Source organism: Pseudomonas sp. 01L34, from assembly GCF_056400265.1.
On sequence record NZ_JBFTSX010000006.1, the window covers coordinates 1 to 227,902 of the forward strand.

The window sequence follows — 227,902 nt, forward strand, 5'->3', positions numbered from 1 at the left end:
ACCAGGTTCTCGAAGTTGCCACCGGTTGCGTCCTTGATGGTCGCTTCAACGGTTCCGGCGTCTTTATAGACGTCGTCCTTCGGTGCATCGACGGTTACGGAGCCGGTGGTTTTACCCGCTTCGATGGTGATGACGGCACCGTTGCTCAGCGTCACGGTCACTGGCGTGCCGGCGGCGTTGGTCAGGGTCGCGGTATAAACGATGGAACCGCCTTCGGCGACCGAGTCGGTTGCCGACAGGCTGAGGTTGGTGGTGTCCGGTGTGTCGGTCACCGAGGTATCCGCCGACTTGCCGTCGACTTCCAGTTTCTCGTAGTTGCCGCCCTTGGCGTCGTCGATCTTGACGCTCAAGGAACCGCCACCGGCCAACGCATCGTTGGGTGCAACGAAATTGACAGAACCGCTGCTGGCACCGACCGGAATGGTGATGGTCTGGCCATTGGACAGGGTCACAACCACTGGCGAGCCAGTCACCGGAGCAGTGACGGACGCGGTGTACACCACGGTGCCACCCTCGGCGACGTTCGTGGTCGCAGTCAGCGAAACGGTGCTGGTGTCGATGGTGTCGTTGACGGTAGTGACTGCCGGGGCAGTGTTAGGCACCAGATTCTCGAAATTGCCGCCCGTCGCATCCTTGATCGTCACTTCGACTTGGCCGGCATCTTTATAAACGTCATCGGCAGGGGCGGCGACGCTCACGCTGCCAGTGGTCGCGCCTGCAGCGATGGTGATCACGGCCCCGTTGCTCAAGGTCACGGTGACTGGCGTGCCCGCCGGATTGGTCAGGGTCGCGGTGTACAGAATCTGACCACCTTCGGCCACTTCGGTGGACGCCGATAGGCTCAGGCCGGTGTCGTCTTTCGAATCGGTGATGGTGGTGAGTGCCGGCTCGGTGCTCGGGGTCAGTTGTTCGAAATTACCGCCGGTGGTGCCGGTGATCGTGGTGCTGACGGTGCTGCCGTTGTTGTAGACGTCGTTGGCCGGGGTTTCGACGTTCACGGAACCGGTGGTTTTTCCGGCTTCGATGGTGATGGTCGAACCGTTGGACAGGGTCACGGTGACCGGCGTCTGCGCCGGGTTGGTCAGGGTGGCGGTGTAAGTGATCTGGCCGCCTTCGACAACGGTGCCGGTGGCGCTGAGGCTCAGGCCGGTGTTGTCGATCGAGTCGGTAATGGTGGTGATGGCCGGCGTGGTGCTCGGTACGAGGTTCTCGAAGTTGCCACCGGTAGCGCCGGTGATCGTGGTGCTGACGGTGCTGCCGTTGTTGTAGACGTCATTGGCCGGGGTTTCGACGTTCACGGAACCGGTGGTTTTTCCGGCTTCGATGGTGATGGTCGAGCCGTTGGACAGGGTAACGGTGACCGGCGTCTGCGCCGGGTTGGTCAGGGTGGCGGTGTAGGTGATCTGGCCGCCTTCCGTGACGCTGCCGGTGGCAGTCAGGGTCAGGCCGGTACTGTCGATCGAGTCGGTAATGGTGGTGACGGCCGGCGTGGTGCTCGGTACGAGGTTCTCGAAGTTGCCACCGGTCGCACCGGTGATCGTGGTGCTGACGGTGCTGCCGTTGTTGTAGACGTCATTGGCCGGGGTTTCGACGTTCACGGAACCGGTGGTTTTTCCGGCTTCGATGGTGATGGTCGAACCGTTGGACAGGGTCACGGTGACCGGCGTCTGCGCCGGGTTGGTCAGGGTGGCGGTGTAGGTGATCTGGCCACCTTCAGTGACGCTTGAACCCGCTGTCAGCGTAACGGTAGTGGTGTCGACGGTGTCGGTGACCTGGGTCACGGCCGGAGCAGTCGGCGGGGTGACCACGATACCGCTGCCACCCGTGGTGCCAGTGACGGTCACGTCGATTTGGGTCGGATCGTTATAAACAGTGTCGTTCGGCGCCAGAGGAACGTTGACGGTACCGGTAGTCTGGCCGGCTGTGATCACGATCACCGCGCCGTTGGACAGGGTGATGGTCAGGTCGGTCAGCGGTGCCTGGGTCAGGGTCGCGGTGTAAACCAGTACACCACCGGCCTCGGTGATGGTCGGCGTGGCGCTCAGGCTCAGGGTCGATTCGCGCAGAGCATTGGAGCTGGTATTGGCGGTCTGGCCGCCAGTGGTGTTTTGTGTTGCCAAAGCCGCAGTGGCGAGGCCTGCGGTAGGGAAGCCAATGGTCGGGTCGACCCGGGCAGCGGTTGCCTCCAGGGCCACGAAGCTGTGGCCGCCACCGGCAGAGCCGCCCGCGCTCGCGGCAGTAGGGCCGGCCGCGGTGGCTTCAAGAGCGGTGGTCGGGTCGACACCGGCAGCGATGGCTTGCTGCAATTCGTCAACCGATGGCGCGGCTTGTGCAGTGGCTTGTGCAAGGTCGGTGCTGGAGTCCGGATTGCTGCCACTCCACTGAGTGTCGCGGCCCAGGTCCAGGGTCCGCCCGTCAGCCAGTTCAAGGGTAATGGCGCCGGCGGCACCCGTGTCCACCTGGTCGCCCACAAACAACCGGTCGCCTTCAACGAGTACGCGGCGGATGCCCTCTGGGGACACCGCGAAAACCTGACCAACAATGCTTTTGACGATGGCAACAACACTGCTCATTGAAGACTCTCCGGGTGTCACGTTCAGTTGACTTCCATGAACCGCTCGGGCGTGTTCGCCGATCGGGCTGGACGTTCTTACAAAATTCGATACATAGCTTTGACGCGCAATCGTCAATAATTTGGCTATATTTTTTCGAAATTAACTTTATGCCAAACTATTGACCTTATGGGAGTCATCCTAAACAATCGTCAAGGTAATGTCACATTGATATTTAAGCGGCGACCTGTCCTACAGCGTGTGATCCAGTTCCGATTTTGAACTTTCCGACATACGGTCATTCCGGTTGCCACCATGCGATGCAGCGCCATGTTCTGCAGTGATTCAAGACAAGAAGTCCCGGGAAATTCCAACTATGCGTTTGCACCTGTTCAAGGTTCTACCCTTCGCCTTTGCCGCCAGCGTTGTTCAGGCGCAAACCCTTCCGCAGGCCATGCAACAGGCACTGGATGTCCATCCGGAAATCCAGGCAGGGGTCAATAGTCGGCTGGCCGCGGATTATCAATTAAAGGCTGCAAAAGGTGGATACCTGCCACGGGTCGATCTGCTGGGCGGTTATGGTCGCGAAGGCACCGACAGTGTCTCCACCCGTGCCGCTGGCGGCAGCAACCACTGGGAAACGCTGAACCGGAGCGAGTCAAGTTTACGTCTGTCACAGATGGTTTTTGACGGTTTTGCGACGTCCAGCGAAGTGGGGCGTCAACAAGCCACCGTTAATTCCCGTGCTTATTCCTTGATGGGCACCTCGGAACGCACCGCATTGACCGTCGCTCAGGTTTATCTCGATGTGCTGACCCGCCGCGAATTCGTGCGCCTGGCCGAAGACAACCTGAAAAACCACGAACGGATTTTTGACCAGATCAAATTGCGTACCCAGCGCGGCGTGGGCAGCGGCGCCGACCTCGATCAGGCCGAAGCACGCATGGCCCAGGCCCGCAACAATCTGATCACCGAGCAGACCAACCTGGCAGACGCCCAGACCAACTTCCTCAGTGCCGTCGGCCAAATGCCCGATCAACTGGAGCGGCCTGCCGATTTTATGGCGCTGTTGCCAGCCAACCTGAATGAAGCCCGGGCGCAGATGCTGGAAAACAGCCCGATCCTGCGTTCCGCCGAATCGGATATCGCTGCTGCCGAGAAACAGTACGAAGCCGCCAAGTCGAGCTTCTACCCGCGCTTCGATGCCGAACTGGGGCGCACCGCCGACAACGACCTCGATGGTCAGAACGGTCACAACAACGAATGGCAGGCCATGCTGCGCATGCGCTTCAATTTGTTTGCCGGTGGCAGCAACAAGGCCGATCTGGAATCCAAGTCCTACCTGTCGAACCAGGCGCTGGATATCCGCAACAACGCCCTGCGTGTGTTGAATGAAGAACTGGGCCTGGCCTGGAATGCCTTGAACAACGCCAACGCCCAGGTGCCGATCGCCCAGCAATATGTCGATCGTAGCGCCAGCGTGCGCGGCGCGTATCAGAAGCAATTCAGCCTCGGCGAACGGACGCTGCTTGACTTGCTCGACAGTGAAAACGAGCTGTTCACCGCTTCCCGTCGGCTGGTCGAGATCAAAAACATTCAGTTATTTACTCAGTACCGAATCAAGGCGACCATGGGTGAATTGCTCAAAAGTCAGGGCGTGGTCGCACCGTTGGCATCCGTTGTGCAGAATGACGTGAAGCCCAAGGTCCAGCTGCCTGGGATGAATTGAGCCCTGCCCCATTTCAACCGTTAGCCAAGAGTGTCGAGCGTGGAATCAGAAGTCAGTCGAGTTCAACTCATTCATGATCCACGCGCGCTGCATGACGATCCGTTATTGGACGGCCTGCTAGCCCTCTGCACTTTGCACCAGAAGCCGGCCAGCGCGGCGATGCTGACCACCGGCTTGCCGTTGCCCAAACAGCGCCTGAGCGTCGAACTGCTGCCTCGTGCGGCCGCTCGCGCCGGGCTGCAGGGGCGGGTGCTGCAACGCAAGCTGGAGCAGATTCCGGCGATCGCCATGCCGGCGCTGTTGCTGCTCAAGGACGGACGCAGTGCGGTGCTGCTCGGCTGGCACGGTGAAGACCAGGCCCGCTTGCTGCTCAGTGAAAGCGATGGTGGCGAAGTCTGCGTCAGTCGTGAACTGCTCGCCGACGACTACAGCGGCAAAGTGTTCTTCGCCCAACCCCAGCACAAATTCGACGTTAACCACGGCACGCTGATCCCGCGCGCGCGTTCGTGGTTTCGCGACACCCTCAAGCGTTCGCGCTGGCTGTACGTCGACGCCATCGCTGCCAGTCTGCTGATCAATATCATCGCCATGGCCGCGCCGCTGTTCGTGATGAATGTCTACGACCGCGTGGTGCCGAACCAGGCCGAATCGACCCTTTGGGTGCTGGCCATCGGCATCACCGGCGCTTATGTGTTCGACCTGATTCTCAAGAGCCTGCGCAGTCTGTGCCTGGACCTGGCCGGCAAGAAAACCGACCTGATCATTTCAGCGACGCTGTTTGAGCGCATCGTCGGCATGGCCATGAAGTACCGCCCGGCGCGGGTCGGCAGCTTTGCCCAGAACATCCATGAATTTCAGAGCCTGCGCGACTTCCTCGCGTCGCTGACCCTCACCAGCCTGATCGACCTGCCGTTTACGCTGTTGATCTTCCTGGTCATCGCGATCCTCGGCGGGCATCTGGTGTGGATTCCTGTGCTGGCGTTCCCGATTGCGCTGCTGATCGGTTATGCCTTGCAGAAGCCGCTGGTGGCGACCATGGAGCGAACCATGGCCCTGGGCGCCGAGCGCCAGTCGAGCCTGATCGAAACCCTCGCCGGCCTCGATGCGGTAAAGGTCAACAATGCCGAAAGCGAACGCCAGTATCAGTGGGAGCAGACCATCGGCACCCTCAGCCGCCTTGAGCTGCGGGTGAAAATGCTGTCCGGTCTGGCGATGAACATCACCTTGCTGATTCAGCAATTGGCCGGGGTGATCATGATCGTCTTCGGCGTGTACCAGATCATTGCCGGCAACCTGAGCATGGGCGGTTTGATCGCCTGTTACATGCTCAGCGGTCGCGCCCTCAGCCCGCTGGCCTCGCTGTCCGGTCTGCTGACCCGCTACCAGCAAGCCCGCGTGACCATGACCTCGGTCGATCAGATGATGGAGTTGCCTCAGGAGCGCAATTTCGACGAGCGCCCGCTGAGCCGCAAGGTCCTGCAAGGCGCCATTGAATGCCGTCAGTTGACCTTCACCTATCCGAATCAACAGAACCCCGCGCTGAAGGGCATCAACCTGATCATCAAGCCGGGCGAGAAGATCGGCATCATCGGTCGCAGCGGCTCGGGCAAAAGCTCCCTGGCCAAACTGCTGGTGGGCCTCTATCAGCCGGACGACGGCGCGTTGCTGGTGGATGGTGTGGATATCCGCCAGATCGACGTCAGCGAACTGCGCCACAACATTGGCTACGTGCCCCAGGACATCCAATTGCTCGCCGGTACGTTGCGCGACAACCTGGTGTCGGGCGCGCGCTATGTCGAAGACGAATTGGTGCTGCAAGCCGCGGAGCTGGCCGGCGTCCACGAGTTCGCCCGCCTGCACCCGCAAGGTTATGAACTGCAAGTCGGTGAGCGTGGGCAGAACCTGTCCGGCGGTCAGCGCCAGAACGTGGCCCTGGCCCGAGCGTTGCTGCTCAACCCGCCGATCCTGTTGCTGGACGAACCCACCAGCGCCATGGACAACACTGGCGAAGAGCGCCTGAAACAACGCCTCGCTGCCGTGGTGGAAAACAAGACCGTGGTGCTGGTGACGCACCGGGCCTCGCTGTTGTCGCTGGTGGATCGCCTGCTGGTGATCGACCGCGGGCAGATTCTCGCCGATGGCCCGAAAGCCGCCGTGATGGAAGCGTTGAAAAAGGGGCAGATCAGTGTTGCTTAAGTCCGGGGTCAAAGAATCCATCCGCCGCTACTTCAAAGGCTCCGCGTCGCTGCAAGGCCAGCCCCTTCCCGAGGTCAACAAAGCGCTGATCGAGGACGCCCCACGCGTGGTGCGGTTGACGATCTGGGCGATCATCGGCTTCTTCGTGTTCCTGATGCTCTGGGCCAACTTCGCGGTGATCGATGAAGTCACCAAGGGTGACGGCAAGGCGATTCCGTCGTCGAAGATCCAGAAAATCCAGAACCTTGAGGGTGGCATCGTTTCTGAACTGTTCGTCAAGGAAGGGCAGATCGTCGAGGCTGGCGCGCCGCTGATACGTCTGGACGACACACGGTTTGCCTCCAATGTTGGCGAAACCGAGGCCGATCGGCTGTCGATGCTGTTGCGCGTGGAGCGCTTGAGCGCCGAGGTCGATGACCGTCCGTTGAATTTCCCCGCCGATGTGCTCAAAGCCGTGCCTGGCCAGGCTGCCAGCGAAGAATCGTTGTACGTCAGCCGTCGTCAGCAACTGCACGATGAGATCGGTGGCTTGCAGGAGCAGTTGATCCAGAAGCAACAGGAGCTGCGTGAGTTCACCTCCAAACAGGCCCAGTACCGCAGCGGTCTGGCCTTGCAGCGTCAGGAAATCGCCATGTCCGAGCCGTTGGTGGCTCAGGGCGCGGTATCCCCGGTTGAGGTATTGCGACTCAAGCGTGCCGAGGTCGAAACCCGCGGCCAATTGGACGCCACCACCCTGGCGATCCCGCGCGCCGAATCGGCGATCAAGGAAGTTCAGCGCAAGATCGACGAGACTCGCGGCAAATTCCGCAGTGAAGCCTTGACTCAACTCAACGAAGCGCGCACCGATCTGAACAAGGCCCAGGCGACCGGCAAGGCGCTGGAAGACCGGGTCAGCCGGACGCTGGTGACATCGCCGGTGCGCGGCATCGTCAACAAGTTGCTGGTGAACACCATCGGTGGCGTGATCCAGCCGGGCAGCGACCTGGTGGAAATCGTGCCGCTGGACGACACCTTGCTGGTGGAAGCCAAGATTCGCCCGCAAGACATCGCCTTCCTGCATCCGGGGCAAGACGCCACGGTGAAGTTCACGGCTTACGACTACACCATTTATGGCGGGCTGAAAGCCAAGCTGGAGCAGATCGGTGCCGACACCATCACCGATGAAGACAAGAAGACCACGTACTACATCATCAAACTGCGCACCGAGCGCAGCCACCTCGGGACGGATGAAAAGCCGTTGCTGATCATTCCTGGAATGGTGGCGTCGGTGGATATCATTACTGGCAAGAAGACCATACTCAGTTATTTGCTCAAGCCGATTATCCGGGCTCGCGCCGAGGCGTTGCACGAGCGGTAGTTTTCGGGTGAGGCTGATTGATCGTTCCCACGCTCTGCGTGGGAATGCCGCCATGGACGCAGAGCGTCCACTGTGACGCAGAGCGTCACGGGATGTATTCCCACGCAGGAGCGTGGGAACAATCGGTGGTAGATAAAACCATATCGTTATTCGCTAACGGTATTTAAATTTAAATTCTTATACCTATAAAGTCACTTCCCTGCGTACCTGCCGACCAATCGGCGCGCCGCACGACACGAACCAACACGGGACCTCCGTGAGTTTCTGATCGACGCGCGCCCTTGAGCGCGCCGTGCGTGGGAGTGATTTTTATGCCAGCTGTCTCTTTTTCCCCAAAGCCTGAGCCAACAAGCGCCGCCACCCTCGCGTCGCAAGCCTTCGAAATCCGCCCGTTCAGCGGCGCCGTCGGTGCCGAAATCATCGGCCTGGATCTGTCCCGCCCAATCAATGACCAGGACTTCTCCCGAATCCACCGTGCGCACCTGGATCATCATGTGGTGGTGTTCCGCGACCAGCGTATAACCCCCGAACAGCAGATCGCCTTCAGCCGCCGTTTCGGTGTGTTGCAGATCCACGTGCTCAAGCAATTCCTGCTGGCCGGGCATCCGGAAATCCTCATCGTTTCCAACATCATCGAAAACGGCCAATCCATCGGCCTCGGTGATGCCGGCAAGTTCTGGCACTCCGATCTGTCTTATAAAGAACTGCCGAGCCTGGGCTCGATGCTGCATGCCCAGGAGCTGCCCTCCGAAGGCGGCGACACGCTGTTCGCCGACATGCACAAAGCCTGGGACAGCTTGCCCGAGGCGCTGCGTAAAGCCGTTGAAGGTCGTTCGGCCGCGCACTCCTACACGGCGCGTTACAGCGAGAGCAAATTCGAGGGCAACTGGCGTCCGACCCTGACGCCGGAGCAACTGGCTCAGGTCGCTGAAGTTGTTCATCCGATCGTCCGCACCCACCCGGAAAACGGTCGCAAGGCGTTGTTCGTCAGCGAGGGCTTCACCACCCGCATCGTCGGTTTGCCGGAAGACGAGAGCAAACAATTGCTCGACGAGCTCTACGCCCACAGCGTGTTGCCGCAAAACATTTACCGCCATCAATGGCAGGCCCACGACCTGGTGTTCTGGGACAACCGCTCGCTGATTCACCTCGCCGCCGGATGCCCCAGCCATCTGCGCCGCAAGTTGTATCGCACCACCATCCAGGGCGACGCGCCTTTCTGATTTCGGAGAACCCTCATGTCCAAACGTCTTCCATTTGCACCGTTGGCCGCCGCTATCGGCCTGGGTTTCAGCCTGCTCGCCGGCAGCCTGGTGGCGCCGACCGTGGCCCACGCCGAGGGTGAGATTCGTATCGCCGAACAATTCGGCATCGTTTATCTGCTGCTCAACGTGGTGCGCGATCAGAACCTGATCGAGAAATACGGCAAGCAGGAAGGCATCGACATCAAGGTCGACTGGACCCAGCTCTCCGGCGGCTCGGCGGTCAACGATGCGTTGCTCTCCGGCTCCATCGACATTGCCGGTGCCGGCGTCGGGCCGCTGCTGACCATCTGGGACCGCACTCACGGCAAACAGAACGTCAAGGCCGTGGCTTCCCTGGGCAACTTTCCTTACTACCTGGTGAGTAATAATCCAAAGGTCAAAACCATCGCTGACTTCACCGAAAAGGACCGCATTGCGGTGCCGGCGGTCGGGGTGTCGGTGCAGTCGCGCTTCCTGCAATACGCAGCAGCCAAGCAATGGGGCGACAAGGAATTCAATCGCCTCGACAAGTACACCATTGCCGTTCCGCACCCGGATGCCACTGCGGCACTGATCGCTGGCGGCACCGAGTTGACCGGGCACTTCTCCAACCCGCCATTCCAGGATCAGGCGCTGGAAAACCCTAGCGTGCACGTGGTGCTGAACACCTATGACCTGCTCGGCCCGAACTCGCCGACCGTGTTGTTCGCCACCGAGAAGTTCCGCAACGAAAACCCGAAAACCTATAAAGCCTTCATCGCGGCGCTGACCGAAGCGGCCGAGTTTGCGCAGAGCGATAAAGGCGCGGCGGCCGACACATACATCCGTGTCACCAAGGCAAAAATCGACCGTGCGGCGTTGCTGAAAATCATCGACAACCCGCAGTTCGAATTTACCGTCACGCCGAAAAACACTTACCCACTGGCCGAGTTCCTCTACCGCGTCGGCGCGATCAAAAACAAACCGGATTCGTGGAAGGATTACTTCTTCCAGGATGCCAAACCGCTGCAAGGGAGCTGATCGACATGAACGCCCCCTTGCAAGGCCACACGGCCAGCAATCCGATCGCGGCCGCGCAAGCGCTGCTGTCGGTCGACCAGGTCAGCCTGGAATACCGCACGCCTGCGCGCGTGGTTCGAGCGACCCATCAGGTCAGTTTCGAGATCGATCCGGCGGACCGCTTTGTGTTGCTCGGTCCGTCCGGCTGCGGCAAATCGACGTTGCTCAAGGCGGTCGCCGGGTTCATCCCGCCCTGTGAGGGCGAGATTCGCCTGCAAGGCCAGCGGGTCGATGCGCCGGGGCCGGACCGGATCGTGGTGTTCCAGGAGTTCGATCAGCTGCCGCCGTGGAAAACCGTCAAACAGAACGTGATGTTTCCGCTGCTCGCTTCCAAAACCCTCAAGCGTAAAGAGGCTGAAGAGCGGGCGCTGCATTATCTGGACAAGGTCGGTCTGGCGGGGTTTGCCGATGCCTATCCGCATACCTTGTCCGGCGGCATGAAGGCTCGGGTGGCGATTGCCCGGGCGTTGGCGATGCAACCGAAAATCCTGTTGATGGATGAACCCTTCGCCGCCCTCGACGCGCTGACCCGGCGCAAGATGCAGGAAGAGTTGCTGCTGCTCTGGGAAGAGGTGCGTTTCACGCTGCTGTTCGTCACTCACTCCATCGAAGAGGCGTTGGTGGTGGGTAATCGGATTCTGCTGCTGTCGCCTCATCCGGGGCGGGTACGAGCCGAAGTCCACAGCCATCAATACGATTTGCACAGCCTCGGCGGCGTGGCGTTCCAGGAATCGGCACGGCGGATTCATCGGCTGTTGTTCGATGAAGGCCAGTCACCGGAAACCGCGCGTGAGCTGGATTTCGCCGATATTCGCATCGCTTATTGAGCCATTGAGAGGAGTGCCCGATGAGCCCGCTATCATCCGCGCGTAAAGAGTACGAAATCGTTTTGCAGCCGCTGACGAGCGTCCCGCTGGAGCGTGAGTTAGCCCTCGGTCAGCGTCTCTGGCAACAGGGCTGGTTGCGTAAAAGCCTGATCCTGATTGTGCTCGCGCTGCTCTGGGAAGCCGTTGCCCGTTACCAGAATAACGACCTGCTGCTGCCAGGTTTTCTGCAAACCGCCAGCGCGCTGTACGACGGCCTGCTCAGCGGTGAGTTGTTGGGCAAGGTGTGGATTTCGCTGGTGGTGTTGTTGAAGGGCTACCTGATCGGGATTGTGCTGGCGTTTGCCCTGACCACGCTGGCAGTGTCGACGCAATTGGGTCGCGATCTGCTGAGCACGCTGACCTCGATGTTCAACCCGTTGCCGGCGATTGCGCTGTTGCCGCTGGCGCTGCTGTGGTTCGGGCTGGGGCAGAACAGTCTGATTTTTGTACTGGTGCATTCGGTGCTCTGGGCGTTGGCCTTGAACACCTATGCCGGGTTCCTTGGCGTTTCGGAAACCCTGCGCATGGCGGGGCGCAATTACGGCCTCAAGGGCATGCGTTTCGTGTTGTTCATCCTGATCCCGGCCGCGTTGCCGTCGATCCTCGCCGGTTTGAAAATCGGCTGGGCGTTCGCCTGGCGCACGCTGATCGCCGCTGAACTGGTATTTGGCGCCACCAGCGGCAAGGGTGGGTTGGGGTGGTACATCTTCCAGAACCGTAATGAGCTGTACACCGACAAGGTGTTTGCCGGGTTGGCGGTGGTAATCCTGATCGGTTTGCTGGTGGAGAATCTGGTGTTTGATACGTTGGAGCGGGTGACGGTGAAGCGTTGGGGGATGCAGCGGTGATCTTTTGATCTGCTAGCATTGCGTCTGAATCAATCCAGACCAGCCATGAGTGCTCAGCATGCAACTCCCGGACATGAACCTGTTGGTCGCCCTCGACGCCTTGCTCGACGAGGGCAGTGTGGTGGGCGCTGCGCGACGGATGAACCTCAGCCCGGCGGCGATGAGCCGGACGCTGACGCGGATTCGCGAGGCCATCGGCGATCCGATTCTGGTACGCGCCGGCCGTGGCCTGGTGCCGACGCCCAAGGCGCTGGAGCTGCGCGAGCAAGTGCGGGACCTGGTGGAACAGGCCGCTTTGCTGTTCCGTTCTGCCGATGACGTGGACCTGGGCAGCTTGCGCCGGCGGTTCAGCATTCGCGCCAATGATTTCTTTGTGGGCGTCTATGGCGGCAAGCTGTTCGACACGATGGAGCGCCAGGCTCCGCATTGCGAACTGCGCTTTGTCCCCGAGGGCGACGGGGACGATGAAGCCTTGCGCGAAGGACGCATCGATCTGAGCGTCAGCAACAATCGACCGCTGATGCCGGAAGTGAAGGTGCAAAACCTGTTCTCCACCCACTTTGTCGGACTGGTGCGCGAAGACCATCCGCTGTTCGATGACGAGATCACCGCCGAGCGTTACGCCGGCTTTTCCCATATCAGCATGTCCCGTCGCGGGATCGCCCGTGGGCCGATCGACGCAGCGCTCAATGCCTTGGGGCTGGAACGGCGGGTGGCGGTGATTGCGCCGAGTTTCCATGCGGCGATGTTCGCCTTGCCGGATTCCGACCTGATCCTGCCGGTGCCCAAAGAAGCATTGCTGAGTGTGCGGCGCCTGGGCTTGAAGCTGCGCTCGTTCACCCTGCCGATTCCGCTACCTACCCTCATGCTGACCCAGGCCTGGCACCCGCGCTTCGACAAAGACCCGGCCCACCGCTGGATGCGTGAAACGCTCAAGGCTTGTTGCGACGAGACCTGGCTGGCGGCACAGCCGGTTTGAAGATCAAGGGATCGCATCCTTTAATCATTGCGTTTAGTGCACTTATAAGCTGCCAATAAGTCAATTTTCGTAAGGCATCGCACTTCCTAAAATGCTTCGGTATTCCCCTTCCGGAGCGTGCAGTACATGACTTCCCTCCCGGTCGCGGCGCCTCTCGCTGCGACTACTCCAGCGACCGCCGTCGCACCGCCGGTCTTCGGCCCGCGAATCATCATCGGCCTGGTGGGTGTGTTGCTGGCGGTGTTGGTGTCAGGCCTGAACGAGATGGTGACCAAGGTCGCCCTGGCCGACATTCGCGGTGCGTTGGCCATCGGCTACGACGAAGGCACCTGGCTGGTCGCCAGCTACACCGCGACCTCGGTGGCCGCCATGGCGTTTGCTCCTTGGTGTTCGGTGACGTTCTCGTTGCGGCGTTTCACCTTGTGCGCCATCAGCGTCTTCACTCTGTTGGGCGTGCTGTGCCCGTTTGTCCCGAATTATGAAAGCCTGCTGGTCATGCGCACCCTGCAAGGCCTGGCCGGTGGTGCGTTGCCGCCGATGCTGATGACCGTTGCGCTGCGGTTCCTGCCGGCCAATGTGAAGCTCTATGGTTTGGCCGGTTATGCCCTGACGGCAACCTTCGGCCCTGGTCTCGGCACGCCGCTGGCCGGGTTGTGGACCGAGTACGTCGGCTGGCAATGGACCTTCTGGCAAATCGTCGTGCCGTGCCTGATTGCCATGGCGGCGGTGGCTTACGGTCTACCCCAGGATCCACTGCGCCTGGAGCGCTGCAAGTCATTCAACTGGCGTGGCTTGCTACTGGGGTTTCCGGCGATTTGCATGTTGGTGATCGGCATCCTGCAAGGTAATCGGCTGGACTGGTTCGAGTCGAGTCTGATCTGCGCACTGCTCGGCGGCGGGCTGCTACTGCTGGTGCTGTTCCTGATCAACGAGTGGTCGCAACCGATTCCGTTCTTCAAATTGCAGATGCTCGGCATCCGCAACCTGTCGTTCGCGTTGATGACCCTGGCCGGCGTGCTGGTGGTGTTGCTCGCGGTGGTCATCATTCCCTCCAGTTACCTGGCTCAGGTCCAGGGCTATCGCCCGCTGCAGACGGCGCCAATCATGCTGTTGGCGGCGTTGCCACAGTTGATCGCGCTGCCGTTGGTGGCGGCGCTGTGCAACCTGCGTTGGGTCGATTGCCGCTGGGTGCTGGGGATCGGCCTGAGCATGTTGGCGCTGTCTTGCATCGGCGGCTCGCAGCTGACGTCGGCGTGGATTCGTGACGATTTCTATGTCCTGCAATGGCTGCAGATTTTCGGTCAACCCATGGCCGTGCTGCCGCTATTGATGCTCTCCACCGGCAGCATTACTCCGATGGAAGGACCGTTCGCTTCGGCCTGGTTCAACACGGTCAAAGGCCTGGCGGCAGTGATCGCCACCGGTGTGATCGATGCGCTGACCACCGCAAGGCTGCATTTCCACTCGAGCACGCTGGTGGACAACCTTGGTAACTCGCCTCTGGTTGATAGCGCCAGCGCGAACCTCGCTCACCGTCTGCATCAGCAGGCTGTGGTGCTGACTTCTTCCGATCTTTATCTGTGCATGGCCGGCGTCGCGGTGGCGCTGATCCTGCTGATTTTCTGGCTGCCGACGCGGATTTATCCACCGCGCGCGCCAACTTGAACGCTTCACTGGAACAGAAGGTTTTTATGACGACTCAATCAAAGCAAAAAGTCGCTGTCGGCGTTGCCGCAGCGATGGTGGTCGGCGTGTTGATTTACCTGGTGGCGCCGGGCTTGTTCGGCAAGCGTACACAGCAAAGCACTAATGATGCCTTCGTCTCGGCGGACTTCACCCTGGTGGCGCCGCGTGTGGCGGGATTCATCAAGGAAGTGCTGGTGGAGGACAACCAACAGGTCAAGGCCGGGCAACTGCTGGCGTTGATCGACGACCGCGACCTGCGCGCTGCCGCTGAGGCTGCCGACGCGCAAACCCTGGTGGCCAGGGCGCAGCTGCAAAACGCCCGGGCGACCCTGGAACGCCAGACGTCGGTGATCGCTCAGGCCCAGGCTACGGTGGTTTCGGCGAAGGCGGAGATGGCTTTCGCCGAGCATGAACTGAACCGCTACAACCACCTCGCCGGGGTGGGTGCCGGCACCGTGCAGAATGCCCAGCAGGCGCGCACGCGCATCGATCAGGCCACCGCTCGGTTGGCCAATGCCACAGCGGTGCTGGCGGCGGAACGCAAACAAGTGGAGATCCTGACCGCCCAGCGCGATGCGGCAGAAGGTGGGCTGAAACGCGCACAAGCGGCGCTGGAAATGGCCAGTTATGAACTGTCCTATACGCGCATCGTTGCCCCCCAGGACGGCATGGTCGGCGAGCGCGCGGTGCGGGTCGGCGCCTATGTCACGCCGGGCAGCAAGATTCTGGCCGTGGTGCCGCTGGAACGGGCGTATGTGGTCGCCAATTTTCAGGAAACCCAATTGACCGACGTACAGCCGGGGCAGGACGTGCAGGTGCATGTCGACAGTCTTGGTGGCGAAGCCCTGCAGGGACGCGTCGAGAGCATCGCACCGGCCACCGGCGTGACCTTCGCGTCAGTCAAACCGGACAACGCCACCGGCAATTTCACCAAGGTTGTGCAACGGATTCCGGTGAAAATCATCCTCGATCCAGGCCAGCCATTGGCCGAGCGGTTGCGGGTGGGGATGTCGGTGGAGGCGAGTATTGATACTGCCAGCGCTACGGCCGATGAGCATGAGGTCGCACAACGATGAACTTCGCTAATCACACATCCCCGTGGCGAGGGAGCTTGCCCCCGTTCGAGTGCGCAGCGCTCGCAAATTTCGGGTCCGCTGCGCGGCCCAACGGGGGCAAGCCCCCTCGCCACAGAGCTAGTATTCGCTCTGTCGCTATTGTGTTGAACCTGCTTTCGTTGAGTGCCTGCACCGTCGGACCGGACTTCCAGCGCCCTCAGCCGCAGCAAGTCGCCCTATGGTCGAAACCGGCCAAAGCCGCCGCCAGTCAGGTCGTTCCCAACGAGATGGACGAACGCTGGTGGGAAGTGTTCCACGATCCGAAACTCTCGGCCCTGACCCAACGCGCCCTGACCGACAACCTCGATTTGAAACTCGCCAGCAGCCGCTTGCAACAAAGCCGCGCCGCGCGCCAGGTAATCACCGCCGAGCGCTATCCCAACACTGCCGCCACTAGTAGCTACGGGCGCAAACGCAACAGTGGTGAAGGCCTGAACGATCCGTCGGGCAATAACGGCGACTCGGCGTACAACCTGTGGGATGCAGGCTTTTCCGCCTCCTGGGAACTGGATTTCTGGGGGCGTGTGCGCCGCGAAACCGAAGCCGCCGATGCCACCCTGGAGGTGGCGGAAAACGATCGCCGTGGCGTGCTGCTGTCGGTGCTCGCCGAAACGGCTCAGGACTATATTCAACTGCGCGGTGTGCAAAGCACCCGGACCGTCACCGAGCAGAATCTCGACGTCGCCCGGCATAGTTTGAAACTCTCGCAACTGCGCCTGGCCGACGGTGTAGCGACGGATCTGGACGTCGCCGAAGCCGCCGCGCAAGTCGCGGCCATCGAATCACGTTTACCGGCGCTGGAGCAGCGTCAGTCGCAACTGATCAACGCGCTGAGCCTGTTGATGGGCGAACCGCCGCAAGCGTTGTCCGCCGAGTTATCCACAGACGCCCCGGTACCGCAAACCCCGCGACAGGTCGCCATCGGCTTGCCGTCGCAATTGGCCGAGCGCCGCCCGGATATCCGCCAGGCCGAAGCCCGACTGCATGCCGCGACCGCCAGCATCGGCATGGCCAAGGGTGACTTCTATCCGCGAATCACCCTGTCGGGCAACATCGGTTCGCAAGCCCTGCAACTGAGCGATTTCGGCTCCTGGGGCTCGCGCTCGTTCGGCATCGGTCCGCAATTGAGCCTGCCGCTGTTCGACGGCGGTCGGCTGCGGGGCGTATTGCATCTGCGCGAAGCCCAACAACAGGAAGCCGCGCTGGCCTACCAGCAAACCGTGCTGCGGGCCTGGCATGAAATCGACAATCAACTCACCGCCTACAACGCCAGCCAATTGCGCCGCGACAGCCTCGCCGAAGCCGTGCGCCAGAACCAGATCGCCCTGCGTACCGCGCAACAGCAGTACGTCGAAGGTGTGGTGGATTTCGTCAACGTCCTGACCGTGCAAGGCGAATTACTGGCGACCCAGCAGCAGTGGGTCGAAAGCTCGACCGGGGTGTCGTTGGCGATGGTGGGGTTGTACAAGGCGTTGGGTGGGGGATGGGAGTCGGTGTATCCGGTGGCAGGGGCCGTTACCAATAATCCGGCTTGATCGCGGGTGCCTTATGAGTAGCCACACGAACTGGAAACTGGTGCGACTGCAGCTCTTCTGAGGTTACGACACGTCGCATCCAGTGTGAGTGCTCCTTTAAAGAGCCTGGTGATGGACGGTTTAACTCGGCTCGATGAGGAAGAATGACTCCAACTCTTATGTCTGGGAAATCTTCTCGAATTGCTCTCAGGGCTGGAGTCATATCGGTGTCGCTGGATACCAGGACTAGCTGTTCGATTTGCTCATGGAAATGGAGCTTGGCCTGCCTTGCCGCAGTGCGATACATGCTGATTGCGATGTGGACATCCGTTTCTTTTTCTTCAGGCTTCCAGATGTCGATCTTGTCTTGGCGAGAGGCGGCGGTCTTTCTGTCAATGAAGCGAGGTGCTTTAGCTGGCTCAAGTTTATGGCGACCATAGTGAACGGCAACATTAGTCGCTTTTAAAGCACGCACATAGGTGTCTTGAGCTTCTTTGGACACTCTGCCGCGAGTGGCAAGTTCTGGTTTGACAGATGAGGTGAAGTAATCAACCGAGATGAGTGAATTTTGTGGGTTCTCGATGTGGGCGACATGGCCCAGCAAGCCTTTCAGATTGAGCCATTTGTATGGGGTACCCGCGAGCAATCCATAGAACACGTTGTAGCCATCAACAAAGAAAGCGGTACGCACAAACTCAATCCTCAGAAACGAAAAAACCGGCCTAGGCCGGTTTCTTCACCACCAACTGCCAGTGAACTTAATCTCTGCGTACGGGGTTCAGTAAGACGATCCTAAGTCGAGTTAGCGATGACGTCAACCGTTGACTGACCAAGGCATCACTCGGAGGGACATCCCCAGCGCCGGCAAGCCAGTTTTGTGCATTTGTCTGGTTGATGGTCAAGCCATTCCTGGACCCATCTATTAATGATTGTTACGGCGGAAAGGGTAGATGTGCTGTTGCGTTTGTAGGGGATGAAGTGTCTATTGCCGATTTCGTTTTTGATCGAATGGTCGTTCCTGATTTCTTGTGGGATTTATTACCGATACTCATCGAGCTCGGAAATCAACGACCGCTCTGAAAATTTTGTCCTTTTTGAAACATTACATTTCCAACCAATGATGGCTATCTGCTTGACGCGCCCCCCCGCTGTCGTAGACTCCGCTCATCCGTCAGGGAGTTACGGTTATGCGGCGTTTTCGTGTTTGGGTTGCGGGATTAACCTTTGTAACGTGCGTAGTACAGGCGCAAACGCCTGCGCCAGACGATCCGTTGTTGGAAAGCAACGCGGTCGGCGGTAACGCGTCAGCCAGCAGTGAGGCCCGTGGTGTGTTGCGAGCCCGGGATCAGGCGGTGCTCGCCAGTGAGTTGTCCGGGCGGATTGTCGAGTTGCCGTTCAGTGAGGGCGAGTCGTTCAAAAAGGGCGACACCCTGGCGCGGTTTGACTGCTCGGCTTATCAGGCTCAGCTCAACGCGGCACAGGCCGCCAATCGTGGCGCCGGTGAGGAGCTGGCCCATAATCGGCAACTGGCGGCGTTGAATTCGGTGGGGCGCTTTGAAGTGGCGCGGGCCGAGGCCAAGGTCAGCGAAACCCAGGCGCAATCTCAGGTTTATCAGGTTCAGGTCAAGCGCTGCAGCGTGGTCGCGCCGTTCGATGGCCAGGTCGTCGAGCGCAAGGTCAAGCGCTACGAAAGCGTTGCCGCCGGTGCGCCGTTGCTGGATGTGGTCGATAACCGCACCCTGGAAATTCACCTGTTGGTGCCGTCACGCTGGATGGGCAAGCTCAAGCCCGGCCAGACGTTCAGTTTTGTCCCCGATGAAACCGGTCAGCCGCTGGATGCCACGGTCAAGCGCCTCGGCGCGCGGATCGACGAAGGCAGCCAGACCTTGCTGCTGGTGGCGACACTGCCCAACGCCAGCGGCCTGTTGGCCGGCATGAGCGGAACGGCGCGTTTCGCGGAGCTCAAGTGAACGCCCCGGTAACGGGCGGCGCCGAGCAGGTGTTCGCCAGGTTTCTCGACCTCGAACGCCAGACCCGCGCCGCGCGCAATCCTTCGCAACTGGCTTACAGCCTGGTCAATGACGGCCAGGCGCTGTTCGGTTTTCGCCATGCCGCGTTGTTGATCGCCGGCAAGGTGCAGGCGGTGACCGGTGTCAGTGCGGTGGAGCCGAATGCACCGTTCGTGGCGTTTGTCGAGCAAGCGGTCGCGCAGCTGTTCAAGCTCGAGGTGCTGAAACAGGCACGGGTGATCGCGCCCGATCTGCTCAGTGAATCGATTCAGGCCGATTGGCAAAGTCTGTCGGCCGCTCAGGTGTTCTGGTTGCCACTGATTGATCATCAGGGCGAGATCTTCGGCGGGCTGTGGCTGGCGCGGGATGTGCCGTGGAACCCTGCCGAGCAGGTGCTGTTGTCGCAACTGGGCGACACCTACAGCCATGCCTGGCTGGCGCTGCAACCGCGCAAACCCTGGCGACTGCGCTGGACGCGCAAGCGTCAGGTGGCACTGGTCGCCGTGTTGTTGCTCGGGTTACTGATTCCGGTGCGCCAATCGGTGTTGGCGCCGGCTGAGGTCGTCCCGTTGGGCGGTCGGGTGGTCGCGGCGCCGCTGGACGGGGTGATCGCCGAGTTCCTGGTCAAACCCAACCAGACGGTGAAGACCGGCGACCTGCTGCTGCGCTTCGAAAGCACCACGCTCAAGGCTCAGGCTGATGTGGCCGAGCGCGCTCTGGGCGTTGCCGAAGCGGAACTCAAGGCCAATTCCCAACGTTCCTTCGCCGATGCCGAATCCAGTTCGAAAATCGATCTGCTGGCCGCACGTGTCGAGCAGAAACGCGCCGAACGGGATTACGCCCGTGAACTGCTCAAACGCAGCGAAGTGCGTGCCGAGCGGGATGGCATCGCGGTGTTCGCCGATGCCGAACGCTGGACCGGTAAACCGGTGCAGACCGGCGAGCGCTTGATGGAACTCGCCGACCCGAATCAGGCCGAGTTGCGCATCGAATTGGCCGTGGGCGATGCGATCGCTCTGGAGCCGGGGGCGCAGGTCGCGCTGTTTCTCGACAGCGATCCACTGCAGCGGCACCAGGCCAGGCTCGAACGTTCGGCCTATGAAGCGCAGCCAACAGCTGGCGGGCAACTGGCTTATCGACTGGATGCGACATTCGACGGCGCACCGCCGCGCATTGGCTTGCGTGGCACGGCGAAAGTCTTCGGTGACCGTGCGCCGCTGGCGCTGTACCTGTTGCGTCGACCGCTGGCCGGGTTGCGTCAGAGCGTAGGCCTTTAGATGAGCCTGCCGAGCCTGCGGGCAGACCTGCAATTGTCGACGGCGGCGCCGGCCCTCGACGGGTCACCGTGCTGGACCCTGGCCGACCCGGTGCGTGGACGTTATTTCAAACTCGGCGCGGCGGCGATGCGCTTGCTGCGTCATTGGTCCCTGGGTGATCCCGAGCAGGTGCTGCGTGCCGCCAACCGCGAGCCAGGGCTGCCGCTGGACGGCGCGGCGCTTGAGCAATTGCTGGAATTTTTGCGCGGCCACGACCTGATCAGCGCCCTCGACCCATCGCAGCGCGCCAGTTACAGCCTGAAGGCCGCGGCTCAGCGCCAGAGCCTGTGGAAAATCCTGCTGCATCAATACCTGTTTTTCCGGATTCCGCTGTGGCGTCCGGACGCCTTTCTCAATCGCGTCTGGCCGTGGCTGGAGCGTTTCGGCCCGCGCGCATTGCGCTACGGATTGCCCGCGACGCTGGGGCTCGGGGTGTTTCTGGTGTCGCGGGACTGGCAGCGATTCATCGCCACCTTTCCGCACCTGTTCAGCCTCGGTGGCGCGCTGGCGTTCGCGGTGGCGCTGTTTTTCGCCAAGCTGTGCCACGAGTTCGGCCACGCCTTCATGGCCAAGCGCGCCGGTTGTCGGGTGCAGAGCATGGGCGTGGCGTTCATGGTGCTGCTGCCGATGTTCTACACGGACGTCAGCGACGCCTGGCGGGTCAACGATAGACGTGCGCGTTTGCTGATCGGCGCCGGCGGGGTGCTGGCGGAACTGGTGCTGGCCTGTATCGCGCTGCTCGCCTGGTCACTGCTGCCCGATGGCCCCGGGCGCACGGCGGCGTTCATGCTCGCCAGTGCGACCTGGATTACTACGCTGGTGATCAACCTCAACCCGTTCATGCGTTTCGACGGCTACTTCTTGCTCAGCGACTTCTGGGAAGTGGACAACCTTCAGGGACGTGCCTTTGCCTTGTGTCGCTGGCGATTGCGCGAGTTCCTGTTCGGCTACGCTGCCCCGGCGCCGGAGCCGTGGGCGCCGAGGATGCAGCGGCGGTTGTTGATCTGGGGATACGGCTCGTGGCTATGGCGCGCGGCGTTGTTTTTCGGGATTGCGCTGGCGGTTTATCACCTGTTCTTCAAGGTATTGGGGATCTTCCTGATGCTGGTGGAGCTGGTGTGGTTCATCTTCCTGCCGATCCTGAGCGAGTGGCGGCAATGGTGGAGTCGTCGCGAACAGGCGCATACGCCTCGGGTACTGCTCAGCAGCCTGACATTGCTCGGGCTGTTGTTGCTGCTGGTGCTGCCGTGGCGCAGCGCGGTGGAGCTGCCGACGATGCTGGAGGCGGGACACACCAGCGCCTTGCACGCGCCGGTGGCGGCGCGGGTAAAAACGGTGAATGTGCATGACGGCCAGGTTGTCGCCCAGGGCGAGGTGCTGATCGAGCTGGAATCACCGGACCTGGACTCACGCCAGGCCATCGTCCGCCGCGAGATCCAGATTCAGCAGTTGCAGATGCGTCGTCAGGCCAGCCGTAGCGAAACCGCGGCCGACGCCGGAATCGTCGAGCAGCGCCTGGCGGAAGCGGTGGCTGAATACCGCGGCCTGGTCGCCCAGCGTGAGCGACTGCTATTGCGTGCGCCCCACGCCGGCAAGGTGCGCGACCTGTTGCCGCAGTTAACGGTCGGTCGCTGGCTTTCGACTAAAGATCCTTTGGCGCGGGTGGTCGAAGACGGCGCGCGGTTGCGCGGTTATCTGGCTGAAGCCGAGCTCTGGCGTGTTGCTTCGGGTGCTCGCGGGCGGTTCATCGCCGATGACCCGATGCACCCAGCGATTGCCGTGCAATTAAGCGAAATCGATACCAACGGCGCGGCCTATGTCGATCAAGAGGCGCTGACTTCCGATCATCACGGGCCGATTGCCGTACGCCGGGATGAGCATCAGCGCGCCGAGCCGGTGCAGGCGCAGTATGGCGCTCGGTTGAGCGTCCTCGAAGAGACGCCGACGCCGGTGCAACCTTTGCGCGGCATTGTGGTGTTGCAGGGCAGCGGCGAATCGTTGTTGGGCGTTGCCTGGCGGCGCATGGCAGCCCTGGGGGTCAGGGAAAGCGGTTTCTAGGGAGAACAGCGATGACGAACAGCGATTCAGTGGCAGCGGACGGCCTGGTGGTCAGGCCTTCGCGCACCAGCGATGGACCTTTTCTGCATAGCCTTTACCAGGCGGCGCGGCCGGATCTGCAATGGATCGACGGCGAGCAGGAAGTGGTTCAACAGGTGGTTGCCCAGCAATTCACCGTGCAGGAACAAGGACTGGGGGAAAACTTTCCCAACGCCATGCATTACGTGATCGAGAAACTCGACACAGCCATCGGCGCGTTGACCACCGACTTCGGTCCCAATGAAATTCGCGTGCTGTACCTGGCGTTCATCCCCCAGGCTCGAGGCCGGGGTTACGGGCGGACGGTGCTGCAAGGCGTGCAAAAAGCCGCGCAACAAATCCGCTGCCCGGTGGCGACGGTGGTCTGGGCCAACAATCCCCATGCGCGCCAGCATTACCTGGCGCTGGGGTTTCAGGTTGAAGAGCGCAACCCGGCGGCGGAGCGGTTGGTGTGGTACCCGCAGGGTTAAGAGCAATACAAAAAAGTGTGGTGAGGGGCTCACCACATAAGCCCGCTCCCACAAAGTCTCAGTTGAAGGCGATGTAGAAATAACCCACGTCGGGATCCCGCCCCATGGTCGGTACTCGCGAGACGAAAATATTTTCCACCTGGCCCAGTTCCGGCAACTCCAGCGCACACAAGCCATCGACAAAGTCGGTGGGTTGCAGGCTGTTGAGCTCGACGCTGAACGGCATGCGCTCGCTTTTGGGCATCTGTGAATGGGGCGTTTCTTTAAGGGTGTCGATATGGATCGGCAATTCACTGCCATCGGGCAGCCGCAGCGTCCCGGTCTTGCCCAGCAGTGCCTGAAAGTGTTGGCTTTGAACCTGTTGCAGCATGGCATCCCTCCATCAAGCAAAAGTGGCCGGGGGATGTGCATCCCCCGGCCAGACCCTCAGTTACGTGAAGGGAACAATCCGTTCAGGGCGATGCTGAAGTTGAGCACCAGGAACGGGTTCATCACCGTCATGGGCAAACCATTGCCGGCGGACGAGATTTCCCCCGTCACCGTGCTGGTGACACCCTTGAGCGGTACCGCCGCAGCACCTTGCTGATCGGAGTAGATGCTCGCCGAGCCTGGCCCGCCGCCCGAGGCACCGATGTACGAGTTGGTCGCGGTCGGGTTGGTGACCGGGTTGCTCGCCGGGCTGGCCAGTTGCAGGGTGGTGGTGGCCGTGAGCCCGGACAGGGCGTGGGTGTGGTTGGGCAGGTTATTGATGGTCGCGGTGACGTTTTCGGTCCCGGAGACCTCGCCGATGACACGCGGGGTCAGGCCCAGGCCGTTGCCCTGGGCAATCGGCATGCGCCCCTGCAGGTTGGGCAGCATGAAATTGGTAGTGCCATTGCCTCCATAGTAGGTTCCCAGCAGTGAGAACAGCGCCTGGTATTGCGAGATCCCCAGCGTCTGGCCATAGCACAGGGCCCAGCCGTTGGGGGCGAAGTTAAAGGCGAAAGGTTGGATAGTGCCCATGAATACTTCCATAGTTCCTCATCCCTCAGGTTAGTGTCTGATATGTCACATCGCAGGCCCGGTTATCCGGGCGGATCGCAGTGATCAGCCGACTCCGTTCATCTCCGTGGCTGGGTCACGCCACGCCAAAGCGTAGACGCTGATCGGAATGATTGCCGGACGTCGTCCGTCGTAAAGCCAGCATCGACGACGGGCCTGAGCCTGTCCTACAGTGCTTGAGAAAATTGCGTATTCACTGGTCGAAGTTCATTAGGTCGAGGCACATCAGGTTGAAACAAGGGGAGGCAATGGAGGCGCGCAGAGAAACACCGCTGGGTGACACTCAGGATCCGCACGCGACACCGGGCTCATGGGCGGCTGCCCGTCGCTTATTGCGGTGGGCGCGGGAGCACTGGCTGCTGCCGATCCTGGCATTGGCTGCGCTGGTGCGTTTTTACGACCTGACGGCGGCGGCGATCTGGGGTGACGAAGGGTCCAGCCTGTTGTTGAGCCAGTACTCTCTGGCCGGGATCTGGGAACATGCAGCCCATGATGTGCATCCGCCGCTGTATTTCATGCTGCTGCACGGCTGGATCGGGCTGTTCGGCGACGGCATTTTTTCGATTCGTTGCCTGAGCGCGCTGCCGGGGATTGCTACGGTCGGGCTCGGTGTCTGGCTGGTGGACCTGCTCGCGACCCGCCGCGCCGCGTTGCTGGCCGGGGTTCTGCTGGCGCTGTTGCCCACGGCGGTGCGGTATAGCCAGGAAGTGCGGATGTATTCGCTGTTGGGGATGTGGCTGATCGGCGCCACGATCGCCCTGGTGTACTGGATAAAACGGCCACAACGCACGCGCTATCTGGTGATCTACACCCTGCTGATGACAGCGGCGTTCTACACCCATTACTTCACCGCGCTGTGCGTGCTGTGTCACTGGTTGTATCTGGGCCTGATCCGTGTGCAGCCAGGGTATCGACTGCGGCACATTCAGCGCTCGGGCTGGTGGCTGGCCAATGTGGCCATCGTGCTGTTGTACTTGCCGTGGGTGCCCAGCCTGATCGATCTGATCCAGCACTTGGATCTGCTCAAGGCCAATGGTGATGTGGGATGGGAGCCCCCCGTCATGCTCGACTCATTGCCGTCGATGATCTGGTCGCTCCTGATCCAGGACGATGGCGAGAACCTGCCCACGCTGATTTTTATCGCGCTGCCACTGGCATTGGTGGCCCTGGCGGGCGTGGCGCTGGCCCGCGACCGCAGTGTGTTCCGTGGCAGTGCGCTGGCGGTGATCTACACCGCAGTCCCGTTATTGCTGGTGTTTGCGGTGTCGTTCATCTCGCCGGTGTTCATCGAGCGTTACCTGACCGCTTACGCCTTGGGTCTGCCGATGGTTGTCGCGCTGGCCGTCGATCGCTTGTACGCAGACTTCAAGGTCTTGGCACTGGCCGTGCTGCTGCTGTTTGTCGGTGTCGAGCTGGTGGGGGTGAAGAACAATGCCACGGTGGATACTGAGGATCAGATCAGCGTCATGGCCAAACACGTGAACCAGCACTTCATGCCCGGCGACCGAATCGTCACCAGTGACATGCTCTGGTACCTGAGTTACGTCTATTACAACCAGACCAACGCCAAACCGATGCTGTACACGCCACCATTGGCTGATGGCCGGTCGAGCCGGCCGAACGCCTACGGTTTCGGTACGCTGGTGACCAATGACATCTACCTGGATAGCCTCGATGCCTTGCCCAAAGGCACTGGTCGGGTATGGCTGGTCGGTACCCTCGAGGGGGCGGACGAGTTCGCTCCATTGCCCGCGGGCTGGCAACGCGTCGACGAAGCCCGGGGGGGAGGCGCCGTGGCACGCTTGTACGTGCTGAAGTAATCCGTGGTTTCAGGGCTTAAACGATTCAACTTTTAAACGGTTATATAAATTGCGTTTTCCAGTCGATTTAGCTCCAATTTGATATCAAAACACCACTAGCTGTAAGGCCATTCATGGTCTACGCTCCGTCGTACAAAGGACTGAATGACGGGTGAATGGATTGCAGCAGTTCCACTTTATCTCCGGCTTGCCGCGCTCGGGCTCGACCCTGCTTTCTGCCATTCTTTTGCAGAATCCGCGTTTCCATGCCGGCATGACCAGCCCCGTGGGCGCACTCTTTTCCGGCGTTCTGGAGCAATGCAGCGCCGGCAGCGAATTCGGCGCGGTGATCGACACCGACCTGCGTCGCCGCCTGTTGCGTGGTCTGTTCGATTCTTACTACGCCGACAAGGCCGACAAACCGGTGGTGTTCGACACCAACCGCTTGTGGAGTTCGCGCCTGCCGGCGATCAGCGATCTGTTCCCTCAAGCCAAGATCATTGCCTGTGTGCGCAATGTCGCCTGGGTCATGGACAGCATCGAGCGCCTGTACCGCGCCAATCCCTTCGAAAACACCAAGCTGTTCGGCGATGCGGTTGAGCGCAACACGGTCTACAGCCGCTGCGAAACCCTGGCCCAACGCAATCGGTTGGTGGGGTTTTCCTGGGCCGCCCTCAAGGAAGCCTATTACGGCGAACACGCCGACTCACTGCTGATCATCGATTACGACCTGCTGAGCCAGGCGCCAGAGCGGGTGATGCGGCTGGTTTACGACTTCATCGGTGAACCCTGGTTCGAACATGATTTCGATCATTTGGCCTACGACGCGCCGGAATTCGACCAAGCCCTTGGCCTCTCGGGGCTGCACAAGGTGAAGGCCAAGGTTCAATTGCAGTCCAGGCGCACGATCCTGCCGCCGGATTTGTTCAAGCAATACGCCGAGTTGTCCTTTTGGCTCGATGGCTCAGCCAGCGCCGCCAATGTCATTCGTATGAAAGCCGACGCCGCGATCAGTTGATCGCGGCGTTTTCATTGGTCTGTCAAAAAGTTCGAGTCCGGGTGAGCAGCATGTGGTGGAGCAAAGGCAAGTCGCGGGTTACCGAAGGCGCACGAGCGCTGGCCACGCCAATGATCATGTCCCTGGAGCCGCGCATGCTGTTCGACGGCGCGGTGGCCGCCACAGTGGCCGATACTGCCCAGGCTGACACCCATACCACGGCCGACGCGGTCAAGGCACCGACTGCCGACAAGTCGGTCGCCAGCAAGGACACCCACGGCCAGGCCGATGCCACGCCAACCCCGACACCTGTCGCGGTGCCAGGGCAAAGCGTGGTGTTCGTCGATTCGCGGGTCAAGGACGCCAACAGCCTGCTTAAAGGCGTCGCGCCGGGCACTCAGGTGGTCCAGCTGGACGCGGGCAAGGACGGCTTGCAGCAGATTGCCGACTACCTCGATACCCATCAGGGCATCAGTTCGGTGCAGATCATCGCCCACGGCAACGCAGGCGATCTGTGGCTGGGTAATAGTTATCTGTCGGCCGATAACGTCGCGGCGCGCAGCGCCGTGCTGGCGGAAATCGGCAAGGACATGAACGTCGGCGGCGACATCTTGATCTACGGCTGCTACACCGCCGAAGGCGAGCGCGGCTTGAGTTTCGTCGACTCGCTGGCGCAACTGACCGGCCGTGATATCGCCGCTTCCAGCAACCGCACCGGGGTCGGTGGCGACTGGAATCTGGAAATTGCCACCGGCAACATCGAAAGCGCCAACGTACTCTCGACCAAGGCCATGAGCGAGTATCAGTGGGGCCTGGCCACCTGGACCGCCACCAACAACGCCAACACGGGCGTCGGCTCGCTGCGTGCCGCCCTCGCCTCGGCGCAGAACGGCGATATCGTCACCTTCAGCACCGGCATGACGGTGCAGTTGACCTCCGAATTGCTGATCAACAAGAACGTCTACGTTGATGGCGACTTGAACAACGACGGTGTGGCAGATGTGACTCTTGATGGTCAGTACAAGACCCGAGTGGTTGAAGTGGCGTCTGGCAGTACCGTGACGCTCGATGGCCTGGTGATCACCCGTGGCCTGGTGGCGGGCAACGGTGGCAACGGTGGCTACGGCGCCACGGGCGCAATGGCCGGGGGGATTTTCAACGCCGGGAACCTGACCCTGAAAAACGTTACCGTGACCTCCAACGCCGCTTCCGGTGGTGGTGGCGGCGGCGGTGTCACGGGCGCTTTTTACGGCGGTGGCGGCGGCGGTGGTGGCGGTTTGGGCGGCCAGGGCGGCGGGCACGGCGGATCGGCAGGGCCGGGCACCGGCACATTGGGCGGCCAGGCGGGCAGCGGCGGTGTCGGTGGTTATGGCGGCGGCTATGACGCCACCCACATGGGCGGTCGCGGTGGTTCCACCACTGGCGGTGCTGGCGGGGTGGGCGTTTCCTATTACAGCAACGGCGGTAACGGTGCGACGGCCACCAATGGCACGATTTCCATTGGCGGTGGCGGCGGCGGGGCCGGTTGGGACAAGGTAGGTGGTGCTGGCGGCAACGCGGTAGGCGGGATCTACAACGCCAGCAGCGGCACCATAACCGTCATCGGCACGTCGACCATCAGCAACAACATCGGCGCCGGTGGCGGCGGTGGCGGTGGTGGTGGCCAAGGCAGCAATGCCAGTAATGGCGGCATTGGCGGCCGGGGCGTCGGTGCGATCTGGAACAAAGGCACGCTACTGATCACGGCTGCCAACTTCGCGGCCCTGGCCGGTAATGCCGCAGCCAGTGGTGCAGGCGGTACCGCGCAGGGCGGAGGTTCAACCGGCACCTCGCCGACCTCTTTCTCGACTATCTACAACGACGGTGGCGTACTCAACACCGCGTATTCGCCACCGCCGACCGCGACCATTGTGGTCGCCGACACCACACTGAGCATCGGCGAAACGTCCTTGGTGACGATCACCTTTTCCGAGGCCGTGACCGGTTTCACCAACGCGGACCTGACTATCCCCAACGGCACCCTGAGCGCCGTCAGCAGCAGCGATGGCGGCATCACCTGGACGGCAACGTTCACCCCGTCCGCCAGTATTTCCGATACGACCAACGTCATCACCCTGGACAACACCGGCGTGATAAACGGCCTGGGCACCGCCGGCGTCGGCACCACCAACTCCAATAACTACACGGTCGACACCGTACGCCCGACCGCGACCATCGTGGTGGCGGACAATGCGCTGAAAGTCGGCGAAACCTCGCTGGTGACCATCACCTTCAATGAAGCGGTCACCGGTCTCACCAACGCGGACCTGACGATTGCCAACGGTACGCTCACGGCGGTGAGCAGCAGCGATGGCGGCATCACCTGGACGGGAACCTTCACCCCAACCGCCAGCATCACCGATACGACCAACCTGATCACTCTGGACAACACCGGAGTCAGCGACCTGGCGGGCAATGCCGGGAGCGGCACCACCGATTCGAACAACTACGCCATCGATACCGTGCGCCCGACCGCGACCCTGGTGGTGGCCGATACCAGCCTGAGCATTGGTGAAACCTCGCTGGTGACCATTACCTTCAGTGAAGCAGTCAGCGGTTTCACCAACGCCGACCTGACGATTGCCAACGGTACGCTTACGGCAGTGAGCAGCAGCGATGGCGGCATCACCTGGACCGCGACCTTCACGCCTTCGGCCAGCGTCAATGACACGACCAACCTGATCACCCTGAACAACACAGGGGTCAGCGATTTGGCGGGCAACACCGGGAGCGGCACCACCGATTCGAACAACTATGCCATTGATACGCTCCGTCCGACCGCGACCATCGTGGTGGCGGACAATGCGCTGAAAATCGGCGAAACCTCACTGGTGACGATCACCTTCAGCGAAGCAGTGACCGGGTTCACCAACGCCGACCTGACCATCGCCAACGGTACGCTCACGGCGGTGAGCAGCAGCGACGGCGGCATCACCTGGACGGCGACCTTTACCCCGACCGCCAGTATCAGCGACACGACCAACCTGATCACCCTGGACAACACCGGGGTCATCGATGCTGTCGGCAACGCCGGTAGCGGAACCACCGATTCCAACAACTATGCGATCGACACCGTGCGCCCGACGGCCACTATCGTGGTCGCAGACACGGCGCTGAAAATCGGCGAAACCTCGCTGGTGACCATTACGTTCAGCGAAGCGGTGAGCGGTTTCACCAATGCGGACCTGACCATCGCCAACGGTACGCTCACGGCAGTGAGCAGCAGCGACGGCGGCATCACCTGGACCGCAACCTTCACCCCGAGCGCCAGCATCAACGACACCACCAACCTGATCACCCTGGACAACACCGGGATCAGCGACCTGGCGGGCAACGCCGGCAGCGGCACCACTGACTCGAATAACTACGCCATCGACACCGTGCGCCCGACCGCCACGATTGTGCTGGCCGATACGACGCTGACCGCGGGCGAAACCTCGCTGGTGACCATTACCTTCAGCGAAGCGGTGAGCGGTTTCACCAACGCCGACCTGACCATCGCCAATGGCACGCTGAGCGCGGTGAGCAGCAGCGATGGCGGCATCACCTGGACGGCGACCTTCACGCCTTCGGCGGGCATCAACGACACCACCAACCTGATCACCCTGAACAACACCGGGGTCAGTGATCTGGCGGGCAACACCGGCAGCGGCACCACCAACTCGAACAACTACGTGATCGACACCGCTCCGCCGACCGCGACCATCGTGGTAGCCGACAACGCACTGAAAATCGGCGAAACCTCACTGGTGACCATCACTTTCGATCAGGCCGTGAGCGGTTTCACCAACGCGGACCTGACCATCGCCAACGGCACACTCACGGCGGTGAGCAGCAGCGACGGCGGCATCACCTGGACGGCGACGTTCACCCCGACTGCCAGCATCACCGACTCGACCAACCTGATCACCCTGGACAACACCGGCGTGCAGGCGGCCGCCAGCGGTAACGTAGGCATTGGCACGACCGATTCCAACAACTATGCCATCGACACCGTGCGCCCGACGGCCACCATCGTGGTCGCGGACTCGGCACTGAAAATCGGCGAAACCTCGCTGGTGACCATCAACTTCAGCGAAGCGGTGAGCGGTTTCACCAACGCTGACCTGACCATCGCCAACGGTACGCTCACTGCGGTGAGCAGCAGCGACGGCGGCATCACCTGGACGGCGACCTTCACCCCGAGCGCCAGCATCAACGACACCACCAACCTGATCACCCTAGACAACACCGGGATCAGCGATTTGGCGGGCAACGCCGGCAGCGGCACCACCGATTCCAATAACTACGCCATCGACACGGTACGCCCGACCGCCACGATTGTGCTGGCCGATACAACGCTGACCGCGGGCGAAACCTCGCTGGTGACCATTACCTTCAGCGAAGCGGTGAGCGGTTTCACCAACGCCGACCTGACCATCGCCAACGGTACGCTCACGGCGGTGAGCAGCAGTGACGGCGGCATCACCTGGACCGCGACCTTCACCCCGACCGTCGGTGTGAATGACTCGAGCAACGTCATCACCCTGAACAACACCGGGGTCAGTGATCTGGCGGGCAACACCGGCAGCGGCACCACCAACTCCGGCAACTACACCATCGATACGGTGCTGCCGACGGCGACCATCGTGGTAGCCGACAACGCACTGAAAATCGGTGAAACCTCACTGGTGACGATCACCTTCAGCGAAGCGGTGAGCGGTTTCACCAACGCTGATCTGACCATCGCCAACGGTACGCTCACGGCGGTGAGCAGCAGCGACGGCGGCATCACCTGGACGGCCACGTTCACACCGACCAGCGCCATCACCGACGCGACCAACCTGATCACCCTGGACAACACCGGCGTGCAGGCGGCCGCCTCCGGTAACGTAGGCAGCGGCACCACCGATTCCAACAACTACGCCATCGATACCGTGCGCCCGACGGCCACCATCGTGGTCGCGGACTCGGCGCTGGCGGTGGGTCAGACTTCGGTAGTGACCATCACCTTCTCCGAGGCGGTGACCGGCTTCAGCCTCGCCGACCTGACGGTGAGCAACGGTACCCTGAGCAGTCTGAGCACCAGCGATAACATCACCTACACCGCCACCCTGACACCGGCAGCGAGCATCACCGATGCGACCAACCTGATTACCCTGGACAACACCGGGGTGACCGATGGGGCCGGCAATACTGGAAGCGGCACTACCGACTCCAACAATTACGCCGTCGACAGCCAACGCCCGACGGCCACCATCGTCCTGGCGGACGCCGCCCTGAGTGCCGGAGAAACATCGTTGGTGACGATCACCTTCTCCGAGGTGGTGACCGGTTTCACCAATGCCGACCTGACCATCGCCAACGGTACGCTCACGGCAGTGAGCAGCAGCGATGGCGGCATCACCTGGACCGCGACCTTCACCCCAACCGCCGGCGTGAATGACACGAGCAACGTCATCACCCTGAACAATACCGGTGTGACCGATGTGGCCGGCAACACCGGCAGTGGCACCACCAACTCAGGCAACTACACCATCGATACGGTGCTGCCAACGGCCACCATCGTGGTGGCCGACAACGCGCTGAAAATCGGTGAAACGTCGCTGGTGACCATTACCTTCAGTGAAGCGGTGACCGGTTTCACCAATGCCGACCTGACCATCGCCAACGGTACGCTCACGGCAGTGAGCAGCAGCGATGGCGGCATCACCTGGACGGCCACGTTCACCCCGACCGCCAGCATCACCGACGCGACCAACCTGATCACCCTGGACAACACCGGCGTGCAGGCGGCCGCCTCCGGTAACGTGGGCAGCGGCACCACCGATTCCAACAACTACGCGATCGACACCGTGCGCCCGACGGCTACCATCGTGGTCGCGGACACGGCGCTGCAAATCGGCGAAACCTCGCTGGTGACCATCACCTTCAGCGAAGCGGTGAGCGGTTTCACCAACGCCGACCTGACCATCGCCAACGGTACGCTGAGCGCGGTGAGCAGCAGCGATGGCGGCATCACCTGGACGGCGACCTTCACGCCTTCGGCGGGCATCAACGACACCACTAACCTGATCACCCTGGACAACACCGGGATCAGCGACCTGGCGGGCAACGCCGGCAGCGGCACCACTGATTCCAACAACTACGCCATCGACAGCCAGCGTCCGACGGCCACCATCGTGTTGAATGATTCGACCTTGAAACCGGGGGAAACGGCCCTGGTGACCATCACCTTCAGCGAAGCGGTGACGGGTTTCGACAACAGTGACTTGAGCGTCGCCAACGGTACCTTGAGCGCGGTCAGCAGCAGCGACGGCGGCATCACCTGGACCGCGACCTTCACCCCGACTGCCGGGGTTACCGACGCCAGCAACATCATTACCCTGAACAACAGCGGCGTGTCGGACGTGGCCGGCAACACTGGAGCGGGCACCACCAACTCGGCCAACTATGTGGTGGAAACCCAGGTGCCGACCGCCACCATCGTCGTTGCCGACAGTGCCCTCAAGGCCGGTGAAACCTCGCTGGTGACCATTACCTTCAGCGAAGCGGTGAGCGGTTTCACCAATGCTGACCTGACGGTCGCCAACGGCACCCTCAGCAGTGTTTCTTCCAGCGATGGCGGCGTGACCTGGACGGCGACTTTCACGCCTGCCGCCAGTGTCACGGACACCACTAACCTGATCCGCCTGGACAACAGCGGTGTGACCAACGTGTCGGGCAACAGCGGCGTCGGCGTGACCGACTCCAACAACTACGCCATCGACACCGTGCGTCCAACCGCGACCATTGTGGTCGCGGACAATAAACTGGGTATCGGCGAGACCACCACGGTGACCTTTACCTTCAGCGAAGCGGTGTCCGGTTTCGACCTGTCCGACCTCAGCGTGGCCAATGGCGTGTTGTCCAACCTGGCCAGCAGCGACGGCGGAGTGACCTGGACCGCCACACTCACGCCGACCGCCAGCGTCAACGATGCGACCAACCTGATCCTGCTCGACACCGGCAATGTGCTCGACGCCGCGGGCAATGCCGGCGCCAGCATCGCCATCTCCAACAACTACGCACTTGATGCGACCCGTCCGACCGTCAGCATCGTGGTTGCCAATCCGGTGTTGGGAATTGGCCAGACGACACTGGTGACCTTCACGTTCAGCGAAGCGGTCAGCAACTTCGACTTGTCGGACCTGAGCGTGACCAACGGTGAACTGACCAATCTGGCCAGCAGTGACGGCGGCAAGACCTGGACCGGGACCTTCACGCCCACCGCGAACATTACCGACCCGAGCAACTTCATTGCGCTGGACACCAGCAATGTGACGGACCTGGCGGGCAACCTGGGCGCCAGCGTCGCGGTATCCAATAACTACACAATCGACACCGTACCGACGCCACCCCCCTTGGTGTTGACACCGGTGGTCGTGGCCGATCCGCCGAACGTGCCATTGCAACCGATCATCTTCACCCCACCCACTGGCGATCTCGGCTCGCCACTGACCTTTGCCCCGTTGTTTGAACAACGGGTGATGGGCAATGGCATTCGGCCTCTGGGCGACATTTTCATAAACCACGGGGCGCTGACGCCGAGTTTTATTGCCCAGGTATTCACCAGCAGCGACAACGGCGGCGATGGCTCAGGCCACGGCTTCCTCGGCTTTGGCGGGGGCGATGGCGGGGTCTTCGGCAGCAGCACGCTGTCGAGCTTGTTCAATCAGAACACCAGTAGCGAGGGGGATTCGCTGAACACCTTTGGTAATCAGTCAATCAAAGCGGGGGATGCTTCCCAAGGGCTGCGCGGCGTGTTTGGCGCACCGACTCTAGGCCAGCAATTGCAACAACTCAAAGACACCGAGCAACGGCAGGTCGACAGCCTGGCCGCGGCTTTGCGCCAGGTCGGCATCAGTGAAATGCAGGCCTGAAAAAATCATTAAAGCAGTGCGGCACCGGGGGCAATACAAGGATGAAAAGAAGTCATAAGTTGTTCGGCGCCAGCCTGCTGGCGCTGGCGATCAGCGGATGTGCAGTCACCAGTCAACCGATCGAACGCAGCGTCAGCCAACAGCGCGCCAAAAGCGATCTGCAAAACATGTACAAGGGTCAGGAGCCCCTCAGCGGCCCGCTGACCCTGCACCAGGCCATGGCCCGCGCGGTGAAATACAACCTCGAAGGCCGGCTCAAGATCATGGAAGAAGCCCTGGCCAAGCGCCAACTCGACCTCGCCAGTTTCGACATGCTGCCGCGCATGGCGCTGGATGCCGGTTACGTGGGGCGCAACAACGTCAACGCCTCCAGCAGCCAGAGCGTGCGCACCGGCACCCAGTCTCTGGAACCGTCGACCTCCCAGGACCGCGACCGTGACGTGGCGGACCTGACCATGGTCTGGAACGTGCTCGACTTCGGCGTCAGCTACATCAGCGCCAAGCAGCAGGGCGATCAGCGGCTGATCGTGCAGGAACGTCGGCGCAAGGTGATCAACACCATCGTCCAGGACGTGCGCTCGGCCTATTGGCGAGCCGTGGCCGCCGAACGTTTGCTCAAGCAAATCGACAGCCTGATGGCCCGGGTCGATACCGCCCGTGAGAATAGCCAGAGCATGAGCCAACAGCGTATCGGCGATCCGATCCAGTCGTTGGCTTATCAGCGCTCGCTGATCGAAGCCACCCGGCAACTGGAAGAGCAACGCCGCGCGCTGTCGCTGGCAAAAACCGAGTTGGCGACCCTGATCAACCTGCCACTGAATACCGAGCTGACGCTGGCGACCCAGGACGATTACGACATTCCGGAACTCAAGGTCGACCTCGCCAGCCTGGAGCAGGAAGCCCTGACCAGTCGGCCGGAGTTGCGCGAGCAGGATTACCAGACCCGCATCAGCGCGGCCGAAACCCGCAAAGCCATGCTGCGCCTGTTACCAGGGCTGGAGTTCTCCGCTGGCGGGCATTACGACAGCAACTCGTTTTTGGTGGAACAGAGCTGGGCGGATTACGGGGTGAAAGTCACCTGGAACCTGTTCAATGTGATTTCCGCACCCGCCGCGATCGATGTCGCCAAGGCCGGCGAAGAAGTCGCCGCGGCACGTCGTCAGGCGATGTCCATCGCAGTGTTGGCCCAGCTCTACGTGGCCAACGCCAACTACCGCGAAGCACTGCGGCAGTTCCAGACCAATCAGCAATTGTCGAACATCGACGGGCAAATCATCGGCCAGCTGCGCAACCGCTATCAGGCGGCCGGGCTGGGCGAACTGGATCTGATCCAGGGCGAACTGAACACGTTGCAGGCCGATCTGCGTCGCGACCTGTCCTACGCTGACCTGCGCAACGCTTACGGGCAAATCTTCGCCAGCGCCGGTCTCGATCCGCTGCCGGACGAAGTGCAATCTACCGAAGTCCAGTCCATCGCCACCGCACTGGCTAATCGCGAAGCGGCGTGGGCGGCGGGCGATATCACGGTACCGGTGGCCCATGCCCCGGTCCGCTAACCTGCTGGCGCCGACGGCGAGCATCAGCCGCGCCCAACGGGAGGCCCGCAACGGCCATCGCGGCACGGCGATTCTGCTGACCGGTTTACCGGCCGCGGGCAAGTCGACATTGGCCCAGGCACTGCACGCCGAGCTGTTCGAACATGGCGTGCAGAGTGTGGTGCTCGATGGCGATGGACTGCGGGTCGGGCTCAATCGCGATCTGGGGTTCACCGACAGTGATCGCCTGGAAAACATCCGCCGCGCCAGCGAAGTGGCGGCGCTGTTGGTCGAGAATGGGCAGATTGTCATCCTCGCGATGATTGCGCCCTTGGTGGAGTTGCGCGAACTGTTTGCCCGACGGCTGGGCGAGGATTACCGCGAAGTCTGGTGCAGCGCCTCTTTGACGGTGTGTGAACAGCGTGATCCCAAAGGTCATTACGCCCGGGCTCGACGGGGTGAGTTGGCGGGCTTCACCGGTGTTTCCGCGCCTTACGAACCACCGCCGTGTGCGTCGCTGGTGCTCGATACGGGCGCGCAATCGGTCGAGGCCTGTCTTGACCGTTTGCTGACCTGGCTCGGCGAATGCGCGGTGCTGCCAAAACGATGAGCCGGCCGGCATTCTCCCGATTGCCGGTGACGGTGGATTTGCCGTTGCTGTTGCAGGCGCTGGCGGCGATCGGTGAGGACGACTGGCACGGTCACTTCAACAGCGCTTACTACACCGGCGACTGGAGCGGCGTGGCGCTGATTTCCGCGGCCGATGCCTTGACCGAGCTGGCACCCGGAAGCGGTGAACCTCGATTGCGCGAACCCTGGCGACGGGATGGTCGATGGCAGCAAGGGCTGCGGGATCTGCCGCTGGAGATTGTCTGCGCGCGCCTGTTGCGACTTGGCCCGGGCGGGCGTATCCATGAGCATCGTGACTATGACCTGGGCGAGCCGGATGCGGACTTGCGTCTGCACATCCCGCTGCTCAGCCCCCCTCAAGTGGACTTCATGCTGGACGGCCAGCGCATGCCGATGGCCGCTGGCGAGTGCTGGTACCTCGACCTGGCGCGACCTCATCGCGTGGACAATCGCGATACCCAGACACGGATTCATCTGGTGCTCGATTGCCGGCCCGGTGCCTGGCTGGAGCAGGCGATTATCGATGGGGTGGCAACCACGCCGTCGCCGCTAATCGGTGATCAAGCTTTAGAGCAATTCAAGGCACTGCTGGCCGGCGAACCGCAGCTGTGCAAGACCTTGCAGGGATTGCGGGACAACGAAGCCTTTGTCGCCCGCACTCTGGAGCTGGCCGCCGAGCGCGGCCTTGCGTTTACCCGTGAAGAACTGCGTGCGGCGATGCGCGATGGTCGCCGCCAGTGGACTGAACAATGGAGCGCCTGAACCTCGAAGGCTGGTTGCCGATTCGCGTGTGGCAAGAGGCCGGGCAATGGCAAGTCGACTGGTGCTGGTTCGGTGACACGCGGCTGCATCAGCCGTTTTTTCGTGACGCCGTGGAGGATGCGCTGCAACTGCCGTTCAATCAGGCATTCCGTCGAAAAACGGCATTGTCGACCCTTGCGGACTGGCAGGCTTGCAGTCCCGGCCTGACACCGAGCGCCTTTATCTTTCACGCCTCCCGTTGTGGCTCGACCCTGGTCAGCCAGATGCTGGCGCGACTCGACAACCACATTGTCATCAGCGAACCCCCGCCACTGGACGCGTTGCTACGCAGCGATTTGCCTGCTGTCGAGCGCCGTGTGGCGATCAAAGGGTTACTGTCGGCCTACGGGCAATGTCGACGTGGCGTGGAGCAACGGTTGGTGATCAAACTCGACGCCTGGAACATCGGTGAGCTGCCGTTGCTGTGCGAGTGCTTCCCTGAAACACCGTGGCTGTTTCTTTATCGTGATCCGCTGGAAATTGCTGTCTCGCATCTGCGTCGCCCGGGCGTGCACATGGTGCCGGGGATGATTGGCGCCAGTGTGCTGGATGACGAATTTCCATTCAGCGGCCGTGAGGATTACATCGCTCGGCGGTTGGGGCAGTTGCTGGCGTCGGGGTTGGCGCAATGCCAGGCATTTGGTGGCTGGGCGGTGAATTACAGCGAACTGCCGCAGGCGATGGCGGGGCGGTTGGCGGCGTTCTTTGCGTTGGACATCGAGCAGCGCCGGCAAGTGTTTGCAGCGGTGGGGCAACATGCCAAGCAGCCGTCGCAGGTGTTTGTCGGCGACGGCGATGACAAGCGTCGCGAAGCCTCGGCGTTGCTTCGTGAACGGGTGGAGCGCTGGGCGCGGGAGCCGTATGAGGCGTTGGAACAATTGCGCAAAATATAATCTTTTTGTGGCGAGGGAGCTTGCTCCCGCTGGGGCTGCGTAGCAGTCGCAGATGTTGGGGCCGCTTCGCGACCCAGCGGGAGCAAGCTCCCTCGCCACTGGTTATCGGTGTATCAGGATTTTGACGACAAATCCGCCATCCCCTTGAGCAATTCGATCGGCAGCGGGAAGACGATGGTCGAACTCTTGTCACCGGCAATCGAACTCAGCGTCTGCATGTAGCGCAACTGCATGGCCCCCGGCTGACGCCCGAGCATTTCGGCAGCCTGCATGAGTTTTTCCGAGGCCTGCAATTCGCCTTCGGCGTGGATCACCTTGGCCCGGCGTTCCCGTTCGGCTTCGGCCTGTTTGGCGATGGCGCGAATCATCGATTCGTTGAGGTCCACGTGCTTGATCTCGACCGTGGCCACCTTGATGCCCCAGGCATCGGTCTGGGCATCGAGCACTTGCTGGACGTCGACGTTCAGCCGTTCCCGTTCGGCCAGCAATTCATCGAGTTCATGTTTACCGAGCACCGCCCGCAACGTGGTCTGGGCCAGTTGGCTGGTGGCCATGAGAAAGTCCTCGACCTGAATGATCGCCCGTTGCGGATCGAGCACGCGGAAATACAGCACTGCATTGACCTTGACCGAGACGTTGTCGCGGGTGATCACGTCTTGTGGCGGTATGTCGAGCACCACGGTCCGCAGGTCGACACGAACCATTTGTTGAACCGCCGGAATCAGCAGGATCAGACCCGGGCCCTTGACCTGCCAGAAGCGTCCGAGCTGGAACACCACGCCGCGTTCGTATTCGCGCAGAATGCGGAAAGTCGACCCCGCCAGTGCAATCAGCAATAACAGCAGCGCGGCAAAACCCAATTGCAGACCCATGACTATTCTCCACCCGGTGCCGCGTCAGTCGCGGCCACTTGCAGCAGTAGACCCTTGCGTGCCACCACCCGGACCTGTTGTCCCGGTTTCAGTGGTGTGGCACTCATGACTTGCCATTGTTCGCCTTGCAGGTGCACCCAGCCGACATAAGCGTTGCCAGCCTGCAACGACGTTATCGGCGTCACGCTGCCCAGCAATTCGGCGTCGCCACTGAAGTTGCGGCGCGGTCGGGTTTTCAAGGCGCGGATCAGCAGGAAAATCAGCAGCAGTGCGCTGATCAGCCCCAGGCCGATGATCAAGGGAACAGGCACTTCGGCATCGGTCAGAATCAGTGCGCCGATCACGAACATCACAATGCCGCCAAAACCGACCACGCCGAAATTGGGCAATGCCGCCTCGGCGATCATAAACGCGATGCCAAAGGTGATCAGCCAGATCCCGATCGGGTCGGGAACCAGCACTACAACGGTGTCCGCTGCGAAAACCGGTCCGCTCAGGGCCAACAGCAGCGCAATTACACAGCAACGAATGTTCACTTGACCCTCCGGGAGAGTCATCCGTCCGCGAGCCGTTCGTGGCTCTGTGTACAAGTCTAGTTGAGCCTGTGGCTGTATGAATTTTGACCAGTTGTTGACCGCATCCGACGGGCGGATTTCCCGCCGGATTCCACCCGCGGGCCTAGACTTTTAATGGAGAGAAAAAATTCTAACCATCGTCCGCCATTCGTTGTTGCGGACACCGAGGTGCATCATGCGTATGGCAAAAACCGTGCAGACCAGCCTGGACAAGGCGCACTGCGAATATGACATCGTTTCCCATCCGCACTCGGCCAGCAGCCTTGAAACGGCGCGGCTTGCAGGCATTCCTGCCGAACGGGTGGCCAAATCGGTGATCCTCGACGATCGCCACGGGCATTACTTGATGGCCGTACTGCCCGCCAGCCGTCACCTGGACCTGAGCAAAGTCCGTGGCAGCAGCGAATGGCAAGTCACCCGGGAAAGCAACCTGCCGCACCTGTTCGACGATTGCGAACGTGGCGCCGTGCCTGCATTGGGCGAATCCTATGGAATGGACATGGTCATTGACCCGATGCTGACCCGGCAGAAAGACATCTACCTCGAAGCCGGCAACCACAACAACCTGGTACACATGAGCGTACCGGAATATCTGAAAATGGTGCCGCATGCCGAGGTCTGCGAGTTGAGTCTGTCGGCGTAACCGCCGTCATCGCGGGCAAGCCCACCTCCACAGGAATTGCAAAAAACCTGTGGGAGCGGGCGTGCCCGCGAATGGCCGCGTCGCGGTCACCCTCATTCAGCCATCACGAAGGAGCCCCACATGGAATCCCCCACCCACAGCCTCCCGGCCCTGTTCAAACAACTCGGCCTGCCTGACGACCCCGAAAGCATTGATAAATTCATCGCTACCCACTCGCCGCTCAAACCCGAATTGCACCTGGCGGACGCGTTCTTCTGGAGCGAGAGCCAGGCAGAGTTACTGCGTGAGGAAATTCTGGATGACGCGGATTGGGCGGAGGTGGTGGATCAGCTGGACGTAATGCTGAGGAAGGGGCGGGGGGTGTAAAAAAATCTGGAGAGAAATGGCGAAATGTAAAAAAAACTGGTGAGTGGTAAAAAAAACTGGGCAGAAACTGAGTTTGTTAGCTTTTTCCGCGTCTGGCCGTTGCTCGCCAATTTGTTTCAAAACTTGACCAGCTTTCCCCGCCAATGCCATATTGATAGTTAGCAAACTAACATTGTGTGCATTCCCTCGTGCCAAAGAACCTCGCCGCTCTCCAGATGAACATCAGCAGCTCCATGGTGGTGGCCGCCAGGCATTGGCGGAAGATCTGCCAGACCACGCTGGTCAACTATGGAATCTCCGAAGCCTGCGCTGTCCCGCTGTTGATGATCGGGCGCTTGGGCGAGGGTGTGCGGCAGGTGACGGTCGCGCAGGCGGCGGGGATGGAGAGTCCGTCGCTGGTGCGGTTGCTGGATCAACTGTGCCATGCCGGTTACGTCTGCCGTACCGAAGACATTCATGACCGCCGCGCCAAATGCCTGAGCCTGACCGCGACCGGTCGCGAGTTGGTGCAGGCGGTCGAAGCCGAGTTGGTGCGATTGCGCCAGGAGGTGCTCGAAGGCATCGACCAGAGTGATCTGGAAGCGGCACTGCGGGTACTCAAAGCCTTCGAAGCGGCCAATCATCTACCGGTGGTTCACCCTTGAGCGTTTTTTTCACCGGCGTGCCCCCGGCGCGGGACTGGTTCTACGGTGTGCGCACGTTTGCGGCCTCGATGATTGCGCTGTACATCGCCATGCTCATGCAAATGCCACGTCCGTATTGGGCGATGGCCACGGTGTACATCGTTTCCAGCCCGTTCCTCGGCCCTACCAGCTCCAAGGCGTTGTATCGCGCGGCGGGTACCTTGCTCGGTGCCGCGGCGGCGGTGTTGTTTGTGCCGATGTTCGTTCAGAGCCCTTATGTGCTGGTGGTGGTCATCGCGCTGTGGACCGGGATTTTGCTGTTCCTGTCCTTGCACCTGCGTACCGCCAACAACTACGCCTTGATGCTCGCCGGTTACACCTTGCCGCTGATCGCCTTGCCGGTGGTGGCTAACCCTTTGGCGGTGTGGGACGTGGCCGAAGCGCGCACCGAAGAAATCTTTCTCGGCATCGCCTGCGCGGCGGTCGTCGGCGCCATGTTCTGGCCACGGCGGCTGGCGCCGGTGTTCAACGACTCGGTGAACAAATGGTTTGCCGATGCCTCGACCTACAGCCTGCGTTTCCTTAGCCGCAATGTGCAGCCGGAGGAAGTCAGCGCCTTGCGTTCATCGATGGTGGCGAACTTCAACAGTCTGGAATTGATGATCGGTCAGCTGCCGCACGAGGGCGCGAGAGCGCAAACGGTGCGCAACACCAAGGAGCTGCGCGGTCGGATGATTCATCTGTTGCCGGTGATCGACGCCCTCGACGATGCGCTTTATGCCCTCGAGCGGCGCACGCCGGAGCTTGTGGATAAGTTTGCGCCACTGCTGATCGCAACCAGCGAATGGCTTGACCACAAAGACGCTGATCTCGACCGCTGGCAGGCCCTGAAAAACCGGCTCGAAGCGCTGCAGCCAAGTGCCGAGGCGCTGGACGATCGCAAGCAGTTGCTGTTTTCCAACGCGCTGTATCGCCTCGGCGAGTGGATCGACCTGTGGCAAGACTGTCGCAGCCTGCAATACGCCATTCAGTGCGAGAGTCAGGACAACTGGCGCGCGGTGTATCGGCACTGGCGCCTGGGGCGACTGTCACCGTTTCTCGACCGTGGTTTGATGCTCTATTCGGCGGCTTCTACGGTCACCGCGATCATCGTTGCCTCGGTGTTGTGGATTCTGCTCGGCTGGACCGACGGCGGCAGCGCGGTGATCCTGGCGGCGGTGGCGTGCAGTTTCTTTGCGTCGATGGACGACCCGGCGCCGCAGATCTACCGGTTCTTTTTCTGGACCGCGATGTCGGTGCTGTTCGCCGGCCTTTATCTGTTTCTGATCCTGCCGAACCTGCATGACTTCCCGATGCTGGTGCTGGCGTTCGCCATCCCGTTCATTTGCGTCGGCACCCTGACAGTGCAGCCGCGTTTTTATCTGGGGATGTTGCTGACCATCGTCAACACCTCGTCCTTCATCAGCATTCAGGGCGCCTACGACGCGGATTTTCTCAGTTTCACCAACTCCAACCTGGCCGGGCCCATGGGGTTACTGTTCGCGTTCATCTGGACCCTGATCGCCCGGCCATTCGGTGCGGAACTGGCGGCCAAGCGCCTGACCCGTTTCAGCTGGCGCGACATCGTCGGCCTGACCGAGCCGGCCACGCTGGCCGAACACCGGCACATGGGCGTGCAGATGCTCGATCGCCTGATGCAGCATTTGCCGCGACTGGCCATGACCGGCCAGGACACCGGCATCGCCCTGCGCGAAGTGCGCGTGGCCCTGAATCTGCTGGACCTGCTCGCCTATTCGCCGCGAGTGCCGGGTGCGCCGCAAGCGCTGCTGCGCCAGGTGGTGGCTGAAGTCGGCGAGTACTTCAAGGCCTGCCTCAAGGCTGGCGAACGTCTGCCGGCGCCGAGTCCGTTGCTGATGACCCTCGATCGCACCCGCCGCGCCCTCGGCGGCCAAGGTGATGACGAAACCCGTCTGCATTTGCTGCACGCCTTGAGCGGCCTGCGTCTGGCGCTGTTGCCGGGCGTCGAGTTTGTCGGCACGGGCGAACTCGAGGAACCGCTTCCCCATGGCATCGATGGAGCGCCTTTATGATCGGTGATCTGGATATCAGCGGGGTGTTCCTGCCCACGCTGCTGGTGTTGATGGGCATTACCTACGTGTTGTTCCTGTTGGTGCACGGGGTGCTGACGCGCCTGCACTTTTACCGTCTGGTCTGGCACCGGGCATTGTTCAACGTGGCTCTCTACGCTGTGCTGCTCGGCGCCGTGGATTCACTCAGTCGATACCTGATGACATGAAAAAACCTTTATTGACCCTCGGCCGTGTGGTCCTGACGTTGTTGATCGTGACCTTCGCGATTGTCGTGGTCTGGCGCATGGTCATGTATTACATGTTCGCGCCCTGGACCCGGGACGGGCACATCCGTGCCGACATCGTGCAGATTGCCCCGGATGTATCGGGGCTGATCCAGCAAGTGGAGGTGCGCGACAACCAGTGGGTGAAACGCGGCCAGGTGCTGTTCAGCATCGATCAGGACCGCTTCAAACTGGCCCTGCGCCAAGCAAAAGCGGCGGTCGCCGATCGTCAGGAAACCTTGGCCCAGGCCCAGCGCGAGGCCAAGCGTAACCGTGGCTTGGGCAATCTGGTCCCGGCCGAGCAACTGGAAGAAAGCCAGTCCCGGGTGGCCCGCGCCGAAGTGGCGTTGATGGAAGCGCAAGTAACGGTGGACAGTGCCCAGCTCAACCTCGACCGCTCGGTGATCCGCAGCCCGGTGGATGGCTACGTCAACGACCGGGCGCCACGCTCCCAGGAGTTCGTCAGCGCCGGGCGGCCAGTGTTGTCGGTGGTGGACAGTAACTCCTTCCATATCGACGGCTATTTCGAAGAAACCAAACTGGACGGCATTCATGTCGGCCAGAGCGTCGACATTCGAGTGATCGGCGACCGTGCGCGCCTGCGCGGGCATGTCGAAAGCATCGTCGCCGGCATCGAAGACCGTGACCGCAGTAGCGGCAGCAACCTGTTGCCCAACGTCAACCCGGCGTTCAGTTGGGTGCGGCTGGCCCAGCGGATTCCGGTGCGAATCGCTTTCGATGAGGTGCCGGAAGATTTCCGCATGATTGCCGGGCGTACGGCCACCGTGTCGATCATCGACGATCAAATCGGGGGGCCGGCGAAATGAGCAGGGCCTCGGGTTTGGCGGTTGCCGGATTGGGCTTGTTGCTGTCGGCCTGTCAGGTAGTGGGGCCGGATTATCACTTGCCGGACGAGGCCGCCGTGCACCGTGAAGACTTTCAGGGCGACCTGGCGGTGAACGGCAAACATGTCGTCTCGGCACCGGTGCCCGCTGATTGGTGGCGGTTGTATCAGGATCCGCGTCTGGACCAATTGGTGCAGCAGGCCATGGCCTCCAACACCGATTTGCGGGTGGCGGCGGCGAATCTTTCGCGGGCTCGCGCTCAGGTCGACGAAGCGCAGGCGGCGGGCGGTTGGAGCGGCGGCGTGAAGGTCGGCGCCCAGCGTTTGCAGGAGTCCGGCGAAGCGTTCTTGATACCGGAAAAAGTGCCCGTGGCCAACGTCGGCGATATCGGCATCACGACCTCGTATCAGTTCGACTTGTTCGGCACCTTGCAGCGCGGCATCGAAGCGGCCAAGGCCAATGCCGATGCGACCCAGGCGGCAGCGGACATCGCGCGCATCACCCTGGTGGCCGATGTGGTGCGGGCTTACACCCAGGTTTGTGCGGCCAACGAAGAGCGGGAGATCGCGCAGCATTCCCTCGACCTGCAAGCCCAGAGCACCTCCCTGACCCAGCGCTTGCGCGATGCCGGACGCGGCGATGAAACCCAGGTCACCCGTTCGCAAACCCAATTCAAATCCTTGCGCGCCGAATTGCCGCGTTATGAAGCCGCACGTCAGGCCGGGTTGTTCCGCTTGTCGATGCTGCTGGCCAAACCGGTCGAGCAACTGCCGGCGGGCACCAGCGACTGCGCCGAGCTGCCGAAAGTTACCCAATTATTGCCGGTGGGTGACGGCGCCGCGCTGCTCAAACGCCGGCCAGACGTGCGCCAGGCCGAGCGCAAGTTGGCGGCGGCCACCGCCGGCATCGGCATTGCCACCGGCGAGTTGTACCCGGACATCAGCATCGGCGCGACCGTGGGCACGGTCGGCACCCTGGAAAACCTTGGCAAACCGTCGACCAATCGCTGGGGCTTCGGTCCGTTGCTGACCTGGACCGTACCGTCCAACGGCTCCCGCGCGCGAATCCGTGAGGCCGAGTTCGCAACTCAAGGCGCGCTGGCGCATTTCGATGGCGTGGTGCTCAACGCCATCCGCGAGACTCAGACCGGCCTGGCGCAATATTCCGCGCAACTTCAGCGTCGCGATGCGTTGGCGGACGCCGAACAGTCGGCGCAATTGGCGGCAGACCAGACCCACCGCTTCTTCCAGGCCGGTCGCGCGTCGTTCCTGGCGGACTTGCAAGCCACCCGCACCTACACCGATGCACGGGCGCAACTGGCCTCGGCCAACACCCAGGTCGCCATGAGCCAGATCGATTTGTTCCTCGCCTTGGGCGGCGGCTGGGAAAGCGGACGAACGCAAGGCTCACAACCCGGCAAACCCTGAGGCCGTTGCTATGCTTTGATTTGATGGGGTCGCGCGGCGAACCCGTCGATCAAGGCTTGCGTTGGTCATGGGGATCTAATAATGAAAAACCCTTACGCTCCCGGCTTCTGGTGCGCCATTGCGGCATTGGTTTTGCTGTCGGCCACCTATTTCTATGGCGTCATGCTGGCCCACCAGATCGACAAGGCGCTGATCTTCCTCGACAGCGCGGCGGCACTGATCGCCGTGATGGCCATCGTGGTGGTCGCCTGGGCTTCGCTCCAGAACCAGCGCATCAAGAAACGACAACTCGAACAAGGCAAAACCCTGGTACTGATCTGGGACACCAAGGTGGCTTTGCGTCGGGTAGAAACGGTGTTCGACCGATATTTCTGGGGCAGTTACTGGCAACCGGGGCGCACGTTTCAGGAAGTCATGGGCGAACTGACCGGCACGCCACTGGAAAAAAGCCTAGAAACCTTGAAGAAGCAATGCCAGGCGCTGGACAAGCAAGTGGCCGACGAGGGCTGGCACTGGCTCAACAATGCCCGAGAACTGTCCGATGTCGCCAACGCCATGGCCCGCGAACGCTATCAACTGGATTTCTGTGACCCACGCGCGGAGGTGACTGGCGGGGCGGTGATCAATCGGGATTTTGAAGTGCTGGTGTATACGTGGACCGCGCGGCTAAAAAGTTTTGATCATCAGCTTGATGAGATCGAGGTTCAGTATTCGTAAGGTTGTATTGGCAGGGCTGCTCGCGAAGGCGATTGAACGATCGCCGAAACTCTCCCCTGCCAGTTGTCCACAGGCCGCCGCATCCCATGGACACTCTTTCACCTTTAATCATTGGGCCGTCCCACGGCGCAAATGCTAATCTCCTCGCCACTTTCAGCGCAGTCGTGACCGCGACCCGTTATGGGTTCAGGGAAGACGACCAGACTTTCAACAATGGACATTGATCGGGTACTTCATGAATAAATCAGCAGGCGTGCTTCTAGGAATTGTCGTGGCCATCGGTGCAATCAGCGCGGGCGGCGCCTGGTACACCGGCAGCAAACTCGATGGGGTGCTGAACAGCTCGATCGCCGATGCCAACAAAGAACTGCATGCCGCGCTGGCAGGTTCCAACGGCACGGCGTCGCTGGAGCTGGTGTCGCTGGAGCGTCATGTGTTCAGCAGCACCGCGCACTACCGCCTCAAGGGCGAGGGCGAGATGTTTGGTGAAGCGCCGGTGGAGATGCTGTTCGTCGACCGCATCGAACACGGCCCGCTGCCGTTCTCGCGCCTGGTATCGTTCAAGTGGTTGCCAGTCCTGGCCACCAGTCACTACGAGCTGGAAAAAACCCCGCTGACCGAAAAGTGGTTCGCCGCCGCCAAGGACAAATCCCCGGTCAAGGGTGTGGTCAACATCGGCTACGACAACTCCACCAAGGGCTCGCTCGAATTCCTGCCGCTGGAAGCGGCACTGGATGACAAGTCCAACCTGACGTTCTCCGGGTTGAAACTCGACGTGGCCGCCAGCGCCCAGGCGCAAAAGGTCAAGGCCGACGGTTACATGGACAGCCTGAAGCTGACCACTGTGGCTGAAGACCAGACGCCGGTGCAGGTCGAGCTCAACGGCTTGACCCTGGCCAGCAACCTGAACAAAAGCACCTACGGCTATTACGTCGGTGACAACACCCTCGAGCTGACAAACAGCAAAACCACCTTTGGCCCCAAGCAATCGGTACTCGGTTTCAAGAACTTTGAAATGAAGAACCAGACTGGGGAATCAGGCACCAACGCTTCGGGGCGTGCCGATTACAAGGTCGGTGAAGTGTCCTTGAACGGCAAGGTTATCGGCTCTGCGCAGATGGCCATGAGCCTGAAAAACCTCGACATCCCGTCGACGATGTCGCTGATGCAGATCTACCAGACCAAACTGCAACCGTACGAGCGGGCCGCCGCCGAAGCCACTGCCGCCGGTCTGCCGGCGCCGCCGCTGAACCTGACCCCGGCCGAAGAGGCACAGGTCAAGACCGGTCTGGAGAAACTGCTGGCCGCAGGTCCCCAGGTGGCCCTGGAAAACCTGTCGTTCAACACCAGCAACGGCGAAAGCCGCGCCAACCTGGTGCTGGACCTGACCAAACCGCAATCCATGGACCTGCCGCCGGACCAATTGGTCAAGCAGTTGATCGCGTTGCTGGAATTCAACGTACTGGTGTCCAAGCCAATGCTCATTGATTTGCTCACCGTGCAGTCGCAAATCGACGGTCAGACCGATGCCAAGCTCATCGCCGATCAGGCGAGCGCAACCGCCGACATGTTCAGCAGCATGGCGGTCGGTACGCAACTGGCAAAACTGGACGGTAACAACGTCGTCACCAAGTTGCATTACGCCAACAATCAGGTGGACTTCAACGGCCAGAAAATGACCCTCGAAGAGTTTGTCGGTTTTGTGATGAGTAAGCTCGGCGGCACTGGCGACGTCACCATCCAGTAAAACCGCAGGCTTCAGCGCAACGCCCGGCCTCTGCAACACGCAGACGCCGGGCGTTTTGCTGTCTGGAGTTCCTGTGGCGAGGGGGCTTGCCCCCGTTGGGCCGCGAAGCAGCCCCAAAAACTCTGATGCACCAAAGATTTTGTGAGTGCTACGCATTGAAACGGTGCGGTGCGGCGTTCCGACAAGCCCCCTCGCTACAGGTTTCGCACTCTCACGAATCTGAAGAAATATTGTGTCTTGAATTATTGACTACGCTTGCATGCAAGACTGCTTCGATAAAGCTTGGCCGGGTCTTTCGATCCGGCTTTCCGTCACAAGTGGGCAAGGGGCATTGCGACCCGGCTGGCCATGTAAGGATGCTGACGAATGCCGCGTATTGCTGGTCCCTTTATTCACCGTGGGCTGCGCCCCTTGTTTCGCGTTGCGCTGTGCGGCCAATTGTTGTGGCCGGTGCTGGCGCTCGCCGATACCCCTTACGATCAAATGGTTCGCGATGCGCGGGCCGGCAACTACACGCCTGCGCTGACGGTGTTGCGCCAGGTGCCGGTAAGCCAGGCCTCCACTGGCCAGATCAGCGATCACTTGCAGATCGCCAGTTGGGCCGGTCTGGATGCCGAAGTGGTACAGGTCTATGAAACCCAGGGACGTGATCGAGCGTTGCCGGTCCAGGCCCTGACTGCCACCGCGCGGGCCTATCGCAACCTCAAGCGTTGGGACTCGGCGACCCAGGTGTACAACAAGGCCCTGGCTCTTGAACCGCAAAATACCGACCTGCAGCTGGGCCTGGCGATGACCCAGGCCGACGCCGGTAAACCTGACGAGGCGGTTGCCCGCGCCAGGGCGCTGGTGGCGGCGAAACCGGATGATCCTGGCCGCCGTCTGGCTTTGGCCTACGCCTTGACCCGCGCCGGTGCCACTTACGATGCGTTGTTTGAATACGACCAGGCCTTCACCCGCGCCGGCAGCAAACCCGAAGTCGCTCGGGAATACGTGATTGCCCTGCAACGCGCTCGTTTGCCGGAGCCGGCCTTGCGCCTGGCGCGTCAGCGGCCGGGGTTGATTGATCCGGTCACGCAACGCCGTCTCGAAGGCGACCTGGCCGCCGAACGCGTGCGCCTGGCCGAACTCGCCACCCGCAGCGAAAAAGAACGTTATGTGATCGCCGATCGGGCCCTGGCCGATTACGACCAGTTACTGGCGACCTGGACGCCGGACCCTGCGGCCCACGATGACGTCATCCGCTGGCGAATCGACCGCATGGGCGCCCTCAAGGCCCGTGCACGCACCGCCGATGTGATCACCGAATACCAGAAACTGCTCGCCGAAGGCGTGAAGATTCCGACCTATGCCCTGCGTTGGGTGGCGTCGTCCTATCTGGATCAGCGTCAGCCGGAAATCGCCACCGATTTGTATCGCCAGGTGCTGGTAGCGCCGGATGCCGATGTCGGCGATCGCCTGGAAGACAGCACCGCGCTCTATTACGCCCTGCTCGAAAGCGACAAGGCCGATGATGCGCGCAAGGTCGCCGAGGACCTGGCCAAGACCCAAAAGCCACGGGTCGAGCTCAAGGGCTTGCCGGTGGGCAACCCCAACGATGAATGGATGGACGCGCAGCAACTCGCCGCCCAGGCCGGCACCTACGGCGCCGACCTGCCATCGGGCGAGCAGCGTTTACAGGCGTTGGTGGATCAGGCGCCGGGCAACATCGGCCTGCGCCTGGCCCAGGCCGATCTGTACCTGGCCCGGGACTGGCCACGACGCGCCGAGAATCAGCTCAAGGAAACCGAGAGCATGGCCCCGCGGGATATCGGGCTGGAAGTCGCTCAGGGCCACACTGCCATGGACCTGCAGGAATGGCGGCAGATGGATGCGCTGACCGACGATGTGGTCGCGCGTTTTCCGGACAACCGTCAGGTGCAGCGTTTGCAGCGTCAGCGTGCGGTCCATGATATGGCCGAGCTGCGAGTGCAGGCCTACGGCGGCAAGAGTTATGGCGGCGGCAACGGCGATGTCGGGGCGGTCAACGGCAGCCGCGATTTCGGCATCGAAACCACGCTGTACAGCCCGCCCATCGATGAAGACTGGCGCCTGTTCGCCGGTGCCGGCTACGCCACTGGCGATTTCCAGGAAGGCACTGGTCACCATCGCTTCCAGCGTGTCGGGCTCGAACGCCGGACCCGTGACATGTCCTTGGAAGCGGAAGTTTCCAACCATTCCTACGGCTTTGGCGATAAACAGGGCGCGCGCCTGGCGATTGCCCGAGACATCGACGATCACTGGCAGTACGGCGGCAGCCTCGAATACCTGTCGGCACAAACGCCGTTGCGAGCGTTGAACAGCGACATCACGGCCAACGGCGGCAGCGGCTTTATCCGCTGGCGCGCCAATGAAAGCCGTGAGTGGAGACTGGCGGTCAGCCCCTCGCACTTCAGCGACGGCAACAACCGTATCGAAGCTGTGCTCACTGGTCGCGAGGGCGTTTATCGCGCGCCGGGGCTGCAAGTCGACCTCGGCCTGGAAGTCGGCAGCAGCCATAACTCCAAGTCCGACGACGTGCCGTACTTCAACCCCAAATCCGACTTAAGCGTGCTGCCGACGGTGAACGTCAATCACGTGCTCTACCACCGCTACGAAACTTCCTGGAGCCAGCAGTTCCAGGCCGGTGCGGGCACTTACAGTCAGCGCGATCACGGCACCGGCGGTATCGCCCTGCTGGGTTACGGCCAGCGCTACAGCTGGAACGACGTATTCGAGGTGGGCGGCCTGCTGAGCGTGATCAACCGGCCATTTGACGGTGACCGGGAAACCGATCTGCGCCTGCTCGTCGACCTTACTTACCGCTTCTAGAAGAGTTTGAAGATGCCTTTTATTTCGCGTTTCATCCTCCTGCTGGGAGTGCTGTTGATCAGCGCCTGTGCCCAGCAAGCTCCGACCTTCGTACCGCCGTCCGAACGTACAGTGTCGGCCAATGAAAAGCCGTGGCCGAAAAACCATGTATTGGGGATCGCTTACCACGATGTCGAAGACCGCGACCCCGATCAGGCGGTGGTGGCCGTGCGCACCGAGCGCATGATCGAGCAACTGGCATGGTTGCGGGAGAACAACTACCAACCGGTCACCGTTGACCAGATCATCGCCGCTCGCAATGGCGGCCCTGAATTGCCGCCACGGGCGATCCTGCTGAGTTTCGACGACGGTTATTCGAGTTTCTACACCCGCGTGTTGCCGGTGCTGCGTGCCTATAACTGGCACGCCTTGCTGGCGCCGGTCGGGGTGTGGATCGACACGCCGCCGAACCAGCCAGTCGACTTCGCCGGCACACCGCGCAAGCGTTCGGATTTCCTGACCTGGGAGCAGATCCGCGAGATTTCCCGGTCCGGCCTGGTGGAAATCGCCGCCCACACCGACGCCAGCCACAAAGGCGTGTTGGCCAACCCGCAAGGCAACCTGCAGCCGGCGGCCGCGACCCGGCGCTATGACGCCGCCACCGGTCGCTATGAAACCGAAGCCCAATTCCAGGCCCGGATGCGCGCCGACGTAGCGGCCATCTCGGAGAAGATCCGCAAGGTCACTGGCTACAAACCGCGAGTCTGGGTCTGGCCGTACGGCGTGGCGGATGGCACCTCGCTGCAAGTGATCAACGACCAGGGTTATAAGATGGCCCTGACACTGGACGACGGCCTCGATGCCCTCGACAACCTGATGAGCAGCCCACGCTTTCTGGTGGCCTCGGACCCGGATGGCGAACACTTCGCCAACAGCGTCGTCGCGGTGCAGGCCGAATCGCCGATGCGCGTGGTGCATGTGGACCTGGACAACGTCTACGACCCGGACCCGGCCCAACAGGAAATCAACCTCGGCAAACTGATCCAGCGCATGGCCGACATGGGCGCCAACACGGTGTTCCTGCAAGCCTTCGCCGACCCTGCGGGCGATGGCCTGGTGCATTCGCTGTACTTCCCCAACCGCCACCTGCCGATGCGTGCCGATATCTTTGACCGTGTGGCCTGGCAGCTGCGCACCCGGGCTCACGTCAAAGTTTTCGCGTGGATGCCGGTGCTGAGTTTTGCCCTGGATTCGAAGTTGCCGCGAGTCACTCGCTGGGACCCGAAAACCGGCACCACGTCGATTGATCCGGACCAGTACAAGCGCTTGTCACCGTTCGATCCGAACGTGCGGCGCATCATCGGTGAAATCTACGAAGACGTGGCACGCCTGACCTCGGTCGACGGCATCCTCTATCACGATGACGCGGTGCTGTCGGACTTCGAAGACGCCGGCCCCGAAGCCCTGAAAATCTATGCCGCCAACGGTCTGCCCGGTTCGATTGCCGCCCTGCGCGAGGATCCGGCCACCCTGCAACGCTGGACGCGGTTCAAGAGCCGCTACCTGATCGATTTCACCCATGAGCTGACCGCCAAGGTTCGCGCCATTCGCGGCCCGCAAGTGAAAACGGCGCGCAATATTTTCGCCGAGCCGATGCTCAACCCCGAGAGCGAAGCCTGGTTTGCGCAGAATCTCGACGACTTCCTGGGCGCCTACGACTGGACGGCACCGATGGCCATGCCACTGATGGAAAAACAGAGCCATCAGCAATCCGGCCCCTGGCTTGAAGCACTGGTGGCGACGGTCAAATCGCGCCCCGGCGCCCTCGACCGCACGGTGTTCGAATTGCAGGCCCGCGACTGGACGAAAAATAAACACGCCGACATCGACGGCGGGCAGCTGGCTGACTGGATGGGCCGCCTCAAGCGTCAGGGCGCCACCAGTTTCGGCTACTACCCAGACAACTTCCTCGAGAACCAGCCGGACCTGAAAGCCGTGCGGCCGGCGCTCTCCAACAAGTGGAATCCATAACATGCTGGACAGACTTCTGGCCCTATTGGTTCTGGCGATCGTCCTGGGGGTTCCCCTCGGGCTGATCTTTCTGGTCACCGGGCAATTCCTGATGGACTTCGTGTTCTTCTACCCACTGTTCATGTCGGGGCTGTGGATCGCCGGCGGCCTGTATTTCTGGCTGCACTGGGAGCGGCACTGGCCGTGGCAGGACGACACCTTGCCGCCACCATTGGCCGGCGAACCACTGATCTCGATCCTGATCCCTTGCTACAACGAAGGCGACAACGCCGCCGATACCATCCACGCGGCGCTGGCCCAGCATTACCCGAACATCGAAGTGATCGCGATCAACGACGGCTCCAAGGACAACACCGCCGCGGTGCTCGACGCACTGGCGGCGCAGGATCCGCGTTTGCGGGTGCTGCACCTGGCGGAGAACCAGGGCAAGGCCGTTGCCCTGCGCATGGGCGCCATCGCGGCGCGCAGCGAGTACCTGGTGTGCATCGACGGTGATGCGCTGCTGGCGCCGAACACCGCGGCCTATCTGGTGGCGCCGATGCTCGACAACGCGCGACTGGGCGCCGTGACCGGCAACCCGCGAATCCGCACCCGTTCGACCCTGATTGGTCGGGTACAGGTCGGCGAGTTCTCCTCGATCATCGGCCTGATCAAGCGTACCCAGCGGGTGTTCGGGCGGATCTTTACCGTCTCTGGGGTGATCGTCGCCTTCCGTCGTACGGCCCTGAACCGGGTCGGCTACTGGAGCCCGGACATGATCACCGAAGACATCGACATCAGTTGGAAGCTGCAACTGGATCACTGGAGCATTTTCTACGAGCCCCGCGCGTTGTGCTGGATCCTCATGCCGGAAACCCTCGGCGGCCTGTGGAAACAGCGCCTGCGCTGGGCCCAGGGCGGCGCTGAGGTGTTGTTCAAGAATATCCGGGGCATTTGGCAATACCGCCATCGTTACCTGTGGCCGCTGCTGTTCGAATACTGCCTGTCCACCGGTTGGGCCTTCACCTTCCTGTTGTCGGTGATTTTCTGGGGTGTCGGCAACTTCGTCGAAATGCCGCCCGCCATTGCCGTCCATCACCTGATGCCGCCGGCCTTTACCGGGCTGCTATTGGCGGTGGTTTGCCTGGTGCAATTCGCGGTCAGCATCATGATCGATCGCCGTTACGAAAAAGGGCTCGGCAGGACCATGTTCTGGGTGGTCTGGTACCCGCTGGTGTTCTGGTTCATCAGCCTGCTCACCACCTTGGTCAGCTTCCCCAAAGTGCTGTTTGGCCAACATCAGAAGCGTGCGCGCTGGGTCAGTCCGGACCGGGGCATCAAGCCGCTGGATGACGATGAAGAGGAGGTCATCAAATGAAAATCATCAGAACCCGGCAGCGACCCTTTTTGGTCGTTCTCGATGTTTTCTTCACCGTGCTGGCCTGGATCGGGCTGCTGTATTTGCTGGCGCGGGGTCTGTGGCCGTTGATCGATACCCATGACGGGCCGCGCATCGATGGGTCGTTTTTCGACGCCCTCGGCACATTGCAGATCTACCTGTGGGTGGCGCTGTTCAACGCGGTGATCCTGATTGGCTGGGCGCGTTATCAACAGCGCAAAAGCAAGAGCTTCGCCCAGCGCCGTTTGCCGGCGCCGGTGGTGGACGATCAGGGGCTGAGCAAAAGCTTCAAGCTCACCGGCGACCGGCTGGAGAAACTGCGCGCACCGGGCTCGATGACCATTCACAACGATCAGGAAGGCGATGTCAGTCACGTCGTTACGCACTTCACCCCGGTCGACCCGTCTCAACTGCCGCCGCCCTTGGCGCCATTGGAACATCCACTGGTGATCCGCCTGCCGGCCGAAGATGATGACAACCGCGAGCCGATAAGCCACATCTGAGCCTAACGCGTTGCGGACGTGCGTCAGGCAAAATCCCGAACCAGGCGCCACGCCTCGTCCATCGACAGCGGTTGTTTCATCCGTTCGGCGAGCATCGCCATGGCTCGTTCCTGATCGCAGGCAACGGCCGCCGCTACCACGCCGTTTTTGGCGAACAGGCCAATAAACGGTGGATGCTCAGGGTCGCCCTTGAACTCAACCTCGTCCCAGGCCTCGGCGTGTCCGAGGTAGTCGTAGTTTTTGCCGAAGTGCCAGGTCCAGAAATACGGCACGTCGAGGTAGCGTTCGTCGCCGCCGAGCATATTCGCCGCTGCAATCCGCGCCTGTTGCTGGGCCAGGCGCCAGTGTTCGATCCGTTGGGGCTGGCCATTGAGCGGGAAGGTCGCGATATCGCCGACGGCCCAGAGCCCGTCGGTCACGCGCATGCCGCCGTCGACCTTCAATGACTGATCTTTTTCCTTCGGCAGATCGGTAAACGGGGTGGTCGCCGGGGTGACGCCAATGCCGACCAGCACCAGATCCGCCGGCAAGCGCTGGCCGTTGTCCAGCAGCACCGCTTCGACTTTGCCTGTGCCTTCGATCTTCGCCGCTTCGCCATCGGTATGAAACACCACACCATTGGCCTCGTGCAGGGCACGAATCGCCTTGCCGACGGCCTCGCCGAATTGCGCCTCGAAAGGGATGGCATGGCGGGTCAGGACGGTGACATCCAAGCCGTACTGACGCAGGGATGAAGCGGATTCCAGACCAATGAAGCTGCCGCCGACAATCACTGCCCTTTGACCCGGTTTTGCGGTGGTCAGAATCTGCTGCGCCTGCGCCTTCGAGCGCAACACGAACACCTGCGGCAGATCGGCGCCTGGCAGCGACAGGGATTTTGGTATGCCACCGGTGGCAATCACTGCGGCGTCATAGCTCAACGATTGGCCATCGGCCAGGCGCAGGGTCCGGTTCGGTGCATCCAGGCCCATCACATCGCTGTTTATCCGTTCGATGCGCTGTTCCCGATAAAAGTCTTCATCGCGCAGCGGCGGAACTTCGTCCGGTGGCATTTCCCCGGCAATCACGAATTTGCTCAATGCCGTACGGTCGTATCCGGCTTCGGGCTCACGGTCGATCAGTAGCACCCGACCGCTGAAGCCTTTCTCCCGCAGCGCCGCCGCGCAGGCCGTCCCCGCTGCACCGGCGCCGATGATCGCAAAGGTCCGCTTATCATCCTCCGGCGGTGTGCTGGGGCCGGGCATCGGCTGGTCGTCGACCCAGACCTCATCGTCGCGCAACTCCAGCGGATAGCGCCGCAGACTGTCCAGGGAAGGTGGCTCGCACAGCGCGCCGTCTTCGAGCCGATAAGCCGCCTTGTGCCACGGGCAGATCAGTCGGCCCTCACACAGCGCACCTTTGGCCAAGGGAGCCCCGGCGTGGGGGCATCTGCCCTGATAGGCGCGCAATTGATCGCCGACCCGCAGCAAGACGATTTTCATCTTGTCGATCCGGACTTCAAGGCCACGGTCGAGGGGCACATCGGCGAAACGGGCGACGCGGTGCAGTGCCATGATCGATCTCCAGGCAGGTATTTCACTTACGAGTTTGGCGCTTATTCCCAGGTTCAGCCAATTCCCACTGCCACCGCACGAACGGTCCGGCTATAGTTTGCGTGCCGACGACGGCCCCACCCCGCACAAGGTGCTCCGGTATGACCCGATTGACCTCTTTGAACCCTTGGCTGGCGGCCGTTGCAGTCGCCCTTTGCGTGCAGTTACCGGCGCAGGCCCAGGAGCGTTTCACCCTCAGCATCCCCGGCGTTTCGGACAATCGGCTGTTCACGTCGGCGGAGGCCAGCGATGCCAGCGGTTGCGGTGGCAAGAATCAGTCTCCGGCCCTGAGCTGGAGCGCCGGCCCCCAGGGCACCCTCAGCTACGCCATCGTCATGCACGACCCGGACGGTCAGAAAGGCCTGGGCGTCGATCACTGGATTCGTTACGGCATCAAGGCCACGACGCGGCAGATCCCGGCCGGTGTCGGCACTAAATCCACCCTCGAAGGCGTGGGTGGCACCAACATCAAAGGCACCACCACCTACATCGGCCCGTGCCCGCCCATCGGTGACAGCACCCATCACTACATCATCCAGATCTACGCCCTGGACCTGGCGCCAGAAGCCTTGCCTGCCGGCCTGACCCGCGCGCAGTTGCTGGAACAGATCAAAGGCCATGTGCTGAAAAACAGCAGCGTGGTGCGGCGTTATCACCGCTGAAGATTTTTCACGTCGGCTTAACCCGAACCCGGCGGGCTGTCCGTCTCAGAGGATGAATGAGTCAATTTCCTCCTGAGGTCAGCCCCCATGTCCCTTCCTCTGCATGTCCTCCGCCCGGCCGCCCAGGGTTTCGCCGCCGGGTTGCTGCTGGCCGTTGCCGGTTGCGGCGGTTCATCCACACCAGCCTCTGAGACGGGCAACCCGGCAGCGGTTGCGCCTCCGGCTCAAAATGCGCCGAAAACTGAAGCATTAGTGCGCGAATCGGCCATGGCGGACACCGCGATGGCCAAGCGCAGCGCACGACCGGGCCCGCTGGTCGCTTTCGCGCCGGTGCCCGCCGGTGAAACTTATCCACAGGGCTACCGGGATGAACAGCGCGAGCAATATCAGGCGCTGGCCGATAACCCGATTCACAGCGTGGCCGAAGCGCCGGTCTCGACCTTCAGCGCCGATGTCGATACCGGCGCGTACGCCAATGTCCGGCGCTTGCTCAATCAGGGGCGTTTGCCGCCGGAAGGGGCGGTGCGGCTGGAAGAGATGGTCAATTACTTCCCCTACGATTACGCCTTGCCCACCGACGGCTCGCCGTTCGGTGTGACCACCGAGCTGGCGCCGTCACCGTGGAACCCGCATACCCGGTTACTGCGCATCGGCATCAAGGCGTCTGATCACGCGGTGGCGGAACTGGCCCCGGCGAACCTGGTGTTTCTGGTGGATGTGTCTGGTTCCATGGACCGTCGCGAAGGCTTGCCTCTGGTCAAAAGCACCCTGAAATTGCTGGTCGATCAATTGCGCGAGCAGGACCGGGTTTCACTGGTGGTCTATGCCGGAGAATCCCGTGTGGTGCTGGAGCCGACTTCCGGACGGGAAAAAGCGAAAATTCGTACCGCCGTCGATCAATTGGCGGCGGGCGGCTCGACCGCCGGCGCATCGGGTATCGAACTGGCTTACCAAATGGCGCAACAGGCGTTTATCCCCAAAGGCATTAACCGCATCCTGCTGGCCACTGACGGTGACTTCAACGTCGGTATCAGCGACTTCGACAGCCTCAAGCAAATGGCTGTGGATAAACGCAAGACTGGCGTGTCCCTGACCACCCTGGGTTTTGGTGTGGATAACTACAATGAACACCTGATGGAACAACTGGCCGACGCCGGCGACGGTAACTACGCCTACATCGACAACCTGCGCGAAGCGCGCAAAGTGCTGGTGGATCAACTCGGCTCAACCCTGGCGGTGGTGGCGAAAAACGTGAAGCTGCAGGTGGAGTTCAACCCGGCTCAGGTCAGCGAATATCGGCTGTTGGGTTATGAGAACCGCGCCTTGAAGCGTGAGGATTTCAGCAACGACAAAGTCGACGCCGGAGAAATCGGCGCAGGGCACACGGTGACGGCGCTGTATGAAATTGTGCCCAAGGGCGAGAAGGGCTGGCTGGAACCGCTGCGCTACGGCAATTCCGGGGCAGAAGTTTCCGCAAAAACCGGGGAATTGGCGATGCTGCGGGTGCGTTATCAGTTGCCGGAAGGTGGGAACAGTCGCTTGATCGAGCGGCCAATCCTGAAGGGGGAGGCCGGCAAACTCTCGGCCGCCAGCGATGACCTGCGCTTTGCCGCCGCCGTCGCTGCCTTTTCCCAGCAGCTCAAGGATGGGCGCTACACCGGTGATTTCAGCCTGAAAGACACCGAAGCCCTGGCCCGTGGCGCACGGGGTGATGACCCGTTTGGCCTGCGTGGTGAGTTCGTGCAATTGGTGGAATTGGCGCAGAGCCTGCGAACCTCCACCGCCTCGAATCAACCGCCCAACGACAACCGGATAGAGTGAAGGCTGACATGTCCGATCCTGCAATCAGCTCAACCGCCAGCAGCGATGAATCGCTGCTGGCGCGCTACCGCTCTGGCGACGGGCCGGCGTTCGAAGTTTTGTACGCCCGCCACCGCCAGGGCCTGTATCGATTCCTTCTCGGCCTCAGCGGCAAACCCGAACTGGCCGAAGAGGTGTACCAGGAAACCTGGCTGAGCCTGATCCGCAGCGCCAGTCAGCCACAAGGCCGGGCGAACTTTCGTACCTGGCTCTACCAGATTGCCCGCAACCGACTGATCGATCACTGGCGCAAACATGGCATTCACAACCCCTTGCACGACAGCTACGACGAACAGGCCCACGCCCTGATCGACGACGCAGCCGACCCTGAACAACTGCTGAGCCTGAGCCGCGACGGTCAACGCCTCGAAACCGCCCTGCAAACCCTGCCCGCCGACCAGCGCGAAGTGTTCCTGCTGCGCGCCCACGGCGACCTCGACCTGCCGCAGATCGCCACCCTCACCGAAACACCGCTGGAAACCGTTAAAAGCCGCTTGCGCTACGCCCAGCAAAAACTGCGTCGGCTGCTGGCCGAGGAGGTACTGACATGACTGACGCCAAACAAACACCGCCATCGTCCGACGATGAAGTGCTCAAGCATTTCCGCGACCACAGCAGCGGCGAACCACCGGCGCACCTCGACGCCTTCATCCTCGCCACCGCGCACCGAGAAGCCCCTGCGCCAAAGCCAAACCTGTGGCAACGCTGGCTCCGCGCCTGCCAACAGCCCCGTTGGCAAGTGGCATTCGCCAGCCTCGTCGGCGTGGCCCTGATGCTGGCACTGGTGCAACGCACGCCGCAACAACTGCCGAGTTACGACTTCGCGCCTGCGCCGAAAGCGTCCGCACCGGCCGCCAAACAGGAAGCCGCTGCCCGCTCCCAGGCCGCACCGGCCGAGGCTTTGTCCGCTCCCGCACCGGCTGCGCCGATGGCGGATTTTTCCGCACCTATGCAACGCGAGTCGATCAACAGCGAAATGGCCGACGAAGCCAAACTCAGCAAACGCGCCGCCGCGCCGGCCAAGTCACTGGAGGATCAATTACGTGAAGTGATGCGCCTGCAAGAGGCCGGACAAACCCAAGCCGCCGAAGCGCTGATGACGACATTGCACAAGCGCTTTCCCAAGGAAAACCTGGCGGCCAAACTCAAAGAAATGCAGAAAAAATGAGCTGAACAGCGGTCGCCGATTTGGCATCGACACCCGAAAGCGCGCACTATCAGCCCATAGCCGATGCGTTGGAGGATGCCGTGGCCCAAAAAATCGACCGCATCGCCCAAATGCTCAACTGCCCGGTGAAGGGTGAGGAACTGCGGCGAGCAGTGACTGAGAGTCGTAAGGAGTTTCTTCTGGCGAAGCAGGCAGAAGATGATCTTGAGGAAGACGTCCTTGATGATGAGTTGATCGAGGACGAAGAAGACGATGATGAATACGACGAGTTTGACTGGACGACAGAATGAGAAAACCGCTTTGGCGGTTTTTTGCCATTAAAGAAATGTTGATGGCCCCTGTCGGTTGATGCGCTTCGGTGCTGAGACTGCTCAGGGGTTTTTTATTGCCTGGGATTTTTCCGCCTTACCAATCATGTTGGGTTCCGGGTACGTTTTGAGCTCAACGGTGTGGTCGGCACCTTTCATCGACCACACCCGGACAAAAAAGCAAAGTCCTACCAGGTTCGTGGTGCGCGGGCTTTCCTTGAACAAGCAGGAGTCACCCCATGAACGTAATGAATTACAAAGGCTATGCCGCCCGAATTGAATACAGCGAGGAAGACGGCCTGTTTGTCGGCCATATCGCTGGTATTAGAGATGTCGTTGGGTTTCATGGCGAGTCGGTACAGGAACTTCGAAACGCATTTGAAGAGGCCGTCACTGATTATCTGGAAACTTGCGCCAAGCTCTGACGAAGATCGAGCGCATGCCTGACCACTGCTATTGCACGGTTATGCAGTTGCATGAGTGGTAGGACGCCAGAAGTCAGCATCTACACGCAATTTTGGAGGCCCCGAATAATCGGGGCGCATTTAAAGGGTGAGTTGCCGCTATTCTGCGGCTTGTTGCGTCGCCGTCTGCGGTGGTTGCGTCAGCACTTTCACCACATCATCAATCACTGCCTTACTCATCGCAGTCAGATAATGCGCGGCCCACGCGTGGCGATCGGTGTCTTTTGCGTAGGCTGCATCCTCAGCAAACGACTTGGCCAGGAACAACAGGTCGGACGCCTGCGCCAATGCTTTGCTAATAGGCACCCCAGCGCTGACACGAAACAGTGGATCGTCTGCACAGTAGAGGCAGGGCGTGAAACCGATGGTTTTTGCTTCTGAATGTTCAGTCATTTGCCACCTCCATTGACGGAGGTGCGGTGGGGGCGCGATTCGAAGTCGGGGTGAGAGATAAGCCTAATTTCGTACGGATTTACATTGCGCATGGTCTAGCTCCTTGACGAGGAACTGCCACTTTTTCGTTACCAAGCGAATGGGTGGCAGCTGTGCGCAGGTTGGTAAACCGGGAGTCAAGGAATCCGGCACGCCCGAAGACGTCCCACGCACAGCCGCCATAACTCAAAATTGCGGGCGTAAACAAACGCCTGCAATTCTCAATGGGGGCGCTGTTGCGCTTAACTCTCGGGTTACCAAGCCCGGTCGCTGAATTGGCAGCGACGGCGGAAGGGTATCGTGCAGGCTGATCTCCTGCAACCGTCGAAAGTCGTAAGGATTTTCTGCTGAATCGGTCGGAAGAAGATGACGTCGATGATCCCAAGGCTAATCGCAAAGTTCGCTAAGTACCCGGCTGGGTATTATCGTCATTTGACGGTCATTTGATTGAACAGGGCGCAGGCAGCAGACAGCAACTGGCCAAGGTGCGGTTTCAGCCGCCTTTGTTCGTGCCGCTCATTTGTCGGTCATTTGACTAGCGAATCTCGATTTAACGACAGCAAAGGAAACCCGTTTCGATGGTTTTTTGTGGGGCAGATGGCCCCGGTCAGTTGCACGTTGACCGTTGTTCGGAAAATCGAGCACTATAAGGTACTATTTTTTGTACCTTTGGAGCCGTCATGGAGCAATTACTTGCGAGTCGGTCGGTCAGTATTACCGAACTGAAACGCAGCCCAAGTACTGTGATTGAGCAAGCAGGCTCAGAGCCAGTTGCCGTTCTCAACCACAATCGTCCTGCTGCCTACCTTTTGCCGCACGCCGCTTATCAGCAGCTCCTGGATAGATTACGAGCCGCAGAAATATGTGTAGCTATTGCGACCAGCCGCAATGACCCACGTCCGGCCATTGCTGCCGATACCGTGTTTGCCGAGCTTGATGCGCTCATTGATGAGGTCGAAGCAGAGCAGAAGCGCCCATGAGACAACTGTTTTTCTCCGCACTGGCACGAGAGGATCTGCAGCAAATCGCCCGCTACATTGCCCGTGACAATCCGGGTCGAGCTCGGACTTTTGTTGGTGAGCTACGAGTGTGCTGTGCTCGGCTGCTGGATCAGCCTAATCAAGGTATTCCCCGAGATGACTATGCCAGAGGGCTGCGAATGATTTCCCACGGCCGATATTTGATCTTTTATAGTCTTTTCGAGGGCGATGTTCAGATTGAGCGTGTCCTGCATGCCGCAAGGGACGTTGGACGTCTATTCGAATCAGGCAGCGCTGATCACTAGACCCAAACCATTGAAAATGGCTTACCCACAAAAAAGCCCCAGACCCTAAGACCTGAGGCTTTCTCGTTTCTACATATGGTGCACCAGGCGGGATTCGAACCCACGACCCCTGCCTTCGGAGGGCAGTACTCTATCCAGCTGAGCTACTGGTGCAATGCGGGCGCCATGATACTCATATGCGCTGCGGGCGTCCATGCCGCTGAATCGCCTGCGTTTTTCCAAAGCGTAACCTACGATTGCTACGCTGATCTGAAAAAATAGGCAAATGCGGCGTTTTCGTTCTTTTTTTCGAACAGCCTATTGTCCTTTACCCCCTTTGATCCTAGGATTCGTTTGAGATTTCAAACGCTCTTGTCTGGGTGCTGAACCGCACGAGTTCGTTCCGTGCGCTATTTATGTGCTTCAGCCCGGTGAATGATTTCCCTGACGGCAGCCTATAAGGCGCCTTTCTATAATCATAATTCGCTCCGCGCGTGCCGCGGTGCTGTTAAGGAAAGCCGACATGCAGCTTAAAGACACCCAGTTGTTCCGCCAGCAAGCCTTTATCGATGGCGCTTGGGTCGATGCGGACAACGGTCAGACGATCAAGGTCAACAACCCGGCAACGGGCGAAATTCTGGGCACTGTGCCGAAAATGGGCGCTGCCGAAACCCGCCGTGCGATTGAAGCTGCTGATAAAGCGCTGCCGGCCTGGCGCTCACTGACCGCCAAGGAGCGCGCGAACAAGCTGCGTCGCTGGTTCGAGCTGATCATCGAGAACCAGGACGATCTGGCTCGCCTGATGACTCTGGAACAAGGCAAGCCATTGGCCGAAGCCAAGGGCGAGATCGTTTACGCCGCTTCCTTTATCGAATGGTTCGCTGAAGAAGCCAAGCGCGTCTACGGTGACGTGATTCCGGGTCACCAGCCAGACAAGCGCCTGATCGTGATCAAGCAGCCAATCGGCGTGACCGCTGCGATCACTCCGTGGAACTTCCCGGCCGCGATGATCACCCGTAAAGCCGGCCCGGCCCTGGCCGCCGGTTGCACCATGGTGCTCAAGCCTGCATCGCAAACCCCGTTTTCCGCGTTCGCCCTGGCTGAACTGGCCCAGCGTGCCGGTATTCCGAACGGCGTGTTCAGTGTAGTGACCGGCAGCGCCGGCGACATCGGCAGCGAGCTGACCGGCAACCCGATCGTGCGCAAACTGTCGTTCACCGGTTCGACCGAAATCGGTCGTCAGCTGATGACCGAGTGCGCCAAGGACATCAAGAAAGTCTCGCTGGAACTGGGCGGCAACGCGCCGTTCATCGTGTTCGACGACGCGGACCTGGATAAGGCCGTCGAAGGCGCGATCATTTCCAAGTACCGCAACAACGGCCAGACCTGCGTCTGCGCCAACCGCCTGTACATTCAGGATTCGGTCTACGACGCGTTCGCCGAAAAACTGAAAGTGGCTGTGGCCAAACTCAAGATCGGCAACGGTCTGGAAGACGGCACCACCACTGGCCCGCTGATCGACGAAAAAGCCGTGGCCAAGGTGCAAGAGCACATTGCTGACGCCGTCGGCAAAGGCGCTACCGTGCTGGCGGGTGGCAAGAGCATGCAAGGCAACTTCTTCGAGCCGACCATCCTGACCAACGTGCCGAACAACGCGGCCGTGGCCAAGGAAGAAACCTTCGGTCCATTGGCGCCACTGTTCCGCTTCAAAGACGAAGCCGACGTGATCGCGATGTCCAACGACACCGAGTTCGGTCTGGCCTCGTACTTCTATGCGCGTGACCTGGGCCGTGTGTTCCGTGTGGCTGAAGCCCTGGAATACGGCATGGTCGGCGTCAACACCGGGTTGATCTCCAACGAAGTCGCGCCGTTCGGCGGCATCAAGGCGTCGGGCCTGGGCCGTGAAGGCTCCAAGTACGGCATCGAAGATTACCTGGAAATCAAATACCTCTGCCTGGGCATCTAGGCCCGAAGGGATAAGCCCGGCAAGGCATTGCTTCAAACGCAAAGGGCACGAGAGCGCTGTCCCTTTGCGCGCTTCAAACGGAATTTTCTCTGTGGCCGGGAACGCTGTGGCAGTCGATCATCGCATGCTGCCGTAGTTGCTTCCCCGCCGCTTAATCCTTGAACCACGCCGACCGATGAGCGGCGAATGAGGAATGTATGAGCAAGACTAACGCTGAGTTGATGGCCCGCCGCACCGCTGCTGTACCCCGTGGTGTTGGCCAGATTCACCCGATCTTCGCCGACCACGCGAAGAACGCCACCGTGACCGACGTTGAAGGTCGTGAGTTCATCGACTTCGCCGGCGGTATCGCCGTGCTGAACACCGGTCACTTGCACCCGAAAGTCATCGCCGCCGTGACTGCGCAGCTGAACAAGCTGACCCACACCTGCTTCCAGGTGCTGGCCTACGAGCCGTACGTGGAAGTGTGCGAAAAAATCAACGCCAAGGTGCCGGGTGATTTCGCCAAGAAAACCCTGCTGGTGACCACCGGCTCCGAAGCTGTGGAAAACTCCATCAAGATCGCCCGCGCCGCCACTGGCCGTGCCGGTGTGATCGCGTTCACCGGCGCTTACCACGGTCGCACCATGATGACCCTGGGCCTGACCGGTAAAGTCGTGCCTTACTCGGCCGGCATGGGCCTGATGCCAGGCGGCATCTTCCGCGCGCTGTACCCGAACGAACTGCACGGTGTGAGCATCGACGATTCGATCGCCAGCATCGAGCGCATCTTCAAGAACGATGCCGAGCCGCGTGATATCGCCGCGATCATCATCGAGCCGGTGCAGGGCGAAGGCGGTTTCTACGTCGCGCCTAAAGAGTTCATGAAGCGTCTGCGCGCCCTGTGCGACCAGCACGGCATTCTGTTGATCGCTGACGAAGTGCAAACGGGCGCTGGCCGTACCGGCACCTTCTTCGCCATGGAACAGATGGGCGTCGCCGCCGACCTGACCACCTTCGCCAAATCCATCGCTGGCGGCTTCCCGCTGGCCGGTGTGTGCGGCAAGGCCGAATACATGGACGCCATCGCTCCAGGCGGCCTGGGCGGCACTTACGCCGGTAGCCCGATCGCTTGTGCCGCAGCCCTGGCCGTGATGGAAGTGTTCGAAGAAGAGCACCTGCTGGACCGTTGCAAAGCGGTTGGCGAGCGTCTGGTGACTGGTCTGAAAGCCATTCAGGCCAAATACCCGGTGATCGGCGACGTGCGTGCCTTGGGTGCGATGATCGCTGTCGAGCTGTTCGAAAACGGCGACAGCCACAAGCCGAACCCGGCTGCTGTAGCCGCCGTTGTGGCCAAGGCTCGCGACAAGGGCCTGATCCTGCTGTCGTGCGGCACCTACGGCAACGTTCTGCGCGTGCTGGTACCGCTGACCGCGCCGGACGAGCAACTGGACAAAGGCCTGGCGATCATCGAAGAGTGCTTCGCCGAGCTCTGATCCGTTTGTGAACTGATCGACAAAAAACCCGCTTCGGCGGGTTTTTTTATGCCCCTTGAAACACATCAGGGGCAATTGGGCTGTATCGAATGGCCAGCATTGACTAAGGTGCAAGCATTGCCGTTGGAGTGTGCAGATGACTGCTGTGGTGTTACCCGCTGTACCGCGAGTGTTGATTGCCGAGGCGGACCCCTGGTCCCGCGACCTGCTCAAGCAGGTGTTGTTGAATGTGCGCTGCGACGCGCGGCTGGACCTGTGTGCCGATGGCCAGGAAACCCTGCAGCTGTTGGCAGAGAACCCTTATGACCTGGTGATCGTCGACTGGGAGTTGCCCGGCGTCGATGGCCTGAATGTGTTGCGCAGTGTTCGTCAGCGCAAACGTAATCCGCCGTTGCCGTTCATTCTGATGAGCAGCCGCAACGACAGCGCCAGCGTGCGTGAAGCCTTGCCCCTGGCGCCCACGGCGTACCTGACCAAACCCCTGAACATGGAAAACCTGACCCAGCGCCTGCAGGATTTACTGCTGAGCGCGGGTGAAGAGGTGTCCTGCGAAGTGCCGTCTCTGGCGCCGGGCATGACCTTGTCGGTGTATCTGGAGCGGCGGCGCGAACTGGCCGACGGCGCGCCGCTGATGACCGATGTGCAGGTGGCGATCAAACGTAGCCTCAATCCCGATGGCCTCGATCTGGTGCGGCTTGAAGACGAGATCCGCACGGATCCGCAAGTCACCGCCGTGCTGATCGCCGCCGCCAACAGCGCGGCCCAGCATCATGGCGCCGCCGTGCAAACCCTGTCCCAGGCGTTGCATCGCTTGGGGACCGGGCAAAGCATGAACCTGATTCTGGGCCTTGCCCTCAAACGCAGTGCCCGGCTCAGTGATCCGCAACTGGCGGACTATGCCGAGCGCTATTGGGAATTGTCCCTGCACACCGCGGAATACGCGCGAACGCTGGCGCGCTTGCTGGATCTGGATCAGGAGCGCTGTTATTGCGCGGGCATGCTGCACCGCCTCGGCGACCTGGCGTTGCTGCGCTGTTTGCAGGAGTGGAAGCAGGCCGGTGGTGAGCTGGATGAATGGGAGGAAGTCGGCGATGCCCTGGCCGAGTTCGGCGCGGCCTACGGTTCGGCGCTGCGTACCCGCTGGCGCCTGCCGCTGGAGCTGCGTGAGCTGATTGCGGCGGTTTATCAGCTCGGTGGCGGGGTTTACTCCCGCGAAGCGCTGGTGATGAACATGGCCGCGCAACTGGCGCGCCTGACCGAGCATGAGGGGATCGAGGCATTGGCCAAGAGCCGCACGGCGCGGTTGCTCAAGATCGGATTGCCGGAGCTGATGCGCTTGCGCAAAAAATAGGCTTTGTAGATCGTTCCCACGCAGAGCGTGGGAACGATCTACATGGGCTCAGCCAGAGATTATCCGGTTCTTGCCCTGGCGCTTGGCCTGGTACATCGCCGCATCGGCGCGGGCGAACAGGCTGTCGAGGTTTTCATCCTCGGGCGTGAGGCTGGTCAGGCCCTGGCTGACGGTGATGCCGAACGTCTGGTCGTCATGGCTGAAACTCAACCGTTGAATCTCCCGTTGCAGGCGCTCGGCCACTTGCATGGCCATGTCCGGTGCGCATCCGGGGAACACCGCGGCGAATTCCTCACCGCCGATCCGCCCGAACAGATCACCACGCCGCAGGGCCGCGCGACCGCTCTCAGCGATGCGTTGCAGCACCTTGTCGCCTTCCGGATGGCCGTAGGTGTCGTTGATCACTTTAAAGTCATCGATGTCCAGCAGCAGGAAGGCCAGCGGCTTGCCTTGCTGGCGTGCCTGCTCGAATTCGTGATTGGCACATTCGAAGAAGTGTCGGCGGTTGCTGCTTTGGGTCAGCACGTCGGTGGTGGCCAGGCGGTGGAGCTCGGTTTCCATCTGCTTCTTTTCGGTGATGTCTTCGGCAATGCCGACGATGATCACTGGCTGGCCCGGTTCGGCCTGGCGGTTGATGAAGCACTTGTCGCTGAGCCAGCGCACCTGGCCGTCGGCGGCGATGATGCGGTACTCGCGGTCTTCAACGGCGCCGTTGACCAGCACTTGCGCCAGGCTGCGCTCGGCGTAGTCCAGATCGTCGGGATAAACACTGTCGCGCCAGTGGTTGTAGTCGGACAGCAACAGGCCGGCGGGGCGGCCGAAGATCCGGTCATAGGCCGGGCTGACGTAGAGCACCTGACGGGTTTCCCAGTTGAATGCCCAAAGCACGGCGTTGACGCTGACCAGCAGCGAGCTGAACAGCTGTTCGCGTTCGCTCAGGCGCGCCACTTCGCCCTGCGCATGCATCAGCGCCATCAGCGTTTGCGCGGCCTCGGGCCACTGCGGAAGGGATGTGTCTTGTAGGTTTTTATTGACCATCGGCACAAGTCTCAAAGGGCGTGCCGCTATTTCGACAGCGGCCAACACAAAGCCCGCCGGGGTGGCGAAGTGTCTTTGAGATAGGAGATTTGGGGCGAAGTTCCCGCTTTTCGTGGCGAGGGAGCTTGCTCCCGCCGGGCGGTATTGGCGACGCGTTTTTTCAGTTAAAACGCGTCGTCAGGTATTGCGGCTGCTGCGCAGCCGAGCGGGAGCAAGCTCCCTCGCCACAGGTGCGCCCCTGATTCAGGGTCAGGCAGTGGCGGGGCGCAGGGAGTAGGTTTTCAACTGGTCGGCGAAATCACGCAGGGATTGAATCCCGCTGGCCTCGGCCTCGTGTACCCAATCCTTGATGGCGGCCAGCATGTCGTGACCATTTGAGCTGGTCTTGACCCAGATCTGCTGCAGGGCCAGGCGTTTCTCGTAAATTACCTTCAGCGCCTGGCTGTGCTCGAGCATGGTCTGGATGCGCAGGTGGTGCTTGTCGTCCAGCAGGCTGGTTTCCCGCGAGAGCAGGCGTTTGGCCCGGTGGAACTGGTGGCGGACCGAGTGATCGACCTTTTCCAGCTCTTGCTTGACCAGAGGCGCGATCACCAGCTTGCGGTACTGGGCCATGATCTGGAAGCGGTTGTTGAGGATCGCCATGGCGGTGTCCATGTCCAGGTTGCCTTTGCCTTCGACACGATGGGCGATCGGCGCAACCCGCTGGACCTTGGCCAGGCGCAGGAAGCTGAAGACCTGGATCCAGGCCCAGCCGAGGTCGAATTCCCACTTCTTCACCGACAGTTTGGCCGAGTTAGGGTAGGTGTGATGGTTGTTATGCAGTTCTTCGCCGCCGATCAGGATGCCCCAGGGCACCAGATTGGTCGCCGCATCGCGGCATTCGAAGTTGCGGTAGCCGATGGCATGGCCCAGGCCATTGACCACGCCGGCGGCCCAGACCGGGATCCACATCATCTGGATGGCCCAGATGGTGATGCCGATGGTGCCGAACAGCAGCAGGTCGATGACGCCCATGATCGCCACGCCCAGCAGTGGGAAACGACTGTAGAGGTTGCGTTCGATCCAGTCTTCGGGGCAGTTCTTGCCGTAGATGCGCAGGGTCTCGGGGTTTTCCGCTTCGGCGCGGTACAGCTCGGCACCTTTGCGCAGAACGGTGGACAAGCCCTTGATGACCGGGCTGTGCGGGTCATCGACGGTTTCGCATTTGGCGTGATGCTTGCGGTGGATAGCGGTCCACTCGCGGGTGTTCTGCGCCGTGGTCAACCACAGCCAGAAGCGGAAGAAATGTTTCAGGCCGGCATTGAGCTCAAGCGAGCGATGGGCTGAATAGCGATGCAGATAGACCGTGACGCCGACGATCGTGACGTGGGTCATCAGCAGGGTGACTGCCACCAGTGACCAGGGCGATAAGCCAAGAAAACCTTCGTACCACATAGCCTATAGGACCCTCGATAAAGAAAAAAACAGCCGTCGCATTATCACTTAGCCCACAGATAAAACCAGTCGCCCTTTCAGATAAGAGTGGCCGGATGTTTCTTTAATCTATAATTCCAGTCTTTTTTGTAGGGACATGGACGCTCGAATGTCAGCCACATATCGCGATGCCTTGCGTGCAGCGCTACTTTATCTGGTGCTTTCCGTAGTCTGGCTTCAGTTCAGTGGTTATTTATTGAACAGTTTCTTCGATAACTCCACCGACCTGCTGCGCTGGCAACTGATCAACGGTTATGCCTGGGTGGCCTTCAGTGCCGGGCTGATTTTCATCGCGCGGGCACGTTTGTTTCGCTGCCTGGGCGTCGGCGCCAAATTGCGTGAACGTAATGCCGACCGGGAGCGTTTGCGACAGGCGGCCGCGGTGTTCGATTGCACCCGCGAAGGGGTGCTGGTCACCAATAACAAAGGGCTGATCGTCCATGTGAACCGGGCGTTCATGGAAATCACCGGCTACCAGTGTGAGGAAGTGCTGGGTCAACGACCGAGCATGTTCAAGTCGGGCCATCACCCGCCGGGTTTCTACCAGTCGATGTTCGCGACACTCGACAGCCTCGGTGAGTGGAGCGGGGAAATCTGGAATCGTCGCAAAAGCGGCGAGATTTACCCGCAATGGCAGACGATCCGCCTCGTTCATGATGATCAGGGGCGGCTCAGCCAGTACGTTGCGGTGTTTTCCGACATCAGTGCGATCAAGAACTCCGAGCATGAGCTGACGCGCCTGGCCCACCACGATCCGCTGACCGATCTGCCCAATCGCCTGCTGTTTACCGACCGTGCCGGGCAGGCTGTGGCCTCGGCGCAGGCCCATAAGCGCGGTTGTGCGTTGCTGATGATCGACCTCGATCACTTCAAATTGATCAACGACAGCCTCGGTCACAGTGTTGGTGATCAATTGCTCAAGGGCGTGGCTGAGCGTCTGAACACCTTGTTCGGCCCGGGCATCACCCTGGCGCGGCTCAGTGGCGACGAATTTGCCCTGTTGGCTGAAAATTGCCCGCAACCGGGGCATGCCGCGGCGCTGGCCCAGCGGGTCATCGATGGTCTCAAGGAGCGGTTTCAGATTGACCGGCATTCGTTGTTCATCAACGCCAGTGTCGGCATCAGCCTGTTCCCCAGCGATGCGTTGAGCGCCGAGCAACTGTTGCGCAATGCCGACTCGGCACTGTTCAAGGCCAAGAGCGCCGGTCGCGACAGCTATGCCCTCTACACCGAAGAGCTGACCGCGCATGCCCAGCAACGTGTCGAGATTGCGTTCGAATTGCGCCGAGCACTGGAGCAGCAAGAGTTGCGGGTTTATTACCAACCCGTGCACGACCTCAAAACCAGCCGTCTGATCGGCGTCGAAGCCCTGGTGCGCTGGGAGCATCCACAGCGCGGGCTGGTGTCACCGGCTGAGTTCATCCCCATTGCCGAACGCACCGGGTTGATTGCCGAGATCGATGCCTGGGTCATGCGCCAGGCCTGTCAGCAAATGTGCCAGTGGCACGCCGCAGGCGTGGTGTTGTCGTTTGTTGCGGTGAACGTTTCTTCGCGCCTGTTCGCTCGCCGTGAGTTGTACCAGCAGGTGGCTCAGGTGCTGCACGACACCGGCCTGGATCCGGCATATCTGGAGCTGGAAGTCACCGAAAGCGCGGTGATGGAGGATCCGGAAGTGGCGCTGGAGCAGATGCATCGCTTGCGTGAGTTAGGCGTGCGGCTGGCCATCGATGACTTCGGCACGGGTTATTCGTCGTTGCTGCGACTCAAGCGTTTACCGGTGCAAAAACTCAAGATCGATCAGGGATTCGTCGCAGGCTTGCCGGGTGATGAGGACGACGCGGCAATCGCTCGGGTGATCGTTGCGTTGGCGCAAAGCATGGGAATGCAGGTGCATGCCGAGGGGATCGAGCAGGTCGAGCAGGCGGCTTTCCTGCTCGAGCACGATTGCGATCTGGGGCAGGGGTACTGGTTTGGGCGGCCAGTGCCGGCGGCTTCCTTGGATTGGGTTCGGGCGCCGCTGATTGGATGAGTGCCTGAGCTGCTTCTTGTGGCGAGGGGGCTTGCCCCCGTTGGGGCGCGTAGCGGCCCCAAATCTTTGCGTCTGCTACGCAGCCGAACGGGGCGGTGCGGCGTTCCGACAAGCCCCCTCGCCACAGGGTTTTGTGTGGCCCTGAAAATAGTCGATCCCCCGCAATCCCTTGTTCCATCAAATAATGCATTCTGGTTATATAAACATTCTTAAATAGTCTTTTTAAGAATATCTGCGCCTATCTACTATTGCTCTCACGCCGTACGCAGTGCCCGCCACTGCCAGGCATATCTCATTAAAGGAGCAGCACCATGAGCGCATCCCTACGCAGTGTTGACGGGCAGGACGAAGCCACCATTTTGCGCGAGATCCAGAGCGCGTTGCGCGATCTGCGCTTTGGCGCGGTGGAAATCACCGTGCACAACGCCCAGGTGGTACAGATCGAACGCAAAGAGAAATTCCGTTTGCAGCATCCGGGCAACAAGTCGAGCTGAAGCAAAGATCAAAAGATCGCAGCCTTCGGCGGCTCCTACGGGAGCGTCGAAGGCTTCGATCCTTGAGTCAGGCAACCCGTTCCAGACCATAAGAAAAAGCCACCACACCAAGAATTCCAGGAGCTTTCACCATGTCGTCGATTCGCCATTTTGCGTTGGCCGCCCTGGCCAGTGCCCTTTTTGCTGGTTCCGCGGTTGCCAAGGATTACGAACTGCTCAACGTGTCGTATGACCCGACCCGCGAGCTGTATCAGGACTACAACGCCGAGTTCATCAACTTCTGGAAGAAAGACCACGCTGGCGACAACGTGAAGATCCAGCAGTCCCACGGTGGCTCAGGCAAGCAGGGCCGGGCGGTGATCGACGGTCTGCGGGCCGATGTGGTGACCCTGGCCCTGGCCGGCGACATCGACGAAATCGCCAAGCTCGGCAAGAGCCTGCCGGCTGACTGGCAGAAGCGTCTGCCGGAAGCGAGCACGCCTTACACCTCGACCATCGTGTTCCTGGTGCGCAAGGGCAACCCGAAAGGCATCAAGGACTGGGGTGACCTGACCAAGAACGGTGTGGAAGTCATCACCCCGAACCCGAAAACCTCCGGCGGTGCACGCTGGAACTTCCTCGCGGCCTGGGCCTATGGCCTGAAAGCCAATGGCGGTAACGAAGCCAAGGCCAAAGAGTACGTACAGACCCTGTTCAAGCACGTGCCTGTGCTGGATACCGGTGCTCGCGGTTCGACCATCACTTTCGTCAACAACGGTCAGGGCGACGTGTTGCTGGCTTGGGAAAACGAAGCTTTCCTGGCCTTGAAAGAAGACGGCGGCGCCGACAAGTTCGACATCGTCGTGCCTTCGCTGTCGATCCTTGCCGAGCCACCGGTGGCCGTGGTCGACAAGAACGCCGAGAAAAAGGGCAACACCGAAATCGCCGAAGCGTACCTCAAGCACCTGTACAGCCCGGCCGGCCAGGAAATTGCGGCGAAAAACTTCTATCGTCCACGTGACAAGGACGTAGCTGCCAAGTACGCCAAACAGTTCCCGACCCTGGAACTGGTGACCATCGACAAGGACTTCGGCGGCTGGAAAACCGCCCAGCCGAAATTCTTCAATGACGGTGGCGTGTTCGACCAGATTTACCAGGCGCAGTAGCCTGAAATAGATCTGCCAACGGGCCCCGATCTTGCCGTCGGGGCTTAGTGCGTTTTCAACCAAGGACTTTTATGTCGCGTCGTATCTCCCCCGTCATACCCGGCTTCGGGCTGACGCTGGGCTACACCTTGGTGTACCTCAGCCTGATTGTGCTCATTCCACTGGCGGCGATGTTCGTGCATGCCGCTCAACTGACCTGGGACCAGTTCTGGGCAATCATCTCGGCACCTCGGGTGCTGGCCGCGTTGAAGCTGAGCTTCGGCACCGCGTTGTACGCCGCGATCATCAACGGCGTGATCGGCACGCTGCTGGCCTGGGTGCTGGTGCGCTACACCTTCCCGGGGCGCAAAGTCATCGATGCGATGATCGATCTGCCCTTCGCATTGCCCACTGCCGTGGCCGGTATCGCGTTGACCGCGCTGTACACCCCCACCGGCCTGGTGGGTCAGTTCGCGGCGGACCTGGGTTTCAAGATCGCGTATACCCCCCTCGGCATCACCCTGGCGCTGACTTTTGTAACACTTCCATTCGTAGTACGTACGGTACAGCCTGTACTGGCCGATATCCCCCGTGAAGTGGAGGAGGCGGCGGCGTGCCTGGGGGCAAATCCGTTGCAGGTTTTCCGCCATATTCTGATGCCGGCGCTGCTCCCGGCCTGGCTGACCGGTTTCGCCTTGGCCTTTGCCCGTGGGGTCGGCGAGTACGGTTCGGTGATTTTCATCGCTGGCAACATGCCAATGAAAACCGAAATTCTGCCGCTGCTGATCATGGTCAAACTCGACCAGTACGATTACACCGGCGCCACCTCCATTGGTGTACTGATGCTGGTGGTTTCCTTTGTCCTGTTGCTGCTGATCAACTTGTTGCAGCGGCGCATCGAAACCCCATAAGGAGGCGCGAAAAATGTCCCAATCGTCTATTGCAGCGGCCTCCTCGAACGCCGCCCGCCGTGGCAGTGCTGCTTCGCGGCGAATCCTCATTGGCCTCGGCTGGCTGATCTTTGCGCTGTTTCTGTTGTTGCCGCTGTTCATCGTGGTGTCCCAGGGCCTGAAGCTGGGCCTGGGGGCGTTCTTCACCGCGATCTTTGAGCCGGACGCGTTGTCGGCCCTGAAACTCACGGTGATTGCGGTGTTGATTTCGGTGCCGCTGAACCTGGTGTTCGGGGTCAGCGCCGCATGGTGCGTGAGCAAATATTCGTTCCGCGGCAAGAGCATGCTGGTGACCCTGATCGACTTGCCGTTCTCGGTGTCGCCGGTGATCGCAGGTCTGGTCTACGTGCTGATGTTCGGCGCCCAGGGCTTGTTCGGCCCATGGTTGCAGGATCACGACATCCAGATCGTCTTCGCCTTGCCGGGCATCGTGCTGGCGACGATTTTCGTCACCGTGCCGTTCGTGGCCCGTGAGCTGATCCCGCTGATGCAGGAACAAGGTACCCAGGAGGAAGAGGCCGCGCGTTTGCTTGGCGCCAATGGCTGGCAGATGTTCTGGCACGTCACCGTGCCGAACATCAAATGGGGCCTGATCTATGGCGTGGTGCTGTGTACCGCGCGGGCCATGGGTGAGTTCGGGGCGGTGTCGGTGGTGTCCGGGCACATTCGCGGGGTGACCAACACCTTGCCGCTGCACGTCGAGATTCTCTACAACGAATACAACCACGTGGCCGCGTTCGCCGTGGCGAGCCTGTTGCTGATCCTGGCGCTCTTCATCCTGCTGCTCAAGCAGTGGAGCGAAAACCGTATTAACCGCCTGCGCGCCAGCGCCGCGGAGGAATAAGTCATGTCGATCGAAGTGCGTAACGTCAGCAAGAACTTCCACGCGTTCAAGGCGCTGGACAACATCAGCCTGGACATTCAAAGCGGCGAACTTGTGGCGCTGCTGGGGCCGTCCGGCTGCGGCAAGACCACATTGCTGCGAATCATCGCCGGCCTGGAAACCCCGGATCAGGGCAACATCGTGTTCCACGGCGAAGACGTTTCCGGCCACGACGTGCGTGATCGCAACGTCGGTTTCGTGTTCCAGCACTACGCCTTGTTCCGTCACATGACGGTGTTCGACAACGTTGCGTTCGGCCTGCGTATGAAGCCGAAAAACCAGCGTCCGAACGAAAGCCAGATTGCGGTGAAAGTCCACGAACTGCTGAACATGGTGCAACTGGACTGGTTGGCCGATCGCTACCCGGAACAACTCTCCGGCGGCCAGCGTCAGCGCATCGCGTTGGCCCGCGCCCTGGCGGTGGAGCCGAAAGTGCTGCTGCTCGACGAGCCTTTTGGTGCACTCGATGCCAAGGTCCGTAAAGAATTGCGTCGCTGGCTCGCGCGGCTGCACGAGGACATCAACCTGACCTCGGTATTCGTGACCCACGACCAGGAAGAAGCGATGGAAGTTGCCGACCGGATCGTGGTGATGAACAAGGGGGTGATCGAGCAGATCGGTTCACCGGGCGACGTCTACGAAAATCCGGCCAGCGATTTCGTCTATCACTTCCTCGGCGATTCGAACCGTCTGCATTTGGGCGAAGACCGGCACGTACTGTTCCGTCCACACGAAGTGTCGCTGTCGCGGCATGAACTGGAAGACCACCACGCCGCTGAAGTGCGGGATATTCGTCCGTTGGGCGCCACCACGCGGGTGACGCTGAAGGTCGAAGGCCAGAGCGAGTTGATTGAAGCTGAAGTGGTGAAGGATCACGACAGCCTGGTTGGATTGACGAAGGGTGAGACGTTGTTCTTCAAACCCAAGGTCTGGCAGAAAGTCGCCAACATTTAAGGGCCAAAGCATCGCGAGCAGGCTCGTTCCAGCAGTGGATTGGTGTTGACCACAAACTCTGTCGGCAACCCAAAGTCCTTGCTCGCGATGGCGTCTCCAAGAACACTCCACCCAATCTGTAATAACACCAACTGACCTTGCTTCGATCGGTTCTACCCCCGTGATTTTTTTGCCTCAAACCCTACCTAGACTCTGACTTGCCAGGAGGCAGTGAGAGTCCATGACGGACCGGTGTTATCTCCTGGCGCCCTGATGCCAAGGAGATAAAGCATGAGAATGGAAGTCAGTCGGCATGGCCCGTTTGGCTGTGCCTTGTTGAGCGCTTTGTTGGGCTCGTCCGCCATTGCCGCCCCCTCACTGTCGCCGCAGATACCCTTTGATGTCACGGTTACCCAACCGGTTTCTCTGCCCAGCCTGCAGGCCGATTTCGATGACTTGTCGTGGCAGACCTTCATCGCCCTGAGCTGGCCGGCGCTGGACAATGGCGATCCAAATACCGGCACCCCCATCGGCAAGCAGGATGGGGCCACGGTGTGGGAAAGCTGGAAAGAGAGCTACCAGATATTCCGGGCCAAGGGCCAGACACCGCTGCCCTGGAATGCCCCGGCAACCCTCCCCGAAGCGTGCAAGTCGCTCAAGCCTGGTCGTCTCCTGCAGCAAATGGGCAAGGTGCCCGATGTGCTGAATGAGTTTATCCAGCCCTTCGAGAGTGGCCCGCTGGTGGATCAGAACGGCGTCTATACGCGCAACGAAATCGTGGTCAACCAATCGATGTTCGACGGGATCGTCAACAACGGGCTGTACAGCATCGAAGGCCAGCAGAAGTTTTTCGCCGCGAGCCCGAGCAACGCCGTGGCTTTCAGCTGTGGCTCGGCTGAGACGAAGCAGGTCGGTGCGGTGATGGTGAAGGCGTCGTGGAAAGTGCTTGGCCCCAATGATCGCCGACAGGATTTCCACACCGTCGATGCACTGGTCTATACACCGGGCAACAACGATCCGAGTCATGGGCCGATTGTCGAGGAGTCGTGTGTATCCGAGCCGGTCGGGCTGGTGGGGTTGCACATCGTTCATAAGACCGCCAATGCCGCGCAGTGGGTCTGGTCAACCTTTGAACATGTGAAAAACGTACCGGAGAAATCCACGCCTCCTGAGCAGCGGGTGGGCCCGTACCTGTTCTACAACGTCAACAGCAAGAGCGACGTTAACCAGCCTCCGCCACGGCCGTGGAACCCGGCAGTCAAGGCGACGCCCTCGCAGATCGAGCGTGACGCGCCGCTGACCGACGCCACCAAAAAGCTGAACACCACGTACCAGGCCCTGCTGCGAACGGTCAATCCGCAGAGCGTGTGGGCGAACTATCAATTGATCAGCACCCAGTGGCCGTCAGCCCCTCCACAGCCCAATTGCCAGATATCGGCGACCAACCCACTGGGCAGTCCCGCGCCCTTGTTCCTGGCCAACGCCACGCTGGAAACCTATATCCAGGGCACCGTGCCCCAGGCGTCTTCCAGCTGCATGGCGTGTCACGGCAATGCGGCCACCCATGTCACCGAATCCCCGCGCACCAGCTTCGCGGATTTCACCTACCTGCTTGAACGCGCACAGTCCACGGGTGGACAAGGAGTCAGCCATGAGCAGTGATCTGCAAAACTTCATTGGCCTTTCATCGGCCCTCACCGGCATTCCCGCCGATCGACTGGCGCCGGCCATCGACCAGGTGGGGTTGCCGCCGATCTTTCTCGAGTTCATCACGCCGCGCATCACGCCTGATGTGCTCAACGCCTTGCTGACTCAGTACGCCACGATGGCGGCGGACCTTGAGCCTCCGGACCGGATCGCCCAGGCGGTGCTGATGGATGGGGCGCAACCGGCGACCACGCAAACCGCCCGAGCAGCGCGTTCAATCATGAAACTGTGGTTGTTGGGGGTCTGGTATCAGCCCTATGCCACCGGGAGCTACAAATCGACCGACTCGATGGTGGTGTCCGATCAGGCCTACATCAACAGCTGGGCCTGGAAAATTGCCCAGGCCCATCCCATGGGATACAGCGAGATGTTTTTCGGCTATTGGAACACCACGCCGCCGAGCCTTGAGGATTACACCGGGGTACCCGCCAGCGGACAGCAAGGAGCCTTGTCATGAGTACCGAACAAGCGGACGTAGTGATCGTTGGCGCGGGGCTGGCCGGCAGCATCATCGCTTATCAACTGGGCATGGCTGGGGTGGATGTGCTGGTGCTCGAATCAGGCCCGGAAATCCCGGCCAACCGTGCTCAATACCTGGAGCGCTTCTATACGTCCACGCTGAAAACCCCCGAGGCCCCTTACCCACCGGTGACGAGCCTGGACACGCCCCGTGATCCGGCCAACGAGAACGCCCCACGTGCGACCATCGCCGATTTGATCCTGGGCTGGGACAAGCCGGCGATCAGCTATCTGGTACAGAAAGGCCCGATGCCCTTCACCAGCACCTATGAACGGGTCGGCGGCGGCACCACCTGGCATTGGGTCGGGACATGTCTGCGCATGGTGCCGAACGATTTTCGCCTGAAATCAAAATACGGCGTCGGGGTGGACTGGCCTATCGGCTACGACGATCTGCAAAGTGCCTACTGCCGGGCCGAGGCGGAAATCGGCGTGGCGGCCAATGTCGCCGACCAGGCCTATCTGGGCATGACCTTTCCCGAAGGCTATTCATTCCCGATGCATAGCATTCCGTTGTCGCTGGTCGATGGCAGTTTTGTCACGGCCGTGACGGGGCAGATGTTCGACGGCTTGCCGCTGGTGGTCAGTCCGACGCCCGCCGGGCGCAATTCCCAACCTTACGCGGGGCGCCGGGTGTGTGCCGGCAACACCAACTGCACACCGATCTGTCCGATCCAGGCCAAGTACGATGCGACAGTGACAATGAACAAGGCCCTGGCCACCGGCAAGGTCAAGGTGTTGTACCGAACCGTGGCGAGCAAAGTGACCGTCGGGGCGGACAGCAATATCAACGGTATCGAATTCATTCAGTATCAGCTTGGCGACGGCCCGGTCACTGGAACCGGCGTCGCTATCGGGCAGCGTTATGTGATCGCCGCCCATGCCATCGAGACACCCAAGCTATTACTGAACTCCACGAGTCCGGCCTGGCCCAAAGGTGTGGCCAACAGCAGTGGGCAGGTGGGACGCAGCCTGGCCGATCACCCGATCTACCTGGCATGGGGGCTGATGCCTGAAGGCAAGGCGGTTTTTCCGTACCGGGGTCCTCTGTCCACGGCGGGCATCGAGAGTTTGCGTGACGGTGACTTTCGCAGCTCTCGAGCGGCGTGGCGCATCGAAATCGGTAACGAGGGCTGGAACTGGCCGGCCACCGATCCTTACACCACCGTGGCTGACTTCATCGACGGGGCGAATCACAGTCAAACCAACCCGCTACCGCCGGCCTTGAAACCACAGCAAGTGCTCTATGGGACAGCATTGGTTCAAAAGCTCAACGACTTGTTCATCCGTCAGTTCCGGATCGCGTTTCTGGTGGAGCAGGTCGAGGACGATCCCGATCACCCCACGTGTTACATCGTGCCGTCGACCGAGTACAAGGACCGGCTCGGCATTCCCCGGCCGGAAATTCACTATGACCTGTCCAAATACACCAAGGAGGGCTTCAAGCAGGCGAAGAAGTTGGCGACTCACATCATCACCGAACTGCTCGGCGCGGTGGAGCTGACGAAGCCTCTCACGCCCGGGACGTTCACCTACGACAATGAGCCTTACAGTTTCCAGGGCGCCGGACACCTGATGGGGACCTATCGCATGGGCGATGATCCAACCAAATCGGTCGTCGACAAATACCAGCGCAGTTGGGACCACAAGAACCTGTTCCTGGTGGGCGATGGTGTCTTCCCCAGCACCGGCACTTCGAACCCGAGCCTGACGATTGCTGCGTTGTCGTTCCAGGCCGGGGATACGCTGGCCAACGACCTGAAGGCTGCGACGGTGGAGGTTCTGGCCAATCTGCCCTGGCAGGGCACCGGTGTACAGATCAACGGTCTGGTTCCACGTCTGGCTCGTTGTGTCCTTGGCTTATGGTGCGCCAGCCCGGAGGGTAATTGGGTGGATGGAAAGGGCAATCCGAACTACATCGCCAAGTTCGGCTATACGCTGATGGGGGCCGCCGAAGGTGCTTTGATCGGCCGTGTTGGTGACTTTGGCATTCCCTTCCTGATCGGCGATCTGGCGCAGATTCCGGCCGGCCAGCAAGGCGAGCTGCAGTTGTGTATCAATGATGACCTGCTAGGCCTCTACGGTGCGGGTTTGAAGGACAACCTCGGTGCACTGACGGTTCGGGTCGAGTTCGGCACGCTGTGAAACCTGGAGCGGTAACGGTATCAATCCGTTACCGCTCTTTTTCTCAGGCGGCGGAGCGTTGATTGCGCAAGGCCACTGGCCCGGCGCGTTCTTCGATGGCTCGTTTCAGCTCGGTCCGAAGCCCCAGTAGAAAGCCTGCTTCCACCACCACGAACAATGGCCCGACAATCAGTCCGGTCAGATCGTCGACAAACGCCGGTTTGCGCCCCTCGTAATGATGACCGACAAACTGTATCGCCCAGCCCACCACAAACATCCCGATGCCGGCGCCAAGCCAGACGAATGTGCTCTGCTGCGCAAGCATATGCCCCAGCCAGACCGACAGACCCAGCAATACCGTCATCAGCACCCCCAGCCGCAGTTCCAGGCGCAGGTAAAACCACGCCGACATCAGTGACACCAGCACTGCCGGTGACAGCCAGCCCCCGACCCATTGCGGACGCGACAGCAACACCGCGACCGCCACGACGATCAGGGGAATGCCCACGAAGTGGCTGGCGATATTGCGCGGATCACGGTGGTAGGCGGCGTATTGACTGAGATGGTCAACGAGGCTTTTCATTGTTATTCCTCCTGTAGGGTGATTGATGATGCCCCGGGTTCATCTCTCGCTCTGTCAGCCAGGCGACAATCTCCAGGAGTTTTCATGGACATGCAGGTTTGGCGTTCGCGCCTGATGACGGGGCAATGGTTCAGTCACTTGCCTGTTTCCTTACAGGATAGTCTGCTGGCAATCGCCAGGATCCGGCGGCTGTCACCGGGGCAGCGGCTGTTCAAACGCGGTGATCCCCCGTGCGGGTTGTATGCGGTGCTTGAAGGTTCGGTGCGCATTGGCGCGGTGAGCGAGCAGGGCAAGGAAGCGCTGCTAAGCCTGGTGGAACCGCCGCACTGGTTCGGCGAAATCTGCCTGTTCGATGGCCAGCCGCGAACCCATGATGCCTACGCCCTGGGCCAGTGCATTCTGTTGCACATCCCGCAAACAGCGCTGCTGGCATTGCTCGACGAACACCCGGTGTACTGGCGGCAACTGGCATTGCTGATGAGCCATAAACTGCGCCTGACCTTCATCAACCTCGAACAGCTGAGCCTGATGCCGGCCCCGGCGCGTCTGGCCCATCGCTTGCTGATGATCGCCGAGGGCTATGGTGAAATCGACCTGCCGCGCCGCGTTCTGCAATTGCCGCAAGAGCAATTGGCGTCGATGCTGTCGCTGTCGCGCCAGACCACCAACCAGATCCTCAAGGACTTGCAGGGGCAGGGGATTCTGAATCTCAGGTATGGCGAGATCGAGATTCTGGATGCGCAGCGGTTGCGGGCGTTGGCGGTGGTTTGATGTGCACTTGCAGGCGCTGTCGATTTTATTGATGGGCTTTGTCCACGAACGCGCCTAGCCTGTGAAGACGACAATCGAGGTGTGCCATGCGTGTGCTGTTAGTGGAAGACGAACCCGAGACCGCCAGCCTCCTGGCCAAAGGCCTGAGCGAAGCGAGTTATGCGGTGGATGTAGCGCTCAATGGCATGGACGGCCGACGCTTTATCGAATCTGGCGAATATGAATTGATCATCCTCGACGTGATGCTGCCGGGGCTCAACGGCTGGCAGTTGCTGCAGCAGATCCGCAAGCTCGGCGATACGCCGGTGCTATTGCTCACCACCACGGACGGCATCGAGGACCGGCTGCGCGGGTTGGAGCTGCATGAGGATGATTACCTGCTCAAGCCGTTTACCGTCAGCGAGCTGGTGAAGCGGGTGCGCAAGCTGTTGCGGCGAGATCGAGGGCGGTAGCAGTAGCGGTTTCAGTGGTGCTTGAGAAATTGCGATGGGGGCCGGAAATCTCAACACGCCTTGCGAATCTATTACCGCAATCCATCCCGAAACTGCCCCGGCGTCATTCCCGTCCAGCGCTTGAACGCGCGGCTGAAGCTGCTGGTGTCGGCGAATCCCAATAGATAACTGACCTCGCTCAACGAGCATTGCGGGTCGCGCAGGTGCAGCAGCGCCAGGTTTTCCCGACTTTCGTTGAGCAGCGCATCGAACCGACAACCTTCGTCCGCCAGGTGTCGTTGCAGGCTGCGCAAGCTCAAGTGCAGTGCTTCGGCGATGCGATCGGCCGACGGTTCGCCCTCAGGCAGTTGCTCTTCAATGGCGTCGCGAACCTTGCGCTCCCAGGTCAGGGGCTTGAGTTGCGCCAGGGTGCGTTTGAGCACGGTCTCGTTGTGTTCGGCCAGTTCCGGGTTGGCGTCGTCCAGGTGGCTGTCGAAATCCACCAGGGCGAATTCCAGTCGGTCTTCCTCGGCGGCGAAATACACCGGCGAACGGAACACTTTGTGCCATTGATGCGGGTCGGCAGGTTCCGGACGGCGCAGATAAACCGCCAGCGGCGCGTAGTCGCGGCCCAGCCGGTTACGGCAGGTGCGCACGTAAATCGCCGCGAATGCGTCGATGGCTTCGAAGGCTGGCGCGGGGTTGCCTTGGGGGATTTTCAGGCGGAAGCGATAGCGATCCTCGGCGCGGGTCAACTCCAGGTCCAGCGCATCGCTGACCACCTGGTGATAACGCACGATGCGCTCGAACACTTCCCGCAAGCTGCCGCTGGCCACCAACGCATACCCGAGCGCATGGAACGTGGTCGGGCTGACAAACCGCGACACCCGCAAGCCAATCGCCGGGTCGCCACTGACCTGCACCGCGATTTCCCACAGGCGTGTGGTGCCGGACAACGGGTAACGGGCGTTCGGGTCGTCCATCAACTGCGGATCGAGCCCCGCCTGTCGGCACAGGGCGGTGCTGTCGAGGCCCAGCGCATCGAGCTGCTTGCGCAGGGCGCGGGTCCAGCTGGCGAGGGAGGTCGGTTCAGTCATGTCGATTGGCGCGTCCGGTCAACAGGTTGGCGTTCACGGCTACCGCTGTGTGAAGCATCACAGGGCAGGATGCGAACATCAATAACCAGAGGATGGAAGCATGGACGGTACTTCTGCAAGTCCCCAGCGACTGAATGCAGCACAACGATCAGCGCATATTCGCCAGGTGGTATTGGCCAAGGGCGTCGAGTTGCGTCGGCGCTACCCGATTCTCAACCATCAGGACGCCTTGGGTGCGGGCATCCTGGCCTTCGCCCTGGCCGGGATGATCGGTTCGGCAGTGCTCTATATCAACGGATACATGGCCTGGTGGGCATGCCTGTTGGTCAACGCGTTCTTCGCCTCGTTGACCCATGAACTTGAGCATGACCTGATCCACAGCATGTATTTTCGCAAACAGCGGGTGCCGCATAACCTGATGATGGGCCTGGTGTGGCTGGCGCGGCCGAGCACCATCAATCCGTGGATCCGCCGCCATTTGCACCTCAACCACCACAAGGTGTCCGGCACTGAAGCCGACATGGAAGAGCGGGCGATCACCAACGGTGAGCGCTGGGGTTTTGCGCGGCTGTTGATGGTTGGCGACAACGTGATGTCGGCGTTTATCCGCATGCTGCGGGCCAAGACCTGGGCGCACAAGTTCAGCATCCTCAAGCGCTCCCTGAAAGTTTACGCACCGCTGGCGCTGATGCATTGGGGGGCGTGGTATGTGTTCCTCGGTTTTCACGCCGCCAACGGCATCGCGCATCTATCGGGGGCGCCCATCGTATGGTCGGCGACGACATTGGCGGTGATGCAAGTGATCGACATCGCTGTCGTGGTGATCATCGGTCCGAACGTGTTGCGCACGTTCTGCCTGCACTTTGTCAGCTCGAACATGCACTACTACGGTGACGTCGAGCCGGGGAATGTGATTCAGCAGACTCAGGTCTTGAACCCTTGGTGGCTGTGGCCGCTGCAGGCGTTCTGCTTCAACTTCGGCAGCAGCCACGGGATCCATCATTTTGTGGTGAAGGAGCCGTTTTACATCCGCCAGATGACGGTGCCGGTGGCGCATGAGGTGATGCGTGAGATGGGGGTTCGGTTCAATGATTTCGGGACGTTTGCACGGGCGAACCGATTTGCGCACAAGGCGACCACAGAACCCCGTCAAGTGCATGCCGCCCAGGTTTGAGCAAGGCACCCGGAAACTCAAAGGCGAAATACGCTCGTCATCAATTTGACCCAAAGGGACGCTACGTTGTGATGCAAGTAGCGAGGGGGCGGCGATTGCCGAAGATGATTCGTATATGCGATTTAGGCCTAACAAAGTAATTAAATATTCCTTTATTGGATAACCGATTTCGCCAATCATCGGCTTCAGGATTGTTGATCAGCGCAAACAGATTTTGAGTTTCCGGGGCCGTCTCCTTGGCAGGGTGCGGCCCCTTTTTTATTTCGGACAAACGCATATTCTATATTGGTCTTAATAAATAGCTTCTTATTCCTTAGCGAATATAACTCTCCTCCCTATACTCGATCAGGAACAGACACACGGCAGGAGAGCTCCCCCATGCGCAACGAATCAATTCGCTACCTGATTGTGCCGGGCTGGCAAGGATCGCCAGAAGATCATTGGCAAACCCACTGGCAGAACAGTCTGCCAAACAGCGCGCGGGTGGAGCAGGCCGACTGGCTGACGCCTCGTCGTGAAGACTGGGTCGCAGCGTTGGCCGAGGCGATTGCCGCCGACAGCACGCCTGTGATCCTGATCGCCCATAGCCTGGGTTGCATCACCGTTGCCCATTGGGCAGCCACCGCGCCGCTGCAATTCTTGCGTCAAGTGCGCGGCGCCTTGCTGGTCGCGCCGGCGGACGTCGAGCGCCCGGCCTGCGCGCCGGCCCTACGCAACTTTGCGCCGATCCCGACCCATTTATTGCCGTTCCCGAGCCAGGTCGTCAGCTCTGACAACGACGCCGCCGTGAGCGCGCCACGCGCGCTTGAACTGGCGCGTCAGTGGGGCGCCGAGGCGGGGATTTTATCGGGGGCCGGGCACATCAACGTGAAGTCCGGTCACCGGCGCTGGGAGCAGGGTTTTGCCTACCTTTATCGGTTGCAGAACCGCATGGAACAGCACGCCCTGCGTCGCGCTTGAATCCTTTCCTTTTTTTCTTTTTTTGAATCGGCCCCCGCCTCCCGGCGGTTTTGGGCGGGAGTCTGCCATGAGTTTGCATGAAATCTTCGGTCAGCCATTGCTGACCTTTCCCGATGCGGAGAAAAGCCCGCTGAGCATCCGCGCCAAGGCGCTGGTGTTTGTCGATCCGCGTTCCCGGCAATTGCGCCAAGAGCTGGAACAACTGGCGCCACGTTCGATCTCGGTGTTGATTCGCGGTGAAACCGGCAGCGGTAAAGAACTGCTGGCGCGGCACATCCATCGCGCCAGTGATCGTGGCGGGTTGTTCGTGTCCGTCAATTGCGGCGCGATCAGCCCGACTTACGCCGATGCTGAACTGTTCGGCTATGCCGCCGGCAGTTACAGCGGTTCGGCCAGCAGTCGTGCCGGCTGGTTCGGCTCGGCCAACGGCGGCACCTTGTACCTGGACGAGATCGGCGACCTGCCGCTGCCGATCCAGATCAAGTTGCTCGCAGCCCTGGAAAACCACGAAGTCACCCGCGTCGGTGCGCACCAGCCGAGCCCGGTGGACGTGCGTCTGGTGGCGGCCACCAGCATCGATCTGGCTCAGGCAGTGGCGGCCGGAAAATTCCATGAGCGGCTTTATCACTACCTCAGCGAGGGCCAGCTCGAACTGCCGGCCTTGCGTGAGCGGGTGGGCGATATTTTATCGCTGGCCGAATACTTCCTCGGCATCTACAGCCAGCGCCTCGACCTGCCGGTGCCACTGATCAGCGAAGCGGCGCAGCATCTGCTGGAGCAACACAGTTGGCCGGGCAACACCCGAGAGCTGGAGAACGTCATTCACTTTGCGCTGCTGGTGAGTACTGGCGATGAGATTTTGCCGGAGCATTTGAATCTGCCCGAGGCGCCTGCATCGTTGCTACAGATCGAGCAGCAACTGAAAAAAATCCTCGGCAGCGGCTCCGCCGCCGAAAAAGAGGCCTTGAAAGACCTGCTCAAAGCGACGGGGCTTCTGTAGGAGCGAAGCTTGCTCGCGACAGCGGTGTGCCAGGCAATATTGATGTCGGCTGACACTCCCTCTTCGCGGGCAAGCCTCGCTCCTACAGGGTCGTTCGTGGATTGGGCTGTATGAACAAAATGGAATATGAAAGTGAATAAAAGATATTGTTCGGGAATAAAAAATCCCGGTATCGTCCGCGTCACGCCAGCGATAGCACTTCACTGGCACCTAAACATTTAGCCGTCGTCGATGACGACCGTGATTTTCGATAAGGACACTGCATGAAAAAGGTTCTGTTGTTCACCGCATTGGCGGCTGCCCTGACCGCGGGTCTGGCCCAGGCTGGCGAGAAACTGGTGGTTGCGGCGACGCCGATTCCACATGCCGAGATTCTTGAACTGATCAAGCCTACCCTCGCCAAAGAAGGCGTGGACCTGGAAATCAAAGTCTTCACCGACTACGTTCAGCCGAACGTGCAGGTCGATCAGAAGCGTCTGGACGCCAACTACTTCCAGACCCTGCCGTACCTGAAAAGCTTCAACGAAGGCAAAGGCACGAACCTGGTGACTGTGATCGGCGTGCACGTCGAACCGTTCGGCGGCTACTCGAAGAAAGTCAAAACCCTGGCTGAGCTGAAGGACGGCGCAACCATCGCCATCCCGAACGAAGGCAGCAACAGCGGCCGTGCCCTGATCCTGCTGCAGAAGGCTGGCCTGATCGAGTTGAAAGACCCGAAAAACGCTTTGGCCACCCCGAAAGACATCGCCAAGAACCCGCACAATTTCAAGTTCAAGGAACTGGAATCGGCCATGCTGCCGCGTGTTCTGGACCAGGTCGATCTGGACATGATCAACACCAACTACGCGCTGGACGCGGGCCTGAACCCGGCTAAAGACGCGCTGGTGATCGAAGGTGCCGATTCGCCTTACGTGAACTTCCTGGTGGCACGTCCGGACAACAAGGACAGCGTTGCCATCCAGAAACTGGCCAAGGCCCTGACCAGCCCGGAAGTGAAGGCGTTCATCGACAAGAAATACAGCGGCGCGGTACTGCCGGCGTTCTGATTCACCGCCGTCTCGAACCCTTCAAGGTTTCAAACGCCGACGGCTACTACAGCGTCGGCGTTTTTTATTGGGGTGTGTTTCACCTGTGGTGAGGGGGCTTGTCGGAACGCCGCTTCGCCCCGTTCGGCTGCGCAGCAGTCGCCGATCAGTCCATGAGGTGTGTCAGAGGGAATCGGAATGCAGGTTTTAGGGCCGCTTCGCAGCCCAACGGGGGCAAGCCCCCTCGCCACAGCAAGTCCCCAGCCACAGGGAACCTGCTCTCGGTCTAGGCCTCTCTGGCCTTCAACGCCCTGCGCAGCGCCACCAGCAATTTCACGATGTCCTGCGGATCCAGCCGCGGCGGCACTTTTACGTCAGCCATGTTCTCTTCCTTGTGATGGTTCGGCCGGGGGAGTCTGGCCAAAAGCTGCACGTCCTTGGAGGGGCATTTTGAAAAAAAGATCCCTCCTACAGCGCAAAGGAAAATAACCGTCCCCCGCTGCCGTCGCAAATCCGCAGAATAGTTTTTTGCGTGATATCAATATGCTTTAACGGTATTTAAATTCCTCTTTTTATACCTATAAAGTTGGCGCCTGCCGGGTGGTTATCCACTGCCCATGGACTGCGCCATCGTCGCTTACCGAGCGGCGTACAGGATGTTCAATGACCTTCGATTACGCATTTATCCTCAGCACCCTGCCGGCGTTTCTCAAAGCCGTTGGCGTGACGCTGCAGGTCGGCTTCATCGCCATCGGCACTTCATTGCTGGTGGCGCTGGTCAACGCGACGATTCTGGTGTTTCGCACGCCTTACCTGCAGCGCCTGGTCGGGCTGTATGTGGAGTTGGCGCGTAACACGCCATTGCTGATCCAGTTGTTCTTCGTCTACTTCGCCTTGCCGGCCCTGGGCATCAAAGTCTCGGGCTTCGCCGCAGCGATCATCACCATGACCTTTCTCGGCGGAGCCTACCTCACCGAAGTCCTGCGTGCCGGCGTGGATGCGGTGCCCCAGGCGCAACTTGAGTCCGGTCGTTCAATTGGCTTGTCCCACGGGCAATTGCTGCGCTATGTGATCTTGCCGCAGGCCGGCATCCTCAGCCTGCCGTCGCTGTTCGCCAATTTCATATTCCTGCTCAAGGAAACCACGGTGGTCTCGGCGGTGGCGGTGCCGGAGATTCTCTACACCACCAAGAGCTACATCGCGCTCTATTACAAAACCTACGAAATGCTCGCCGTGCTGACGTTGATCTGCGTGCTGTTGTTTTTGCCGTTGTCGCTGCTGCTCAGCCGTCTGGAAAGGAGGCTCCAGCATGGCCAGTTCGGGTCTTGAGTTGCTCATGGTGTCGTTGCCGCAATTGGGCAAGGGCGCTGCACAAACCTTGTCGATTTCTTTCCTGAGCATCGTCTTCAGCACCGTCGGCGGGGTGCTCTACGGCGTGTTGCGCACACTGAATTCGACATGGCTCAACGCAATGCTGCGGGTTTATCTGGAACTGTTCCGGGCGATCCCTGTGCTGGTCTGGTTATATTTGTTGTTCTTCGGCCTGCCGATTTTTTTCGGCCTGAGCATTCCGAGCTTCTGGTGCGCGGTGCTGGTGCTGTCGCTGTGGGGCGCCAGCGAAGTCGGGGAAGTGGTGCGCGGCGCCTTGCATTCGTTACCGCGCGGCCAGCGAGAAGCGGGATTGTCGATTGGCTTGAACGGCCCGCAACTCTACGGCTACGTACTGCTGCCCCAGGCGCTGAAACGCATGACGCCGCCGACCATCAACGTCTACACGCGGATCATCAAGACCAGCTCCCTGGCGGTGCTGATCGGCGTGGTGGACGTGATCAAGGTCGGCCAGCAGATCATCGAGCGCACCTACGAATCGGTACTGATCTACGGCGCGCTGTTTCTGTTTTTCTTTTTCATTTGCTACCCGCTGTCAGCCGCTTCCCGCGTGCTGGAGCGGCGCTGGACGCAAGCATGAGCGCATTGATCGAGTTCAAGGGTTTCAACAAGTTTTTCGGCGAGCAGCAGGTGCTCAACGGCATTGACCTGAAGGTGAGAACGGGCGAGGTGATCGTCATCCTCGGCCCCAGCGGCTGTGGCAAAAGCACCTTGCTGCGCTGCCTCAACGGCCTGGAAGTCGCTCACAGCGGCAGCTTGAATTTTGCCGGGCGTGAATTGCTGGACAAGGGCACCGACTGGCGCGAAGTGCGTCAGCAGATCGGCATGGTATTCCAGAGTTATCACCTGTTCCCGCACATGAGTGTGCTCGATAACGTGCTGCTTGGCCCGGTGAAAGTGCAGAAGCGCGACCGCCGCGAAGCCCGTGCCCAGGCCGAAGCCTTGCTGGAGCGCGTAGGCCTGTTGGACAAGCGCGACGCGTTTCCGCGTCAGCTCTCCGGTGGTCAGCAGCAACGCATTGCCATCGTCCGTTCGCTGTGCATGAACCCCCAAGTCATGCTCTTTGATGAAGTCACCGCCGCCCTCGACCCGGAGATGGTCAAGGAGGTACTCGAAGTGATTCAGGGCCTGGCCCGCGAGGGCATGACCTTATTGATTGTCACCCACGAAATGGCCTTCGCCCGCGCCGTGGCCGACCGCATCGTGTTCATGGACGCCGGGTGCATCCTTGAGCAACACCCCCCCGAGATTTTCTTTACGAACCCGCAAACCGCACGAGCGCAGCAGTTCCTGGAGAAGTTCTCCTTCGTCGCCGCACTACCCAAAACGACTCAAATAAAGGAATTGGAACTGCCATGAAAACTGCCAAGTCTTCTCTGCTGCTACTCCCGCTGTTCGGCCTGGCGCTGCTGGCCGGTTGCAACAAAACCGAAGAGCCGGCCAAGCCGAAAGTCGCCAGCGTCAGCAGCGCACCGGCCGGTTACCTGGAAAAGATCAAAGCCCGGGACAAGCTGATTGTCGGCGTGTTCACCGACAAACCGCCGTTCGGTTTTGTCGATGAAGCCGGGCGCTACGTGGGGTTCGATACCGACATTGGCCGCCAATTCGCCAAGGATCTGTTGGGCGATGAAAACAAAGTCGAGTTCGTGGCGGTGGAGCCGGCGAGCCGGATTCCATTCCTGCAAAGCGACAAGGTCGACCTGATCCTGGCCAACATGACCGTTACCCCGGAGCGCAAGGAAGCGGTGGACTTCACCAACCCGAACCTCAAGGTGGCGGTGCAGGCGCTGGTGCCGCAGGCCAGTTCAGTGAAGAACCTTGATGACCTGGCAACCCGCACGACTATCGTGACCACGGGCACCACAGCCGATGTCTGGCTGACCAAAAATCACCCGGACTGGAAACTGCTGAAGTTCGAGAAAAACTCCGAGTCCCTGCAAGCCCTGGCCAATGGTCGCGGCGACGCTTATGCGCAGGACAATCTGGTGCTGTTCAGCTGGGCCAAACAAAACCCGGGCTACCGTGTACTGGAGCAGAAGTTGGGCGCCGAAGCACCGATCGCCCCGGCGGTAAAGAAGGGCAACATCGAACTGCGTGATTGGGTGAATGCGGAGTTGGCGAAGCTGGGTGAGGATAAATTTTTGCTCAAGCTATACGATCAGTATGTGCGCAAAGAGCTGAGCGACGACACCAGGCCTGAGAGCGTGATTGTCGAGGGTGGGAAGTGGCAGGGGTGATTGGCTTCAGATGATCGTTCCCACCTGTGGCGAGGGAGCAAGCTCCCTCGCCACAGGTGGAAACGATCAGTGTGTCTCAGTCAGGCCAATACCACACCGGCTCATCCAGCATCCGCTGCCCGACCATCCCGGTCTGGCCGAAATCTTTCTCCAGCACAATGCAATTGCATTCCGGGTCTTGCTGCAATGCCGAGATCAAGCGCCGCGCATGGGACACCACCCACACCTGGCACTGTTCGGACGCTCGAATAATCAACCGCGCCAACGCCGGCAACAAGTCCGGATGCAGACTGGTTTCCGGCTCATTCAGTACCATCAGCGTCGGCGGCCGGGGTGTCAGCAATGCCGCGACCAGCAACAGATAGCGCAACGTCCCGTCCGACAATTCGGCGGCGGACAGTGGCCGCAACAACCCTTCCTGATAAAACTCGATTGCAAATCGGCCACCTTGCAGCAATGCGATGTTCAGCGTCGCGCCGGGGAACGCATCGCTGATCGCCGCCTGCAAGGCTTCGGGATCGCCGATTTCGCGGATGGTCTGTAATGCCGCCGCGAGGTCGCGACCGTCGTGGTGCAACACCGGCGTGCGAGTGCCCAGTTGTGGTTGTCGCGCCGGAGCTTCGGCATCGCTGCGAAAGTGATCGTAGAAGCGCCAACGGCGGATGAATTCACGCAGCTGCAAGACTTCCGGCGAGGTACGCAAGCTACCAACCTGATCGAACAGGCTGTCGAAATTCGGCGTGCGCTGGGCCAGCACCTCCCAGTCGCTGCCGACCCGTGTGCGAATCATCGGGCCGTCGCGATCCACCAGCAGGCTGGCCGGGCGATAGAACGGCCCGGACCAGATGCATTCCCTTTTGATTTCCGGGTCCAGAGAAAACGCGGAAAGACTCGGTTCCGCAAGGCCCAGCGCGATCGAGTAGCTGAAGTCTTCGCCGGCAAACCCCAGGCGCAGGCGCTTGACGCCGTGTCGCATGGTTGCCTGGACCGGGATTTCACCAGTGCGCATGCGCTGGGTGATGGTTTCCGGCCCGGCCCAGAAGGTCGAATCCAGCCCACCCTCGCGTGCCAAGCCATTGACCACTCCACCCTGAGCAGTTTCCGCCAGCAGGCGCAAGGCGCGGTAGAGATTGGATTTACCGCTGCCGTTGGGGCCGGTGATCAGGTTCAGCCGTTCGAGCGGAATCACCAATTTATTGATCGAGCGGTAGTTGGCCACCGCGAGGGTTTTGAGCATGGGGAGCTTCCTGCTGCAGGGTCAGCCATTCTGCCTTATTGTCAGCAATACGGTGATCCCTGTGGCGAGGGGGCTTGCCCCCGTTGGGTTGCGAAGCAGCCCTTAAACCAGTCACCGCGTTTCTTTCAGGATCACTGCGTTAGCCGGCTTACGACTGCTGCGCAGTCGAACGGGGGCAAGCCCCCTCGCCACAGTCAAGCCCCTCAGCCACAGGGAATGCAGCAAACCCGTGCACCTGTTGAACCCTGTTCTAAGCTCACAGTCGTATCGTCACTGGCACGTACGTACAACGCAAAGGAGTCTGCATGGCGGGTCCCGGATTGAAATTAATGGTTGGCCTGAGCCTCTTCGCCTTGCTGACCGCCTGTGGCGAAAAAAAGCCCGTCGAGAAGGACCGTCCGCGAGTCTTCGTGCAAGAGGTCAAGCCAACCGATTACGCCGCTGCGGTGACACTCACCGGTGATGTTCAGGCCCGAGTCCAGACCGAGTTGTCGTTCCGCGTGGGTGGCAAGATCATCCAGCGCATGGTCGACGTCGGTGATCGGGTTTCAGCCAAACAAGTGCTGGCCAGGCTCGACCCCAAAGACCTGCAAACCAATGTCGATTCGGCCCAGGCCCAGGTGGTTGCCGAACAGGCGCGGGTCAAACAGACAGCGGCAGCCTTCGTTCGTCAGCAAAAACTCCTGCCCAAGGGCTACACCAGCCAGAGCGAATACGACTCTGCCCAAGCGGCCTTGCTCAGCAGCCAGAGCGCATTGACTGCTGCTCAAGCGCAATTAGCCAACGCCCGTGATCAACTGAGCTACACGGCGTTGATTGCCGACGCACCCGGCGTGATTACCGCGCGGCAGGCCGAAGTCGGCCAGGTGGTGCAGGCCACGGTGCCGATTTTCAGCCTGGCCCGGGATGGCGAGCGTGACGCGGTGTTCAATGTTTACGAATCGCTACTGACCGAACCGCCGTCAGACCGATCGATTGTGGTCAGCCTGCTCGACAATCCGAAGGTCAAGACCACGGGCACCGTTAGGGAGGTCACGCCAGCGGTGTCCGCGCAGACCGGTACGGTGCAAGTCAAAGTCAGCCTCGACGGTCTCCCTGAAGGCATGCAGCTCGGCTCGGTGGTGAGCGCCACGGCCAAGCCAGTGGGTAAAACCGCAGTGGAACTGCCCTGGGCGGCCCTGACCAAAAACCTCAGCGACCCGGCCGTGTGGCTGGTGGACGCCGAGGGCAAGGCGCAGTTGCACACGGTCACCGTTGGCCGTTACCTGACCGGCAAAGTCATTGTCAGCGCCGGCCTCACCGGTGGCGAAAAAGTCGTCACCGCGGGCGGCCAGTTGCTGCACCCGGGCGTACGGGTGGAGGTCGTCGAAAATACCGATCAGACCCCAACCACAGGAGCCCAACCATGAAGCACCTGTTGCTGTTGTCCGCCGCTGTACTGCTGGTCGCCTGTTCCAAGGAAGAAGCGCCGCCAGAACCGGTGCGGCCGGTGTTGTCTGTGGAAGTGAAAGCGCTCCATCAAGAGGATCTCGGCCGGTTCGCCGGCAGCATTCAGGCCCGTTACGAAAGCAATGTCGGTTTCCGGGTGCCGGGGCGTATCGCCAGCCGCAATGTCGATGTCGGCGCCGAAGTCCAGAAAGGCGCCTTGCTCGCCACCCTCGACCCCACCGATCAGCAGAACCAGTTGCGCTCGGCCCAGGGTGACCTGGCGCGTGTTCAGGCGCAGCTCATCAATGCCCAGGCCAACGCCCGGCGTCAGCAGGAGTTGTTCAATCGCGGGGTCGGTGCCCAGGCACAACTGGACATCGCCCAGACCGAACTGAAAACCACCCAGGCGTCCCTCGATCAAGCCAGGGCCGCCGTCAACCAGGCGCAGGACCAACTCAACTACGTCGAGCTGCGCACCGATCACAAAGCCATTGTCACCGCGTGGAATGCCGAAGCCGGGCAAGTGGTGACCGCCGGCCAGCAAGTGGTGACCCTGGCGCAGCCGGACATCAAGGAAGCGGTGATCGACTTGCCCGACACCCTGGTCGATGATTTGCCGGCCGACGTGGTGTTCCAGGTCGCCTCGCAGCTGGACCCGAGCATCACCAGCACCGCCATCGTGCGTGAAATCGAACCCCAGGCCCAAAGCGCGACCCGTACCCGTCGCGCCCGCCTGAGCCTGACCGATACGCCGCCGGGTTTTCATCTCGGCACGGCGATCAGCGTGACCCTCAGCTCTGAAATCAAACCACGCCTCGAACTGCCGGCGAGCGCATTGCAGGAGGTCGATGGGAAAACACGGATCTGGGTCGTCGATCCACAGACGCAAACCGTTGCCCCAAGGGAGGTCAGCCTAGTCAGCCGGACCGACGACACGGTAGTCGTGGCCAACGGAGTGAAGTCCGGCGAGCGGGTGGTCAGTGCCGGTGTGAATAGCCTCAAACCGGGGCAGAAAGTGAGAATTGACGAGGGCAGCCCGCAATGAAAGGGAGTTTCAACTTATCCGAGTGGGCCCTCAAGCATCAGTCGTTTGTCTGGTATTTGATGTTCGTCGCGCTGTTGATGGGCGTGTTCTCCTACCTGAACCTGGGCCGCGAAGAAGACCCGTCGTTCACCATCAAAACCATGGTGATCCAGACCCGTTGGCCCGGCGCGACCCAGGAAGAAACCCTCAAGCAGGTCACTGACCGGATCGAGAAAAAACTCGAAGAACTCGACTCGCTCGATTACGTGAAAAGCTACACCCGCCCCGGTGAATCGACGGTCTTCGTTAATCTGCTCGACACCACCAGCGCCAAGGACATTCCGCAAATCTGGTATCAGGTGCGCAAGAAGATCAACGACATCCGCGGCGACTTCCCGCAAGGCCTGCAAGGGCCGGGCTTCAACGATGAGTTCGGTGACGTGTTCGGTTCGGTGTATGCCTTTACCTCTGACGGCCTGTCGATGCGCCAGCTACGCGATTACGTGGAACAGGTGCGTGCCGAAATCCGTGAAGTGCCAGGGTTGGGCAAGGTCGAAATGATCGGCGAGCAGGATGAAGTGCTGTACCTGAACTTCTCCACCCGCAAACTCGCCGCCCTCGGCATCGATCAGCGCCAGGTGGTGCAGAGCCTGCAATCACAGAATGCCGTGACCCCGGCGGGAGTGATCGAGGCCGGCCCGGAGCGGATTTCGGTGCGGACCTCGGGGCAGTTTGCCTCTGAGAAAGACCTGGCCAACGTCAACCTGAAGCTCAACGACCGCTTCTACCGCCTGGCCGACATCGCCGACATCAGCCGTGGCTATGTCGATCCTGCCACCCCGGAGTTTCGTTTCAACGGCCAGCCGGCCATCGGCCTGGCAATCGCCATGAAGAAGGGCGGCAACATTCAGGCATTTGGCAAGGCGCTGCATCTGCGCATGAACGAGCTGACGGCCGACCTGCCGGTGGGCGTTGGTGTGCACAACGTTTCCGATCAGGCCGAAGTGGTGGAAGAAGCGGTCGGCGGTTTCACCAGTGCATTGTTCGAGGCCGTGGTGATCGTGCTGATCGTCAGCTTCGTCAGCCTTGGCGTGCGCGCCGGGCTGGTGGTGGCGTGTTCGATTCCGTTGGTGCTGGCGATGGTCTTCCTCTTCATGGAATACAGTGGCATCACCATGCAGCGGATTTCCCTCGGAGCGCTGATCATCGCCCTCGGCCTGCTGGTGGACGACGCGATGATCACGGTGGAGATGATGGTCACGCGCCTGGAAATGGGCGAAACCAAAGAACAGGCGGCGACCTTCGCCTACACCTCGACGGCGTTCCCGATGCTCACCGGCACGCTGGTTACCGTCGCCGGTTTCGTGCCGATCGGCTTGAACGCGAGCTCCGCCGGTGAGTACACCTTCACGCTGTTCGCGGTGATCGCGGTGGCCATGCTGGTGTCATGGATCGTCGCCGTGCTGTTCGCCCCGGTACTCGGTGTGCATATTCTGAGCAGCAATGTGAAACCTCACGACGCAGAGCCAGGGCGCATCGGTCGGGCGTTCAATGGCGGCCTGCTGTGGGCCATGCGCAATCGCTGGTGGGCCATCGGTATCACCGTGGCGCTGTTCGTGCTCTCGGTGTTTTCCATGCAGTTCGTGCAGAACCAGTTCTTCCCGTCCTCGGACCGCCCGGAAATCCTCGTCGACCTGAACCTGCCGCAAAACGCCTCGATCGCCGAAACCCGCAAAGCCGTGGACAAGCTCGAAGCGACGCTCAAGGGCGACCCGGACATCGTGCGCTGGAGCACCTACATCGGCGAGGGTGCGATCCGTTTCTACCTGCCTCTCGACCAGCAATTGCAGAACCCGTACTACGCGCAACTAGTGATCGTCAGCAAAGGCCTGGAGTCACGCACGGCGCTGACTGCTCGTTTGCAAAAGCGCTTGCGTGAAGAGTTCGTCGGCATCGGCAGTTACGTCCAGGCCCTGGAAATGGGCCCGCCGGTGGGGCGTCCGATTCAATACAGGGTCAGCGGTAAAGACATCGATCAAGTGCGCAAACACGCGATCGCCCTGGCCACTGAATTGGATAAAAACCCGCACATCGGCGAGATCATTTACGACTGGAACGAGCCGGGCAAAGTGCTGCGCATTGACATCGCGCAAGACAAGGCGCGGCAACTGGGGCTGTCGTCGGAAGACGTGGCGAACCTGATGAACAGCATCGTCGTCGGCTCGCCGGTGACGCAGGTCGATGACGACATCTACCTGATCGACGTGGTCGGCCGCGCTGAAGATGCCGAGCGCGGCAGCCCGGAAACCTTGCAGAACTTGCAGATCGTCACCCCCGGCGGCACTTCGATACCGCTGCTGGCGTTTGCCACGGTGCGCTACGAACTGGAGCAACCGCTGGTATGGCGTCGTGACCGCAAACCGACCATCACCATCAAGGCTGCGGTGCGCGACGAGATTCAGCCGACCGACCTGGTGAAGCAGTTGCAACCGGACATCGACAAGTTCGCCGCCGGTTTGCCGGTGGGCTACAAAGTCGCCACTGGCGGCACGGTGGAGGAAAGCGGCAAGGCCCAGGGACCGATTGCCAAGGTCGTGCCGTTGATGCTGTTTTTGATGGCGACCTTCCTGATGATCCAGTTGCACAGCGTGCAGAAACTGTTCCTGGTGGCCAGCGTCGCGCCGCTCGGCTTGATCGGCGTGGTGCTGGCGCTGATCCCGACGGGCACGCCCATGGGCTTCGTGGCGATCCTCGGGATTCTGGCGCTGATCGGCATCATCATCCGCAACTCGGTGATTCTGGTGACCCAAATCGATTCTTTCGAGAAGAGCGGTTATACGCCGTGGGACGCGGTGGTGCAGGCCACGGAACATCGGCGTCGGCCGATTTTGTTGACGGCAGCGGCGGCGAGCATGGGGATGATCCCGATTGCCCGGGAAGTGTTCTGGGGGCCGATGGCCTACGCGATGATTGGCGGGATCATCATCGCGACGTTGCTGACGCTGCTGTTTTTACCGGCGCTGTATGTGGCCTGGTACAAGGTACGCGAGCCCAAGAAACAAGCGCCGTAACGATCAGTCGGCTCGACGCCAAACGCTGGCCAACCAAGGCTGCTGCTCCCGTGGCAGCCCCGCCGGCCGGTAGTAATGCTCAAGCTCCACAAACCCCGCCTCGGTCAGCATTTGTTGCCACGCCGCCAGGTCGTAATACGCCCCATAACGCGGTCCGTTCCAGCCTTCCTGATTCTCGCCACGGGGATTGGAACTGAACAACACACCGCCCGGCTTCAATGCCGCGCGCAGTTGCTTCAACACCCTGGGCAACTCCTGGCTCGGGACATGAAACAGCACCGCGTTGGCAAAAATCCCGTCAAACCGCTCGGCTGGCAGATCGAGCTTCAGGAAGTCCTGCTGCCAGACCTCGCAACCGCTGTCGTCCCGGGCCATCTGCGCAAGCTTTTCCGAACCGTCGAGCCCGATGGCGATGTGGCCCAGGCGGGTGAAGGTTTTCAGGTCGCGGCCGGGGCCACAGCCTAAGTCGAGAATGCTGAAGGGCGCCTTACCCTGGATGTGCCGTAGCAGGGCATCGATGTTCTGGCTGACATCGTGATCGCGAGTGCCTTCACGGAAGTCCTCGGCCACCGCGTTGTAATGGCCCAGGGTGGTAGAGGTGATCTGCTCCAGGTCGGCGGGAGTCTGTTTCATGGTCGGCTGCACAGAAAAAGAAAGAAGCACTGACTATAAGCGCTTTCGCACTTTTGATCTTGATTCAGCGCTTGTTCAACCCCCGCGCCAACCGATCCCCACCCAACTGAATCACCGCCACCAACACCACCAGCAACACAATCACCGTCAACATGATCTGGCTGTCAAAGCGCTGATACCCATATCGATAAGCAATGTCGCCCAATCCACCAGCGCCAATCGCCCCGGCCATGGCCGACGAGTTGATCATGGTCACCAGCGTAATGGTGAAGCCGCCGACAATCCCCGGCAGCGCCTCGGGCAGCAGCACATGCCAGACGATATGCCAGCGTCGGCAACCCATCGCCTGCGCCGCTTCGATCAACCCGTGGTCGACTTCCCGCAGGCTGACTTCGGCGATGCGTGCGAAGAACGGCGTAGCGGCAATGGTCAGTGGCACCACGGCGGCCCATACGCCATAGGTGGTGCCGACGATCAACCGGGTAAACGGTATCAGCGCCACCATCAAAATCAGAAACGGAATCGAGCGGAACAGGTTCACGAACGCGCCCAGTGCACGGTTCAGCGCCGGTGCTTCGTAGATCCCGCCTTTGGTGCTGGTGACCAGGATCACCGCCAGCGGAATGCCCACCAACAGCGCGATCAGTGACGACACGCCGACCATCAGGAAGGTGTCGATGAAGCCTTGCAGCAATCGATCAAACCACATAACCCAGCACCTCCACCTGTTGCGCCCAATGACTGGCGCGCTGACGCAATTCCTCGGCACCGAGGGACGAACCGGTCACCGCCAGCAGTAATTGCCCCAGCGCATGGCCCTGAATCCGTTCCACGCCCCCTTGCAGCAAACGCACGCGGCCACCGAGGGCGCTGAAAAGCGCCGCCAGGTCTGGCTCGTCGCGGGTATTGCCGGTGAATTGCAAGCGCAGGACCACGGCAGCGCCCGAAGACTGCGGCTGTGCCCGCAAGCGGCTTTGCAGTTCATCCGGCAGGCCGTGTTGCAGCGGCGCGAGCAAGGTCTTGCTCACTTCATGCTGCGGGTTGCCGAAGACCTCCCAGACCGGCCCTTGCTCGACGATTCGCCCGTGCTCCAACACCACGACCCGATCGCAGATATCGCGGATCACCGCCATCTCGTGGGTGATCAGCACGATCGTCAGGCCCAGGCGCTGATTGATCTCGCGCAACAGGCCGAGGATCGATTGGGTGGTCTCCGGATCGAGGGCCGAAGTGGCCTCGTCGCACAGCAGAATTTCCGGGTCATGCACCAACGCACGGGCGATGCCGACACGTTGTTTCTGCCCGCCGGAAAGCTGCGCCGGATAAGCTTTGTGTTTACCTTGCAGGCCGACCAGTTCGAGCAATTCACGGACCTTCTGCTCGCGTTTTTCCCTGGGTACACCCGCGACTTTCAGCGGCAACTCGACGTTCTGCCAAACCGTCTTGGCCGACATCAGATTGAAGTGCTGGAAGATCATGCCGATCCGTCGGCGCAGCGCCACCAGTCGGTCTTCATCGAACTCGCCGATGTCCACCTGATCGATCAGCACTCGCCCGCTGCTCGGTTGTTCGAGGCGGTTGATGGTACGGATCAGAGACGACTTGCCGGCACCGCTGCGCCCGATGATGCCGAACACTTCGCCGCGTTGGATTGCCAGGTCGATACCGTGCAGGGCCGCCACCGGACCTTGCTGGCCATTGTAGGTTTTACCTAGGCCGATGAAGCGCACGTGGGCGCGGTTCAGCTCGGGGTGGAGCTCGGTGCGTTCAGCACTGTGTGGCTCTGGAGTCTCCAGTCGCCGTTGGATGGCGGCCGTCATGCTCAGCTTTCCCAGCCGGCTTGATAGAGCTTGCCGTGGGCTTTATCCAGCGCTGCGCGAACCGCTGGCGAGTGCTGATAGATGTCGACGAATTTGATCAGCCGTGGGTCGGTTTTGCTTTTCGGCTGGATCACGAACTGGATTACGTATTCCTTGTGATCGAGACCGTCGAACAGCAGCGCGGAGCTGGCATCGAAGGTTTTCGACAGGCGAATGTAGGCCGGATAACCCTGGACCAGATCGGCGTCGTCATAGGCGCGTACCAGTTGCACGGCTTCAACCTGAAGGATTTTGATTTTCTTCGGGTTGGCGATGATGTCTTCTTCGGTGGCCTTGTAGCCGACGCCCGGTTTGAGGGTGATCAAGCCGGCCTTGGCTAGCAGTTGCAGGCCGCGACCGCTGTTGATCGGGTCGTTGGCGATGGCCACGCTGGCACCTTCTGGCAACTCGGCGAAGCTTTTGTATTTCTTCGAATAGAGGCCGACGTTGTTGATGATGCCCGGGGCGAACGGCACCAGATCAAAGCCGGCCGCGGCCTTGGCGTTTTCCAGGAACGGGATGTGCTGGAAATAGTTCACGTCGATGTCGCCCGAGGCGAGGCTGACGTTGGGAGCGATCCAGTCGCTGAACTCCACGAGTTCGACTTTCAGGCCTTGTTTGCTGGCTTCCTCTACGGCGGCTTCCAGCGGAATGGCGAAGGCGGCGGTGGTGCCGACCTTCAACGGCGCGTCGGCGGCGAAGGTGATGGAGCTGAAGAGGCCGAGGGCCAGGGCCAGTGCTTTGACTGGGTGGGATAAGAGTTTTTTGGTCATGAGTAGTTTCCAGTCAATTGTTTAATCGGTGCACAAATTTGTGGCGAGGGGGCTTGCCCCCGTTGGGCCGCGAAGCGGCCCCAAAACCATGCAATGAGGTGTGTCAGGTAAAACCGGTCCGCAGGTTTGCGACTGCTGCGCAGCCGAACGGGGGCAAGCCCCCTCGCCACAGGATTAGCGGCGGAACGCAGAGCCTGTGTGTTGCTCAGGCAAATGCGCGTCACGCTGGAACAGTTTTTCCCGCAGGCTGCCGTCGTCGTAAGCGGTCTTGTATGACCCTCGGCGCTGCAACTCCGGAATCACCAGCTCAATGAAATCCACATAGCTTTCCGGGGTGACGATCCGTGTCAGGTTGAAGCCGTCGAGGCCGGTTTCGGCGATCCATGATTCCAGCTCATCGGCCACTTGCTCAGGTGAGCCGACCACGGTGATGTAGCGGCCACCGAGGGCGTGTTGTTCCAGCAGTTTGCGGCGGGTCCAGTCGTTGTTTTGCAGGTTCTTGGTGGCGGACTGGATGGCGTTGCTCTTCACGTACTGGATCGGTTCGTCGAGTTCGTATTCGGAAAAATCGATCCCGGTGGACGCCGAAAAGTGCGCCACGCCGGCCTCGGCGCTGGCGTAGCTCAAGTACTCGGCATGCTTGGCCCAGGCCAGCGCTTCGGTGGCGCCGACGATCACGTTCAAGCCCATGAACACCTTGATGTCCTCAGGCTTGCGCCCGGCCTCGACGGCGCTGGCGCGCACCTTGTCCACCTGAATCCGGGTCGCCGGTTTGTTCTGGCCGCTGATGAACACGCACTCGGCATGCCGACCGGCGAACAGCAGGCCGCGATCGGAGCTGCCGGCCTGGAATAGCACCGGCGTGCGTTGCGGCGACGGCTCGCAGAGGTGATAACCCTCGACCTGATAGAACTCGCCCTTGTGCTCGACCTTGTGCACTTTGTCTGGCTGGGCGTAGATCCGTTGCTCGCGGTCGTTGAGCACCGCGCCGTTTTCCCAGCTGCCTTCCCAGAGTTTGTAGAGCACTTGCAGGTATTCGTCGGCCTGGTCGTAACGTCGGTCGTGTTCCACCTGCTCGCTGAGGCCCATGGCCTTGGCGGCGCTGTCCAGATAGCCGGTGACGATGTTCCAGCCGACCCGGCCGCGACTCAGATGATCGAGGGTCGACAGGCGTCGGGCGAACAGATACGGCGGCTCGTAGGTCAGGTTGGCGGTCAGGCCGAAGCCGAGGTTCTTGGTGACCGCTGCCATGGCCGAGACCAGGAGCAGCGGATCGTTGACCGGCAATTGGATCGACTCTTTGAGCGGCACGTCGATCGAGTTCTGGTAGACGTCGTACACGCCGACGATGTCGGCGATGAACAGACCGTCGAACAGTCCGCGCTCCAGCAGTTGCGCCAGTTCGGTCCAGTATTCGATCGTCTTGTACTGGGTGGACGTGTCCCGTGGATGGGTCCACAGACCATGGTTGATGTGCCCGATGCAGTTCATGTTGAACGCGTTGAGCAGGATCTTCTTTTTGCTCATCAAATGGTCCCCCGCAACGGCGGGTTTTCATCGTTGAGGTAGTAATTGCCCACCGCGTGATACTTCCAGCGCACCGGGTCGTGCAGGGTGTGCACCCGGGCGTTGCGCCAGTGGCGATCGAGGCCGTGCTCAATCAGGGTCGCCTGGCTACCAGCCAGTTCGAACAACGTGCTGCCGGCGGCGAGGGAGATCTCGGTGCTGATGGCCCGGGCTTCGGCAACCGCAATCGACGCGGCGGCGACGGTCTCGGCATTGGTGTCGGCCTGGGCCCGGTCGAGGAATTCGCCGGAGCGTTCCAGCAAGGCTTCGGTGGCGTGCAGACGAATGCTCAAGTGGCCGAAACTCTTGATGGTCAGCGGGTCTTCGGTGGCTGTTTCATGCGTGGCGTCGATCCACGGCCGGGTTTTGGTGCGCACGAAATGCAATGCATCTTCATAGGCTGCGCGGGCAATGCCGGTGTCGATCGCGGCGTGGAGAATTTGCGCCAATGGGCCGACAGTGGTCGGGCGTTCGAACGCGCTTTGAAATGGAATCACGTCCTCGGCGGCAACGTAGACATCCTCGAACACCACCGAACCGCTGCCGGTGGTGCGCTGGCCGAAGCCGCTCCAGTCATCGATGACCGTCAGGCCTTTGCTGTTGTGCGGGACGAAGGCCAGCTGTTGCACGCCGTTTTCATCCACTACTGAGGTGGGGATGCGCTGGGCGTAAATGGCGCCGGTGGCGTAGAACTTGCGGCCGTTGATGCGATAGCCGTCACCGTCGTGGGTCAGGCGGGTGACGCGGTCATGGGCGGTTTTGGTGCCCAGTTCCGCCAGTGCATTGCCGAAACGCTGGCCGGCCAGCACTTCGGCGTACAGGCGTTTTTTCTGCTCATGGCTGCCGTTCACACGGAGCACTTCGAGGGCGTAGAAATGGTTCTGCGGGATCTGCCCCAGGGAGCCGTCAGCCTGGGCGATCAACGCGATCACTTTGGCCAGGGTGACGTTGGAAACCCCGGCGCCGCCGTATTCCTTTGGCACGCTGATGCCCCAAAGGCCCGAACGGGAAAACACTTCCAGTTCCGGGTGCGGCAAACGACGTTCGCGGTCGCGCAGGGCGCTGTCGCGTTTGAAGTCGTCGGCCAGGTCACCGGCGACGATCAGGGCTTGCTCATCGCTGGTAATGATCGCGACGTTTCGAGAAAGAGACATGTGTTTCTCCAGCGATCTGGTCGTTAAATCCAGGAGTGGCGAGCCGGCAACGTGCCGTTCAAGTGATAAGCGCCAACCGCGTGATACTTCCAGCGCACCGGGTCGTGCAGCGTGTGCACCCGGGCATTGCGCCAGTGGCGGTCGAGGTTGAACTCGGCGAGGGTGGCGCGGCTGCCGGCCAGCTCGAAGAGTTTTTCGCTGGCCAGCAGCGAGATCTCGGTGGTCAGCACTTTGGCCTCGGCCACGGCAATCGAGGCGCGTGCCGCGGACTCGGCGGTGAGCGGCGCGGCGTTGACCTGATCGAGCACTTGCCCGGCCTTGCGCAGCAGCGCTTCGGCGGCGTGCAGTTCAATTTTCAGCTTGCCGATATCGGCGATCACATAGAGGTCGTCGCTGGCCCGTTCGACCTTGGCGTCGATCCAGGGCCGGGCACGGGTTTTCACGAATTCGATGGCGTCATCGATAGCGCCCCGGGCGATGCCGGCGTCGATGGCTGCTTGAATCAGCTGCGATACGGCGCCCTGAGTGTTCGGGCTGTCGTTGATCCTCCAGTTATCCACCACCAACTCGGCGTCGACCCGCACGTTGTTGAGCAAAATGGTGCCGCTGGCGGTGGTGCGCTGGCCGAACCCCGACCAGTCATCGACGATGCGCAGGCCCGGGGTGCCACGACGAACGAAGGCCAGCACTTGCTTGCCGTCGTCGTTCAGCGCCTTGACGGCCACCCAATGGGCGAACAAGGCGCCGGTGGAGTAGAACTTCTGCCCGTTGATGACGAAGCTATCGCCGTCTGCGGTGATTCGCGCCTTGAGCTCCAGGGTATTTTTGGTACCGCGCTCCGGCCCCGCGTTACCGATCCGCCAGCCTTCGAGCACGCTTTTGAACAGCTGTTTTTTCTGCGACTCGGTGGCACTGCCCAGTATCAGGTTGAGAATCCCGAACTGGTTCTGCGGGATCTGCCCCAGGGCCGGGTCGGCTGCGGAAATGATTGCGAAGACTTCGGCAACGGTGACGAATGAAACCTGTGGGCCGCCGTACTCACGCGGGATGGCAATGCTGCCCAGGCCGCTGCGGGTGAACTGTTCGATTTCCGACCAGGGCAACTTGCGCTGCTGGTCACGTTTGGCGGCGTGCAGGCGGGCGACTTGCGCCAGCTCTTGGGCAGCCTTGATGGCTTGTGCGTCGTTGCGCAAGACCTGCGCGGGCAACAACAATGGGGCGATGTCCAGATCACTCTGGATGATTGCATCTGCCAGACTGGACATCAGTGCCGCTCCTTGGCTGCACGCAATGCCCTGGCGATTTGCACTGGGGTGATTGTGTTCCGGACCATACCTACCTCACATCTCATGAAAACGCCGCAGGTGTTGCGGCGAACGAAAAACACGAATGTCCGGTGGTCCGGTGTATATACCCTAAACGCGTATAAATAATTAATGAACTAACTTTTAGGAATATGCATAGAAGGGTGGCATCGCCAGGACGGTCGAGCCCTGTGGCGAGGGAGCTTGCTCCCGCTCGGCTGCGAAGCAGTCGCAAAATCGGCCATCACGATTCAATTACACAAACACGTGAGCCAGTTTTGGGGGCGCTTCGCACCCCAGCGGGAGCAAGCTCCCTCGCCACAAAAAGCCCTCATATCGTGCACTACAGGCGCTTCACTTCTTTCGAGGCTCAGCAGCTTTGAGCGTTTCTTTGGGCGGCACTTTCAGGTAAGGATTGGCACAGCCGATCTTCAGCGTGCGGGCCGGTGCCCAGCGCGAGTTGTTACCCACCCGGTCGAGGATGCAGTAGGTCACTTCCAGTCGAAGGTCTTCGCCGGCTTCGAGAATGATTGCCGGTGGCACCCAGACGTGAATCGGCTGACCCACATCGTCGGCCTTGAGTTTGGGCAGGTCCATGCGCACATCGCCCCAGCGCAGGGTGATTTCGTCGTCGGCGGCCATGTTCAGGTACGGTTCGATGGTCAATGGCACACCGCGCTTGACCTGGTTCGGATTGACCCCCTGACGGCGAATGGTCTCGGGGATGAACACCGGCGCCAGGCTCTGGTTTTCCTCATCGCAAAGGGGCGAGGGCAGGCCGCCGGGGCAATCGAGTTTGATCTGGACACGCGCCGCTGGTGATACCGCTGGCCCTTGCCCGATCTGCATGACCTTGTAATGGACGCGAGCAGAACCGTTGGCAATGAAGCTTTCCGGCACCCGCAGGCTCACCGCTTTGTTGCCATGATCCGCTCCCAATACGCTGGAGGCCACGTAGCAGTTGTTCCAGAACAGCTCGATCAGGTCGCCTTCGTCCATGCCGGGATAAGGCGGTACGTCGATCATAAGATGAGCGGCCGAGGTGATGCTGATGCCGGCCTTGTGAGTTTGCGCCAGGGTCGGGGCTGCAAGTTCGGGTTTGTTCGAAGTGCTTGTCATGGGGTTCTCTCCTTGAAGCCTTACCGCGAAGTCCGTTTCTGAAAGATCGAAAGGCGTGAATTACCAGGCAACAAAACGATTCACTTTTTGTGTATTTGAAGAGTGATCGAGTTTGATGGAAGTCGCTTGTTGGAGACTAGATAAGAGTGGGTTCGAATAGGTGTCAATAGTGTTTATTGGTTAAAGGTTGGTTCTTGGGTTATTCAGAAATCTCCTACGTAGTGCAGTTAATAAACCCTAATGCTCTGTCGAATTTAGTCCAATTTTTGATGGGCTGCATGCCTTGGAGGTGGCAACCCATGGACTGTGGGTGGCGAGGGTTTTTATGGATTCTAAGCGAGATGAATCTGTTGCAGGACATATATATGTACCGCATGGAAGGGTGGAAAGTTATCTATTATTGGAGTTGATCAAGGCGGTCGTTGAAAGCGAATAGAAGATTTTATCAGTCGAGGAAAGTGCCACTTCCATCCATGGAAGTTGACAGTTTTTAGTAGAAATTTAACTAGGCGTTGTTAAGGAACTTGCTGAGAAACTGCTTCGTCCGTTCTTCTTTCGGGTTGGCAAAGAGTGCCTTGGCTTCGCCCTGTTCGACAATCACACCCTTGTCGAAAAACACCACACGGTTGGCCACGTCCCGAGCAAAACCCATCTCGTGGGTGACGATCACCATGGTGCGTTTCTCCTCGGCCAGGCCGCGGATGGTCGCCAACACTTCGCCCACCAATTCCGGGTCCAGCGCCGAGGTCGGTTCATCGAACAGGATCACTTCCGGTTCCATCGCCAGCGCCCGGGCAATCGCCACACGCTGTTGCTGACCGCCGGAGAGGCGTCGCGGGTAAGCGTCTTCCTTGCCCGCCAGGCCGACCTTGGCCAACAGCTTTTTACCCAAGGCAACGGCGTCGGCTCGTGGAATCTTTTTCACCACGATCGGACCTTCGATAACGTTTTCCAAGGCTGTGCGATGGGGGAACAGATTGAAGTTCTGGAACACAAAACCCACGTGCTGGCGAAGGCGTCGTACCAGGCTCTGCTGCTGGTTCAGGGGGCGGCTGCCATCGATCTCGATGTCACCGACCTTGATCCGGCCGCTGGTGGGTTCTTCCAGAAAATTCAGGCAACGCAGGAACGTGGTCTTGCCCGAGCCGCTGGGGCCGATGATTGCCACCACCTCGCCTTCCTTCACCTGCAGATCGATGCCGTTGAGCACCACCTGACCCTTGAACTGCTTTGTCAGTTTTTCCACGACAATCATTGGGTCAGGACTCCTGGTCGTGCCGATTGACCCGCTCTTCCAACTTGTTCTGCAGGTGCGAAAGCACCGTGGCCAGAACCCAGTAGATCAGCGCGGCGGCAAGATACATGGTGAAAATTTCGAAGGTACGGGCGGTGATCAGCTGCGCCTGGCGGAACAGCTCCGGCACCTGAATGGTGGCCGCCAGCGCGGTGTCCTTGACCAGCGAGATGAAGCTGTTGCCCAACGGTGGCAGGGCCGTGCGCATCGCTTGCGGCAGAATGGCCCGGCGCAGGGTTTGCGCGCGGGTCATGCCGATACTGGCCGCAGCTTCCCATTGGCCGCGCTCGATGGAGCTGATCGCGGCACGCAGGATTTCGCAGGCGTAGGCCGCCATGTTCAGCGAGAAGCCGATCAGGGCTGCCGGCAGCGGATCAAGTTCGATGCCCAATTGCGGCAAGCCGTAATAGATCACGAACAGTTGCACCAGCAACGGCGTGCCGCGAAAGAACGACACGTAGATGCGGGAAATCCAGCTCACCAGTTTGAAGCGCGACAGGCGCATCAACGCCAGGCCGAAGCCCATCAGCAGGCCGAAGAACATTCCGCCCAGGCTCAGGATGACCGTGTAATACGCGCCCTTGAGCAGGAAGGGCGCGGAGTCCAGCGCGAGTTGGAAAGCTTCTCCCATTATTGAGTGACGTCAGCGCTGAAGTATTTTTCCGAAAGCTTTTTCAGCGTACCGTCGGCACGCAGCTTGTCGATGGCTTTGTTCACCGCGGCCAGCAGTTCAGGCTCGCCTTTGCGCAGGGCAATACCGGCTTCCTGGCGGGAGAACGCTTCGCCGGCAGCGGCAGTGTCCTTGGCCTTCCTGGCGTATTCCAGCGCGGCCAGGCGGTCGATCAGAATGGCGTCGATGCGGCCGACGCGCAGATCCTGGAACTTGCTCGGGTCATCTTCGTAGGTGCGGACGTCAGCCTTAGGCACATTCTCTTTCACCCACTGCTCGTAGTTGGTGCCCAGGCCTACGCCGACTTTCTTGCCGGCCAGATCGGCGGCGGTCTTGATGGTGTCTTTGTTTTTGGTCAGGGTCAGCGCCTGAATCCCGGAAACGGTGTACGGCTCGGAGAAGTCGTACTTCTTCTTGCGCTCTTCGGTGATGGTCACCTGGTTGATCACCGCGTCCAGACGCTTGGATTCCAGGGCCGCGAGGATGCCTTCCCATTTGGTCGGCTGCAGTTTGACCTTCACGCCCAGCTCTTTGGCCAAGGCTTCGGAAAACTCGACTTCGAAGCCGCTCAGTTTGCCGGCCTCGTCGACGAAGCTGAACGGTGGATAAGTGCCTTCCAGGCCGACGTTGATCACGCCCGCGTCCTTGATCTTTTGCAGTTGCTCTCCGGCAACCGCTTGCCCGAGCAGGCCGGCGCTCAGCGCCAGGCCCAACGAGCCCACCAGCAGATTTCTACGTAGTGCGGAAAAATTCATGACAAGCCCCTATGTTTTCTTATGGAAGACGCTTAAGGAAAGTTGGCAAATTCGGGATTTGAACGACTGCGATATCCTGCCCTAAAGCAGCTTATGCGTCTCGCTGCAAATTCGCCTGCGGCGCGACTATATGATGGGATTTTTAGATTGGAAAATAATAAATATTAAGTTTGTTATTCTTTAAATGAATATTTGAGGGGTGCATTCCTGTGGCGAGGGGGCTTGCCCCCGTTCGGCTGCGAAGCAGTCGTAATGTCTGCTGACTCGATATGACTGCCGGACACAAGGGGCCGCTGCGCGACCCAACGGGGGCAAGCCCCCTCGCCACAGGACTATCGGCTATAAAAAGTCTTTGTAGGCAAACAACGCCGGCGCTCCACCGGTGTGCAGGAAGATGATCGGGCCCGCATCGAAGCGCTGGCGCCCGATGCCGTCGAGCAAACCAGCCATGGCCTTGCCGGTATACACCGGGTCCAGCAACAACCCTTCCTGGCTCGCCAACAGCTTCACCGCCGCCAGCGTCCCGGCATTCGGCTCGCCATAACGCGGGCCGAAATATTCGTCCCACAGTTGGACTTTGAAACTCGCCGGCAGGCCCACGCCCAACAGCTCGGCAGTGCGTTCGGCGAGGCCCTGGACTTTCGGTCGTTGAGCTTCATCGCTACGGGAAACGGTCACGCCGATGACTGGCAAATCCGGCAGTACTTCGCTCAATGCCAGCGCCAGGCCGCTATGGGTGCCGGCACTGCCGGAAGCCAGGACTAGGGCGGCGAATTGCAGCCCGGTGTCCTTGATCTGCTCGGCCAGTTCCAGACCCGCACGGACATAACCCAAAGCGCCCACCGCATTGGAGCCACCAATCGGCACCAGATAGGGTTTCTTGCCGTTGCTGCGCAGACGTGCGGCCAGCGCTTGCAATTGCTCGTCAGCGTTGTCGAGGTTTTCCACCAGTTCGACCTTGGCATCGAACAGGTCCAGCAACAGCCGATTGCCATTGCCGAGGTAGTTGCTATCGTCAGTGCCGAGCGGGTTCTCCAGCAGCGCCACGCAGCCCAGGCCAAGCTTGGCCGCAATGGCGGCGGTTTGGCGCACGTGGTTGGACTGGATCGCGCCAGCGGTGATCAGCGTATCGGCGCCTTGGGCCAGGGCGTCGGCGGCGAGGTATTCGAGTTTGCGCAGCTTGTTGCCGCCCAGTGCCAATGGCGTCAGGTCATCGCGTTTGACGTACACATCGCGGCCCAGCCAGGTCGACAGGCGTTCGAGTTTTTCCAACGGGGTAGGGTGACCGAGCAGGTCGAGGCGGTTAAAACGGGCAAGCTGTTGTTTGATCATGGGTCCGTACTGGCGGAGGAAGATGTCAGGACTATAGGCACGGGTATTTAGCGGGGCAACTGCCAATCGCTTATAGCCAAAAGTATTGTTCCCAGCACTATTGGTTCTTAATTCGGCTGCAAGTCGTTGCCGTAAAGTAATCGCCGTCAGCGCGGCCAGACAGTCCGGCCGCCCGTGAGGAGTTTTTACCGTGAGCGAGCGTTCCAGCCATTGGCAATTGCAGACCATCGTCAGCCAACTGCGTACGGCGCGCGACCAATGGCGCGCACAAAACGGCCGCGCCAGCACCGAGCAGGGCGGTCGCGAGTTGCCGTCCCGAGCGGCCATGGCGGACATTCTCGAAGCCTTGTGCGGTGCGTTGTTTCCGATGCGTCTGGGGCCGGTGGATTTGCGCGAGGAGAGTGAGGACTTCTACGTCGGCCACACGCTCGACGTGGCGTTGAATGCATTGCTGGCTCAGGCGCGGCTCGAATTGCGTTACGTCGCTCGCCACAGTGCCGGGGTCGATTCTGAAGTCGAAGCCAAGGCCATCCGGATCATTCAGGACTTCGCCCTCGCTCTGCCGGAATTGCGCAGCCTGTTGGACACCGACGTGCTGGCGGCCTATCACGGCGATCCGGCGGCTCGCAGTGTCGATGAAGTGTTGCTGTGCTACCCGGGAATCCTGGCGGTGATTCACCATCGCCTGGCCCACCATTTGTACCGCGCCGGGTTGCCGTTGCTGGCGCGGATCAGCGCGGAAATCGCCCACTCGGCCACCGGTATCGACATCCATCCTGGCGCGCAGATCGGTCGCAGTTTCTTCATCGACCACGGTACGGGTGTGGTGATCGGCGAAACCGCGATCATTGGTGAGCGGGTGCGGATTTATCAGGCCGTGACGTTGGGCGCCAAGCGCTTCCCGGCGGACGAAGACGGCCAGTTGCAGAAGGGCCATCCGCGGCATCCGATCGTCGAGGACGACGTGGTGATCTATGCCGGCGCGACGATTCTGGGACGGATCACCATCGGCAAGGGCTCGACAATTGGTGGCAACGTCTGGCTGACCCGCAGCGTGCCAGCGGGGTGCAACCTGACCCAGGCGAATCTGCAGCATGATGATGGGACGCAGAAGTAAGTCCCTCACCTGAGCATTCCCACGCTCCGCGTGGGAATGCCTCACTGGACGCTCCGCGTCCGCTCTTGATGTGACGCAGAGCGTCACGGGCTGCATTCCCACGCAGAGCGTGGGAACGATCGCGATCCACATAGAGGCGGTCGCGATTTTTGGGGCCACTGCGTGGCCCAACGGGGGCAAGCCCCCTCGCCACAATCCTTCCTTCAACCAGGGTGAGACGAGCTACCGCCGAGCCCTGCGATTAGTCCTTAGCACCCTATTCATGTTTAACTTGAACGTTCATTCAAGTTAAACCGGTGGTTCGCCGCCCGCTCACAACAGGAGGCTTGCCTTTGCTGAGTCCGATTTTTACAGCCACGTTTTTCCCCCTCGAGGTGCACCTTTCGTGAGTGCATCGTCCATCCCCGCAAGCGGCCAGGTCCGCATGAATCCGCCGGTGTTTTATTTCGCGGCGACCTTCATTTTGTTGTTCGCCGTCGTGGTCATGGCGATCCCCGAACAGGCCGGTGCCTGGCTGTTGCAAGCGCAAAACTGGGCGGCCAATACGGTCGGCTGGTACTACATGCTCGCGATGACGCTGTATCTGGTCTTCGTGGTGGTCACCGCCTTGTCCGGCTACGGCAAGATCAAGCTCGGTGCCGACCACGACGAGCCCGAATTCAGTTACTTGTCCTGGGCCGGCATGCTGTTCGCCGCCGGGATCAGCATCACGCTGTTTTTCTTTTGCGTGTCCGAACCACTTACGCATTTGGTGCAACCACCGCAAGGCGAGGCCGGTACGGCGGAGGCGGCGCGTCAGGCGATGCAGATTCTGTTTCTGCACTGGGGCCTGCACGGCTGGGGCGTGTTCGCCTTCGTCGGCATGGCGCTGGCCTATTTCGCCTATCGGCATAACCTGCCGCTGGCCCTGCGTTCGGCGCTGTACCCGCTGATCGGCAAGCGCATCAACGGGCCCATCGGTTACGCGGTGGACGGCTTCGGCATCATCGCCACGGTGTTCGGCCTCGGTGCCGACATGGGCTTTGGCGTATTGCACCTCAACTCCGGCCTGGACTACCTGTTCGGCATCGCCCACACCCAGTGGATTCAGGTCGGCCTGATCACGCTGATGATGGGCGCGGCGATCATCGTCGCGGTGTCCGGCGTCGACAAAGGCGTGCGGGTGATGTCCGACATCAACATGCTGCTGGCCTGTGCGCTGCTGCTGTTCGTGTTGTTCGCCGGCCCCACCCAGCACTTGCTCAATACCCTTATCCAGAACCTCGGCGATTACCTCGGCGCCTTGCCGATGAAGAGTTTCGACCTCTACGCCTATGACAAACCCAGCGACTGGCTGGGCGGCTGGACGGTGTTCTACTGGGCCTGGTGGATTGCATGGTCGCCGTTCGTGGGCCTGTTCATCGCGCGGATTTCCCGTGGCCGGACCATCCGCGAATTCGTCTTCGGCGTGCTGTTGATCCCGCTCGGTTTCACCCTGGCGTGGATGTCGATCTTCGGCAACAGCGCCATCGATCAAGTTCTCAATCACGGCATGAGCGCGCTCGGCATGTCGGCCATCGACAACCCGTCGATGACGCTTTACCTGTTGCTGGAGACCTACCCGTGGAGCAAAACCGTGATCGCGGTCACGGTGTTCATCAGCTTTGTGTTCTTCGTCACCTCCGCCGACTCCGGCACCGTGGTGTTGTCGACCTTGTCCGCCAAGGGTGGCAATCCCGATGAGGACGGGCCGAAATGGCTGCGAGTGTTCTGGGGCGCGATGACGGCACTGGTGACCAGCGCACTGCTGTTCTCCGGCAGCATCGATGCCTTGAAGTCGGCGGTGGTGCTGACCTCGTTACCGTTCTCGATGATTTTGCTGCTGATGATGTGGGGCCTGCACAAGGCGTTTTATCTGGAGTCGCAGAAGCAGATCGCGCAATTGCATTCCCTCGCGCCGGTGGCCGGTTCGCGACGCGGTGGATGGCGTCAGCGCTTGAGTCAGGCGGTGCATTTTCCGTCTCGGGATGAGGTCTATCGCTTCCTTGATACAACGGTGCGCCCGGCCATTGAGGAAGTGACCGCCGTGTTTGTCGAGAAGGGGTTGCATGTGGTCACTCAGCCCGATCCGGCCAACGACAACGTTAGCCTGGAAATCGGTCACGGCGAACTGCATCCGTTCATCTATCAGGTGCAAATGCGCGGCTACTTCACACCGTCCTTCGCCCGTGGCGGCATGGGTTCCAAGCAACTCAACAACCGTCGCTACCACCGTGCCGAAGTGCATTTGCGCGAGGGCAGTCAGGACTACGATCTGGTGGGTTACACCAAGGATCAGGTGATCAACGACATCCTCGACCAGTACGAACGGCACATGCAGTTTTTGCATTTGGTGCGTTGATCGACCGGTGGCGCTCAGGTCTCGCTGCTCAACACCATGAACAGCACCAGTGCCGCCACCGGTACGCCGAACACCGCGCTGCCCACCACCAGTTCCGCGCTCAACGGTTGGCCAGCGTTGACCATTCCGACTGCGCCGTTGATCAAGGTCAACGCCAGCCACAGCACGACAAAGCTGTAGGCCAGGGTCTGACGAGAGAAACCGATTTTCTCGCCGATGAACAGCATCAGTGCCAGCAGGATCAGGCCGAAGAAGATGATGATCGTGGTGTGCATGATGCGTTCCGTCCTTCAGATGTGTGCTGCCTTACGGCCCAATACATCGAGCATAGTTAAACCAACCCGCCGTTAACGCGCAGGATTTGCCCGTTGACCCAGGCCGAATCCGGGCCGACCAGGAAGGACACGACGCGGGAGATGTCTTCTGGCTGAGCCAGGCGTTCCAGCGGTGGCATCTTGGCGAAGGTCTGGATCTGTTCTTCGCTCTTGCCGTGCAGGAACAGGTCGGTGGCGACCGGGCCCGGGGCCACGGCGTTGACGGTGATGTTGCGACCGCGCATTTCCTTGGCGAACACTTGGGTCAGGGATTCCACTGCCGCTTTGCTGGCGATGTACACCGCATAGCCCGGCAGGTTCATGCCGACGGTGCTGCTGGAGAAGTTGATGATCCGGCCACCACTGTTCAGGCGCGTTGCCGCTTCACGCAGAGTGTTGAAAGTGCCGCGAGCGTGGATGTTGAAGTTCTGGTCGAACAGTTCGTCGCTGTGTTGCGCCAGCGGCAGCACTTTGAGGATGCCGGCGTTATTGACCAGCACGTCGACCTTGCCCAGTTGGGTTTCGGCTTCGTCGAACAGCCGGCGTACATCGTCGGCGTTGGCCACATCAGCCTTGATCGCTATGGCCCGGTGACCGGCCTGACGCAGTTTTACCACCAGTGCCGACGCCTCGGTGGCGCTGTTAGCGTAGTTGATGGCGACGGCGAAACCCTGGGCGGCCAGTTGCTGGGCGATCACGGCACCAATGCCGCGGGAGGCGCCGGTCACGATGGCAACTTTCGAAGTTTGAGTAGTCATGGCGTTGATTCCTTGGAGTGGCTGGTGTGTGGAGCCAGATTCACATGTTTACTCAGGGCGATAAATGCACGAGAGTTGCCTTTACTGTTCAATAATCGCCAACAATCGATCGTCAGGAGCGCCGTATGGATCAAGTCAAGGCGATGAAGGTTTTCGTGCGGATCTACGAGCGCAGCAGCTTCACGCTCGCGGCCGATGACCTGAACCTGCCGCGTGCCACCCTGACCCATACGCTGAATCAGTTCGAAGCCTGGCTCGGCACCCGTTTACTGGAGCGCAGCACGCGCAAGGTCCGTCCTACGCTGGATGGCGAGGCGTACTACTTGCGTTGCGTGCAGTTGTTGGCAGAACTGGAAGAAGCCGAACTGGCATTTCGCGGCGTTGCGCCGAAAGGCCGATTACGGGTGGATCTGCATGGCACGTTGGCCAAACACTTTGTAATCCCGGCGTTGCCGCAATTCATGGCGCGCTACCCGGACATCGAACTGTCCATCAGCGAAGCCGACCGCTTCGTCGACCTGATCGCCGAAGGCGTTGATTGCGTGTTGCGCGCCGGCACCTTGGGCGATTCGGCGCTGATCGGTAAACGTGTCGCCAACCTGCGCCAGATCACCTGCGCCAGCCCGGCTTACCTGCGTAAATACGGCGAACCGAAAAGCCTCGAAGACCTGAAAAACCACCGCGCGGTGAACTACGTTTCGCGCACCACGGCCAAGCTGTTTCCATTCGAGTTCATGGTGGATGGCGAGCTGAAAGAAGTGGCCATCGATGGCGCGTTGTCGGTGTTCGGCGCGGAGATTTATGCGGCCTCGGCAATTGCCGGATTGGGGCTGATTCAGTGCCCGCATTACCGAATGGAAACGCAGATTGGCCAAGGGTTGGTGCAGGAAATCCTCACCGACACACCGCCGCCATCGATGCCGGTTTCGGTGTTGTATCCGCATAACCGACACATGTCGCCACGGGTTCGAGTGTTTGTGGATTGGTTGGGGGAGGTGTTTGCGGGTGCCCGGTAACCGATGGTCTGCGAGCAATCTGGCCTGCTTGTGTTCGGCTAATATTTATCAGAGTGTGTATCGTGTGTATTGAAGGTGTGATCATCGCGTAATGTGCTCAGCAGATGCTGCCCACAAGGACGAAGGTGATGCGAAGTCGGGAAATGATCAGGATGATCGAGGAGGATGGTTGGTATCTGGTGGCCGTGAAAGGTAGCCATCATCAGTACAAGCACCCGTGTAAGTCAGGCAGGGTGACGATAAAACACCCTGATTCGGATCTTCCAAAAGGCACGATCAACAGCATATTGAAACAGGCGGGTCTGAAATGAGGCCCGACATCGGAAACGAAAGCCTCGAAGGGGCCACATCACAGGAAGGACTCATCGAAATGAAATTCCCGGTCGTTCTGCACAAGGATGCCGACTCAGAATACGGAGTGATTATCCCGGACGTGCCGGGATGCTTCTCCGCAGGCGCTACAGTGGCGCAGGCATTTGAAAACGTGAAAGAAGCGTTGGCTTTGCACTATGAAGGTCTGGTCGCCGATGGTGATCCACTTCCGCAGGTGCGTGAAATTGACGCTCATCTTGATAACCCTGATTACGCTGGCGGTGTGTGGGGTGTGGTCGAATTCGATATCACACCCTATTTCGGCAAGTCGGTGCGCTTCAATGCCACGCTTCCTGAGCAGTTGCTTGAGCGTATCGATCAGACGGTCAGACGAGATCAGCGATATAGCTCAAGGTCTGGCTTTTTGGCGGCTGCCGCGCTACGTGAGTTGTCGGCGTAAGTGTTGGGCGTGGATATCGACTCTATGGGGGAACTCAGTTTTTCATAATCTATGAAACGTTTCAGCAATTAGTCGAATCCGGGGTTTCCTGGCGTTTGTCTGGGCGTATGCTGGGCAGCTTGCAAAGCAGTCGATACCCCATTCAAGACCCACAAGAGAGGATTCGATGACCTACACCGCTGCCGAGAACCGCTACGACTCTATCCCTTACCGCCGCGTAGGCCGCAGCGGGCTGGTGCTGCCGGCACTGTCGCTGGGCCTGTGGCACAACTTCGGCGACAGCACGCCGATCGACACCCAGCGCTCGCTGCTGCGCACGGCGTTCGATCTGGGCATCAACCACTTCGACCTGGCCAACAACTATGGCCCGCCGTACGGCAGCGCCGAGATCAATTTCGGTCGTTTGCTGCGCGAAGACTTCAAGCAGTACCGCGATGAGCTAATCATCTCCAGCAAGGCCGGTTGGGACATGTGGCCCGGCCCTTATGGCCAGGGCGGCGGGTCGCGCAAGTATGTGCTGGCCAGTCTCGATCAGAGCCTGCAACGCCTGGGCCTCGATTACGTGGACATCTTCTATTCCCACCGTTTTGACCCGGACACCCCGCTGGAAGAAACTGCCAGCGCACTGGCCACGGCCGTGCAACAGGGCAAGGCATTGTACATTGGCATCTCGTCTTACTCCGGGGTGAAAACCCGGGAAATGGCCGCGTTGCTCAAGGAGTGGAAAGTTCCGCTGCTGATCCACCAGCCGGCCTACAACCTGCTCAATCGCTGGGTGGAAAAGGACCTGCTGGATGTCACCGACGAACTCGGTACCGGCGTGATCGCCTTCACGCCGTTGGCGCAGGGCCTGTTGACCGACAAATACCTCAATGGCATTCCGAAGGATGCGCGGGTCAATCGCCCGGGCGGTGATTCATTGCAGTCCTCTCACCTGTCCGAAGCCAACATCGCCCAAGTGCGGGCGCTCAATGAAATCGCCAAGCGTCGTGGTCAGAGCCTGGCGCAACTGGCGTTGGCCTGGACCCTGCGCGATCCACGGGTGACCTCGGCGCTGATCGGCGCGAGCCGGCCGGAGCAGATCATCGAGAACGTCGGTGCGCTGAAGAACCTGAGTTTTAGCGTGGAAGAACTGGCGGAGATTGATCGATTTGCCCAGGAGGGCGGGATCAATTTGTGGGAGAAGCCTTCGATGGCTGAGTAACTGAGTACTACTCGTTCCCACGCAGCGTGGGAACGATCAGGAACTGGCGGATCAGCGAAAAAACGGCACATCCCCCAACACCGTCGCTCGCTGCATCACCCGCCGTGCCGGGCGGTAATCATCCACCGCGTAATGCTGGGTCACGCGGTTGTCCCAGAACGCGATGTCGTCTTTCTGCCAGCGCCAGCGAATGGTGAAGTCCGGCCGTGTGGCGTGGGCGAACAAAAACTTCAGGAGCGCTTCGCTCTCGGTTTCCGACAGTTCGTTGATCTTCGATGTGAAGCCCTCATTGACGAATAACGACCGGCGCCCGCTCACCGGGTGCGTACGAATCACCGGGTGTGACAGCGGCGGGTTCTTGCGCCGGGCTTCTTCCCACTGGGCCAAGGCTTCCGGCGTGTTGCCATAGCGCTCCAGTGGAAACGAACGGGTGAAATCGTGAGTGGCGGTCAGCCCTTCGAGCAAGGTTTTCATCGGCGCGGACAACGCTTCATACGCCGCAATGCCGCTGGCCCACAGGGTGTCGCCACCAAACTCCGGCAGCAACTTGGCGCTGAGCACCGCACCCATCGCCGGAGTCGGCAGGAACGTCACATCGGTGTGCCAGATCGCGTTGTCCCGCACGTCGGTGATGGCGGTGTCGAGGATCAGCACTTCCGGTTGTTCCGGCACGTTCGGGTAGATCGGATGAATATGCAGGTCGCCGAAATAAGCGGCGAATCGCGCCTGTTGCTGTGGCTCGATCGGCTGGTTACGGAAGAACAGCACCTGATACTTGAGCAGCGCCTGTTCGATGGCGTCGCGTTGTTCCACGTTCAGCGGCTGGCTGATGTCGACGCCGCTGATTTGCGCGCCGAGGGCGCAGCTGAGGGGGACGATGGTCAAGTTACTCATGGCGGTTCTCTTCAATCCAGGGTGTCGACACATGAATATTCAGTGAGCCTGGCCATGCCACGGCACCAGTTTGCGTTGCAGGGCGCGCAGGCCCATCTCCATGGCGAAGGCGATCAGCGCGATCACCAGAATCCCCAACACCACCACATCAGTGACCAGGAACTGCGCCGCCGACTGCACCATGAAGCCCAAACCGCTGGTGGCAGCGATCAACTCGGCAGCCACCAGCGTCGACCAACCCACCCCCAAGCCAATGCGCACACCGGTCAAAATGTCCGGCAAGGCACTGGGCAGAATCACATGGCGAATCAACTGCGCCCGAGTCGCACCCAACGACTGTGCAGCGCGCAATTTCGCCGGGTCGACGGTGCGCACGCCGGTGGCGGTGGCGATGGCAATCGGGGCGAAGATCGCCAGGTAGATCAGCAACACTTTCGATAGCTCACCGATGCCGCACCAGATCACGATCAGCGGCAAATAGGCCAGGGGCGGAATCGGGCGGTAAAACTCGATCAGCGGATCGAGAATGCCGCGAGCAATGCGGTTGTGGCCGATGGCAATGCCGATCGGCACCGCGGTCAGCACTGCGAAGCCCAGGCCCAAACCGATGCGGCTGAGGCTCGCGCCCAAGTGCTGCCACAAGGTCGAATCCATGTAACCGCTGGTCACCAGCAACCAGCCTTTTTGCAGCACGGCGGAGGGGGGCGGCAGGAACAGTGGTTCGATCAAACCGGTGGCGGTGACGGCCCACCAGATCGCCAACAGCGCGATCAGTGTCAGCACGCTGATCCAGCGGGTGCTGATACGGCGGCGTAGCGCGATCACCGCCGAGCCCTTCACCTTTGAACCGGGTTTTACCGTTGCGGCGGGAATTCCATAGCTGCTCATGCGTGCTCCTGCCGCTGGACGGCACTGCGTTGGGAGAACACTTTGGCGAGCACGTGTTCGCGGGTTTCGATAAAACGCGGGTCGGACTTGATCGAGCGCGCCGATTCACCTGCGGCGTAACGTTGGCCAAAATCCAGGCTCAGGCGCTCGACGATTTGCCCGGGATTCGGCGCCAGCAGAATCAGGTCGGTGGCGAGGAACACCGCTTCTTCAATATCGTGGGTAATCAGGAACACCGGTTTGGCGGTGCGTTGCCAGACTTGCAGCAGCAGCTCCTGCATCTGTTCGCGGGTGAAGGCATCCAGGGCGCCGAAGGGTTCGTCCATCAGCAACACCCGAGGGTCGGCGGCGAGGGCGCGGGCCAGGCCGACACGTTGTTTCTGCCCGCCCGAGAGTTGCCAGATGCGGCGGTTTTCGAAACCGGAAAGGTCTACCAGCGCGAGCATTTCCCGGGCGCGCTGTTCACGTTTTTCCCGCGCGGCGCCGGCCAGTTCCAGGCCGAAGCCGACGTTGGCCAGCACGTCCTGCCAAGGCAGCAGGGCGTCGTCCTGAAACACCACGCCGCGCTCGGCGCTCGGGCCTTTGACCGGCACGCCGTCAAGGGTGATGCGCCCGGCGCTGGGCTCGACGAAACCGGCAATCAGGTTCAACAGCGAAGTCTTGCCACTGCCGGAAGGGCCGAGGGCGACCAGCAACTGCCGGGGCCCAAGGCTCAGGGAAATATCCGCCAGCACAGGTTCCGCTGCACCGGGGTACTGTGCGCTGATGCGCTCCAGCTGTAGCAAAGCCATCGCGGTTAACTCCCGATCAGTTGGTGATGTACTTGGCGCTGACGTACGGCGCGTAGTCCGGCAGCACGGCCTCGACCTTGCCCTGTTCCTTGAGGAACGCCGCGGTGTCGGTAATGGCCTTGGTGGTCGGCGCGCCGAGGGTGATCACCTGATCAGCCGCCAGCGGATACACGTTGCCTTGCAGCAGCAGCGGAATATCGCTGGCCTTGGCACCGGAGAGTTTCACCAGTTTGTCGACGTTGCTTTGGTTGGCCAGCCAGGCTTGCGGATCCTTGCGGTAGTCGGCGTAGGCATCGAGGGTCACTTTGGCGAATGCGGTGACGATCTCCGGATGCTTCTCGGCGAAGTCCTTGCGCACGATCCAGGCATCGAAGGTCGGCGCGCCGAACTTGGCCAGTTCGCCGGAAGTGATCAGCACTTTGCCGTTTTCCTTGGCCACACCGAGCGCCGGGTCCCACACGTAGGTGGCGTCGATGTCACCGCGTTTCCATGCCGCGATGATCGCTGGCGGCGCGAGGTTGAGCACGGTGACTTTCGACGGGTCGATGTTCCAGTGTTTCAGCGCTGCAAGCAGGCTGTAGTGGCCGGTGGAGACGAACGGTACGGCGACTTTCTTGCCGATCAGGTCTTGCGGGGTCTTGATCCCGGACCCGTCGCGCGCGACCAAGGCTTCGGCGGCGCCGATCTGGGTGGCGATGAGGAAGGTTTCCACCGGGACTTTGCGGGTGATTGCCGCCGTCAGGGGGCTGGAGCCGAGATAGCCGATCTGCACATCACCGGAAGCGATGGCGGCGATGATGTCGGCGCCGCTATCGAATTTGCGCCAGTCGATACTGGCTTTGGTGGCTTTTTCGTAGGCGCCGTCGGCTTGGGCGACTTTGGCCGGGTCAACGGTGGTCTGGTAGGCGACGGTCACGTCTGCCGCCTGAGCCAGGAAACTCGCCGCAGCCAGCGACGCGGCCACCAGGAGGCGAAGGGGGGAAATCAGTTTCATGGGGAAGCTCCTTTTCAGACGACCGGGAGTCGGCGTGAAAAAGAGACTAAATGATATAAGAAACTTAAAATAAATAACTTTTTAGAATTAGCATATGAGCGGAAAATTCTAAGGGAGACTGTTGTGGCGAGGGGGCTTGTCGGAACGCCGCCACTGCCCCGTTCGGCTGCGCAGCAGTCGTGATGCAGGCGACTCGATTTATCCGAAATATTGCGCGTGTCGTTTTTGGGACTGCTGTGCAGTCCAACGGGGGCAAGCCCCCTCGCCACAGGGGGACCTGCTCTGGCAGTTTAGTTGCTGATCGCCAGAATGCTCGCCTGATACGACCCGACAAACACATCGAAATCGCCGACTTCGTTCTGTTCAAGTTCAGCCTGTTGAGCCAACGACGAACGCGCCAACTCTTCAAACCTGGCCTGTTCTTCGCCTGAAAGCGGCTCGCTGCGGAAAAACTCCGCATGCGCCTGGCTTTGGCGCAAGGAGAACTGGGCGAAGCTTTCCTTGTGCTCGGCCATCGCTGCCAGCACCTGGGCCGATGGCGTCAGGGACGAGTCCTGGACCTTGGCCATTTGGGCGTCCAGCGCCTTGCTGTGGGCATCGCCGCCATGGCTCTGATCCAGCAGCGCCGCCAGTGGTGCAATCTTCTCCAGCAATTCGCCCGCCCATTCCTTCATGTCCACCGCTTGCCCGTCGCGTTGCAGCTGCAGGCCCGGACGACGACCTTCCTTGACCACGCTGAGGAAGTTCGACGTTGCGTTACCGCAGCTGGTACTGGTCAGCAGCGGGCTGTCGTTCAGCGCGCAGTACAGCAGGAATGCGTCGAGGAACCGTGATTCGGTGAGGTCGATGCCCATCGGCAGGAACGGGTTGATGTCCAGGCAGCGGACTTCGACGTACTGGATGCCACGGGCCACCAGCGCCTGAATCGGCCGTTCGCCGGTGTAGGTCACGCGCTTGGGGCGGATGTTGGAGTAGTACTCGTTTTCGATCTGCAGGATGTTGGTGTTGAGCTGAACCCATTCACCGTCCTTGTGCGTACCCACCTCGACGTACGCTGGATACGGCGTAGCCACCGCTTTGCGCAGGCTGTCGGTGTAGCTGGTCAGGTCGTTGTAGCACGGCGTCAGGCCGGCCTGGGCGTTGCTCTGGTAACCCAGATCGCTCATGCGCAGGCTGGTGGCGTACGGCAGGTACAAGGTGTCCGGATCCAGTTGTTCCAGTTGATGCGAGCGACCGCGCAGGAAACCGGCGTCCAGCGCCGGCGAGGCGCCGAACAGGTACATCAGCAGCCAGCTGTAGCGACGGAAGTTGCGGATCAGCGCGATGTAGGCTGACGACTGATAATCGCGGTCGGTGCCGACAAAGCCTTCGGCCTCTTTGAGCAGCGGCCAGAGCTTTTCCGGCAGGGAAAAGTTGTAGTGGATCCCGGCGATGCACTGCATGGTTTTGCCGTAACGCAGGGCCAGGCCCTTGCGATAGACGTACTTGAGCTGACCGATGTTGGAGGTGCCGTAATAGGCGATCGGGATGTCTTCCTCGGCCGGCAACGGGCACGGCATCGATGGACTCCACAGGTACTCGTCGCCGAGTTTGCTGTAGGCAAACCGGTGAATCTTGTCCAGGCTCGCCAGCGTATCCGCCGGGTCTGGCAGGGCCGGCGTGATGAACTCCAGCAGCGACTCGGAGTAGTCAGTGGTGATTTGTTCGTTGGTCAGCGCGGAACCCAATGCTTCGGGGTGCGGCGTTTGCGCCAGGCGCCCTTCGCCTGTCACGCGCAGGCATTCACGTTCGATGCCGTGAAGGCACTGTTCGAGCAGAGAGAGGTTAGCGCGCTCGCCGAGCAGAGCCAGGCGGCGGTTGAGAAGTTCGCTCAAGTTGGATTCCTTCACGCGTCAGTCGCCCCAATATGGGGGTGGGCAAGACGGTCTACAAGGGTGAAGTTGAAACTGGCGTTTTCGCCTGGTTCTTGAGCCATACAGGCCCGTATTGAAAGGCCAACTTCAATCCTTGAATCTGGCAGACACGAGCGAAGGAAACTCCGACGCTGTAGTCACAGCGCCGAAATTAACTCAAATTGATGATTGGGGGCTACAGGACAGCGAACGTGCCTTGTGCTTTTGCGACCAGTTTGTCGCCTTGCATCACATCGGCCTCGACGACAAGCGTGCGACGGCCCGGGTGGATCACCCTGGCCGTGCACATCACTTCACCGTCGGCGACAGCGCGGATGTAGTTGATCTTGCACTCGATGGTCGCGCTTTGCTGGTCAAAACCGTGGGTGCTGGAGCAGGCCAGCCCCATGGCAATGTCCACCAGACTGAACAAAGCCCCGCCGTGCAGCTTGCCGCCGCGATTGCGCAACTGTGGCTCCAGCGCCAGGGCGACTTGCGCCACCCCGGTGTCCAGGCTGTGCAAGCGACACCCCAGCAGCTTGAAAAACGCGCTTTCGGTCAAGCCGGCCGGGATCTCCATCAACGTTTCTTCAACTGCTTGGCGTTGGCGAACAGCGACGCCATGGCGTTGTTGGTCGGGGCCGCTGCCGGGGTTTCCTTGCGCGGCGCGGTGTTCTGGGACTGGCGCGGAGCCGACCCCGGACGTGCACCACGGGCACCGTCGATCTTCTCGCCCGGGGTGTCGCTCATGCGCATCGACAGGCCGACGCGTTTGCGCGGGATATCGACTTCCATGACCTTCACCTTGACCACATCACCGGCCTTCACCGCTTCGCGTGGATCCTTGATGAACTTCTCCGACAGCGCGGAAATGTGCACCAGACCGTCCTGATGCACGCCGATGTCGACGAAGGCACCGAAGTTGGTCACGTTGGTGACCACGCCTTCGAGGATCATGCCCAGTTGCAGGTCCTTGAGGTCTTCGACGCCGTCCTGGAACTCGGCGGTCTTGAACTCGGGACGCGGGTCGCGGCCAGGTTTTTCCAGCTCTTGCAGAATGTCGGTGACCGTCGGCAGGCCGAACGTTTCGTCGGTGTACTTCTTCGGGTCCAGGCGCTTGAGGAACGCGGCGTCGCCGATCAGCGAGCGAATGTCGCGGTCGGTTTCAGCGGCAATGCGCTGCACCAGCGGATAGGCTTCCGGGTGAACCGCCGACGAATCCAGCGGGTTGTCGCCATTCATTACGCGCAGGAAGCCGGCGGCCTGTTCGAAGGTTTTTTCACCCAGTCGGGCGACTTTCTTCAATGCCGCACGGGTTTTGAACGCGCCGTGTTCGTCACGGTGGGCAACAATGTTCTGCGCCAGGGTCGCGTTGAGGCCGGAGATGCGCGCCAGCAGCGCCACGGAGGCGGTATTCACGTCCACGCCCACGGCGTTCACGCAGTCTTCGACCACTGCGTCCAGGCCGCGCGCCAGTTTCAGCTGCGACACGTCGTGCTGGTATTGGCCAACGCCGATGGATTTCGGATCGATTTTCACCAGCTCGGCCAGCGGGTCCTGCAAGCGACGAGCGATGGACACCGCGCCACGGATCGACACGTCCAGGTCCGGGAATTCCTTGGAAGCCAGTTCCGAAGCCGAGTACACCGATGCACCGGCCTCGGAGACCATGACTTTGGTCATCTTCATGGCTGGGTATTTTTTGATCAGTTCAGCCGCCAGCTTGTCGGTTTCGCGGCTGGCGGTGCCGTTGCCGATGGCGATCAGGTCCACCGAATGCTTGGCGCACAGGGCGGCGAGCACGGCGAGGGTCTGGTCCCACTTGTTGTGCGGCACGTGCGGGTAAACCGTGGCGTGGTCCAGCAGCTTGCCGGTGGCGTCGACCACGGCGACCTTGCAGCCGGTGCGCAGGCCCGGATCGAGGCCCAGGGTGGCACGCGGGCCGGCCGGCGCGGCCAGCAGCAGGTCGTGCAGGTTGTGGGCGAACACGTTGATCGCTTCGGTTTCCGCGCCGTCGCGCAGCTCGCCCAGCAGATCGGTTTCCAGGTGGGTGTAGAGCTTGACCTTCCAGGTCCAGCGCACCACTTCGCCCAGCCATTTGTCGGCGGCGCGGTTCTGGTTCTGGATGCCGAATTGCTGGCCGATCATGCCTTCGCACGGGTGCATGGTGCCCGGCAGTTCGTCACCGACTTTCAGCGCGGAGCTGAGAATGCCTTCGTTGCGGCCACGGAAAATCGCCAGTGCGCGGTGGGACGGCATGCTTTTCAGCGGTTCGTCGTGTTCGAAGTAGTCGCGGAACTTGGCGCCTTCCTCTTCCTTGCCGGCGATCACGCGGGCACTGAGGGTGGCTTCCTGCTTGAGGTAATTGCGCAGCTTGTCCAGCAGACCGGCGTCTTCGGCGAAGCGCTCCATGAGGATGTACTTGGCGCCTTCGAGGGCGGCCTTCACATCGGCCACGCCTTTTTCGGCGTCGATGAAGCGCGCCGCTTCGGTTTCCGGGTTCAGGGTTGGATCGTTGAACAGGCCGTCGGCCAGTTCGCCGAGGCCGGCTTCCAGGGCGATCTGGCCCTTGGTGCGGCGCTTCTGCTTGTACGGCAGGTACAAGTCTTCGAGGCGGGTCTTGGTGTCGGCGAGCTTGATGTCGCGCTCAAGTGCAGGGGTCAGCTTGCCTTGCTCCTCGATGCTGGCGAGGATGCTGATACGCCGTTCGTCGAGTTCTCGCAGGTAGCGCAGACGCTCTTCCAGATGACGCAGTTGCGTGTCATCGAGGCTGCCGGTCACTTCTTTCCGGTAGCGGGCGATGAAGGGCACCGTGGAGCCTTCATCGAGTAGCGCGACGGCCGCTTCGACCTGTTGTGGGCGGACGCCGAGTTCCTCGGCGATGCGGCTGTTGATGCTGTCCATAAAACCACCTGACAAATTGTGAAAGCAGGCTCGCAGGCGCGGAAATAGGGCCTTCGCGAGTCTGGTTGAGCGGCCTGGCGAGCGCCGCTACCTGGATCAACAGGCATTGCCGTTGACCCGTGAAATCGAACAATTACTGCCAGCGCCATGAAAATAAAAAGTGGTTACCGGCAATAACGATCAGACGTTGCCTGACACAAAAGGCCGCGCATTATAACCAGCGTTCTGTCATTCGGGGGCATTGCAGGCTGTAGGCGAAAAGACTGGTTTTCTGGCGGTGAAGGAAAAATCTGCTAACAATGCACACGGTGCGTATAACGGCAGCTACGCCATAATGCGCGCCGAGATCAAAGGAGCATCCAATGAGCAGCACTGCACAAACTGCTGAAGGCGAAAAAATTCTTATCGTTGACGACGATCCAGGGCTGAGCAGCCTGCTGGAACGCTTTTTCGTCAGCAAGGGCTACCGTGCCCGCGCCGTCCCGAACACTGAACAAATGGACCGCCTGCTGGCGCGTGAAGTGTTCAACCTGGTCGTCCTCGACCTGATGCTGCCCGGCGAAGACGGCCTGACCGCCTGCCGCCGCCTGCGCACGGCGAACAATCAGATTCCAATCATCATGCTCACCGCCAAGGGCGACGAGCTGAGCCGCATCAAGGGCCTGGAACTGGGCGCCGACGATTACCTGGCCAAGCCGTTCAACCCGGACGAGCTGATGGCCCGGGTCAAAGCGGTGCTGCGGCGCCAGGCAGCACCGGTGCCGGGTGCGCCGGGCAGCGAAGACGAAAGCGTGACCTTCGGTGACTACGAGCTGTCCCTGGCCACCCGCGAACTCAAGCGTGGCGACAAAGTGCACATGCTCACCACTGGTGAGTTCGCGGTGCTCAAGGCGCTGGTCATGAACGCCCGTCAACCGCTGACCCGCGACAAGCTGATGAACCTGGCCCGTGGCCGCGAGTGGGATGCCCTGGAGCGTTCCATCGACGTGCAGATATCCCGTCTGCGCCGGATGATCGAGCCCGATCCGTCCAAACCGCGCTACATCCAGACCGTCTGGGGCGTGGGCTACGTGTTCGTTCCGGATGGCGCCGCCACGAAGTGATCGGTGATTTGTAGGAGCGGGTCCTGCGGGCAACGGGTCGGATGACCTTTCCCGCAGACTCGCGATCCGCAATATGCGAGCATCGCTCGCTCCTGCAAGTGTGTAGCGGTTACCCATGAAAACCCCTGTTTGGTTCCCCCAGAGCTTCTTCTCCCGCACCCTGTGGCTGGTGCTGATCGTCGTCCTGTTCTCCAAGGCGCTGACCCTGGTTTATCTGTTGATGAACGAAGACGTGCTGGTGGATCGCCAATACAGCCACGGCGTCGCCCTGACGCTGCGCGCCTATTGGGCCGCCGATGAAGAGAACCGCGCGAAGATTGCCGATGCCGCGACCCTGATCCGGGTGGTAGGGGCCGGTGTGCCCGAAGGCGAGCAGCACTGGCCGTACAGCGAGATCTACCAGCGACAGATGCAGGCCGAACTGGGTGCCGACACCGAAGTACGATTACGCATGCACTCGCCACCGGCGCTGTGGGTCCGGGCGCCCAGCCTGGGCGATGGCTGGCTGAAAGTGCCGCTGTATCCGCATCCGTTGCGCGGCCAGAAAATCTGGAACGTGCTCGGCTGGTTCCTCGCCATCGGCTTGTTGTCGACTGCTTCGGCGTGGATTTTCGTCAGCCAGCTCAATCAACCGTTGAAACGTCTGGTCTATGCCGCGCGGCAACTCGGTCAGGGCCGCAGCGTGCGTCTGCCGATCAGCGACACGCCGAGTGAAATGACCGAGGTCTATCGCGCCTTCAATCAGATGGCCGAAGACGTCGAACAGGCGGGGCGTGAGCGCGAGCTGATGCTGGCCGGGGTGTCTCACGACCTGCGCACGCCGCTGACCCGTTTGCGGCTGTCCCTGGAACTGATGGGCGATCACAGCGACCTGACGGACGACATGATCCGCGACATCGAAGACATGGACGCGATTCTTGACCAGTTCCTGGCCTTCATTCGCGACGGTCGTGACGAGTTGGTGGAAGAAGTGGACCTGAGCGATCTGGTTCGCGAAGTCGCCGCACCGTACAACCAGAACGAAGAAAAAGTGCACTTGCGCCTGGAGCCGATCCAGCCGTTCCCGTTGCGTCGGGTGTCGATGAAGCGGCTGCTGAACAACCTGATCGGCAATGCGCTGCATCACGCTGGCAGTGGAGTGGAAGTGGCGGCTTATGTGTCCGGGGATACCAGCGCGCCGTATGTGGTGCTGAGTGTCATGGACCGTGGCGCGGGGATTGATCCGTCGGAGCTGGAAGCGATTTTCAACCCGTTCACCCGTGGCGATCGGGCCCGGGGCGGAAAGGGGACGGGGTTGGGGCTGGCGATCGTGAAACGGATCGCCTCGATGCATGGCGGGAATGTCGAGCTGCGCAACCGCTCCGGTGGTGGGCTGGAAGCGCGGGTTCGGTTGCCACTTGGGTTGATGTTGCCGCGGGATGCGGTTTAAGCGTCGTACACAACCTCTGTGGCGAGGGAGCTTGCTCCCGCTCGGTTGCGCAGCGACCGTGAAATCAGGCAACCGTATTTCAATGAAAAACCACGGTTGCCGGTTTCGGGAGTCCTTCGGCCTGGACCACCAGCCCGGTTCAGCGGGAGCAAGCTCCCTCGCCGCAGGGCCTGAGTAAGCTTCACCCTTTACCTTTGGTCCGCGTCATATTTGGCCCGCCATTCTTCTCCAGATGCTCAATGATGATCCCCGCCACGTTCTTCCCGGTGGTGGTTTCAATCCCTTCCAGACCCGGCGACGAGTTCACTTCCATCACCAACGGGCCGTGATTGGAACGCAGGATATCCACACCCGCCACTGCCAAACCCATGACTTTCGCTGCACGCAACGCGGTCATGCGCTCTTCCGGGGTGATCTTGATCAGGCTCGCGCTACCGCCGCGATGCAGGTTGGAGCGAAACTCCCCCGGCTTGGCCTGGCGCTTCATCGCCGCGATCACCTTGTCACCGACCACGAAGCAGCGAATGTCCGCGCCGCCGGCTTCCTTGATGTACTCCTGAACCATGATGTTCTGCTTCAAGCCCATGAAGGCCTCGATCACCGACTCCGCCGCCGTCGCCGTTTCACACAGCACCACGCCGATGCCCTGGGTGCCTTCCAGCACTTTGATCACCAGCGGTGCGCCGTTGACCATCTCGATCAAGTCGGGAATGTCATCCGGGGAGTGCGCAAAACCGGTGACCGGCAAACCAATCCCCCGGCGCGACAGCAATTGCAGGGAACGCAGTTTGTCTCGGGAACGGGCGATGGCCACCGACTCGTTGAGCGGAAACACCCCCATCATTTCGAACTGGCGCAGCACCGCGCAGCCATAAAACGTGACCGATGCGCCGATCCGCGGGATCACCGCATCGAAACCCTCCAGCGGTTTGCCACGGTAGTGGATTTGCGGCTTGTGGCTGGCAATGTTCATGTAGGCGCGCAGGGTGTCGATCACCACCATTTCATGGCCACGCTCTACACCGGCTTCGACCAGACGACGGGTGGAATACAGACGCGGGTTCCGCGACAGCACAGCGATCTTCATGCAACACCTGTGGAGAGGGTAGATACCGGGAACACCGGCTTGTCTTGTACATATTTGATGCCCGGATTGACCACCAACTGGCCGTCGATCAGGGCTTTGGAACCGAGTAACAGGCGATAACGCATGGACTTGCGGCAGGCGAGGGTGAACTCGACCCGCCAGACCCGATCACCGAGGGCCAGGGTGGTGCTGACCACATAGCGCATCTGCGCGTGGCCGTTGGAGCTTTTAATGGTTTTCATCGTCACCAGCGGTGCTTCGCAGCGCCGGTGCCGCAATTGCACCACCGTGCCCAGGTGCGCGGTGAAGCGCACCCACTGTTCGCCGTCGCGCTCGAACGGCTCGATGTCGGTGGCATGCAGGCTGGAGGTACTGGCGCCGGTGTCGATTTTTGCCCGAAGGCCCGCGACTCCCAAATCCGGGAGCGCCACCCACTCGCGCAGACCGACAACGGTCAAATGGTCAAATGTCTTCAAAAGTGCTCAACCGGCAAAAACCGCTCAGGCCGTGTGCGGCCGAATTCGCGGTATTCACGCAGAATAATGGGTAAAAGGCGACAGATATCTACGGCCCGGATTTTCATCCCTCAAACAGGGGGGAATGCCTGCATTCTAATCCACAGCGTTGTGATTCATGGCACGACAGAAACGGTAGTACAGTTCATCGATATTTCAGAATGAGGACATCCAATGGCACAAAAAAGCGAAGAGGACGACAAGGTCCGTCTCGATAAATGGTTGTGGGCCGCGCGTTTTTATAAAACACGTGCCTTGGCCAAGGCCGCGATTGAAAGCGGCAAGGTGCATTGCCGGGGCGAGCGCTGCAAGCCAGGCAAGGAGCCGAGGATCGGCGACGAGTTTCAGATTCGCACCGGCTTCGAGGAGCGCACGGTGGTGGTCCAGGCGTTGTCGATCGTGCGCCGTGGCGCGCCGGAAGCCCAGGCCCTGTATGCCGAAACCGAAGCCAGCGTTGCCAAGCGCGAAGCGGCGGCGGCCATGCGCAAGGCCGGGGCGTTGGGCGTGAGCACCGACGGCAAACCGAGCAAGAAACAGCGCCGGGATTTGTTCAAGTTTCGCGGCAGCAGCAACGACGAGTAGTGACGGCCGTCGGGCGCAGACTTGTAATCGCCTGCCTGTGCAGCCATATGGGGGATATTCGCCAACGGCGCATTTCGCAGGTGAAAGCACCGCTCGTCGAAAACCGAGGTTTGACCTTGCTTGGAACAACCCCGAATTGTTCATAAAATGCCGCTATGGCTAAGCTCACCCCCAAAAGTGCTGCTACGGCGTGTTTCATTTTTTGTAACCTTTTTTGTCACCATTTCAGATACCCAGACCTATGACCGATCTACCGGATACCGACTACACCCAACGCTTCATCTTCGATGACAGCGACACCCGCGGCGAACTGGTGGCATTGGAGCGTAGCTATGCCGAAGTCCTCGCCAAACACACCTATCCGGAGCCGGTCGCGCAATTGCTGGGCGAGCTGATGGCGGCTGCAGCGTTGCTGGTAGGCACCTTGAAGTTCGATGGCTTGCTGATTCTTCAGGCCCGTTCCGAAGGCCCGGTGCCGATGCTGATGATCGAGTGCTCCAGCGAGCGCGAAATTCGCGGCCTGGCCCGCTACGACGCCGAGCAGATCGCGCCCGATGCGACGCTCGCCGACCTGATGCCCAATGGCGTGTTGGCGCTGACTGTCGACCCGACTCAAGGCCAGCGCTATCAGGGTATCGTCGATCTCGACGGTGAAACCCTGTCCGATTGCTTCACCAACTATTTCGTCATGTCGCAGCAGGTTGGCACCCGCTTCAAGCTGTACGCCGACGGCCGTCGTGCCCGTGGCCTGCTGTTGCAGCAATTGCCTGCCGACCGTCTGAAAGATGAAGAAGATCGCGCCGCCAGTTGGCAGCACATCACCGCCCTGGCCAGCACCCTGACCGCCGACGAATTGCTGAGCCTGGACAACGAAACCGTGCTCCATCGCCTCTACCACGAAGAGCAGGTGCGTCTGTTCGATGTGCAGAAACTGCGCTTCCATTGCAGTTGCTCCCGGGAACGCTCGGGCAATGCGCTGGTCAGTCTGGGACTGGAAGATGCGCAGCAGCTGGTCGTCGAGCATGGCGGCAGCATCGAGGTCGATTGCCAGTTTTGCAACGAGCGCTACCTGTTCGACGCGGCCGATATCACTCAATTATTCGCCGGAGCAGGGGTTGATACGCCGTCAGATACCCGTCACTAAAACGCTTCAGCGCAGGTAAATTCACTGCTTTGCGCCGGAATAACGCCGTTCTGACGGGAGGGCCCTACACTTTTTGGGCTTTTCTGGCATAATCCGGCCCACTTTTTTCGCGGTAGTAGTGCACGACTTTCTACTACAAAACGTTTGGAGCACTCGGCCACTGGCCGACGGGGAACCTCATGACGCAAGCCAATAACGCCGTGTACACCGATCTGAGTGTTGATGATCTGGTTAAACAAGCCCTGAATCGCGGTGAAGGCGAGCTTGCCGATACCGGCGCGCTGGTTGTTCGCACCGGTCACCGTACCGGCCGTTCGCCAGTCGATCGTTTCATCGTTGAAGAGCCGACTACTCAGGACGCCATTGCCTGGGGCCCGATCAACCGCAAGTTCCCGGCCGACAAGTTCGATGCACTGTGGGCTCGCGTCGAGGCGTTCAACAACGCGCAAGAGCATTTCGTTTCCCACGTGCACGTAGGTTCGGCTGAAGAGCACTACCTGGCCGTGAAAATGACTACCCAGACTGCCTGGCAGAACCTGTTCGGTCGTTGCCTGTTCATCAACCCGGCCCAGTACAACCCGGCCGGTCGTGAAGAGTGGCAAGTTCTGAACGTCGCCAACTTCGAGTGCGTGCCAGAGCGCGACGGCACCAACTCCGACGGCTGCGTGATCATCAACTTCGCCCAGAAGAAAGTGCTGCTTGCCGGCATGCGCTACGCCGGTGAGATGAAGAAAGCCATGTTCTCGGTGCAGAACTTCCTGCTGCCGGCCGCCGACGTGTTGCCAATGCACTGCGCCGCCAACATCGGCGAAGCGGGCGACGTGACCCTGTTCTTCGGTCTGTCCGGCACCGGCAAGACCACCTTGTCCGCCGACGAAAGCCGTTACCTGATCGGTGACGACGAACACGGCTGGGGCGAGGGCGTGGTGTTCAACATCGAAGGCGGTTGCTATGCCAAGTGCATCGACCTGTCCGAGAAGAACGAGCCGGTCATCTGGAAAGCCATCAAGCACGGCGCGGTCCTGGAAAACGTTGTTATCGACGACGCCAAGCACGCCGACTACACCGATGTCAGCCTGACCCAGAACAGCCGCGCCGCCTACCCGCTGGAGCACGTAGCCAAACGTTCCGAGAAGAACCTGGGCGGCGAGCCAAACGCAGTGATCTTCCTGACCTGTGACCTGACCGGCGTGCTGCCGCCAGTGTCGATCCTCAATGAAGAACAAGCGGCCTACCACTTCCTGTCCGGCTACACCGCACTGGTGGGCTCGACCGAAATGGGTTCCGGCAGCGGCATCAAGTCGACCTTCTCCACCTGCTTCGGCGCACCGTTCTTCCCGCGTCCGGCTGGCGAATACGCAGAACTGCTGATCAAGCGCATCCGCGGCTTCGGCTCCAAGGTCTACCTGGTCAACACCGGCTGGACCGGCGGCGGCTACGGCGTCGGCAAACGCTTCAACATCCCGACCACCCGCGGCGTGATCGCAGCTATCCAGAGCGGCGCGTTGATCGGTGCCGAGACTGAGCACCTGGACACCATCAACCTTGACGTGCCATTGGCTGTGCCGGGCGTTGAGACTGGCCTGCTGAACCCACGTAACACCTGGGCTGACAAGGCTGCTTACGATGAAGCTGCTAAAGCACTGGCCGGGTTGTTTGTTGAGAACTTCAAGAAGTTCGACGTGAGCGACGCGATCAAGGCTGCTGGGCCGAAGTTGTAAGAGTTGGTCTGATGCAATGAGAAAGCCGCCCTTTGGGGCGGCTTTTTTGTGAGCGCTGATTCAGTTCCCTTGAGGCAAAACTGGCAATATTCCCGCAGTAAACACGCTAAACAGCCAGAATAATTCCACTTCTGTTGATCAGATCCCCTCGACCCCTTCCACTTCCTGCGTATCCCACCGTTGTTTCTTGACTGCTTTGTAGAGCATCCCAATAGTCAGCGGCACTTTGTCGCCACGACCCTTCGCCCGGCGCTTGAGAAACACATCAAACCCTTCCGGTTGAAAATACCGATATGCGTCGTAGTCGACGAAATCGATGGCGAACTGTTCCTCCAGCGCTTCCATCAGCTGCCGCGCATCAGCGCCATCGCAACCCAGGTCAAAGTTGATCGAGGTGGTGAGACTGATGGTTTTGCGTTCGGGCAGGCCGAGTTCTTCGTGCAGCAGCTGCATGAGCAGATGCATGGCGTGGTCGTCGGGGAAGTTGGGGGCGAGGATCATTACGGGGCATCCGGTTGGGCTTTGGAGGATCTTATTGGGCGTCGGATTCGTGGGGAAGGGCGCAAGCCCGATGGCAGCGGTTAAAACGTAAAGGATTGCAGGGTTTTGAGGAGATCACTGGAGGCTCGGATGCGCTGGAGGGCGGCTTCGAGGATGTCTTGCGGGTTGGCCTCTGTGTCGATGATCAGGGGCGGGGTGTCGGTGAGGTTGGATTGGAGTGAAAGGTAACGATCGATGGAGAGCGGATTCCATGTCTTCATTGGTTTTAGCCTCAAATGCATCAGGAAGAACCGCCGTCACCGTGACCAAGCGATGGGAGGCGGACTGTGTTCGGGTTGGTCAACCGATGAGGCTCACATCCCGGCACGCCCGAGGGCGTCCCAAACACAGCCACCATATAGCGTGCAGGCACTTGAAGTGCCGGCAGCATACAACGGACGCGTAGATATGAGCCATTCGGGTGACCAAGCCCGAGTCGCTGATTTGGCAGCGACAGTCACGACTATAGGTTTGAGCCGCCGGGCAGCGATAGGCGACAAGGTGTCTTCGGTTGTAGGACCGGGACGAAGCGTTGATAGGGCGTTGCCTACGGACTTATCTCTTTTGCAGTTTGTCTCGTTTGATTGCCATCAGGTGTTTGACTTCTTCATCTGAAATGCTGGGGCGAGGGGCGTCGAGGCTGGTTTGTACTTGTGCTTTGAACCATGCGTCGTAGGCCGCTTTGTCGAGTCGTTGTTGAGTGTCGGGCATTTTGTTTTCGTCAGGTACACCGCGTTATCGATCATCGCGGGCAAGCCCGGCTCCCACAGGGATCTTCATTTAAGTTTGAATTTGTTTCAGCCATCAGACTGCCGTGGTTTTCGGCAGGCGTTGCCGGGCGATTTCGAGTAGTTCGTTGCCATCCTGGGTCAGCAGGTACAACGCGTTGACGATATTGGGTATGTCTTTCGCGTCGGCCTGTTTGAAGCACAGGCAATAGAGTGTTTCGAGCAGGTCGCCAGCGGCGCGGATGCGTTGTCGGGCGGCATCGAGGATTTCGTGGGGATCGGCCTCGGTGTCGATGACCAACACGGGGGTATTGCTGTAGCTGGTTTTGAGCGGGCGATAGCGGTCTGTTAACGAGTGGCGCGTGTTCATCGAAGTCAGTCCTGTGGGAAGTCGGGCAGTCTCGCCGGCGGGCCGACACAGTGTTTTCAGCCGCGTCGAAAACTATAGAGGGCCACAGCGAGGCGTCGCAAGGTGGTGCAAGTGGACAGGTTTTGTAGGGGGTTTACCGGTGTTATCGCCCTTTGCCTACGCATCCCTCGACTATTTTTTAAGCTTTTCCCTTGGTGGTCGATATTCCTACGGGATTGTCAGGCTTAACGCATCCAGCCTCTGGAGGGTGCGCGCCAGAATGTGTAGGACGTTTCGAAGCGTCTGAGTCGACTCTTAAAGGGAATTAGGTATGCAGTGGCTGCGTGTGGCCTCGATTTTATTGTTGTGGGCCGGTGTTTGTCGGGTAGCGGGTGCTGCTGACGTCGGTCATTCGCTCGTCCTGGCCAACATGGAGCGAACCGGTTGGCCGGGTGCGCTGACCACCCAAGCGGACATCGACACCGCATCTCGCGCCGAGGTGTTAATGGTGGGCAAGGCATTGCTGGCCAGCGAAGCGCTGGATGAGCAGGGGCTGAAACAGCGACTGGGCGTGCGGGCTGTGAAGCTCAAGTCGGTCAGGCAAGTGCGTGACGGGTTGTGGGATCGGTTGCTGATAACCTATCGCAGTGCCAGTCAGAACTGCGAGGACCAACTCTTCTGTCCTCGTGTGCGCAGGGTCGCCGATTTGCGTCAGCTGGCGGCGGCGTTTACGGGCGAAATAAGCCCGGCTTATGCGGCGTGGGCGAGCAAGAGCCGGGTATTTCATGAACAGGCGCTGGATGAGCAGTTGCGGGTGGCGGTATTGGTGCCGTAGCTACCCGAGGTCAGTCGATCGACGACTAAGTCTGTGAGGCACTGTCCAGGGTTGTGGGCGCAGCGTAGAGGGGGTCGTCAGGGAGCTTCATGCACCCGTTCAGCAGCAGGGATGCAAAGAAAAGGGCGACTGGAAAAAACAGAGTGTCAGGCATGATTGTTCCTTTGTGAGGATCCGCGTGCAGGCGTCCTGCCTTGATGAAAACTTCGCGGATAATGGTTTTTCTCGGGGCGCACCTTACCGGCTGACAGGGGGCTGATGTCAGGGGGCAAAGTGCCTCGTTTGTTTCAATCTGTGGCGAAGGAATCGATGGGCCGACGCTGTATCATCCCGTATCGTTTTTGCCCCCGACCTTTTCTCGACTCGCTGCGTTCGCCGGCTAGGCTTTGGGCTTCGCCGCGGTCAACGGAGTGACAGCTTATGCACAACACCCTGGAACAGGTTTTCGGTTATCCACAGTTTCGGCCCGGCCAGGAGGCGGCGGTCAGCGCGGTGTTGGCCGGGCGCTCGGCGGCGGCGATTTTCCCTACCGGATCGGGCAAATCCCTGTGCTATCAGTTACCGGCCATCCTGCTGCCGCACCTGACGCTGGTGGTCTCGCCTCTGCTGGCGTTGATGCAGGATCAGTTGGCGTTCTTGCAGCGCCACGGCATTGCGGCAGGCAGTATCGATTCGGCCCAGAGTCGCGATGACGCCAGCGATGTGATGGCCCGGGCAAAGTCCGGCGAATTGAAGATTCTGATGATTTCCGTGGAGCGCCTGAAGAACGAGCGTTTCCGCCATTTTCTGCAGCAGGTGCCGATCTCGCTGTTGGTGGTGGACGAGGCCCACTGCATCTCCGAGTGGGGTCACAACTTCCGCCCCGACTACCTCAAGCTGCCGGACTATCAGCGCCAGTTCAACATCCCTCAAGCGCTGTTGCTGACGGCCACCGCGACACCCAAGGTGATTGCCGACATGGAGGCCCGGTTCGCCATTGCGCCTGAGGATGTGGTGACCACCGGTTTCTACCGGCCCAATCTCAATCTGTTGGTGGAACCGGTGCGCGGCCAGGACAAGCGCCGCCGCCTGGTCGAGTGGATGACCCAGCGTCCCGGCCAGCCGAGCATCGTGTATGTCACCCTGCAGAAGACCGCTGAGCACATCGCCGAACACCTGGGGCGCAACGGTATACAGGCAGAGGCCTATCACGCCGGTTTACCCCACGAGCAACGGGAAGCGATTCAGCGCCGGTTCATGGGCGGGCAGTCCAATTGCATCGTCGCCACCATTGCCTTCGGCATGGGCATCGACAAAAGCGATATCCGCAACGTGGTGCATTTCGACCTGCCCAAATCCATCGAAAACTACAGCCAGGAAATCGGCCGCGCCGGGCGTGACGGGCAGCCGTCCGATTGCCTGGTGCTGGCCAACCGCGACAGCCTCAATGTGCTGGAGAATTTCGTCTACGGCGACACACCGGAGCGGGACGGCATTCGTTGTGTGCTCGACGAGTTGCAAGCCGCAGCGCCCGAGGGGCAGTGGGAGTTTCTGCTGGGGCCTTTGGCCGATCAGAGCAACATCCGCCAGTTGCCGCTCAAGACCTTGCTGGTACAGCTGGAGTTGCGTGGGCTGATCGCTCCACGCTATGCCTATTACGCCGAATACCGCTTCAAGTATTTGCAGGAGCCGGAAGCGTTGCTGGCCCGTTTCGAGGGTGAGCGCAGGGACTTCGTCTCGGCGATCATCCAGACTTCCAGTCGCGCACGGACCTGGGCCACGGTGAATTTCGACGCATTGTATCAGCAGCATTCCGCCGAGCGCAGTCGAGTGGTCAAGGCGCTGGATTACTTCCAGGAAAAGGGCTGGGTGGAGCTTGAAAGCAAGCAGATGACGGAGGTCTATAGCCTGCTGCAAGCCGACTTCGATTCCCAGGCCTTGAGCGCCGAATTGCACACCTACTTCACCCAGCACGAACGCACCGAGATTTCGCGGATTCACGCCATGCTGGATCTGTTCGCCACCGAGCACTGCCTGGGATATCGCCTGGCCGAGTACTTCGGCGATGAAAACGCGCCACGGCGATGCGGGCATTGTTCGGTGTGTCACGGCCACGTAGCGCGGTTACCCGAACCACCGGAATTGCCGGCGCTTGTGGATAAAAATTTCGAGGCGCTGTGCGGTGATTTTATCCACAGGCACCAGCAGCACACGGGAAGTGCTCCATCGGCGGAGCGCGTGACGCGGTTTCTGTGCGGGATCAGCGTGCCGTTGTTTACCAAGCTCAAGGCGCGGTCGATTCCGGGGTTTGCGGCGCTGGAGGAGTATCCGTATGGCGAGGTCCGGACGTGGGCTGAGGCGAACCTCTAACCTGCGGGATCGGGACGCATCCATCTGCTGAATGTCGCCCATCACAGGAATAAACTTTAAAAACACACATCGGCTGACTATGGTGAGGACTGTCTTTGGATCGCCAATAAGAGAACAACAACCATGAGCCAGACATCGTTCGATATTCAGCGCGCCGCCGTGATTGGTGCGGGCACCATGGGCCGTGGCATTGTCATGTGCCTGGCCAGCGCCGGGGTGCCGGTGCAGTGGGTCGATAACAATCCACAGATGCTTGAGCAGGCGCTGACCAGCGTGGCTGATACTTACGCCCACAACGTGCGTCAGGGGCGGATCGATCAGGCCGAGGCGGATGCGTGCGTTGCTCGGGTGACGGCGGCTGCCGATTACGCGGCGATCCGCGATGTTGATCTGGTGATCGAAGCGGTCTACGAAAACCTCGAGCTGAAGCAGAAAATCTTCCGCGAACTCGACGGCCTGCTCAAACCTGAAGCGATTCTGGCCAGCAATACCTCGGCGCTGGATATCGACGCCATCGCCGCCGCCACTCGCCGCCCGCAGCAGGTCCTGGGCCTGCACTTCTTCAGCCCGGCGCACATCATGAAATTGCTGGAGATCGTACGCGGCGCCCAGACCGCTCCGGCGGTGCTTGATGCAGCCCTGGCACTGGGCCAGCGCATGGGCAAGGTCAGCGTGGTCTCGGGCAACTGTCACGGTTTCATCGGCAACCGCATGCTGCATCCGTACGTGCTCGAAGCGCGCAAGATGCTGCTGGAGGGGGCGTTGCCTTATCAGGTGGATGCGGCGCTGCAAGGTTTTGGTTTCGCCATGGGGCCGTTCCGCATGTATGACGTGGTCGGCATTGACCTGGAGTGGCGCGCGCGGGAGCTGGCTGGCAAGGGCCAGGATGCGCCGGAGGTTCAGGTGGACAATCGTTTGTGCGAGCTCGGGCGTTTCGGTCAGAAGAGCGGCGACGGGTATTACCATTACGAGCCGGGCAGTCGTCAGGCTGAGCACGATGTGGAAGTCGATGCGCTGGTGCTGGAAATCAGCGAAGGGTTGGGGTTCCAGCGGCGTGAGATAGGGCCAGAGGAGATTCTTGAGCGCAGCTTGCTGGCACTGGTCAATGAAGGGGCGAAGATCCTTCAGGAAGGCATTGCGGCGTCGGCGCACGACATCGATCTGGTGTACCTCAACGGTTATGGTTTCCCGGCGGACAAGGGCGGGCCGATGGCCTGGGCGGATCAGCAAGGGCTGGACGATATTCATCTGCGGTTGTTGCAGCTTGAGACCAAACAGGGGGATCACTGGGCCCCGGCACGGTTGATTGGGGAGTTGGCGGCGCAGGGCAGAGGGTTTACCGACATGTGATTTAGGTAGTGCCTGTGACAGCGCCTTCGCAGTTTCACCTTAAACTGGCCATCCAACTCCAGGAACCGACGCTGATGTCCAACCCGATGCCCCATCGCACCGACTACCCCCATTTCCAGCCCATCACCACCCGCTGGCATGACAATGACGCCTACGGTCATGTCAATAACGTCACCTACTACAGTTTTTTCGATACGGCGGTGAACACCTACCTGATCGAAGTCGGCGGTCTGGATATCCATGACGGTGAGGTGGTGGGTTTTGTGGTGAGTTCGGCCTGCGATTACTTCGCGTCTATCGCCTTCCCGGATCGGATCGAGATTGGCCTGCGGGTCGGCAAGTTGGGCAGCAGTTCGGTGCAGTATGAGCTGGCGGTGTTCAAGGCTGGAGAAGATGAGGCCTGCGCGGCAGGGCGCTTCGTGCATGTATTCGTCGATCGGCTGTCGAATCAGCCGGTGGCGATTCCTGCCGGGTTGCGCGGGGCGTTGGAGCGACTGGCGATCTGAGGGCAAAAAAAATCGCAGCCCGAGGGCTGCGATTTTTCGATCTAACGGTCGACGAGGCGATTCAAGCCTCAGTCGTCATCGCGATAGCGATGGTGATGCTTGCGATGCCCGTACGCATGGCCGCGACCCGGGTGACCACGGTAGTAGCGACGATCATCATCGTCATAACCACGACGATAGGAACGACGATCATCGTCGTCATTGCTGCTGTTGCCCATATGGTTACCCAGGGCGCCACCGAGGCCGCCGCCTGCTGCGGAACCGATCAGGCTACCGGTGGTGCCGCCCATGCTGCGGCCGACCACGTTACCGCCAGCTGCGCCCAACGCACCGCCAATGGCGGCTTCGCCACGGCTGCGTCTGTCTGCGCCAACTGCGCTACCACCCGCGCCGCCCAGGGCCGCGCCAATGGTTGAACCTGTACTGCCGCCTAGTGATTGACCGACGACCGAGCCAAGAACCCCGCCCAATGCGCCGCCCACACCTGCTTCGGTGGTGCCGCCAGCAGACGCGAAGCCACTGACCAGGCCAAGGGACAACAAGAGAATCGAGGAGAACTTCATAGAGGAACCTCAAGGGGATGACGGCGCGATCCTGAGGCTGTGTCATGGTTGTGACAATAGAAATCCGACGAATAACACGACTTGAGCACATTTCTATAAGTTGCTGTTTTTTGGGCGGAACTTAAGTGTTTTTCGCCAGTCTTTAGCTACTTCTCAAAGGCCGTTTTCATATGAAAACGGCCTTTTTTGTGGGCGATTGGAAAGTACGGATCGGAAGAGTTTGTTGAGTGGGCTACCGCCATCGCTGCGTCAAGCTGACTTGGCCATGATCAACCCAGTCTCACTCGCCGCTTCCAGCCGGATCGCCACAAATTTCGACGTCGGCGTATGGCTGCCATCCCCGGTGCTTTCCAACGGCACCAGCGGGTTCACTTCCGGATAGTATGCAGCCGCCTGCCCGGCAGGAATATCAAACGCCAGCAGGGTAAAACCCTTGACCCGCCGCTCACGGCCATCATCCCAGATCGATACGATGTCAGCCTTTTGCCCCGGTTTGAAGCCCAGGCGAATGATGTCGGCTTCATTGACGAACAACACATCCCGCTGACCTTTCACCCCGCGATAACGATCATCAAGACCATAAATGGTGGTGTTGTACTGATCGTGGGAGCGCATCGACTGCATGATCAGGTCCGGCAGTACGCCGGTGGCGCGGGTGCGTTCGTGCACCAGGTCTTTGGGCAGGATGTTCGGACGGAAATTGGCCCGACCCGATGGGGTATTCCAGCGACGTGCGCCGGCACTGCTGCCCAGGTAGAAACCGCCGGGGTTCTGGACTTTCTCGTTGAAGTCCCGAAAGCCCGGGATGGTGTCGGCGATCAGGTCGCGGATGCGGCTGTAATCAGCCACCAGCCAGTTCCAGTCCACCGGTTTGCTGCCCAGGGTCGCGGCGGCGATACCAGCGATGATTGCAGGCTCCGAGCGCATCAGGTTCGACAACGGTTGCAACTGACCGTTGGAGGCGTGGACCATGCTGAAGGAGTCTTCCACGGTCACCGCTTGGGCGCCTTCGGTCTGGATATCGATATCGGTGCGGCCCAGGCACGGCAGGATCAGCGCGTCTTTACCGTGGATCAAATGGCTGCGGTTGAGCTTGGTGCTGATCTGCACGGTCAGGTCGCAGTTGCTCAGGGCCTGGAAGGTCCGTGGGCTGTCCGGGGTGGCTTGGGCGAAGTTGCCGCCCAGGCCGATGAAAACTTTCGAACGGCCTTCGGCCATGGCGTGAATCGCCTCGACCACGTTGTGGCCGTTTTCGCGCGGGACCTTGAACTGGAAGCGCCGCTCCAGAGAGTCGAGGAGCGCCGCCGGCGGACGTTCGTTGATGCCCATTGTCCGGTCGCCCTGCACGTTACTGTGGCCGCGCACCGGGCACAGACCGGCCCCCGGCCGGCCGATGTTGCCGCGCAGCAGCATCAGGTTGGCGATTTCCTGGATGGTCGCCACCGAATGGCGATGCTGGGTGATGCCCATCGCCCAGCACATGATCACGTTCTTGCCTTTGGCGTACATGCGCGCCGCTTGCTCGATTTCCACCAGGGGCAGGCCGGATTGCTCGACGATCTGCTCCCACGGGGTGTCGTCGACGATGCCGAGGTATTCCAGAACATTGACGCTGTGTTCATTGAGGAAGTCGTGGTCGAACACCGCAGGCTCACCCGCCTTCTGCGCATGGCGCTCCCATTGCAGCAGGAACTTGGCCATGCCGCGCATGATCGCCATGTCGCCGCCCAATGCCGGACGGAAGTACGCGGTGTTGGTCGGTTTGTCGCCGTTGGTGAGCATTTCGATCGGGTGTTGCGGGTGCTGGAAGCGTTCCAGGCCGCGCTCTTTCAGCGGGTTGATGCACACCACCTGCGCACCGCGTTTCACCGCTTCGCGCAGTGGCTCGAGCATCCGCGGGTGGTTGGTGCCAGGGTTCTGGCCCCAGACGAAAATCGCATCGGCGTGTTCGAAGTCGTCGAAGGTCACCGTGCCTTTGCCGACGCCAACGCTCTGCGCCAACGCAACACCACTGGCTTCATGGCACATGTTCGAGCAGTCGGGGAAATTGTTGGTGCCATAGGCGCGCACGAACAATTGATAGAGGAACGCCGCTTCGTTGCTGGCACGGCCCGAGGTGTAGAACTCGGCCTGATTCGGGCTCGACAGCCCTTGCAGGTGTTTGCCGATCAGGGCGAATGCGGCTTCCCAGCTGATCGGTTTGTAACGATCGGTTTCGGCGTCGTAGCTCAGCGGCTCGGTCAGACGGCCCTGGTACTCGAGCCAATAATCACTTTGTTCCAGCAACGAGCTAACGCTGTGCTTGGCGAAAAACGCGCCATCGACACGCCGTTTGGTCGCTTCCCAGTTCACTGCTTTGGCGCCGTTCTCGCAGAACATCACCATGCCGCCTTCCTGGGAATCGCCCCAGGCGCAACCGGGGCAATCGAACCCGCCGTTCTTGTTGGTCTTGAGCATCATGCGCAGATTTTTCAACGCGTTGTCGCTGGTCAGCCAGGCCCGGGCGACGCTGGCCAGCGCGCCCCAGCCACCGGCCGCACCCTTATAGGGCTTGTAACGTGGAACAGGTTTCTGGTCGGCTTGTTGGTGTTGACTCACGCTTGATTCTCCAACGCAGGGCTGTAGACCCTTGGTGCACTTTTTTGAGGTAGGTGGATGAGATTGAGGTTGTGTCGACGGGCCCATTGCACGGCCAGGCCCGTGGGCGATGACAGGCTGACCAGGGTCTGGATGCCGGCGCGTAAAACTTTCTGGATCAATTCGAGGCTGCAACGGCTGGTGACAATCGCCAGACCATCGGTGGTCGGGATTTTCTGGCGGATCAACCCGCCAATCAGCTTGTCGAGGGCGTTGTGTCGGCCGATGTCTTCACGGCCCAGCAGCAATTCGCCTTTGCCATTCATGAACACCGCCGCGTGCACCGCGCCGCAATGCTGGCCCAGAGGCTGGAATTCGCCGATGCGATGGCGCAGACCGTCCAGCCATTCGGCCGGGGGCAGCGGGGCGCCGGGCAACACCTTGAGATCAGGCAGCGCTTGCTCCACCGCTTCCACGCCACAGAGCCCGCAACCGCTGGTTCCAGCCAGTTGGCGGCGCTGCTGCTTGAGGTTCCAGAAGGCGCGGTTGGCGATGGTCACTTGCGCGTATTGCGCCGAACCCGAGCCGCTGAGTTGCAGGTCATAGATGTCTGAAGCGTCGTCGATGATGCCGCTGCCGAGGCTGAAGCCGACGATGAAGTCTTCAAGGTCCGTCGGCGTCACCAACATGACGGCCTGGCTGATGCCGTTGTAGGCGATCGCCAACGCGACTTCCTCAGCCAGCGCGGTGCTGGATGATTCGGAGTATTCGAGGTTGCAGTAACTGTATGTCTGGCTTGCGGCGGGCGCGGGCGTTTCGAGAGCGGGCGCCGCGCAGCCGGGGCGCTTGGCGTTCATTAGGCATCACCGACGGTTTGGTCAGCTTTAAGCCTAGGCGCGTCAACATGTCGCGTCTAATCGCTATTACTGATCTACCGATAGATGGCGTCGATCAAGAGTCTGTCAGTGATTTCTGATAGATCGCAAAACAGGCTTCTGCCAAGGCCGAACGCGGAGCGCTGCGACGCATGATCAGCCCCAGCCGGGCGAGGGTCTGGGCGCTTTCGATGGGTTGCAGGCGCAAGTGATCGGTGAGGTTTTCGAGGCCGCTGTTCAGCGGCATCACCGCGCAGCACAGGCCACCGTGTACCGCTTGTAACAATTGGTGGACTGCATCGGTTTGCAGCAACGGTTGTGGGGTCAGGCCACGGCTGTGGAAGTTATGGTCGATGGACTGGCGAAAGTGCATGCCGCTGGTGAGCATGCCCATGGGCAGTTCGATCAGCGACTCCCAGCTCAGCGGCACCTCGCCGAAACTGAAGAAGCGTTGATCGTAGAGCAGGCCCATGCGGGTTTCGCTGAACGCCAGGGAGTCGAAGCGCTCGCCGTCCAGATGCTCCAGGTACGATACGCCGAGGTCGAGACGGTTATTCGCCAGTTGTTCAAGGATCTGTTCGGAACTCAGGGCCGAGAGTTCGAACCGCAGGTTCGGGTGTGCGGCATGCAGGCGTTGCATCAGCGGCACCGGGTCGAAACTCGACAGCGGCACCACCCCCAGACGCAACGTACCCACGAGGTTGCCGCGACAGGCCGCCGCTTCGGCCTGCAAACCGTCGTAGGCCGCCAGCACCGTACGCGCCCATGCCAGCACGCGCTCACCCGGCGCCGTGAAACCTTCGAAGCGTTGGCCGCGATTGACCAGCGGCAGCTCGAGTTCTTCCTCAAGGCTGCGCAGGCGCATGGACAAGGTCGGCTGAGTGATGTGACAGCGCGCGGCGGCCTGGCCGAAGTGTCGGGTTTCGTCGAGAGCGATGAGGAATTTCAGCTGCTTGATGTCCATCTTCGCTCCAGGGCGCCGGCAAGGTTTGCGATTCTACCGCCTGCGCGGGGTTGGGTCATTGGTCGGCTGGGAGCCGGTCTTCAAATGGCTGGTCTAGTCTTGGGCATCTGGAACCTGAATCCCAAGGAGAGTGCACCATGAGTATTTTTAGCTTTGTGAAAGAAGCAGGTGAAAAACTTATCGATCTGCTGACCCCCGGCAATGCCAACGCCAGCGAGCAGTTGAAGGAACACATCAGCAAGGTCGGCCTGGGTAATCCAAATGTTCAGGCGACCATCGAGGGCGACAAAGTCATCGTCACCGGTGACGTGGCGAGCCAGGAAGAGAAGGAAAAGATTCTGCTGGCCGTGGGCAATATTGCCGGTGTCGGTAGTGTCGATGACCAGATCACCGTAACGGGGCCGGTTGCCAAGGCAGCGCAGTTCGTCACCGTTAAAAAGGGCGACACCCTCAGCGCGATTTCCAAGGCGGCATACGGCGACGCGAACAAGTACAACAAAATCTTTGAAGCCAACAAACCAATGCTTTCGCACCCGGACAAGATCTATCCGGGGCAGGTGTTGCGGATTCCTGAATAATACAAAACCTGTGGCGAGGGAGCTTGCTCCCGCTCGGCTGCGCAGCAGTCGCAATCTGGCCAATGCACCTTTCTGAAGGAGCTCAGCCAGATTGGGAGCGCTTCGCACTCCAGCGGGAGCAAGCTCCCTCGCCACAACGACCGCGTCAGACTCTAAAGCCCTGCGATGAGCTCCCGATAATCCCCCACCGCCGCAAACTCTGCCGTGTCCTTCGGCCCTTTGCGGCTGTCCGGCTCGCTCACGGCCAGCAGGTGCGCCACCCCGAAATTGCGTGCGCTGCGCAGGATCGGCAGGGTGTCGTCGATGAACAGACAGCGTGCCGGGTCGAAGCCGATATCGGCCTGCAAGGCATCCCAGAACTGCGGGTCTTCTTTGGCGAAACCGTAATCGTGAGAGCTGATCAAGCGCTCGAAATACGGCGCCAGTTCAATTCTTTCCAGTTTCAATGACAACGAGTCGCGGTGGGCGTTGGTGATCAGTACCACGCGCTTGCCGGCCTGTTTGATCGCGGCCAGAAAAGTATCCGCATCCGGACGCAAGGCGATCAGGTGCGCGGTTTCCAGTTTCAGTTCGCGCACCGACAACTTCAGTTCGGCGCTCCAGAAGTCCAGGCAATACCACTGCAACTGACCGGCATGGCGCTCGAACAGTGGCTGCAATTCCAGCTCCGCCATGGCCAGGCTCACCCCGTGCAACTCGGCATAACGCTTTGGCAGGTGTTCCAGCCAGAAATGGTTGTCGTAGTGCAGGTCCAGCAGCGTGCCGTCCATATCCAGCAGAACGGTATCGATGTCGCGCCAGGGCAGCAGGGACATAAAAAACTTCTCCAGCGGTAAAAAAGATATCCGAGGTAAACAATCAGGATAGGCCGGGTATAGTAACGCGTTCACGCCAAGGAGCTTCTCATGCGCCAGAAACCCACCATACTCGCCCGCGAGATCGTCGCCACCAGCCGATTATTCTGTGTCGAAGAGCTGAAACTGCGCTTTTCCAATGGCGTGGAACGCACTTACGAGCGATTGGTCGGTAAAGGCGCTGGTTATGGTGCGGTGATGATCGTGGCGATGCTCGACGCGGACCACGCCGTGTTGGTGGAGGAATACTGCGGTGGCACCGATGCCTACGAATTGTCCCTGCCCAAAGGCTTGATCGAGCCGGGCGAAGACGTGCTGGCGGCGGCCGAGCGGGAGCTCAAGGAAGAGGCCGGGTATGGCGCGCGGCAACTGGAGCACCTGACCGAGTTGTCGTTGTCACCTGGCTACATGAGCCAGAAAATCCAGGTGGTGCTGGCCACCGATTTGTACGAAGAACGCCTGGAGGGTGACGAGCCCGAGCCGATGGGGATGGACAAGATCAACCTGCGGGAATTGTCGGCGTTGGCGCAGAACCCGCGATTCACCGAGGGCCGTGCCTTGGCGGCGCTGTATCTGGCCCGTGATCTGTTGACTCAGCGTGGGGTGTTCCTGCCATGAAGTTGAATTTTCCCCATCCGTTGATGGCACCGGTGGTAGAACTGGCATTGAAGGCTGGCGAGGCGATCCTGCCGTTCTGGCGCGTCAACGTTGCTGTGACGGCAAAGTCCGATGATTCCCCGGTCACAGCTGCCGACATGGCCGCTCACCATGTGATTCTGGCCGGGTTGACGGCGCTGGACCCGACTATTCCGGTGCTGTCCGAAGAGGATGCCAACATCCCCCAGAGCGTGCGTGCCGGCTGGCAGCGTTGGTGGTTGGTCGACCCTCTGGACGGCACTAAGGAGTTCATCTCCGGCAGCGAAGAATTCACCGTCAATATCGCGTTGATCGAGCAGGGGCGTGTGGTGTTCGGCGTGGTGTCGATGCCGACCAGCGGGCGTTTTTATGTTGGCGGTGCCGGGTTGGGAGCCTGGCGTGGCGATAAAGGCGCCGAGTCATTGCCGATCCAGGTTCGCGAGGTGCCGGCGGCGGGTGAAGCCTTCACGGTGGTCGCCAGTCGTCGGCATTCAAGCCCTGAACAGGAGCGCTTACTGGCGGGGTTGAGTGACAGTCTGGGCGAGCTGCAACTGGCGAATATCGGCAGCTCACTGAAGTTTTGCCTGCTGGCGGAAGGGGCGGCGGATTGTTATCCGCGATTGGCGCCGACTTCGCAGTGGGACACGGCCGCGGCTCAAGGTGTGCTGGAAGGCGCCGGCGGTGAGGTGCTGGATTTGAGCGGCGCGCCGTTCTGTTATCCGGCGCGGGAATCGTTGCTGAATGAGTTCTTCCTGGCGCTGCCGGCTAAAGCGGCTTGGCGGGAGAAACTATTGGCGCTCGCTCGGGCGTAAAGATCAAGAGATCGCAGCCTCGTTTCACTCGACAGCTCCTACAGGGTGCAGATCACTCTGTAGGAGCTGTCGAGTGCAACGAGGCTGCGATCTTTTAAGATCGTTTGCTTTACCGGTGAAGGACGTATTGCCCGGTAAACCTCACCGCATCCTCTTCACTCCCGGCATTCACGATCCGCGAATGCAGCGTCAACCGCGCCCGCCCATAGCGTCGATACATCGCCAGGAACTTCCTCCACACTGCCGGGTTCGGTGCCTGACAGATCGCCGTCGCGTCCATGGTGACCGGCAGCGGGTAGTTGATCTGCCCTTCCTGAATCACGATGTGCCCGTCTTCGATACCTTCTTCACGTAAACGCAAATGCAGCCAGCCCCAGCCGACCAGCACCGCGCCGCAATACAGGCTGCCACCGAACATGGTGCTCTTGTGATTGACGTTGGGCTCCAGCGGCAGATGCAGGCGCAGTTGTTGGTCATGCCAGTCGAGCACTTTGAGGCCCATGTCCCGCGTGAGGGGGATGTCGCGATAGAGGATCGATTCCAGGTGACGACTGTCGCGGTTCATTCGCGGGCCTTTTGTTTGATGAGGATGATTTTACGGTAGCTCAATCGAGGTCGTCGGTATGGCTGCTGGTGCCGCCATCGGCGAAGTTCAGGCCATGCTTGCGCAGCTTGTCGTGCAGGGTTTTGCGCGGAATGCCGAGCGCTTCGGCGAGGCTGCGCACGGAGCTGTGCGAGCGCGCCAGTTCGGCGGCAATCAGGCTCTTCTCGAAGTTCTCGACTTGCTCGCTCAAGCCGCCGCTGACCACTTCAACCGTGGTGCCGACACCGCCATCCGGTGCGCTGTTGTCCAGTGCCAGCTCCAGGCCCAGGGCAAAGCGCTCGGCGGCGTTCTGCAGTTCCCGCACGTTACCTGGCCAGCTGTGACGCAGCAGCAGCGCCCGTTGCCCCGGTTGCAGTTCGTGGGGCGGCAAGCCGTGGCGGGCGCTGGCTTCGTCAGCGAAATGCTGGAACAGCACCAGCGCATCTTCGCCCCGTTCGCGCAGCGGCGGAATGCGCAACGGCGCAACGTTCAGGCGGTAATACAGGTCGGCACGGAAGCGCCCCTGATCGGCGGATTGCCGCAGGTCTTCCTTGGTCGCGGCGATGATGCGGATGTCCAGCGGGATCAACTGATTGCCGCCCAGGCGTTCGACGACCCGCTCTTGCAGCAAGCGCAGCAATTTCACCTGCACGTCCAGGCTCATGCTTTCGATTTCATCGAGGAACAACGTGCCGCCGTTGGCGAATTCGAACTTGCCGATGCGGCGCTTTTGCGCGCCGGTAAACGCGCCGGGTTCGTGACCGAACAGCTCGCTTTCCACCACCGACTCGGCCAGGGCCCCGGCGTTGATTGCCACGAACGGGCCGTTACGCCGACTCGACAAGTCGTGCAGCGCGCGGGCCACCACTTCTTTGCCCGCACCGGTTTCACCGAGAATCAGCACGTCAGCCTTGGTCGCCGCCAGTGCCCCGATCTGCTCGCGCAGGCGCAGCATCGGCGCCGATTGCCCGACCAGTCGGGCGCTCAGTTCGTTGCGATCGCTCAGGGCCAGCCGCAGGCTGCGGTTGTCCAGCACCAGACGGCGCAGGGCCAGGGCGCGACGTACGCTGTCGAGCAGGGCGTCACTGGCGAAAGGTTTTTCCAGAAAGTCATAAGCCCCGGCGCGCATGGCCTGCACCGCCAGGGGGACATCGCCGTGGCCGGTGATCAGCAGCACGGGCAGCTCCGGATCCTGGGCGTGGAGTTCGGTCAGCAGTTCGAGGCCGTCCATGCCCGGCATGCGGATGTCACTGACTACCACGCCTGGCCAGTCGCGTTCCAGTTGCCCGGCCAGGCCCTTGGCTTCAGCAAGCGGCAGGATCTTCAGGCCGGCCAGGTCCAGGGTCTGGCTCAGGGCCTGGCGCAGGTGGGGATCGTCGTCGATCAACACGACCTGGATGCGGTTGTCGATGGTCATGCACTTCGGTCCTCGGACGGTTGCAGGCTCACACCCGGCGCGCCTGCGCGCAGCTTCAGGGTAATCAGGGCGCCGCCTTCCTTATGGTTGGAGAACGACAGTTCACCACCGAAGGCGCGCATCAGGGTGTCGCAGATCGCCAGCCCCAGCCCAAGTCCCTGAGTGCGGGTCTTGGTGGTGTAGAAGGGCTCGCCGGCACGACCCAGCGCTTCCAGGCAGAACCCGGGGCCGTTATCGCGAATGTACAGAGTGACGCCGTCGGCGGTGGATTGGGCACTCAACCAGAGTTTACGCGGCGGGCCTTTTTCCGTCAGGGCATCGAGCGCATTGGCCAGCAGATTGCCGAGTACCTGGCGCAGACGGGTTTCTCCAGCCTCGACCCACAGGGTGGCGGCCGGCAGGTCGCGGATCAGCTCGACTTCCATGCTGCGCCGACGCTTGGCCAGTAACGCCAGGGCGTCGTCCAGCGCCGGTTGCAGGGCCACGCTTTCCGGGGCATGGCGATCACGTCGGGCGAAGGCGCGCAGGTGGGCGATGATCGACGCCATGCGCCCGGTCAGCTCGCTGATCAGCTTGAGGTTGCCGCGAGCATCCTCGGTGCGCTGATGATCGAGCAGCACTTCGGCGTTTTCTGCGTAGCTGCGGATGGCCGCCAGCGGTTGGTTGAGTTCATGGCTGATACTCGCCGACATTGTTCCCAGCGCCGAGAGCTTGCCGGCCTGTACCAGATCATCCTGAGCGCGTACCAGTTCTTGCTGGGCGTGTTCGCGCTCCAGCACTTCCTGTTTCAGTCGACGGTTGAGGCCCTCAAGGTCGCTGGTCCGTTCGGCGACCCGGCCTTCGAGTTCCTGGCGGGTCTTGGCTTCGAAGGCGATCCGCTCCAGGTAATGGCGTCGGCGTTGCATCATCAAGCCAAGCAGCAGCATCAATACCAGCAGCGTTGCGCCGCCGATGGCCACGACTGTGCGCACGGGGCGGTCAATCAGGGTGCGTGGCGCAAGGATACTGACACTCCAGCCGGTTTCTTCGATCTGCCGGGTTTGGGTCAGCCAGGCATTGGGGTCGAGACTCAACGGCTTTGGATCGCGGGTCGGATAGGGTTGAATCGCGGCGACGGCCTTGTTCTCCTCATCACTCAATGGACGGGTCGAGCGGAAACGCCATTCTGGCCGCGATGTGAGGATGACCACACCGTTGTGGTCGGTGACCAGCAGTTGTTCCGGGGTTTTGCCCCAGAGGCTTTCGGTGTGATCGAGGTCAACCTTGACCACCAACACGCCGATGATTTTTTCACGATCGTGTACCGCCGCGGCGAAGAAGTAACCGCGCTTGGCCGAGGTGGTGCCCAGGCCAAAGAAGCGCCCCAGGCGCCCGGCCATGGCTTCACTGAAATATGGACGGAAAGAGAAATTGCGGCCGACGAAGCTGTCGTGTTTGTCCCAGTTGGAGGCCGCGAGTGTCTTGCCGGTGGTGTCCATCAGGTACATGACTTCGGCGCCGGTCTGGGCACTGATGTGTTTCAACAGACGATTGGCATTGCCTTGAATCACGCCCTCGTCGGGGGCGCCCAACGTCGCACGCAGGGCGGGCAGGTCGCCGAGAATCTGCGGCAGCACTTCATAGCGGTGCAGGGTACCCAGCAGGTTGGCGACGTAGAGGTCGAGGGTCTGACGGTTCTGCCCGGCCAGCTCGCTGCGGTAATAACGCTCGGCCAGATGCTCCAGCGGCCACAGCAAGGGTGCCAGGCACAACGCAAGCAGTGCCAGGCTGCGCCAGCGGGGTCTGCGGGGGAGGGTCGGTGTCATGAGCATCAAGCGCCTGTGGGGACAGACGCATTATGCCTAGGGTCTGTTGACGTTTGGTAGCAACGCGGTTCGCTACCAAACCTCAACAGACCCTAGGCTTGCGGGCGCAGTCTGCGCACCCTGGATCAAGTGCATGCTGGCGCTGAAAATTCAGACGGCAATTCAGGAGAAGACTTCAGCGTCCTTGAAGAACGCGGCGGCCTGATCCTTGGCGGACAGCTGCGGTGCCTCGTCCAGCTGCCAGTCGATGCCCAAGTCCGGGTCGTCCCAGCGAATGCTGCGTTCAGCCGACGGGGTGTAGTAGTCGGTGGTTTTGTAGAGGAATTCAGCGAAATCGCTCAGCACCACGAAACCATGGGCAAAACCTTCTGGTACCCAGAGCTGGCGATGGTTGTCGGCGGACAGGCGCACCGCGACCCATTTGCCGAAATGCGGCGAGCTGCGGCGAATGTCCACGGCCACGTCCAGCACTTCACCGGCGGTGACGCGGACCAGTTTGCCCTGAGTGTTTTCCAGCTGGTAGTGCAAACCGCGCAGTACGCCTTTTTGCGAGCGGGAATGGTTGTCCTGCACGAATCGGGTGTTCAGGCCGGTTGCTTCTTCGAAAGCCTTGGCGTTGAAGCTTTCATAGAAGAAGCCGCGCTCATCACCAAATACCTTGGGCTCGATGATCAGAACACCTGGCAGGTCGGTGGTGACTACATTCATGGTGTTTCTCCAGCAATAGGCGTTGATGGGCGACATTCTTACGCAAAGTGCCGGCAGGCGCGAGTGGGACGGTGAAGAGAGTTGCTCACGCATTGATTCGGGCCAATCAGGGAAGGGGGGTTGCGTATCGCACCCGGCAGTGGCGATATAAGCGCCTAATAAAATTTCAGGGGTCGTTGTATGCCGCTCGCCACGTTGATTCACCGCGCCAGTCTGCCCAGCCCGCAAGTGTCCGCGGCGCAAGCGCTTGAGTTGCTGGAAGAACATTACGGGCTGAGCGGACGGTTGCAGGCTCTTGGAAGCCAGCAGGATCTCAACTACCGCGTCGACAGCGAGCAGGGGCGTTTCGTCCTGAAAATCTGCCGTGGTGATTATTCGGTGCTGGAGCTGCAAGCCCAGCACGCAGGGCTCAAGCGCTTGGTCGAACATCCCGGCGTGAAGGTGCCGCGAGTGATCCCGGCCAAAAATGGTAAAGACCTGCTCTCCCTGGAGGTCGGCGGTCAAGCGGTGCATGTACGTCTGCTCGATTACATCGACGGCCAGTCCCTGACGCACCTCGACCATCTGAGCCAGGCCGTGGTCGCCGGTTTCGGTCGGCTCTGCGGCGAGATGGACCTGGCGCTGGCCGGCTTCGACCATCCTGGCCTTGAGCGCACCCTTCAATGGGACGCCCGCCACGCCAACGCGTTGATCGCGCATTTGCTGCCGGTGATCAAGGATGATCAGCAACGCAAGCTGATTGCTGAAGCGGCCGAGCAGGCCGAGCGCCATTTGCAGCCCTTGGTGGATAAGCTGCCGGTGCAGGCGATTCACATGGACATCACCGACGACAACGTGGTCTGGCAGCGAGATGCGCAGCGCCAATGGCAGTTGCAGGGTGTCATCGATTTCGGCGACCTGGTCCGAACCTGGCGGATCACCGATCTGTCGGTGACCTGTGCCGCGCTGCTGCACCATGCCGATGGCGATCCGTTCTACATCTTGCCGGCGGTTCGGGCCTATCACGCGATCAATCCGCTGCAACATGAAGAACTGCTGGCGCTCTGGCCGCTGATCGTTGCGCGTTCGGCGGTGTTGGTGCTGAGTGGCGAACAGCAGGTCAGCATTGATCCGGGCAATGAGTACAGTCGCGACAACCTGACCCATGAGTGGGAAATTTTCCGCGTGGCCACATCGGTGCCGCTGGCGTTGATGGAGGCGGCGATTCTTGCTGCGGTTGGTCAAGGCCTGCCGAGCATCGGCAGCGAAAGCTTTGCGCCCTTGTTGCCGAGTCTGGTGGGGCGTGAGTTTGCGTTGATCGATCTGGGCGTGCTCAGCCCGCATTTCGAAGCGGGTAACTGGGAGCAAGAGGGGATCGACCAGCGTCTGTTGACTGAAGCTGCTGCGGCTCATGGTCTGGCGGCCAGTCGTTATGGGCAATATCGTCTGTCTCGCACCCAACCGGACAGCGCCACTGAACCGGCCACTTGCCCTCTGCATGTCGAGTTGCGAGTGCCCCATGGCACGGCGGTCGAATCGCCGTTTGCCGGAACGGTTCACCAGCCGGCAGTGGGAGTGCTGCAACTGGATGGTCCACAACTGAGTTTACGGCTGTGGGGTGTGACACCGTCGTTGCACGCGGGCGCAGCATTGGTCAAAGGCCAGGTGCTGGGCTCTGTCAGCGGAGCGTTGATCGTACAGTTGTGCCGCAGTGCTCAGCTCGACGCACCGTTGTTTTGCACACCTTCGCGCGCTGCCGCCTGGCAAGAGTTGTGCCCGTCACCGGCGGCGTTGCTGGGGCTGGCCTGCGATGCAGAAGAAGAACTCGACCCGCAAATCTTGCTGGCCCGCCGCGATGCCAGTTTCGCCCGATCCCAGAAGCATTATTACGTCGACCCGCCGCGCATCGAGCGGGGCTGGCGCAATCACCTGATCGACATGCAGGGCCGCTCCTACCTCGACATGCTCAATAACGTTGCAGTGTTGGGTCACGGTCATCCGCGCATGGCCGCCGTCGCCGGCCGTCAATGGTCGTTGCTCAATACCAACTCGCGTTTTCACTACGCAGCGATTGCCGAGTTTTCCGAGCGCTTGTTGAAGTTGGCACCGGACAACATGGACCGGGTATTCCTGGTCAACAGCGGCACCGAGGCCAATGACCTGGCGATTCGCCTGGCCTGGGCCTACAGCGGCGGCCGCGACATGCTCAGTGTGCTGGAGGCGTATCACGGCTGGTCGGTGGCGGCGGATGCGGTCTCGACCTCGATTGCCGACAACCCCAAGGCCTTGAGCAGCCGTCCTGATTGGGTGCACCCGGTGACCGCACCGAACACCTATCGCGGCGAATTCCGTGGCCCGGACAGCGCGCCGGACTACGTGCGCAGCGTCGAACACAACCTGGCGAAAATCGCCGGGCAGAAACGCCAACTCGCCGGTTTCATCTGCGAGCCGGTGTATGGCAATGCCGGCGGCATCTCGCTACCACCGGGCTATTTGAAGCAGGTCTATGCACTGGTCCGTGCTCAGGGCGGGGTGTGCATCGCCGATGAGGTGCAGGTCGGTTACGGCCGCATGGGTAAATTTTTCTGGGGTTTCGAAGAGCAGGGCGTGGTGCCCGACATCATCACCATGGCCAAAGGCATGGGTAACGGCCAGCCGTTGGGTGCCGTCATTACCCGTCGGGAGATTGCCGAAGCGCTGGAGGCCGAGGGTTATTTCTTCTCGTCCGCTGGCGGCAGCCCGGTCAGTTGCCGGATCGGCATGGCGGTGCTGGATGTGATGGAAGAAGAAAAACTCTGGGAAAACGCCCAGGTCGTGGGCGGGTACTTCAAGGAACGTCTTGAAGCCCTGATCGACCGGCATCCGTTGGTGGGAGCGGTGCACGGTTCCGGCTTTTATCTGGGCGTGGAGTTGGTCCGCAATCGCGAAACCCTTGAACCGGCGACCGAAGAAACCACGGCGTTGTGCGATCGCCTTCGTGAGTTGGGGATTTTCATGCAGCCGACGGGTGATTACCTGAACATCCTCAAGATCAAACCGCCGATGGTCACGTCGCGGCAGAGTGTGGACTTCTTTGTGGACATGCTGTCGAAGGTGCTGGACGAAGGCTTGTAGGCAGCTCGTAGAGGTTGCAAATGTCGATTGTTATCGGGAATTTTTGAGGTTATTTAGAGGTGGTGGATATTTATTGCTTTTAAAGCCGATTTTTATCGGCTATAAAGTCGCCACTGCCCACGGTGTGGACGAACCACGCCCGGTGATTCCCGTTCTGTCATCGGTCGATGCCACACTGACCCTCAAGCACTTGCCCAGGAGATGATTCATGAGTCGTATCGTTACCGTCGCCGCCACCCAGATGGCTTGTTCCTGGGACCTTGAAGCCAACATCGAGACCGCTGAGAAGCTGGTCCGTGAGGCAGCGGCCAAAGGTGCGCAAATCATCCTGATCCAGGAACTGTTCGAGGCTCCGTACTTCTGCCAGAAGCCGAACCCGGACTACCTGCAACTGGCCACAACGGTAGAAGACAACGTCGCCATCAAGCACTTCCAGAAAGTCGCCAAGGAACTGCAAGTGGTGCTGCCGATCAGCTTCTACGAATTGGCCGGACGCGCGCGTTTCAACAGCATCGCGATCATCGATGCCGACGGCAGCAACCTCGGGATTTATCGTAAAAGCCACATCCCGGATGGCCCTGGCTACCACGAAAAGTACTACTTCAACCCGGGCGATACCGGTTTCAAAGTGTGGAACACCCGTTACGCGAAAATCGGCGTGGGCATCTGCTGGGATCAGTGGTTCCCTGAGTGCGCCCGCAGCATGGCGCTGCAAGGCGCGGAAATCCTGTTCTACCCGACTGCCATCGGCAGCGAGCCGCACGACAAGACCATTTCGTCCCGCGACCACTGGCAGCGCGTGCAGCAGGGCCATGCCGGCGCCAACCTGATGCCGCTGATCGCCAGCAACCGCATCGGTAACGAAGAGCAGGACGGCTACGATATTACCTTCTACGGCTCGTCGTTCATCGCCAACCAGTTTGGCGAGAAGGTCCAAGAGCTGAACGAAACCGAAGAAGGCATTCTGGTTCACAGCTTCGACCTCGATGAGCTGGAGCACATTCGCAGCGCCTGGGGTTCGTTCCGCGACCGTCGTCCGAACCTGTACGGCGCGATTAAAACCCTCGACGGTTCCCTGGAGTCCTGAAGCCATGACCACGTTGAACAGCACCCCTCGCGCCGACGGCTTTTACATGCCTGCCGAGTGGGCACCCCAAACCCAGACCTGGATGGTCTGGCCCGAGCGCCCGGACAACTGGCGCCTGGGTGGCAAACCGGCGCAAGCCGCGCACGTTGCAGTGGCCAAGGCCATCGCGCGTTTCGAACCGGTGACCGTGGCGGTCTCCGCTGGCCAGTACGAAAATGCCCGCGCCCGTCTCGACGTGCCGAATATTCGTGTGGTGGAGATGTCCAGCGATGACGCCTGGGTCCGGGATACCGGCCCGACGTTCGTCATCAATGACAGCGGCGAAGTCCGTGGCGTGGATTGGGACTTCAATGCCTGGGGTGGTTTCGACGGTGGTTTGTATTCGCCGTGGAACCGTGACTCGCAGGTGGCGGGCAAGATCCTCGAAATCGAGCGCAGCCCGCGCTACCGCACCGAGGGTTTTGTGCTCGAAGGCGGCTCGATTCATGTCGATGGCGAAGGCACCCTGATCACCACCGAAGAGTGCCTGCTCAACCGCAATCGCAATCCGCACATGAGCCGCGAGCAAATCGAAGCGGTGCTCAGCGCAAACCTGGCTGTGGATAAGATCATCTGGCTGCCGGACGGCTTGTTCAACGACGAAACCGACGGCCATGTGGATAACTTCTGCTGCTATGTGCGTCCGGGTGAAGTGCTGCTGGCCTGGACCGACGACCCGCAGGACCCGAACTACCCGCGCTGCCAGGCGGCCATGAACGTGCTGCAAAACAGCACCGATGCCAAGGGGCGCTCGTTCACGGTGCACAAAATGCCGATTCCGGGGCCGCTGTATGCGACCGAAGAAGAGTGCGCCGGTGTGGACCCGGTGGACGGTACTCAGGAGCGCAATCCGACCGTGCGTCTGGCCGGCTCTTATGTGAACTTCCTGATCGTCAACGGTGGCATCATCGCGCCAAGCTTCGACGACCCACTGGACGGGCCTGCCAAAGAGATTTTGCAGAGCGTGTTTCCGCAACACGAAGTGGTCATGGTGCCTGGTCGCGAACTGTTACTTGGGGGCGGTAACATCCATTGCCTTACCCAACAACAGCCCGCTCCGCACAAGGAGTGAGTGAGGACGTAACAGCTTGAGTTGATTGAAAAATCGATTGAGCAACGATTTTTGCCTCCTTATCTCGCTGAAAGCCCGCAGCCCATCAGGACTGCGGGTTTTTTTGTATCCACTTATCGACACTTCGAAAACATTGGCATAGCTCTTGTATCTTGGATGGCGCAACACGGGGAGGGAGAGAACTTCGATGTTCTGTCATAAACCTTGGATAAGTTAGCCGCTCACAAACCAGGAGAGAGCGCTTAGATGAACGCCGAAATGAACGTAGTGAGCGATCGGGCACTGCATCCCCTGGCAGTTAACAGCGAATCGCTCCAGGTCCTGGCACAATGGTTGAAGTCCAATGGAACGCGTCAGATCAGGGAACCTGATCCGCGCCGGATGATGATCGAGCGCTATCCCGCTGGTTTATTCAGCGAGGCGGAACTGGAGGCGTTGTGGGATGTGATGGAAGGATAAGAAGAAAAACAACGGATTGATAAAAGCGCTGCCGGAAAGGTGGCGCTTTTTTATGCCCGTCGCAAAAGTGGCGCCTGCAAGATCGGTGGGTGCCCGTTAAGGGGCATTCGACCGATTCTCGAAACAGACTGAAATCGATTCCGGCGTTTTTCCAAAACGATCTGAGTATTAGTCTGCCGGCATTGAGTTTTCCTACTTTATTGCCGGAGTCTTCCCATGACCCTTCACTACATTTACGACCCATTGTGCGGTTGGTGCTACGGCGCCAAACCCTTGGTGCAAGCTGCCCAAACCGTGTTGCCGGTGATCGGCCACGGGGGCGGCATGATGAGTGGTGCCAATCGCCAAACCGTTTCGCTACAACTACGCAATTACGTCATGCCCCACGACCGGCGCATCGCCGAGTACACCGGTCAGCCGTTTGGCGAGGCGTATTTTGAGGGGTTGTTGCGTGATGGGACGGCGGTATTCGACTCCACGCCGCCGATTGCCGCCGTGCTGGCAGCCGAGCAGATCGCCGGGCGCGGACTGGAGTTGCTGGGGCGTTTGCAGACGGCTCATTACGTGGAAGGTCGACGCATCGCTGACGAGGCTGTTTTGCTTGAACTTGCCGCACAGACAGGTCTTGAGCCCGAGGCTTTCCAGCAGGCATTTAGTGCAGCTGATACCGGTCGCCATATCAAGGACAGCCGCGCACTCTTGGCCCGTGTCGGCGGTCAGGGCTTCCCGACCTTCGCGCTGGAACAGGATGGCCAGTTCACCCTGGTCGATATCGGCCCTTGGCTCGGCAAGCCGCAGGCCTTCGCCCAATGGTTGAGCCAGTCGCTTTCGGCAACAGAGTCTTCATCCGCGTTTCAAACCTGTGGCCTCGACGGCTGCGCCCATTGAACTCACCTGGAGTCACCATGGATAACCTGAGCCTGATCAAAAGCACCTACGAAGGCGTCAACTCCCAGGAGAATGCGCGCAACACCGCCGCGGCGCTGGCCGATGACGCTCGCTGGACCGAAGCCGCAGGTTTTCCGTATGCCGGGACCTACGTCGGTTTCGACGCGATCGTCGAAAATGTCTTCAAGCGCCTGGCCACTGAGTGGGAAGATTTTCGGTTCAAGGTCGAGAACTACGTCGCTCAGGGCGACAAGGTATTTGCCTACGGCAATTACAGCGGCGTCTATAAAGCCACCGGTCGTGCGATGAATGCCCGAGTCGCGCACTTGTGGACTCTGGCCGATGGAAAAGTCACCCATTTCGAACAATTCGTCGACAGCCATGTCGTGCAATTGGCTATCGCTGACAAGTGATTTCTTAGACGATTTTCGCCTATTTACAGAAGATTCACGAAATTGACACATCATTAAGGGCGCAGATAGGATGCGCCCCAACGCCTGTGGCTAACCGCCACGACTGACAAAACAATAAAAGGCCCGCCGCGAATTTTCGTGGGCGGGCCTTTTTGTTTTTGCGGTGAAAAAAGAGCGCGATAGCGCCGTTTCAGCTGTTCGGCACAGAGCGTATCAACCCGTAATAAGGAAAATAACATGTTGAACAAGCGAATCAGCCTGATCGCACTGGGGATGTTGAGCGCCACACAGGCCATGGCTAACGACCAGGCCGAATCCAAGGGTTTTGTTGAAGACAGCAGCCTCAAAGTGCTGCTGCGCAACGCCTACATCAATCGTGACTATAAAGATGGCAACCCGGACAAAGCCGAATGGGGCCAAGCGGCCATCGGTACTTACTCGTCCGGTTTCACCCAAGGCACCGTCGGTGTGGGTGTGGATGCCTTCGGTCTGTACGCACTGCGTCTGGACGGCGGCAAAGGCCGCAGCGGCGCCGGTGGTATCGACTTCTTCAAGCAGGGCGACAGCGGCAACGCGGCGGATGACTTGTCCAAGTTCGGTGGCGCGGTCAAATTCCGTATCTCCAGCACCGTCCTGACCTACGGTGACCAGATGCCGGCCCTGCCGGTGCTGAACTACGACAACTCCCGCCTGCTGCCGGAAAGCTATACCGGCACCTTGATCACCTCCAAAGAGATCAAAGGCCTGGAGCTGAACGCCGGTCGCTTCACCGCTGAATCGCGCAAAAGCGCTGAAGGCCGTGACAGTGGTGGCTTGAAGTCGATCAACGTATTGGGTGGTAGCTACCAGTTCACTGAACAGTTCAAGGCAGCGCTGTACGCTTCCGACGTCGAAGACGTACTGAAGAAGCAATACGTGAACGCCAATTACGTGTTCCCGATTGCCAAGGATCAGTCCCTGACCCTGGACTTCAACGGCTATCGCACCAAGCTGGACAACTCCTACGTCCGGGAAAACGGTGTCACCGGCGACGACAACAAAATCTGGAGCCTGGCAGCGACCTTTGTCACCGGCCCGCACTCGTTCACCCTCGCCCACCAGCGCAGCACCGGCGACAGCAACCTGGGTTATGCCTACGGTGGCTATCAGCGCGGCCAGAACCGCGTCGGCGACGGCGGCAACACCATTTACCTGGCGAACTCCTACTGGTCCGACTTCAACGCCGAAGACGAACGCAGCTGGCAGCTGGGTTACGGTCTGGACTTCGGCGCCTTCGGCGTTCCGGGCCTGAGCTACAACGTGGCCTACGTGCGCGGCGACAACATCACCACTTCCACCAGCGAAGGCGGCACCGAGCGCGAGATCTTCAACCAGTTCAAGTACGTCGTGCAGAGTGGCCCGGCCAAAGACCTGAGCGTGAAGGTACGCAGCTCGATCCTGCGTGTGTCGCAGAAATCCAGCGAGTACAACGTCAGCGGCAACGAACTGCGCGTATTCGTGGATTACCCGATCAACATCTTCTGATGATCGGCTGAGTTGTTCAGACTCGATAAAAACCCTGACTGGTTCGGGGTTTTTTTTGCCTCATAACCATATGAAAACACCGAAAAAGGCTGTTTTCGATCGTAAAAAGTCGAATTGAAGCTACTTCATCCTGCGTTTCAAACAACGCTTGATGTGCCTGAAATTCTTTCTCATGGGCCGTCAATCCGGCACCTACTAGATTAGGCCGCTTAATGCAGCGGAGACCTAGTAATGATCGTGTTGAACAGAGAAGTTGGCGAATCGCTACGGCGCGACAAGTATGTCAACGTCCAGGGAGCCGACTTCAACCTCTTCGGTCATTTTTCCGACTTCGTCAGACTGACCAAAAGTTGGGAAAACATGGAGCCGGACAGTTATTACGGCCAAGCCGATGCGGGCATGCGTTTTCGTCGCTACAGCGATTTTGAATACAACCCGGTCACCCGTGACTTGAAGCAATTGGAACACCGCGCCTACGTGCAATCGAAGGCCAACAACAGCTACGTCGGTGGACTGGAGCGGCACTTCCAGGACTTCTCTAATGAGGTCATTAATTCGCCGGTGATGCGCAGCCTGATCGATACGGATTTCGAGGTGTACAAACACGTATTGCCGCCGGAACTGCACGACGCAATCTGGCAATGCCAGATTCATCAGATCCGCATCGAAATCAAGCCGGGCAAGCAACTGGAAATCACCCCGGAAGGTATTCATTGCGACGGTTATCCGTTCAGCGGTGTGCATTTCTGGGGTCGCAACAATGTGGACGGGGCGGAGAGCCGTTTGTATTCGGCCCAAGAGGAACAGTTGGCGGCAACGACCTATCTGGAAATCCTCGACACCACCTACTTCCTCGATCGCGAGATGCGTCACTACGTGACACCGGCGCGCAACACCCATGCTCACGAAATGGCCTATCGGCAGATTCTGGCCATTTCCTTCTCGCGGCCCGGGACCGCTTTCGACATTGTTCGCTGAACAGTTCGACCCCATGATGAACATCACCGAGTGTTCTGCACCGGTGATGCTGCGACGCGCGACGGCCAAGGATGCCCAACGCCTGGAGCGCTTCTTTCGGCAATTCGAAGAAGTGTCGTTCTGTGAATGGCAGGACGCCAAATGCCTGCGCGGTGTGCTGGAGCAGAAAACCACCACCGCGTTCCTCGCACTCGATGTCGGTGGCGAAGTGGTCGGCGCGGTGTTGGGCGGCATGCTTGGCAGCCGTGGCACCATCAATCACCTGGCGGTGAGCACGTTGTATCGCAGCCAGGGCGTCGGTCAACGTCTGGTGGAAGCGGCCTCGGCGGACATGAAACGGGTGGGTGTGCTGCGGATGTTCCTGTTCGTCGACGATGCTAACCTTGCCGGCAAACGCTTTTGGAGTGCCCAGGGCTTTTGTGAGCCGCGCGGCGAAACTACCTTTGAGAGGGACCTATGAATGAGACGTCCAGCAGCCAGCCGCTGATGGTCGAGCCCCAGCCCTCGCGCACGTTTGCTGAAGCCAGCCCGGTGGTTGCGGGCTACTTCACGGTGTCGTTTGTGTTCGGTCTGATGGCCGTCAATGCCGGGATGCCCGTGTGGCTGCCGGTCGCGATGTGCCTGTTCGTCTACGCCGGTGCCTCGCAGTTCGCCGCCCTGGCGTTGATCTCCAGCGGTGCGTCGCTGACCACCATTATCCTCACCACGTTTCTGATCAATGCGCGGCACATGCTGATGTCGGTCTATATGGCCAAGGCCCTGCAAGCGCTGGGGCTCAGTCGTCTGGAACGCTGGTGTTATGCCGGTGGGCTGACCGATGAATCGTTCGCCTTCCACAGCGTCAAACTGGGCAAGGGCTCGCCGGTCAATGTGCGTTACCTGATCGGCTTCAATCTGTATTGCCACACCTCGTGGGTACTCGGCGGTTTGCTGGGGGCGATCTGCGCGCAGTACGCGGCGCACCTGATCAAATATCAGCTCGACTATGCACTGACCGCGATGATGCTCTACGTGCTGGTATCGCTCTGCAACACCCGCAACAAACTGATCGCCGCACTGGCCGCGGTCGCTTGCATGGGGGCACTGAGCCTGATTGGCAACTCACCCTTCAACGTATTCATCGCCACATTCGTGGGCTGCGGAGTGGGTGTATGCCTGACCAAACGTTCCTGATCCTGGTCGTCGCGCTGATGATGGCCGTGACATTCCTGCCACGCGCGTTGCCGCTGCAGGTGAACACCGATCATTGGCCACCTCTGGTCGCCCGGGCGCTGGAATACCTGCCGGTGGCGATCGTGGCTGCCATCAGCCTCACGCCCCTGTTGATCAAGGATCAGCATGTGCAGCTCGATCGCCCGGAATTTTATGCAGCCATTCCGACGTTGTTATGTGCGTATTTCAGCAAAAATCTCTTTCTCTCCGTTGCGGTGGGAACGGCTGCGTACATTGCGCTCGGCTCGTTCATGTAGCGGCAGATCGACCACTTCATTCAAGGCCTGACCCGACAACTCGGGATTATTGATCGCCAGCCGCACTTCGAGGGAGTCCTCGAACCCCGGGAAAATGGTCAGGCCGTTACGCAGGGCCGCCTCACGGGAAACCATGCCCAGTCCGTCCATTTGCGTGATCAACGATAGGGTCAGGGTTTCACTGCAGGAATAGATCATCCGCTTGCCTGACTCGTAGTTGCCAAGGCCTGCGTCGAGAAAGCGCAAGAAGCTGTGGGAATACGGACAGTCGTCGGCCGGCCGAACCTGAAATTTATTGCCAAGCAGCACCAGCGGGTCGTTTTCCTGACCGCAATGAGCACCGACCACCTGCACTTGCACATCGGGCAGGGCAATGCTGGGCAACCCCGGCTGTTGCGGCCCGATCAGCACGGCCAGGTCGAAGTCCTCATTCTTCAACTTGCTGAGGTTTTCCATCGACTCGGCGTAGCTGAATTCCAGCTGATAATCAGCAAACACCTCGATGAGGCGTCCGATCATTCGCCGGTTGAAGTCGGCCGAGAGCGTGGTGTTAAGCGCAACCTTGAGCGTGCGCTGCCCGGGCACCTTGAGCGCGGCGACTTTCTCTTCCAGCTGCCGCGTGGCGACCAACACTTTGTCCATGTAGGGCGTGAGCTCCGTGCCCTGTGTGGTCAGGGTCAGCCCCTTGTTGGAGCGACGAAACAACCGAAAACCGAACTGCTCTTCGACCTTGTTCAACTGCGCGGCCAATGCCTGCACGGTCAAAAAGGAATGCTCTGCCGCCGCCGACAACGAGCCGGTCTGCACGATGCGCATGAGGTTGCGTAAGGTTCTGCTATCCATTTGGGTAATGCCCTCTAAAGTGGGCTGGCTATTGTTGTGTACCTTGCCGCCCGGTGGGCGTGGGTCGCGTGCTGGCTATGATCCTGCACCAGAGCATGCTTGTCCCGAGTTTAGTAGCGAAATGATTCTGCGTCCGATGGCTGGAGGCTTACACAGGATCGAGATTTTTGTTGGGGGGGAGGTGATCGGGGTCAAGAAAGTGGCCCGGATGGGGGAGGTGTGGGCGTTTTTTGGCTGCTTGTTTTATCAACAAAACCTTTTCCCAAGGCAAAAAAAAGCAGCCTGATCAGGCTGCTTTCATGAAAAGGTGCTTGATATTGTGCTCCCTCAAGCAGGGGAGAAGAGGTCTCACCAGGCGTCGATTTCCAAGTCATCAACGAGGTCCCTCCGCCGACTATTGCCACTTGGAGGCAGTCGGTTTCGCGCTCTCGATTTAATTCTCTGCCCCTATAGTGGGGGTGTCAACGTGTGTGTCGGACCGTATGTCGGCGTCTTTTCAGGCTGCGGAAAAGCCCAACACCGCCGCACCGTTCAATGGCCAGTCGGCATTGAGCTACATGCTTCATCTGGATTCTAACTGGCGTCAATCAACGCTCGTTCTTCCAACCAACTCTCCTGAACAAACTGATCCGTAATCGCATAAATCCCATGCCCAACACCGGATAAGCCGCCGACGTTGCACCGGAAAATTCTTGGTTCCGCTTTGCAGTCAGTTCGCTGACTTGCGCCCTGTGCGATCCCGTTCCGATGAACAGAAAGTAGCCAGGTGTATTAGGGCGTGGGTTTATTGCATCACGAGCGGCTTTGAGTGCCAGGAGCAGTTGATTGCCGTCGTCGGAGGAAATCGCGTGCTGCACTTCGTCGATGATCAGCACCAAATCTGTTTTCGCTTGGTCGACCACCTCTTTTTATGGATACGCCATAATTATTGGCCAGCCATAATTTAGCATAAAGGTTAAGATCTGGCCTGAGTGCGGACTCATTACACCACGTCACTAATGATGTTCCCGCCCCCACCTTTATCCCCCCAAACCAACCTCTTACATTGAGCTCCGCCCACCTACCCATTCATCCCGAAGGGCAGGTCACTGGAGACTCATCATGCCTTTTGTCAGCGTACGCATTACCCGCGATGGTGTTACCTCGGAGCAGAAAGCTCAGGTGATCGCCGAAATCACTGAAACCCTGGAACGCGTCCTCAACAAACGCCCGGACCTGACCCACATCGTGATCGAGGAAGTCGACACCGATAACTGGGGCTATGCCGGTATCACCACCACCCAGTACCGCAAGCAACTGGCTGAGGCGGAGGGGCAGTCATGACCGCCTCCGTCACCATCGATTTCGTTTCCGATGTGGTGTGCCCGTGGTGTGCCTTGGGTGCGACGGCGCTGGAGCAAGCGATCGAGAACGTGGCGGGTGAGATCTCGGTCGAGCTGACTTTCAAGCCTTTCGAACTGAACCCCGACATGCCGGCCGAAGGCGAGAACGCGGTTGCGCACTTGATGCGCAAGTACGGGCGCAGCGCCGAGGACGTCGCCGCCGGTAAAGCGATGCAGATCGCTCGGGGTGAGGCCATCGGGTTCAAGTTCGATCTGGAGAAGCGCACCCACTTCCATAACACCTTCGATGCTCACCGATTGCTGTTGTGGGCGTTGCAGGAAGGGCGTCAGGTCGCACTCAAGAAAGCCCTACTGCGTGCTTATTTCACCGACGGCCAGAATCCGAACGATCGCGAAACGCTGGTTCGACTGGCGGCGCAAGTGGGATTGGATGCGGCGAGTGCGCGTGAGGTGTTGGTGTCCGGAGCGTTTGCCCAGGAAGTGCGTGAGCTTGAAGTGTTTTACCGCGAGCGCGGCATTAATTCGGTACCGGCCATGGTGCTGAACGGCCGTCACCTGGTGTCCGGTTCGCAATCGGTCGAGTACTACGAACAGATGTTGAGACAAATGGCACAGGCGCCTGTTGAAGCCTGATTAATCACTTTTTCAAACCATCATTTATGAGTAGAGGTTCATCATGAGCAATTCGAAAAAAGTCATCGTAATTACTGGCGCCTCCCAAGGGCTCGGCGCAGGCATGGTCAAGGCTTTCCGTGATCTCGATTACAAGGTTGTCGCCACCTCGCGTTCGATCAAACCGTCCACCGACCCGGACATCCTCACCGTGGCGGGCGACATCGGCGACCCGGCGGTCGCTCAGCAAGTCATTCGTGAAGCGATCGCACGTTTTGGCCGCATCGACACCCTGGTCAACAACGCCGGGATCTTCGTTGCCAAGCCGTTCACTGCTTACACCCCGGAAGACTATGCCGCGGTGCTGTCGGTGAACCTGAATGGTTTCTTCTACATCACCCAACTTGCGATCACCGAGATGGAAAAGCAGGGCAAAGGCCACGTCGTCAACATCACCACCAGCCTGGTGGACCACGCCATTGACGGTGTGCCATCGGTACTGGCTTCGTTGACCAAAGGTGGCTTGAACGCGGCGACCAAATCCCTGGCCATCGAGTACGCCAAGCGCGGGATTCGAGTGAATGCGGTTAGCCCCGGCATCATCAAAACGCCGATGCACGGAGAGGAAACCCATGAAGCGCTGGGGAGTTTGCATCCGGTTGGGCACATGGGCGAGATCAGCGATATTGCTCAGGCTGTTGTGTATCTGGACAGCGCCAACTTTGTCACCGGGGAAATCCTGCATGTTGATGGCGGGCAGAGTGCGGGTCACTAAGACCTGTTTTCTAAACATCAGAAACAACAAAGCCCTCGCGTTTTTGCGAGGGCTTTGTTTTGTATGGTGCACGCTTTACCAGCACGTGCATCATCCGAAGATCGTCTCTTAGCCAACCCGCCAAGTCTGATAACTCCAGGTACTGAGCGGTACGTCATTGCGCCCGAAAAGTCTAAATCCATCCTGTTGTTTCTACGATGGTTAAGAGTTCATTTGCTGAAGTCGTGCTGCAGCCGGCTCTGGCATGGCCGCCAGGGAACTAAACTAGTTATATCTCTATAGAAGATGTCTCTACAGAGGTAAGGAGGTGTCAAATGGCCATTCGTGATACCTATCAGGAAATTGAACAGACCCTGGGTCTGGTTCCGGAGTGGATCAAGCAGATGCCGGAAGGCGGCGCGATCGGATTCTGGGGCGTAGCCCGGGATTTCTGGCTGGCAGATACCAAGATTCCTAATAAGTACAAGGAGTTGATAGGTCTGGCGGTATCCGGGGCGACCCGTTGCAAGTATTGCGCTCTGTTCCATACCGAAGCCGCGCGCCTGTTTGGCGCGAGCGATGAGGAAATTTCCGAAGCCAGCTTTATGGGCTCGCTGACCATGATGGGCAGCACCTTTATTAACGCCCAGCAGATCGACTACGAGCAGTTCCGGCAGGAAACGCTGAGTATCGTCCGGTATGTCAAAGATCACTCGCAACCCAAAGCCGCATAAGCCGTTGCGAGAACCTGCCCTTCGCCAGCTGACGAAGGATAAGTTGATTGCAATCACCAGCGGTGGTCCCAGGACCACCGCTCGGTGGCAAGCGGCTGTGCTGCGAGCCATCAGCGAACTCATGCAATACAGCGATACCGCCCGCGAAGAAAACCAGGACCTGCGCATCCCCTTCGCCAAAGCACTCCATGACCTCTATGCGGGACGGAAATCCGACGCCGAGTTGACGGAAATGGTGTTGCTGATGCTGGAAGTGGAAACCGCCCCTTTTATTGGCAAAGAGCCCCAGCCAGGAGCGGTAACTGGAGACAATGACCTCTGAGAAGTGGAAAAGGGGCAACGTTATTTTCCCAAATGGAAATCTTCGTATCCCTGGTTTGAGCAAAAAAGTCCCGCACGATTTGAGCTTGCTGACGACGTCAACCTAGGCTTGGCGGGTGTATTGGTTTGCAATTTAGGTGGGGCCTATCAAGGTCGGGTGGAAGCAGATTCTCCAACCCCAGAAACAACAAAGCCCTCGCATTTCTGCGAGGGCTTCGTTTTGTATGGTGCCGGCACCAGGAATCGAACCCGGGACCTACTGATTACAAGTCAGTTGCTCTACCATCTGAGCTATACCGGCGTGTCAGGGCGACGATTATAGCGATTGGGTTGGTTCTGTAAACCCCTGAATTCAGACTATTTTTGCGCAGGCTTTCGGTCAGGCGCGATGCAGTACTTTCTTGAGTTTCTGCAGGGTGCGCCAGGCTCGGCTGTTTTGCATCGCCCGCAGTTGCGCTTCGGCGTGTTCAGCGCGTTGCAGGGAGGCGGGGAGGTGGTTTTCGGTGTTGGTGACGGGGTGGCTGAATTGATGGCCTCTGCAGAACGTCACGGTCGAAGATTTTTCTTGTTCATGGCCGCACTGTCGGCGCCCTCGTATGCGTGTATAGCAAGGGGCATTGCCAGGCGCAATTTTTCGCCCGTGGTGTCCGGAATTCGGCGGTTATGTCGTTTTGATTGAATGCTTATGCACAACGGGCTGGCGGAATCTGCTTGATCATTGCGCTTTTGTGGACTCGTTCTCATTTGTCCGCAAATGTCTGTTTTATGGGTTTTTTATTTTTGTGAACAAAAAATGACCAGTTGTGTTTTAGGCGTAAAACAGCGTGGATATTGGATCCACGATAATTCCATCAACAGAGTTATCCACAGGTTGCGACTGTTTAAGGGCGCTCTGCCAGAAGCAGGAAATTGCGCGGTGTGAGTGGCGATTCGCAGAAGGTGCCGAGGCGAACGATATAGCCCTGCTCAATGAGGAAAAGTGCCCGATCGAGTACCAGCCACAGCTCCAGAGGCCGTCGGAAAAGGCCTCGCAGCAGCTCCAGGTTGCGCACTTCGGCCAGTCGCTGCCAACCGGCGGCTTCCAGTTCGGTCCAATCTGGCGTGCCGACTGTGGATAAGTCTTTGAGTGCGGCCAGATCGCGGCAGTAATCGGAGAAGGGTTTGTCCAGCCAGGCGCTGGGCAGGGAAGGGGTGGGCAGGTATTCGTCGACACCGCGAAGTTGCCGTTGCAGCAGGTCGAACCCCAGGCGCCGGGCCATGGAGGTGTCGCGCTGGCGTCGGACGCGAGCGCCGGCGGTGACGGTTTCGCTCATCGGCAGCGCAAGATCATCGAGGGAAAGGTGTAGGTTGGAGCGCTCGGCCGCACAGGAAAGTGGCCGATAGGTGTTCAGACTGATCCGATTGTAACAGCACGGTGCGATGGCCAGTTGTTTGCATCCGGCGGCGCTGGCGAGCTGGATCAGTCGCACATGCAGATCCCCGCAGGCGTGCAGCGCTACGGGTGTGTGATCGGCATTCAATAAAGAGGCTGCGCCAGGCGCGAGTACATCCTGTTCGACATGCAGCGCATGCATTTGATGGCGCTGGCTGAGTGCCTGGCCGCTGGCGACCAGCGCTGGGTCGTATTCCAGGCAGGTCAATTGTTGACCGGTTTGCAGCAGGCGTCGCCCCAAATGGCCCTTGCCCGAACACCAGTCCAGCCAATGCGTCGGTGCACGGGCAAACTGCAAGCAACCGGCGAACGCTTCAATCTGCTGCCACTTGCGCCCTGGCACATCCACATTCAACCGATGGCCCGCCGCTTCGAGTGCACGAGCGGGCAATTCGCCCACCGCACTCAGCTCAAGAGACATCGCCGCCAATGAAGCAAACGGCTCCGGCGCATCGAGCCCGCCAGGCTGGTTATGACTGTTTTCCGCATCTTCCAGCGACCGCCCGCGTAGCCACAACGCCAGTTCCGGGTAGGACGCTTCCCAGGGTAGTTGCAGATGGGTAAACGGTCGGGGCTTCCACAGCGCCTGATGCTCGATCAGAAAAGCATCCAGCGCAGCGAAGCGGGCGAGTAGCGTCTCGCCCGTCAGCACGCAGGCATCAGCGCCCTTGGCAGGCATCGACGCGCAACCAGCGCTCCAGCAGCTTGAAGCCGCGCACCAGCACGTAAGCCATCAGCAGATAGAACATGCCCGCGGCGAAGAAGATCTCCACCGGCAGGTAGGTGCGAGCAATGATGGTGCGGGCCATGCCGGTCAGCTCCAGCAGGGTCACGGTACTGGCCAGGGCACTGGCCTTGAGCATCAGGATCACTTCGTTGCTGTACGCCGGCAGGCCGATACGCGCAGCACGTGGCAGCATGATGTAGAACAACGCCTTGGCCCGGGACATGCCCAGCGCCCGCGCCGCTTCGATCTCGCCCGGTGGAATCGCCTGGATCGCGCCACGCAGGATCTCGGCGATGTAGGCCGCGGTGTGCAAGGTCATGGTCGCGGTGGCGCACCAGAACGGATCGCGCAGGTACGGCCACATCGAGCTGTTACGCACCGCATCGAACTGCGCCAGGCCGTAGTAGACCAGGAACAGCTGAACCAGCAACGGCGTGCCACGGAAAAAGAAGATGTAGCCGTAGGGGAATGCCCGCACATACCAGAGTCGCGATGAGCGAGCGATGCCCAGCGGAATTGCCAGCAGCAACCCGGCAATCACGGCGATGGCCACCAGTTCCAGGGTCAGCGTCGCGCCCTGAGCCAGTTTTGGCAGCCACTTGATGATGACTTCCCAATTCATTGGGTGCTCCTCGCGAAGCCGCGAGCGGCACGTCGTTCCATAAAGTGCATGCCGGTCATGGCCAGAATGGTCAGGCTCAGGTACATGAAGGCAGCCACCATATAGAAGGTGAACGGTTGCTTGGATACGGTCACGCCGATTTGCGCGTGACGCATGATTTCTTCAAGGCCGATGACCGATACCAGCGCAGTGTCTTTCATCAGAATCATGAACAGATTGCCCAGGCCCGGCAGGGCGATGCGCCACATCTGCGGCATGATCAACTTGGTGAAGATGCGGAATTTCGACAGGCCCAGGGCCACACCGGCTTCACGGTGACCTTTGGGAATCGCCAGAATCGCCCCGCGAAACACTTCCGTGGCATAGGCGCCGAAACACAGCCCCAGCGCAATGACGCCGGCGGCAAAGGCGTTGAGTTCGAGCTCGGGGTTGCCGAAGAACTCACCCAGCGCACGCATCAGGTTGACTGTGCCGAAGTAGATCAACAGCACCCAAAGCAATTCCGGGATGCCGCGAACCAGCGTTGAATAAGTGCCGCCAAGCCATTGCAGCGGCTTGTACGGGGAAGTCTTGGCCAAGGCGCCGAGCAGACCGAGCACCAGCCCCAGGCACAAGGCCGAGAGTGCCAGTTTCACAGTCATCAGTGCGCCAGCGGCGAGCGCCGGGCCGAATCCGTAGAGGTCGATAATCATGGATTTCTTTTCAAATCGCGGCAGGCAATGCCAAGGACTGGCGCCGTCAGCGAACGGCGCCGGTCAGGCAGGTCAGAATCAATAGATGCTGAACGGGAAGTACTTGTCGTTGATCTTCTTGTAGGTGCCGTCAGCGACGATTTCTTTCAGCGCAGCGTTCAGCTTCTCGCGGATCGGGTCGTTCTTGCGAACGGCGATACCGATCTTGTCGCTTTCTTCAACCGGGTCACCCTTGAATTCGTAAGGACGGCCGGCGTCGCTTTTCAGCCACTCATAGTTGACGTACTTGTCGGCCAGGATGCCGTCCAGGCGACCGGAAGTCAGGTCCAGGTAAGCGTTTTCCTGGGTGTCGTAGAGTTTGACTTCGACGCCTTCCATGTTGTCTTCCAGCCAGGTGCCGGCCAGGGTCGCGCGTTGGGCCCCGATCACCTTGCCTTGCAGCGAAGCCTTGTCGGTCTTGAAGTCGACGTCTTTCTTGGCAATGAACTGCAGTTTGTTGGAGTAGTACGGTGCGGTGAAGTCTACCGCTTGCTTGCGCTCATCGGTGATCGACATCGAGGAGATCAGGAAGTCGAATTTCTTGGCGTTCAGGGCCGGGATGATGCCGTCCCAATCGGAGGTGACCACGGTGCACTCGACTTTCATCTTGGCGCACAAGGCGTCGCCGATGTCTTTGTCGAAGCCGACGACATTGCCACTGGCATCTTTATTGTTGAACGGCGGGTAGGCCGCTTCGATGCCCATCTTCAAGGTCTCGGCGGCGGCACCGGCGCTGAAGGCCAGGGTGACGGCCGCAGCCAGGAAGATCTTTTTGTAGTTCTGCATGCGGGTAGCTCCGTTAGCGGTTGCTGGACATGAATTGTTTGCAGCGCGCCGAAAGCGGGTTTTCGAACACCTGCTGCGGCGATCCTTGTTCTTCTACCAAGCCTTGGTGGAGGAACACCACTTCGCTGGAAACCTGACGGGCGAAGCCCATTTCATGGGTCACGAGCAGCATGGTGCGGCCTTCTTCGGCCAATGCGCGGATGACATTAAGTACTTCCTGGACCATTTCCGGGTCAAGGGCGGAGGTGGGTTCGTCGAACAGGATCACCTTGGGCTGCATCGCCAGGGTACGGGCGATGGCCGCGCGTTGCTGCTGGCCGCCGGAGAGTTGCGCGGGGTAGGCGTGGCGCTTGTCAGCGATGCCGACCTTGGCCAGCAGGGCTTCGGCGACTTCGATGGCCTCGGCCTTGCTCTGGCCGAGTACGCGGCGCGGGGCCTCGATGATGTTGTCGAGCACGGTCATGTGCGGCCAGAGATTAAAGTTTTGAAACACAAAACCGATCTCGCTGCGCAGGCGATTGATCTGTTTGCCGTCGGCAGCGACCAGTTCGCCGTTCTTGGCGGACTTGAGCTTGAGTTCTTCACCGGCCACCAGGATCTGGCCCTGGTGCGGGTTTTCCAGCAAGTTGATGCAACGCAGGAACGTGGACTTGCCGGAACCGGAGGAGCCCAGGATCGAGATCACGTCGCCGTCGCGGGCGGTCAGCGAGATGCCTTTGAGCACCTCAAGCTGTCCGTAGCGTTTGTGCAAGTTGCGGATTTCAAGCGCGGGCGTGGCCTCAGCCATGTGCGTTCCTCATAGTGTGTTGCGCTCCTGCTGTTGGTCGCCTTCCTGGCGAGGCGGCCAAGCTAGCATAGCGTTCGAATGGCAGCCAACAGCGCTCGGGACGGTAAACGGATGGCGTGTGGCAGGTTGTCGCATCGGTACAGCAGACTGTCGCGCTGCTATCAACCGAACAGCCGTTTGAACCCGATGTGGTCCGGCTGTCCCGTAAAAAAAGGCGCGATGTTGCCAGCTTTGGCGGGGTGTTGGAAGCGCTAACCGGCCAAACGTTCCTGATCTGCACTTTTATTATGCGAGGGGTGATTCCGGGGTGTGTTTCTGGTGCGATGTTTCGTTATTAAAGTGGGTCGCCAGGTAACGTTCTGGCGGATTGCCATTAATCTCAATGACTTGCGATAACTGCTTGGTCAGGCTGAGAGCCCCGAGGTTGAGGAGCTTGCAACATTTTGGCGCAATTATTGCGTGCAGAATACGAAACGCCCTGTTGGTTTCTTTTTACGAGAAGGAACGCCAAACGGGATGCACGCTTCCGCTTTTCCTTACAAAGGTAGTTTTAATGAGCAGTTCCCCAAGCTCCAATGGCCTTGAACAGGGGCTCAAACCGCGTCATGTGACCATGCTGTCGATCGCCGGGGTTATCGGTGCCGGCCTGTTCGTCGGCTCCGGCCACGCCATCGCCGCTGCAGGCCCGGCCGTGTTGTTGGCCTACGCTGCCGCCGGTGCGCTGGTGGTTCTGGTCATGCGCATGCTCGGCGAGATGGCCGTTGCATCGCCAGATACAGGCTCCTTCTCGACGTATGCCGATCGTGCGATCGGTCACTGGGCCGGTTTCACCATCGGTTGGCTCTACTGGTGGTTCTGGGTTTTGGTCATCCCGCTGGAAGCTAACGCTGCGGCGACCATTCTGCATGCCTGGTTCCCGAACGTGGCGATCTGGGCCTTCACCTTGGTCATCACGTTACTGCTGACGGTGACCAACCTGTTCAGCGTGAAGAACTATGGCGAGTTCGAGTTCTGGTTCGCCCTGGTCAAAGTCGTGGCGATCATCGGCTTTATCGGTCTGGGCATTCTGGCGATCTTCGGCCTCCTGCCCACCAGCCAGGTCAGCGGCGTGTCGCACTTGTTTGACACTCAAGGCTTCCTGCCAAACGGCATGGGCGCGGTGCTCGGCGCCATTCTGACCACCATGTTTTCCTTCATGGGCACCGAGATCGTGACCATCGCGGCCGCGGAATCGAAGAACCCTGGCCAGCAGATCTCCAAGGCCACCAACTCGGTCATCTGGCGGATTGGCTTGTTCTACCTCGTCTCCATTTTCATCGTTGTGGCCTTGGTGCCGTGGAACGACCCGATTCTGGCCAGCGTCGGTTCCTACCAGACCGTGCTGGAGCGCATGGGGATCCCGAATGCCAAGCTGATCGTTGATATCGTGGTTCTGGTTGCGGTCACCAGCTGCCTGAACTCCGCGCTCTACACCGCTTCGCGGATGATGTTCTCGCTGGGCAAACGCGGCGACGCGCCGGCCGTTTCCCAGCGCACCAATAGCAGCGGCACACCTTACTGGGCCGTGATGCTGTCGACCGCTGCGGCATTCCTTGCAGTCTTCGCCAACTACGTGGCCCCGGCTGCCGTGTTCGAATTCCTGCTGGCCAGCTCTGGCGCCATCGCGTTGCTGGTGTACCTGGTGATTGCATTTTCGCAACTGCGTATGCGCAAACAGCGCATGGCTCGCGGTGAAAAAATCGCCTTCAGCATGTGGCTGTTCCCGGGTCTGACCTACGCGGTGATCGTATTCATCATCGCCGCCCTGACCATCATGCTGTTCCAGGAAGCGCATCGCGTGGAGATCCTCGCGACTGGCTTGCTGAGCGTGTTGGTGGTGGCTGCCGGTTTGTTTGTGGCGCGTCGTCGCAAGCTGCAGAAACTGGGCGCTGTGGTGCTGAGCTGATCCGTACTGCGTAACGCAAAACGGCCGCTGTCAGTGATGACACGCGGCCGTTTTCAGTTCTGAAGAGGAGGCGTGTCTACTCGCCCTTTTCTTCCTGCGCATCCAGCGACTGACGATAACTGTCCAGCGCATCGCCAAAGTCAGTGATGAATTGCGGATCGGTCAGCCAGGCCTGGGCGGTATCGCGGTCCATGCCATCGGCCCACATGCGGTAGTCGATCAGCATGTCGGCGGCCAGGTGCGTGGCGGCCATGGCTTCGTTGTCGGCGTTTTCCATGTCCAGCAGTTCTGGATGGTCGCTGATGATCCCGGCGAGGTTCGACAGCAGGGTCAGCAGCATGTCGTTGCGGCTGGTGGCTTCGGCGTCACGCATTTTGCTGAACATCGCCAGGGTGTATTCCGGGATCGGCTCGCCGATCTCACCCTGGTCATCGTTCAGGTCGGCAGGCTTTCTGCCGACCATGCGGATCTGTTTGGCTTTGGCCTTTGCGCGTTTGGCGCGTTTCTGTTGCTTATTCAGGGATGCCATGGGAACTCAGTGGGTTTTCTGTTGGGTTTGGGCCGCGATGGCGTCGGACGCCGCCACGTAATCAGCCTGGAAGGCTGGGGATTCGATCCACGCCAGGGCGCCGGCTTCGTCGGTCTCGGTGGACCATTGGCGGTATTCGATCAGCGCCGCGAGGATGAAGTCCATCGCGCCTTCTTCGCCTTCCTGTTCGTACACCAACTCCAGCAACGGGTCTTCAAGGAAGGCTGTGCACATGGCCTGCTGACTGGACTTTTCGGCGTCGATCATTTTTTTGAACAGTTCGGTCAGGTCCACCGATTCGAAGTCGATGCGATCGTCGTTCGGGTCCAGCTCGACCGGCGCGGCGGCCCGCTGGGTGCGGTTCTGCTTGGCCTTGGCTTTGGCGCGGGAGGCGCGTTTGTTCTGCTTGTTGGCGGAGGCCATGGGCGTCGTTCCGTATTTCGTTGAGAGGGTGCATCAATCAGTTGCGTGGCACTCGCCGCCCGGGTGTATCGGGGGCCAGCTCGCCGGTCTGCAGCCAGGACAATGCAATGGGCCATAGTGTGGCTTGGTATGCGCTGCGAAAAAAGGCGAAATGTCCGACTTCTTCTTCGCCGATGTCCTCAGGTGTGATTCTCAGGTGGGTATTTGTACTGCCGGTGAAGTAGCCAAGCAGGCGTTCTATGGCTGGAATCGTGCCGTAGGGATCGTCGCTGAGGCTGATGGCCAGGGTTTGTGCGCTGACGTTGGCGAAGGGCAGTCGACCGGTTCTGGCGTGGATGAGGCGACCGCTGGGGCGTTTCTCATATCGGTTGCTGGGCGTGCTCCAGTCGCGAACCACGCCGGCGGGGGTGTCTTCGAGCCAACCCAGGCGTTTGCCGGGGAAGTAGCCGCAAAGCATCGTCATCAACGGCATCACCACGTGCCACTTGGCGAACATCCGCCAGCGATGGGCAGGGGCATAGTCGCGCCAGTAAGCGAACTGCGCGCCCACTGTCACCAGGCGTCGGATCAAATGCCCGGAGGCCCCCAGCCCCGCAGCACAGCCGCCGAAGCTGTGGCCGACGACATTGATGGGTTGTCCTGCAAACTCGCGTTGCGCTCTTTGCAGCATCGCCTCGAAATCCAGCGCGCCCCAGTCGGACCATGAGGCCTCGAGCCCTTTCAACGATGCGGGACGCGACTCGCCGATGCCTCGGTAGTCATAAGTGATCACGTCAAAGCCGTTGGCGAACAGGTAATCGGCGAAGCGCGAATAGTGTCGGCAACGGACAGAGGTGGCAGCGTTGACGATAACCACCGGGCGAGTTGGGTCTTGATGGGGGTGTCGCCAGGTGAAGCCGCCAAGGAGGAAGCCATCGGCGGCGGGCTCCCTGAAGGATTCGCCGGGTGTGCGGGTGGGTAACGGCAACTCGAGTTGCGTCGGGGCCAGTGAGGGTATGTCCTGTAAGTTCATCGGCTTTGAACCTTTGCGACCAGTTACTCACCATAGTCGTCATGCCGTTTATGAACAATCTGCCCGCGCTTATCGGGGGCGTTTGAGTAACCGCTCCTCAAGCACCGCCCATTCCCGATCCAGTTCTGTGCGAAGTTCCTCCTCACTCGGCAGCACCAGTCTGTAGGTACTTGCGAACAGTTGTTCGTTGCCTTGCAGCACTGAATAGCGCACCACCGATTCATCTTTTTGCGCGCAGAGAATGAGGCCGACGGTGGGGCCATCCTCCGGTCCGCGCTTGAGGTCGTCGTACATGCGTACATACATGTCCATCTGGCCGACATCCTGGTGAGTCAGTACGCCGCGCTTGAGGTCGAAGATGACGAAGCACTTGAGCAGGTAGTTGTAGAACACCAGGTCGATGTAGAAGTCTCTGCTGTCGGTACTGATACGTTGCTGGCGAGCGATGAAGGCGAAGCCTTTGCCCAGTTCGAGCAGAAAACCCTGGAGTTGATCGATCAGTGCTTGCTCAAGATCGCTTTCCTGAACCCGGCCTGCATTGGGCAGGCCGAGAAACTCGAGCAGCACCGGATCCCGGATGAAATCCCGAGGGCTGGCGTTCATTTGCTGGATGTTGATGGCGGCTTCCTGTTTGACGGGAGACCGGTCGCGACTCGCCAGCAGGCGCTCGTAGTAGAGGGTGTTGATCTGACGCTCGAGGGCGCGACTTGACCAGTTCTGGAGCGCTGATTCGTTCATGTACCAGTGGCGAGCGTTGTCGTTGTCGACTCGCAGCAGCCTGCGGTAGTGGGTCCAGCTCAATTCGTGACGCAGCGCGTCACGAATCGGGAATGCTTGATAGAACTGGCGCATGTAACGGAGATTAGAGGCGTCGAAGCCTTTCCCAAACTCCGCTGTCAGTGTATGCGCCAGTGTCGACAGCAGCTGCTTGCCATAAGTCGCCCTCCGAGCCCCCTCCTGCTCGAACTCCACGATATGCCGGCCGATCTGCCAGCAGGTTTGCACCTGAACGGTATCGACCGCGCGCAGCACCTTTTGGCGCGCTTCACGGATCAGCTCGCCCAGACTGCCGAGCAGTGAAGCCATTTTTGGTTCTTGAGTGTTATCGGGTTCGAGGTGGCTCATGACATCTTCCGCAGCTGGAAACAGACGCAAGAGGATGGCAGGAGAGCGATAGTCGACGATGCCGGGCGCTGCTGATAAGTCGGAAGGAATTACCGGATTCGTCTTGCAGGACACCACCGACTACAGCTCGTACTTGAGGAGCAAATCGTGTAGTCCGATTCGCAGTGAACCCAATTCCGAATCGATCTAAAACTTGAGTATTCGGCGATAAATCTAAAAGGAGTAACGAGTGGGTTCTACGTAACCCGGGAGTCGCCATCATGAAGTACGTCCATTCATTCATGCTGCCCATCGCCGCTGTCGGCGTACTGCTGTTGCCAATCGCGCTTAACGCCGCCAGCCTTGAGCCAATTGACAGCTCGGCCGTGCAAGTCCAGCAGCAACAACAAAACGGGATTACCTACCTGTCCGGGGGGGTTGGAGAGGACGAGGCTAAAGCCATTCAGCAAACCAAGGGCTACAACCTGCACATGACATTCTCCACCGGGCCTCAGGACGAATACGTTCCCGATGTGGATCTGGTTATTCAGAAAGCCGCAGGGCAGACCGTGCTGACACTGAGTGAGGCTGGACCGTTGGTTTACGTTCAGCTGCCTGCCGGCAAGTACACCGTTATCGCCACGCATAAAGGTGAGGTGCGGCGTGATACAGCGGATGTAGGCAGTGGTGCCGCTCGCAATCTGGTTTTCCACTGGGGCGGTCAAAACTAGTCAGGAGAGGTGGCTTGCGTGATGTCCGATTAAATCGCAGGCATAAAAAAACCCTGAATCTTGCGATTCAGGGTTTTCGGTATTTGGTGCCCAGAGACGGAATCGAACCGCCGACACGGGGATTTTCAATCCCCTGCTCTACCGACTGAGCTATCTGGGCAACGGGGCGCATTAAACGGGTTTTTCAGGGGGTCGTCAAGCAAGTTTTCAAAAAATATTTAATTATTACCGTCGCTTACGTGCCGACCCCGAATTTTGATCAATTATTGAGCAGGTGGAACGTAGCCTTCAGCCTTGGCGTATTCCTCGCCGGAAAAGTATTTGTCCATCTCACCCTGAAGGTATTTGCGGTCTTCGGCGTTCATCATGTTCAGGCGTTTTTCGTTGATCAGCAGGGTCTGGTGTTTCTGCCAGTCGGCCCAGGCCTTGGCCGAGACGTGGTCAAAAATGTCCTGACCTTTTGCACCCGGGAATGGAGCGCGCTCCAGGGCGGGCAGTTCTTCTTTGTACTTGCGGCACATGATGGTGCGGGTCATGACGACTCTCCTGCGTTCAATACGGCGGCCGCGCGCTCGAGCAAGGTTTTGACCGGGGCGGCAAGGCCCAGGCGCGGCGGGGTGGCGAGGTTATACCAGAGCCAGTCGGCCTCGGCCACGTGATGGCCGGCCTCCTGGACCTGCACCAGCCAGGGTTCGATGGATAATTGAAAGTGACTGAAGGTGTGCACCAGGCTCGGCAGTGCCTGCTGGCTGCCCAGTTCCAGCGAGTGCTGCGAAGCCAGATGTTGCAGGTCGTCGAGGTCATCGAGTTCCGGCAGGCTCCAGAGACCGCCCCACAGGCCCGTGGAAGGGCGTCGGTAAAGCAGAATCGCGCCGTCGCCGTTGGCGAGCATCGGCATCAGCGTGCGCTTCTGTGGCACCGCTTTGCGTGGCTTGGGGATCGGGTAGCGGGTTTCCAGGCCGAGCATGTGTGCTTCGCAGCCCTTTTTCAGTGGGCAGAGCAGGCAGCTCGGCTTGCTGCGGGTGCAGAGCGTGGCGCCCAGATCCATCATCGCCTGGGTGTAGGCATTGACCCGATCATGCGGCGTGAAGCGCTCAGCGTTCGCCCACAGCTGTTTGGCGACCTTCGGCTCGCCGGGATAACCCTCTTGCGCGGTAAAACGCGCCAGCACCCGTTTGACGTTGCCGTCGAGGATCGGCGCGCGGATGCCCATGCTCAGGCTGGCAATCGCCCCGGCGGTGGACAGACCGATACCCGGCAGCTCGGTGAGTTTTTCCACATCACGGGGAAACTCGCCGCCATATTCGGCGACCACAATCTTCGCGGTCTTTTGCAGGTTGCGCGCCCGGGTGTAATAACCGAGGCCGGTCCACAGGTGCAGCACTTCGTCTTCCGGCGCGGCGGCCAGGGCTTCGACGGTTGGCAACGAGGCCATGAACCGGTCAAAGTAGTTCAGCACCGTGCTGACCTGGGTCTGCTGCAACATGATTTCCGAGACCCACACCCGGTAAGGGGTGATGCCCTGTTGCCACGGCAAGTCATGGCGACCGTGGCGGTCGTACCAGTCCAGTACGGCCGTTGAAAACTGCTCGGCTCTCATCGCTTGAACAGCCCCTTGAGCGCGTTTTTCAGTTCCGGGCTGACTTTATCGCCAAGCTTCTCGTCGATTTTTTCGCTGATGCGCTCGCCGGCCAGCTTGCTGGCGACCTGGCTCATGCGTTCGCTGTCGAGGCGGCAAGCCTTGGCGCCCAGCTCCAGCGGGCCACGGCAGCGCAGCGGCCATTCAATGCCGACGTATTTCTCGCCGACCTGACAGGCCGGGTCCGGCATGTCGCTCTTGTCGCCTTCGACGATGATGCCCAGGCGGTAATCCATGCCCAGCACCCGCAGGTCGATGTCGCCGTTACCGTTCACGGTCATGCCTGGGACGCGCACTTTCAGGTCCGGGTTATTGGCCACGCCGTTGCGCAAAGTCAGGTTGCCCTTGAGCTCCTCGAAGGGCGTGTCCTTGCCCCGTGGTTCGCCACTGAGGGTTTTGCGATTCAGGGTGGCGATGCCTTTGCACAGTTGTTGCTCAAGGTTGGCATTGAGCAGCATGCCGTTATTGATGACGAAGCTGGCGTTGCCGTTGAGACTGTCGATCAGCGCGCTCTCGCTATTGCCACTGCCGGTCAGGGTGCTGTTGAGCGTGACCTGGCCTTTGACCGGTGGATTTTTCCCCTGGCCCTCGAGGATTTTCTCCACCGGCACGTTGTTGATGCGCGTCTGTATGTTCAGCGCTGGCACTTGCTGGCGCACATCCAGGGTGCCCTTGGCTTCGAAGTTACCGTCGTACAGATCGCCGCGCAGGTTCTCCAGGGTCAGCAGGCCGCCCTGGCCGTTGGCCTTGAGTACCGCGTTCTGGATCGGCAGTTTGTCGAGGGTCAGTTGGCCGAAGGTCAGGTCGGCGTCCACGTCGAGTTTGCTCAGGCGCTCCACCGGGAACAAGCGGTCGCTGCTCCACGGGCCTTTGGTCGGTGATGGCGGCAGCGGTGTGCTGCCAGGGCCGGCCAGGGCATCGGCTTCGGTGCTGGCCACTTCGGCCTTGCGTACCTGAGTTGCGCTGTTGGCTTCGGCGGATTTCGGCGGCAGGTAACGGTCGACGTTGAAGGTGTCAGCCTTGAGGGTTGCCCGCAGCGATTGCTTGGCGAAGTCTTCGATGGCGATGCGGCCGCTGAAGTTGCTGTCGTCAAGTTTCAGGTTGATGTTATCGAGCGACAGGCTGGTTGGCGTGCCGGCAACCTGGCTGACCAGTTCAACTTTGCTCAGGCTACCTTCGGCCATTGCCGGGAGTTTCTGGCCGATGCTGTCGACGAATTTCGCCAGGTCGAATTGGGCAATCGACAGGCCGCCGCTGATTTGCGGGGTCTTGTCGAGGTCGTTGGCTTTCAGTTCACCCAAAGCGCGCAACTGGTTGGCGGAGATCTTGATGCCAGTCCATTCGGCGACGTTGGCGGCTTTGTCCAGCAGCAACTGACCTTGAGCGGCGAAGGTCATGGTCTTGCCTTGCAGCGGATCGCCAGCGACTTCTCCGGAGAGTTTCATGTCTTCGAACTTGTAGCGTTGCAGCGCCCGCTCGAAGCGCAGCTCGCCAGCCAGCTCGGTCCGCACCCGCAGAACTGGTTGGTTGGTGCCCAGGAACGCCGTGAGTTTGACCGGGATGTTGGTCGAGTCATGGACCGGGCCAGTACTCAGCTGGATGCTTTCGGCGCTGAACTGCTTGCCGGTTTTTTCGTCGCTGTACTCAACGCGGGCGTTGTTGACGGTCAGGCTGTCGATGTCCAGGCGGACCGGCTGAGCCGGTTTTTCGGCCTGGGCGGTGGTCGTTGGTGCGGGTTCGCCGGTGGTGGCGGGCGTTGTGGTCGAGGTCGTCGCAGCCGCAGGTGCCGGCACCTTGCCGATGTCTTCCCAGTTGCCATGGCCGTCCTTGTCACGGTTCAGGCGCAGGTTCAGGCCTTCGACGCGCACATCGCTCATCTGCACTTCGCGGCGCAGCAGCGGAATCACGCGGACCGACAGACCGAGCATCTGCAGGTCGGCAAACGGCTCGGTGGGCTTGGCCAGGGTCGCCACACTGGCTTCGTGTAATTCCAGGCCCAGCCAGGGGAACAGGCTCCAGCCGATATCGCCATTGAGCGTCAGCTCGATGTGGGCCTTGTCGCGGGCAATCTGGCGAATCTCGTCTTTATAGTCGTTGGGATCGAAGAGGTGGGTCAGGGCAAAGCCCAGCGCCACAATGATCAGCAACAGCCCGAGAAGTACCAGACCCAGGATTTTGCCGAACGCTTTCATGGGCGAGTCCTTGTATTAGTCGAATTCGAAATTTAGCCGGGGAGTATAGCGCCCCGAAGTGGCCGCCCGGTCAGCGATCATGTCGGGAGCACATCCAGCGGCACTTTCAGCTTAGCCGCCAGCGCCTGGGCTTCTAGGTGCCCGGCGGGCGCCAGCAGGTGCAATGTCGCGCCCGATTGCACCGCCATTTTCTGCGCTTCGCTTACCAGGCGCTCGGCAACACCACGGCGGCGGGTGATTTTTCGTACGCATAAATGGGACAAATGCCAGGTGTCATGGTGCCGTTGCAGACGTGCTGCGCCCAGCAACCGATCGTTGAAGCGTCCGGCGACCAGCGAGCCGTCCCGCAAGCAGCTTTCGATCAGCTCAGCATCCCCTGTAAACGGCGCAAACAGCCAGCTCGGGGCATCGCGGTAGATCTTCTGCAGATCTTGCTGATCCTGATAAGTGACCTGGTTCAGCAGCTCGACAATGATCGGCATGGAAATTCCTGTGAAGTTAAACGGAGCCATTCCCCGTGAAAACAATGTTCATCCAGTGGTACGAGATCGGATGACATACAAAACGTGATATCAGTTTGGTTTTTCTGTCACGTGCAAATGGTAACCTCTGCCCGTTCGTCCGTCCTTCTGCGACGTGATGTCGCACCAAAATGAAGCTTCACCTAAAAACAGTCATGTCTGCGTGCATAAAGGCTGGGGGTGAGGAGCGGCTGGCGAACCCTACTAATAATTGGGGGAAACACCATGACTACGAGCATCACGGCGGACGGCTTTGCCGACCGGCCCGCGTTCCTGTCCAAGGAACGCATCATCGCCAAGCCCGGTTTTAACCGTTGGCTTGTACCACCGGCCGCTCTGGCCATCCACCTCTGCATCGGCATGGCCTACGGCTTTTCGGTGTTCTGGCTGCCACTGTCCAAGGCCCTGGGCGTCACCAAAGCCGTGGCTTGCGCGCCGGACATGAGCTTCATCGCTCAGGTCTTTTCGTCGCAATGCGACTGGCCGATCTCGATGCTCGGCTGGATCTACACCCTGTTCTTCATCTTCCTGGGTTGCTCGGCAGCGATCTGGGGCGGCTGGCTCGAACACGCCGGTCCTCGCAAGGCGGGCGTTGTATCGGCACTGTGCTGGTGTGGCGGTCTGCTGATTTCGGCGCTGGGGGTCTATACCCACCAGATTTGGCTGATGTGGATCGGTTCCGGGGTTATTGGCGGTATCGGCCTGGGGCTGGGCTACATCTCGCCGGTCTCGACCCTGATCAAGTGGTTCCCGGACAAGCGCGGCATGGCGACCGGCATGGCAATCATGGGTTTCGGCGGCGGCGCGATGGTCGGCGCTCCACTGGCTGCGGCCCTGATGGGCCACTTTGCTTCGCCAACCAGCGTCGGTGTGTGGCAGAGCTTCCTGGTGATGGCCGCGATCTACTTCGTGTTCATGATCGGTGGCGCACTGTCCTACCGCGTTCCGCCAACGGGCTGGAAGCCTGAAGGCTGGACGGCTCCGGCGAAAAAAGCTTCGAACGCGATGATCACGTACCGTCATGTGCATGTGAATGTGGCGTGGAAGACCCCGCAGTTCCGTCTGGTATGGCTGGTGCTGTGCCTGAACGTTTCGGCGGGTATCGGCATCCTCGGCATGGCTTCGCCGCTGTTGCAGGAAGTGTTCGCCGGTAAATTGCTTGGCAACGACCTGACGTTCGGTCAACTGGACGCTTCGCAACTGGCCTCGATCGCCGCCATTGCTGCCGGTTTCACCGGCTTGCTGAGCCTGTTCAACATCGGTGGCCGGTTTTTCTGGGCTTCGTTCTCGGACTACCTGGGCCGCAAAAACACCTATTTTGTGTTCTTCGCCCTGGGTTTCGCCCTGTACGCGCTGATCCCGAACCTCGGTCACCTGGGCAGCGTTGCGCTGTTCGTGGCGGCGTTCTGCATCATCCTGTCGATGTACGGCGGTGGTTTTGCGACTGTTCCTGCCTATCTGGCGGACTTGTTCGGTACGCAAATGGTCGGCGCGATCCACGGTCGTCTGCTGACAGCCTGGGCGGCGGCGGGTGTGTTGGGGCCGGTGTTGGTGAACTACCTGCGTGAATATCAACTGAGCATCGGCGTCGAACGTGCCGCGGCATACGACATCACTCTGTACATCCTCGCGGGCCTGCTGGTGCTGGGTTTCATCTGCAACCTGCTGGTGCGCCCGGTGGCGGACAAGTACTTCATGACCGACGCCGAACTGGCCGCCGAACAGGCGCTGGGCCACGACAAGGGTGCTGACGCCAGCACCGTGCTGGAGTGGAAAGCGGATGCGGGCACCAAACCATTGGCGGTGGCTGCGTGGCTGGTGGTAGGGATTCCGTTGGCGTGGGGTGTTTGGGTGACGCTGCAGAAAACGGCTGTCCTCTTCCACTAAGTAGACGCATCACCCCTGTAGCTGATCGCTCACACGCTTTGCGTGTGAGCGATCAGTGGTCCTGAGATGCTTGTACGGACATGTCTATCCCCGACAGCACGGGGTTCACTCCGTCAGTGATATCACCTCCCGTGTTTCTGTTTAGCGCCCGCGACCCTATAATGGCTGCCTTTTTCGCCCCAATGATTTTTTGCGGAGCTGGTGATGGCCGAACGTATGGCGTCTGTCGAGCGCGACACTCTGGAAACCCAGATCAAAGCCTCGATCAACCTGGATGGCACCGGAAAGGCCCGATTTGATATCGGTGTGCCTTTTCTTGAGCACATGCTGGACCAGATCGCCCGTCACGGGCTGATCGACCTGGATATTGTCAGCAAGGGCGACCTGCATATCGACGACCACCACACGGTGGAAGACGTCGGTATCACCTTGGGTCAGGCCTTCACCAAAGCCATCGGCGACAAGAAAGGCATCCGTCGCTACGGCCACGCCTACGTGCCGCTCGATGAAGCGTTGTCGCGTGTGGTGATCGACTTCTCCGGCCGTCCTGGCCTGCAGATGCATGTTCCGTATACCCGCGCTACCGTCGGCGGCTTCGACGTTGACCTGTTCCAGGAGTTTTTCCAGGGCTTCGTCAACCACGCCAACGTCACTCTGCACATCGATAATCTGCGTGGGCACAACACCCACCACCAGATCGAGACCGTGTTCAAGGCTTTCGGTCGCGCGCTGCGCATGGCCGTGGAGCTGGATGACCGCATGGCCGGGCAAATGCCTTCGACCAAAGGCGTTCTGTAATGCAGACGGTCGCGGTTATCGATTACGGCATGGGCAACCTGCACTCGGTGGCCAAGGCCCTCGAGCATGTCGGCGCCGGCAAGGTCTTGATCACCAGCGATGCCGACGTGATTCGCGAAGCCGACCGGGTGGTATTCCCCGGCGTCGGCGCGATTCGCGATTGCATGGCGGAGATCCGTCGCCTGGGCTTCGATTCGCTGGTGCGTGAAGTCAGCCAGGACCGTCCGTTCCTTGGCATTTGCGTGGGCATGCAAGCCTTGCTCGACAGCAGCGAAGAGAACGATGGCGTCGACTGCATCGGTCTGTTTCCAGGCCAGGTGAAGTTCTTCGGCAAGGATCTGCACGAAGACGGCGAACATTTGAAAGTGCCGCACATGGGCTGGAACGAAGTGAAGCAGACGGTGATTCACCCGCTGTGGCACAACATTCCGGACCTGGCGCGCTTCTACTTCGTGCACAGCTACTACATCGCTGCCGGCAATGCGCGGCAGGTGGTCGGTAGCGGTCATTACGGGGTCGATTTCGCCGCCGCGCTGGCCGATGGCTCGCGTTTCGCCGTGCAGTTCCACCCGGAGAAGAGCCACACCCATGGCCTGCAATTGCTGCAGAACTTCGCCGCGTGGGATGGCCGCTGGTAAATGGCTGCCAGGAAGAAGCCGCCGATCCTGACCCTCACTCCCGAGCAGGAGAGCGAGGCCAATCACAAGATCAAGCGCTTCATGGAGGACCGCTTCGAACTGGACCTGGGTTCGTTCGAAGCGGCTGAAATCCTTGAGCTGTTTACCCGCGAAATTGCTCCGCACTATTACAACAGGGCGATTTTCGATGTGCAGACGCACCTCAAAGAGAGGTTCGAAAGCATCGAAAGCGACCTGTGGGCGCTCGAGAAAAACTGATTTCCGAGCGAAGCTGAACACTCGAATTTGAAGGTTTGCCAGATGCTGATTATTCCCGCTATCGATCTCAAAGACGGTGCCTGTGTTCGTCTGCGCCAGGGCCGCATGGAAGATTCCACAGTGTTCTCCGATGACCCGGTGAGCATGGCTGCCAAGTGGGTGGAGGGCGGTTGCCGTCGTCTGCATCTGGTCGACCTGAACGGTGCGTTCGAAGGCCAGCCGGTCAACGGCGAAGTGGTCACCGCCATCGCCAAGCGCTACCCGAACCTGCCGATTCAGATCGGCGGCGGTATCCGTTCCCTGGAAACCATCGAACACTACGTGAAAGCGGGTGTGAGCTACGTGATCATCGGCACCAAGGCCGTGAAAGATCCGGCTTTCGTTGCTGAAGCCTGCCGCGCGTTCCCGGGTAAAGTGATCGTCGGTCTGGATGCCAAAGACGGTTTTGTCGCCACCGACGGCTGGGCTGAAATCAGCACCGTGCAGGTCATCGACCTGGCCAGGCAATTCGAAGCCGACGGCGTGTCCGCGATCGTTTATACCGACATCGCCAAAGACGGCATGATGCAGGGCTGCAACGTCTCTTACACCGCTGCTCTGGCTGCGGCGACGAAGATCCCGGTCATTGCATCCGGCGGTATCCACAATCTGGGTGACATCAAGTCGCTGCTCGACGCCAAGGCACCAGGCATCATCGGCGCCATCACCGGCCGGGCGATCTACGAAGGCACCCTCGATGTCGCTGAAGCGCAAGCTTTCTGCGATTCGTACAAAGGCTGAGGACTCACCATGGCGCTGGCCAAACGCATCATCCCTTGCCTGGACGTGGATAACGGCCGGGTGGTCAAGGGCGTCAAGTTCGAGAACATTCGCGACGCCGGCGACCCGGTGGAAATCGCCCGTCGCTACGACGAGCAGGGTGCTGACGAGATTACCTTTCTCGATATCACTGCCAGCGTCGACGGCCGCGACACCACGCTGCACACCGTCGAGCGCATGGCCAGCCAGGTGTTCATCCCGCTGACCGTGGGCGGCGGCGTGCGTACCGTGCAGGACATTCGCAATCTGCTGAACGCCGGTGCGGACAAGGTCTCGATCAACACCGCTGCAGTGTTCAACCCGGAATTCGTCGGCGAAGCGGCGCAGCATTTCGGCTCGCAGTGCATTGTCGTCGCGATCGACGCCAAGAAAGTTTCCGGCCCGGGCGAACCCCCGCGCTGGGAAATCTTCACCCACGGTGGTCGCAAGCCAACCGGCCTCGACGCCGTTGAGTGGGCGAAGAAAATGGAAGGCCTCGGTGCCGGCGAAATCCTGCTGACCAGCATGGACCAGGACGGCATGAAAAACGGTTTCGACCTGGGCGTCACCCGCGCTATCAGTGATGCGCTGGGGATTCCGGTGATCGCCTCAGGTGGCGTCGGCAACCTGCAGCATTTGGCCGACGGTATTCTCGAAGGCCACGCCAGTGCGGTATTGGCGGCGAGTATTTTCCACTTCGGCGAATACACCGTTCAGGAAGCCAAGGCCTACATGGCCCATCGCGGAATCGTGATGCGATGAAGGCCCGCGGCCCGGAGAAAACGCTCCGGGCCGATGTTATGGGGCAACTTGAGCGTTGGATGACGCAGCCTTATGAGTTCCAGTTACCGGGCTCAGTAAGTCGATCCTCGGTTCGGACGCCTGTCCCGATTTGTCGTAGGCAATGACGCAAAGCTTTCCCGGAAGTTTCTCGCTCGGAATAAAGAAGTCCATTTTCATGTCTTCAATGTATTTTTCGGGTTGATGACAGTCCGTTGTTTCTACAGGACCAAACTTGATGGAGTAGGTCCGATACGGCTCTTCTGCTTTCGCCAGTGTTACAAACACGTTGCTTTCAAAGGACAAGTTGGCCTGCGCGGTTGGTGTGTTATCCAATATCTCTACGGGTAAAGACAACGCGTTTTTCAAGAGGCCTCTTGAGGCGTGCTGTTCAGCTGATTCCAGACCTAAAATGCATAGAAAATAGAATCCAGGTTTCGTACCTATCTCAGAATTGATTTGTGCATCTGTTGAGCTTATTGGATCGCTGTAATTTTCGGTTTCCTCGCATTTCATTGCGGAGGAAACGGTTTTATGACGGTAGAAGGGAGTACTGATCGAAAATCGATAGTTCCAGGTCGGGATGATTATGGAACCATTATTGAGCTGTTTAACTCTCTTGTATCTGTCCAGCTCGGCTGCGCCATCGTCAACGGTAAAAGCCGGGTAGAGTTGGCAGGACGATGGCGGATTTGGAGCGATACGGCCTTGTGAGAAACACCCATTGAGAAGCGCCGTGGGGTTGCCATACACATTTTCGTGTACCGCCACATAGTCATTTCCAACGCGCGTGCAGGGCGCATGATCGCGGCATGGGACAACATCAACCTCGAAATTTCCTGTTCCCACTACCCCTACGATCTCGTTTGAATAGCGATCCAGCACGGGGCTTCCGGAGCTGCCGCCTCGAATGTCCTTGCAGCGAGTCATAAAGGTGTTCCGCCACACCCATGGACCTTCAACAAGGTCCTGGGTGGGCTGCAAAGTACAAGCCGCCATGCGCAATGTGATTTGGTCGAAACCTGTTGGCGCCCCCACGATCAAGACATCGGTGCCATTCGTTGGTGTCTCACTCGCCAGTTTCAACGGTTGTATGCCATCCGCAATGAGCTTTTGAAGGCTGACATCCAATTCAACTATGGCCATATCAACGCCTTGCATGCTCCGCCATATCGTCGTCTTCAGCGGATAGGCCTTGAACTTGGAGGTTTCGGTGAAATAATTGAATGTGATGGTGCCGCTGACCGGGCTGTCGGTCACGATGTTGCCATTGGTCAATTCAATGCAGTGTCCCGCAGTAAGTACGTAAGCGGGCGTTTCCGGCAACTCTATTTCATCGCGTGTATCCAGAAGGGCCGCGGTACAGCTCCCGTGATTGATCTCCAGGCGCCCGATACCTTGCCAGTGGTCGCGGGAGCCGTCGGTATTTTCAAGGGTTTTGGAAGGGGTCAGGTTCTGCAGGCCTTCGCCATAATCGCTGTTGTTCGCAAAACTGGGTGTACACAGTGAGCACAATGCACTGGCAAGAAGTATGGGGATCGAATTCATTGAAGGGTGCCTCTGATTAATTGAAGAAACGGCCTGTGGCCGGGTATTTGCAATTAATCAGGTGAGGCTGGATGGAGGGTGGTAACTATCTACCACAGTGACTGTGATACCCATTATTTTAATGATGCATATAAGGCCGTTATCAAAAGGCCAGTAGACAGCATGGCGGGCTCAAGGCACTCTTGGGCACGCCATGGATTTCGGTAGCCCGACATGCTTAAACGTCTTCTTCTTGTCCTCGCCAGCGCTTCTCTGTTGCTCATCAACGGGGCTCGCGCCGAAGAAGGTCCCGACACCGGCCTGGTATTGCTGACGGAAAACTTCCCCCCGTACAACATGGCGAAGAACGGCAAGAACTTCGCCCAGGACGAGAACATCAATGGCATCGCCGTGGACATCGTCCGCGAGATGTTCAAGCGCGCTGACATCCCCTACAGCCTGACGCTGCGTTTCCCTTGGGAGCGAATCTACAAACTCGCTCTGGAAAAGCCCGGTTATGGCGTGTTCGTAATGGCGCGGCTGCCGGACCGCGAGAATCTCTTCAAGTGGGTCGGCCCTATAGGCCCGGACGACTGGATCATGCTGGCCAAGGCTGATAGCAAGATCACCCTGGAATCGCTGGATGAGGCGCGTAAGTACACAATTGGTGCCTACAAAGGCGATGCGATTGCCGAGACTTTGGCCAAGCAAGGGCTGAAGCCGATTGTGGTGCTGCGCGACCAGGACAATGCGAAGAAGCTGGCTAACGGTCAGATCGATCTGTGGGCTACGGGTGATCCGGCGGGACGTTACCTGGCGCGGCTGGACGGGGTAACCGGGCTCAAGACCGTACTGCGCTTCAACAGCGCCGAGCTGTACCTGGCGCTGAACAAGGACGTGCCGGATGAGACTGTCGCCAAGCTGCAAGCCGCGCTGGATCAGTTGCGCAAGGAAGGCGTGGTGGACGACATCATGGCGCGGTATCTCTAAATCCCAACACCGAACCTCGTAGCTTACGCAAAACACTGTGGGAGGTGCGGCAAGTCAGCGGTAGACGCCATCCTTGCCATGAGCAGCCGTCGCACGATTGCCGCGCACGCTGATCATCAATTTGATGTCGATCCAGTCAATTCCCTGTGCCTTGAGCTTGGGCAACTCACGCTCCAGCACCGCCAGAGTCTGCGGATACGGATGCCCGATCATCACCGCCGAACCCTGCTTGCGCGCCAGGCTGATCGCCGTCTGTAGCTGCGTGAAGATCGCCGTTTCGGTGGGCTCGTCATCCAGAAACACATCCCGCGAAACACTTGCCAAGCCAATCTTCTGCGCCTCGGCGGCGGCCACGGTTTGCGCACTGGTGCGGCTGTCGACGAAGAATTTGTGCCGACGCTGCAAGTCCGCCATCAGCCAGGCCATGGCCGGTTGCTGAGCGGTCATGCGGCTACCCATGTGGTTATTGATGCCGGCGGTATAGGGCACCATGTTGAATGCGGCGTTCAGGCGCTTTTCAAGTTCTTCGATGGGCAACTCGGGATGCCAGGCGAATGGTCCGGTGGCCGGGTCCATGGGCATATGCAGAATGACAGTCTTGCCGGCGCGATGGGCTTCGCGGGCGAATTCGGTGGCGTGGGGTGTATCGGGCATGATTGCCGTGGTGACCGGGCCGGGCAGGGCCAGCACGCGGCGATCCCGGGGCAGGTTCTGCCCCAGGTCATCGATGATCAGGCTCAGATAAGCCTTGTGAGGTGTGGTCGCTGTCGTGGCAGGTGCTGCGTGAGCAACTCCCGCCAGACTGCACAGCAGACCGAGTAGTAACCGCAGGCGCATCTCAGTGGCCGCGGGTGATGCTCAGCCCTTTGAGCAGGCTCAGGGCCTGGGCCAACTGGTAATCGTCATCCTGCGGCATGGCCTTGGCTTTGCCGCCCGAACCGCTCGGTTTGTCGGCGCCGCCGTTGCCATTGCCCAAGTGACCTTGCAGATCGGCTTCCTTGAAGTAATCGCCGTCCTGCTCGTTGGTGATCTTGGCCTTGCGCACTTCGATGTCCGGGACGATGCCCTGAGCCTGAATCGAGCGGCCGTTCGGCGTGTAATACAGCGCCGTGGTGATTTTCAGTGCGCGATCGTTGTTCAGCGGCAACACGGTCTGGACCGAGCCTTTGCCGAAACTGGTGGTGCCCATGACCACCGCACGTTTCTGATCCTGCAGGGCGCCGGCGACAATTTCCGAGGCCGAGGCGCTGCCGCCGTTGATCAGCACGACCATTGGCACGGCTTCGCTTTCGTCCTTGCCGGTGGCGGAGAAGCGCAGTTCAGAGTTGGCGATGCGGCCCTTGGTGTAGACGATCAGGCCCTTGGTGATGAAGTGGTCGACCACTTCCACCGCCGATTGCAGCACGCCGCCCGGGTTGTTACGCAGGTCGAGGACGATGCCGCTGAGTTTCTTGCCGTTGTCCTTGCGCAGCTTGGCCAAGGCCTTGGAGACCTCTTCGCCGGTCTTGACCTGGAATTGGGTGATGCGGATGTAGCCGTAGCCGGATTCCAGCAGCTGGCTCTTGACGCTTTTCACCTGGATGGTGGCGCGGACCAGGGTCACGTCGAACGGAGTGCCGCCGTCGCGGACCAGGGTCAGGGTGATCTTCTGGCCGATCTTGCCGCGCATCTTGTCCACGGCTTCGGTCATGCTTTGGCCGCGAGTCGGCTGGCCGTTGATCTTGACGATGAAGTCGCCGGCCTGGATGCCAGCCTTGGAGGCCGGGGTGTCATCGATAGGCGAAACCACTTTGATGAAACCGTCTTCCGCGCCGACTTCGATGCCCAGGCCGCCGAATTCGCCGCTGGTGCTTTCCTGCAATTCAGTGAAGTCTTCCGGGCCCAGGTAGGCGGAGTGCGGGTCGAGGTTGCTGAGCATGCCTTTGATGGCGTTTTCCAGCAGGGTCTTGTCGTCAACCGGTTCTACATAGGCTGCCTTGATCCGGTCCATGACTTCGGCAAAGGTGCGCAACTCGTCCAGCGGCAATGGCGCCTTGGTGGTCGCAGCAGTGCCGGCAGGCGCGACCGCCGGGGCCGGTTGAGCGGCAAACGCCAGAGGCGCGCCGATCACCAGGGCGATCGTCAGGGCCAGCGAGGTAAGGCGGGACAAATGCAGCATGTCGAACGAACTCCTAATGTAGGTGACTCAACGCCTATCCTTGCGCGCGGCACCATTGCGCCGGATCACTCGGGTGACCCTGCTGACGAATAGCGAAATACAGTGCTGGTGTGTCCTGCCCGCCACTGTTACCGACAGTGGAGATGGATTCACCGGCTTTTACCACGTCACCCGCAGACTTGAGCAGCGTCTGGTTGTGACCGTAAAGACTCAAAAAACCGTTGCCGTGGTCGAGAATCACCAGCAGCCCGGCCCCACGCAGCCAGTCGGCAAACACCACGCGACCGCCGTGCACGGCATGCACCTGGCTGCCGGCGGAGGCGCTGATCATCACGCCGTCCCATTTGGTTCGGGCATCGTCGCCACGGGTTTCACCGAAGCGCGCCAGCAGTCGACCATCAACCGGCCATGGAAGTTTGCCGCGGGTGGAAGCAAAGGGGCCGCCAAAGGTCTCGCCTGAACTTGAAACCAGGGCGCCGGGCGTCGATTTGACGGGTTTGCGTGGGGCATCGGTGGCGTCTGCTGCTGCCTGAGCCTCACGTAACCGCTTTTTTTCGGCTTCCTGCTGGGCGATCAGCGCTTTTTGCCGCGCTTCTTCTGCCTCACGGGCCTGGCGGGCCAGGGTTTCTTCAATGGTTTTAAGGACTTTAGACAGGTCTGCCTGATCCTGCTCGCGGGCGGCCAGTTTCTGGTCTCGAGCTTTCACGTCGTCGTTGAGCTTGGCCAGGACTTGCTGGCGCTCCTTGCGGACCTTGTCGAGTTCGTCGCGCTGGCTGTCGAGGCTGCTTTTCTGCACCAGCAATTGCGCTTGCTGCATCGAGATGTCTTTTTCGACATTGGCCAGTTGGCGCAGGGTTTCGTTGAAATTCTTCAGCTGCTCCAGGCGGGCCTGGCTCAGGTAGTCGTAATAGGTGAGGGTGCGGGCGAATTTTTCCGGGTTCTGCTGGTTGAGCAGCAGTTTCAGGTACTCCTGGCGGCCATTCTGATAGGCCGCGCGGGCCTGGATGGCGATCAGTCGTTGCTGGTCAATGCGCGCGCTCTGGAGTTTTTTTTTCTCGGCATCGAGTCGCTGGAGCTCGGATTCGCTTTTCTTCAGCTCTTTTTGCAGCGCATCGACCTGCTTCTCGAGCTTGCCCATCTCGGTTTCGGTGCCTTTGAGGTCTTTCTGCACCCCGGATTTTTCTTCCTGCAGCTTGCCCAGCAGCTTTTTCAGTTCGGCAATGTCCTGACGCGTGGCGTCCAACTGTTGTTGGGTTTGCGTGCGCTCGTCGGCAAAGGCCGGTTGGAGCAGGCATGTCAGAGCGAGGGCTATCAGGACGCGAAGCATAGAGGCGGGCGACACCAGGGAAAGGGACGGCCTAGTATGCCCGCCCCACGCTGCAAAAAAAACGCCCAATTGGGACTGTGTGATAACTGGACTGAAAACCAATGTGGGAGCGAGCCTGTGTGGCGAGGGGGCTTGCCCCCGTTGGATCGCGAAGCGGCCCCAAAATCTGCAATCGCGGTGTACCAGGTACACCGCATGCAATGGTTTTACGACTGCTGCGCAGCCGAACGGGGGCAAGCCCCCTCACCACACAAGCCCGCTCCCACAGGGTTGTGTGGTGTTTGAACGGCGGATTACACCAGAATCGAAGTCCCGGTCATTTCCACAGGCTTCTCAAGCCCCAGCAACTTCAGCATGGTCGGCGCCACGTCGGCCAGCACGCCGCCTTCGCGAACCTTCAAGTCACGCTTGCCGACATAGATGAACGGCACCGGCTCGGTGGTGTGGGCGGTGTGGGCCTGGCCGGTGGAGGCGTCGGACATTTGCTCGACATTGCCATGGTCGGCGGTAATCAGGGCTTCGCCGCCGACTTTTTCCAGTGCCGTGACGATACGGCCGACGCAGGTGTCCAGGCATTCCACAGCTTTCACCGCCGCCTCGAATACACCGCTGTGGCCGACCATGTCGCCGTTGGCGTAGTTGACCACGATCACGTCGTAACGCTGGTTTTCAATGGCATCGACGATGCGGTCGGTGACTTCCGGGGCACTCATCTCGGGCTGCAAGTCATAGGTGGCGACTTTCGGCGACGGGATCAGGATGCGTTCTTCGCCCGGGAACGGTTCTTCGCGACCGCCGGAGAAGAAGAAGGTCACGTGGGCATACTTCTCGGTTTCGGCGATGCGCAGCTGTGTCTTGCCGTTTTTCGCCAGGTAATCGCCCAGTACGTTTTCCAGGCTACCCGCAGCGAAAGCCGACGGCGCGGGGATGCTGGCGGCGTATTGGGTCAGCATGACGAAACCGGCCAGTTTTGGCTGGCGAGCACGTTCGAATTCCTTGAAATCGTCTTCGACGAACACGCGGGTCAGTTCGCGGGCACGGTCGGCGCGGAAGTTCATGAAGACCACGGCGTCGCCATCTTCGACCTTCACCGGCTCACCGATGCTGGTGGCTTTGACGAATTCGTCGCTCTCGCCACGTTCGTACGCGGCCTGCAGGCCTTCCTGGGCGGTGGCGGCATTGAATTCGCTGGCGCCATCGACGATCAGGTTGTAGGCCTGGGACACGCGATCCCAACGGTTGTCACGGTCCATGGCGTAATAACGGCCAATGATGCTGGCGATCCGGCCTTTGCCGAGGGCTTCGAAGGTTGCATCCAGCAATTCGATCGACGACTGGGCGCTTTTCGGCGGCGTGTCGCGGCCGTCGAGGAAGGCGTGCAGGTAGATTTTTTCGGCGCCGCGCTTGAAGGCCAGCTCAGCCATGGCGATCAGGTGGTCCTGGTGGCTGTGAACGCCGCCATCGGACAGCAGACCCATGAAGTGCACGGCTTTGCCGGCAGCGACGGCTTTATCCACCGCGGCGCAGATGGTCGGGTTCTCGAAGAACTCGCCGTCGCGGATCGCTTTGGTCACGCGAGTGAAGTCCTGATACACCACCCGGCCGGCGCCGAGGTTCATGTGGCCGACTTCGGAGTTGCCCATCTGGCCGTCCGGCAAGCCGACGTCCATGCCGCTGCCCGAGATCAGGCCGTTCGGCACGGTGGCCCACAGACGGTCCAGTACGGGCTTCTTCGCCGCATAGATGGCGTTGGATTCAGGGCTCTCACTGTGACCGAAGCCGTCGAGAATAATCAGGACCAAAGGTTTAGGCGTGGTAGTCATGGATTCCACTCGTGGCTGAATTAAAAGAGGGCGATGGAAAAGGGAGTGGCAGTTTAAAGCGAAGTTCCGGCCACGTCACCGCCGGACGGGGTTTGGCCCACCATAGTGGCTGTGTATACTGGCCGACATTTTAACGCCCTGGAACCTCCTTCGATGGTTGATCACCTGATTCAATTCGCCACCAACCACTACATTCTCGTGGGTATCTTCGTTGTACTGGCGGCCCTGCTATTGGCCTATCAGATGCAAGGCGGTGGCCGCAGCCTGAGCACCGGTGAACTGACCGGGCTGGTCAACAAGGACGCAGGCGTGGTGGTCGACATTCGTCCGACCAAGGATTTCGCCGCCGGTCACATCGTTGGCGCGTTGAATATTCCTCAGGACAAACTGGCCACTCGCATCGGCGAACTGGAAAAGCACAAGGCCAAGACCATTATCCTGGTCGACGCCATGGGCCAGACCGCCGGTACTCATGCCCGTGAACTGGTGAAAGCCGGTTTCACCGCTGCCAAGCTGTCTGGCGGTATTTCCAGCTGGAAAGCCGATAATCTGCCGCTGGTGAAGTGATATGAACAACGTCGTCGTCTATTCCAGCGATTACTGCCCTTATTGCTCGCGAGCCAAGTACCTGCTCGAGAACAAAGGCGTGGCCTTCGAAGAGATCAAGGTCGATGGCAAGCCGCAGGTGCGTGCCGCGATGGCTCAGAAGGCCGGGCGAACGTCCGTGCCGCAGATCTGGATCGGCAACACCCACGTTGGCGGCTGTGATGATTTGTTTGCCCTGGAGCGCGCCGGCAAGCTCGACGCCATGCTCAAGGCCTGACTGCGTTACTTAGAAATAGCTAACCCTATAAGACCCGAGATCAGAAAGGATCTGAGATGACTGACCAACAGAACACTGCAGCTAGCGAAGAAGAAAACGCACCGCAATTCTCCTTGCAGCGCATCTACGTACGTGACTTGTCCTTCGAAGCCCCGAAAAGCCCGGCAATCTTCCGCCAGCAGTGGGAGCCGAGCGTCGGTCTGGATCTGAACACCCGTCAGAAGGCGCTGGAAGGCGACTTCCACGAAGTCGTGCTGACCCTGTCGGTCACCGTGAAAAACGGTGAAGAAGTGGCGTTCATCGCTGAAGTGCAACAAGCCGGGATCTTCCTGATCAAGAACCTGGACGCGGCTTCGATGAGCCACACCCTGGGCGCGTTCTGCCCGAACATCCTGTTCCCGTACGCTCGCGAAACCCTGGACAGCCTGGTGACCCGCGGTTCGTTCCCGGCCCTGATGCTGGCCCCGGTGAACTTCGACGCGCTGTACGCACAAGAGCTGCAACGCATGCAGGCGGCTGGCGAGACTCCGACCGTCCAGTAAAAAGAAGCTTTGTTTGCTCCATGAAAAAAGCGCCTTCAAAGGCGCTTTTTTCATGGAGCAAACGAAACCCGTAGTCGGATCGTGAGGTTACTTGAACCCGAGCTGACGCCAGGCCTCGTACACTGCGATGGCCACGGTGTTGGACAGGTTCAGGCTGCGACAGCCTTCGCGCATGGGCAGGCGCAGGCGTTGTTCGCCGGGCAGGGCGTCGAGCACTTCGGCTGGCAAGCCGCGGCTTTCCGGGCCGAACAGGAAGGCATCGCCCTCGGCGAAGCTGGCATCATGGAACGGTCGCGAACCCTTGGTGGTAAAGGCGAACAGCCGAGGGTGGCCGAGGCTTTCCAGACAGCTGGCGAGGTCTGCGTGGCGTTGCAGGGTGGCATACTCATGGTAATCGAGGCCCGCCCGGCGCAGGCGCTTGTCGTCCATCTCGAAGCCCAGCGGTTCGATCAAATGCAGGTGGCAGCCACTGTTGGCGCACAGCCTGATAACGTTGCCGGTATTCGGCGGAATTTCTGGTTGGAAAAGGATGACGTGAAACATGCACGGCTCCGAAGGTAAAGATGAGCAGCATTCTACGCCGCAAGCCGATCCCCGTTCGAAACTATTCCTGCGGGTGATGGGTTCACTGGCGATTGTCGGGGTGATGGTGGGCCTGATGATCGGTCGTCTGACTGCGCCCGACCCCAGCGTTTTGCAGCAGGTCGAGGTGACCAATGATGGACTGGTGGTTTGGTTCAACAACGAGCCCAAAACCCACGGCGAGTTGGTCGACGGCAGTGTCGCGCTGTTGTTCGAGGCTGAAGGCCGTGCACAGAAAGGTCAGCTCAAGCTCAACGGCAAGGACGTGAACTGGCGAACGCGATTGAGTGATGGGGGATTGTTGCTGACGGTGGTGGCGGCCCGGCCCCTGCAGGGCGACTGGGCCGGTAGCAAGGTCGATGACCGCTGGCGGCTGGAGATCCATCTCCGAGAGCAATAAAAGAGGGAATCCCCGGCCTGCCTGTACCAAGGTTCCCGAAACGGGAGGGCTCGCGCATTGCATCGTGAGCCCGGTGTAAAGAGGGAATCCCCGGCCTGCCTGTACCAAGGTTCCCGAAACGGGAGGGCTCGCGCWTTGYATCGTGAGCCCGGTGTAAAGAGGGAATCCCCGGCCTGCCTGTACCAAGGACCCCAAAACGGGTGGGCTCGTCGCTGTTGCGGTGTGAGCCCGGTGTAAAGAGGGGAATCCCCGGCCTGCCTGTACCAAGGTCCCCGAAACTGGGTAGTGAATCGAATCACTGATTGGACTATTGCAGGGGGCGTGCCAGTTTTTAATATGTTGAAACGAAAAGTCGCTGAGTAGTGCTGAAAGCCCCGTATTCCGGGGCTTTTGTGTTTTTTCGGTATGGTTTTTTCTGCAGATGAGCACGGGATTTGGGACGGGTTGTTGTGCGCGATTGCGGTTCACGGTGCATTGCTGCGGTGCACGGTGGCCCCAAAAGCATCGCGGGCAAGCCCGCTCCCACAAGGTTCAAAGGTGTTCACGCGACGGTGAAACCATCGAAATTCCTGTGGGAGCGGACTTGCCCGCGATTGGATCCGGTACTCAGTGAGGAGCTGGCGGCTAGTTAACCCTCATCCCCCTCATCATCATCCCCGCCGTCTACCTTCATCCCCAATTCCTTGATCTTGCGCGTCAAGGTATTACGTCCCCAGCCCAGCAGTACGGCGGCGTCGCGGCGGCGGCCGGCGGTGTGTTTGAGGGCGGTTTCGATCATGATCCGCTCGAAGGCCGGTACGGCGCTGTCGAGCAGGCTCGATTGGCCACGTGCCAAAGCCTGGTCGGCCCACTGGCGCAGCGCCTGCTCCCAATTGGTTACCGGTGCTGAATCCTGCGGCAGGCTCAGCAGCTCCGGCGGCAGGTCGCTGATGTGCACCTCGCGACCTGAAGCCATTACGGTGATCCAGCGGCAGGTGTTCTCCAGCTGACGCACGTTGCCTGGCCATGGCAGGTTTTTCAGGTATTCCTCGGTTTCGCTTTTCAGCAGTTTCGGTTCCACCGCCAGTTCTTGCGCGGCGCGGCTGAGGAAGTGCTTGGCCAGGGTCGGGATGTCTTCGCGACGGTCCGACAGCCGTGGAATGTGGATGCGGATTACGTTGAGGCGGTGGAACAAGTCCTCACGGAATTTTCCGGCATGCACCAGGGTTTCCAGATTCTGGTGAGTCGCGGCGATGATGCGTACATCGACCTTCACCGGCACATGACCGCCGACGCGGTAAAACTCGCCGTCCGCCAGTACCCGCAGCAAACGAGTCTGGGTGTCAGCCGGCATGTCGCCGATTTCATCGAGGAACAGCGTGCCGCCGTCGGCCTGTTCGAAGCGCCCGCGACGCAGGTTGGCTGCGCCGGTGAACGCGCCTTTTTCGTGGCCGAACAGTTCGGACTCCATCAGATCCTTGGGGATCGCCGCCATGTTCAGCGCAATGAATGGCGAGGCCGCCCGTGGGCTGTGACGGTGCAGGGCGTGGGCCACCAGCTCTTTACCGGTGCCGGATTCGCCGTTGATCAGCACGGTGATGTTGGAGTGACTCAAGCGCCCGATGGCGCGAAACACTTCCTGCATCGCCGGCGCTTCGCCGATGATTTCCGGGGTGCGGGTCAGCGTCGGGACGACTTCCAGGCCTTGCTGTTCCTGTGCGTGTTGATTGGCGCGCTTGACCAGCGACACGGCTTCGTCGACATCGAACGGCTTGGGCAAGTATTCGAACGCGCCGCCCTGATAGGACGCGACAGCGCTGTCCAGGTCGGAGTGGGCAGTCATGATGATGACTGGCAGCCGTGGGTGTTGTTCACGAATCCGCGCCAGAAGGTCCAGGCCGCTGGCACCCGGCATGCGAATGTCGGAGATGATCACGTCCGGCTGCTGGCGCGCCAGGCGGCTCATCACGCCATCGGCGCTGTCGAAGCTTTGCGTGGTCATGCCTTCCTGTTGCAAGGCTTTTTCCAGGACCCAACGGATAGAACGGTCGTCATCGACGATCCACACGGTTTCACTACGGCTCATGTCGATGTGGCTCCTTGTTCCAGTGGCAGAAAGATCGAGAACGTGGTGTGGCCTGGATGGCTGTCACATTCGATCAAGCCCTGGTGCTGGCTGATGATGTTCTGGGTAATGGCCAGGCCCAGCCCGGTACCGTCCGGGCGGCCGCTGACCATGGGGAAGAAGATGGTTTCCTGCAGCTCGGCGGGGATCCCCGGGCCGTTGTCGATGATCTCGATCTTGGTCACCAGGCGATGGCGCACGTGGCCGATGGTGAACTGGCGCATGGCGCGGGTACGCAAGCTGATGCGGCCAAGGCGCAGCTCGTTCTGGCTGCTGATGGCCTGCATCGCGTTGCGCACGATGTTCAGCACGGCTTGAATCATCTGTTCGCGATCAATCAAGACATCTGGAATGCTTGGGTCGTAGTCGCGCACCAAAGTGATGCAGCCCTGACTTTCGGCCTCCACCAACTGACACACACGCTCCAGCACTTCGTGGACGTTGCACATGGCCAGCGACGGTAGCTTGTTGGAGCCGAGCATGCGATCCACCAGATTGCGCAGGCGATCGGCCTCTTCAATGATGACGTTGGTGTAATCGCGCAGGCTTTCTTCCGGCAACTCACGGGCGAGCAACTGAGCCGCGCCACGAATGCCGCCAAGAGGGTTCTTGATCTCGTGGGCGAGGCCACGCACCAGCATTTTGCTGGTTTCCTGCTTCGACAGTTGCGCCTCTTCCTTGGTGATCCGCAAGAGGCGGTCGCGAGGATGAACCTCCAGCAGCAGCATCGTGTCGCCATTGCTCAGGATTGGCGTCACGGCGTAGTCGACGGTCAAGGTCTGGCCGGTGAGGGCGGTGAGCATCGCTTCGCGCTTGGTGAACGGGTGTGCCTGCTCGACTGCCTGGCGCAGGGAGTTCAGCGCTTCGGTGGACTCGGTGAACAACTCACTGATGAACTGCCCATGGCTACGCTGGCCGCTGATGGCCAGGAGCATTTCCGCCGCCGGGTTCATGTACTCGAGGCGCAGTTCGGCGTCGAGCAGGATGGTGGCGGTGGTCAGGTTGTCGAGTAGCAAGCGGTGTAGTGCGTCGCTAATGGTCATCAGGACCTCTTTTGGAGCAGGGCATGCGCATGAATAACGCGCCGGTATGAGGAAAATGCAAAAACCAAACCAAGGCTCCGAAAAGAAGCGTTTAGAGCCTGAAACGGGCGTTTTACGCTCGTTTGCATGGCGTTCTGCCAGTTTTTTCGAGTACTTTCGAACCAAAATGGGCTGAGATGTGGGTATGGTGCAGATGTTTGCACCAATATAGTGCGCAAACCTGAACGAGGTTAGAAGAAGGGCAAGAAGGCGCTTTTTTCTTCTTCAGGCTTGTCTTTAAGGGGGCATTCCGGCCGTTGGCCGTAGTCGGTGAGGGTGCAGGGTTTGACCTGGCGTTTCTGCGCCAGGGAAATGCGCAGCATATGGAACGGTTGATTGGCCGTGCGTTCGACGGTGCGGCCCTGTTCGTCGAGGATTTCCACCGACAGGTTGTGACTGCCGCGGTCGATATTGCTCAGGGCGAACACCGGGCTGGGGCCGGGCTCGGCGGTGGGCTGGCCGTCCAGCAGCAAACGGTAACGATGACCCTGTTGCAGGCCGGGTTCGCTGGTAACGCTGACGATCAACTCACCGGCACTGCTACGGATCGTGGCATCCGGTTCCGGCACCAGCACCCGAAGCATGTCGTAATGAAACAATGGTTTGGCCGGGTTTGTTTTCGCGGCGGTCATGGGCGCTGCGCCACTCGGGTTGGCCGACATTCGATTGCTTGTCGCCAACGGCACACGTTTGGCATTGCGGGCGCCCGGCTGATCGGTGAAGACCCGATTACCCTGAGCGTCGATATATGTGAAGACCTCGGCCATCGCCGGCAGGCTGACCAGGCACGCGATCAACAGCCAGGCCCTCAAGGTTTATGCACCCGTTGCACGGTGAGCGTCACGGTGGGGCTCTGTTGCACGACGTTTTGCCCGTCGATCACCTGAACCGCAAGGTTATGTTCGCCACGGTCGATGTTCACTAGTTGCAGGGTCGGCACGTTGCTCGGCTGGCCGTAGGGTTGACCGTCCAGTAACAGCCTCAATCGATGAGTGCCTTGCAGGCGTGGATTGATCAATACGCTGACGGTGAACGTGCCGTCGTTGGCGCGCAAGGCTTCTTCGGTGGGCAGGCCGCTCAGCTCCAGCACCTGATAGGCGCTGTGCGGTTGGTCACGGCTACTGGCTTGCGGCGGTGCTACGGGTTCGCTGGGCGACTGACGCTCGACGCTGTTGAGCGGTGGCAATTCGACCGGCCGGGCTTTGACGCCGTCGGGCGGCTGATTGCTGTAGGCGGTGTTGCCATTGGCGTCGGTGTACTTATAGATCTGCGCAGCGGCGGGCAGGGCGATCAGTACGAGCAGGCATAACAACAATGAGCGCATTGCAGGCTTCCATTGGCCGTTGGGCAAGTGTCCGGCCCTGTTCCGTTCGTGGCGACTAAGCGCTGAGCATAGAGCACATCAGCGCATGTCGGCAGGCCGGCTCAGCGGCTGGCGCTGCACAACTCAGCGCTGGCGCGTACCTTGGCGAGCTCGCGCAGAGATACTTGGGTGCCGGTTTTATTGGCCTTGGCCAGCCAGGACGGGCACTGCGGGTCGTTGCGATAAGGGCTGAAATCGGCCAGTTGTTGCAGCAGGCGTTTTTGTAACTGATCAAGTTGCGGGCGGATCTGCCCGACGAGGTCGGGGCGAGGATCGTCGGGTGCCTTGCCTTGCGCATGCCAGTCAGACAAATGCGCGTATTGCACCAGTTTGTTGGCCTCGATCTGCGCCGAGAAGAACTGTTCGACGGCTTCGTTGCTCAATTTATAAGCAGGTGCCAGGGCAACGGCGCCGGCAATCACATCACGCTCGCGCTGACGGTCCTCGACGGGTTTACCGCTGTCCCATTTGCTCAACGCGACTTGATCGGCAATCGCCAGGCGCTCCTCGATGGTGCCAAGCAGTGGGGCGAGGGCGGCAGGTGCCGGGCTGGCGAAAGCGCTGTTGGCCAGCAGGGCAGTGAGCAAGGCAAGGGATGAGCGTAGGCGCATGGAGGATCTCGACTTTATCGGGTGAAGGCCATGATGCACGCAACCGGGCATTCGATGACAGACGTTCGCCCACAAAAAAGGCCTCCCGAAGGAGGCCTCTCTTTTGTCACGCTGCGTAGTGCAGCGCTACCGGATCAGCAGCTGTAGTACAGCTCATATTCCAGTGGGTGTACGAAGGTACGAACCTTGATTTCTTCTTCGCTTTTCAGAGCGATGTAAGCGTCGATGAAGTCGTCGCTGAAAACGCCGCCTTTGGTCAGGAACGCACGACCTTTGTCCAGCTCTTCCAGGGCTTCTTTCAGGCTGCCGCAAACTTGTGGGATCTCTTTCGCCTCTTCAGGCGGCAGGTCGTACAGGTTTTTGTCAGCTGCATCGCCAGGGTGGATCTTGTTCTGGATGCCGTCCAGGCCAGCCATCAACAGTGCAGCGAAGCCCAGGTACGGGTTAGCTGCCGGATCCGGGAAGCGGGCTTCGATACGGCGAGCGCGAGGGCTGGACACGTAAGGAATACGGATCGAAGCGGAACGGTTGCGGGCCGAGTAGGCCAGCATCACTGGAGCTTCGAAGCCTGGGACCAGACGCTTGTAGGAGTTGGTCGACGGGTTGGTGAAGCCGTTCAGAGCCTTACCGTGCTTGATGATACCGCCGATGAAGTACAGAGCGGTGTCGGACAGGCCGGCATAGCCTTCGCCAGCGAAGGTGTTCTTGCCATCTTTGGCGATGGACAGGTGAACGTGCATACCCGAACCGTTGTCGCCGTACAGCGGCTTAGGCATGAAGGTCGCGGTGCGGCCGTATGCGTCAGCTACGTTGTGTACGCAGTATTTCAGGGTCTGAACTTCGTCAGCCTTGGCAACCAGGGTGTTGAACTTCACGCCGATTTCGTTCTGACCGGCAGTCGCCACTTCGTGGTGGTGAACTTCGATGGTCAGGCCCATTTCTTCCATGGCGTTGCACATGGAGGTACGGATTTCGTGGTCGTGGTCGAACGGCGGAACCGGGAAGTAGCCGCCTTTGACGCCTGGACGGTGGCCTTTGTTGCCGCCTTCCACGTCCTGGTCGGACATCCACGAACCTTGTTCGGAGTAGATTTTGAACATCGAGCCGGAGATGTCGGACTTGAACTTCACTTCGTCGAAGATGAAGAACTCAGGCTCTGGACCCACAAATACGGTGTCGCCGATACCGGTCGACTTCAGGTATTCCTCGGCACGCTTGGCGATCGCCCGTGGGTCACGGTCGTAGCCTTGCATGGTCGAAGGCTCGATCACGTCGCAAACCAGGATCAGGGTCGGCTCTTCGGTGAACGGGTCGAGAACGGCAGTGGTGTCGTCCGGCATCAGGATCATGTCGGAAGCTTCGATGCCTTTCCAGCCAGCGATGGAGGAACCGTCGAACATTTTGCCTTCTTCGAAGAAAGCTTCATCCAGCGCATCGCGAGCCGGCATGGTCACGTGGTGCTGAGTGCCTTTGGTGTCCGTGAAGCGCAGATCAATCCACTTGACGTCATGATCTTTGATGAGTTGAACCGACTTCGACATAGTGTCCTCCGGGTGGCTTAGGGCTAGTAATGGATGCCCTTAAATGTGGGTGATGCCGGCGCGAATACTCTGCCATGGCAACCTGCCTCACAAGGGAGCAAATTGCATGCCAGTGCCTCATCATGGGTTTTTTGCCCCAATATCACGCTTGCAAGGGGGCGGCGCACCATAAAGCGCAAAATATCGCCCTGTAATGTAGCGTCGATTTCCATAAATGACCTGTTTTGGTGCATGCAAAACCTTCTGCACATTAACTGGTTAAACCTTGAGCAATTTCCGCTATAATCCGCGCCCCCCTTTTTCGGCTGGCCCTGCGCGCGCTGTTTTCATGAAACTAATCGTAAAAGTCTTCCCCGAGATCACCATCAAGAGCCGCCCGGTACGGATGCGTTTCATCCGCCAGTTGGCCAAAAACATCCGTACCGTGCTCCGCGACCTGGACCCGGCCGTGGTGGTGAACGGTGTGTGGGACAATCTCGAGCTGGAAACCCGCGTCAGCGACCCCAAGGTCCTGAAAGAGATGGGCGAGCGCCTGACTTGCACGCCGGGCATCGCGCACTTTTTGCAGATCGACGAGTACCCGCTGGGCGACTTCGACGACATCGTCGAGAAGTGCAAGCAGCACTACGGCGATGCGCTGGCCGGGAAGATTTTCTCGGTGCGCTGCAAGCGCGCCGGCAAGCACCCATTCAGTTCGATAGACATCGAGAAATATGTCGGCAGCCAGTTGCGCCGTCAGTGTGGTGCCGCCGGAATCGACCTGAAAAAGCCCGAAATCGAAGTCCGTATCGAAGTTCGCGACCAACGGTTGTTCGTGATCCACAGCCAGCACAACGGCATCGGCGGTTATCCGCTCGGGGCCCTGGAACAGACGCTTGTACTGATGTCCGGCGGCTTCGATTCCACCGTTGCGGCCTACCAGATCATGCGCCGCGGGCTGATGAGCCACTTCTGCTTCTTCAACCTGGGCGGACGCGCCCACGAATTGGGCGTCATGGAAGTCGCGCACTTCATCTGGAAGAAGTACGGCAGCTCCCAACGCGTGTTATTTGTCAGTGTGCCGTTCGAGGAAGTTCTGGGAGAAATTCTCGGGAAAGTCGATAACAGTCATATGGGTGTAGTTTTGAAGCGTATGATGTTGCGCGCTGCTTCCCGAATTGCCGATCGACTGCACATCGAAGCGCTGGTCACGGGTGAGGCGATCTCCCAGGTGTCGAGCCAGACGTTGCCGAACCTGTCCGTGATCGACTGCGTAACCGACAAGCTGGTCTTGCGTCCACTGATCGCCAGTCACAAGCAGGACATCATCGACACGGCCAACGAGATCGGCACCGCCGATTTCGCCCGGCACATGCCGGAGTACTGCGGGGTCATCTCGGTCAATCCGAAGACGGCGGCCAAGCGCTACCGCGTGGAGCACGAAGAGAAAGAATTCGACATGGCAGTCCTTGAGCGCGCGCTCGAGAACGCCAAACTGGTGCCGATCGATCGGGTGATCGACGAATTGGGCCAGGACTTGCAGATTGAAGAAGTCAGCGAAGCGCTGGCGGGCCAGATCATCATCGATATCCGTCACCCGGATGCCGCCGAAGACGACCCGCTGGAGCTTCCTGGTATCGAGGTACAGACGATGCCGTTTTATGCACTGAACGCTCGTTTCAAGGAACTGGACCCTACTCGCCAGTACCTGCTGTATTGCGACAAAGGCGTGATGAGTCGCCTGCATGCCCACCATTTGCTCAGTGAGGGGCATGCCAATGTGCGCGTTTATCGACCGAGCTAAGTGCCCGGGGCTGTTTGCCTGTGGCCTGCGTCACCGGCCCCCCGATGCCACCGTCAAGTTGTAACGGCTTGTACGGACGCTACTGTTAATCGCTGCCAAGACTTGTCAGCACACCGAATCCTCTGATCGAGATACACAAGTGATCGAAAATCTACGCAACATCGCCATCATTGCCCACGTTGACCATGGTAAAACCACCCTGGTAGACAAACTCTTGCGTCAATCCGGCACCCTGGAGCGCAACGAGCTCAACGACGAGCGCGTGATGGACTCCAACGACCAGGAGAAAGAGCGCGGTATTACCATTCTGGCGAAAAACACCGCCATCAACTGGAACGGCTACCACATCAACATCGTGGACACCCCGGGCCACGCCGACTTCGGCGGCGAAGTTGAACGCGTAATGTCGATGGTCGACTCCGTTCTGCTGCTGGTTGACGCTCAAGACGGCCCTATGCCGCAAACCCGTTTCGTGACCAAGAAGGCGTTCGAAGCCGGCCTGCGTCCAATCGTGTGCATCAACAAGGTTGACCGTCCAGGCGCGCGTCCGGACTGGGTTCTGGACCAGATCTTCGACCTGTTCGACAACCTGGGTGCTACCGAAGAACAGCTGGACTTCAAAGTCGTCTACGCCTCGGCCCTGAACGGCATCGCCGGTCTGGACCACACCGACATGGCTGAAGACATGACCCCGTTGTACCAGTCGATCGTCGACAACGTACCGGCTCCTAAAGTTGACCGTGAAGGCCCGTTCCAGATGCAAATCTCGGCACTGGACTACAACAGCTTCCTGGGTGTTATCGGTGTTGGCCGTATCGCTCGTGGTAGCGTCAAGCCGAACACTCCAGTCGTGGCCATTGGCGCCGACGGCAAGAAGCGTAACGGTCGTATCCTGAAGCTGATGGGTCACCACGGCCTGCACCGTATCGACGTTGAAGAAGCGTTTGCCGGTGACATCGTGTGCGTGAGCGGTATGGACTCGCTGTTCATCTCCGACACCCTGTGCCAGCCGGACAACGTCGAGGCGATGAAGCCTCTGACCGTTGACGAGCCAACCGTTTCCATGACCTTCCAGGTAAACGACTCGCCTTTCTGCGGTAAAGAAGGCAAGTTCGTGACTTCCCGTAACATCAAGGAACGTCTGGATAAAGAGCTGCTGTACAACGTTGCACTGCGCGTTGAAGAAGGCGACTCGGCTGACAAGTTCAAGGTTTCCGGCCGTGGTGAGCTGCACCTCTCGGTACTGATCGAAACCATGCGTCGCGAAGGCTTCGAAATGGGCGTTGGTCGTCCGGAAGTGATCATCCGTCAAGTTGACGGCGTGAAGCAGGAACCGTTCGAAAACGTAACCATCGACACCCCTGAAGAATCCCAGGGCAAGGTCATGGAAGAGATGGGCCTGCGTAAAGGCGACCTGACCAACATGGTGCCGGATGGCAAAGGCCGTGTTCGTCTGGAGTACAACATCCCTGCTCGCGGTCTGATCGGTTTCCGTAACCAGTTCCTGACCCTGACCAACGGTGCTGGCATCCTGACCTCGATCTTCGATCGCTACGACACCATGAAGTCCGGCGACATGTCCGGTCGTCAGAACGGTGTTCTGGTATCGGTAGAAACCGGCAAGGCGCTGACCTACTCCCTGGAAACCCTGCAGGCGCGTGGCAAGCTGTTCGTTGAGCACGGTCAAGAGATCTACAACGGTCAGATCGTTGGTCTGAACAGCCGTGACAACGACATGGGCGTCAACCCAACCAAAGGCAAGAAGCTCGACAACATGCGTGCTTCGGGTAAAGACGAAACCATCGCCCTGGTTCCACCTGTTCGCTTCACTCTGGAACAGGCCCTGGAATTCATCCAGGATGACGAGCTGTGCGAAGTGACACCTAAGTCGATCCGCCTGCGTAAGAAGATCCTGGACGAAGGCGAGCGTACCCGCGCTGCCAAGAAAGCCAAGAACTGAGTTAACTCAGGCTGAATGAAAACGCCCCCGGTCGAAAGGCCGGGGGCGTTTTTGTTTGTCTGGCTGTAGCAGCTGCCGAGCCTGCGAGGCTGCGTTCGACAGCTGCTACGGGGATCGAGGCGGCTTTAAAACTTTTCGAGGGTGCGGCTGGAGCTGCTGGTCTCGCGCACCACTTCTTTAGGCTTGTACGCGCAATACCCTGGCCGCGGTCCGATCTTCGGGTGGTTGCGGCAGGTGTCCGGGCGCTTATCATAAATAGTGCACAAACGGCTTTTACGATCCAGGTACAGGCAATCGTTGTTGCTCATGCGCTGGAGGGTGAAGATCTCGGACTTCTGGTTGTAGCGCTCGACAATCCCTTCCTTCTGCAAGCGCTTGGCGATGTTCTTGGGTGGATCGCCCAGTTCGAATTCGTCGACGATGCCGATACGGATCAGATCCTTGATCTTGACCTCGACCGGCAGCGTGCAGCAGCTGGACATGCACGAGCCGCACATTGGGGCAGAGTACTTGGCCCAGGTATCGAGGCGATCGATTTCCGCGGCGGCGATCAGGTTGGGCTTCATCATCGGTTGTTACCAGCGTGTGCATCAGGGCGCGCGATCATACCGGGACTGGTGGATTTTTGAACAACCTTTCGCCAGATTTTTTTTGCTTGTCGCAAAATAGTCCTGTGTCCGGCACGGCCCCTGCATTGTTTCTGGCCCACGACAACGTAATGTCGATCTATCTCGTACTAACAGGAAAAACTGCCGAACCAGAGTCTCTACGGTCTGTCAGACCGACTAGGCTCAGACAACTTCACGCTCGCTCGAGGTCTTATCGATGACTCAAGAACCACTTGTTCGCGAAGCAGAGGTGGCCGCATTCCGCGACGCCGTCTTGACCAAGCTCACTTACGCGGTGGGTAAAGACCCGGATCACGCCTTCGACCATGACTGGTTCGAAGCCATTGCCCTGGCGGCGCGTGATCACATGGTCGAGCACTGGATGGACCACACCCGGCAGATCTACCGCAAAGGCCAGAAACGCGTTTATTACCTTTCCCTTGAATTTCTTATCGGTCGCTTGCTCTACGACAGCCTGAGCAACCTCGGCTTGCTCGATGTAGCCCGCGAGGCCATGACCGAGCTGGGGGTCGACATCGAACGCATCCGTCTGCTGGAGCCCGATGCGGCACTGGGCAACGGTGGCCTCGGGCGTCTGGCGGCATGCTTCATGGAAAGCATGTCGACCCTCGGCATCGCCGGCCATGGCTATGGCATTCGTTACGAACACGGTTTGTTCCGCCAGGCCATCGTCGACGGCTGGCAGCAGGAGCAGACCGAACACTGGCTGGACTTCGGCAACCCGTGGGAGTTCGAACGACCAGAGGTGGCCTACCCGATCGGTTTCGGCGGCAGTGTCGAAACCGTGACCGATGAAGCCGGCAAGTCCAGGCAAGTCTGGTCCCCGTCGGAAACCGTGCGGGCCATTGCCTACGACACCCCGGTGGTCGGTTGGCGTGGTGCAAGCGTCAACACCCTGCGGCTGTGGCGCGCCCGGGCCATGGAAGAATTGCATCTGGAGCGCTTCAACGCGGGCGACCACTTGGGCGCGGTCGCGGAAGTGGCCTGGGCAGAAAGTATCTCCCGCGTGCTTTACCCGGCTGACAGCAACGAGGCCGGCCAGGAGTTGCGCCTGCGCCAGGAATATTTCTTCGTCTCCGCGTCCTTGCAGGACTTGTTGCGTCGCCATCGCAACATGCACACCTCGGTGCTGACCCTGGGCGATCACGCTGCCATTCAACTCAACGACACTCACCCCTCGATCGCCGTTGCCGAACTGATGCGTCAGTTGGTCGACGTCTATGACGTGGCGTGGGATGCGGCCTGGCAGATCACGGTCGACACGCTGTCGTACACCAACCACACGCTGTTGCCGGAAGCGCTGGAAACCTGGCCGGTCAGTCTGATGGAGCGGATGCTGCCCCGGCACATGCAGATCATTTACTTGATCAACGCCCAGCACATCGACTCGTTGCGTGCCAAAGGTGTTCACGATTTCGACGTGCTGCGTGCGATTTCGCTGATCGAGGAAGACAACGGTCGCCGCGTGCGCATGGGTAACCTGGCATTCCTGGGTTCCCACAGCGTCAATGGCGTGTCCGGCCTGCACACGCAGCTGATGCGCAGCACGGTGTTCTCCGAGCTGCACAAGCTTTACCCGGACCGGATCAACAACAAGACCAATGGCATTACCTTCCGCCGCTGGCTCTATCAGGCCAACCCCGAACTCACCTCCATGCTGGTCGACGCCCTCGGCCCGAATCTGCTGGATAACCCCGAGGAGCGCTTGCTCGCGCTGGAGCCGTTTGCCGAGAAGACTGCATTTCGCAAGCAGTTCGCCGAACAGCGGCTGCACAACAAGAAAGCCCTGGCGTATCTGATTCATGAGCGGCTGGGGATCGCGGTCAATCCGGCGGCGATGTTCGATGTGCAGGTCAAGCGGATCCACGAATACAAGCGTCAGTTGCTTAACCTGATGCACACCGTCGCGCTGTATCAGGCGATTCGTGCCGAGCCGGAAACCGACTGGGTACCGCGGGTGAAAATCTTCGCCGGCAAGGCGGCGGCCAGTTATCACCAAGCCAAGCTGATCATCAAGCTGACCAACGACATTGCGCGGGTGGTCAACAACGACCCGACGGTGCGCGGCTTGCTCAAAGTGGTGTTCCTGCCCAACTACAACGTCAGCCTGGCCGAGAGCATCATTCCGGCGGCGGACTTGTCGGAGCAGATTTCCACTGCCGGCTTCGAAGCCTCGGGCACCAGTAACATGAAATTCGGCCTCAACGGCGCGCTGACCATCGGTACCCTGGACGGGGCCAACGTGGAAATGTGCGAGCGCATCGGTGCCGAGCACATGTTTATTTTTGGTCTCAGCGCCCAGCAAGTGGAAGCGCGCAAGCGTAACCATGAATTCAACGCCGCGCCGGACATCGCCGCCTCCCATCGGCTCAACGACGTGCTGCAAGCGATTCGCAGCGGGGTGTTCTCACCAGACGATCCGTCCCGTTATACCGCGCTGATCGATTCGCTGGTGGACTACGACCGCTTCCTGGTCTGCGCCGATTTCGACTCTTACTGGAACGCGCAGATGCGGGTCGAAGCTCACTGGCACGACTCGAAAGAGTGGTGGCGCTCGGCGGTATTGAACACCGCGCGGATGGGCTGGTTCTCGTCCGACCGGACCATTCGCGAGTACGCAACGGATATCTGGAAGGCTTTGGAGTAATTTTTAGCAACAAATGTGCGCAAGGCCCAACGTCCGTTGGGCCTGATCGATATACTAAGCGCCAACTTGACCCCAGTGTGGGGGCGGCGCACCGCCGCTCCCACACTGGACTCCGGGTGTCTGCTCACTAGACTGAGCCAGAGGCTGTATCGCACGGATCAGCCCCGCCACGGGGCCGCTTAGGGATATCGACCATGCAATGGATGTTAATGCTGATTGGGCTGCTGCTGGGCTGGATTCTTGACGAGTCGTTCAGCGAGGCGCTGTTGGGCGCTTTGCTCGGGCTGGGTCTCGGCCAGGCCATGCGTATCGGCCGCTTGAGCACTCAAACGGCCGAGCAGCGACGTTTACTCGATCAGGCTCAGGTTGCGCTGAATGCGGTCGAGCAGCGACTGGCGTTGCTGGAGGTGTCGGGTGCCAAGGCACCTGAACCAGGCGAACCGGTTGTCAGCGAACCCGCTGAGTCGCCTGAAATCATTCTTGAGCAAGCCCCTGTCGCACCCACGGAGCTGGTCTGGGAGCTACCCCCCGAATTCGAACCCATCACCGCGGCCGCTGCCGAAACCAGTCGTCCGTTGCCCGCCGATGTCTGGCAGCCCGAGCCGGTCGCCCGCGAACCGCAGCAACCGGCCGAGCCGCGCGGCCCGAACTTCATCGAGCGCGCCATCAGCGGCGCACGCAATTGGCTGTTCGGCGGCAATACCGTATTGCGGGTCGGCGTGGTGCTGTTGTTCCTCGGCCTGGCTTTCCTGTTGCGTTATGCCACCGAAGGCATGGTGGTGCCGATCGAGTTGCGCTACGCCGGTGTCGCGGCGGCGGCCTTGGGCCTGCTCGCCCTGGGCTGGTGGCTGAGACTGCGCAACAGCAACTACGCGCTGATGCTGCAAGGCACCGGGATCGCGGTGTTGTACCTGACGGTATTTGCCGCGATGCGTCTGCATCCGTTGCTTGATCCCAAGGCAGCATTGGGCCTGTTGGTGGTGGTGACGGTGTTCTCGGCGATTCTCGCCATTACCCAAAATGCTTTGGGCCTGGCCGCCGCTGCCGCGTTGGGCGGTTTCGCCGCGCCGATCCTGACCTCCACCGGCGCCGGCAATCACGTCGCGCTGTTCAGCTATTTCGCCCTGCTCAACGCCGGCATCCTCGCCATCGCGTGGTTCAAGGCCTGGCGGCTGCTCAACCTGATCGGGTTTGTCGGCACCTTCGGCATCGGCTTTGCCTGGGGCCTGCGCTCCTATAGACCGGAGCTGCTGTGGAGTACCGAGCCGTTCCTGATTCTGTTCTTCTTGATGTACCTGGCCATCGGTTTGTTGTTCACCCGGCGCAAGTTGCTGGAGATGAGCGACGCGCCCGAGGACGACAGCCGTGAAGCGCTGCTGCGCTGGTCGGCGCACAAGGGCGATTACGTCGACGGCATGATGCTGTTCGCGCCACCGTTGGTGGGCTTCGGTCTGCAGTTCGCGCTGGTGGAGCACTTTGAATTTGCCGCGGCCTTCAGCGCCTTGGCCTTGGGCATGATTTACATGGGGCTGGCCCGGTTGCTGATGGGGGGCCGGGCACTGTTGCTGGCCGAAACCTGTCTGGCGCTGGGGGTGATCTTCGCCAGTCTGGCGATCCCCCTGGGGCTGGACGCGCGTTGGACTGCCGCAGCCTGGGCGGTGGAAGGCGCGGGGATTTTCTGGCTCGGCCTGCGTCAACGACGGCCGCTGGCGCGGGCCTTTGCCTTGCTGCTGCAATTGGGCTCGGCGTTGGCCTTTATCAGCGAATTGCGCAGCGGCGAGAGCAGCCTGCTCGATGGTGCGCCGCTGGGGGCGTTGATGCTCGGCGTGGCGCTGCTGTTCAGCTTCTACCAATTACGCAAAGCGTTGCCTGAACAAGCGTTGCCGTGGGAACGCCAGGGGTTGCCGGTGCTGGCCTGCCTGGGCCTGACGTTCCTCTATCTGCTGGCGCCGCTGTTTTTCTTCACTCACGGCACGGCGATCAGTTGGGCGCTGGCCGGGTTGGCGACGCTGTTCGTCGGCCTGCGCCTGCAATCGCGGGCGTTCCTGTTCAGCGCGTTCGCTGTGCAACTGCTTGGCGGTGCGTTGTTCCTGGTGCGGCTGCGAGGGGCGAGCGGAGACTCGGCTGCGGTCTTCAGCGCCGGCTGGAGCGGTTTGCTCAGCGCATCCTTGATCGGGCTGGCACTGATCGCCGGCATGTTGTTGGCGGCCCGGGACGAAATGGTGCGCAGTGACGTGCGTTTGTTGCGTGGCTTGTCGGTGGTGCTATTGGCCGGTCTGGTGCTGATCAACCTGGCTGTGCTGTTCGTGTTGCCGTGGCAAACCGCGAGTGCGGTGTGGGCGGCCAGTGGTTTGTTCATCATCTGGCTGAGTCTGTACCTGAAGCAGCGTGTGAGTTTTGTCTTTGGTCTGCTGTTGCAGGTGATCGGCGGCGTAGCGTTCCTGTTCGCCGGGCCAGACCTGCTCGGGCCGCTGCTCAGCGAAGGGTTGCGACCGTTGGCGCATAGCGGGTTCTGGACACCGCTGGTGCTGGGACTGGCGGCATTTGTCGGGGCCTGGCGTTTGCAGCTAGGCAACCATGCTTCGGCTTTCGATGTGTTGAGCCTGCAGCGCTTGTCCGAAGTGTTGCTGGTGTGGGGCACGGGTTGGTGGGCACTGGCGTGGATCAGCGAAGTGCTGCGTTTTGCGCCTGTGAACCTGCAAGCGACGTTGTTGCTGGCGGTCGCGGCGGTGAGTGTGGCGCTGTGGGCGGTGCTGGCGCTGCGCCTGAAGTGGTCGTCGCTGGGTTTGCTCTGCACCTTGCTGATTCCCGCCGCCGGTCTGGTGTTGCTCGCGGCCTGGCATTCGCGTTATCACCCGGCCGCCAACTTCGGCTGGCTGGTTTGGGCCGCGGTGTTCGTCGTGCATTTCATCTCGTTGCAGCGTCTGGCGTCGATGCTGCCCGAAAAAGCCCAGAGCACCGCCCATGTACTCGGTTGCTGGCTATTGATCGGCGTGTTGGCCCTGGAGCTGCGTTATGGCTTGCTGCTGTTGTCGGAGCAGTACAACGCCTGGCGCTGGTTGGGCTGGGCGATTCTGCCGAGCCTGTATCTGGTGCTGATGGCCGCACCGCGCGCGTGGCCATGGCCAGTGTCGGCTTATCCCCGCGAGTACCGGGTCTATGCCGCCGCGCCGTTGGCGTTGTTGATGCTCGGCTGGTTCTGGCTGGCGAACATGGCCAGCGACGGCACCGCCGAGCCGTTGCCCTATGTGCCACTGATCAACCCGCTGGAGCTGGGCCTGTTGTTCGCCCTGTTCGGCGTTTATGTCTGGTCCCGCAACGCAGTCACGCAACTGGCGATCCGCAAGGATTACACCGATAACTCCACGCAGGTGATTGCCGGTGTTTCACTGTTCGCCTTCTTTACCGCGCTGGTGATGCGCGCGGCCCACCACTGGGGTGGCGTGCCGTTCGCGCTGGATCTGCTGCTTGAATCGATGCTGGTGCAGGCCGGCCTGTCCATCGTTTGGACGCTGATGGCCCTGAGTCTGATGATCGGTGGGCATCTGCGTCACCGCCGTGAAGTCTGGCTGATCGGCGCAGGGCTGATCGCGCTGGTGGTTGCCAAGCTGTTCTTCGTTGAATTGAGTAACCGCGGCGGGCTGGCGCGGATCGTGTCGTTTATCGGCGTTGGCGTGTTGCTGTTGGTGGTGGGCTATTTCGCCCCGCTGCCACCCAAGCGTGCCGAAGCCGTGCCGGGTGCTGAAAAACCGGCCCCTGAAACCGAAGGAGTGTCATCTTGAGTCAGAAGCTGAACCTGGGCTGGTGGGCTGCTGTTGTGCTGGGGGTGACACTGTCGGCTGGCGCGCAGGAAAAACCTGCGGATTTCGCCACGCAGGTGCCATTGTCTGTGAGCGGCGAGGGCCCGTGGTATCGCCTGGAATTGCCCTTGGGCGTGCAACTGAACGCGCGGCAAACCGATCTCAGCGATGTGCGTGTGTTCAACGCCGCCGGTGAGCCTCAGGCGTACGCTCTGGCCCGAGAGCCTGCGCAGACCCACGAAAACCGCACGCCGACCGACGTAAAGTGGTTCCCGTTGTACAACTCGGCGGATGCCAGCGAACGCACGCCGAGCGTACGGGTGCAATCGAACACCAACGGCACGTTGATCGAAGTGCAGCCGTCCAGCCAGTTGGAGGCGGGCGAAGAAGAGCTGCGCGGCTGGTTACTCGATGCCAGCGGCATCAAGGCGCCGTTGCAGCAATTAATCCTCGACTGGACCAGTGAACGCGACGGCTTCCAGCGTTTCAGCATCGAAGCCAGCAACGATTTGCAGCATTGGCAGTCGTGGGGTGAAGGGCAGGTGGCGCGTCTGACGTTTGCCGACGAACGGGTCGAGCAACATGAAGTCGGCCTGCCGGGGCAATCGGCGCGCTATCTGCGTTTGCTTTGGAATTCGCCTCAGTCGGCGCCAGTGCTGACCTCGGCGCAGCTGGAAAGCACTAACCCTCGCACCTTGCCGCTGCCGTTGGTCTGGTCGCAACCCTTGGCCGGCAGCAGCGTGAAGGCCGGTGAGTACATCTGGCAATTGCCGATGGGGTTGAACGTCCAGCGCTTGCAGGTCGAGCTGAATCAGCCCAACAGCCTGGCACCGGTAACGTTGTCGGGGCGCCGGGAGACCAGCCTGCCGTGGCAACCGCTGACCAACGGTTTGCTCTATCGCCTGACCCAGAATGGCCAGGATGTGGTGCAGAACGAATTGCAGTTGTCGGGCCAGACCGTGCAGCAATTGAAACTGACGGTGGATGAACGCGGCGGTGGCCTGGGTGCCGAAGCACCCACCGTGCGGTATGCCGTGCGCTCCACGCAATTGGTGTTCCTGGCGCGCGGTGCCGGGCCTTATACGCTGGCGCTGGGAAGTGCGACGGTGAAGGCTGCAAGCTTGCCATTGTCGACGCTGATTCCCGATTACAGCGCGGCGAAGCTGGCGACGCTGGGCAAGGCGACGGTGGACGGCGGGGCCGTGGTGACCCCGGCGGCGACAGCACCAACTGTGCTGGGCACGAACTGGAAAAAGATCGGGTTGTGGGCGGTGTTGCTGCTCAGTGTGCTGTTTCTGGGAGGGATGGCGTTCAGTTTGCTGCGCAAGCCTGCTGCTAAATCCTGAGGATGGCTGGCGCTGCGCGCCAGATCGCGGGCAAGCCGCTCCTGCAGGGGCGAGGCTTGCCCGCGAAGACGTCCTTCCTGCCACCAAAAATATCGAAACTGGCGCCCAATCGCGGCCCATTTCGAACTACGCTCAACCCCGCGCATGAACTCTATTGGGTGTATCACGTCTGATAGGAGGAAATGCGCCCCGACTCGCGTTAAACTGCGCGGGTTTTTAGCCCCCCATTCCTCCGGAGCCGTCCATGTCCCGCGTTACCCTGAGTCGCTATTTGATTGAGCAGACCCGCAGCAACAACACTCCTGCCGATCTGCGTTTCCTGATCGAAGTGGTGGCGCGTGCCTGTAAGGAAATCAGCCACGCCGTTTCCAAAGGCGCCCTGGGTGGTGTCCTGGGCAGCATGGGCACTGAAAACGTCCAAGGTGAAGTGCAGAAGAAGCTTGATGTGATGTCCAACGACATCCTGCTCGAAGCCAACGAATGGGGCGGTCACCTGGCCGGCATGGCATCCGAAGAAATGGACAATGCCTACCAGATCCCGGGCAAATACCCGAAAGGCGCGTACCTGCTGGTGTTCGACCCGCTGGACGGTTCGTCGAACATCGACATCAACGCGCCGGTCGGTACGATCTTCTCGGTGCTGCGTTGCCCGAACGAATACCTGACCCAGAACGAGCCTTTGAACGAAAAGGCCTTCCTGCAGCCAGGCACTCAGCAGGTTGCCGCCGGTTACGCGATTTACGGTCCACAGACCATGCTGGTGCTGACCCTGGGCAATGGCGTCAAAGGCTTCACCCTGGATCGTGAAATGGGCAGCTTCGTACTGACCCATGAAGACATCACGATTCCGGAGTCCACGCAGGAATTCGCGATCAACGCGTCCAACAAGCGTCACTGGGAAGCGCCGGTACAGCGTTACGTCGACGAATTGCTGGCTGGCGATGAAGGCCCGCTGAAGAAGAACTACAACATGCGTTGGGTCGCCGCGATGGTGGCCGACGTGCACCGCATCCTGACCCGCGGCGGTCTGTTCATGTACCCACGCGACAGCCGCGAGCCGTCGAAGCCGGGCAAACTGCGCCTGATGTACGAAGCCAACCCGATGTCGTTCCTGGTGGAGCAAGCGGGTGGCGCATCCACTGACGGCCACCAGCGCATCCTCGACATCCAGCCGGAAGGCCTGCACCAGCGTGTTGCGGTGTTCCTCGGTTCGAAAGAAGAAGTTGCCCGCGTCACGGCTTACCACAAGGAATAAAACATGACCGCGCCCTGGCAGCCGTTACTCGAATGGTGGTTTGGATCTTTCGAATCACCCAACGAAATAGCGGCTGACAAGGGCAAGTTATGGTTCGGCAAGCGTGACAGTCAGGACCTCGAAGCGCGGATGCGTTTCGGGGATCTGGTCGAGCAGGCACTGGCCGGCGGATTGACCGAATGGGCGCAACGCCCCGAAGGTTGGCTGGCCCTGGTGCTGTTGCTCGATCAATTGCCGCGAATGATCTTTCGCGACACACCCAAATCCTTTTCCGGCGACGTCAGGGCCCAGGCACTGGTGGCGCAAGGCATTGCCGCGGATTTCGATCGGCAACTGCGACCGATCCAGCGGGTTTTTATCTATCTGGTGTTCGAACACTGCGAAAACCTGGCGGTGCAGAACGAAGCGGTTTCGCGGTTTCTCGATCTGGTTGAACAGCAACCCGAGGCGGATCGGGCGGTGTTTGCCAGCAACCTGGATTACGCCGAACGGCATCAGAAGATCATTGCGCGATTTGGGCGGTTTCCCCATCGCAATGCGGTGTTGGAGCGTGAGTCTACGGCTGAGGAACTGGAGTTTCTTTCGGGGCCGGGATCGCGCTTCTAGCTTTTCGTTGTTGCTGATGCCGGCATCGCGGGCAAGCCCGCGATGAGGCCAGTGAGAGCGCCTTAGATCCGGAAACTACCCACCAACTGCTTCAACCGCGCCGCTTGCTGCTCAAGATCAGCACACGCACGCAAAGTCGACTGCAAGTTCTCCACACCTTCCTGGTTCAGCGTGTTGATCTCGGTGATGTCGACGTTGATCGATTCCACCACGGCGGTCTGTTCTTCAGTCGCGGTAGCCACCGACTGGTTCATCCCGTCGATTTCACCGATGCGCTGCGTCACGCTGCCCAGGCGTTCGCCAGCCTGGTTGGCGATGCCGACGCTGCTTTCGCTCTGGCGCTGGCTGTCGGTCATGGTGCTGACCGCTTCCCGGGCGCCAACTTGCAGCTCCTCGATCATCTTCTGCACTTGCTGCGCCGAATCCTGAGTGCGGTGGGCGAGGTTGCGTACTTCGTCGGCCACCACGGCAAAACCACGGCCGGCTTCACCGGCACGGGCAGCTTCGATGGCCGCGTTGAGGGCCAGCAGGTTGGTCTGTTGCGAGATGCTGGTGATCACTTCCAGAATCTGTCCGATGTTCACTGTGTTGCTGTTCAGGGTTTCGATGTTGCCGCACGAATCGCTGATTTTTGCCGAAAGCTGGTGCATCGCGGCGATGGTTTTATCCACTACCTGCTGACCGTCTTCGGCCAGGCTGCGTGCGTCGCTCGAATGTTGCGAGGCGAGGGCGGCGTTCTGGGCGATTTCCTGGGCGGCGGCCCCGAGCTGGTTGATCGCTGCCGCGACGCTGCTGGTGCGCGAGGCCTGTTGATCGGAGTTGAACATCGATGAGTTCGAGGCCGCCACTACGCGCAGGGCAACTTCGTTGACCTGGCCGGTGGCCGAAGATACTTCGCGGATCGAGGTATGGATACGCTCGACGAAACGGTTGAACGAGGTGCCCAGAGCACCGAATTCGTCCTGGCCATGAATGGTCAGGCGTTTGGTCAGGTCGCCTTCGCCCTCGGCGATGTCATGCATGGCGCGGCCCATGATCAGCAGCGGCTGCATCAGCACGCGGATCAACATGCTCAGCAGCGCGATGATGATCACCACGGCGATGACCATGGCGATGATCGCCGAGGTGCGGAATTCGCTGAGCATCGAGAACGCGGTTTCCTGATCCAGCACCAGCGCCACGTACCAGTCCGCCGACGGCACACCGTTAACGTGGGTGAAGGAGATGAACTGGGTTTTACCGTCCAGTTCGACTTCTTTCAGGCCCGGGCTGACTTTCGGCGCGCCGTTGGGGTAGGCGTCGGCCAGGTTCTTGAGCACCAGTTTGCTGTCCGGGTGGATCAGAATCTTGCCGTCGGCGCTGACAATGAACGCATGGCCATGACCGCCGAAGTTCAGCGAGTTGATGATCGTGCTGACGCTGGACAGGTCGATATCCGCGCCGGCGACGCCAATCATCTGGCTCTGGTACTTCACCGGCGTGGCCACGGTGATCACCAGTTTGCCCGACGACGCCGCGATGTAGGGTTCGGTGACGATGGTCTGTTGCGCGTTGTTGGCTGCCTTGTACCAGCCACGGGCGCGAGGGTCGTAGTCCGCGGCGCGGTTGCCGGCCGGGATCGAGAACATCACGCCATCGGTGCCGCCGAAGTAGCTCAGCTGGAAGTTGCTGGTATAGGCCGGCAGGTCGATGGCGCGTTTGAGATTGGCCGGGGCGCTGCCGTCCACGGCGATCTGCTGGGACAGCGATTGCAGCAATTGGATGCGGCTTTCCAGCCAGGTCTGGATGTTGCTGGTGGTCAGGCTGCCGAGTTCCTGCATCGAGGACTCGGTACTGCTGCGCAGGGTTTGACGCTGGCGGTAATCGTTGAACAGGATGAAACAGGCGAATGCAACGGCCACCACGAGAGCGGCTGCCAACAAGATCTTGTGGCTGAATTTCATGTTTCTGGTCATTAAATGATCTACCGCGCAGTGGCTGGTCAGCAAAGGGGCGTCAATTTGCCACAGTCGAGGGCTTGGCGCTGCTTTTATGTCGACTGGCCAGCGCCAAAGATTAGGCGGGTATTGACGAAAACCGACGAAATACCCAATGACCTGAGAAAGGGGCTGATTTATCGGTAAAAGGCTGACGAGTGGCCTAATAAATAGGCGGACGGTCGGGGAACCAGATTAGGGTTTTCTCTTCTAAGCTTCTGGTTGGCAACATGCCACCTCTCTTCCGCTCCAGGAGTTACACCATGTCGCTGCGTTCTATCGCCTTGCTCTCGTTCTGCGTGCTGTTGGCCGCGTGCAGCAAGATCAATCAGGAAAATTATTCGAAGCTGTCGACCGGCATGCCCAAGGCCCAGGTTGAAACCTTGCTGGGCAAACCCACCGATTGCTCGGGCGCACTCGGCATGTCCAGCTGCACCTGGGGCGACAAAAACAGCTTTATCAGCGTGCAGTATGCCGGTGACAAAGTGCTGATGTTTTCGGGCCAAGGCCTGAAGTAAACCGGGGCTTTTCGCCCACGGGAGAAAAAAATAATGAAGCGGTTCCTGATCGTTCTTTTTGTCGGCCTGGTATTGGCCGGCTGCGCCTCTTCTGGCGTAGATCCGTTGGCGCCCAAGACCGTCAATAGTGTCAACCTCAAGCGTTACCAGGGAACCTGGTACGAATTGGCGCGTCTGCCGGTGTATTTCCAGCGTAACTGTGCGCAATCCGAAGCCCATTACAGCCTCAAGCCTGACGGTGAGATGGCGGTGCTGAACCGCTGCCTGACTTCGCAATGGCAATGGGAAGAGGCCAAGGGCAGGGCTTATCCACAGGAAGTCGGCAAGGCCGACAAGCTGTGGGTCGAATTCGACACCTGGTTCTCGCGATTGATACCCGGTGTGTCGAAGGGAGAATACTGGGTGTTGTACGTCAGTGATGACTACAAGACCGCGATTGTCGGCGACCCGAGCCGCCATCATCTCTGGCTGCTGTCACGGACCCCGACGGTCAATGGCGTAGTGCGTGAAGAACTGCTGAGCAGGGCGCGTCAGCAGGGCTATGACACGACGCGACTGATCTGGCGTACGTCGGATGCCAAGATGGCCAAGACCTCGAACTAACGGTCACCGAAAAGCAAAAACTGTGGGAGCGAGCAGGCTCGCTCCCACAGTTTTTTTTTGCGTCAGCCCAAGAGATCGCGCAGGACTTGAGTGAATGCCCGGTTACTCTCTTCTTCGTCGGCATGCCGCCCATCGCGCACGACCCACTGGCCATTGACCAGCACATCCCGCACCTGGCGATCGCCACCGGCAAATAGCCAACGATTGAGAATCCCGTCGCCACTGGCCGTCGCCAGGTACGGATCGTTGCCGTCCAGCACCAACCAATCCGCGCGCTTGCCGACTTCCAGGGCGCCGATCGGCTGCCCCAACGCCTGGGCGCCGCCATCCAGCGCGGCGTCGTACAGCGTGCGGCCGACCATCGGCTGATTCGCGCCATACAACCGATTACGCCGCTGATCGCGCAGACGCTGGCCGTATTCCAGCCAGCGCAATTCTTCAACCACGCTCAACGACACATGGCTGTCGGAACCGATACCCATGCGCCCGCCCTGCGCCAGGAAGTCCACCGCCGGGAAAATCCCGTCGCCGAGGTTGGCTTCAGTGGTCAGGCACAGGCCGGCGATGGCGCGGCTCTTGGCCATGAGCGTGACTTCTTCCGGGTTGGCGTGGGTGGCGTGGACCAGGCACCAGCGTTGATCGACTTCGGTGTTTTCGTACAGCCATTGCAGTGGACGGCGACCGCTCCAGCTAAGGCAGTCGTCGACTTCCTTCTGCTGCTCGGCGATGTGAATGTGCACCGGGCACTGCTTGTCGCTGGCCGCCAGCACTTCGCTGATCTGCTGCGGTGTGACCGCGCGTAACGAGTGGAAACACAGGCCGAGCGACTGCGCCGGTTGCTGCGCCAGAATCGGCTGCAAACGTGACTGAAGCTTCAGGTAGTTTTCGGTGCTGTTGATAAAGCGGCGTTGGCCTTCGTTCGGGGTCTGGCCGCCGAAACCGGAATGGCTGTAGAGCACCGGCAGCAAGGTCAAACCGATACCGGCAGAGCTGGCCGCCTGGCTGATGCGCAGTGCCAGTTCGGCCGGGTCCGCATACGGCTGGCCATTATTGTCGTGATGGACGTAATGAAATTCAGCGACCGATGTGTAACCGGCCTTGAGCATTTCGATGTACAGCTGACGGGCGATAACGCCGAGTTGGTCCGGGCTGATTTTTCCGACGAGCCGATACATCAGATCGCGCCAGGTCCAGAAACTGTCATTCGGATTACCCGCCACTTCCGCCAGGCCGGCCATGGCCCGCTGGAAGGCGTGGGAGTGTAAATTCGGCATTCCCGGCAGCAGCGGACCGCTCAACCGTTCGGCGCCATCTGCGTGGGAATCGGCCTGGATATGGGTCAGCACGCCATCGGCGTTGACTTCAAGACGTACATTGTTGGCCCATCCACTAGGCAGCAGCGCGCGTTCGGCAAAGAAGGCGGACATGGTTCAGCACCCCATCGTGTGTTATTTGTATATACATATACAGACGTTTGCCTGCTCGGTAAACTCCGGCAAGCTAGCAACCTCTACCAAATGAACAAGGATTAACCGTGCCGACTCCGCCTCCAGTCTCCCCGTTGGCCGCGAACATGGGCGACAGTCCGGCGCCCTTGTACGCCCGCGTAAAACAGATGATCACCCAGCAAATCGACAGTGGAAACTGGCCGCCGCACTACCGCGTTCCGTCGGAAAGCGAACTGGTCAACCAGCTGGGTTTCAGCCGCATGACCATCAACCGCGCCCTGCGCGAGATGACTGCCGACGGCCTGTTGGTGCGTATGCAAGGCGTCGGAACGTTCGTCGCCGAGCCGAAAAGTCAGTCTGCGCTGTTTGAAGTGCACAACATCGCCGACGAGATCGCCTCCCGTGGTCATCGTCACACGTGCAAGGTGATCACCCTCGAAGAAGAGGCCGCCGGTTCCGAGCGGGCCCTGGCCCTGGACATGCGCGAAGGCCAGAAGGTGTTCCACTCGCTGATCGTGCATTTCGAAAACGATATCCCGGTGCAAATCGAAGACCGTTTCGTCAACGCGCTGGTGGCGCCGGACTACCTCAAGCAAGACTTCACCCTGCAAACGCCTTACGCCTATCTGAATCAGGTCGCGCCGTTGACCGAGGGCGAGCATGTGGTCGAAGCGATTCTTGCCGAGCCATCCGAATGCAAGCTGCTACAGATTGAAAAGGGCGAACCGTGCCTGCTGATTCGTCGCCGCACCTGGTCCGGCCGTCAGCCGGTGACCGCCGCCCGCTTGATCCACCCCGGTTCCCGTCATCGTCTGGAAGGACGGTTCCACAAATAAAAAGAGCCATAAATGAGTCAGTTGAAGGTTTTACGCGCGGCCGATTACCCGCGCATGCCGTGGAAGAACGGCGGCGGCAGCACTGAAGAAATCACCCGTGATACGGGGATAGGTCTTGATGGTTTTGGTTGGCGCCTGTCGATTGCCGACATCGGCGAGTCGGGCGGTTTTTCCACCTTTGCCGGTTATGAGCGGGTGATCACCGTACTGCAAGGCGAGGGCATGACCTTGCGCGTCGATGGCCAGGACACGCGGGCGTTGTTACCGCTCGACCCGTTTGCTTTCAATGGCGAGAGTCACGTGTCCTGCGCATTGCTCGGTGGGCCGATTCGCGACTTCAACCTGATTTATGCACCGGATCGTTACAGTGCGCGGTTGCAGTGGCTGGAAGGCAAGCAGCGGTTTTTTAGTGAAGCCGGGACTCTGCTGGTGTTCAGTGTCAGTGAAGCGCTGGAAGTGAAGGTCGGTAACAAAGCATCGCAACTCGGTCGCCATGATTGCCTGCAACTGGACGGTAACGTCGGTCTGCAGGACGTCGCCCTCAATGGTTCGTGCTGTGTCATTGAGCTGACTGCACGCTGATCCAATATCGAGTCGCCTCTATCGCGGGCAAGCCTCGCTCCCATAAGATCGATGACAATCTTGTGGGCGCGAGGCTTGCCCGCGATGCTTTTCGTCCTCGCAAATCCGTTCCCCATCGCGCACCAATTTGTTACCGAACGCCCCAGCGTGGCGCAAAGCCACGCTCAAGTAACAACCGGCACGTCCCCGAATAAATCCCCGCGAAAAATTTCATTTACGCCAGAACCCTTGATCCAGGTGCTTTCCAGCCCTGTAAGAAATTTTCTTGGATGCTCATTCAACAAGTTGGCCGCTTGATTGCATATGCTTGTATGTACAAGTAAAGACGTATGTGTATGAGTCACGAAGACTCAACCATCGTCCACTGATTCGCTGATGTGCACTGATGCCCATCGGCTTGCTCGCCCACTACCTGGGTTGGTTTGGATTGATTGCTGAGGAGTTCTTTTCGTGACTGAGAATAAACCTACTAAGTTTCGTGACGTTGAAATCCGTGCTGCCCGCGGTAACAAGCTGACCGCCAAGAGCTGGCTGACTGAAGCGCCGCTGCGCATGCTGATGAACAACCTCGACCCGGAAGTCGCCGAGAACCCTAAAGAACTGGTGGTTTACGGTGGTATCGGTCGTGCGGCACGTAACTGGGAATGCTACGACAAGATCGTCGAAAGCCTGACCAACCTGAACGACGACGAGACCCTGCTGGTGCAATCCGGCAAGCCGGTCGGCGTGTTCAAGACCCACAGCAACGCACCACGCGTTCTGATTGCCAACTCCAACCTGGTACCCCACTGGGCGAACTGGGAGCACTTCAACGAACTCGACGCCAAAGGCCTGGCCATGTACGGCCAGATGACCGCCGGCAGCTGGATCTACATCGGCAGCCAGGGCATCGTTCAAGGCACCTACGAAACCTTCGTCGAAGCCGGTCGCCAGCATTACAACGATGATCTGAAAGGTCGTTGGGTCCTGACCGCAGGCCTCGGCGGCATGGGCGGCGCTCAGCCTCTGGCTGCAACTCTGGCCGGCGCTTGCTCGCTGAACATCGAATGCCAACAAGTGAGTATCGATTTCCGTCTGAAAAGCCGTTACGTCGACGAGCAAGCCAAAGACCTCGACGACGCCCTGGCCCGTATCGCCAAATACACTGCCGAAGGCAAGGCGATCTCCATCGCCCTGCTGGGCAACGCTGCGGAAATCCTCCCGGAACTGGTCCGTCGTGGCGTGCGCCCGGACATGGTTACCGACCAGACCAGCGC

Annotated in this window: 205 protein-coding genes, 3 tRNA genes and 5 pseudogenes (1 of these 213 cut by a window edge); 128 read left to right on the forward strand and 85 right to left on the reverse strand. The window is 60.2% G+C overall.

The features are described from left to right. Positions 1-2,573 (reverse strand): retention module-containing protein (locus tag AC1DQM_RS19025; protein ID WP_477746684.1); only part of this gene is annotated, 2,573 nt, incomplete at its 3' end. A 355-nt stretch (positions 2,574-2,928) separates the two neighbouring features. Between AC1DQM_RS19025 and AC1DQM_RS19030 the strand changes: the two genes are divergently transcribed. From AC1DQM_RS19030 to AC1DQM_RS19080, 11 genes are all read left to right on the forward strand, one after another. Then, a complete protein-coding gene (locus tag AC1DQM_RS19030; RefSeq protein ID WP_018929411.1) occupies positions 2,929-4,281 on the forward strand; it encodes a TolC family outer membrane protein in 1,353 nt (450 codons plus the stop codon). A gap of 39 nt (positions 4,282-4,320) precedes the next feature. Next, positions 4,321-6,477: a type I secretion system permease/ATPase gene (locus tag AC1DQM_RS19035; protein ID WP_018929410.1), complete on the forward strand. Its 2,157-nt coding sequence runs from the start codon at positions 4,321-4,323 to the stop codon at positions 6,475-6,477. Further along, positions 6,467-7,834, forward strand: a complete 1,368-nt coding sequence (locus AC1DQM_RS19040; protein ID WP_018929409.1) for an HlyD family type I secretion periplasmic adaptor subunit — start codon at positions 6,467-6,469, stop codon at positions 7,832-7,834. The genes AC1DQM_RS19035 and AC1DQM_RS19040 overlap by 11 nt, the downstream gene beginning before the upstream one ends. Positions 7,835-8,145: 311 nt before the next feature. Next, positions 8,146-9,057 (forward strand): TauD/TfdA dioxygenase family protein, encoded by a 912-nt coding sequence (locus AC1DQM_RS19045; RefSeq protein WP_018929408.1) that lies wholly within the window; start codon positions 8,146-8,148, stop codon positions 9,055-9,057. A gap of 15 nt (positions 9,058-9,072) precedes the next feature. Continuing rightward, positions 9,073-10,098 (forward strand): ABC transporter substrate-binding protein, encoded by a 1,026-nt coding sequence (locus tag AC1DQM_RS19050; RefSeq protein ID WP_086944200.1) that lies wholly within the window; start codon positions 9,073-9,075, stop codon positions 10,096-10,098. Between the two features lie 5 nt (positions 10,099-10,103). Next, positions 10,104-10,964 carry an ABC transporter ATP-binding protein gene (locus tag AC1DQM_RS19055; protein ID WP_064615731.1) on the forward strand — a complete coding sequence of 287 codons (861 nt, stop codon included), beginning with the start codon at positions 10,104-10,106 and terminating at the stop codon, positions 10,962-10,964. 20 nt (positions 10,965-10,984) lie between these two features. Next, the gene (locus tag AC1DQM_RS19060) at positions 10,985-11,851 is read left to right on the forward strand and encodes an ABC transporter permease (protein WP_477746685.1); all 867 of its coding nucleotides are present in this window, start codon (positions 10,985-10,987) and stop codon (positions 11,849-11,851) included. Positions 11,852-11,909: 58 nt separating this feature from the next. Further along, positions 11,910-12,830, forward strand: a complete 921-nt coding sequence (locus tag AC1DQM_RS19065; RefSeq protein WP_096481508.1) for a LysR family transcriptional regulator — start codon at positions 11,910-11,912, stop codon at positions 12,828-12,830. Between the two features lie 126 nt (positions 12,831-12,956). Then, on the forward strand, positions 12,957-14,495 hold the full coding sequence (locus AC1DQM_RS19070; RefSeq protein ID WP_477746686.1) for an MFS transporter: 1,539 nt from the start codon (positions 12,957-12,959) through the stop codon (positions 14,493-14,495). A gap of 26 nt (positions 14,496-14,521) precedes the next feature. Next, positions 14,522-15,592, forward strand: coding sequence for an HlyD family secretion protein (locus AC1DQM_RS19075; protein ID WP_019651581.1), 1,071 nt, complete (start codon positions 14,522-14,524; stop codon positions 15,590-15,592). After that, positions 15,589-17,166, forward strand: coding sequence for an efflux transporter outer membrane subunit (locus AC1DQM_RS19080; RefSeq protein ID WP_477746687.1), 1,578 nt, complete (start codon positions 15,589-15,591; stop codon positions 17,164-17,166). The genes AC1DQM_RS19075 and AC1DQM_RS19080 overlap by 4 nt, the downstream gene beginning before the upstream one ends. Here AC1DQM_RS19080 and AC1DQM_RS19085 read toward each other — a convergent pair. Further along, positions 17,147-17,836, reverse strand: coding sequence for an NYN domain-containing protein (locus AC1DQM_RS19085; RefSeq protein ID WP_477746688.1), 690 nt, complete (start codon positions 17,834-17,836; stop codon positions 17,147-17,149). The genes AC1DQM_RS19080 and AC1DQM_RS19085 overlap by 20 nt on opposite strands. A gap of 496 nt (positions 17,837-18,332) precedes the next feature. Between AC1DQM_RS19085 and AC1DQM_RS19090 the strand changes: the two genes are divergently transcribed. From AC1DQM_RS19090 to AC1DQM_RS19105, 4 genes are read left to right on the forward strand one after another with little or no spacing between them, the layout of a single operon-like run. Then, positions 18,333-19,115 (forward strand): efflux RND transporter periplasmic adaptor subunit, encoded by a 783-nt coding sequence (locus tag AC1DQM_RS19090; protein WP_018929403.1) that lies wholly within the window; start codon positions 18,333-18,335, stop codon positions 19,113-19,115. Continuing rightward, positions 19,112-20,431: an efflux RND transporter periplasmic adaptor subunit gene (locus AC1DQM_RS19095; protein ID WP_138866595.1), complete on the forward strand. Its 1,320-nt coding sequence runs from the start codon at positions 19,112-19,114 to the stop codon at positions 20,429-20,431. Before AC1DQM_RS19090 ends, AC1DQM_RS19095 begins: the two co-directional genes overlap by 4 nt. Continuing rightward, positions 20,432-22,528 (forward strand): site-2 protease family protein, encoded by a 2,097-nt coding sequence (locus AC1DQM_RS19100; RefSeq protein ID WP_477746689.1) that lies wholly within the window; start codon positions 20,432-20,434, stop codon positions 22,526-22,528. A gap of 11 nt (positions 22,529-22,539) precedes the next feature. Continuing rightward, complete coding sequence (locus AC1DQM_RS19105) at positions 22,540-23,037, forward strand: GNAT family N-acetyltransferase (RefSeq protein WP_477746690.1); 498 nt, start codon at positions 22,540-22,542, stop codon at positions 23,035-23,037. Between the two features lie 58 nt (positions 23,038-23,095). On the opposite strand, the gene AC1DQM_RS19110 is transcribed toward AC1DQM_RS19105, so the two are convergent. Beyond that, positions 23,096-23,407, reverse strand: coding sequence for a DUF6916 family protein (locus AC1DQM_RS19110; RefSeq protein WP_007940987.1), 312 nt, complete (start codon positions 23,405-23,407; stop codon positions 23,096-23,098). A 56-nt stretch (positions 23,408-23,463) separates the two neighbouring features. Beyond that, the gene (locus AC1DQM_RS19115; RefSeq protein WP_018929399.1) at positions 23,464-24,051 is read right to left on the reverse strand and encodes a phage tail protein; all 588 of its coding nucleotides are present in this window, start codon (positions 24,049-24,051) and stop codon (positions 23,464-23,466) included. Between the two features lie 275 nt (positions 24,052-24,326). Here AC1DQM_RS19115 and AC1DQM_RS19120 point away from each other — a divergent pair, with 275 nt between their 5' ends. The 7 genes from AC1DQM_RS19120 (at position 24,327) to AC1DQM_RS19150 (ending at position 38,673) form a co-directional block, all read left to right on the forward strand. Next, positions 24,327-25,898: a glycosyltransferase family 39 protein gene (locus AC1DQM_RS19120; RefSeq protein WP_477746691.1), complete on the forward strand. Its 1,572-nt coding sequence runs from the start codon at positions 24,327-24,329 to the stop codon at positions 25,896-25,898. 151 nt (positions 25,899-26,049) lie between these two features. Continuing rightward, on the forward strand, positions 26,050-26,895 hold the full coding sequence (locus AC1DQM_RS19125) for a sulfotransferase family protein (protein WP_018929397.1): 846 nt from the start codon (positions 26,050-26,052) through the stop codon (positions 26,893-26,895). 50 nt (positions 26,896-26,945) lie between these two features. Beyond that, a complete protein-coding gene (locus AC1DQM_RS19130; protein ID WP_477746692.1) occupies positions 26,946-34,814 on the forward strand; it encodes an Ig-like domain-containing protein in 7,869 nt (2,622 codons plus the stop codon). Between the two features lie 41 nt (positions 34,815-34,855). Then, a complete protein-coding gene (locus AC1DQM_RS19135; RefSeq protein ID WP_026286665.1) occupies positions 34,856-36,370 on the forward strand; it encodes a TolC family protein in 1,515 nt (504 codons plus the stop codon). Continuing rightward, positions 36,354-36,959, forward strand: coding sequence for an adenylyl-sulfate kinase (gene cysC, locus AC1DQM_RS19140; RefSeq protein WP_018929393.1), 606 nt, complete (start codon positions 36,354-36,356; stop codon positions 36,957-36,959). The genes AC1DQM_RS19135 and cysC overlap by 17 nt, the downstream gene beginning before the upstream one ends. Beyond that, the gene (locus AC1DQM_RS19145; RefSeq protein WP_477746693.1) at positions 36,956-37,741 is read left to right on the forward strand and encodes an aspartyl/asparaginyl beta-hydroxylase domain-containing protein; all 786 of its coding nucleotides are present in this window, start codon (positions 36,956-36,958) and stop codon (positions 37,739-37,741) included. The genes cysC and AC1DQM_RS19145 overlap by 4 nt, the downstream gene beginning before the upstream one ends. Beyond that, positions 37,729-38,673 (forward strand): sulfotransferase family protein, encoded by a 945-nt coding sequence (locus AC1DQM_RS19150; RefSeq protein ID WP_477746694.1) that lies wholly within the window; start codon positions 37,729-37,731, stop codon positions 38,671-38,673. Before AC1DQM_RS19145 ends, AC1DQM_RS19150 begins: the two co-directional genes overlap by 13 nt. 113 nt (positions 38,674-38,786) lie before the next feature. Here AC1DQM_RS19150 and AC1DQM_RS19155 read toward each other — a convergent pair whose 3' ends face one another. After that, positions 38,787-39,545 carry a slipin family protein gene (locus tag AC1DQM_RS19155; protein WP_018929390.1) on the reverse strand — a complete coding sequence of 253 codons (759 nt, stop codon included), beginning with the start codon at positions 39,543-39,545 and terminating at the stop codon, positions 38,787-38,789. A gap of 2 nt (positions 39,546-39,547) precedes the next feature. Beyond that, a complete protein-coding gene (locus AC1DQM_RS19160) occupies positions 39,548-40,081 on the reverse strand; it encodes an NfeD family protein (protein WP_064615752.1) in 534 nt (177 codons plus the stop codon). Positions 40,082-40,295: 214 nt separating this feature from the next. Between AC1DQM_RS19160 and AC1DQM_RS19165 the strand changes: the two genes are divergently transcribed. The 13 genes from AC1DQM_RS19165 to pgaD all read left to right on the forward strand — a co-directional run bounded on the left by AC1DQM_RS19165 (position 40,296) and on the right by pgaD (position 55,579). Continuing rightward, positions 40,296-40,763 (forward strand): aminoacyl-tRNA deacylase, encoded by a 468-nt coding sequence (locus AC1DQM_RS19165; protein WP_007940998.1) that lies wholly within the window; start codon positions 40,296-40,298, stop codon positions 40,761-40,763. 120 nt (positions 40,764-40,883) lie between these two features. Next, positions 40,884-41,129: a DUF2789 domain-containing protein gene (locus AC1DQM_RS19170; protein ID WP_018929387.1), complete on the forward strand. Its 246-nt coding sequence runs from the start codon at positions 40,884-40,886 to the stop codon at positions 41,127-41,129. A 215-nt stretch (positions 41,130-41,344) separates the two neighbouring features. Next, entirely contained in the window at positions 41,345-41,773 is a 429-nt protein-coding gene (locus tag AC1DQM_RS19175) for a MarR family winged helix-turn-helix transcriptional regulator (RefSeq protein WP_477746695.1), read from the forward strand. Continuing rightward, positions 41,770-43,842 (forward strand): FUSC family protein, encoded by a 2,073-nt coding sequence (locus tag AC1DQM_RS19180; protein WP_477746696.1) that lies wholly within the window; start codon positions 41,770-41,772, stop codon positions 43,840-43,842. Before AC1DQM_RS19175 ends, AC1DQM_RS19180 begins: the two co-directional genes overlap by 4 nt. Next, positions 43,839-44,048, forward strand: coding sequence for a DUF1656 domain-containing protein (locus AC1DQM_RS19185; protein WP_018929385.1), 210 nt, complete (start codon positions 43,839-43,841; stop codon positions 44,046-44,048). Before AC1DQM_RS19180 ends, AC1DQM_RS19185 begins: the two co-directional genes overlap by 4 nt. Beyond that, positions 44,045-44,932: an efflux RND transporter periplasmic adaptor subunit gene (locus AC1DQM_RS19190; RefSeq protein ID WP_064615762.1), complete on the forward strand. Its 888-nt coding sequence runs from the start codon at positions 44,045-44,047 to the stop codon at positions 44,930-44,932. Before AC1DQM_RS19185 ends, AC1DQM_RS19190 begins: the two co-directional genes overlap by 4 nt. Then, positions 44,929-46,377, forward strand: coding sequence for an efflux transporter outer membrane subunit (locus AC1DQM_RS19195; protein WP_477744084.1), 1,449 nt, complete (start codon positions 44,929-44,931; stop codon positions 46,375-46,377). Before AC1DQM_RS19190 ends, AC1DQM_RS19195 begins: the two co-directional genes overlap by 4 nt. 81 nt (positions 46,378-46,458) lie before the next feature. Then, the gene (locus AC1DQM_RS19200) at positions 46,459-47,094 is read left to right on the forward strand and encodes a hypothetical protein (RefSeq protein ID WP_019651562.1); all 636 of its coding nucleotides are present in this window, start codon (positions 46,459-46,461) and stop codon (positions 47,092-47,094) included. Between the two features lie 235 nt (positions 47,095-47,329). Further along, positions 47,330-48,841, forward strand: coding sequence for a YdgA family protein (locus AC1DQM_RS19205; protein WP_026286662.1), 1,512 nt, complete (start codon positions 47,330-47,332; stop codon positions 48,839-48,841). 366 nt (positions 48,842-49,207) lie between these two features. Further along, on the forward strand, positions 49,208-51,688 hold the full coding sequence (gene pgaA / locus AC1DQM_RS19210; RefSeq protein WP_477746697.1) for a poly-beta-1,6 N-acetyl-D-glucosamine export porin PgaA: 2,481 nt from the start codon (positions 49,208-49,210) through the stop codon (positions 51,686-51,688). A gap of 12 nt (positions 51,689-51,700) precedes the next feature. Continuing rightward, positions 51,701-53,698, forward strand: coding sequence for a poly-beta-1,6-N-acetyl-D-glucosamine N-deacetylase PgaB (gene pgaB, locus AC1DQM_RS19215; RefSeq protein WP_064615770.1), 1,998 nt, complete (start codon positions 51,701-51,703; stop codon positions 53,696-53,698). Between the two features lies 1 nt (position 53,699). Continuing rightward, on the forward strand, positions 53,700-55,055 hold the full coding sequence (gene pgaC, locus AC1DQM_RS19220) for a poly-beta-1,6-N-acetyl-D-glucosamine synthase (RefSeq protein WP_018929378.1): 1,356 nt from the start codon (positions 53,700-53,702) through the stop codon (positions 55,053-55,055). Next, positions 55,052-55,579: a poly-beta-1,6-N-acetyl-D-glucosamine biosynthesis protein PgaD gene (pgaD, locus tag AC1DQM_RS19225; RefSeq protein ID WP_477746698.1), complete on the forward strand. Its 528-nt coding sequence runs from the start codon at positions 55,052-55,054 to the stop codon at positions 55,577-55,579. The genes pgaC and pgaD overlap by 4 nt, the downstream gene beginning before the upstream one ends. Before the next feature lie 23 nt (positions 55,580-55,602). On the opposite strand, the gene AC1DQM_RS19230 is transcribed toward pgaD, so the two are convergent. After that, complete coding sequence (locus AC1DQM_RS19230; RefSeq protein WP_477746699.1) at positions 55,603-57,132, reverse strand: FAD-dependent oxidoreductase; 1,530 nt, start codon at positions 57,130-57,132, stop codon at positions 55,603-55,605. Positions 57,133-57,272: 140 nt separating this feature from the next. On the opposite strand from AC1DQM_RS19230, the gene AC1DQM_RS19235 reads away from it, so the two are divergent. The 7 genes and pseudogenes from AC1DQM_RS19235 to AC1DQM_RS19265 form a co-directional block, all read left to right on the forward strand. Further along, positions 57,273-57,833, forward strand: coding sequence for a YbhB/YbcL family Raf kinase inhibitor-like protein (locus AC1DQM_RS19235; RefSeq protein ID WP_018929375.1), 561 nt, complete (start codon positions 57,273-57,275; stop codon positions 57,831-57,833). A gap of 87 nt (positions 57,834-57,920) precedes the next feature. Beyond that, the gene (locus AC1DQM_RS19240; RefSeq protein ID WP_477746700.1) at positions 57,921-59,654 is read left to right on the forward strand and encodes a vWA domain-containing protein; all 1,734 of its coding nucleotides are present in this window, start codon (positions 57,921-57,923) and stop codon (positions 59,652-59,654) included. A gap of 8 nt (positions 59,655-59,662) precedes the next feature. Continuing rightward, complete coding sequence (locus AC1DQM_RS19245; RefSeq protein ID WP_477746701.1) at positions 59,663-60,244, forward strand: RNA polymerase sigma factor; 582 nt, start codon at positions 59,663-59,665, stop codon at positions 60,242-60,244. After that, positions 60,241-60,861, forward strand: a complete 621-nt coding sequence (locus tag AC1DQM_RS19250) for a hypothetical protein (protein WP_477746702.1) — start codon at positions 60,241-60,243, stop codon at positions 60,859-60,861. Before AC1DQM_RS19245 ends, AC1DQM_RS19250 begins: the two co-directional genes overlap by 4 nt. A 20-nt stretch (positions 60,862-60,881) precedes the next feature. Then, a complete protein-coding gene (locus AC1DQM_RS19255) occupies positions 60,882-61,151 on the forward strand; it encodes a hypothetical protein (RefSeq protein ID WP_219731001.1) in 270 nt (89 codons plus the stop codon). A gap of 129 nt (positions 61,152-61,280) precedes the next feature. Next, positions 61,281-61,412: pseudogene (locus AC1DQM_RS19260) on the forward strand (type II toxin-antitoxin system HicA family toxin); the annotation flags it as partial. Continuing rightward, positions 61,409-61,591, forward strand: a pseudogene (locus tag AC1DQM_RS19265) (type II toxin-antitoxin system HicB family antitoxin); the annotation flags it as partial. The pseudogenes AC1DQM_RS19260 and AC1DQM_RS19265, both read left to right, overlap by 4 nt. A 141-nt stretch (positions 61,592-61,732) precedes the next feature. Here the strand turns inward: AC1DQM_RS19265 and AC1DQM_RS19270 are convergent. Further along, a complete protein-coding gene (locus tag AC1DQM_RS19270) occupies positions 61,733-62,026 on the reverse strand; it encodes a DUF3077 domain-containing protein (RefSeq protein ID WP_007941022.1) in 294 nt (97 codons plus the stop codon). Between the two features lie 719 nt (positions 62,027-62,745). Between AC1DQM_RS19270 and AC1DQM_RS19275 the strand changes: the two genes are divergently transcribed. Both AC1DQM_RS19275 and AC1DQM_RS19280 read left to right on the forward strand, forming a co-directional pair. Beyond that, positions 62,746-63,045 (forward strand): type II toxin-antitoxin system prevent-host-death family antitoxin, encoded by a 300-nt coding sequence (locus AC1DQM_RS19275; protein ID WP_019581695.1) that lies wholly within the window; start codon positions 62,746-62,748, stop codon positions 63,043-63,045. Then, positions 63,042-63,350 (forward strand): type II toxin-antitoxin system RelE/ParE family toxin, encoded by a 309-nt coding sequence (locus tag AC1DQM_RS19280; protein WP_081625773.1) that lies wholly within the window; start codon positions 63,042-63,044, stop codon positions 63,348-63,350. The genes AC1DQM_RS19275 and AC1DQM_RS19280 overlap by 4 nt, the downstream gene beginning before the upstream one ends. 76 nt (positions 63,351-63,426) lie before the next feature. Here AC1DQM_RS19280 and AC1DQM_RS19285 read toward each other — a convergent pair. Continuing rightward, a tRNA-Arg gene (locus AC1DQM_RS19285) sits at positions 63,427-63,503 on the reverse strand. 349 nt (positions 63,504-63,852) lie between these two features. Between AC1DQM_RS19285 and gabD the strand changes: the two genes are divergently transcribed. From gabD to AC1DQM_RS19300, 3 genes are all read left to right on the forward strand, one after another. Then, positions 63,853-65,295 carry an NADP-dependent succinate-semialdehyde dehydrogenase gene (gene gabD / locus AC1DQM_RS19290; RefSeq protein ID WP_018929370.1) on the forward strand — a complete coding sequence of 481 codons (1,443 nt, stop codon included), beginning with the start codon at positions 63,853-63,855 and terminating at the stop codon, positions 65,293-65,295. 197 nt (positions 65,296-65,492) lie between these two features. Continuing rightward, positions 65,493-66,770 carry a 4-aminobutyrate--2-oxoglutarate transaminase gene (gene gabT, locus AC1DQM_RS19295; protein ID WP_018929369.1) on the forward strand — a complete coding sequence of 426 codons (1,278 nt, stop codon included), beginning with the start codon at positions 65,493-65,495 and terminating at the stop codon, positions 66,768-66,770. Between the two features lie 136 nt (positions 66,771-66,906). Next, positions 66,907-68,121, forward strand: a complete 1,215-nt coding sequence (locus AC1DQM_RS19300; protein ID WP_258612938.1) for a response regulator — start codon at positions 66,907-66,909, stop codon at positions 68,119-68,121. A 48-nt stretch (positions 68,122-68,169) separates the two neighbouring features. Here AC1DQM_RS19300 and AC1DQM_RS19305 read toward each other — a convergent pair whose 3' ends face one another. Both AC1DQM_RS19305 and desA read right to left on the reverse strand, forming a co-directional pair. After that, positions 68,170-69,159: a GGDEF domain-containing protein gene (locus tag AC1DQM_RS19305; RefSeq protein ID WP_018929367.1), complete on the reverse strand. Its 990-nt coding sequence runs from the start codon at positions 69,157-69,159 to the stop codon at positions 68,170-68,172. A gap of 249 nt (positions 69,160-69,408) precedes the next feature. Further along, positions 69,409-70,593 (reverse strand): delta-9 fatty acid desaturase DesA, encoded by a 1,185-nt coding sequence (gene desA, locus AC1DQM_RS19310; RefSeq protein ID WP_018929366.1) that lies wholly within the window; start codon positions 70,591-70,593, stop codon positions 69,409-69,411. A 148-nt stretch (positions 70,594-70,741) separates the two neighbouring features. On the opposite strand from desA, the gene dibA reads away from it, so the two are divergent. The 9 genes from dibA to AC1DQM_RS19355 all read left to right on the forward strand — a co-directional run bounded on the left by dibA (position 70,742) and on the right by AC1DQM_RS19355 (position 81,416). Further along, positions 70,742-72,661 carry a phosphodiesterase DibA gene (gene dibA, locus AC1DQM_RS19315; RefSeq protein WP_258612939.1) on the forward strand — a complete coding sequence of 640 codons (1,920 nt, stop codon included), beginning with the start codon at positions 70,742-70,744 and terminating at the stop codon, positions 72,659-72,661. Positions 72,662-72,972: 311 nt separating this feature from the next. Next, on the forward strand, positions 72,973-73,155 hold the full coding sequence (gene oscA / locus AC1DQM_RS19320; RefSeq protein WP_018929364.1) for a sulfur starvation response protein OscA: 183 nt from the start codon (positions 72,973-72,975) through the stop codon (positions 73,153-73,155). A gap of 131 nt (positions 73,156-73,286) precedes the next feature. Further along, positions 73,287-74,300 carry a sulfate ABC transporter substrate-binding protein gene (locus tag AC1DQM_RS19325; protein ID WP_018929363.1) on the forward strand — a complete coding sequence of 338 codons (1,014 nt, stop codon included), beginning with the start codon at positions 73,287-73,289 and terminating at the stop codon, positions 74,298-74,300. 71 nt (positions 74,301-74,371) lie between these two features. After that, positions 74,372-75,190, forward strand: a complete 819-nt coding sequence (gene cysT, locus AC1DQM_RS19330) for a sulfate ABC transporter permease subunit CysT (protein WP_018929362.1) — start codon at positions 74,372-74,374, stop codon at positions 75,188-75,190. Positions 75,191-75,203: 13 nt separating this feature from the next. After that, on the forward strand, positions 75,204-76,073 hold the full coding sequence (gene cysW / locus AC1DQM_RS19335) for a sulfate ABC transporter permease subunit CysW (RefSeq protein ID WP_007941037.1): 870 nt from the start codon (positions 75,204-75,206) through the stop codon (positions 76,071-76,073). A gap of 3 nt (positions 76,074-76,076) precedes the next feature. After that, positions 76,077-77,066 (forward strand): sulfate/molybdate ABC transporter ATP-binding protein, encoded by a 990-nt coding sequence (locus tag AC1DQM_RS19340; protein WP_018929361.1) that lies wholly within the window; start codon positions 76,077-76,079, stop codon positions 77,064-77,066. Between the two features lie 270 nt (positions 77,067-77,336). Further along, complete coding sequence (locus AC1DQM_RS19345) at positions 77,337-78,707, forward strand: hypothetical protein (protein ID WP_064615787.1); 1,371 nt, start codon at positions 77,337-77,339, stop codon at positions 78,705-78,707. Continuing rightward, the gene (locus AC1DQM_RS19350) at positions 78,697-79,209 is read left to right on the forward strand and encodes a hypothetical protein (RefSeq protein WP_019581704.1); all 513 of its coding nucleotides are present in this window, start codon (positions 78,697-78,699) and stop codon (positions 79,207-79,209) included. Before AC1DQM_RS19345 ends, AC1DQM_RS19350 begins: the two co-directional genes overlap by 11 nt. Then, the gene (locus tag AC1DQM_RS19355) at positions 79,206-81,416 is read left to right on the forward strand and encodes a GMC family oxidoreductase (protein WP_477746703.1); all 2,211 of its coding nucleotides are present in this window, start codon (positions 79,206-79,208) and stop codon (positions 81,414-81,416) included. Before AC1DQM_RS19350 ends, AC1DQM_RS19355 begins: the two co-directional genes overlap by 4 nt. 43 nt (positions 81,417-81,459) lie before the next feature. Here AC1DQM_RS19355 and AC1DQM_RS19360 read toward each other — a convergent pair whose 3' ends face one another. Continuing rightward, entirely contained in the window at positions 81,460-81,978 is a 519-nt protein-coding gene (locus AC1DQM_RS19360) for an Mpo1 family 2-hydroxy fatty acid dioxygenase (RefSeq protein WP_477746704.1), read from the reverse strand. Positions 81,979-82,062: 84 nt separating this feature from the next. Between AC1DQM_RS19360 and AC1DQM_RS19365 the strand changes: the two genes are divergently transcribed. Both AC1DQM_RS19365 and AC1DQM_RS19370 read left to right on the forward strand, forming a co-directional pair. Then, a complete protein-coding gene (locus AC1DQM_RS19365) occupies positions 82,063-82,749 on the forward strand; it encodes a Crp/Fnr family transcriptional regulator (protein ID WP_477746705.1) in 687 nt (228 codons plus the stop codon). Between the two features lie 86 nt (positions 82,750-82,835). Continuing rightward, a complete protein-coding gene (locus tag AC1DQM_RS19370; RefSeq protein ID WP_019581708.1) occupies positions 82,836-83,201 on the forward strand; it encodes a response regulator in 366 nt (121 codons plus the stop codon). A 71-nt stretch (positions 83,202-83,272) separates the two neighbouring features. Here the strand turns inward: AC1DQM_RS19370 and AC1DQM_RS19375 are convergent, their stop codons facing one another. Continuing rightward, positions 83,273-84,277, reverse strand: coding sequence for an AraC family transcriptional regulator (locus AC1DQM_RS19375; protein ID WP_018929356.1), 1,005 nt, complete (start codon positions 84,275-84,277; stop codon positions 83,273-83,275). A gap of 100 nt (positions 84,278-84,377) precedes the next feature. Here AC1DQM_RS19375 and AC1DQM_RS19380 point away from each other — a divergent pair, with 100 nt between their 5' ends. The 8 genes from AC1DQM_RS19380 (at position 84,378) to AC1DQM_RS19415 (ending at position 92,062) form a co-directional block, all read left to right on the forward strand. Beyond that, positions 84,378-85,451 (forward strand): fatty acid desaturase, encoded by a 1,074-nt coding sequence (locus AC1DQM_RS19380; RefSeq protein ID WP_477746706.1) that lies wholly within the window; start codon positions 84,378-84,380, stop codon positions 85,449-85,451. Positions 85,452-85,829: 378 nt separating this feature from the next. Further along, positions 85,830-86,411 carry an alpha/beta hydrolase gene (locus AC1DQM_RS19385; RefSeq protein WP_064615794.1) on the forward strand — a complete coding sequence of 194 codons (582 nt, stop codon included), beginning with the start codon at positions 85,830-85,832 and terminating at the stop codon, positions 86,409-86,411. 67 nt (positions 86,412-86,478) lie between these two features. Next, a complete protein-coding gene (locus AC1DQM_RS19390; RefSeq protein WP_086944178.1) occupies positions 86,479-87,411 on the forward strand; it encodes a sigma 54-interacting transcriptional regulator in 933 nt (310 codons plus the stop codon). A gap of 263 nt (positions 87,412-87,674) precedes the next feature. Continuing rightward, a complete protein-coding gene (locus AC1DQM_RS19395; protein WP_007941045.1) occupies positions 87,675-88,457 on the forward strand; it encodes a MetQ/NlpA family ABC transporter substrate-binding protein in 783 nt (260 codons plus the stop codon). A gap of 642 nt (positions 88,458-89,099) precedes the next feature. After that, the gene (locus AC1DQM_RS19400; RefSeq protein WP_018929351.1) at positions 89,100-89,765 is read left to right on the forward strand and encodes an amino acid ABC transporter permease; all 666 of its coding nucleotides are present in this window, start codon (positions 89,100-89,102) and stop codon (positions 89,763-89,765) included. Further along, the gene (locus AC1DQM_RS19405; RefSeq protein ID WP_477746707.1) at positions 89,746-90,405 is read left to right on the forward strand and encodes an amino acid ABC transporter permease; all 660 of its coding nucleotides are present in this window, start codon (positions 89,746-89,748) and stop codon (positions 90,403-90,405) included. The genes AC1DQM_RS19400 and AC1DQM_RS19405 overlap by 20 nt, the downstream gene beginning before the upstream one ends. Then, positions 90,402-91,184 carry an amino acid ABC transporter ATP-binding protein gene (locus tag AC1DQM_RS19410; protein ID WP_477746708.1) on the forward strand — a complete coding sequence of 261 codons (783 nt, stop codon included), beginning with the start codon at positions 90,402-90,404 and terminating at the stop codon, positions 91,182-91,184. The genes AC1DQM_RS19405 and AC1DQM_RS19410 overlap by 4 nt, the downstream gene beginning before the upstream one ends. Continuing rightward, complete coding sequence (locus tag AC1DQM_RS19415; RefSeq protein WP_086944175.1) at positions 91,181-92,062, forward strand: transporter substrate-binding domain-containing protein; 882 nt, start codon at positions 91,181-91,183, stop codon at positions 92,060-92,062. Before AC1DQM_RS19410 ends, AC1DQM_RS19415 begins: the two co-directional genes overlap by 4 nt. A gap of 76 nt (positions 92,063-92,138) precedes the next feature. Here the strand turns inward: AC1DQM_RS19415 and AC1DQM_RS19420 are convergent, their stop codons facing one another. Further along, positions 92,139-93,299 carry an AAA family ATPase gene (locus tag AC1DQM_RS19420; RefSeq protein WP_477746709.1) on the reverse strand — a complete coding sequence of 387 codons (1,161 nt, stop codon included), beginning with the start codon at positions 93,297-93,299 and terminating at the stop codon, positions 92,139-92,141. 305 nt (positions 93,300-93,604) lie between these two features. On the opposite strand from AC1DQM_RS19420, the gene AC1DQM_RS19425 reads away from it, so the two are divergent. From AC1DQM_RS19425 to AC1DQM_RS19435, 3 genes are read left to right on the forward strand one after another with little or no spacing between them, the layout of a single operon-like run. After that, positions 93,605-94,708 carry an efflux RND transporter periplasmic adaptor subunit gene (locus tag AC1DQM_RS19425; protein WP_477746710.1) on the forward strand — a complete coding sequence of 368 codons (1,104 nt, stop codon included), beginning with the start codon at positions 93,605-93,607 and terminating at the stop codon, positions 94,706-94,708. Then, a complete protein-coding gene (locus AC1DQM_RS19430; RefSeq protein ID WP_064615807.1) occupies positions 94,705-95,772 on the forward strand; it encodes an efflux RND transporter periplasmic adaptor subunit in 1,068 nt (355 codons plus the stop codon). The genes AC1DQM_RS19425 and AC1DQM_RS19430 overlap by 4 nt, the downstream gene beginning before the upstream one ends. Continuing rightward, positions 95,769-98,822, forward strand: coding sequence for an efflux RND transporter permease subunit (locus tag AC1DQM_RS19435; RefSeq protein ID WP_138866621.1), 3,054 nt, complete (start codon positions 95,769-95,771; stop codon positions 98,820-98,822). The genes AC1DQM_RS19430 and AC1DQM_RS19435 overlap by 4 nt, the downstream gene beginning before the upstream one ends. A gap of 3 nt (positions 98,823-98,825) precedes the next feature. On the opposite strand, the gene AC1DQM_RS19440 is transcribed toward AC1DQM_RS19435, so the two are convergent. From AC1DQM_RS19440 to AC1DQM_RS19495, 12 genes are all read right to left on the reverse strand, one after another. Then, the gene (locus tag AC1DQM_RS19440) at positions 98,826-99,455 is read right to left on the reverse strand and encodes a class I SAM-dependent methyltransferase (RefSeq protein WP_477746711.1); all 630 of its coding nucleotides are present in this window, start codon (positions 99,453-99,455) and stop codon (positions 98,826-98,828) included. A 64-nt stretch (positions 99,456-99,519) separates the two neighbouring features. Next, positions 99,520-100,164, reverse strand: a complete 645-nt coding sequence (locus AC1DQM_RS19445) for a methionine ABC transporter permease (RefSeq protein ID WP_018929342.1) — start codon at positions 100,162-100,164, stop codon at positions 99,520-99,522. After that, complete coding sequence (locus AC1DQM_RS19450) at positions 100,154-101,275, reverse strand: methionine ABC transporter ATP-binding protein (protein WP_477746712.1); 1,122 nt, start codon at positions 101,273-101,275, stop codon at positions 100,154-100,156. Before AC1DQM_RS19450 ends, AC1DQM_RS19445 begins: the two co-directional genes overlap by 11 nt. Before the next feature lie 2 nt (positions 101,276-101,277). After that, a complete protein-coding gene (locus AC1DQM_RS19455) occupies positions 101,278-102,087 on the reverse strand; it encodes a MetQ/NlpA family ABC transporter substrate-binding protein (protein ID WP_018929340.1) in 810 nt (269 codons plus the stop codon). A gap of 174 nt (positions 102,088-102,261) precedes the next feature. After that, the gene (locus AC1DQM_RS19460; protein WP_477746713.1) at positions 102,262-103,614 is read right to left on the reverse strand and encodes an LLM class flavin-dependent oxidoreductase; all 1,353 of its coding nucleotides are present in this window, start codon (positions 103,612-103,614) and stop codon (positions 102,262-102,264) included. Beyond that, a complete protein-coding gene (locus tag AC1DQM_RS19465) occupies positions 103,614-104,807 on the reverse strand; it encodes an SfnB family sulfur acquisition oxidoreductase (RefSeq protein WP_477746714.1) in 1,194 nt (397 codons plus the stop codon). Before AC1DQM_RS19465 ends, AC1DQM_RS19460 begins: the two co-directional genes overlap by 1 nt. A 23-nt stretch (positions 104,808-104,830) precedes the next feature. Continuing rightward, positions 104,831-106,072 carry an SfnB family sulfur acquisition oxidoreductase gene (locus tag AC1DQM_RS19470; protein ID WP_258612949.1) on the reverse strand — a complete coding sequence of 414 codons (1,242 nt, stop codon included), beginning with the start codon at positions 106,070-106,072 and terminating at the stop codon, positions 104,831-104,833. 393 nt (positions 106,073-106,465) lie between these two features. After that, positions 106,466-107,230, reverse strand: a complete 765-nt coding sequence (locus tag AC1DQM_RS19475; protein ID WP_477746715.1) for a hypothetical protein — start codon at positions 107,228-107,230, stop codon at positions 106,466-106,468. A 505-nt stretch (positions 107,231-107,735) separates the two neighbouring features. Next, on the reverse strand, positions 107,736-108,485 hold the full coding sequence (gene tcyN / locus AC1DQM_RS19480) for an L-cystine ABC transporter ATP-binding protein TcyN (RefSeq protein WP_007939567.1): 750 nt from the start codon (positions 108,483-108,485) through the stop codon (positions 107,736-107,738). A gap of 4 nt (positions 108,486-108,489) precedes the next feature. Next, the gene (tcyL, locus tag AC1DQM_RS19485; protein ID WP_007939566.1) at positions 108,490-109,155 is read right to left on the reverse strand and encodes a cystine ABC transporter permease; all 666 of its coding nucleotides are present in this window, start codon (positions 109,153-109,155) and stop codon (positions 108,490-108,492) included. Beyond that, positions 109,155-109,949: a cystine ABC transporter substrate-binding protein gene (gene tcyJ / locus AC1DQM_RS19490; protein ID WP_019581730.1), complete on the reverse strand. Its 795-nt coding sequence runs from the start codon at positions 109,947-109,949 to the stop codon at positions 109,155-109,157. The genes tcyL and tcyJ overlap by 1 nt, the downstream gene beginning before the upstream one ends. Positions 109,950-110,288: 339 nt before the next feature. Then, positions 110,289-111,281, reverse strand: a complete 993-nt coding sequence (locus AC1DQM_RS19495; protein WP_477746716.1) for a D-cysteine desulfhydrase — start codon at positions 111,279-111,281, stop codon at positions 110,289-110,291. Between the two features lie 190 nt (positions 111,282-111,471). Between AC1DQM_RS19495 and epsC the strand changes: the two genes are divergently transcribed. Continuing rightward, complete coding sequence (gene epsC / locus AC1DQM_RS19500; RefSeq protein WP_018929332.1) at positions 111,472-112,398, forward strand: serine O-acetyltransferase EpsC; 927 nt, start codon at positions 111,472-111,474, stop codon at positions 112,396-112,398. A 424-nt stretch (positions 112,399-112,822) separates the two neighbouring features. After that, entirely contained in the window at positions 112,823-114,778 is a 1,956-nt protein-coding gene (gene betT, locus AC1DQM_RS19505; protein ID WP_018929331.1) for a choline transporter BetT, read from the forward strand. A 14-nt stretch (positions 114,779-114,792) separates the two neighbouring features. Here the strand turns inward: betT and AC1DQM_RS19510 are convergent, their stop codons facing one another. Both AC1DQM_RS19510 and AC1DQM_RS19515 read right to left on the reverse strand, forming a co-directional pair. Beyond that, on the reverse strand, positions 114,793-115,053 hold the full coding sequence (locus AC1DQM_RS19510; protein ID WP_018929330.1) for a hypothetical protein: 261 nt from the start codon (positions 115,051-115,053) through the stop codon (positions 114,793-114,795). Positions 115,054-115,109: 56 nt separating this feature from the next. Further along, a complete protein-coding gene (locus AC1DQM_RS19515) occupies positions 115,110-115,850 on the reverse strand; it encodes an SDR family oxidoreductase (protein ID WP_086944166.1) in 741 nt (246 codons plus the stop codon). A 125-nt stretch (positions 115,851-115,975) separates the two neighbouring features. On the opposite strand from AC1DQM_RS19515, the gene AC1DQM_RS19520 reads away from it, so the two are divergent. The 4 genes from AC1DQM_RS19520 (at position 115,976) to mgrA (ending at position 118,842) form a co-directional block, all read left to right on the forward strand. Beyond that, the gene (locus AC1DQM_RS19520; RefSeq protein ID WP_477746717.1) at positions 115,976-116,866 is read left to right on the forward strand and encodes a LysR family transcriptional regulator; all 891 of its coding nucleotides are present in this window, start codon (positions 115,976-115,978) and stop codon (positions 116,864-116,866) included. 128 nt (positions 116,867-116,994) lie between these two features. Next, a complete protein-coding gene (locus tag AC1DQM_RS19525; protein ID WP_018929327.1) occupies positions 116,995-117,177 on the forward strand; it encodes a type II toxin-antitoxin system HicA family toxin in 183 nt (60 codons plus the stop codon). After that, entirely contained in the window at positions 117,174-117,638 is a 465-nt protein-coding gene (locus AC1DQM_RS19530) for a type II toxin-antitoxin system HicB family antitoxin (protein ID WP_008005174.1), read from the forward strand. Before AC1DQM_RS19525 ends, AC1DQM_RS19530 begins: the two co-directional genes overlap by 4 nt. A 166-nt stretch (positions 117,639-117,804) precedes the next feature. Then, on the forward strand, positions 117,805-118,842 hold the full coding sequence (gene mgrA / locus AC1DQM_RS19535; protein WP_018929326.1) for an L-glyceraldehyde 3-phosphate reductase: 1,038 nt from the start codon (positions 117,805-117,807) through the stop codon (positions 118,840-118,842). A gap of 51 nt (positions 118,843-118,893) precedes the next feature. Here mgrA and tauD read toward each other — a convergent pair whose 3' ends face one another. The 7 genes from tauD to AC1DQM_RS19570 form a co-directional block, all read right to left on the reverse strand. After that, entirely contained in the window at positions 118,894-119,736 is an 843-nt protein-coding gene (gene tauD, locus AC1DQM_RS19540) for a taurine dioxygenase (protein ID WP_019581737.1), read from the reverse strand. A gap of 39 nt (positions 119,737-119,775) precedes the next feature. Then, on the reverse strand, positions 119,776-120,624 hold the full coding sequence (gene tauC, locus AC1DQM_RS19545; RefSeq protein WP_018929324.1) for a taurine ABC transporter permease TauC: 849 nt from the start codon (positions 120,622-120,624) through the stop codon (positions 119,776-119,778). Beyond that, positions 120,621-121,415: a taurine ABC transporter ATP-binding subunit gene (gene tauB, locus AC1DQM_RS19550; protein WP_018929323.1), complete on the reverse strand. Its 795-nt coding sequence runs from the start codon at positions 121,413-121,415 to the stop codon at positions 120,621-120,623. Before tauB ends, tauC begins: the two co-directional genes overlap by 4 nt. 16 nt (positions 121,416-121,431) lie before the next feature. After that, positions 121,432-122,409 carry a taurine ABC transporter substrate-binding protein gene (tauA, locus tag AC1DQM_RS19555; RefSeq protein ID WP_018929322.1) on the reverse strand — a complete coding sequence of 326 codons (978 nt, stop codon included), beginning with the start codon at positions 122,407-122,409 and terminating at the stop codon, positions 121,432-121,434. Positions 122,410-122,699: 290 nt separating this feature from the next. After that, positions 122,700-124,283 (reverse strand): glutamate--cysteine ligase, encoded by a 1,584-nt coding sequence (gene gshA / locus AC1DQM_RS19560; protein WP_064615825.1) that lies wholly within the window; start codon positions 124,281-124,283, stop codon positions 122,700-122,702. 214 nt (positions 124,284-124,497) lie between these two features. Next, on the reverse strand, positions 124,498-124,881 hold the full coding sequence (locus AC1DQM_RS19565; protein WP_018929320.1) for a PaaI family thioesterase: 384 nt from the start codon (positions 124,879-124,881) through the stop codon (positions 124,498-124,500). Beyond that, a complete protein-coding gene (locus AC1DQM_RS19570; RefSeq protein ID WP_018929319.1) occupies positions 124,881-127,205 on the reverse strand; it encodes a Tex family protein in 2,325 nt (774 codons plus the stop codon). Before AC1DQM_RS19570 ends, AC1DQM_RS19565 begins: the two co-directional genes overlap by 1 nt. Before the next feature lie 362 nt (positions 127,206-127,567). Here AC1DQM_RS19570 and ompR point away from each other — a divergent pair, with 362 nt between their 5' ends. Further along, positions 127,568-128,308 (forward strand): osmolarity response regulator transcription factor OmpR, encoded by a 741-nt coding sequence (gene ompR, locus AC1DQM_RS19575; RefSeq protein ID WP_007939544.1) that lies wholly within the window; start codon positions 127,568-127,570, stop codon positions 128,306-128,308. Positions 128,309-128,423: 115 nt separating this feature from the next. Continuing rightward, complete coding sequence (locus AC1DQM_RS19580; protein WP_007939543.1) at positions 128,424-129,737, forward strand: ATP-binding protein; 1,314 nt, start codon at positions 128,424-128,426, stop codon at positions 129,735-129,737. 181 nt (positions 129,738-129,918) lie between these two features. Here AC1DQM_RS19580 and rimK read toward each other — a convergent pair whose 3' ends face one another. Next, the gene (rimK, locus tag AC1DQM_RS19585; RefSeq protein WP_018929318.1) at positions 129,919-130,824 is read right to left on the reverse strand and encodes a 30S ribosomal protein S6--L-glutamate ligase; all 906 of its coding nucleotides are present in this window, start codon (positions 130,822-130,824) and stop codon (positions 129,919-129,921) included. Continuing rightward, the gene (gene rimB / locus AC1DQM_RS19590) at positions 130,821-131,300 is read right to left on the reverse strand and encodes a retropepsin-like aspartic endopeptidase RimB (protein WP_018929317.1); all 480 of its coding nucleotides are present in this window, start codon (positions 131,298-131,300) and stop codon (positions 130,821-130,823) included. The genes rimK and rimB overlap by 4 nt, the downstream gene beginning before the upstream one ends. Before the next feature lie 213 nt (positions 131,301-131,513). On the opposite strand from rimB, the gene AC1DQM_RS19595 reads away from it, so the two are divergent. The 3 genes from AC1DQM_RS19595 (at position 131,514) to AC1DQM_RS19605 (ending at position 134,786) form a co-directional block, all read left to right on the forward strand. Further along, entirely contained in the window at positions 131,514-131,921 is a 408-nt protein-coding gene (locus tag AC1DQM_RS19595; protein WP_064615830.1) for an RNA-binding S4 domain-containing protein, read from the forward strand. A 241-nt stretch (positions 131,922-132,162) separates the two neighbouring features. Further along, complete coding sequence (gene hslO / locus AC1DQM_RS19600) at positions 132,163-133,065, forward strand: Hsp33 family molecular chaperone HslO (protein ID WP_018929315.1); 903 nt, start codon at positions 132,163-132,165, stop codon at positions 133,063-133,065. Between the two features lie 179 nt (positions 133,066-133,244). Next, on the forward strand, positions 133,245-134,786 hold the full coding sequence (locus tag AC1DQM_RS19605) for a phosphoenolpyruvate carboxykinase (protein WP_018929314.1): 1,542 nt from the start codon (positions 133,245-133,247) through the stop codon (positions 134,784-134,786). A gap of 138 nt (positions 134,787-134,924) precedes the next feature. On the opposite strand, the gene AC1DQM_RS19610 is transcribed toward AC1DQM_RS19605, so the two are convergent. The 4 genes from AC1DQM_RS19610 to AC1DQM_RS19625 form a co-directional block, all read right to left on the reverse strand. Continuing rightward, complete coding sequence (locus tag AC1DQM_RS19610; RefSeq protein WP_086944160.1) at positions 134,925-135,287, reverse strand: DUF1493 family protein; 363 nt, start codon at positions 135,285-135,287, stop codon at positions 134,925-134,927. 80 nt (positions 135,288-135,367) lie between these two features. Then, entirely contained in the window at positions 135,368-135,547 is a 180-nt protein-coding gene (locus AC1DQM_RS19615) for a hypothetical protein (protein WP_477746836.1), read from the reverse strand. Between the two features lie 334 nt (positions 135,548-135,881). Beyond that, positions 135,882-136,037, reverse strand: a complete 156-nt coding sequence (locus tag AC1DQM_RS19620; RefSeq protein ID WP_168206150.1) for an antitoxin PaaA2 family protein — start codon at positions 136,035-136,037, stop codon at positions 135,882-135,884. Between the two features lie 93 nt (positions 136,038-136,130). Further along, a complete protein-coding gene (locus AC1DQM_RS19625; protein WP_018929310.1) occupies positions 136,131-136,424 on the reverse strand; it encodes a hypothetical protein in 294 nt (97 codons plus the stop codon). 310 nt (positions 136,425-136,734) lie between these two features. Here AC1DQM_RS19625 and AC1DQM_RS19630 point away from each other — a divergent pair, with 310 nt between their 5' ends. The 4 genes from AC1DQM_RS19630 to AC1DQM_RS19645 all read left to right on the forward strand — a co-directional run bounded on the left by AC1DQM_RS19630 (position 136,735) and on the right by AC1DQM_RS19645 (position 141,443). Further along, the gene (locus AC1DQM_RS19630) at positions 136,735-137,238 is read left to right on the forward strand and encodes a polysaccharide deacetylase (protein ID WP_111453969.1); all 504 of its coding nucleotides are present in this window, start codon (positions 136,735-136,737) and stop codon (positions 137,236-137,238) included. A 420-nt stretch (positions 137,239-137,658) separates the two neighbouring features. Next, a complete protein-coding gene (locus AC1DQM_RS19635) occupies positions 137,659-139,587 on the forward strand; it encodes a RecQ family ATP-dependent DNA helicase (RefSeq protein WP_477746718.1) in 1,929 nt (642 codons plus the stop codon). A 123-nt stretch (positions 139,588-139,710) separates the two neighbouring features. Next, positions 139,711-140,937 (forward strand): 3-hydroxyacyl-CoA dehydrogenase, encoded by a 1,227-nt coding sequence (locus AC1DQM_RS19640; protein ID WP_086944156.1) that lies wholly within the window; start codon positions 139,711-139,713, stop codon positions 140,935-140,937. Between the two features lie 74 nt (positions 140,938-141,011). Beyond that, positions 141,012-141,443: an acyl-CoA thioesterase gene (locus AC1DQM_RS19645; protein WP_018929305.1), complete on the forward strand. Its 432-nt coding sequence runs from the start codon at positions 141,012-141,014 to the stop codon at positions 141,441-141,443. Between the two features lie 68 nt (positions 141,444-141,511). Here the strand turns inward: AC1DQM_RS19645 and AC1DQM_RS19650 are convergent, their stop codons facing one another. From AC1DQM_RS19650 to AC1DQM_RS19665, 4 genes are all read right to left on the reverse strand, one after another. Then, positions 141,512-142,006, reverse strand: coding sequence for a glycine zipper domain-containing protein (locus AC1DQM_RS19650; protein WP_477744111.1), 495 nt, complete (start codon positions 142,004-142,006; stop codon positions 141,512-141,514). A 249-nt stretch (positions 142,007-142,255) separates the two neighbouring features. After that, positions 142,256-144,604 (reverse strand): FdhF/YdeP family oxidoreductase, encoded by a 2,349-nt coding sequence (locus tag AC1DQM_RS19655; RefSeq protein WP_477746719.1) that lies wholly within the window; start codon positions 144,602-144,604, stop codon positions 142,256-142,258. Further along, on the reverse strand, positions 144,601-145,440 hold the full coding sequence (gene fdhD, locus AC1DQM_RS19660) for a formate dehydrogenase accessory sulfurtransferase FdhD (RefSeq protein WP_086944155.1): 840 nt from the start codon (positions 145,438-145,440) through the stop codon (positions 144,601-144,603). The genes AC1DQM_RS19655 and fdhD overlap by 4 nt, the downstream gene beginning before the upstream one ends. A 94-nt stretch (positions 145,441-145,534) precedes the next feature. Further along, positions 145,535-146,422 (reverse strand): LysR family transcriptional regulator, encoded by an 888-nt coding sequence (locus AC1DQM_RS19665; RefSeq protein WP_064615851.1) that lies wholly within the window; start codon positions 146,420-146,422, stop codon positions 145,535-145,537. A gap of 137 nt (positions 146,423-146,559) precedes the next feature. Here AC1DQM_RS19665 and lysM point away from each other — a divergent pair, with 137 nt between their 5' ends. Continuing rightward, the gene (gene lysM / locus AC1DQM_RS19670) at positions 146,560-147,000 is read left to right on the forward strand and encodes a peptidoglycan-binding protein LysM (RefSeq protein WP_064615853.1); all 441 of its coding nucleotides are present in this window, start codon (positions 146,560-146,562) and stop codon (positions 146,998-147,000) included. 152 nt (positions 147,001-147,152) lie between these two features. Here the strand turns inward: lysM and yrfG are convergent, their stop codons facing one another. Further along, positions 147,153-147,815: a GMP/IMP nucleotidase gene (gene yrfG, locus AC1DQM_RS19675; RefSeq protein ID WP_007939517.1), complete on the reverse strand. Its 663-nt coding sequence runs from the start codon at positions 147,813-147,815 to the stop codon at positions 147,153-147,155. Positions 147,816-147,905: 90 nt separating this feature from the next. On the opposite strand from yrfG, the gene nudE reads away from it, so the two are divergent. Further along, a complete protein-coding gene (gene nudE, locus AC1DQM_RS19680; RefSeq protein ID WP_018929298.1) occupies positions 147,906-148,472 on the forward strand; it encodes an ADP compounds hydrolase NudE in 567 nt (188 codons plus the stop codon). Then, on the forward strand, positions 148,469-149,302 hold the full coding sequence (gene cysQ, locus AC1DQM_RS19685) for a 3'(2'),5'-bisphosphate nucleotidase CysQ (RefSeq protein ID WP_477746720.1): 834 nt from the start codon (positions 148,469-148,471) through the stop codon (positions 149,300-149,302). The genes nudE and cysQ overlap by 4 nt, the downstream gene beginning before the upstream one ends. A gap of 109 nt (positions 149,303-149,411) precedes the next feature. Here cysQ and AC1DQM_RS19690 read toward each other — a convergent pair whose 3' ends face one another. The 4 genes from AC1DQM_RS19690 to rfbC all read right to left on the reverse strand — a co-directional run bounded on the left by AC1DQM_RS19690 (position 149,412) and on the right by rfbC (position 153,815). Next, positions 149,412-149,867 (reverse strand): thioesterase domain-containing protein, encoded by a 456-nt coding sequence (locus AC1DQM_RS19690; RefSeq protein WP_477746721.1) that lies wholly within the window; start codon positions 149,865-149,867, stop codon positions 149,412-149,414. Between the two features lie 40 nt (positions 149,868-149,907). Further along, positions 149,908-151,302 (reverse strand): sigma-54-dependent transcriptional regulator, encoded by a 1,395-nt coding sequence (locus tag AC1DQM_RS19695; protein ID WP_018929295.1) that lies wholly within the window; start codon positions 151,300-151,302, stop codon positions 149,908-149,910. Then, positions 151,299-153,107, reverse strand: coding sequence for a sensor histidine kinase (locus AC1DQM_RS19700; RefSeq protein ID WP_018929294.1), 1,809 nt, complete (start codon positions 153,105-153,107; stop codon positions 151,299-151,301). The genes AC1DQM_RS19695 and AC1DQM_RS19700 overlap by 4 nt, the downstream gene beginning before the upstream one ends. Positions 153,108-153,269: 162 nt before the next feature. Next, complete coding sequence (gene rfbC / locus AC1DQM_RS19705) at positions 153,270-153,815, reverse strand: dTDP-4-dehydrorhamnose 3,5-epimerase (RefSeq protein WP_064615862.1); 546 nt, start codon at positions 153,813-153,815, stop codon at positions 153,270-153,272. 180 nt (positions 153,816-153,995) lie between these two features. Here rfbC and AC1DQM_RS19710 point away from each other — a divergent pair, with 180 nt between their 5' ends. The 11 genes from AC1DQM_RS19710 (at position 153,996) to AC1DQM_RS19760 (ending at position 164,837) form a co-directional block, all read left to right on the forward strand. Continuing rightward, on the forward strand, positions 153,996-156,908 hold the full coding sequence (locus AC1DQM_RS19710) for an aminotransferase (protein WP_477746722.1): 2,913 nt from the start codon (positions 153,996-153,998) through the stop codon (positions 156,906-156,908). A gap of 208 nt (positions 156,909-157,116) precedes the next feature. Next, complete coding sequence (gene aguB, locus AC1DQM_RS19715; protein WP_008068730.1) at positions 157,117-157,995, forward strand: N-carbamoylputrescine amidase; 879 nt, start codon at positions 157,117-157,119, stop codon at positions 157,993-157,995. Positions 157,996-157,999: 4 nt separating this feature from the next. After that, complete coding sequence (gene aguA, locus AC1DQM_RS19720) at positions 158,000-159,106, forward strand: agmatine deiminase (RefSeq protein ID WP_064615866.1); 1,107 nt, start codon at positions 158,000-158,002, stop codon at positions 159,104-159,106. Positions 159,107-159,352: 246 nt separating this feature from the next. Then, complete coding sequence (locus tag AC1DQM_RS19725) at positions 159,353-159,565, forward strand: hypothetical protein (RefSeq protein ID WP_253417234.1); 213 nt, start codon at positions 159,353-159,355, stop codon at positions 159,563-159,565. 216 nt (positions 159,566-159,781) lie between these two features. Continuing rightward, positions 159,782-160,453: a DsbA family protein gene (locus tag AC1DQM_RS19730; RefSeq protein WP_477746723.1), complete on the forward strand. Its 672-nt coding sequence runs from the start codon at positions 159,782-159,784 to the stop codon at positions 160,451-160,453. 17 nt (positions 160,454-160,470) lie between these two features. After that, positions 160,471-160,866 carry a nuclear transport factor 2 family protein gene (locus AC1DQM_RS19735; protein WP_111453956.1) on the forward strand — a complete coding sequence of 132 codons (396 nt, stop codon included), beginning with the start codon at positions 160,471-160,473 and terminating at the stop codon, positions 160,864-160,866. 237 nt (positions 160,867-161,103) lie between these two features. Continuing rightward, positions 161,104-162,390 carry an OprD family porin gene (locus AC1DQM_RS19740; RefSeq protein ID WP_477746724.1) on the forward strand — a complete coding sequence of 429 codons (1,287 nt, stop codon included), beginning with the start codon at positions 161,104-161,106 and terminating at the stop codon, positions 162,388-162,390. Positions 162,391-162,621: 231 nt separating this feature from the next. Beyond that, on the forward strand, positions 162,622-163,368 hold the full coding sequence (locus AC1DQM_RS19745) for a 2OG-Fe dioxygenase family protein (protein WP_018929285.1): 747 nt from the start codon (positions 162,622-162,624) through the stop codon (positions 163,366-163,368). 46 nt (positions 163,369-163,414) lie between these two features. Continuing rightward, positions 163,415-163,828, forward strand: a complete 414-nt coding sequence (locus tag AC1DQM_RS19750) for a GNAT family N-acetyltransferase (protein ID WP_173861173.1) — start codon at positions 163,415-163,417, stop codon at positions 163,826-163,828. Continuing rightward, entirely contained in the window at positions 163,825-164,541 is a 717-nt protein-coding gene (locus AC1DQM_RS19755; protein ID WP_018929283.1) for an AzlC family ABC transporter permease, read from the forward strand. The genes AC1DQM_RS19750 and AC1DQM_RS19755 overlap by 4 nt, the downstream gene beginning before the upstream one ends. Next, positions 164,520-164,837 carry an AzlD domain-containing protein gene (locus tag AC1DQM_RS19760; RefSeq protein ID WP_007939492.1) on the forward strand — a complete coding sequence of 106 codons (318 nt, stop codon included), beginning with the start codon at positions 164,520-164,522 and terminating at the stop codon, positions 164,835-164,837. Before AC1DQM_RS19755 ends, AC1DQM_RS19760 begins: the two co-directional genes overlap by 22 nt. Here AC1DQM_RS19760 and AC1DQM_RS19765 read toward each other — a convergent pair. The 3 genes and pseudogenes from AC1DQM_RS19765 to AC1DQM_RS19775 all read right to left on the reverse strand — a co-directional run. Further along, positions 164,754-165,680 (reverse strand): LysR family transcriptional regulator, encoded by a 927-nt coding sequence (locus AC1DQM_RS19765; protein WP_064615871.1) that lies wholly within the window; start codon positions 165,678-165,680, stop codon positions 164,754-164,756. The two genes, AC1DQM_RS19760 and AC1DQM_RS19765, sit on opposite strands and share 84 nt — an antisense overlap. A 191-nt stretch (positions 165,681-165,871) precedes the next feature. Next, positions 165,872-166,054, reverse strand: a complete 183-nt coding sequence (locus AC1DQM_RS19770; RefSeq protein ID WP_155944817.1) for a hypothetical protein — start codon at positions 166,052-166,054, stop codon at positions 165,872-165,874. A 279-nt stretch (positions 166,055-166,333) separates the two neighbouring features. Beyond that, positions 166,334-166,585: pseudogene (locus AC1DQM_RS19775) on the reverse strand (ATP-binding protein); the annotation flags it as partial. Positions 166,586-166,781: 196 nt separating this feature from the next. Between AC1DQM_RS19775 and AC1DQM_RS19780 the strand changes: the two are divergent. From AC1DQM_RS19780 to AC1DQM_RS19800, 5 genes are all read left to right on the forward strand, one after another. Continuing rightward, complete coding sequence (locus AC1DQM_RS19780; protein WP_007939483.1) at positions 166,782-167,003, forward strand: tautomerase family protein; 222 nt, start codon at positions 166,782-166,784, stop codon at positions 167,001-167,003. After that, on the forward strand, positions 167,000-167,656 hold the full coding sequence (locus AC1DQM_RS19785) for a DsbA family oxidoreductase (protein WP_477746725.1): 657 nt from the start codon (positions 167,000-167,002) through the stop codon (positions 167,654-167,656). Before AC1DQM_RS19780 ends, AC1DQM_RS19785 begins: the two co-directional genes overlap by 4 nt. Before the next feature lie 43 nt (positions 167,657-167,699). Continuing rightward, positions 167,700-168,410: an SDR family NAD(P)-dependent oxidoreductase gene (locus AC1DQM_RS19790; RefSeq protein WP_064615873.1), complete on the forward strand. Its 711-nt coding sequence runs from the start codon at positions 167,700-167,702 to the stop codon at positions 168,408-168,410. Positions 168,411-168,724: 314 nt separating this feature from the next. Beyond that, entirely contained in the window at positions 168,725-169,123 is a 399-nt protein-coding gene (locus tag AC1DQM_RS19795; RefSeq protein ID WP_007939479.1) for a carboxymuconolactone decarboxylase family protein, read from the forward strand. Beyond that, positions 169,089-169,445, forward strand: a complete 357-nt coding sequence (locus tag AC1DQM_RS19800; protein WP_477746726.1) for a hypothetical protein — start codon at positions 169,089-169,091, stop codon at positions 169,443-169,445. Before AC1DQM_RS19795 ends, AC1DQM_RS19800 begins: the two co-directional genes overlap by 35 nt. Before the next feature lie 224 nt (positions 169,446-169,669). Here the strand turns inward: AC1DQM_RS19800 and AC1DQM_RS19805 are convergent. The 7 genes and pseudogenes from AC1DQM_RS19805 to AC1DQM_RS19835 form a co-directional block, all read right to left on the reverse strand. Next, positions 169,670-169,745: transfer RNA gene (locus AC1DQM_RS19805), tRNA-Thr, on the reverse strand. A 78-nt stretch (positions 169,746-169,823) separates the two neighbouring features. After that, positions 169,824-169,988, reverse strand: a pseudogene (locus tag AC1DQM_RS19810) (FkbM family methyltransferase); the annotation flags it as partial. Positions 169,989-170,325: 337 nt separating this feature from the next. After that, on the reverse strand, positions 170,326-171,555 hold the full coding sequence (locus tag AC1DQM_RS19815) for a methyltransferase (RefSeq protein WP_477746727.1): 1,230 nt from the start codon (positions 171,553-171,555) through the stop codon (positions 170,326-170,328). Continuing rightward, positions 171,536-172,225 carry an ABC transporter permease gene (locus tag AC1DQM_RS19820; RefSeq protein ID WP_007897471.1) on the reverse strand — a complete coding sequence of 230 codons (690 nt, stop codon included), beginning with the start codon at positions 172,223-172,225 and terminating at the stop codon, positions 171,536-171,538. The genes AC1DQM_RS19815 and AC1DQM_RS19820 overlap by 20 nt, the downstream gene beginning before the upstream one ends. Beyond that, the gene (locus AC1DQM_RS19825; protein WP_019651467.1) at positions 172,222-172,917 is read right to left on the reverse strand and encodes an ABC transporter permease; all 696 of its coding nucleotides are present in this window, start codon (positions 172,915-172,917) and stop codon (positions 172,222-172,224) included. Before AC1DQM_RS19825 ends, AC1DQM_RS19820 begins: the two co-directional genes overlap by 4 nt. A gap of 78 nt (positions 172,918-172,995) precedes the next feature. Then, a complete protein-coding gene (locus tag AC1DQM_RS19830) occupies positions 172,996-173,742 on the reverse strand; it encodes an ABC transporter substrate-binding protein (RefSeq protein ID WP_018929227.1) in 747 nt (248 codons plus the stop codon). Positions 173,743-173,755: 13 nt separating this feature from the next. Next, positions 173,756-174,529: an ABC transporter ATP-binding protein gene (locus AC1DQM_RS19835; protein WP_018929226.1), complete on the reverse strand. Its 774-nt coding sequence runs from the start codon at positions 174,527-174,529 to the stop codon at positions 173,756-173,758. A 553-nt stretch (positions 174,530-175,082) separates the two neighbouring features. Here AC1DQM_RS19835 and gabP point away from each other — a divergent pair. Then, a complete protein-coding gene (gabP, locus tag AC1DQM_RS19840) occupies positions 175,083-176,474 on the forward strand; it encodes a GABA permease (RefSeq protein ID WP_138866647.1) in 1,392 nt (463 codons plus the stop codon). A 76-nt stretch (positions 176,475-176,550) separates the two neighbouring features. Here gabP and AC1DQM_RS19845 read toward each other — a convergent pair whose 3' ends face one another. From AC1DQM_RS19845 to AC1DQM_RS19860, 4 genes are all read right to left on the reverse strand, one after another. Then, positions 176,551-177,003 carry a hypothetical protein gene (locus tag AC1DQM_RS19845; protein ID WP_477746728.1) on the reverse strand — a complete coding sequence of 151 codons (453 nt, stop codon included), beginning with the start codon at positions 177,001-177,003 and terminating at the stop codon, positions 176,551-176,553. 6 nt (positions 177,004-177,009) lie between these two features. Next, positions 177,010-177,426, reverse strand: a complete 417-nt coding sequence (locus AC1DQM_RS19850; protein WP_019581792.1) for a hypothetical protein — start codon at positions 177,424-177,426, stop codon at positions 177,010-177,012. A 37-nt stretch (positions 177,427-177,463) separates the two neighbouring features. Continuing rightward, positions 177,464-178,438: an alpha/beta hydrolase family protein gene (locus AC1DQM_RS19855; protein WP_477746729.1), complete on the reverse strand. Its 975-nt coding sequence runs from the start codon at positions 178,436-178,438 to the stop codon at positions 177,464-177,466. Positions 178,439-178,507: 69 nt separating this feature from the next. Then, positions 178,508-179,563, reverse strand: coding sequence for a PDDEXK nuclease domain-containing protein (locus AC1DQM_RS19860; protein WP_477746730.1), 1,056 nt, complete (start codon positions 179,561-179,563; stop codon positions 178,508-178,510). A gap of 260 nt (positions 179,564-179,823) precedes the next feature. Here AC1DQM_RS19860 and AC1DQM_RS19865 point away from each other — a divergent pair, with 260 nt between their 5' ends. Further along, on the forward strand, positions 179,824-180,273 hold the full coding sequence (locus AC1DQM_RS19865) for a hypothetical protein (protein ID WP_018929220.1): 450 nt from the start codon (positions 179,824-179,826) through the stop codon (positions 180,271-180,273). Positions 180,274-180,357: 84 nt separating this feature from the next. On the opposite strand, the gene AC1DQM_RS19870 is transcribed toward AC1DQM_RS19865, so the two are convergent. The 5 genes from AC1DQM_RS19870 to AC1DQM_RS19890 form a co-directional block, all read right to left on the reverse strand. After that, positions 180,358-180,433, reverse strand: a tRNA-Phe gene (locus tag AC1DQM_RS19870). A 103-nt stretch (positions 180,434-180,536) separates the two neighbouring features. Next, positions 180,537-180,809: an oxidative damage protection protein gene (locus AC1DQM_RS19875; protein WP_018929219.1), complete on the reverse strand. Its 273-nt coding sequence runs from the start codon at positions 180,807-180,809 to the stop codon at positions 180,537-180,539. Then, positions 180,806-181,873: an A/G-specific adenine glycosylase gene (mutY, locus tag AC1DQM_RS19880; RefSeq protein ID WP_111453941.1), complete on the reverse strand. Its 1,068-nt coding sequence runs from the start codon at positions 181,871-181,873 to the stop codon at positions 180,806-180,808. The genes AC1DQM_RS19875 and mutY overlap by 4 nt, the downstream gene beginning before the upstream one ends. Next, positions 181,870-184,104 carry an AsmA family protein gene (locus AC1DQM_RS19885; protein WP_086944141.1) on the reverse strand — a complete coding sequence of 745 codons (2,235 nt, stop codon included), beginning with the start codon at positions 184,102-184,104 and terminating at the stop codon, positions 181,870-181,872. Before AC1DQM_RS19885 ends, mutY begins: the two co-directional genes overlap by 4 nt. A 77-nt stretch (positions 184,105-184,181) precedes the next feature. Then, positions 184,182-184,586 carry an acetyl-CoA sensor PanZ family protein gene (locus AC1DQM_RS19890; RefSeq protein ID WP_018929216.1) on the reverse strand — a complete coding sequence of 135 codons (405 nt, stop codon included), beginning with the start codon at positions 184,584-184,586 and terminating at the stop codon, positions 184,182-184,184. A gap of 264 nt (positions 184,587-184,850) precedes the next feature. Between AC1DQM_RS19890 and AC1DQM_RS19895 the strand changes: the two genes are divergently transcribed. The 6 genes from AC1DQM_RS19895 to hisF all read left to right on the forward strand — a co-directional run bounded on the left by AC1DQM_RS19895 (position 184,851) and on the right by hisF (position 189,766). After that, the gene (locus AC1DQM_RS19895) at positions 184,851-186,512 is read left to right on the forward strand and encodes an OFA family MFS transporter (protein ID WP_477746731.1); all 1,662 of its coding nucleotides are present in this window, start codon (positions 184,851-184,853) and stop codon (positions 186,510-186,512) included. A gap of 204 nt (positions 186,513-186,716) precedes the next feature. Then, complete coding sequence (gene hisB, locus AC1DQM_RS19900; protein WP_007939452.1) at positions 186,717-187,310, forward strand: imidazoleglycerol-phosphate dehydratase HisB; 594 nt, start codon at positions 186,717-186,719, stop codon at positions 187,308-187,310. Next, complete coding sequence (hisH, locus tag AC1DQM_RS19905) at positions 187,310-187,948, forward strand: imidazole glycerol phosphate synthase subunit HisH (protein WP_018929214.1); 639 nt, start codon at positions 187,310-187,312, stop codon at positions 187,946-187,948. Before hisB ends, hisH begins: the two co-directional genes overlap by 1 nt. Then, positions 187,949-188,206 carry a DUF2164 domain-containing protein gene (locus AC1DQM_RS19910; RefSeq protein WP_477744125.1) on the forward strand — a complete coding sequence of 86 codons (258 nt, stop codon included), beginning with the start codon at positions 187,949-187,951 and terminating at the stop codon, positions 188,204-188,206. It begins immediately after the preceding gene. A 42-nt stretch (positions 188,207-188,248) separates the two neighbouring features. Next, positions 188,249-188,986 (forward strand): 1-(5-phosphoribosyl)-5-[(5-phosphoribosylamino)methylideneamino]imidazole-4-carboxamide isomerase, encoded by a 738-nt coding sequence (gene hisA / locus AC1DQM_RS19915; RefSeq protein ID WP_007939449.1) that lies wholly within the window; start codon positions 188,249-188,251, stop codon positions 188,984-188,986. Positions 188,987-188,995: 9 nt separating this feature from the next. Beyond that, entirely contained in the window at positions 188,996-189,766 is a 771-nt protein-coding gene (gene hisF / locus AC1DQM_RS19920) for an imidazole glycerol phosphate synthase subunit HisF (protein WP_018929212.1), read from the forward strand. Between the two features lie 36 nt (positions 189,767-189,802). On the opposite strand, the gene AC1DQM_RS19925 is transcribed toward hisF, so the two are convergent. Further along, complete coding sequence (locus AC1DQM_RS19925) at positions 189,803-191,332, reverse strand: trypsin-like serine peptidase (RefSeq protein ID WP_477746732.1); 1,530 nt, start codon at positions 191,330-191,332, stop codon at positions 189,803-189,805. Positions 191,333-191,545: 213 nt separating this feature from the next. Here AC1DQM_RS19925 and AC1DQM_RS19930 point away from each other — a divergent pair, with 213 nt between their 5' ends. Continuing rightward, entirely contained in the window at positions 191,546-192,301 is a 756-nt protein-coding gene (locus tag AC1DQM_RS19930) for a substrate-binding periplasmic protein (RefSeq protein WP_018929210.1), read from the forward strand. Between the two features lie 54 nt (positions 192,302-192,355). Here AC1DQM_RS19930 and AC1DQM_RS19935 read toward each other — a convergent pair whose 3' ends face one another. From AC1DQM_RS19935 to gpmI, 4 genes are all read right to left on the reverse strand, one after another. Continuing rightward, positions 192,356-193,138, reverse strand: coding sequence for a divergent polysaccharide deacetylase family protein (locus AC1DQM_RS19935; RefSeq protein WP_018929209.1), 783 nt, complete (start codon positions 193,136-193,138; stop codon positions 192,356-192,358). Between the two features lies 1 nt (position 193,139). After that, positions 193,140-194,459: a S41 family peptidase gene (locus tag AC1DQM_RS19940; protein WP_018929208.1), complete on the reverse strand. Its 1,320-nt coding sequence runs from the start codon at positions 194,457-194,459 to the stop codon at positions 193,140-193,142. 34 nt (positions 194,460-194,493) lie between these two features. Further along, entirely contained in the window at positions 194,494-195,786 is a 1,293-nt protein-coding gene (locus AC1DQM_RS19945) for a murein hydrolase activator EnvC family protein (protein WP_018929207.1), read from the reverse strand. 293 nt (positions 195,787-196,079) lie between these two features. Then, positions 196,080-197,609 carry a 2,3-bisphosphoglycerate-independent phosphoglycerate mutase gene (gpmI, locus tag AC1DQM_RS19950; protein ID WP_258612974.1) on the reverse strand — a complete coding sequence of 510 codons (1,530 nt, stop codon included), beginning with the start codon at positions 197,607-197,609 and terminating at the stop codon, positions 196,080-196,082. A 153-nt stretch (positions 197,610-197,762) separates the two neighbouring features. Between gpmI and AC1DQM_RS19955 the strand changes: the two genes are divergently transcribed. Genes AC1DQM_RS19955 through secB form a run of 3 tightly spaced genes read left to right on the forward strand, consistent with a single transcriptional unit; the run spans position 197,763 to position 198,974 of the window. Continuing rightward, positions 197,763-198,176 (forward strand): rhodanese-like domain-containing protein, encoded by a 414-nt coding sequence (locus AC1DQM_RS19955; protein ID WP_477746733.1) that lies wholly within the window; start codon positions 197,763-197,765, stop codon positions 198,174-198,176. A gap of 1 nt (position 198,177) precedes the next feature. Beyond that, entirely contained in the window at positions 198,178-198,432 is a 255-nt protein-coding gene (grxC, locus tag AC1DQM_RS19960) for a glutaredoxin 3 (RefSeq protein ID WP_018929204.1), read from the forward strand. Positions 198,433-198,488: 56 nt separating this feature from the next. After that, entirely contained in the window at positions 198,489-198,974 is a 486-nt protein-coding gene (secB, locus tag AC1DQM_RS19965) for a protein-export chaperone SecB (protein ID WP_007939439.1), read from the forward strand. An 87-nt stretch (positions 198,975-199,061) separates the two neighbouring features. Here secB and trmL read toward each other — a convergent pair whose 3' ends face one another. After that, positions 199,062-199,517 carry a tRNA (uridine(34)/cytosine(34)/5-carboxymethylaminomethyluridine(34)-2'-O)-methyltransferase TrmL gene (gene trmL, locus AC1DQM_RS19970; RefSeq protein ID WP_007939438.1) on the reverse strand — a complete coding sequence of 152 codons (456 nt, stop codon included), beginning with the start codon at positions 199,515-199,517 and terminating at the stop codon, positions 199,062-199,064. Between trmL and AC1DQM_RS19975 the strand changes: the two genes are divergently transcribed. Further along, positions 199,516-199,956, forward strand: coding sequence for a hypothetical protein (locus tag AC1DQM_RS19975; RefSeq protein ID WP_018929203.1), 441 nt, complete (start codon positions 199,516-199,518; stop codon positions 199,954-199,956). The two genes, trmL and AC1DQM_RS19975, sit on opposite strands and share 2 nt — an antisense overlap. Before the next feature lie 628 nt (positions 199,957-200,584). On the opposite strand, the gene ntrC is transcribed toward AC1DQM_RS19975, so the two are convergent. From ntrC to glnA, 6 genes are all read right to left on the reverse strand, one after another. Continuing rightward, positions 200,585-202,021: a nitrogen regulation protein NR(I) gene (gene ntrC, locus AC1DQM_RS19980; RefSeq protein WP_018929202.1), complete on the reverse strand. Its 1,437-nt coding sequence runs from the start codon at positions 202,019-202,021 to the stop codon at positions 200,585-200,587. Then, positions 202,018-203,103, reverse strand: coding sequence for a nitrogen regulation protein NR(II) (gene glnL / locus AC1DQM_RS19985; RefSeq protein ID WP_018929201.1), 1,086 nt, complete (start codon positions 203,101-203,103; stop codon positions 202,018-202,020). Before glnL ends, ntrC begins: the two co-directional genes overlap by 4 nt. 230 nt (positions 203,104-203,333) lie before the next feature. Further along, the gene (locus AC1DQM_RS19990) at positions 203,334-203,954 is read right to left on the reverse strand and encodes a DUF4124 domain-containing protein (protein WP_019020933.1); all 621 of its coding nucleotides are present in this window, start codon (positions 203,952-203,954) and stop codon (positions 203,334-203,336) included. Further along, entirely contained in the window at positions 203,951-204,466 is a 516-nt protein-coding gene (locus tag AC1DQM_RS19995) for a DUF4124 domain-containing protein (RefSeq protein WP_064615885.1), read from the reverse strand. Before AC1DQM_RS19995 ends, AC1DQM_RS19990 begins: the two co-directional genes overlap by 4 nt. Positions 204,467-204,567: 101 nt before the next feature. After that, on the reverse strand, positions 204,568-205,116 hold the full coding sequence (locus tag AC1DQM_RS20000; RefSeq protein ID WP_477746734.1) for a chorismate mutase: 549 nt from the start codon (positions 205,114-205,116) through the stop codon (positions 204,568-204,570). Positions 205,117-205,250: 134 nt separating this feature from the next. Then, positions 205,251-206,657: a glutamate--ammonia ligase gene (glnA, locus tag AC1DQM_RS20005; protein WP_018929197.1), complete on the reverse strand. Its 1,407-nt coding sequence runs from the start codon at positions 206,655-206,657 to the stop codon at positions 205,251-205,253. Positions 206,658-206,985: 328 nt separating this feature from the next. On the opposite strand from glnA, the gene thiI reads away from it, so the two are divergent. Both thiI and typA read left to right on the forward strand, forming a co-directional pair. Beyond that, positions 206,986-208,440, forward strand: coding sequence for a tRNA uracil 4-sulfurtransferase ThiI (gene thiI / locus AC1DQM_RS20010; RefSeq protein ID WP_026286654.1), 1,455 nt, complete (start codon positions 206,986-206,988; stop codon positions 208,438-208,440). 139 nt (positions 208,441-208,579) lie between these two features. After that, entirely contained in the window at positions 208,580-210,400 is a 1,821-nt protein-coding gene (gene typA / locus AC1DQM_RS20015; protein ID WP_008028025.1) for a translational GTPase TypA, read from the forward strand. A 125-nt stretch (positions 210,401-210,525) separates the two neighbouring features. Here the strand turns inward: typA and AC1DQM_RS20020 are convergent, their stop codons facing one another. Beyond that, positions 210,526-210,966: a YkgJ family cysteine cluster protein gene (locus AC1DQM_RS20020; RefSeq protein ID WP_026286653.1), complete on the reverse strand. Its 441-nt coding sequence runs from the start codon at positions 210,964-210,966 to the stop codon at positions 210,526-210,528. A gap of 259 nt (positions 210,967-211,225) precedes the next feature. Between AC1DQM_RS20020 and AC1DQM_RS20025 the strand changes: the two genes are divergently transcribed. From AC1DQM_RS20025 to AC1DQM_RS20045, 5 genes are all read left to right on the forward strand, one after another. Next, a complete protein-coding gene (locus tag AC1DQM_RS20025) occupies positions 211,226-213,676 on the forward strand; it encodes a glycogen/starch/alpha-glucan phosphorylase (protein WP_064615887.1) in 2,451 nt (816 codons plus the stop codon). Between the two features lie 194 nt (positions 213,677-213,870). Continuing rightward, positions 213,871-217,458, forward strand: a complete 3,588-nt coding sequence (locus AC1DQM_RS20030) for a DUF2339 domain-containing protein (protein WP_477746735.1) — start codon at positions 213,871-213,873, stop codon at positions 217,456-217,458. Beyond that, complete coding sequence (locus tag AC1DQM_RS20035) at positions 217,455-218,822, forward strand: DUF3999 domain-containing protein (protein WP_477746736.1); 1,368 nt, start codon at positions 217,455-217,457, stop codon at positions 218,820-218,822. Before AC1DQM_RS20030 ends, AC1DQM_RS20035 begins: the two co-directional genes overlap by 4 nt. A gap of 244 nt (positions 218,823-219,066) precedes the next feature. Continuing rightward, the gene (locus tag AC1DQM_RS20040) at positions 219,067-220,077 is read left to right on the forward strand and encodes a class 1 fructose-bisphosphatase (RefSeq protein ID WP_007933966.1); all 1,011 of its coding nucleotides are present in this window, start codon (positions 219,067-219,069) and stop codon (positions 220,075-220,077) included. Positions 220,078-220,080: 3 nt separating this feature from the next. Then, positions 220,081-220,683, forward strand: a complete 603-nt coding sequence (locus AC1DQM_RS20045; protein ID WP_477746737.1) for a DUF924 family protein — start codon at positions 220,081-220,083, stop codon at positions 220,681-220,683. A 62-nt stretch (positions 220,684-220,745) separates the two neighbouring features. On the opposite strand, the gene AC1DQM_RS20050 is transcribed toward AC1DQM_RS20045, so the two are convergent. Together AC1DQM_RS20050 and AC1DQM_RS20055 are read right to left on the reverse strand one after the other, a co-directional pair. Then, the gene (locus tag AC1DQM_RS20050) at positions 220,746-221,510 is read right to left on the reverse strand and encodes a methyl-accepting chemotaxis protein (RefSeq protein WP_372240859.1); all 765 of its coding nucleotides are present in this window, start codon (positions 221,508-221,510) and stop codon (positions 220,746-220,748) included. Between the two features lie 93 nt (positions 221,511-221,603). Then, positions 221,604-222,638, reverse strand: a pseudogene (locus AC1DQM_RS20055) (HAMP domain-containing protein); the annotation flags it as partial. Between the two features lie 284 nt (positions 222,639-222,922). Here AC1DQM_RS20055 and bamE point away from each other — a divergent pair. Beyond that, positions 222,923-223,177: an outer membrane protein assembly factor BamE domain-containing protein gene (gene bamE, locus AC1DQM_RS20060; RefSeq protein WP_018929189.1), complete on the forward strand. Its 255-nt coding sequence runs from the start codon at positions 222,923-222,925 to the stop codon at positions 223,175-223,177. A 33-nt stretch (positions 223,178-223,210) separates the two neighbouring features. Further along, entirely contained in the window at positions 223,211-223,780 is a 570-nt protein-coding gene (locus AC1DQM_RS20065; protein WP_477746738.1) for a lipocalin family protein, read from the forward strand. Between the two features lie 62 nt (positions 223,781-223,842). Here AC1DQM_RS20065 and AC1DQM_RS20070 read toward each other — a convergent pair whose 3' ends face one another. Then, entirely contained in the window at positions 223,843-225,207 is a 1,365-nt protein-coding gene (locus AC1DQM_RS20070; RefSeq protein WP_204123945.1) for a formimidoylglutamate deiminase, read from the reverse strand. A 146-nt stretch (positions 225,208-225,353) separates the two neighbouring features. On the opposite strand from AC1DQM_RS20070, the gene hutC reads away from it, so the two are divergent. From hutC to hutU, 3 genes are all read left to right on the forward strand, one after another. After that, positions 225,354-226,064 (forward strand): histidine utilization repressor, encoded by a 711-nt coding sequence (gene hutC, locus AC1DQM_RS20075; protein WP_161793960.1) that lies wholly within the window; start codon positions 225,354-225,356, stop codon positions 226,062-226,064. Between the two features lie 12 nt (positions 226,065-226,076). Then, the gene (locus tag AC1DQM_RS20080) at positions 226,077-226,646 is read left to right on the forward strand and encodes a HutD/Ves family protein (protein WP_477746739.1); all 570 of its coding nucleotides are present in this window, start codon (positions 226,077-226,079) and stop codon (positions 226,644-226,646) included. A 450-nt stretch (positions 226,647-227,096) separates the two neighbouring features. After that, positions 227,097-227,902, forward strand: partial view of a urocanate hydratase gene (gene hutU, locus AC1DQM_RS20085; RefSeq protein WP_018929184.1) — the start only. It continues 877 nt past the right edge of the window; the window shows 806 of its 1,683 coding nt (coding positions 1-806); its start codon is at positions 227,097-227,099; its stop codon lies off the right edge, out of view.

Coding starts and splice junctions, on each gene's coding strand:
- AC1DQM_RS19030 (WP_018929411.1), top strand. CDS start 2,929: ATGCGTTTGCACCTGTTCAAGGTTCTACCCTTCGCCTTTGCCGCCAGC.
- AC1DQM_RS19045 (WP_018929408.1), top strand. CDS start 8,146: ATGCCAGCTGTCTCTTTTTCCCCAAAGCCTGAGCCAACAAGCGCCGCC.
- AC1DQM_RS19050 (WP_086944200.1), top strand. CDS start 9,073: ATGTCCAAACGTCTTCCATTTGCACCGTTGGCCGCCGCTATCGGCCTG.
- AC1DQM_RS19055 (WP_064615731.1), top strand. CDS start 10,104: ATGAACGCCCCCTTGCAAGGCCACACGGCCAGCAATCCGATCGCGGCC.
- AC1DQM_RS19060 (WP_477746685.1), top strand. CDS start 10,985: ATGAGCCCGCTATCATCCGCGCGTAAAGAGTACGAAATCGTTTTGCAG.
- AC1DQM_RS19065 (WP_096481508.1), top strand. CDS start 11,910: ATGCAACTCCCGGACATGAACCTGTTGGTCGCCCTCGACGCCTTGCTC.
- AC1DQM_RS19070 (WP_477746686.1), top strand. CDS start 12,957: ATGACTTCCCTCCCGGTCGCGGCGCCTCTCGCTGCGACTACTCCAGCG.
- AC1DQM_RS19075 (WP_019651581.1), top strand. CDS start 14,522: ATGACGACTCAATCAAAGCAAAAAGTCGCTGTCGGCGTTGCCGCAGCG.
- AC1DQM_RS19080 (WP_477746687.1), top strand. CDS start 15,589: ATGAACTTCGCTAATCACACATCCCCGTGGCGAGGGAGCTTGCCCCCG.
- AC1DQM_RS19090 (WP_018929403.1), top strand. CDS start 18,333: ATGCGGCGTTTTCGTGTTTGGGTTGCGGGATTAACCTTTGTAACGTGC.
- AC1DQM_RS19100 (WP_477746689.1), top strand. CDS start 20,432: ATGAGCCTGCCGAGCCTGCGGGCAGACCTGCAATTGTCGACGGCGGCG.
- AC1DQM_RS19105 (WP_477746690.1), top strand. CDS start 22,540: ATGACGAACAGCGATTCAGTGGCAGCGGACGGCCTGGTGGTCAGGCCT.
- AC1DQM_RS19110 (WP_007940987.1), bottom strand. CDS start 23,407: ATGCTGCAACAGGTTCAAAGCCAACACTTTCAGGCACTGCTGGGCAAG.
- AC1DQM_RS19115 (WP_018929399.1), bottom strand. CDS start 24,051: ATGGAAGTATTCATGGGCACTATCCAACCTTTCGCCTTTAACTTCGCC.
- AC1DQM_RS19120 (WP_477746691.1), top strand. CDS start 24,327: ATGGAGGCGCGCAGAGAAACACCGCTGGGTGACACTCAGGATCCGCAC.
- AC1DQM_RS19130 (WP_477746692.1), top strand. CDS start 26,946: ATGTGGTGGAGCAAAGGCAAGTCGCGGGTTACCGAAGGCGCACGAGCG.
- AC1DQM_RS19135 (WP_026286665.1), top strand. CDS start 34,856: ATGAAAAGAAGTCATAAGTTGTTCGGCGCCAGCCTGCTGGCGCTGGCG.
- cysC (WP_018929393.1), top strand. CDS start 36,354: ATGCCCCGGTCCGCTAACCTGCTGGCGCCGACGGCGAGCATCAGCCGC.
- AC1DQM_RS19145 (WP_477746693.1), top strand. CDS start 36,956: ATGAGCCGGCCGGCATTCTCCCGATTGCCGGTGACGGTGGATTTGCCG.
- AC1DQM_RS19150 (WP_477746694.1), top strand. CDS start 37,729: ATGGAGCGCCTGAACCTCGAAGGCTGGTTGCCGATTCGCGTGTGGCAA.
- AC1DQM_RS19155 (WP_018929390.1), bottom strand. CDS start 39,545: ATGGGTCTGCAATTGGGTTTTGCCGCGCTGCTGTTATTGCTGATTGCA.
- AC1DQM_RS19165 (WP_007940998.1), top strand. CDS start 40,296: ATGCGTATGGCAAAAACCGTGCAGACCAGCCTGGACAAGGCGCACTGC.
- AC1DQM_RS19170 (WP_018929387.1), top strand. CDS start 40,884: ATGGAATCCCCCACCCACAGCCTCCCGGCCCTGTTCAAACAACTCGGC.
- AC1DQM_RS19175 (WP_477746695.1), top strand. CDS start 41,345: ATGAACATCAGCAGCTCCATGGTGGTGGCCGCCAGGCATTGGCGGAAG.
- AC1DQM_RS19185 (WP_018929385.1), top strand. CDS start 43,839: ATGATCGGTGATCTGGATATCAGCGGGGTGTTCCTGCCCACGCTGCTG.
- AC1DQM_RS19190 (WP_064615762.1), top strand. CDS start 44,045: ATGAAAAAACCTTTATTGACCCTCGGCCGTGTGGTCCTGACGTTGTTG.
- AC1DQM_RS19195 (WP_477744084.1), top strand. CDS start 44,929: ATGAGCAGGGCCTCGGGTTTGGCGGTTGCCGGATTGGGCTTGTTGCTG.
- AC1DQM_RS19200 (WP_019651562.1), top strand. CDS start 46,459: ATGAAAAACCCTTACGCTCCCGGCTTCTGGTGCGCCATTGCGGCATTG.
- AC1DQM_RS19205 (WP_026286662.1), top strand. CDS start 47,330: ATGAATAAATCAGCAGGCGTGCTTCTAGGAATTGTCGTGGCCATCGGT.
- pgaA (WP_477746697.1), top strand. CDS start 49,208: ATGCCGCGTATTGCTGGTCCCTTTATTCACCGTGGGCTGCGCCCCTTG.
- pgaB (WP_064615770.1), top strand. CDS start 51,701: ATGCCTTTTATTTCGCGTTTCATCCTCCTGCTGGGAGTGCTGTTGATC.
- pgaC (WP_018929378.1), top strand. CDS start 53,700: ATGCTGGACAGACTTCTGGCCCTATTGGTTCTGGCGATCGTCCTGGGG.
- pgaD (WP_477746698.1), top strand. CDS start 55,052: ATGAAAATCATCAGAACCCGGCAGCGACCCTTTTTGGTCGTTCTCGAT.
- AC1DQM_RS19230 (WP_477746699.1), bottom strand. CDS start 57,132: ATGGCACTGCACCGCGTCGCCCGTTTCGCCGATGTGCCCCTCGACCGT.
- AC1DQM_RS19235 (WP_018929375.1), top strand. CDS start 57,273: ATGACCCGATTGACCTCTTTGAACCCTTGGCTGGCGGCCGTTGCAGTC.
- AC1DQM_RS19240 (WP_477746700.1), top strand. CDS start 57,921: ATGTCCCTTCCTCTGCATGTCCTCCGCCCGGCCGCCCAGGGTTTCGCC.
- AC1DQM_RS19245 (WP_477746701.1), top strand. CDS start 59,663: ATGTCCGATCCTGCAATCAGCTCAACCGCCAGCAGCGATGAATCGCTG.
- AC1DQM_RS19250 (WP_477746702.1), top strand. CDS start 60,241: ATGACTGACGCCAAACAAACACCGCCATCGTCCGACGATGAAGTGCTC.
- AC1DQM_RS19270 (WP_007941022.1), bottom strand. CDS start 62,026: ATGACTGAACATTCAGAAGCAAAAACCATCGGTTTCACGCCCTGCCTC.
- AC1DQM_RS19275 (WP_019581695.1), top strand. CDS start 62,746: ATGGAGCAATTACTTGCGAGTCGGTCGGTCAGTATTACCGAACTGAAA.
- AC1DQM_RS19280 (WP_081625773.1), top strand. CDS start 63,042: ATGAGACAACTGTTTTTCTCCGCACTGGCACGAGAGGATCTGCAGCAA.
- gabD (WP_018929370.1), top strand. CDS start 63,853: ATGCAGCTTAAAGACACCCAGTTGTTCCGCCAGCAAGCCTTTATCGAT.
- gabT (WP_018929369.1), top strand. CDS start 65,493: ATGAGCAAGACTAACGCTGAGTTGATGGCCCGCCGCACCGCTGCTGTA.
- AC1DQM_RS19300 (WP_258612938.1), top strand. CDS start 66,907: ATGACTGCTGTGGTGTTACCCGCTGTACCGCGAGTGTTGATTGCCGAG.
- AC1DQM_RS19305 (WP_018929367.1), bottom strand. CDS start 69,159: ATGGTCAATAAAAACCTACAAGACACATCCCTTCCGCAGTGGCCCGAG.
- desA (WP_018929366.1), bottom strand. CDS start 70,593: ATGTGGTACGAAGGTTTTCTTGGCTTATCGCCCTGGTCACTGGTGGCA.
- dibA (WP_258612939.1), top strand. CDS start 70,742: ATGTCAGCCACATATCGCGATGCCTTGCGTGCAGCGCTACTTTATCTG.
- oscA (WP_018929364.1), top strand. CDS start 72,973: ATGAGCGCATCCCTACGCAGTGTTGACGGGCAGGACGAAGCCACCATT.
- AC1DQM_RS19325 (WP_018929363.1), top strand. CDS start 73,287: ATGTCGTCGATTCGCCATTTTGCGTTGGCCGCCCTGGCCAGTGCCCTT.
- cysT (WP_018929362.1), top strand. CDS start 74,372: ATGTCGCGTCGTATCTCCCCCGTCATACCCGGCTTCGGGCTGACGCTG.
- cysW (WP_007941037.1), top strand. CDS start 75,204: ATGTCCCAATCGTCTATTGCAGCGGCCTCCTCGAACGCCGCCCGCCGT.
- AC1DQM_RS19340 (WP_018929361.1), top strand. CDS start 76,077: ATGTCGATCGAAGTGCGTAACGTCAGCAAGAACTTCCACGCGTTCAAG.
- AC1DQM_RS19345 (WP_064615787.1), top strand. CDS start 77,337: ATGAGAATGGAAGTCAGTCGGCATGGCCCGTTTGGCTGTGCCTTGTTG.
- AC1DQM_RS19350 (WP_019581704.1), top strand. CDS start 78,697: ATGAGCAGTGATCTGCAAAACTTCATTGGCCTTTCATCGGCCCTCACC.
- AC1DQM_RS19355 (WP_477746703.1), top strand. CDS start 79,206: ATGAGTACCGAACAAGCGGACGTAGTGATCGTTGGCGCGGGGCTGGCC.
- AC1DQM_RS19360 (WP_477746704.1), bottom strand. CDS start 81,978: ATGAAAAGCCTCGTTGACCATCTCAGTCAATACGCCGCCTACCACCGT.
- AC1DQM_RS19365 (WP_477746705.1), top strand. CDS start 82,063: ATGGACATGCAGGTTTGGCGTTCGCGCCTGATGACGGGGCAATGGTTC.
- AC1DQM_RS19370 (WP_019581708.1), top strand. CDS start 82,836: ATGCGTGTGCTGTTAGTGGAAGACGAACCCGAGACCGCCAGCCTCCTG.
- AC1DQM_RS19375 (WP_018929356.1), bottom strand. CDS start 84,277: ATGACTGAACCGACCTCCCTCGCCAGCTGGACCCGCGCCCTGCGCAAG.
- AC1DQM_RS19380 (WP_477746706.1), top strand. CDS start 84,378: ATGGACGGTACTTCTGCAAGTCCCCAGCGACTGAATGCAGCACAACGA.
- AC1DQM_RS19385 (WP_064615794.1), top strand. CDS start 85,830: ATGCGCAACGAATCAATTCGCTACCTGATTGTGCCGGGCTGGCAAGGA.
- AC1DQM_RS19390 (WP_086944178.1), top strand. CDS start 86,479: ATGAGTTTGCATGAAATCTTCGGTCAGCCATTGCTGACCTTTCCCGAT.
- AC1DQM_RS19395 (WP_007941045.1), top strand. CDS start 87,675: ATGAAAAAGGTTCTGTTGTTCACCGCATTGGCGGCTGCCCTGACCGCG.
- AC1DQM_RS19400 (WP_018929351.1), top strand. CDS start 89,100: ATGACCTTCGATTACGCATTTATCCTCAGCACCCTGCCGGCGTTTCTC.
- AC1DQM_RS19405 (WP_477746707.1), top strand. CDS start 89,746: ATGGCCAGTTCGGGTCTTGAGTTGCTCATGGTGTCGTTGCCGCAATTG.
- AC1DQM_RS19410 (WP_477746708.1), top strand. CDS start 90,402: ATGAGCGCATTGATCGAGTTCAAGGGTTTCAACAAGTTTTTCGGCGAG.
- AC1DQM_RS19415 (WP_086944175.1), top strand. CDS start 91,181: ATGAAAACTGCCAAGTCTTCTCTGCTGCTACTCCCGCTGTTCGGCCTG.
- AC1DQM_RS19420 (WP_477746709.1), bottom strand. CDS start 93,299: ATGCTCAAAACCCTCGCGGTGGCCAACTACCGCTCGATCAATAAATTG.
- AC1DQM_RS19425 (WP_477746710.1), top strand. CDS start 93,605: ATGGCGGGTCCCGGATTGAAATTAATGGTTGGCCTGAGCCTCTTCGCC.
- AC1DQM_RS19430 (WP_064615807.1), top strand. CDS start 94,705: ATGAAGCACCTGTTGCTGTTGTCCGCCGCTGTACTGCTGGTCGCCTGT.
- AC1DQM_RS19435 (WP_138866621.1), top strand. CDS start 95,769: ATGAAAGGGAGTTTCAACTTATCCGAGTGGGCCCTCAAGCATCAGTCG.
- AC1DQM_RS19440 (WP_477746711.1), bottom strand. CDS start 99,455: ATGAAACAGACTCCCGCCGACCTGGAGCAGATCACCTCTACCACCCTG.
- AC1DQM_RS19445 (WP_018929342.1), bottom strand. CDS start 100,164: ATGTGGTTTGATCGATTGCTGCAAGGCTTCATCGACACCTTCCTGATG.
- AC1DQM_RS19450 (WP_477746712.1), bottom strand. CDS start 101,275: ATGACGGCCGCCATCCAACGGCGACTGGAGACTCCAGAGCCACACAGT.
- AC1DQM_RS19455 (WP_018929340.1), bottom strand. CDS start 102,087: ATGACCAAAAAACTCTTATCCCACCCAGTCAAAGCACTGGCCCTGGCC.
- AC1DQM_RS19460 (WP_477746713.1), bottom strand. CDS start 103,614: ATGAGCAAAAAGAAGATCCTGCTCAACGCGTTCAACATGAACTGCATC.
- AC1DQM_RS19465 (WP_477746714.1), bottom strand. CDS start 104,807: ATGTCTCTTTCTCGAAACGTCGCGATCATTACCAGCGATGAGCAAGCC.
- AC1DQM_RS19470 (WP_258612949.1), bottom strand. CDS start 106,072: ATGTCCAGTCTGGCAGATGCAATCATCCAGAGTGATCTGGACATCGCC.
- AC1DQM_RS19475 (WP_477746715.1), bottom strand. CDS start 107,230: ATGACAAGCACTTCGAACAAACCCGAACTTGCAGCCCCGACCCTGGCG.
- tcyN (WP_007939567.1), bottom strand. CDS start 108,485: ATGATTGTCGTGGAAAAACTGACAAAGCAGTTCAAGGGTCAGGTGGTG.
- tcyL (WP_007939566.1), bottom strand. CDS start 109,155: ATGGGAGAAGCTTTCCAACTCGCGCTGGACTCCGCGCCCTTCCTGCTC.
- tcyJ (WP_019581730.1), bottom strand. CDS start 109,949: ATGAATTTTTCCGCACTACGTAGAAATCTGCTGGTGGGCTCGTTGGGC.
- AC1DQM_RS19495 (WP_477746716.1), bottom strand. CDS start 111,281: ATGATCAAACAACAGCTTGCCCGTTTTAACCGCCTCGACCTGCTCGGT.
- betT (WP_018929331.1), top strand. CDS start 112,823: ATGAATCCGCCGGTGTTTTATTTCGCGGCGACCTTCATTTTGTTGTTC.
- AC1DQM_RS19510 (WP_018929330.1), bottom strand. CDS start 115,053: ATGCACACCACGATCATCATCTTCTTCGGCCTGATCCTGCTGGCACTG.
- AC1DQM_RS19515 (WP_086944166.1), bottom strand. CDS start 115,850: ATGACTACTCAAACTTCGAAAGTTGCCATCGTGACCGGCGCCTCCCGC.
- AC1DQM_RS19520 (WP_477746717.1), top strand. CDS start 115,976: ATGGATCAAGTCAAGGCGATGAAGGTTTTCGTGCGGATCTACGAGCGC.
- AC1DQM_RS19525 (WP_018929327.1), top strand. CDS start 116,995: ATGCGAAGTCGGGAAATGATCAGGATGATCGAGGAGGATGGTTGGTAT.
- AC1DQM_RS19530 (WP_008005174.1), top strand. CDS start 117,174: ATGAGGCCCGACATCGGAAACGAAAGCCTCGAAGGGGCCACATCACAG.
- mgrA (WP_018929326.1), top strand. CDS start 117,805: ATGACCTACACCGCTGCCGAGAACCGCTACGACTCTATCCCTTACCGC.
- tauD (WP_019581737.1), bottom strand. CDS start 119,736: ATGAGTAACTTGACCATCGTCCCCCTCAGCTGCGCCCTCGGCGCGCAA.
- tauC (WP_018929324.1), bottom strand. CDS start 120,624: ATGAGCAGCTATGGAATTCCCGCCGCAACGGTAAAACCCGGTTCAAAG.
- tauB (WP_018929323.1), bottom strand. CDS start 121,415: ATGGCTTTGCTACAGCTGGAGCGCATCAGCGCACAGTACCCCGGTGCA.
- tauA (WP_018929322.1), bottom strand. CDS start 122,409: ATGAAACTGATTTCCCCCCTTCGCCTCCTGGTGGCCGCGTCGCTGGCT.
- AC1DQM_RS19565 (WP_018929320.1), bottom strand. CDS start 124,881: ATGGAGATCCCGGCCGGCTTGACCGAAAGCGCGTTTTTCAAGCTGCTG.
- AC1DQM_RS19570 (WP_018929319.1), bottom strand. CDS start 127,205: ATGGACAGCATCAACAGCCGCATCGCCGAGGAACTCGGCGTCCGCCCA.
- ompR (WP_007939544.1), top strand. CDS start 127,568: ATGAGCAGCACTGCACAAACTGCTGAAGGCGAAAAAATTCTTATCGTT.
- AC1DQM_RS19580 (WP_007939543.1), top strand. CDS start 128,424: ATGAAAACCCCTGTTTGGTTCCCCCAGAGCTTCTTCTCCCGCACCCTG.
- rimK (WP_018929318.1), bottom strand. CDS start 130,824: ATGAAGATCGCTGTGCTGTCGCGGAACCCGCGTCTGTATTCCACCCGT.
- AC1DQM_RS19595 (WP_064615830.1), top strand. CDS start 131,514: ATGGCACAAAAAAGCGAAGAGGACGACAAGGTCCGTCTCGATAAATGG.
- hslO (WP_018929315.1), top strand. CDS start 132,163: ATGACCGATCTACCGGATACCGACTACACCCAACGCTTCATCTTCGAT.
- AC1DQM_RS19605 (WP_018929314.1), top strand. CDS start 133,245: ATGACGCAAGCCAATAACGCCGTGTACACCGATCTGAGTGTTGATGAT.
- AC1DQM_RS19610 (WP_086944160.1), bottom strand. CDS start 135,287: ATGATCCTCGCCCCCAACTTCCCCGACGACCACGCCATGCATCTGCTC.
- AC1DQM_RS19615 (WP_477746836.1), bottom strand. CDS start 135,547: ATGAAGACATGGAATCCGCTCTCCATCGATCGTTACCTTTCACTCCAA.
- AC1DQM_RS19620 (WP_168206150.1), bottom strand. CDS start 136,037: ATGCCCGACACTCAACAACGACTCGACAAAGCGGCCTACGACGCATGG.
- AC1DQM_RS19625 (WP_018929310.1), bottom strand. CDS start 136,424: ATGAACACGCGCCACTCGTTAACAGACCGCTATCGCCCGCTCAAAACC.
- AC1DQM_RS19630 (WP_111453969.1), top strand. CDS start 136,735: ATGCAGTGGCTGCGTGTGGCCTCGATTTTATTGTTGTGGGCCGGTGTT.
- AC1DQM_RS19635 (WP_477746718.1), top strand. CDS start 137,659: ATGCACAACACCCTGGAACAGGTTTTCGGTTATCCACAGTTTCGGCCC.
- AC1DQM_RS19640 (WP_086944156.1), top strand. CDS start 139,711: ATGAGCCAGACATCGTTCGATATTCAGCGCGCCGCCGTGATTGGTGCG.
- AC1DQM_RS19645 (WP_018929305.1), top strand. CDS start 141,012: ATGTCCAACCCGATGCCCCATCGCACCGACTACCCCCATTTCCAGCCC.
- AC1DQM_RS19650 (WP_477744111.1), bottom strand. CDS start 142,006: ATGAAGTTCTCCTCGATTCTCTTGTTGTCCCTTGGCCTGGTCAGTGGC.
- fdhD (WP_086944155.1), bottom strand. CDS start 145,440: ATGAACGCCAAGCGCCCCGGCTGCGCGGCGCCCGCTCTCGAAACGCCC.
- AC1DQM_RS19665 (WP_064615851.1), bottom strand. CDS start 146,422: ATGGACATCAAGCAGCTGAAATTCCTCATCGCTCTCGACGAAACCCGA.
- lysM (WP_064615853.1), top strand. CDS start 146,560: ATGAGTATTTTTAGCTTTGTGAAAGAAGCAGGTGAAAAACTTATCGAT.
- yrfG (WP_007939517.1), bottom strand. CDS start 147,815: ATGTCCCTGCTGCCCTGGCGCGACATCGATACCGTTCTGCTGGATATG.
- nudE (WP_018929298.1), top strand. CDS start 147,906: ATGCGCCAGAAACCCACCATACTCGCCCGCGAGATCGTCGCCACCAGC.
- cysQ (WP_477746720.1), top strand. CDS start 148,469: ATGAAGTTGAATTTTCCCCATCCGTTGATGGCACCGGTGGTAGAACTG.
- AC1DQM_RS19690 (WP_477746721.1), bottom strand. CDS start 149,867: ATGAACCGCGACAGTCGTCACCTGGAATCGATCCTCTATCGCGACATC.
- AC1DQM_RS19695 (WP_018929295.1), bottom strand. CDS start 151,302: ATGACCATCGACAACCGCATCCAGGTCGTGTTGATCGACGACGATCCC.
- AC1DQM_RS19700 (WP_018929294.1), bottom strand. CDS start 153,107: ATGACACCGACCCTCCCCCGCAGACCCCGCTGGCGCAGCCTGGCACTG.
- rfbC (WP_064615862.1), bottom strand. CDS start 153,815: ATGAATGTAGTCACCACCGACCTGCCAGGTGTTCTGATCATCGAGCCC.
- AC1DQM_RS19710 (WP_477746722.1), top strand. CDS start 153,996: ATGCCGCTCGCCACGTTGATTCACCGCGCCAGTCTGCCCAGCCCGCAA.
- aguB (WP_008068730.1), top strand. CDS start 157,117: ATGAGTCGTATCGTTACCGTCGCCGCCACCCAGATGGCTTGTTCCTGG.
- aguA (WP_064615866.1), top strand. CDS start 158,000: ATGACCACGTTGAACAGCACCCCTCGCGCCGACGGCTTTTACATGCCT.
- AC1DQM_RS19725 (WP_253417234.1), top strand. CDS start 159,353: ATGAACGCCGAAATGAACGTAGTGAGCGATCGGGCACTGCATCCCCTG.
- AC1DQM_RS19730 (WP_477746723.1), top strand. CDS start 159,782: ATGACCCTTCACTACATTTACGACCCATTGTGCGGTTGGTGCTACGGC.
- AC1DQM_RS19735 (WP_111453956.1), top strand. CDS start 160,471: ATGGATAACCTGAGCCTGATCAAAAGCACCTACGAAGGCGTCAACTCC.
- AC1DQM_RS19740 (WP_477746724.1), top strand. CDS start 161,104: ATGTTGAACAAGCGAATCAGCCTGATCGCACTGGGGATGTTGAGCGCC.
- AC1DQM_RS19745 (WP_018929285.1), top strand. CDS start 162,622: ATGATCGTGTTGAACAGAGAAGTTGGCGAATCGCTACGGCGCGACAAG.
- AC1DQM_RS19750 (WP_173861173.1), top strand. CDS start 163,415: ATGCTGCGACGCGCGACGGCCAAGGATGCCCAACGCCTGGAGCGCTTC.
- AC1DQM_RS19755 (WP_018929283.1), top strand. CDS start 163,825: ATGAATGAGACGTCCAGCAGCCAGCCGCTGATGGTCGAGCCCCAGCCC.
- AC1DQM_RS19760 (WP_007939492.1), top strand. CDS start 164,520: ATGCCTGACCAAACGTTCCTGATCCTGGTCGTCGCGCTGATGATGGCC.
- AC1DQM_RS19765 (WP_064615871.1), bottom strand. CDS start 165,680: ATGGATAGCAGAACCTTACGCAACCTCATGCGCATCGTGCAGACCGGC.
- AC1DQM_RS19770 (WP_155944817.1), bottom strand. CDS start 166,054: ATGACTTGGAAATCGACGCCTGGTGAGACCTCTTCTCCCCTGCTTGAG.
- AC1DQM_RS19780 (WP_007939483.1), top strand. CDS start 166,782: ATGCCTTTTGTCAGCGTACGCATTACCCGCGATGGTGTTACCTCGGAG.
- AC1DQM_RS19785 (WP_477746725.1), top strand. CDS start 167,000: ATGACCGCCTCCGTCACCATCGATTTCGTTTCCGATGTGGTGTGCCCG.
- AC1DQM_RS19790 (WP_064615873.1), top strand. CDS start 167,700: ATGAGCAATTCGAAAAAAGTCATCGTAATTACTGGCGCCTCCCAAGGG.
- AC1DQM_RS19795 (WP_007939479.1), top strand. CDS start 168,725: ATGGCCATTCGTGATACCTATCAGGAAATTGAACAGACCCTGGGTCTG.
- AC1DQM_RS19800 (WP_477746726.1), top strand. CDS start 169,089: ATGTCAAAGATCACTCGCAACCCAAAGCCGCATAAGCCGTTGCGAGAA.
- AC1DQM_RS19815 (WP_477746727.1), bottom strand. CDS start 171,555: ATGCCTGCCAAGGGCGCTGATGCCTGCGTGCTGACGGGCGAGACGCTA.
- AC1DQM_RS19820 (WP_007897471.1), bottom strand. CDS start 172,225: ATGAATTGGGAAGTCATCATCAAGTGGCTGCCAAAACTGGCTCAGGGC.
- AC1DQM_RS19825 (WP_019651467.1), bottom strand. CDS start 172,917: ATGATTATCGACCTCTACGGATTCGGCCCGGCGCTCGCCGCTGGCGCA.
- AC1DQM_RS19830 (WP_018929227.1), bottom strand. CDS start 173,742: ATGCAGAACTACAAAAAGATCTTCCTGGCTGCGGCCGTCACCCTGGCC.
- AC1DQM_RS19835 (WP_018929226.1), bottom strand. CDS start 174,529: ATGGCTGAGGCCACGCCCGCGCTTGAAATCCGCAACTTGCACAAACGC.
- gabP (WP_138866647.1), top strand. CDS start 175,083: ATGAGCAGTTCCCCAAGCTCCAATGGCCTTGAACAGGGGCTCAAACCG.
- AC1DQM_RS19845 (WP_477746728.1), bottom strand. CDS start 177,003: ATGGCATCCCTGAATAAGCAACAGAAACGCGCCAAACGCGCAAAGGCC.
- AC1DQM_RS19850 (WP_019581792.1), bottom strand. CDS start 177,426: ATGGCCTCCGCCAACAAGCAGAACAAACGCGCCTCCCGCGCCAAAGCC.
- AC1DQM_RS19855 (WP_477746729.1), bottom strand. CDS start 178,438: ATGAACTTACAGGACATACCCTCACTGGCCCCGACGCAACTCGAGTTG.
- AC1DQM_RS19860 (WP_477746730.1), bottom strand. CDS start 179,563: ATGAGCCACCTCGAACCCGATAACACTCAAGAACCAAAAATGGCTTCA.
- AC1DQM_RS19865 (WP_018929220.1), top strand. CDS start 179,824: ATGAAGTACGTCCATTCATTCATGCTGCCCATCGCCGCTGTCGGCGTA.
- AC1DQM_RS19875 (WP_018929219.1), bottom strand. CDS start 180,809: ATGACCCGCACCATCATGTGCCGCAAGTACAAAGAAGAACTGCCCGCC.
- mutY (WP_111453941.1), bottom strand. CDS start 181,873: ATGAGAGCCGAGCAGTTTTCAACGGCCGTACTGGACTGGTACGACCGC.
- AC1DQM_RS19885 (WP_086944141.1), bottom strand. CDS start 184,104: ATGAAAGCGTTCGGCAAAATCCTGGGTCTGGTACTTCTCGGGCTGTTG.
- AC1DQM_RS19890 (WP_018929216.1), bottom strand. CDS start 184,586: ATGCCGATCATTGTCGAGCTGCTGAACCAGGTCACTTATCAGGATCAG.
- AC1DQM_RS19895 (WP_477746731.1), top strand. CDS start 184,851: ATGACTACGAGCATCACGGCGGACGGCTTTGCCGACCGGCCCGCGTTC.
- hisB (WP_007939452.1), top strand. CDS start 186,717: ATGGCCGAACGTATGGCGTCTGTCGAGCGCGACACTCTGGAAACCCAG.
- hisH (WP_018929214.1), top strand. CDS start 187,310: ATGCAGACGGTCGCGGTTATCGATTACGGCATGGGCAACCTGCACTCG.
- AC1DQM_RS19910 (WP_477744125.1), top strand. CDS start 187,949: ATGGCTGCCAGGAAGAAGCCGCCGATCCTGACCCTCACTCCCGAGCAG.
- hisA (WP_007939449.1), top strand. CDS start 188,249: ATGCTGATTATTCCCGCTATCGATCTCAAAGACGGTGCCTGTGTTCGT.
- hisF (WP_018929212.1), top strand. CDS start 188,996: ATGGCGCTGGCCAAACGCATCATCCCTTGCCTGGACGTGGATAACGGC.
- AC1DQM_RS19925 (WP_477746732.1), bottom strand. CDS start 191,332: ATGAATTCGATCCCCATACTTCTTGCCAGTGCATTGTGCTCACTGTGT.
- AC1DQM_RS19930 (WP_018929210.1), top strand. CDS start 191,546: ATGCTTAAACGTCTTCTTCTTGTCCTCGCCAGCGCTTCTCTGTTGCTC.
- AC1DQM_RS19935 (WP_018929209.1), bottom strand. CDS start 193,138: ATGCGCCTGCGGTTACTACTCGGTCTGCTGTGCAGTCTGGCGGGAGTT.
- AC1DQM_RS19940 (WP_018929208.1), bottom strand. CDS start 194,459: ATGCTGCATTTGTCCCGCCTTACCTCGCTGGCCCTGACGATCGCCCTG.
- AC1DQM_RS19945 (WP_018929207.1), bottom strand. CDS start 195,786: ATGCTTCGCGTCCTGATAGCCCTCGCTCTGACATGCCTGCTCCAACCG.
- gpmI (WP_258612974.1), bottom strand. CDS start 197,609: ATGACTACCACGCCTAAACCTTTGGTCCTGATTATTCTCGACGGCTTC.
- AC1DQM_RS19955 (WP_477746733.1), top strand. CDS start 197,763: ATGGTTGATCACCTGATTCAATTCGCCACCAACCACTACATTCTCGTG.
- grxC (WP_018929204.1), top strand. CDS start 198,178: ATGAACAACGTCGTCGTCTATTCCAGCGATTACTGCCCTTATTGCTCG.
- secB (WP_007939439.1), top strand. CDS start 198,489: ATGACTGACCAACAGAACACTGCAGCTAGCGAAGAAGAAAACGCACCG.
- AC1DQM_RS19975 (WP_018929203.1), top strand. CDS start 199,516: ATGCACGGCTCCGAAGGTAAAGATGAGCAGCATTCTACGCCGCAAGCC.
- trmL (WP_007939438.1), bottom strand. CDS start 199,517: ATGTTTCACGTCATCCTTTTCCAACCAGAAATTCCGCCGAATACCGGC.
- ntrC (WP_018929202.1), bottom strand. CDS start 202,021: ATGAGCCGTAGTGAAACCGTGTGGATCGTCGATGACGACCGTTCTATC.
- glnL (WP_018929201.1), bottom strand. CDS start 203,103: ATGACCATTAGCGACGCACTACACCGCTTGCTACTCGACAACCTGACC.
- AC1DQM_RS19995 (WP_064615885.1), bottom strand. CDS start 204,466: ATGCGCTCATTGTTGTTATGCCTGCTCGTACTGATCGCCCTGCCCGCC.
- AC1DQM_RS20000 (WP_477746734.1), bottom strand. CDS start 205,116: ATGCGCCTACGCTCATCCCTTGCCTTGCTCACTGCCCTGCTGGCCAAC.
- glnA (WP_018929197.1), bottom strand. CDS start 206,657: ATGTCGAAGTCGGTTCAACTCATCAAAGATCATGACGTCAAGTGGATT.
- thiI (WP_026286654.1), top strand. CDS start 206,986: ATGAAACTAATCGTAAAAGTCTTCCCCGAGATCACCATCAAGAGCCGC.
- AC1DQM_RS20020 (WP_026286653.1), bottom strand. CDS start 210,966: ATGAAGCCCAACCTGATCGCCGCCGCGGAAATCGATCGCCTCGATACC.
- AC1DQM_RS20025 (WP_064615887.1), top strand. CDS start 211,226: ATGACTCAAGAACCACTTGTTCGCGAAGCAGAGGTGGCCGCATTCCGC.
- AC1DQM_RS20030 (WP_477746735.1), top strand. CDS start 213,871: ATGCAATGGATGTTAATGCTGATTGGGCTGCTGCTGGGCTGGATTCTT.
- AC1DQM_RS20040 (WP_007933966.1), top strand. CDS start 219,067: ATGTCCCGCGTTACCCTGAGTCGCTATTTGATTGAGCAGACCCGCAGC.
- AC1DQM_RS20045 (WP_477746737.1), top strand. CDS start 220,081: ATGACCGCGCCCTGGCAGCCGTTACTCGAATGGTGGTTTGGATCTTTC.
- AC1DQM_RS20050 (WP_372240859.1), bottom strand. CDS start 221,510: ATGTTCAACTCCGATCAACAGGCCTCGCGCACCAGCAGCGTCGCGGCA.
- bamE (WP_018929189.1), top strand. CDS start 222,923: ATGTCGCTGCGTTCTATCGCCTTGCTCTCGTTCTGCGTGCTGTTGGCC.
- AC1DQM_RS20065 (WP_477746738.1), top strand. CDS start 223,211: ATGAAGCGGTTCCTGATCGTTCTTTTTGTCGGCCTGGTATTGGCCGGC.
- AC1DQM_RS20070 (WP_204123945.1), bottom strand. CDS start 225,207: ATGTCCGCCTTCTTTGCCGAACGCGCGCTGCTGCCTAGTGGATGGGCC.
- hutC (WP_161793960.1), top strand. CDS start 225,354: ATGGGCGACAGTCCGGCGCCCTTGTACGCCCGCGTAAAACAGATGATC.
- AC1DQM_RS20080 (WP_477746739.1), top strand. CDS start 226,077: ATGAGTCAGTTGAAGGTTTTACGCGCGGCCGATTACCCGCGCATGCCG.